Origin of the sequence: Chitinimonas lacunae, assembly GCF_042650885.1 — a bacterium.
Classification (GTDB): Bacteria; Pseudomonadota; Gammaproteobacteria; order Burkholderiales; family Chitinimonadaceae; genus Chitinimonas_A; species Chitinimonas_A lacunae.
Window position 1 is genome coordinate 1,141,204 of the sequence record NZ_JBHSBU010000001.1, and the last position, 230,686, is coordinate 1,371,889.

The 230,686-nt window shown below is 61.9% G+C and carries 169 protein-coding genes, 1 tRNA gene and 3 pseudogenes (1 of these 173 cut by a window edge); 70 read left to right on the top strand and 103 right to left on the bottom strand.

Features of this window, described 5'->3' with window-relative positions; all coding sequences use genetic code 11:
• Together ACFOW7_RS04980 and ACFOW7_RS04985 are read left to right on the top strand one after the other, a co-directional pair.
• Window positions 1-1,375, top strand: partial view of a VRR-NUC domain-containing protein gene (locus tag ACFOW7_RS04980; protein ID WP_378161690.1) — the 3' portion only. The gene continues 263 nt to the left of window position 1, outside the view; 1,375 of the gene's 1,638 nt are visible here — the last part of the coding sequence; the start codon falls outside the window, past its left edge; the stop codon is at window positions 1,373-1,375.
• Window positions 1,372-3,642, top strand: a complete 2,271-nt coding sequence (locus ACFOW7_RS04985) for an ATP-dependent DNA helicase (protein ID WP_378161692.1) — start codon at window positions 1,372-1,374, stop codon at window positions 3,640-3,642. Before ACFOW7_RS04980 ends, ACFOW7_RS04985 begins: the two co-directional genes overlap by 4 nt.
• Before the next feature lie 66 nt (window positions 3,643-3,708).
• On the opposite strand, the gene ACFOW7_RS04990 is transcribed toward ACFOW7_RS04985, so the two are convergent.
• Together ACFOW7_RS04990 and rlmB are read right to left on the bottom strand one after the other, a co-directional pair.
• Window positions 3,709-3,784, bottom strand: a tRNA-Glu gene (locus ACFOW7_RS04990).
• A 59-nt stretch (window positions 3,785-3,843) separates the two neighbouring features.
• A complete protein-coding gene (gene rlmB, locus ACFOW7_RS04995) occupies window positions 3,844-4,593 on the bottom strand; it encodes a 23S rRNA (guanosine(2251)-2'-O)-methyltransferase RlmB (RefSeq protein ID WP_378161694.1) in 750 nt (249 codons plus the stop codon).
• 150 nt (window positions 4,594-4,743) lie between these two features.
• Here rlmB and ACFOW7_RS05000 point away from each other — a divergent pair, with 150 nt between their 5' ends.
• Window positions 4,744-5,589 carry a 23S rRNA (adenine(2030)-N(6))-methyltransferase RlmJ gene (locus tag ACFOW7_RS05000; protein ID WP_378161696.1) on the top strand — a complete coding sequence of 282 codons (846 nt, stop codon included), beginning with the start codon at window positions 4,744-4,746 and terminating at the stop codon, window positions 5,587-5,589.
• Between the two features lie 158 nt (window positions 5,590-5,747).
• Here the strand turns inward: ACFOW7_RS05000 and rpoS are convergent, their stop codons facing one another.
• The 6 genes from rpoS to ACFOW7_RS05030 all read right to left on the bottom strand — a co-directional run bounded on the left by rpoS (window position 5,748) and on the right by ACFOW7_RS05030 (window position 10,829).
• Complete coding sequence (rpoS, locus tag ACFOW7_RS05005; RefSeq protein ID WP_378161698.1) at window positions 5,748-6,710, bottom strand: RNA polymerase sigma factor RpoS; 963 nt, start codon at window positions 6,708-6,710, stop codon at window positions 5,748-5,750.
• 7 nt (window positions 6,711-6,717) lie between these two features.
• A complete protein-coding gene (locus tag ACFOW7_RS05010) occupies window positions 6,718-7,734 on the bottom strand; it encodes a peptidoglycan DD-metalloendopeptidase family protein (RefSeq protein WP_378161700.1) in 1,017 nt (338 codons plus the stop codon).
• Window positions 7,735-7,858: 124 nt separating this feature from the next.
• On the bottom strand, window positions 7,859-8,515 hold the full coding sequence (locus ACFOW7_RS05015; protein ID WP_449252214.1) for a protein-L-isoaspartate(D-aspartate) O-methyltransferase: 657 nt from the start codon (window positions 8,513-8,515) through the stop codon (window positions 7,859-7,861).
• A complete protein-coding gene (surE, locus tag ACFOW7_RS05020; RefSeq protein WP_378161704.1) occupies window positions 8,512-9,258 on the bottom strand; it encodes a 5'/3'-nucleotidase SurE in 747 nt (248 codons plus the stop codon). Before surE ends, ACFOW7_RS05015 begins: the two co-directional genes overlap by 4 nt.
• 294 nt (window positions 9,259-9,552) lie before the next feature.
• Window positions 9,553-10,410: a DMT family transporter gene (locus ACFOW7_RS05025; protein ID WP_378161707.1), complete on the bottom strand. Its 858-nt coding sequence runs from the start codon at window positions 10,408-10,410 to the stop codon at window positions 9,553-9,555.
• Complete coding sequence (locus tag ACFOW7_RS05030; protein WP_378161709.1) at window positions 10,407-10,829, bottom strand: hypothetical protein; 423 nt, start codon at window positions 10,827-10,829, stop codon at window positions 10,407-10,409. The genes ACFOW7_RS05025 and ACFOW7_RS05030 overlap by 4 nt, the downstream gene beginning before the upstream one ends.
• 119 nt (window positions 10,830-10,948) lie before the next feature.
• Between ACFOW7_RS05030 and ACFOW7_RS05035 the strand changes: the two genes are divergently transcribed.
• The 6 genes from ACFOW7_RS05035 to ACFOW7_RS05060 all read left to right on the top strand — a co-directional run bounded on the left by ACFOW7_RS05035 (window position 10,949) and on the right by ACFOW7_RS05060 (window position 14,954).
• Complete coding sequence (locus ACFOW7_RS05035; RefSeq protein WP_378161711.1) at window positions 10,949-11,497, top strand: GbsR/MarR family transcriptional regulator; 549 nt, start codon at window positions 10,949-10,951, stop codon at window positions 11,495-11,497.
• A 16-nt stretch (window positions 11,498-11,513) separates the two neighbouring features.
• Window positions 11,514-11,963, top strand: coding sequence for a thiol-disulfide oxidoreductase DCC family protein (locus tag ACFOW7_RS05040; protein WP_378161713.1), 450 nt, complete (start codon window positions 11,514-11,516; stop codon window positions 11,961-11,963).
• Between the two features lie 40 nt (window positions 11,964-12,003).
• Complete coding sequence (locus tag ACFOW7_RS05045; protein ID WP_378161715.1) at window positions 12,004-12,354, top strand: hypothetical protein; 351 nt, start codon at window positions 12,004-12,006, stop codon at window positions 12,352-12,354.
• Window positions 12,355-12,590: 236 nt separating this feature from the next.
• Window positions 12,591-13,070, top strand: a complete 480-nt coding sequence (locus tag ACFOW7_RS05050; RefSeq protein WP_378161717.1) for a DUF2269 family protein — start codon at window positions 12,591-12,593, stop codon at window positions 13,068-13,070.
• Window positions 13,071-13,079: 9 nt separating this feature from the next.
• The gene (locus ACFOW7_RS05055; protein ID WP_378161719.1) at window positions 13,080-13,529 is read left to right on the top strand and encodes a hypothetical protein; all 450 of its coding nucleotides are present in this window, start codon (window positions 13,080-13,082) and stop codon (window positions 13,527-13,529) included.
• An 18-nt stretch (window positions 13,530-13,547) separates the two neighbouring features.
• Window positions 13,548-14,954, top strand: coding sequence for a TIGR01777 family oxidoreductase (locus tag ACFOW7_RS05060; protein WP_378161721.1), 1,407 nt, complete (start codon window positions 13,548-13,550; stop codon window positions 14,952-14,954).
• Window positions 14,955-15,370: 416 nt separating this feature from the next.
• Here ACFOW7_RS05060 and ACFOW7_RS05065 read toward each other — a convergent pair whose 3' ends face one another.
• Window positions 15,371-16,498, bottom strand: coding sequence for an aromatic ring-hydroxylating oxygenase subunit alpha (locus ACFOW7_RS05065; RefSeq protein WP_378161723.1), 1,128 nt, complete (start codon window positions 16,496-16,498; stop codon window positions 15,371-15,373).
• A 303-nt stretch (window positions 16,499-16,801) separates the two neighbouring features.
• Here ACFOW7_RS05065 and ACFOW7_RS05070 point away from each other — a divergent pair, with 303 nt between their 5' ends.
• Together ACFOW7_RS05070 and ACFOW7_RS05075 are read left to right on the top strand one after the other, a co-directional pair.
• Window positions 16,802-17,017 (top strand): hypothetical protein, encoded by a 216-nt coding sequence (locus ACFOW7_RS05070; protein ID WP_378161725.1) that lies wholly within the window; start codon window positions 16,802-16,804, stop codon window positions 17,015-17,017.
• 54 nt (window positions 17,018-17,071) lie between these two features.
• The gene (locus tag ACFOW7_RS05075; RefSeq protein ID WP_378161727.1) at window positions 17,072-17,797 is read left to right on the top strand and encodes a hypothetical protein; all 726 of its coding nucleotides are present in this window, start codon (window positions 17,072-17,074) and stop codon (window positions 17,795-17,797) included.
• Window positions 17,798-17,862: 65 nt separating this feature from the next.
• Here ACFOW7_RS05075 and ACFOW7_RS05080 read toward each other — a convergent pair whose 3' ends face one another.
• Entirely contained in the window at window positions 17,863-18,549 is a 687-nt protein-coding gene (locus ACFOW7_RS05080; RefSeq protein WP_378161729.1) for a pirin family protein, read from the bottom strand.
• Between the two features lie 412 nt (window positions 18,550-18,961).
• Here ACFOW7_RS05080 and ACFOW7_RS05085 point away from each other — a divergent pair, with 412 nt between their 5' ends.
• Window positions 18,962-19,579 carry an arylesterase gene (locus tag ACFOW7_RS05085; protein ID WP_378161733.1) on the top strand — a complete coding sequence of 206 codons (618 nt, stop codon included), beginning with the start codon at window positions 18,962-18,964 and terminating at the stop codon, window positions 19,577-19,579.
• 259 nt (window positions 19,580-19,838) lie between these two features.
• Here ACFOW7_RS05085 and ACFOW7_RS05090 read toward each other — a convergent pair whose 3' ends face one another.
• Window positions 19,839-20,318 (bottom strand): NUDIX hydrolase, encoded by a 480-nt coding sequence (locus tag ACFOW7_RS05090; RefSeq protein WP_378161735.1) that lies wholly within the window; start codon window positions 20,316-20,318, stop codon window positions 19,839-19,841.
• Between the two features lie 109 nt (window positions 20,319-20,427).
• Window positions 20,428-21,801, bottom strand: a complete 1,374-nt coding sequence (gene cysS / locus ACFOW7_RS05095) for a cysteine--tRNA ligase (RefSeq protein ID WP_378161737.1) — start codon at window positions 21,799-21,801, stop codon at window positions 20,428-20,430.
• Window positions 21,802-22,070: 269 nt separating this feature from the next.
• On the opposite strand from cysS, the gene ACFOW7_RS05100 reads away from it, so the two are divergent.
• Window positions 22,071-22,871 carry a transporter substrate-binding domain-containing protein gene (locus ACFOW7_RS05100; RefSeq protein WP_378161739.1) on the top strand — a complete coding sequence of 267 codons (801 nt, stop codon included), beginning with the start codon at window positions 22,071-22,073 and terminating at the stop codon, window positions 22,869-22,871.
• A gap of 127 nt (window positions 22,872-22,998) precedes the next feature.
• Here ACFOW7_RS05100 and smc read toward each other — a convergent pair whose 3' ends face one another.
• The 3 genes from smc to rmuC form a co-directional block, all read right to left on the bottom strand.
• Window positions 22,999-26,508, bottom strand: coding sequence for a chromosome segregation protein SMC (gene smc, locus ACFOW7_RS05105; RefSeq protein WP_378161741.1), 3,510 nt, complete (start codon window positions 26,506-26,508; stop codon window positions 22,999-23,001).
• A 199-nt stretch (window positions 26,509-26,707) separates the two neighbouring features.
• Window positions 26,708-27,139 carry a DUF4124 domain-containing protein gene (locus ACFOW7_RS05110; RefSeq protein WP_378161744.1) on the bottom strand — a complete coding sequence of 144 codons (432 nt, stop codon included), beginning with the start codon at window positions 27,137-27,139 and terminating at the stop codon, window positions 26,708-26,710.
• Between the two features lie 83 nt (window positions 27,140-27,222).
• The gene (gene rmuC, locus ACFOW7_RS05115; RefSeq protein WP_378161746.1) at window positions 27,223-28,746 is read right to left on the bottom strand and encodes a DNA recombination protein RmuC; all 1,524 of its coding nucleotides are present in this window, start codon (window positions 28,744-28,746) and stop codon (window positions 27,223-27,225) included.
• A 183-nt stretch (window positions 28,747-28,929) separates the two neighbouring features.
• On the opposite strand from rmuC, the gene flgA reads away from it, so the two are divergent.
• From flgA to ACFOW7_RS05155, 8 genes are all read left to right on the top strand, one after another.
• A complete protein-coding gene (flgA, locus tag ACFOW7_RS05120; protein WP_378161748.1) occupies window positions 28,930-29,631 on the top strand; it encodes a flagellar basal body P-ring formation chaperone FlgA in 702 nt (233 codons plus the stop codon).
• A gap of 250 nt (window positions 29,632-29,881) precedes the next feature.
• A complete protein-coding gene (locus tag ACFOW7_RS05125; RefSeq protein ID WP_378161750.1) occupies window positions 29,882-30,631 on the top strand; it encodes an RNA polymerase sigma factor FliA in 750 nt (249 codons plus the stop codon).
• Window positions 30,632-30,692: 61 nt separating this feature from the next.
• On the top strand, window positions 30,693-31,433 hold the full coding sequence (locus ACFOW7_RS05130; RefSeq protein WP_378161752.1) for a flagellar motor protein: 741 nt from the start codon (window positions 30,693-30,695) through the stop codon (window positions 31,431-31,433).
• A gap of 19 nt (window positions 31,434-31,452) precedes the next feature.
• Window positions 31,453-32,196 carry a lysophospholipid acyltransferase family protein gene (locus ACFOW7_RS05135; protein WP_378161754.1) on the top strand — a complete coding sequence of 248 codons (744 nt, stop codon included), beginning with the start codon at window positions 31,453-31,455 and terminating at the stop codon, window positions 32,194-32,196.
• Window positions 32,197-32,507: 311 nt separating this feature from the next.
• On the top strand, window positions 32,508-33,434 hold the full coding sequence (locus ACFOW7_RS05140) for an isoaspartyl peptidase/L-asparaginase family protein (RefSeq protein WP_378161756.1): 927 nt from the start codon (window positions 32,508-32,510) through the stop codon (window positions 33,432-33,434).
• 192 nt (window positions 33,435-33,626) lie between these two features.
• Complete coding sequence (locus tag ACFOW7_RS05145; protein WP_378161758.1) at window positions 33,627-36,578, top strand: DNA translocase FtsK; 2,952 nt, start codon at window positions 33,627-33,629, stop codon at window positions 36,576-36,578.
• A gap of 286 nt (window positions 36,579-36,864) precedes the next feature.
• The gene (locus ACFOW7_RS05150) at window positions 36,865-38,958 is read left to right on the top strand and encodes a protein-disulfide reductase DsbD family protein (protein WP_378161760.1); all 2,094 of its coding nucleotides are present in this window, start codon (window positions 36,865-36,867) and stop codon (window positions 38,956-38,958) included.
• Window positions 38,959-38,983: 25 nt separating this feature from the next.
• A complete protein-coding gene (locus ACFOW7_RS05155; protein WP_378161762.1) occupies window positions 38,984-39,598 on the top strand; it encodes a thioredoxin family protein in 615 nt (204 codons plus the stop codon).
• A 179-nt stretch (window positions 39,599-39,777) separates the two neighbouring features.
• Here ACFOW7_RS05155 and ACFOW7_RS05160 read toward each other — a convergent pair whose 3' ends face one another.
• From ACFOW7_RS05160 to ACFOW7_RS05170, 3 genes are all read right to left on the bottom strand, one after another.
• Window positions 39,778-40,164, bottom strand: a complete 387-nt coding sequence (locus ACFOW7_RS05160; RefSeq protein WP_378161764.1) for a hypothetical protein — start codon at window positions 40,162-40,164, stop codon at window positions 39,778-39,780.
• Between the two features lie 391 nt (window positions 40,165-40,555).
• Window positions 40,556-41,251 (bottom strand): hypothetical protein, encoded by a 696-nt coding sequence (locus tag ACFOW7_RS05165; protein WP_378161766.1) that lies wholly within the window; start codon window positions 41,249-41,251, stop codon window positions 40,556-40,558.
• A 246-nt stretch (window positions 41,252-41,497) separates the two neighbouring features.
• A complete protein-coding gene (locus tag ACFOW7_RS05170; protein WP_378161769.1) occupies window positions 41,498-42,367 on the bottom strand; it encodes a pirin family protein in 870 nt (289 codons plus the stop codon).
• Window positions 42,368-42,558: 191 nt separating this feature from the next.
• On the opposite strand from ACFOW7_RS05170, the gene ACFOW7_RS05175 reads away from it, so the two are divergent.
• On the top strand, window positions 42,559-44,166 hold the full coding sequence (locus tag ACFOW7_RS05175) for a matrixin family metalloprotease (protein ID WP_378161771.1): 1,608 nt from the start codon (window positions 42,559-42,561) through the stop codon (window positions 44,164-44,166).
• A 440-nt stretch (window positions 44,167-44,606) separates the two neighbouring features.
• On the opposite strand, the gene ACFOW7_RS05180 is transcribed toward ACFOW7_RS05175, so the two are convergent.
• The 11 genes from ACFOW7_RS05180 to ACFOW7_RS05230 form a co-directional block, all read right to left on the bottom strand.
• Window positions 44,607-45,248 (bottom strand): hypothetical protein, encoded by a 642-nt coding sequence (locus ACFOW7_RS05180; protein ID WP_378161773.1) that lies wholly within the window; start codon window positions 45,246-45,248, stop codon window positions 44,607-44,609.
• A gap of 9 nt (window positions 45,249-45,257) precedes the next feature.
• Entirely contained in the window at window positions 45,258-49,070 is a 3,813-nt protein-coding gene (locus ACFOW7_RS05185) for an RHS repeat-associated core domain-containing protein (RefSeq protein ID WP_378161775.1), read from the bottom strand.
• Window positions 49,071-49,250: 180 nt separating this feature from the next.
• Window positions 49,251-49,865 (bottom strand): hypothetical protein, encoded by a 615-nt coding sequence (locus ACFOW7_RS05190; protein ID WP_378161777.1) that lies wholly within the window; start codon window positions 49,863-49,865, stop codon window positions 49,251-49,253.
• Window positions 49,856-53,749, bottom strand: a complete 3,894-nt coding sequence (locus ACFOW7_RS05195; RefSeq protein ID WP_378161779.1) for an RHS repeat-associated core domain-containing protein — start codon at window positions 53,747-53,749, stop codon at window positions 49,856-49,858. The genes ACFOW7_RS05190 and ACFOW7_RS05195 overlap by 10 nt, the downstream gene beginning before the upstream one ends.
• A gap of 86 nt (window positions 53,750-53,835) precedes the next feature.
• A complete protein-coding gene (locus tag ACFOW7_RS05200; RefSeq protein WP_378161782.1) occupies window positions 53,836-56,244 on the bottom strand; it encodes a type VI secretion system Vgr family protein in 2,409 nt (802 codons plus the stop codon).
• A 462-nt stretch (window positions 56,245-56,706) separates the two neighbouring features.
• Complete coding sequence (locus ACFOW7_RS05205) at window positions 56,707-57,402, bottom strand: DUF4336 domain-containing protein (protein WP_378161784.1); 696 nt, start codon at window positions 57,400-57,402, stop codon at window positions 56,707-56,709.
• A 118-nt stretch (window positions 57,403-57,520) separates the two neighbouring features.
• Complete coding sequence (locus ACFOW7_RS05210) at window positions 57,521-58,651, bottom strand: ABC transporter permease (RefSeq protein ID WP_378161786.1); 1,131 nt, start codon at window positions 58,649-58,651, stop codon at window positions 57,521-57,523.
• Window positions 58,652-58,987: 336 nt separating this feature from the next.
• Window positions 58,988-62,074, bottom strand: a complete 3,087-nt coding sequence (locus ACFOW7_RS05215) for an AAA family ATPase (protein ID WP_378161788.1) — start codon at window positions 62,072-62,074, stop codon at window positions 58,988-58,990.
• Between the two features lie 95 nt (window positions 62,075-62,169).
• Window positions 62,170-63,324: an exonuclease SbcCD subunit D gene (locus ACFOW7_RS05220; RefSeq protein WP_378161790.1), complete on the bottom strand. Its 1,155-nt coding sequence runs from the start codon at window positions 63,322-63,324 to the stop codon at window positions 62,170-62,172.
• A 146-nt stretch (window positions 63,325-63,470) separates the two neighbouring features.
• Window positions 63,471-64,424 (bottom strand): ABC transporter ATP-binding protein, encoded by a 954-nt coding sequence (locus ACFOW7_RS05225; protein WP_378161792.1) that lies wholly within the window; start codon window positions 64,422-64,424, stop codon window positions 63,471-63,473.
• Between the two features lie 148 nt (window positions 64,425-64,572).
• Window positions 64,573-65,526 carry an HlyD family secretion protein gene (locus ACFOW7_RS05230; protein WP_378167978.1) on the bottom strand — a complete coding sequence of 318 codons (954 nt, stop codon included), beginning with the start codon at window positions 65,524-65,526 and terminating at the stop codon, window positions 64,573-64,575.
• Between the two features lie 225 nt (window positions 65,527-65,751).
• Here ACFOW7_RS05230 and tsaB point away from each other — a divergent pair, with 225 nt between their 5' ends.
• Genes tsaB through ACFOW7_RS05245 form a run of 3 tightly spaced genes read left to right on the top strand, consistent with a single transcriptional unit; the run spans window position 65,752 to window position 67,792 of the window.
• Window positions 65,752-66,441, top strand: a complete 690-nt coding sequence (gene tsaB / locus ACFOW7_RS05235) for a tRNA (adenosine(37)-N6)-threonylcarbamoyltransferase complex dimerization subunit type 1 TsaB (protein WP_378161795.1) — start codon at window positions 65,752-65,754, stop codon at window positions 66,439-66,441.
• Window positions 66,438-66,893 (top strand): ribosomal protein S18-alanine N-acetyltransferase, encoded by a 456-nt coding sequence (gene rimI / locus ACFOW7_RS05240; RefSeq protein ID WP_378161797.1) that lies wholly within the window; start codon window positions 66,438-66,440, stop codon window positions 66,891-66,893. Before tsaB ends, rimI begins: the two co-directional genes overlap by 4 nt.
• Complete coding sequence (locus ACFOW7_RS05245) at window positions 66,893-67,792, top strand: uracil-DNA glycosylase (RefSeq protein ID WP_378161799.1); 900 nt, start codon at window positions 66,893-66,895, stop codon at window positions 67,790-67,792. The genes rimI and ACFOW7_RS05245 overlap by 1 nt, the downstream gene beginning before the upstream one ends.
• A 28-nt stretch (window positions 67,793-67,820) precedes the next feature.
• Here the strand turns inward: ACFOW7_RS05245 and ACFOW7_RS05250 are convergent, their stop codons facing one another.
• Entirely contained in the window at window positions 67,821-68,330 is a 510-nt protein-coding gene (locus ACFOW7_RS05250; protein ID WP_378161801.1) for a hypothetical protein, read from the bottom strand.
• A gap of 356 nt (window positions 68,331-68,686) precedes the next feature.
• Entirely contained in the window at window positions 68,687-69,049 is a 363-nt protein-coding gene (locus ACFOW7_RS05255) for a cupin domain-containing protein (RefSeq protein WP_378161803.1), read from the bottom strand.
• 106 nt (window positions 69,050-69,155) lie between these two features.
• On the opposite strand from ACFOW7_RS05255, the gene ACFOW7_RS05260 reads away from it, so the two are divergent.
• Window positions 69,156-69,416 carry a PhaM family polyhydroxyalkanoate granule multifunctional regulatory protein gene (locus ACFOW7_RS05260; RefSeq protein ID WP_378161805.1) on the top strand — a complete coding sequence of 87 codons (261 nt, stop codon included), beginning with the start codon at window positions 69,156-69,158 and terminating at the stop codon, window positions 69,414-69,416.
• Window positions 69,417-69,437: 21 nt separating this feature from the next.
• Here the strand turns inward: ACFOW7_RS05260 and ACFOW7_RS05265 are convergent, their stop codons facing one another.
• Window positions 69,438-70,673 (bottom strand): multidrug effflux MFS transporter, encoded by a 1,236-nt coding sequence (locus ACFOW7_RS05265; protein ID WP_378161809.1) that lies wholly within the window; start codon window positions 70,671-70,673, stop codon window positions 69,438-69,440.
• A gap of 431 nt (window positions 70,674-71,104) precedes the next feature.
• Between ACFOW7_RS05265 and ACFOW7_RS05270 the strand changes: the two genes are divergently transcribed.
• A complete protein-coding gene (locus ACFOW7_RS05270; protein ID WP_378161811.1) occupies window positions 71,105-72,073 on the top strand; it encodes an IS30 family transposase in 969 nt (322 codons plus the stop codon).
• Window positions 72,074-72,350: 277 nt separating this feature from the next.
• Here ACFOW7_RS05270 and ACFOW7_RS05275 read toward each other — a convergent pair whose 3' ends face one another.
• Both ACFOW7_RS05275 and ACFOW7_RS05280 read right to left on the bottom strand, forming a co-directional pair.
• Complete coding sequence (locus ACFOW7_RS05275; protein ID WP_378161813.1) at window positions 72,351-72,626, bottom strand: hypothetical protein; 276 nt, start codon at window positions 72,624-72,626, stop codon at window positions 72,351-72,353.
• 1 nt (window position 72,627) lies between these two features.
• Complete coding sequence (locus ACFOW7_RS05280; protein WP_378161815.1) at window positions 72,628-73,197, bottom strand: hypothetical protein; 570 nt, start codon at window positions 73,195-73,197, stop codon at window positions 72,628-72,630.
• 268 nt (window positions 73,198-73,465) lie between these two features.
• Between ACFOW7_RS05280 and ACFOW7_RS05285 the strand changes: the two genes are divergently transcribed.
• The gene (locus ACFOW7_RS05285; RefSeq protein WP_378161817.1) at window positions 73,466-74,434 is read left to right on the top strand and encodes an IS30 family transposase; all 969 of its coding nucleotides are present in this window, start codon (window positions 73,466-73,468) and stop codon (window positions 74,432-74,434) included.
• Between the two features lie 2 nt (window positions 74,435-74,436).
• Here the strand turns inward: ACFOW7_RS05285 and ACFOW7_RS05290 are convergent, their stop codons facing one another.
• The 17 genes and pseudogenes from ACFOW7_RS05290 to ACFOW7_RS05370 form a co-directional block, all read right to left on the bottom strand.
• Window positions 74,437-74,811, bottom strand: coding sequence for a hypothetical protein (locus ACFOW7_RS05290; RefSeq protein ID WP_378161819.1), 375 nt, complete (start codon window positions 74,809-74,811; stop codon window positions 74,437-74,439).
• Between the two features lie 101 nt (window positions 74,812-74,912).
• Window positions 74,913-76,093 (bottom strand): IS3 family transposase gene (locus ACFOW7_RS05295; protein ID WP_378161821.1). Its coding sequence is split into 2 segments (ribosomal slippage): window positions 74,913-75,826 and window positions 75,826-76,093, totalling 1,182 coding nucleotides; the frame shifts between segments, so codons are not numbered across the junction.
• A 122-nt stretch (window positions 76,094-76,215) separates the two neighbouring features.
• Complete coding sequence (locus ACFOW7_RS05300) at window positions 76,216-76,626, bottom strand: hypothetical protein (protein WP_378161823.1); 411 nt, start codon at window positions 76,624-76,626, stop codon at window positions 76,216-76,218.
• A gap of 18 nt (window positions 76,627-76,644) precedes the next feature.
• The gene (locus tag ACFOW7_RS05305) at window positions 76,645-80,013 is read right to left on the bottom strand and encodes a LysM peptidoglycan-binding domain-containing protein (protein WP_378161825.1); all 3,369 of its coding nucleotides are present in this window, start codon (window positions 80,011-80,013) and stop codon (window positions 76,645-76,647) included.
• A 46-nt stretch (window positions 80,014-80,059) separates the two neighbouring features.
• Window positions 80,060-81,048, bottom strand: a pseudogene (locus ACFOW7_RS05310) (IS3 family transposase).
• A gap of 114 nt (window positions 81,049-81,162) precedes the next feature.
• Window positions 81,163-81,654, bottom strand: a complete 492-nt coding sequence (locus ACFOW7_RS05315; RefSeq protein ID WP_378161827.1) for a hypothetical protein — start codon at window positions 81,652-81,654, stop codon at window positions 81,163-81,165.
• A 1-nt stretch (window position 81,655) separates the two neighbouring features.
• Entirely contained in the window at window positions 81,656-82,075 is a 420-nt protein-coding gene (locus tag ACFOW7_RS05320; RefSeq protein ID WP_378161829.1) for a hypothetical protein, read from the bottom strand.
• Window positions 82,076-82,104: 29 nt separating this feature from the next.
• Entirely contained in the window at window positions 82,105-82,443 is a 339-nt protein-coding gene (locus tag ACFOW7_RS05325; protein ID WP_378161831.1) for a hypothetical protein, read from the bottom strand.
• Window position 82,444: 1 nt separating this feature from the next.
• The gene (locus ACFOW7_RS05330) at window positions 82,445-82,906 is read right to left on the bottom strand and encodes a hypothetical protein (protein ID WP_378161833.1); all 462 of its coding nucleotides are present in this window, start codon (window positions 82,904-82,906) and stop codon (window positions 82,445-82,447) included.
• A gap of 49 nt (window positions 82,907-82,955) precedes the next feature.
• Entirely contained in the window at window positions 82,956-83,333 is a 378-nt protein-coding gene (locus ACFOW7_RS05335) for a hypothetical protein (RefSeq protein WP_378161835.1), read from the bottom strand.
• Window positions 83,334-83,341: 8 nt separating this feature from the next.
• Window positions 83,342-83,809 (bottom strand): hypothetical protein, encoded by a 468-nt coding sequence (locus ACFOW7_RS05340; RefSeq protein WP_378161837.1) that lies wholly within the window; start codon window positions 83,807-83,809, stop codon window positions 83,342-83,344.
• A 973-nt stretch (window positions 83,810-84,782) separates the two neighbouring features.
• Window positions 84,783-85,145 (bottom strand): hypothetical protein, encoded by a 363-nt coding sequence (locus ACFOW7_RS05345; protein ID WP_378161839.1) that lies wholly within the window; start codon window positions 85,143-85,145, stop codon window positions 84,783-84,785.
• A gap of 8 nt (window positions 85,146-85,153) precedes the next feature.
• Window positions 85,154-85,531 carry a CdiA family toxin C-terminal domain-containing protein gene (locus ACFOW7_RS05350; protein WP_378161841.1) on the bottom strand — a complete coding sequence of 126 codons (378 nt, stop codon included), beginning with the start codon at window positions 85,529-85,531 and terminating at the stop codon, window positions 85,154-85,156.
• 99 nt (window positions 85,532-85,630) lie between these two features.
• Window positions 85,631-86,041: a hypothetical protein gene (locus ACFOW7_RS05355; RefSeq protein ID WP_378161843.1), complete on the bottom strand. Its 411-nt coding sequence runs from the start codon at window positions 86,039-86,041 to the stop codon at window positions 85,631-85,633.
• Window positions 86,038-86,307 (bottom strand): hypothetical protein, encoded by a 270-nt coding sequence (locus ACFOW7_RS05360; RefSeq protein ID WP_378161845.1) that lies wholly within the window; start codon window positions 86,305-86,307, stop codon window positions 86,038-86,040. The genes ACFOW7_RS05355 and ACFOW7_RS05360 overlap by 4 nt, the downstream gene beginning before the upstream one ends.
• A 33-nt stretch (window positions 86,308-86,340) precedes the next feature.
• Window positions 86,341-87,437, bottom strand: a protein-coding gene (locus ACFOW7_RS05365) for an IS3 family transposase (RefSeq protein ID WP_378161847.1) whose coding sequence is annotated in 2 segments (ribosomal slippage) — window positions 86,341-87,170 and window positions 87,170-87,437 — 1,098 coding nt in all. Because the reading frame shifts where the segments join, the coding sequence is not laid out codon by codon here.
• Window positions 87,438-87,459: 22 nt separating this feature from the next.
• Entirely contained in the window at window positions 87,460-91,116 is a 3,657-nt protein-coding gene (locus ACFOW7_RS05370) for a LysM peptidoglycan-binding domain-containing protein (protein ID WP_378161849.1), read from the bottom strand.
• A gap of 94 nt (window positions 91,117-91,210) precedes the next feature.
• Here ACFOW7_RS05370 and ACFOW7_RS05375 point away from each other — a divergent pair.
• Together ACFOW7_RS05375 and ACFOW7_RS05380 are read left to right on the top strand one after the other, a co-directional pair.
• Window positions 91,211-91,360 (top strand): annotated as a pseudogene (locus tag ACFOW7_RS05375) (IS5/IS1182 family transposase); the annotation flags it as partial.
• Window positions 91,361-91,392: 32 nt separating this feature from the next.
• Window positions 91,393-92,103 (top strand): annotated as a pseudogene (locus ACFOW7_RS05380) (IS3 family transposase); the annotation flags it as partial.
• 256 nt (window positions 92,104-92,359) lie between these two features.
• Here the strand turns inward: ACFOW7_RS05380 and ACFOW7_RS05385 are convergent.
• The 7 genes from ACFOW7_RS05385 to ACFOW7_RS05415 form a co-directional block, all read right to left on the bottom strand.
• Entirely contained in the window at window positions 92,360-92,746 is a 387-nt protein-coding gene (locus ACFOW7_RS05385; RefSeq protein WP_378161850.1) for a hypothetical protein, read from the bottom strand.
• Window positions 92,747-92,816: 70 nt separating this feature from the next.
• Complete coding sequence (locus tag ACFOW7_RS05390) at window positions 92,817-93,299, bottom strand: hypothetical protein (RefSeq protein WP_378161852.1); 483 nt, start codon at window positions 93,297-93,299, stop codon at window positions 92,817-92,819.
• A gap of 197 nt (window positions 93,300-93,496) precedes the next feature.
• Entirely contained in the window at window positions 93,497-93,676 is a 180-nt protein-coding gene (locus tag ACFOW7_RS05395; RefSeq protein ID WP_378161854.1) for a hypothetical protein, read from the bottom strand.
• 2 nt (window positions 93,677-93,678) lie between these two features.
• On the bottom strand, window positions 93,679-94,134 hold the full coding sequence (locus tag ACFOW7_RS05400) for a hypothetical protein (protein ID WP_378161856.1): 456 nt from the start codon (window positions 94,132-94,134) through the stop codon (window positions 93,679-93,681).
• A gap of 42 nt (window positions 94,135-94,176) precedes the next feature.
• Complete coding sequence (locus ACFOW7_RS05405) at window positions 94,177-94,437, bottom strand: hypothetical protein (protein WP_378161858.1); 261 nt, start codon at window positions 94,435-94,437, stop codon at window positions 94,177-94,179.
• Window positions 94,431-115,712 carry a hypothetical protein gene (locus ACFOW7_RS05410; protein ID WP_378161860.1) on the bottom strand — a complete coding sequence of 7,094 codons (21,282 nt, stop codon included), beginning with the start codon at window positions 115,710-115,712 and terminating at the stop codon, window positions 94,431-94,433. The genes ACFOW7_RS05405 and ACFOW7_RS05410 overlap by 7 nt, the downstream gene beginning before the upstream one ends.
• A gap of 574 nt (window positions 115,713-116,286) precedes the next feature.
• Entirely contained in the window at window positions 116,287-117,714 is a 1,428-nt protein-coding gene (locus ACFOW7_RS05415; protein WP_378161862.1) for a methyl-accepting chemotaxis protein, read from the bottom strand.
• Between the two features lie 372 nt (window positions 117,715-118,086).
• Between ACFOW7_RS05415 and ACFOW7_RS05420 the strand changes: the two genes are divergently transcribed.
• Genes ACFOW7_RS05420 through ACFOW7_RS05430 form a run of 3 tightly spaced genes read left to right on the top strand, consistent with a single transcriptional unit; the run spans window position 118,087 to window position 123,240 of the window.
• Window positions 118,087-120,216, top strand: a complete 2,130-nt coding sequence (locus ACFOW7_RS05420; protein ID WP_378161864.1) for a sensor histidine kinase — start codon at window positions 118,087-118,089, stop codon at window positions 120,214-120,216.
• Complete coding sequence (locus ACFOW7_RS05425) at window positions 120,194-120,655, top strand: response regulator (protein ID WP_378161866.1); 462 nt, start codon at window positions 120,194-120,196, stop codon at window positions 120,653-120,655. The genes ACFOW7_RS05420 and ACFOW7_RS05425 overlap by 23 nt, the downstream gene beginning before the upstream one ends.
• On the top strand, window positions 120,652-123,240 hold the full coding sequence (locus tag ACFOW7_RS05430; protein ID WP_378161868.1) for an EAL domain-containing protein: 2,589 nt from the start codon (window positions 120,652-120,654) through the stop codon (window positions 123,238-123,240). Before ACFOW7_RS05425 ends, ACFOW7_RS05430 begins: the two co-directional genes overlap by 4 nt.
• 200 nt (window positions 123,241-123,440) lie before the next feature.
• Here ACFOW7_RS05430 and putA read toward each other — a convergent pair whose 3' ends face one another.
• Window positions 123,441-126,560, bottom strand: a complete 3,120-nt coding sequence (putA, locus tag ACFOW7_RS05435; RefSeq protein ID WP_378161870.1) for a bifunctional proline dehydrogenase/L-glutamate gamma-semialdehyde dehydrogenase PutA — start codon at window positions 126,558-126,560, stop codon at window positions 123,441-123,443.
• A gap of 150 nt (window positions 126,561-126,710) precedes the next feature.
• Between putA and lrp the strand changes: the two genes are divergently transcribed.
• The gene (gene lrp / locus ACFOW7_RS05440) at window positions 126,711-127,181 is read left to right on the top strand and encodes a leucine-responsive transcriptional regulator Lrp (RefSeq protein WP_378161872.1); all 471 of its coding nucleotides are present in this window, start codon (window positions 126,711-126,713) and stop codon (window positions 127,179-127,181) included.
• A 101-nt stretch (window positions 127,182-127,282) separates the two neighbouring features.
• On the opposite strand, the gene ACFOW7_RS05445 is transcribed toward lrp, so the two are convergent.
• Entirely contained in the window at window positions 127,283-127,891 is a 609-nt protein-coding gene (locus tag ACFOW7_RS05445) for a TetR/AcrR family transcriptional regulator (protein ID WP_378161874.1), read from the bottom strand.
• Between the two features lie 79 nt (window positions 127,892-127,970).
• Between ACFOW7_RS05445 and ACFOW7_RS05450 the strand changes: the two genes are divergently transcribed.
• Window positions 127,971-128,357, top strand: coding sequence for a darcynin family protein (locus tag ACFOW7_RS05450; RefSeq protein ID WP_378161877.1), 387 nt, complete (start codon window positions 127,971-127,973; stop codon window positions 128,355-128,357).
• Window positions 128,358-128,540: 183 nt separating this feature from the next.
• On the opposite strand, the gene ACFOW7_RS05455 is transcribed toward ACFOW7_RS05450, so the two are convergent.
• Both ACFOW7_RS05455 and ACFOW7_RS05460 read right to left on the bottom strand, forming a co-directional pair.
• Window positions 128,541-130,727 (bottom strand): PhoX family protein, encoded by a 2,187-nt coding sequence (locus tag ACFOW7_RS05455; protein ID WP_378161879.1) that lies wholly within the window; start codon window positions 130,725-130,727, stop codon window positions 128,541-128,543.
• Window positions 130,728-130,965: 238 nt separating this feature from the next.
• Window positions 130,966-131,862 carry a LysR family transcriptional regulator gene (locus ACFOW7_RS05460; protein ID WP_378161881.1) on the bottom strand — a complete coding sequence of 299 codons (897 nt, stop codon included), beginning with the start codon at window positions 131,860-131,862 and terminating at the stop codon, window positions 130,966-130,968.
• A 185-nt stretch (window positions 131,863-132,047) separates the two neighbouring features.
• Here ACFOW7_RS05460 and ACFOW7_RS05465 point away from each other — a divergent pair, with 185 nt between their 5' ends.
• Both ACFOW7_RS05465 and ACFOW7_RS05470 read left to right on the top strand, forming a co-directional pair.
• Complete coding sequence (locus tag ACFOW7_RS05465) at window positions 132,048-133,061, top strand: MBL fold metallo-hydrolase (RefSeq protein WP_378161884.1); 1,014 nt, start codon at window positions 132,048-132,050, stop codon at window positions 133,059-133,061.
• Window positions 133,062-133,136: 75 nt separating this feature from the next.
• Window positions 133,137-133,463, top strand: coding sequence for a hypothetical protein (locus ACFOW7_RS05470; protein WP_378161886.1), 327 nt, complete (start codon window positions 133,137-133,139; stop codon window positions 133,461-133,463).
• Between the two features lie 98 nt (window positions 133,464-133,561).
• Here the strand turns inward: ACFOW7_RS05470 and ACFOW7_RS05475 are convergent, their stop codons facing one another.
• Both ACFOW7_RS05475 and ACFOW7_RS05480 read right to left on the bottom strand, forming a co-directional pair.
• Window positions 133,562-133,984 carry a hypothetical protein gene (locus ACFOW7_RS05475; RefSeq protein WP_378161888.1) on the bottom strand — a complete coding sequence of 141 codons (423 nt, stop codon included), beginning with the start codon at window positions 133,982-133,984 and terminating at the stop codon, window positions 133,562-133,564.
• Between the two features lie 332 nt (window positions 133,985-134,316).
• Window positions 134,317-135,282, bottom strand: a complete 966-nt coding sequence (locus tag ACFOW7_RS05480; RefSeq protein WP_378161890.1) for a tRNA dihydrouridine synthase — start codon at window positions 135,280-135,282, stop codon at window positions 134,317-134,319.
• A 194-nt stretch (window positions 135,283-135,476) separates the two neighbouring features.
• Between ACFOW7_RS05480 and ACFOW7_RS05485 the strand changes: the two genes are divergently transcribed.
• Together ACFOW7_RS05485 and ACFOW7_RS05490 are read left to right on the top strand one after the other, a co-directional pair.
• A complete protein-coding gene (locus ACFOW7_RS05485; protein WP_378161892.1) occupies window positions 135,477-137,000 on the top strand; it encodes a fumarate hydratase in 1,524 nt (507 codons plus the stop codon).
• A gap of 156 nt (window positions 137,001-137,156) precedes the next feature.
• The gene (locus ACFOW7_RS05490; RefSeq protein WP_378161894.1) at window positions 137,157-137,606 is read left to right on the top strand and encodes a GNAT family N-acetyltransferase; all 450 of its coding nucleotides are present in this window, start codon (window positions 137,157-137,159) and stop codon (window positions 137,604-137,606) included.
• A gap of 114 nt (window positions 137,607-137,720) precedes the next feature.
• Here the strand turns inward: ACFOW7_RS05490 and ACFOW7_RS05495 are convergent, their stop codons facing one another.
• Entirely contained in the window at window positions 137,721-138,233 is a 513-nt protein-coding gene (locus ACFOW7_RS05495; protein ID WP_378161896.1) for a dihydrofolate reductase family protein, read from the bottom strand.
• Window positions 138,234-138,242: 9 nt separating this feature from the next.
• The gene (gene rfaD, locus ACFOW7_RS05500) at window positions 138,243-139,241 is read right to left on the bottom strand and encodes an ADP-glyceromanno-heptose 6-epimerase (RefSeq protein ID WP_378161899.1); all 999 of its coding nucleotides are present in this window, start codon (window positions 139,239-139,241) and stop codon (window positions 138,243-138,245) included.
• Between the two features lie 191 nt (window positions 139,242-139,432).
• Here rfaD and ACFOW7_RS05505 point away from each other — a divergent pair, with 191 nt between their 5' ends.
• Window positions 139,433-139,906, top strand: coding sequence for a hypothetical protein (locus ACFOW7_RS05505; protein ID WP_378161901.1), 474 nt, complete (start codon window positions 139,433-139,435; stop codon window positions 139,904-139,906).
• A 122-nt stretch (window positions 139,907-140,028) separates the two neighbouring features.
• Here the strand turns inward: ACFOW7_RS05505 and msrB are convergent, their stop codons facing one another.
• Window positions 140,029-140,427, bottom strand: a complete 399-nt coding sequence (gene msrB, locus ACFOW7_RS05510) for a peptide-methionine (R)-S-oxide reductase MsrB (RefSeq protein ID WP_378161902.1) — start codon at window positions 140,425-140,427, stop codon at window positions 140,029-140,031.
• Window positions 140,428-140,532: 105 nt separating this feature from the next.
• Between msrB and ACFOW7_RS05515 the strand changes: the two genes are divergently transcribed.
• From ACFOW7_RS05515 to ACFOW7_RS05540, 6 genes are all read left to right on the top strand, one after another.
• Entirely contained in the window at window positions 140,533-141,303 is a 771-nt protein-coding gene (locus ACFOW7_RS05515; RefSeq protein ID WP_378161905.1) for an SDR family NAD(P)-dependent oxidoreductase, read from the top strand.
• Window positions 141,290-141,697, top strand: coding sequence for an RNA-binding S4 domain-containing protein (locus ACFOW7_RS05520; protein ID WP_378161907.1), 408 nt, complete (start codon window positions 141,290-141,292; stop codon window positions 141,695-141,697). Before ACFOW7_RS05515 ends, ACFOW7_RS05520 begins: the two co-directional genes overlap by 14 nt.
• Before the next feature lie 98 nt (window positions 141,698-141,795).
• Complete coding sequence (locus ACFOW7_RS05525; protein WP_378161909.1) at window positions 141,796-142,332, top strand: DUF2946 family protein; 537 nt, start codon at window positions 141,796-141,798, stop codon at window positions 142,330-142,332.
• Between the two features lie 104 nt (window positions 142,333-142,436).
• A complete protein-coding gene (locus ACFOW7_RS05530; protein WP_378161911.1) occupies window positions 142,437-144,992 on the top strand; it encodes an alkaline phosphatase D family protein in 2,556 nt (851 codons plus the stop codon).
• A gap of 446 nt (window positions 144,993-145,438) precedes the next feature.
• The gene (locus ACFOW7_RS05535) at window positions 145,439-147,307 is read left to right on the top strand and encodes a M61 family metallopeptidase (protein ID WP_378161913.1); all 1,869 of its coding nucleotides are present in this window, start codon (window positions 145,439-145,441) and stop codon (window positions 147,305-147,307) included.
• Window positions 147,308-147,642: 335 nt separating this feature from the next.
• Window positions 147,643-149,079: a C13 family peptidase gene (locus ACFOW7_RS05540; RefSeq protein ID WP_378161915.1), complete on the top strand. Its 1,437-nt coding sequence runs from the start codon at window positions 147,643-147,645 to the stop codon at window positions 149,077-149,079.
• A gap of 74 nt (window positions 149,080-149,153) precedes the next feature.
• Here ACFOW7_RS05540 and ACFOW7_RS05545 read toward each other — a convergent pair whose 3' ends face one another.
• Complete coding sequence (locus tag ACFOW7_RS05545) at window positions 149,154-150,410, bottom strand: D-amino acid dehydrogenase (RefSeq protein WP_378161916.1); 1,257 nt, start codon at window positions 150,408-150,410, stop codon at window positions 149,154-149,156.
• 123 nt (window positions 150,411-150,533) lie between these two features.
• Between ACFOW7_RS05545 and ACFOW7_RS05550 the strand changes: the two genes are divergently transcribed.
• On the top strand, window positions 150,534-152,384 hold the full coding sequence (locus ACFOW7_RS05550) for an ATP-binding protein (protein ID WP_378161917.1): 1,851 nt from the start codon (window positions 150,534-150,536) through the stop codon (window positions 152,382-152,384).
• A 446-nt stretch (window positions 152,385-152,830) separates the two neighbouring features.
• On the opposite strand, the gene ACFOW7_RS05555 is transcribed toward ACFOW7_RS05550, so the two are convergent.
• Both ACFOW7_RS05555 and ACFOW7_RS05560 read right to left on the bottom strand, forming a co-directional pair.
• Window positions 152,831-154,243 (bottom strand): aminotransferase-like domain-containing protein, encoded by a 1,413-nt coding sequence (locus tag ACFOW7_RS05555; protein ID WP_378161918.1) that lies wholly within the window; start codon window positions 154,241-154,243, stop codon window positions 152,831-152,833.
• A gap of 87 nt (window positions 154,244-154,330) precedes the next feature.
• Window positions 154,331-154,975, bottom strand: a complete 645-nt coding sequence (locus tag ACFOW7_RS05560) for a histidine phosphatase family protein (protein ID WP_378161920.1) — start codon at window positions 154,973-154,975, stop codon at window positions 154,331-154,333.
• Window positions 154,976-155,214: 239 nt separating this feature from the next.
• On the opposite strand from ACFOW7_RS05560, the gene ACFOW7_RS05565 reads away from it, so the two are divergent.
• The 5 genes from ACFOW7_RS05565 (at window position 155,215) to rpmE (ending at window position 159,419) form a co-directional block, all read left to right on the top strand.
• Complete coding sequence (locus ACFOW7_RS05565; protein ID WP_378161922.1) at window positions 155,215-155,595, top strand: SirB2 family protein; 381 nt, start codon at window positions 155,215-155,217, stop codon at window positions 155,593-155,595.
• 15 nt (window positions 155,596-155,610) lie between these two features.
• Window positions 155,611-156,978 carry a DNA repair protein RadA gene (gene radA, locus ACFOW7_RS05570; RefSeq protein WP_378161924.1) on the top strand — a complete coding sequence of 456 codons (1,368 nt, stop codon included), beginning with the start codon at window positions 155,611-155,613 and terminating at the stop codon, window positions 156,976-156,978.
• A gap of 157 nt (window positions 156,979-157,135) precedes the next feature.
• Window positions 157,136-157,465, top strand: a complete 330-nt coding sequence (gene trxA / locus ACFOW7_RS05575; protein ID WP_378161926.1) for a thioredoxin TrxA — start codon at window positions 157,136-157,138, stop codon at window positions 157,463-157,465.
• Between the two features lie 204 nt (window positions 157,466-157,669).
• Window positions 157,670-158,926 carry a transcription termination factor Rho gene (rho, locus tag ACFOW7_RS05580; RefSeq protein WP_378161928.1) on the top strand — a complete coding sequence of 419 codons (1,257 nt, stop codon included), beginning with the start codon at window positions 157,670-157,672 and terminating at the stop codon, window positions 158,924-158,926.
• 277 nt (window positions 158,927-159,203) lie between these two features.
• The gene (rpmE, locus tag ACFOW7_RS05585) at window positions 159,204-159,419 is read left to right on the top strand and encodes a 50S ribosomal protein L31 (RefSeq protein ID WP_378161930.1); all 216 of its coding nucleotides are present in this window, start codon (window positions 159,204-159,206) and stop codon (window positions 159,417-159,419) included.
• A gap of 61 nt (window positions 159,420-159,480) precedes the next feature.
• Here the strand turns inward: rpmE and ACFOW7_RS05590 are convergent, their stop codons facing one another.
• From ACFOW7_RS05590 to cmk, 10 genes are all read right to left on the bottom strand, one after another.
• A complete protein-coding gene (locus tag ACFOW7_RS05590) occupies window positions 159,481-160,872 on the bottom strand; it encodes a nicotinate phosphoribosyltransferase (protein WP_378161932.1) in 1,392 nt (463 codons plus the stop codon).
• A 58-nt stretch (window positions 160,873-160,930) separates the two neighbouring features.
• Window positions 160,931-161,959, bottom strand: a complete 1,029-nt coding sequence (locus tag ACFOW7_RS05595) for a bifunctional nicotinamide-nucleotide adenylyltransferase/Nudix hydroxylase (protein WP_378161934.1) — start codon at window positions 161,957-161,959, stop codon at window positions 160,931-160,933.
• A 348-nt stretch (window positions 161,960-162,307) separates the two neighbouring features.
• On the bottom strand, window positions 162,308-163,246 hold the full coding sequence (gene rfaE1 / locus ACFOW7_RS05600) for a D-glycero-beta-D-manno-heptose-7-phosphate kinase (RefSeq protein ID WP_378161936.1): 939 nt from the start codon (window positions 163,244-163,246) through the stop codon (window positions 162,308-162,310).
• 156 nt (window positions 163,247-163,402) lie between these two features.
• Window positions 163,403-164,719 (bottom strand): UDP-glucose dehydrogenase family protein, encoded by a 1,317-nt coding sequence (locus ACFOW7_RS05605; protein WP_378161938.1) that lies wholly within the window; start codon window positions 164,717-164,719, stop codon window positions 163,403-163,405.
• 16 nt (window positions 164,720-164,735) lie between these two features.
• On the bottom strand, window positions 164,736-165,428 hold the full coding sequence (gene pyrF / locus ACFOW7_RS05610; RefSeq protein ID WP_449252215.1) for an orotidine-5'-phosphate decarboxylase: 693 nt from the start codon (window positions 165,426-165,428) through the stop codon (window positions 164,736-164,738).
• 159 nt (window positions 165,429-165,587) lie between these two features.
• Complete coding sequence (lapB, locus tag ACFOW7_RS05615; protein ID WP_378161942.1) at window positions 165,588-166,751, bottom strand: lipopolysaccharide assembly protein LapB; 1,164 nt, start codon at window positions 166,749-166,751, stop codon at window positions 165,588-165,590.
• 52 nt (window positions 166,752-166,803) lie between these two features.
• The gene (locus ACFOW7_RS05620; protein WP_378161944.1) at window positions 166,804-167,115 is read right to left on the bottom strand and encodes a LapA family protein; all 312 of its coding nucleotides are present in this window, start codon (window positions 167,113-167,115) and stop codon (window positions 166,804-166,806) included.
• A 152-nt stretch (window positions 167,116-167,267) separates the two neighbouring features.
• Complete coding sequence (locus ACFOW7_RS05625) at window positions 167,268-167,555, bottom strand: integration host factor subunit beta (protein WP_378161946.1); 288 nt, start codon at window positions 167,553-167,555, stop codon at window positions 167,268-167,270.
• A 22-nt stretch (window positions 167,556-167,577) separates the two neighbouring features.
• A complete protein-coding gene (gene rpsA / locus ACFOW7_RS05630; RefSeq protein WP_378167980.1) occupies window positions 167,578-169,260 on the bottom strand; it encodes a 30S ribosomal protein S1 in 1,683 nt (560 codons plus the stop codon).
• Window positions 169,261-169,379: 119 nt separating this feature from the next.
• Window positions 169,380-170,057, bottom strand: a complete 678-nt coding sequence (gene cmk / locus ACFOW7_RS05635; protein WP_378161948.1) for a (d)CMP kinase — start codon at window positions 170,055-170,057, stop codon at window positions 169,380-169,382.
• A gap of 458 nt (window positions 170,058-170,515) precedes the next feature.
• Here cmk and ACFOW7_RS05640 point away from each other — a divergent pair, with 458 nt between their 5' ends.
• The 10 genes from ACFOW7_RS05640 to ACFOW7_RS05685 all read left to right on the top strand — a co-directional run bounded on the left by ACFOW7_RS05640 (window position 170,516) and on the right by ACFOW7_RS05685 (window position 186,357).
• The gene (locus tag ACFOW7_RS05640; RefSeq protein WP_378161950.1) at window positions 170,516-171,436 is read left to right on the top strand and encodes an NAD-dependent epimerase/dehydratase family protein; all 921 of its coding nucleotides are present in this window, start codon (window positions 170,516-170,518) and stop codon (window positions 171,434-171,436) included.
• Window positions 171,433-174,192, top strand: coding sequence for a bifunctional glycoside hydrolase 114/ polysaccharide deacetylase family protein (locus ACFOW7_RS05645; RefSeq protein WP_378161952.1), 2,760 nt, complete (start codon window positions 171,433-171,435; stop codon window positions 174,190-174,192). The genes ACFOW7_RS05640 and ACFOW7_RS05645 overlap by 4 nt, the downstream gene beginning before the upstream one ends.
• Complete coding sequence (locus tag ACFOW7_RS05650) at window positions 174,155-177,976, top strand: tetratricopeptide repeat protein (RefSeq protein WP_378161954.1); 3,822 nt, start codon at window positions 174,155-174,157, stop codon at window positions 177,974-177,976. Before ACFOW7_RS05645 ends, ACFOW7_RS05650 begins: the two co-directional genes overlap by 38 nt.
• Before the next feature lie 34 nt (window positions 177,977-178,010).
• Window positions 178,011-178,553 carry a hypothetical protein gene (locus ACFOW7_RS05655; RefSeq protein WP_378161956.1) on the top strand — a complete coding sequence of 181 codons (543 nt, stop codon included), beginning with the start codon at window positions 178,011-178,013 and terminating at the stop codon, window positions 178,551-178,553.
• Window positions 178,550-179,980 (top strand): PelD GGDEF domain-containing protein, encoded by a 1,431-nt coding sequence (locus ACFOW7_RS05660; RefSeq protein ID WP_378161958.1) that lies wholly within the window; start codon window positions 178,550-178,552, stop codon window positions 179,978-179,980. The genes ACFOW7_RS05655 and ACFOW7_RS05660 overlap by 4 nt, the downstream gene beginning before the upstream one ends.
• Window positions 179,977-181,002, top strand: a complete 1,026-nt coding sequence (locus tag ACFOW7_RS05665) for a hypothetical protein (protein ID WP_378161961.1) — start codon at window positions 179,977-179,979, stop codon at window positions 181,000-181,002. The genes ACFOW7_RS05660 and ACFOW7_RS05665 overlap by 4 nt, the downstream gene beginning before the upstream one ends.
• Window positions 180,999-182,549, top strand: a complete 1,551-nt coding sequence (gene pelF, locus ACFOW7_RS05670) for a GT4 family glycosyltransferase PelF (RefSeq protein WP_378161963.1) — start codon at window positions 180,999-181,001, stop codon at window positions 182,547-182,549. The genes ACFOW7_RS05665 and pelF overlap by 4 nt, the downstream gene beginning before the upstream one ends.
• Before the next feature lie 292 nt (window positions 182,550-182,841).
• Complete coding sequence (pelG, locus tag ACFOW7_RS05675; protein WP_378161965.1) at window positions 182,842-184,212, top strand: exopolysaccharide Pel transporter PelG; 1,371 nt, start codon at window positions 182,842-182,844, stop codon at window positions 184,210-184,212.
• A 55-nt stretch (window positions 184,213-184,267) separates the two neighbouring features.
• Entirely contained in the window at window positions 184,268-185,362 is a 1,095-nt protein-coding gene (locus ACFOW7_RS05680; RefSeq protein WP_378161968.1) for a PQQ-dependent sugar dehydrogenase, read from the top strand.
• 86 nt (window positions 185,363-185,448) lie between these two features.
• On the top strand, window positions 185,449-186,357 hold the full coding sequence (locus ACFOW7_RS05685) for a hydroxymethylglutaryl-CoA lyase (protein WP_378161970.1): 909 nt from the start codon (window positions 185,449-185,451) through the stop codon (window positions 186,355-186,357).
• 9 nt (window positions 186,358-186,366) lie between these two features.
• Here ACFOW7_RS05685 and ACFOW7_RS05690 read toward each other — a convergent pair whose 3' ends face one another.
• From ACFOW7_RS05690 to ACFOW7_RS05705, 4 genes are all read right to left on the bottom strand, one after another.
• The gene (locus tag ACFOW7_RS05690) at window positions 186,367-186,552 is read right to left on the bottom strand and encodes a hypothetical protein (RefSeq protein ID WP_378161972.1); all 186 of its coding nucleotides are present in this window, start codon (window positions 186,550-186,552) and stop codon (window positions 186,367-186,369) included.
• A 156-nt stretch (window positions 186,553-186,708) separates the two neighbouring features.
• Complete coding sequence (gene thpR, locus ACFOW7_RS05695) at window positions 186,709-187,242, bottom strand: RNA 2',3'-cyclic phosphodiesterase (RefSeq protein WP_378161974.1); 534 nt, start codon at window positions 187,240-187,242, stop codon at window positions 186,709-186,711.
• A 50-nt stretch (window positions 187,243-187,292) separates the two neighbouring features.
• Entirely contained in the window at window positions 187,293-187,541 is a 249-nt protein-coding gene (locus ACFOW7_RS05700) for a hypothetical protein (RefSeq protein WP_378161976.1), read from the bottom strand.
• A gap of 267 nt (window positions 187,542-187,808) precedes the next feature.
• Window positions 187,809-188,603, bottom strand: a complete 795-nt coding sequence (locus ACFOW7_RS05705; protein ID WP_378161978.1) for an MBL fold metallo-hydrolase — start codon at window positions 188,601-188,603, stop codon at window positions 187,809-187,811.
• A 292-nt stretch (window positions 188,604-188,895) separates the two neighbouring features.
• On the opposite strand from ACFOW7_RS05705, the gene ACFOW7_RS05710 reads away from it, so the two are divergent.
• Window positions 188,896-190,419, top strand: coding sequence for a HAMP domain-containing methyl-accepting chemotaxis protein (locus tag ACFOW7_RS05710; RefSeq protein WP_378161980.1), 1,524 nt, complete (start codon window positions 188,896-188,898; stop codon window positions 190,417-190,419).
• 145 nt (window positions 190,420-190,564) lie between these two features.
• Window positions 190,565-191,053 (top strand): hypothetical protein, encoded by a 489-nt coding sequence (locus tag ACFOW7_RS05715; RefSeq protein WP_378161982.1) that lies wholly within the window; start codon window positions 190,565-190,567, stop codon window positions 191,051-191,053.
• A gap of 288 nt (window positions 191,054-191,341) precedes the next feature.
• On the opposite strand, the gene ACFOW7_RS05720 is transcribed toward ACFOW7_RS05715, so the two are convergent.
• Window positions 191,342-192,013, bottom strand: coding sequence for a class I SAM-dependent methyltransferase (locus ACFOW7_RS05720; protein WP_378161985.1), 672 nt, complete (start codon window positions 192,011-192,013; stop codon window positions 191,342-191,344).
• A 474-nt stretch (window positions 192,014-192,487) separates the two neighbouring features.
• Between ACFOW7_RS05720 and ACFOW7_RS05725 the strand changes: the two genes are divergently transcribed.
• Both ACFOW7_RS05725 and ACFOW7_RS05730 read left to right on the top strand, forming a co-directional pair.
• Window positions 192,488-192,979: a helix-turn-helix domain-containing protein gene (locus ACFOW7_RS05725; protein WP_378161988.1), complete on the top strand. Its 492-nt coding sequence runs from the start codon at window positions 192,488-192,490 to the stop codon at window positions 192,977-192,979.
• Between the two features lie 199 nt (window positions 192,980-193,178).
• On the top strand, window positions 193,179-193,364 hold the full coding sequence (locus ACFOW7_RS05730) for a hypothetical protein (protein WP_378161991.1): 186 nt from the start codon (window positions 193,179-193,181) through the stop codon (window positions 193,362-193,364).
• Here the strand turns inward: ACFOW7_RS05730 and ACFOW7_RS05735 are convergent, their stop codons facing one another.
• The 9 genes from ACFOW7_RS05735 to typA all read right to left on the bottom strand — a co-directional run bounded on the left by ACFOW7_RS05735 (window position 193,365) and on the right by typA (window position 208,664).
• Window positions 193,365-193,928: a chalcone isomerase family protein gene (locus ACFOW7_RS05735; protein WP_378161993.1), complete on the bottom strand. Its 564-nt coding sequence runs from the start codon at window positions 193,926-193,928 to the stop codon at window positions 193,365-193,367.
• Window positions 193,929-194,076: 148 nt separating this feature from the next.
• Window positions 194,077-195,282 carry an acetyl-CoA C-acyltransferase gene (locus tag ACFOW7_RS05740; protein ID WP_378161995.1) on the bottom strand — a complete coding sequence of 402 codons (1,206 nt, stop codon included), beginning with the start codon at window positions 195,280-195,282 and terminating at the stop codon, window positions 194,077-194,079.
• A 95-nt stretch (window positions 195,283-195,377) separates the two neighbouring features.
• Window positions 195,378-197,750: a 3-hydroxyacyl-CoA dehydrogenase/enoyl-CoA hydratase family protein gene (locus ACFOW7_RS05745; RefSeq protein WP_378161997.1), complete on the bottom strand. Its 2,373-nt coding sequence runs from the start codon at window positions 197,748-197,750 to the stop codon at window positions 195,378-195,380.
• Window positions 197,751-198,072: 322 nt separating this feature from the next.
• On the bottom strand, window positions 198,073-199,521 hold the full coding sequence (locus tag ACFOW7_RS05750; RefSeq protein ID WP_378161999.1) for an OmpP1/FadL family transporter: 1,449 nt from the start codon (window positions 199,519-199,521) through the stop codon (window positions 198,073-198,075).
• A gap of 172 nt (window positions 199,522-199,693) precedes the next feature.
• Window positions 199,694-202,144, bottom strand: a complete 2,451-nt coding sequence (locus tag ACFOW7_RS05755) for an acyl-CoA dehydrogenase (protein WP_378162001.1) — start codon at window positions 202,142-202,144, stop codon at window positions 199,694-199,696.
• A gap of 54 nt (window positions 202,145-202,198) precedes the next feature.
• On the bottom strand, window positions 202,199-202,867 hold the full coding sequence (locus ACFOW7_RS05760; protein WP_378162004.1) for a TetR/AcrR family transcriptional regulator: 669 nt from the start codon (window positions 202,865-202,867) through the stop codon (window positions 202,199-202,201).
• A gap of 723 nt (window positions 202,868-203,590) precedes the next feature.
• Window positions 203,591-204,451, bottom strand: coding sequence for a M48 family metallopeptidase (locus ACFOW7_RS05765; RefSeq protein WP_378162006.1), 861 nt, complete (start codon window positions 204,449-204,451; stop codon window positions 203,591-203,593).
• A 502-nt stretch (window positions 204,452-204,953) separates the two neighbouring features.
• The gene (locus tag ACFOW7_RS05770) at window positions 204,954-206,735 is read right to left on the bottom strand and encodes a diguanylate cyclase (protein ID WP_378162008.1); all 1,782 of its coding nucleotides are present in this window, start codon (window positions 206,733-206,735) and stop codon (window positions 204,954-204,956) included.
• A gap of 111 nt (window positions 206,736-206,846) precedes the next feature.
• On the bottom strand, window positions 206,847-208,664 hold the full coding sequence (gene typA / locus ACFOW7_RS05775; protein WP_378162010.1) for a translational GTPase TypA: 1,818 nt from the start codon (window positions 208,662-208,664) through the stop codon (window positions 206,847-206,849).
• A gap of 413 nt (window positions 208,665-209,077) precedes the next feature.
• Between typA and ACFOW7_RS05780 the strand changes: the two genes are divergently transcribed.
• Window positions 209,078-210,781 (top strand): DEAD/DEAH box helicase, encoded by a 1,704-nt coding sequence (locus tag ACFOW7_RS05780; protein WP_378162012.1) that lies wholly within the window; start codon window positions 209,078-209,080, stop codon window positions 210,779-210,781.
• A gap of 389 nt (window positions 210,782-211,170) precedes the next feature.
• Here ACFOW7_RS05780 and ACFOW7_RS05785 read toward each other — a convergent pair whose 3' ends face one another.
• From ACFOW7_RS05785 to ACFOW7_RS05805, 5 genes are read right to left on the bottom strand one after another with little or no spacing between them, the layout of a single operon-like run.
• Entirely contained in the window at window positions 211,171-211,446 is a 276-nt protein-coding gene (locus ACFOW7_RS05785; protein WP_378162014.1) for a hypothetical protein, read from the bottom strand.
• Entirely contained in the window at window positions 211,443-213,053 is a 1,611-nt protein-coding gene (locus ACFOW7_RS05790) for a hypothetical protein (RefSeq protein WP_378162016.1), read from the bottom strand. The genes ACFOW7_RS05785 and ACFOW7_RS05790 overlap by 4 nt, the downstream gene beginning before the upstream one ends.
• Entirely contained in the window at window positions 213,050-214,186 is a 1,137-nt protein-coding gene (locus tag ACFOW7_RS05795; RefSeq protein ID WP_378162018.1) for a VWA domain-containing protein, read from the bottom strand. Before ACFOW7_RS05795 ends, ACFOW7_RS05790 begins: the two co-directional genes overlap by 4 nt.
• Window positions 214,179-216,482: a DUF5682 family protein gene (locus tag ACFOW7_RS05800; RefSeq protein WP_378162020.1), complete on the bottom strand. Its 2,304-nt coding sequence runs from the start codon at window positions 216,480-216,482 to the stop codon at window positions 214,179-214,181. The genes ACFOW7_RS05795 and ACFOW7_RS05800 overlap by 8 nt, the downstream gene beginning before the upstream one ends.
• On the bottom strand, window positions 216,472-217,539 hold the full coding sequence (locus ACFOW7_RS05805) for an ATP-binding protein (RefSeq protein WP_378162022.1): 1,068 nt from the start codon (window positions 217,537-217,539) through the stop codon (window positions 216,472-216,474). The genes ACFOW7_RS05800 and ACFOW7_RS05805 overlap by 11 nt, the downstream gene beginning before the upstream one ends.
• Before the next feature lie 406 nt (window positions 217,540-217,945).
• On the opposite strand from ACFOW7_RS05805, the gene ACFOW7_RS05810 reads away from it, so the two are divergent.
• A complete protein-coding gene (locus ACFOW7_RS05810; RefSeq protein WP_378162024.1) occupies window positions 217,946-218,806 on the top strand; it encodes a DUF2167 domain-containing protein in 861 nt (286 codons plus the stop codon).
• Between the two features lie 156 nt (window positions 218,807-218,962).
• Here the strand turns inward: ACFOW7_RS05810 and ACFOW7_RS05815 are convergent, their stop codons facing one another.
• Window positions 218,963-222,670, bottom strand: coding sequence for a DUF4132 domain-containing protein (locus ACFOW7_RS05815; RefSeq protein ID WP_378162026.1), 3,708 nt, complete (start codon window positions 222,668-222,670; stop codon window positions 218,963-218,965).
• A 467-nt stretch (window positions 222,671-223,137) separates the two neighbouring features.
• Here ACFOW7_RS05815 and ACFOW7_RS05820 point away from each other — a divergent pair, with 467 nt between their 5' ends.
• Window positions 223,138-223,779: a tetratricopeptide repeat protein gene (locus tag ACFOW7_RS05820; protein WP_378162028.1), complete on the top strand. Its 642-nt coding sequence runs from the start codon at window positions 223,138-223,140 to the stop codon at window positions 223,777-223,779.
• 372 nt (window positions 223,780-224,151) lie between these two features.
• Here the strand turns inward: ACFOW7_RS05820 and ACFOW7_RS05825 are convergent, their stop codons facing one another.
• From ACFOW7_RS05825 to ACFOW7_RS05835, 3 genes are all read right to left on the bottom strand, one after another.
• A complete protein-coding gene (locus ACFOW7_RS05825; protein WP_378162030.1) occupies window positions 224,152-225,222 on the bottom strand; it encodes a protein-glutamate methylesterase/protein-glutamine glutaminase in 1,071 nt (356 codons plus the stop codon).
• Window positions 225,223-225,674: 452 nt separating this feature from the next.
• Window positions 225,675-228,302, bottom strand: a complete 2,628-nt coding sequence (locus ACFOW7_RS05830) for a M1 family metallopeptidase (RefSeq protein ID WP_378162032.1) — start codon at window positions 228,300-228,302, stop codon at window positions 225,675-225,677.
• A 364-nt stretch (window positions 228,303-228,666) separates the two neighbouring features.
• Window positions 228,667-229,134, bottom strand: a complete 468-nt coding sequence (locus ACFOW7_RS05835) for a winged helix-turn-helix transcriptional regulator (RefSeq protein WP_378162034.1) — start codon at window positions 229,132-229,134, stop codon at window positions 228,667-228,669.
• Between the two features lie 189 nt (window positions 229,135-229,323).
• Between ACFOW7_RS05835 and ACFOW7_RS05840 the strand changes: the two genes are divergently transcribed.
• A complete protein-coding gene (locus ACFOW7_RS05840; protein WP_378162036.1) occupies window positions 229,324-230,628 on the top strand; it encodes a D-amino acid dehydrogenase in 1,305 nt (434 codons plus the stop codon).
• Window positions 230,629-230,686 lie beyond the last annotated feature (58 nt).

Consider the following 230,686-nt stretch of genomic DNA (forward strand, 5'->3'; position numbering starts at 1 on the left):
GATCGAGCTGGACCCGCCGCTCGAGCTGGCCGAGCTATTCAGCCTGCTGACCCGGCCTGAACTGGCGCAGTGCTGTTTCCGCGATCAGTTGGCCCGCTCCCCGGGCCGCAAGGCCGACCAGCTTGCCGCCTTGAGCGAGCACTATCCGCAGGCGCGTCCGCTCGCTGAGTGGGGTCCGTTGCCCGATCGCGTCTGCCGCCTGACCATCCAGCCTTTATGCGACCGGCTGCGTCTGATGTTCTTTGGCAATCTGCGGCAGGACTGGTCGGAGTTCGTGCTGGCCGATCTTGGGGTATTCCAATATGAAAAGGTGCCGCTCTCACCCGAATCGCGCGGTTTCCGCAGCCGGGCCGATGTGGACTGCTATCTGGCCATCGACGACTGCCGCCGTCAGCTCGATGAAGGGGTTCCGCTGACCACACTGGCCGAGACGGCAAGGGCGCTTGTCAGCGACAACCCGTGGCTGCAACGGCGCCGGGCCAGACTGCTGTTTCGCCTGGCGCAGCAGCAGGAACAGAGCGGCCAGCTCGAAGAAGCGCTTGAGCTCTACCGCGACGCCGCCTATCCCGGCGCCCGCGCCCGCTGTGTACGGGTGTTGGAGCGGCTGGAGCGGACCGAAGCAGCCCACGCCCTGGCGCAGCTTGCCCGGGAGCAGCCGGAGAGCGAGGCCGAGCGCCAGCAGATGCGCCGCACGCTGCCGCGTCTGTGTCGCCGGCTCGGTCTGCCGCGCCCCGAGGAGCCGACCCTTCCCGCCATTCCCGAGTCGCACCTGACGCTGCCGCGTCCTGCTGGCGCGGTGGAGCTGGCGGTACGCGACCATCTGCATCGCCCCGACGCGCCGGTCCATTATGTCGAAAACACCCTGCTGACGGCGCTATTTGGCCTGCTGTGCTGGCCCGCGCTGTTTGCCCCGCTGCCGGGTGCGTTTTTCCACCCTTTCCACGCCGCACCGGCCGATCTATTGAGCCCCGACTTTCTCGAGCGCCGCCGCGAGCTGTTCGAAGACTGTCTGGCCCAGCTCAACGACGGCCGTCATCGGACCACCATCCGCGAGCATTTCCAGGCAAAACAGGGCATCCAGTCGCCTTTCGTGATCTGGCCGGCGCTTGATGCGGAAAAGCTCGAACTGGCGCTGCGCTGCATCGCCCCGGCCCATCTGGAACGCGTGTTCCGGCGCATCCTCGACGACCTCGGCGCCAACCGGGCCGGCCTGCCCGATCTGATCCGCTTCTGGCCCGACGAGTCGCGCTATGAGTTGATCGAAGTGAAGGGGCCGGGAGATCGACTACAGGACAACCAGATACGCTGGCTCCATTACTGCCTCGAACATGGCCTGCCGGTGCAGGTGTGCTACGTCGAGTGGGCCACGCCGTGAGTTATCGGGTCGCGGTACGCGAGCTGTGTGAATTTGCCGCCAAGACCGGCGATCTGGATCTGCGCTTCACCCCGGCCCCGACTGCCGAGGAAGGCATTGCCGGGCACGCCACGGTCACCGGCCGACGCGGCGCCGGCTATCGCAGCGAAGTCAGCCTTGAAGGCGACCATGGCCCACTGATCGTGCGCGGCCGCTGCGATGGCTTTGACCCAACCCAGCAGCGGGTCGAGGAGATCAAGACCTATCGCGGCGAACTCGACGCCATGCCCGACAACCACCGCGCCCTGCATTGGGCACAGGCCCGCGTCTATGGCTGCCTGCTATGCCGTGAATACGGGCTCGACAGTATCGATGTGACACTGGTGTATTTCCAGGTGGACCGGCAGGAAGAGACGGTACTGGCGGAAAGGTATACGGCGCAGGCACTGGAGGCGTTCTTTGCTGATCTATGCGAGCGTTTCCTGCATTGGGCCGAACAGGAGATGGCGCACCGGGCGGCGTGCGAGGCGGAATTGCTGGGGCTGAGCTTTCCGTTTCCGGACTTCCACCCGGGCCAGCGCCAACTGGCCGAAACCGTCTATAAGGCCGCCCGTCTGGGCCGGCAGTTGCTGGCCGAGGCGCCGACGGGGATAGGCAAGACACTGGGCACGCTGTTTCCGCTGCTGAAGGCGATGCCGGCCGAGCGGTTCGACAGGCTGTTCTTTCTGACTGCCAAGACCTCGGGCCGCCAGCTTGCGCTCGACGCGCTCACCCAGCTGCGGCCGGACCTGCCGAGTTTGCGCGTCCTCGAACTCGTTGCGCGCGACAAGGCCTGCGTCCATCCCGATCTGGCCTGCCATGGCGAATCCTGCCCACTGGCACGCGGCTTCTACGACCGCCTGCCCGCCGCCCGCGCCGAGGCGGTCGCCCAGGCCCGGCTCGACCAGACCAGCGTGCGCAAGCTGGCCGAAGCCCATCAGGTCTGCCCCTACTATCTGAGCCAGGAACTGGCTCGCTGGGCCGATCTGACCATCGGCGACTACAACTACTTCTTCGATTCGAGCGCCCTGCTGCATAGCCTGACCGTCACCAATGGCTGGCGCATCGCCCTGCTGATCGACGAAGCCCACAATCTGGTCGAACGCGGCCGCAGCATGTATTCGACCACCCTTGATCAGGCCGGCCTGTCGGCACTGCGCCGCCAGGCTCCCGCTGCGCTCAAGAAACCGCTCGATGCCCTGCAACGCACCTGGCGTGAATTGAATGCAGCGCAGGAACAGGACTACCAGGTCTACCCCGAACCCCTTTCGCGGCTGCTGGGTGCCTTGCACAAGGCCGACCGAGCGCTGGCTGACCATCTCGATGCCCAACCGATCGGTCCTGATAGCGAGTTGATGCGCTGGCATTTCGATATCCAGGCTTTTCTGCGGCTGGCCGAGCAATTCGGGGAACATTCGCTGTTCGATCTGAGCCTGCGCAGCGGACCGGACGGGCGGCCACTTGGCACGTTCTGTCTGCGCAATCTGGTGCCAGCGCCGTTTCTCGCGCCGCGTTTTGCCCAGAGCGCCAGCACTGTGCTGTTCTCCGCCACGCTCACACCGAGCGACTATTACCTGCGCATGCTGGGTCTGGCCGAGGACACGGCCTGTCTGAGCGTCGATGGACCGTTTCGGCCCGAACAGCTCAGCGTGCGGGTGGTGCGCGCCATCTCGACCCGCTACAGCGACCGGGCCGCTTCATTGCAGCCGATTGCCGAGCTGATCGTCGGCCAGTATCAGGCCCGCCCGGGCAACTACCTCGCTTTCTTCAGCAGCTTTGCCTATCTGGAACAGGTGCTGGCGGTCGTGACGGCACTCGCGCCCGAGCTGCCTTGCTGGGCGCAGTCGCGTCAGATGGACGAAGCTGCCCGCCACGACTTTCTGGCCCGTTTTATCCCCGATGGCAGCGGCATCGGCTTTGCCGTGCTCGGCGGCGCCTTTGCCGAAGGGGTCGATCTGCCGGGCAGCCGGCTGATCGGCGCCTTTGTCGCCACGCTGGGCCTGCCGCAGTTCAACCCGATCAACGAGCAATTCCGCCAGCGCCTGCAGCAGCTGTTCGGCCAGGGTTACGACTATGCCTATCTGTATCCGGGACTACAGAAGGTAGTGCAGGCCGCCGGCCGGGTCATCCGTACCCCGCAAGATCGCGGCGTGGTCTATCTGATCGATGACCGCTATGACGACAGTCGGGTCAGGAAACTGCTGCCGCGGTGGTGGCGGGTGGAGCGGAACTCGACGGACGCTTGGTAGCTGCACGAGGCTGCGTCGATCAGCCATGAAAAAAGCCAGACCTTGGCAGGTCTGGCTTTTCTGATCTGGCGTCCCCACGGGGATTCGAACCCCGGTTATCGCCGTGAAAGGGCGGTGTCCTAGGCCTCTAGACGATGGGGACGAGGCATAAGAGGCCGCGATATTAACGAGGCAGCCGGGCCTCGTCAAGCATTTTTCCGATTATTTTCCTTCTGCCTTGAGTACCCGCTGGCGCCGAGACTCGGACAGGCAGATGCCGCTAGCCACCGAGACATTGAGGCTTTCCACCGAACCGAACATCGGAATGCTGACCAGCACATCGCAATGCTCGCGAGTCAAGCGGCGCATTCCATGGCCTTCGGCCCCCATCACCCAGGCCAAGGGACCGGTCTGGTCGAAATGGAACAGGTCGGTTTCGCTCTCGGCATCGGTACCGGCGATCCACACCCCGGCATCCTTGAGATCGCGCAGCGTGCGGGCCAGATTGGTCACGGTGATATACGGGATGATTTCGGCGGCACCGCTGGCCACCTTGGAGACCGTGGCATTGATACCAACCGATTTGTCGCGCGGGGCAATCACGGCATGGACGCCCATGGCATCGGCCACGCGCAGACAGGCACCCAGATTGTGCGGATCGGTAATGCCATCGAGCACCAGCAGCAAAGGCGGCTCGGTCAGGTCTTCGAGCACTTCGTCGAGCGCCACATGGTTGCGGTCGGCGTCGATCACTGCGGCCACGCCCTGATGGCGGCCATGACCGCTCATGCCATCGAGCCGGGACACATCGACCGGGATCGCCCGGACCTTCTGCCGCTCGGCCAGCTTCAGCAGATCGTGCATGCGCGGATCGTGACGTTCGCGGGCGACATAGAGTTCGAGCACGCTATCGGATTGGCGCGACAGTCGGGCGGTAACGGCGTGAAAGCCGTGGATCAGTTTCTTTTGCATGACGGACCAGGGGGTGTGTTCTAGGCAGCGAGGCCGGGTTACAATCGCGCCCGCCTCGGCGAAAACCGCCATTGTGCGTGTTTCGCCCCGGTTCGGGTAGCCCGGACCGAGCCGTGCCGCCCCGCCCGCTTCTTCTTCCGGACCGCAACCATGCTGAGTTACCGCCACGCCTTCCACGCCGGCAATCATGCCGACGTGCTCAAGCATTCGGTACTGATCGAACTGCTCGACTATCTCAACCAGAAAGACAAGCCCTACTGGTATATCGATACCCACGCCGGCGCCGGCGCCTATGCGCTTGACGAGGGCTATGCCACCAAAAATGCCGAATTCGCCGGCGGTATCGGACGGCTATGGCAGCGCGACGACCTGCCCGAGCCGCTGGCCCGCTATGTCGAGGTGGTGCGTGAGCTGAACCCGGACGGCCGGTTGCGCCATTACCCGGGCTCGCCGATGTGCGCAGCCCAGGTACTGCGCGACGCCGACCGCTTGCGGCTGTTTGAGCTGCACCCGACCGACAATAAGCTGCTCAATGACAATCTGGGCCAGGATCGGCGCAGCAAGATCGAGCAAAGCGACGGCTTTACCGCGCTCAAGGCGGTACTGCCACCGCCGCCACGGCGGGCGCTGGTGCTGATCGATCCGCCCTACGAGGACAAGAAAGACTACCAGCGGGTGGTCGATGGCTTGCAGGAAGGACTCAAGCGCTTTGCCACCGGGGTTTATGTGCTGTGGTACCCGCAGTTGCAGCGGCTTGAAGTGCGGCAGATGCTCGACAAGCTCAAGCTGTTGCCGGTCAAGTGGCTCCATGTGGCGCTGACGGTAGAGCGGCCCTCGGTCGATGGCTTTGGCATGCATGGCAGCGGCCTGTTCATCATCAACCCGCATTGGCTGTTGCGCGACAGCCTGGCGCGGCAACTGCCCTATCTGGTCAAGCAACTGGGCCTCGACAATGGGGCGCGCTTTGTGCTGGAAACCAGTCCGGAAGACAAATAGAAAATATCCGGCCAAACCTGTGCCAGATATGAGAACAACAAGAATATTTTCTGAAAAAAAGAAGCACCAGCCGAATGACTGGCACACCCGCAGGGAAAGCCAGGAAGGCTTCCATCGCCACGGACCGCCCGGACGGTCCGTGGCGGCGGGATGTCAGCTTAGCCGAGCAATACGTCGCGCGACACGCCTTGACGCCGCAGCAGACGCCGCAGGCTTTCCAGTGCCTCGATCTGGATCTGGCGTACCCGTTCGCGCGTCAGTTGCAGATGCGCGGCCAGGTCTTCCAAGGTGCAAATATCGTAGCCGTTGAGGCCGTAACGGCGTTCGATCACCATGCGCTGCTTGTCGTTGAGCTGCTTGAGCCACTCGCGGACATAGCGTTGCACTTCGGCGTTTTGCAGAATCACCTCAGGACCGTCGTGCTGTTCATCGGGAATCGATTCGCCGATCGACAGCATGGGGTCGATATCGAGCGGGGCATCGAGAGAGGCCATGCGCTCGTTGAGGTTCATCACCCGACGTACTTCCTCGACCGGCTTGTCGACCAGGAGAGCGATTTCCTCCATGGTCGGCTCGCGGCCCATCTGGGCTTCCAGATGGCGCTGGGCGCGCAGGTAGACGTTGAGTTCCTTGATGACGTGCACCGGTAAACGGATGGTGCGCGACTGATTCATGATGGCCCGTTCGATGCTCTGACGGATCCACCAGGTGGCATAGGTGGAGAAACGGAAACCGCGCTCGGGATCGAATTTTTCCAGCGCGTGCATCAACCCGATATTGCCCTCTTCGATCAGGTCGAGCAGTGCCATGCCCCGATTGATGTAATGCTTGGCGATATTGACCACCAGGCGGAGATTGTGCTCGATCATCTTCTGCCGGGCATCAAAATCACCTTGGACGACCCGCCGAGCCAACGAACGTTCTTCGTCGGGGGTAAGCAGGGCGTTGTGGCCGATATCGTTGAGGTAGATCTGCGTGACGTCCCCAGTCGACTCGAGAATATGCGGCTCACCTTCTTCGGCCGCAGGCGCCTCGACTTCGTCGTCGGCTTCCTCGTCGTCACCGTCCAGCATTTCCTCGTCGATCAGGTCTTCTTCGATGGTGTCGAGTGAATTGTTCATGGCTGTTCTACTGTGTCAGGTACTTGGTTGGATCGACCGGCTTGCCGAAGCGCCGGATTTCGAAGTGCAGCTTGACCTGCTCCGTGTCCGTGTTCCCCATTTCAGCGATTTTGTCTCCTTTCTTGACGTTGTCCCCTTCCTTGACCAGCAACTGGCTATTGTGGGCATAAGCCGACAAGTAGGTTTTGTTGTGTTTGATAATCACCAGTTTGCCGTAACCGCGCAGGCCGGTACCCGCGTACACCACCCGACCGCCGGCCGAAGCCAGCACGGGGTGTCCGAGCCGTCCTGCAATATCGATGCCTTTGCTGGAATCGGAGAAAGGCGCCACGACCCGCCCGGTAGCCGGCCAGACCCAGGAGGCGACTTCATCGTCGCCAACAGGTTGTGGCTTAGACTCGACCGGCTTCGGCTCGGTCGGTTTGGGCTCGGCGGGTTTGACTTCAACGGGTTTGATCTCGACCGGTTTTTCGAGCCGGGGCCGGGCAGCTACCTGTTCAGGCCCTTCGGCCAGCCGGGCCACGGTGGCCGCGTCGGTGCTGTATGACAGCTTGAGCGCCTTGGGATAAGCCACTTCGGCCCGGACCGGTGCCGGCGTATCGGGCCGGGTCGGCGCGGGCGTCACGGCACCGTCGCTGACCGGCCGGATGGTGACACCGGCATCAGTTTCGGGCTTGAGCGGCTTGACCACAACGCCGGAGTCGCCGTTCTCGTCAGGGACGGTCAGACGCAGCTGTTGGTCGATCTTGATCAGATTGGGGTCGGAGAGCTGGTTCCAGGCGGCGACTTCTCGATAGTCGAGGCCATGTTCCAGGGCGATGCTGTAGAGCGTGTCGCCTTTTTTGACGGTGTAGACTTTGGGTCGCCAGTCAGCGCCTGTTTCGCGCTCGGCGGGAGCCGTGGAGGACGGCCGGGTAACGGGCTTGGTTCGGTCGACAATGGGCGCTGGCGCACGGTTGGGATCGTGCGCACAAGCCACGATCAACAGTGCAGACAACAAACCGGCAAAACGACGAACGTTCAACTCGTTACTCCCTCTTTGATTGGTATGGATCGTAGCGAGTGGCTGTAGCCTACTTCACCACAATGACAGTTTTGCTGATCTTAGGCAAGCCCGGCAACTAGGGCTTTACCTGGGCTACACCTGGCTAGGCTAGCCCCGTCAACATCGGCACGAATCGGACTTTTTCGAGTCTGGTTTCTTGAAAACCTTCTTCGAACCGCTCGATCATTCGCATTTCTTGATCATTTACGCCGATCGGAAACAACATCCGTCCACCGATGGCCAGTTGTTCCAGCAGTGCCTGCGGCACATGGGTCGCGGCCGCGGCCAGGATGATGGCGTCGAACGGCGCACCATCGGGCACCCCGTTATGGCCGTCGCCATGACGCAGCCGCACATTGCTGATCCGCAGATCACGCAGTTGCAGGCGCGCCCGATCGAGCAGACTGCCGATACGCTCGACCGAGTAGACCACCTTGAATAGTCGTGCCAGCACCGCCGCCTGGTAACCGCAGCCGGTGCCGACTTCGAGCACCCGCTCACGGCGGGCGGCACCGGCGGCCAGCTCGACCATCCGCGCCACGATATAGGGCTGCGAAATGGTCTGGCCATGGCCGATGGGCAGGGCCACATCGTCGTAGGCGCGATGGGCCAGCGCTTCATCGATAAAGATATGGCGCGGCACTTCGCCCATGGCGGCGAGTACCGAGGTGTCGCGGATGCCCTGACCACGCAGCCGTTCCGCCATGCGCGCACGGGTGCGCGCCGAAGTCATGCCGATGCCGGAAAAATCCTGCTTCACCCCTGCAACCACTCCGTCACGAATTGCAATTGCCGATACGCCGTCAGGTCGATCTGTAGCGGTGTCACCGCAACATAGCCTTCGGCCACCGCCCAGAAATCGGTGTCTTCGCCATTGTCCTGCACCGCGCCGGGCGGGCCGATCCAATAGATGGTCTCGCCACGCGGGTTGCTGGCCGGGATCACCGGCTCGGCCTTATGGCGCCGGCCCAGCCGCGTTACCCGCATCCCCTTGAGTTCGGCATACGGCACATCGGGCACATTGACATTGAGCAGCAACGCCCCGCGCCAGGGCTGGGCGCGGTAGCGTTCGACCAGATCCACCGCCACCCGGGCAGCGGTGGCGAAATGGGTCGGCGGCCGGCCGGCCAGCGACAGGGCAATCGCCGGAATACCCAGCAAGAAGGCTTCGGTCGCTGCCGCCACGGTGCCGGAATAGATGGTGTCGTCGCCCATATTGGCGCCGTGATTGATCCCGCTCACCACCAGATCGGGCGGCGAGTCGGGCATAAAGCCGGTAACGGCCAGATGGACGCAATCGGTCGGCGTGCCATTGACGTAATGGAAACCGCTGGCGGCCCGGCGCAGCGATAAAGGCCGGTCCAGCGTCAGGGAATTGGAGGCACCACTGCGGTCGCGCTCGGGCGCCACGACCACCACCTCGCCCAATGCTGACAGCGCCTCGGCCAGGGCGGTCAGCCCAGGCGCGAAATAGCCGTCGTCATTGCTCAACAGAAACTTCATGGGCTCCCTCCGCGTGCCCGCTTGGCGGGGCGTCGATTTTCAGGGTCGGCATTGTAGCGCCGAGGGCGCAGCACGGGAATGCGTGCCCCGGCGCGCGGCCGGCTCAAGCATACGCCGGGCACGCGGCTTGCGCGATGATCGGCCGCGCTGACCGCCCCACAAGCGGCCACTGTGTGGCAAAACACGACAGCCTGACACGGCCGGCGCTGGGGATCAAGTCGTTATAAATAAATTGGGACAAATCACCGCAAGATCAGGAGCGATATAGAAGAAAAAATAATATATTTAACCTTCTCAACGCCGCGTAGACATCACCCCGCTGCCCACAATCAGCAATACGGCCAGCCAACTGCTGGCAGGCAGCTTGTCCTGCCAGATCAGCAGGCCGATCAGGCTCGACAGCAAGACGGTGAAATAGGCAAGGCTCGCCACCACCAGTGTCCGGCCCTGGCGGTAGGCCCGGGTCATCGCCAGTTGCGCCAGGGTGGCGCAGGCGCCCATCCCGACGATGATCCAGCCATTGGCCCAGCTGACCGGGCTGAAAGGCTCGAAGGCCATCCAGGCGCCGGCAGCCAGGCTCGCGATCAGCGAGAAATAGAACACGGTGCGCCACTCGGGCTCACCCGCTTCGCCAAGCAGCCGCACATTGAGATAGGCCACGGCGGCCAGAAAACCCGAACCGAGTCCGAGCAGGCCGGCAAACCATTGATCGCGCCCAAGCGTCGGCTGCAACAGCAGCACCACACCGGCAAAGCCCAGTCCGATCGCCAGCAACAGGCGGCCCGACGGCTTTTCTCTGAGCCAGAAAGTGGTAAGCAGGGCCAGAAACAGCGGCGAGGTGTAATTGAGGGTGACGGCCGTGGCCAGCGGCAGATGCGAAATCGCATAGAAATACAGCATCAGCGAGACCGTACCGGCCGCGGCGCGCGAAATCTGCTTTCCCGGCACGGGCGAGCGCAGTGAGCCGCCACGCCAGGCCACCACCGCCCCCACGGTCAGAAAACCGATAAAGCAGCGGTAGAACACCAGCTCGGCGGTGCTGAAAAACGTCGCGCCGAGCTTGACGAACATCCCCATCACCGCAAACAACGTCGAGGCGGTCAACATCCAGAATGGCCCCGAATCGACGAGGCTGCGGCGGTTTTCGGTCACGGACAGCTCAGCGAGATATTGCGGTGTTCGGGGGCGGAAGCGGTCTTTTCCTTGTCGCCGCAGTAGTAGCGCACCTGCAGACTCTTGCTCTTGCCGCGATCGGGATCGCCGCACATCTCGTTGGTCACCTGCACCATCAGGCTGTAGCGACCATTGGCGCGCTGGGCCACCCAGTCGGTCACATCGCATTCGTTGCGCCAGGAGCCATAACGGGCCTGAGCCACGGTGATCCGGGCCGGGGGGCGTGGCCGGTCGACCGGACGGCCATCGGAAATCGTGCCGCGCTCATCATCGACCTGCTGGCGCGTGCCGGCCCGGAAGCCATCTTCATAACCACGGCGGTAGCCGCGTTCATAGTCCTCATTGGACGCCAGCACTGGCATTGCCAGGACCATACACAGCAGATAGAGCAGTTTCACGACATTGTCCTTATGGAAAAGCCCAGAGAGGCGAGGAGCGGAATTGTCTCGTCAAGGTTGACTGGGCGACAAGTTATCAGTAAATTTTCAGAAATTACTGAAATTACCGAGCAAGGAAAATGAAACTGTCGCCGACCATGCAGAAGTTCGTGCTCCACTGGGGCGAGATGGGCACCCGCTGGGGCGTAAACCGTACCGTGGCACAGATTCATGCCCTGCTCTTCCTGGCCGACCACCCGCTCAATGCCGACGATATCGTCGAGACCCTCGGCGTGGCCCGCTCCAATGTCTCGGTCAGTCTCAAGGAATTGCAAAGCTGGGGACTGGTACGGGTGGTCCATGTGCTGGGCGACCGGCGCGACCATTTCCAGACCTTCGATGATGTATGGGAGATCTTCCGCACCGTGGTCGAGGAGCGCAAACGGCGCGAGATCGACCCGACCCTGACCCTGCTGCGGCAATGCAAGCTTGAAGCCGAAGACGATCCGCAACTGGGCGAACAGGCCCGCCGCAAGCTCGATATGACGCTAGATTTCGTCGAATCGATGGCCGAGGGCTACGAGGAGTTGCGGCGCCTGCCGCCCGCGACGCTGCTGCGTCTGCTGCATTTCGGCAGCAAGGTGCAGCGCTGGATGGGCCGTCGTGCCGACAGCCACGAAAAGTCCTGATCCGGAGCCGCCCATCATGGCCGAACTCACCCTCTACTACGACAGCCGCTGCCCGCTGTGTGCCACCGAAATGGCCAGATTGCGCCGATTCGACCGCAGCGGCCGGCTTGATTTCGTCGATATCCGCCGACCGGACTTCGTTCCCCACCACCACGGCCTCGACCCCATCGCCATTGAACAGGCATTGCATGGCCGCTGTGACGATGGCCGCTTGCTGGTCGGCGTCCCGTGCATCGTTGCCGCCTACCAGCTCACCGGCCGTCTGCGCTGGACCCGCTGGCTCAACCATCGAACCGTATTGCCGCTCAGTGCCGCTCTCTACCGCTGGGTCGCCCGCCACCGCTATCGCCTGTCGCCCTGGCTGGGCTACCGGCGCTGCGATGGAGAACAGTGTCAGCTTCGGCCGGTTTTTTTTAGACGAATATTTCTGTTTTTACTGAAATTTCGAACAAACAAAACACCCTGATTACCCGGTCCCACTTATTTCCTGTCTTAAGGAGTTAGCCATGCTTGCCCTGATACTCGACCTAGTCCTGTCGTTCGGCGTCAGCCTCGCCGTCATCGCCTATCTGCGACCGATGCTGCGCGATGCCCTGCGCTTGCGCTGCGAAAACGGCGGCCGTTCGGTGGATTTCTGGCTGCGCCTCACCGACCTGTTGATGCTGCTGGCGCCGCTGGCGGAGGTGATCCTGTTCGGTCCGCGCATTGGCGAATCGCTCGATAGCCATCTGCGGCGGGTGCTGTTTATCACCCTGTGCGGCAATGTGCTGGGGCTTGCCTGGACTGGACGGACGATCTGGAAACACCTTGTCGCCCCGCAACGCCAGCAGGCGGTCGAGCCATCCGCCCAAGGATGATTCTCCTTAAAAATGTCGTCCAAAAATACCCGAAATCATCGAATGAATCAGCCCCTATCCGAACTCCTCCATGGCCTCCACTCCCAGTGGCAATGGGTACACTCAATACAGTGTCCTGCACCACTCAGTAGCTGTTGATGCGCCGTGTACGTCGGGTATTTGGACGCCATAGTGAAGGAAATTTGGCAATCATCGCGGACCGCAACCGGCTGTCCGCATCACCCCCAGGAGCCCCCATGGAATACCTGACCGCCAAATGGCTGCATGTACTGTCCTCGACCATCCTGTTCGGCACGGGGATCGGGACGGCTTTCTATATGTTCGTGGCCAACCGCAGCCGCAATCTCGACGCCATCGTGGTGGTGACGCGCTGGGTGGTACGAGCCGACTGGGCGTTTACCGGCACGGCGGCGATCGTGCAGCCGCTGACGGGGCTGTGGATGGTCCATCTGGCCAATCTGCCAATGCTGAGTCCTGCCGGGGGGCTCAACTGGATCAGTCTGTCCTTCGTGCTCTACTTCGTGACGGGTGCCTGCTGGTTGCCGGTGGTCTGGCTGCAAATCCGCATGAGCAGGATGGCCGCGCAATGTCAGCGCCAAGGCGTCGAGCTGCCGCTCCAGTACTGGAAGCTCGAACGGCTGTGGTGCCTCCTGGGGCTGCCCGCCTTCTCGGCCCTGGTCTGGGTGTTCTATCTGATGGTCGTCAAACCTTTCTGAGAGCGACTGATGTCCACGCCTTCCCCCTTACGTCGCTATGCCGTGTCCTGCCTCTGGCTTGCCGGACTCGGCCATATCGTCGGCGGCCTGGTCCTGACCTTCGGCGTCGATAGCGGCCTGTTCGACTGGTACCACCATGATGTGCTGAGCCGCTTCTGGTCCGGCCCACCGCCCAGCGAAGCGCTGGCGCAGCAACGCTGGATGGTGGCCTTGTTCGGTCCGACCATCGAGAACATCGGCGTCTGGCTGCTTGCACTGAGTCACTGGGGCGGCAGCCAGCGCAATCCGGCAGCCTGGCTGTGGTTACTGGCGGGAATTGCCCTATGGGCGATTCAGGACATCGCCGTATCGCTGCGGGTCGGCTATTACCCCCATCTATGGCTGGACCTGGCTGCCTGCGCCGCACTGGCCCTGCCCACCTTATGGCTGTGGCGGCATGACCGCCGTCAGTCGGATTAAAGCGTTGAAAAGCCCATCATGACTCCCTTACTGATTCTGCTATGGCTGCAAGCGCTGCTTGGCGCAGCCGACGTGCTGTGGAACCACGAACTCAAGGAAAAGCTGCCGCAGCGTCCCAGCGCCCGGCGCGAACAATGGCTCCACGGCGTGCGCGAGCTGCTGTACGCGGTGGTATTTGCCGGCATCGCCTGGCTCGAATGGCGTGGTCTATGGGCCGGGGTCTTTGCGGCCGTGCTGTTGATCGAGGTGTGGTTGACCGCGCTCGATTTCATTGAAGAAGACCGCCATCGATTGCTCGGCCCCACCGAGCGGGTGATGCATCTGCTATTGGCCATGGGTGGGGGTGCCTATGTGGCCTTGCTGGTACCGGTGATGTCCGACTGGGCCGGCCAGCCAACGGCGCTCCAGCCGGTCAATTACGGCTGGCTCAGTCCGGCACTCAGCCTGGCGGCCGTGGGAGTGCTGGCCTGGGGAGTGCGTGATCTGCTAGCCCGGCCGCAGGCAGTGGTCTCGAACCTTGATTTCGGCCCTCGCCATCAACGGCTGCTGATCACCGGTGGCACCGGCTTTATCGGCACCCGGCTGGTCGAGGCACTGCTGGCCGAGGGGCATGACCTCACCCTGCTCACGCGCCAGCCGCTGCCGACCGCTGTGCGCTTTCGTGGTGCGGTGCGTGCCATCAGCGATCTCGAGCAATTATCGAGTGGCGAGCGTTTCGATGCGGTGATCAATCTGGCCGGGGCACCGGTGCTTGGTCCGCGCTGGACGGTGAAGCGTCGCCGCGAGCTGCTGGCCAGCCGGGTCGGCCTGACCGAGAAGCTGGGCGCCTGGCTCGCCCGCTGTGAAACGCCGCCACCGCTGCTGATCAACGCCTCCGCCATCGGCTACTACGGCGCCCGCGATGCCACCCCGCTCGACGAAGCGGCCGGGCCACAGGCTGAATTCATGTCCGAACTGTGCCAACGCTGGGAGTCCGCCGCACAGCAGGCAGCCGGCCCGCACACCCGGCTGGTGATCTTCCGGCTTGGCGTGGTGCTGGGCGAAGCCGGCGCGCTGCCAATGATGATGCTGCCGCACCGGTTCCGGGTAGGTGGCACATTGGGAGACGGCAGACAGTATCTGAGCTGGGTCGGGATCGATGATGTATTGGGCGCGCTGGCCCTGGCCTTACGCGATCCGACCATGGCAGGCATCTACAACCTGACCGCACCCGAGCCGCTACCGCAGCGCGAATTCGCCCATGAACTGGCCCGTGCCTGCGGCGGCCGTGCCTGGCTCACGCTGCCGGCCTCGGTTGTCCGGCTGATGCTGGGCGAGGCCGCCACCTTGCTGATCGATGGCCAGCGCGTCCTGCCACGCCGCTTGTTGGCGCATGGCTATGAATTTGTTACGCCGACCCTGGCGGCTTGCCTGGAACGGAGATGAGATGAACATTTTCATTAAAAATCGTTTATATGTAGCACCAGCGCTAGCAGCAGTTTTTCCTAATATTTTATTTATTGAACACCCCCATCAAGGAATCCAAGCGGAATAGATCGCATCCGCATTGGCGACAGCGTAAGCCGTTCGATCAATCCGACCGGCCGTCGGACGGTCATGGCTGTCGATGGATTTCCGCGTATCACTTATATAGATTCGTCTTATGAATTAAGCACATACCTTGCAGCACATGCGCTTGTCGGTCGAACCTTAAGGAATCCGGGCAGTTAACCCGGGCAGGTCGCAGTAGCAGCGCCTGCGCAGGCAGTCAGCGGTAAATCCTTAGCGACACTCGTGGTTGAAACGCCGAAGGCCCGGCAAATTGCCGGGCCTTCGGTATTGTTGGGTTCAGCAGGCGTGGTTCAACGCTCGGGGATATGGGCGCCCATCTCGCGCCGCATGAATTCATGGAAGTGCAGCATGCCGTCCTCCATCGGGCTTTGATACGGTCCCCATTCGTTGCGGCCTTCCTTGTAGAGCCGTTCGCGGCCCAGCTCCATCCGGCGGATGATTTCGGCATCCTCGACGGCGGTTTCCTGGTAGGCGACCTGTTCGGCTTCCATGAATTCCGGCTCGAACAGGGCAATATCCTCGGGATAGTAGTACTCACAGATATTGATGTACTTGCGCGGTCCTTGCGGCAGCAGGGTCGAGATCACCAGCGTATGCGGATACCACTCGACCATCACATTGGGGTAGTAGGTCAGCCAGATCGCCCCATGCGGCGGCAGCGAATCGGGACCGTAGCGATCGCGGTAGTAGCGCAGCACCTGTTTATGCCACTCGCCATACGAACGCGAGCCGGGCTTGGCCAGTTCGTTATGCAGACCGACGGTCTGGACCGAATACCATTGGCCGAACTCCCACTTCAGATCGTCGCATTCGACAAAGCGACCGAGGCCCGGGTGGAACGGGTCGACGTGGTAGTCCTCCAGATAGACCTCGATAAAGGTCTTCCAATTGCCGTGGTATTCATCGACGGCGACGCGGTGCAGCATATAGCCGCTGAAATCGAGGTCTTTGCGGACACCGAGGTCCTTGAGATCGGCCTCGATATCGCGGCCCGACTCGAACAGCATGCCGTTCCAGTTGCTCAGCGGGGTTTCCGGCAGATGCAGGCAGGGATTATCGGGAAAATGCGGCGCACCGAGCAGGCGGCCGTCGTTGTCGTAGGTCCAGCGATGCAGCGGGCAGACCGTCACGGCGCCGTTGCCGCGCCCTTCGAGCATCAGTGCCTGCCGATGACGGCAGATATTGGACAGCAGCTTGACGCCCTTGTCGGTCCGTTTGAGGTATTTGGCGCGGTCGTACATATCGAGCACCATATAGTCGCCGACTTCCGGGACCATCAGCTCGTGACCGACATAGCGGGGACCGTTGGCGAACAGGATTTCCTGTTCCAGTCGATAGAAGTCTTCGTCGAAATAGACGCTGACCGGCAGTTGCGCATTGGATGCGCGGAGAAGATTGGATGAAGCCAGGTTGGACATATCCCACACCCCCAAGTAGCCGGGATAGGGAACCACGCCGTCCGCTTTGACCTGATCAGTCTGCGCGGCGCGATACCCCAACACCCGAAGGTCTAAGAACGTCTTGCCTTGATGGATTAACGAGTCGAGCCGCGCGGCGATGGCTAACACGGTCTCGGAGTTCGGCGTTCGCCTCCCCCCCTAGCCTCCTGGGCCGTAGGGCAAGCACTGGAAGCCGCGGCAGCCGGGCTTCCACTACTCGCGCTGCGGGCGGTTGGGCCACTGTTTCCAGTGGATGCCGCAGCGCAAAAAAGAGGGCGGATTTTGGCCGAATTCCCCCCCCTGCGCAAGCAATTTCTCGGTAAAAACAGCCACAAAAAGAAAAAGATAGCCGGCCCTCAACAAGGCCTGTTATCCCCCTCTCCTCAGTATCGAACAACGACCGCTAAGAACAGGAAAAACAACGGTTTTTCTTCCGCCGCAGCTTTAGAAGCGATTGCTGTTGCAACGGCAGGTTTGCAAGGCCAAGATCGCGTCTAAACTGATGAAAATACTGTCGATCATGGCTCAGGTCAGATCGTCACGGAGGGATCCATGCTGTCGTCGCCGCGCCTTGCTGCCTGTGCCCTGGCCCTGTCGCTCCTCTGTCCCGCCGGCCTCGCCGGTCCGCTGCCGCAAGCCCCGCTGCCGGCCGGCAGTACCTTGCTTGAACAACGTTTTATCGCCGACCCGACCGGTCAAGGCGGCTGGCTGGTCCAGACCCTGCTCTCATCCGGCAGCAGTTGGCGCCGGCTGGTGGTCGCCCTGCCCGGCCAAGGCTATCGGATCGGCAGCCCACCTGCCGCCGACCGCGACTATGGTGACGCCAGCCTCAGACTCCACCCCATCCCCGGCCAGCCGGGCGCTGCCTGGTGGCTGAGTTCCCGGGCCTTGCTGCATAGCGGCGACGCCGGTCGCAGCTGGACGCCACGGATGGCTGGCCTGCCTGATCCCAGCGACGGCCGCACGGCACTGCGGCGCTTGTTTCCCGATCCAGACCACCCCAGCCGGCTGACCCTTGAGATCAGCACCGAAGACGGCCCCCAACTCTATCGCAGCACCGACGGCGGCCAACGCTGGGAAGCACTGGGTCCCCCCCTGGGCGATCGTCGCGGCCGCATCGGTCTGTCGCAGTCGGAAGACGGCCGCCAGATCGAGGCGGTCTATCGGGGGGAGCGGGGCGATATTCATCTGCTCAGCCGCGATGGCGGGCAAAGTTGGCAGCCCAGGCCCGCCACCACCAGAAGAAAGATTTCTGAAAAATCTGTACAAGATTTGTAGCCATTAAAAAATATAAATTATCTTTTCATGCAGGGCGCTGTCGCCGCTTCCCAGCGCCCCCGCCCTCAGGCCAGATCAAACACCAGCACCACGGCCGGCTTTCCAGCCTCCAGCACCACCCGTTCCTCATCGAGCAACAAGACCGCATCGCCCGCCGATAGACGCTCGCCATTGACGCTCAATTCACCCTGTACCAGATGAACATAAGCGCGGCGCCCACGCGCCAGCGTCAAGGTCTGCCCCCTACCCTGGTCAAAGCGGCCGAAATACAGCCGGACATCCTGATGGACCGACACCGCCCCGCCTTCCGGGGCCGCCAATAACAGCAACTGATTGCGGCCCTCGCCAAGCCGGCCTTCCTGATAGCTCGGCGCCAGACCCTGGCGGTCCGGTTCGAGCCAGATCTGCAGGAAATGCACCGGTTCCTCTTCCGAGGCGTTGTACTCGGAATGGTAGATGCCACGCCCGGCACTGATCCGCTGCACGGCCCCGGCCACGATTTCCGAGCCATTGCCCATGCTGTCGCGGTGCGCCAGCCGGCCTTCGATCACATAGCTGATGATTTCCATATCGCGATGACCATGGGTGGCAAAACCCGCTCCAGGCGCCACCCGGTCTTCGTTGATCACGCGCAGCGCGCCAAAGCGCATATGGCGCTCGTCGTGGTAGCTGCCAAAGGAAAAACTGTGATGGGACTTGAGCCAGCCATGGTCGGCATAGCCGCGTTCACTTGATTTACGCAAGGTAAGCATCGTGTTGGCATTCCAAAATTTCGAATGTATGGAACGCATACTAGACTTGCCTCCCATCGATTGATAGCAAGCAAGTCTCAACAACTTGTTCATGAAAAATGAACATCAAGAGAGGACACGACAGCCAGCACTGCGACCAATCCGCTCAATGGCTGCGTCCGAGGCGAAGTCACTCTGGACGCCCCGGAAAAGCATGAGATCCAGCCTTCCCATCGCCTTAAGCGGGCAGCCCCGAACCGCCCGAGCGAGGGACCGTTGGCGCCCGACTTCGCTACAGCTCGTCCGTCAAGGCGGACTACTTGCTACTGCCTACCGAGCCGGGCAGTTCAGATGCCAGCGCCGAGCCTGAAACCATGGCGCTACAGCGCCGGCTACAATCTGCATCATCAAGCCATCTTTACAGGAGACGGGAGTGCCCCATTTTTCTGCGCGTTATTGGATGTGTTGTCTCTTGCTGCTGGTGCTGGCCGGCTGCGGCGGCAAGGTCAAGCTGCAACCGCTGCCTCAGGATGCGGTGATCCTGGCCTTTGGCGACAGCCTGACCTTTGGCACGGGTGCCACCATCGACACCAGCTACCCATCCGAGCTGTCGCGCCTGATCAACCGCCGGGTGGAGAACCGAGGCGTTCCCGGCGACACCACGGCAGACGGCCTGGGCCGCTTTGCGGCGGCGCTCGATGAGGTATCGCCCAATCTGGTGGTGCTGTGCCTGGGCGGCAATGATTTTCTACAGAAGAAGCCGGAGAGCGAAACCATCGCCAATCTGCGCGCCATGCTCGACGAGGCAAAGCGACGCAAGCTGCCGGTCGTGCTGGTGGCGCCGCCACGGCTCGGTTTCGGGCTGGAAACCCCGCCGTTCTATGAAGAATTGGCCAAAGAATATGAGCTGGTGCTCGAAGACAATGCGCTGGCGGGGATACTGAGCCAGTCCAAACTCAAGAGCGACCCGATCCATCCCAATGCCGAAGGCTATCGGCAATTGGCTGAAGCGGTGGCGAAGGTGTTGAGAAAGAGCGGCGCGCTGGGTTAAGCACCATTTTCCTTTCACTTGGCATCCAAGTGAGCCGCACCTGCACGGTGGATCAAGCCTGGGGCCCTTGACCGTCTCAGGCTGGATAAGCAGTTGTAGCAAGGAGATGAACAGGACGGCTGTACGCCGCTTTGCCTCACGCCGAGTGCGCCTGGGCGGTCTTCGATGCTGTGTCTGATCAGAAGGTCAAGATGGGCGTCCGGGACAGAAACCGCCTGCACCGATCGGCACCATTGCAGCGTCCGGCGCAGACGCCTCCTCATTCAACGCGGGTATCGATACGCAGCGAGGCGAGCGGCGGTTGCTCGACAAAGGCTTCCCATACTTCGCGCAGCACCCGACGCTGCCCCAGGAACGGCAATAGCGCCAGCGCCTGTTCCAGATTGAGCCAACAGTAATCGGTATGTTCGTGGTCGAGTCGCACCTGGGCGTTTGAGGCGACAAAGGCCACGAACACCGGCGCCAGGACGATACGTTCGCGGCTGCGCTCGTAGAACTGTTCGCAGACATCCGCCGAATAGAACTGTTCGGGCACCAGGCCGGTTTCCTCGGCCAGCTCGCGCAGACCGGTCTGCCAGGCCGCCTCGCCGTGTTCCATCTTGCCGGCCACCTGACACCACAGACCGCCCAGGCTATCGTCGGGTGCCCGGCGCAGCAGCAGCACCTCGGTACGCTCGCCGCAGCGCCGCAATACCTGCACCGCCACCATATCGCTGACAATTGGCAACCGGCTATGCATCTCGCTCTCCACGGAAAAGCGGCGGCCGCCCGGCCACCGCTTCGTATCAGTACGGCCGCCTGACGCGGCCGAAAATCAGACCGGCGCCCGCAGGCGCCGGAACCCGTCTTTACAGCCGACGCCAGCCGGTACCGCCAGCCCCATCTTCCAGCACGATGCCCGCTGCGGCCAGCTCATCGCGAATCCGGTCGGATTCGGCGAAGTTCCGGGCCTGGCGCGCCGCTGCCCGCTCGGCGATCAGCGCTTCGATCCGCTCGGCGCTGTAGCCATCGCTGGCCGGGCCGCCTTGCAGGAATTCCAGCGGGTCGCGCTGCAAGATGCCGAGGATGCCACCGAGCGCCTTGAGCAGGCCCGACAGATGGGCAGAACCGGTGCGATTGACTTCGCTGGCCAGCTCGAACAGCACGGCAATCGCCTCGGACGAGTTGAAATCATCATCCATCGCCGACTTGAAACGGTTGGCGTATTCCTCGTTCCAGTCGATGGCCTCGCGCACCAGCGGCGGGTGGTTCTTCAACGCGGTATAGAGCCGCTCGAGCGAATGCTTGGCATCGCGCAACAGCTCTTCAGAGTAGTTGATCGGGCTGCGGTAATGGGCGCGGATCAGCAGCATCCGCACCGCTTCGCCGTCGAAATGCTGGAGCACATCGCGGATGGTGAAGAAGTTGCCAAGCGACTTCGACATCTTCTCGCCGTCGAACTGCAAGAAGCCGTTGTGCAGCCAGTAATTGACGTAGGTATGGTTGTGGCAACCTTCGCTTTGGGCGATTTCGTTCTCGTGATGGGGGAATTGCAGGTCCTCCCCTCCACCGTGGATATCGAAATGATGGCCCAGATGGTATTCCGACATCACCGAGCACTCGATATGCCAGCCAGGCCGGCCCGGCCCCCAGGGCGAGGGCCATTGCGGCTCACCCGGCTTGGCCGACTTCCACAGCACGAAGTCGAGCGGATCGCGCTTGTTGCTGTCGATGCCCACGCGCGAACCAGCGCGCAGATCGTCGAGCGACTTGCCCGACAATTTGCCGTAGCCATGGAATTCACGCACGGCGTAGTAGACATCGCCATTGTCAGCGGCATAGGCGCGCTGCTGGGCGATCAGTTTTTCAATCATGGATATCATGCCGTCCACATGGCGGGTAGCACGCGGCTCGTGGGTGGGCGGCAGCAGGCCCAGATGGGCCAGATCGGCGTGCATATCGGCAACGGTGCGCTCGACCAGCTCTTCGGCCGTAATGCCCTGCTCGCTGGCGCGTTTGATGATCTTGTCTTCGATATCGGTGATGTTACGCACATAGGTCACGTCGTAACCCGAGGCCCGCAGCCAGCGCGCCACCAGATCGAAGGCAGTCAGCATACGGGCATGACCGATATGGCAGAGGTCATAAACGGTCATGCCACAGACGTACATGCGCACCTTGCCGGGTTCGATGGGGGTAAAGACTTGCTTTTCTCGGGCGAGGGTGTTGTACACGGTGAGCATGACGAAACTCCAGAAGGTTTTGATTATGGCCGCGACAGCGGAGCGGCGATTCTAGCAAGCTGGCACGATACGATAAATCTTGGGGTGACGTCGCCGTTTTCACGCCAGCGAAACCCGCCGGAAACACCAACTGTCGTGCAAACATTTGATTTGCATAAAGAATGCTGCACGCATAGAATGCGCGCCGGCGACGAATCTCCTTTGTCGACGGCCCGGCTGCTCGTCTACGCTGGGCATTGTTCCTGTCCGCATCCCCACGAGAATAATCCATGAACAACGCGACCCTCTCCCTCCTCATGACCCTGGCCCTGACCAGCGTTGGCGTTCAGGCCGACGACTGGGACAAGATCAAGGCAAAGGGTGAAATCGTGATCGGCGTCCGCGACAGCTCGCCGCCCTTTAGCTTCTACGACAAAAACCGCGCCACGGTGTCGGGCTACGATATCGACTTCGCCCGCTATATCGCCAGCAAGCTCGGCCTCAAGCCGGTGTTCAAGACGGTCGATCCGGCCGATCGCCTGCCTTCGCTCAAGGAAGGCCGCGTCGATATCCTGATCGCTTCGCTGGCCAAGACCCGCGACCGGGAAAAGGAAATCGATTTCAGCCTCGGCTATTTCGTCTCCACCCATAAGCTGGTCGCCCGCAAGGGTCGCTTCAAGGACCTGCTCCAGCTCGACCAGATGACCATCTGCGTGCCCAAGGGCTCGACCAATGCCGGTCATTTGCAGGAAATCTCCCAGACCGTCAAAGTGGTTCAGCTGCCCGATTACGCCGAAGCCTTCAATGCCATGAAGGAAGGCAAGTGCGAAGCGGTATCCGGCCCCGAAGCCACGGTACAGGGCAATCTCAACAAGATGGCCAACCGCAATGAGTTTGAGCTGGCCGATGTGCCGATCGCCTCGGAAGCCCTGGCAGTCGGTATCCGCAAGGGCGAGAAGTCGCTGCAAAAGCAGATCAACGACAGCCTGGTCGAGGCCGAAACCAGCGGCGAAGCCGCCAAGATCTTCGATCGCTGGTTCGGTGCCAATTCCTCGGCCCCGATGCCGCGCACCTTCAAGATCGTCCGCTAGGCACCCTCGCTGCCCCGCCGCTCAGCCGAGCGGCGGGCGCCGTGGGCCGAACAGATAAAATCTTTCATTTCTGAATGTATTCCGCCCCATATCTAGCAAAAATTTTGCTGGATATTTTAATTCCCCCCTAAGCCTCTGCCCCCTCGCGCATCGCCAACGCCGCGGCGATATCGACTGCCACCACGCGCGACACCCCCTGTTCCTGCATGGTGATGCCGATCAGCTGGTCGGCCATTTCCATGGTGATCTTGTTGTGGCTGATATAGAGGAACTGGGTGCGTTCGGCCATCCGCTTGACCATTTCGCAGAAACGGCCGGTATTGGCGTCGTCGAGCGGCGCATCGACCTCGTCGAGCAGGCAGAACGGCGCGGGGTTGAGCCGGAACAGCGAAAACACCAGACTCAGTGCGGTCAGCGCCTTTTCGCCGCCCGACAGCAGATGGATGGTGCTGTTCTTCTTGCCGGGCGGCTGCGCCATGATCTGGATACCGGCGTCGAGGATTTCGTCGCCGGTCAGGATCAGTTCGGCATGCCCGCCGCCAAACAGGGTGGGAAACAGCTCCTGCAAGCTCGCGTTGACCTGATCGAAAGTGCTTTGCAGCATGGCGCGGGTTTCGCGGTCGATACGCCGGATGGCGCCTTCGAGGGTTTCCATCGCCTCGACCAGATCGGCCGCCTGCGCATCGAGATAGGTCTTGCGCTCCCGGGCCGTCTCCAGCTCCTCCAATGCCGCCAGATTGACGTTGCCTAGGCTATTGATCGCCTGGGTCAGCCGGCCGATCTCACCGACCAGCGCCTGGATTTTCAGTCCCTCGCCCAGCAAGGGCCGCAATGCCGCCTCATCGGCGCCCGCTTCGGTCAATTCCTGGGCAAAGCGCTCGACGGCAAGTCGGGCTTCCTGCTCCTTCAGTTTCAGTTCACCGAGTCGCTCGCGCAGCGGCTCGAAGGCTTCCTGCAGCTGCTGGCGGCCCAGTTCGGCCTCACGCAGCGCGTTGCTCAGCGTCTGTGCCGCATCGCGGCTGGCGGCAAGCGCCCGTTCCCGCTCGGCGCGCGCCTCGATCGCCGCTTGGAAGCCCACATCGAATTCACCTTCATCGATGCCTTCGAGATCGAAACCGACTTCTTCGAGCCGGAGCTGGGTTTCTTCGCGCTGGACCTCAAGCTCTCCGAGCCGACGGTCGAGTTCGGCCAGTTTCTGGGTGGCGGCCTGACGGGCGAACCCGGCCTCCTGCGCCGCCCGCTCAGCCGCCCTGAGCCGCTCGCGCTGGCGCTGCAAGGCCACTTCAGCCTCGCCACGCGCTTCGCGCGCTGCCGTCAGCGCCGTCTCCAGCGCCGGAAGACCGTTGCTGCCGCCTTCAAGCTCCTGCCGCGCCGCTTCGCTTTCGAGCGCCAGTTCAGCCAACTCTTCCGCCACGGCCTGCCGCTCTGCCGTCAGCGCTTCGATACGGACCCGGGCATGTTCGGCCGCCTGGCTCAGCCGGGCCAATTCGACCTGACGCTCGCCGCGCTGGCCGCGCAGGGCGTCAAAGCGCTGGCGGGCGTGTTTGAGTTCGGCGTGGCGCTCGCCCAGGGTTCGCTCAGCCGTCAACAGGGCCGTAGCCGCCGCCGCCAGCGCCGCCTCGACGCCGGCCAGGCGCTGTTCGCAGTCAGCGAGGTCCTTTTCGCGTTGCAGCACTCCGGCCAGCGCATTGTCGGGGGCGTAATAGTGAAGGCCATAGCGGCTGACCGCGTGGCCCGAGGGTGCCACGGCCAGTCCGGCGGGAGGCAGGGAAGCCGCGACAGCAAGCAGGGCCGCCTCGTCCGCCACGCACCAGACCTGGGCCAGCCAGTCGGCCAGCGCGGCCGCAAAGGCGGGGTTGTCGGCTTTTACATGGTTCAGCAAGGGGGTGGCCGTGGACAAGGTGGTGGACGCAGCCGGCACCACGCCGGGCCAGACCAGCGTCAGACGCGCCGGCGCCGGTTCCGCCGCACCAAAGCCCGGCTCGACCGCCAGCGCATTCATCCGCTCACGCAGCACCGCCTCGACCGCCGTCTCCCAGCCCGCCTCGATCTTCAGATGGCGGAACAGCCGGGCGTTCGGATCAAGCCCGTGCCGCATCAACCACTGATCGAGCGTCCGATCGCGCCCGGCCTGGGCCTGCAACTGGGCCAGCGCATCACGCCGGGCCTGGAGTTCGGCCCGCTCGGCCCGCAATCTCTCCTGCTCGTGACGGGCATGGCTGCGCTCGGCCTCGGCCTCGTGGCTGGCCTGATCGAGCGCCTCCAGACGCGCCTGGGCGTCTTCCACCGCCAGGCTCAATGATTCGACCTCCAGCCGCTTATCGTCGAGCGCCGGCAAATCGGGCGGACTCAAGGCCGCGGCTTCGGCTTCGAGCCGGTCACGACGCTGGCGCAGCTGGTTGAGACTGCGTTCCAGATGCTGAAGCTGCTGTTCGGCCAGCTGGCGTCCCTGGCGCGCTTGCGACAGGGCAAGCTGCGCCGTCTGCAAGGACTCGTCGCACGCCTTGTAGTGCGCTTCGAGCCGGGGCAGTTCGGTCTGCTCGTCCAATAGCGCGATCTGTCCGTCTTCCTGGGCCAGCGTGGCGTCTTCGAGCCGCTGCTGCCATTGCTCGCGCTCGCCGTCCAGATCGGTGCGCGAGCGGGCGTTCTGTTCGAGTTGGGCCTTGGCCTGCGCCAGTTGCTGACTGAGGCGCTGCCGCGTCTCGCGCAGATGGAGCAACTGCTGCTCAAGCTTGGCCACCCGGGCATTGGCATCGGCCCATTCGGTCTGGCTGCGTTGCACCGCATCGTGGGCGTCGTAATGGCTTTCGCGCAGCCGCTCGATCTCGGCTTCTGCCTCGCGCACCCGGGCAGTCAGCGCTTCGATCTCGTTCTGGGTCGCGCTCATATCGCGCCGCGCCTTCTCTTCATCGCGGGCAGCGTCGAATTTGCGTTGCAGCGCAAGCAGGTTCTGCTTTTCCACCACCGACCGCTTCATCTCGTGGTAGCGGCTCGCCACCTCGGCCTGCGAGGCCAGACGCGCCAGCTGCTGTTCCAGCTCCTGACGGATATCGTCGACTCGGGCCAGATTGTCGCGGGTGTCGGTCAGGCGGCTTTCGGTTTCGCGCCGCCGTTCCTTGTACTTGGAAATGCCGGCCGCCTCTTCGAGAAAGGCGCGCAGCTCTTCGGGCCGGGCTTCGATGATCCGCGAGATCATGCCCTGCTCGATCACCGCATAACCGCGCGTCCCGACCCCGGTACCGAGGAACAGGTCGGCAATATCGCGGCGGCGGCATTGGATATTGTTGATGAAGTAGGACGACTCGCCCTGGCGGGTCAGGATCCGCTTGATCGAGATTTCGGCGAAGGTGGACCACTGGCCGGCGGCACGACCTTCGGCATTGTTGAACACCAGCTCGACCGAGGCGCGCGAGACGGGTTTGCGGCCGGTCGAGCCGTTGAAGATCACATCCTGCATCGACTCGCCGCGCAACTGCTTGGCGGACGATTCGCCCAGCACCCAGCGCACGGCGTCGATCACATTGGATTTGCCGCAGCCATTGGGGCCGACCACGGCCACCAGTTGGCCCGGCACCGGGATGGCGGTCGGATCGACAAAGCTCTTGAATCCGGCCAGTTTGATATGGGTCAGGCGCACGGCAACGGCTAAGTGGACAAAAGTGGCGATTGTAAACGATGGCCGCGCCTGTCGCCCCCTTTGCGGCTCTGCCCGTCCTGGTGTCCGCAGCCAGACCTGCCGAGGAGGCCAGCAAGCCCGGCAAGAAGACCAGGACGCCTTGCGGCCCAGCCAAATGAAAACGGCGCCGCATGGGCGCCGTGGTGATCGATTGGCAGGATCAGCTACAGAACTGGCTGATCTGGTCGCGCAGCTGCTTGAGCTGGCCTTCGCGTTCTTCGCCGCTCATTCGCACCGAACGGCCTTCTTCGTTGATCTTATTCATCGGGCCCGAAGTCTTTTCCAGATAGCTCAGCTGGGCCCGGGCTTTCTTGCAGTTGTCGGCGTTGGCTTCGCGGTTGGCCTGCTTCTGCTTTTCCGACTCGGCGTTTTGCCCGGCGGCCTTGGGGTCGGCCTTGGGCGCGTATTCAAGCGGGTTGACGCCGCCCGAATTCTTGACTTTCAGTTCCTGGGCCTTGCTCTGCGGCGGCGGCGGGGTGTCCGAATACTGGATATTGCCCTGAGCATCCTTCCACTTGTAAACGGCAGCCGAGGCCGGCAGAGCCAGACCGAGCGCCAGCAGGCACAGCAGTGCTTTACGTTTGAAGGCCATGGAATGTACCTCTGGAAAAATTGACGGAGTTGTCGCGCATCTTACTATTCCCCCGTCATAAATACAAAACCCGCCCGGTCGGCCTAGACCTCCAGCGCCGCCAGCGGCTGCGGCACCTCACCGCCCAGGCGGACCTGCTCGATTTCGCTGAAACGACGCGAAATCTTGTCCGACGTGGTCTGCACCTGTAGCGCGTCTTCGTGGGCGAGCCGGATATGGTCGGCCAGCTTCTTCATGCGCTGGTCAAAGCGCAGGAACTCGCGGCTGAGCTTGCCGAGTGCATCCTGGATGATCTCGACCTGACGCCGCGTCTCGCTATCGCGCAGCACGGCGCGTGCCGTATTGAGCACCGCCATCATGGTGGTCGGCGAGACGATCCAGACCCGACGTTCCATGGCGCGCTGCACCAGTTCGGAATGATGGGCATGGATCTCGGCAAACACCGCCTCGGCCGGCACGAACAGCACGGCGCTGTCGCCCGTGTCGCCCGGCACGATGCAGCGTTCGGCCACCAGATCGATATGACGCTCGACATCGAGCCGGAAATCGCGCTTGGCCTGGACCCGTTCCAGACTGTCGGCCGATGCGGCGGCCATCCGGTGGTAGTTGTCGAGCGGCAGTTTGGCATCGACCGCGATATAGCCGGTCGGTTCCGGCAGGCGCAAAAGACAATCGACCCGTTGGCCATTGGCCAGCAGCGACTGGAAGTCGTAGCTGTCGGCCGGCAGGACATTGCGCACCAGATGCTCCACCTGGACTTCACCCAGTGCGCCACGGGCACGTTTATCCCCGAGCAGTTCGTGCAGGCTGACCACATTGCGGCTCAGGCCGTCGATCTTCTGCTGGGCCTCATCGATGGTGGCCAGGCGGGCCATCACATCGGCAAAGGTCTGGTTGGTCTTGCGGAAACCCTCGTCGAGCCGCTCGTCGACCCGGCCCGACAGCGCATCGAGGCGACGCTCGACCGAGCCGGTCAGCAGGGTGATGGTCTGGGTCAGCTGCTCGGTGGTGCGATGGAGCGTGCCCATCAGCAGCTCCTGCTGGCTGCGGCCCTGCTCGCCCAGCAGCCGGCCGACTGTCTCGAGCACTTCGCTGCGCAGTTGATCCTGTTTTTGCTGTACAGCGGCCGAGATTTCGGCCAGTTGCTTGGACATCGCCTCGCGGCTGTCGGACAGCGCCTGGGCCTGGGTCAGTTGCAGCGCCTGGAGCGAGCCCGATTGGGCGATCTGGGCGGCCTGGAGCGACTCGGTCTGGGCCGAGCGCAGCTGTTCGAGCCCGAGACGGGTGTCCTTGAGGTCGCGGCTGACCGAATCGCGCAGCCGGTCGAATGCCTGGCCCACGCCGTCGCGCAGCCGGTCGGCCGACTCGGTCAGGCTGTCGCGCAGCCGCTCGCCCTGATCGGAGAAACCGTTCGACAGCGCCTCGGCCTGACGGTGCAGGCCACCGTGTAGGTCCTGCAACACGGCGCGATGCTTCTCTTCGAGCAAGGCGGTCAGTACCTCGACACTGGCGCGCTGGGTCTCGACCACCAGATTGAGGCGGAAGATCACAATGGCGCCGGCGAGCAGCACGGTCAGCGCGACGATGGCAAACAAGGCTTCCAGCATGGGGAGATTCCAGACGGCGCAAAAGCGCCGATCATACCCCGATTGCCGGGCTGCGCCCAATCGCCGCCTGGCGTTGCTTTCGCCGGTCGCCGCCGCTAAGGTGAAAACATCCCCGACAGACTTGCCAAGCCACGGCTGGCTCGTCAAACTCCCAGCCCAACGTCATATTCATACTGTCAGCCTATGTCGCGTCGATGTGTTCCCGCCCTTTGTTGCAGCCTGCTCGCCACCTTGCTGGCGCTGCCCGGCCAGGCTGCCGAACGGCAGAGTCTTGAAGCGATCAACGAGGTTGTCCGTCAATTTGTCCAGGCCCAGCTCGCCAGCTATGGCGAACGTGCCAGTTTCCAGCTCGGCCGGCTCGACAACCGGCTCCAGCTGGCCGCCTGCGCCCAGCTCGACCCACAATTGCCCAAGGGCAGCCGTCTGCTTGGCAATACCAGCGTCAGCGTGCGCTGCGTCAAGGGCGCACGCTGGACGGTCAGCGTACCGGTGGCGGTCTCGATCCAGAGCGAATACTGGGTAACGGCCCGGCCGCTGCCGGCCGGTCATGAAATCAGCGCCGCCGACCTCGAAAAACGCAGCGGCGATCTGAGCCAGATCAGCGGCAATGTGATTGCCGACCCGGCCCAGGCCATCGGCCGCAATCTGGTGGGCGGCGCCCCGGCCGGCGCGCCGCTGCGGGCCGAGATGCTGCGCGCCTCGTTTGCGGTACGGGCCAATGACTTTGTCCGGGTCATCGCCCATGGCAGCGGCTTCGAGGTCGCCACCGAGGGCCGCGCCCTGGCCAATGCCGCCGAAGGCCAGCAGGTCAGCGTGCGGATGAATTCGGGTGCCGTCGTGCAAGGGATTGCCCGCGCCGACGGTTCGGTCGAGATCAAATACTGACATTCCGAGATTCCCTTACCCAGTCCCTGCACCGGTTTTTTTGTGGAGCCGGGAATTCCCCTAGCTGGAAACATTTCTGCCAACCCTCTGCAAGACAAGAAGCTGAATATTTATAGAAATATAAACATTCGGCTTCAATGCTTTTCCCCACACCCGCTCGGGCATTCTCAGGTCTGCCGTGCCGAGCTGGTCAAACCCGCCATGCTGGTGCATAAACTTAAGACAACATCTTCTTCCCGTACCGCAAACGATGCCTTCTCCGCGCGCCCTTGGCATGTATCGGCAGAACGCCACCGATCCGGTGGAAGAGCGCGTGCGTACCCATGCCCCGCTGGTCAAGCGGCTGGCCTACCATATGATCGCCAAGTTGCCCGCCAGCGTCGAAGTCGATGACCTGATCCAGGCCGGCCTGATCGGCTTGATGGAGGCCGCGCGCAATTTCGATCCGGCCGCCGGTGCCCAGTTCGAGACCTATGCAAGCCAGCGCATCCGTGGCGCCATGCTCGACGAGCTGCGCGAGGCCGACTGGCTGCCCCGGCATATCCGCAAATCGATGCGCGATATCGAACGCGCCCTGGTCAAGCTGGAACACCAGTTGGGTCGCGCCCCGAACGAAATCGAAATGGCTCAGGCCATGAACCTGCCGCTGGCCGAATACCAGACCCTGCTGGCCGACGCCCGTGGCCATCAACTGATCTACTACGAGGATTTCGACAACGACGAAGGCCAGCGCGATGCGCTCGATGGTCTGGCGGCCGATTTCAAATCCGACCCGCTCAACGATCTGGACGAAGACGCCTTCCGTCGCACCCTGGTCCATTCGATCGAACATCTGCCCGAACGCGAAAAAATGGTGATGGCGCTCTATTACAACGAAGAGCTGAACCTCAAGGAGATCGGCGCCGTACTTGGCGTGTCGGAATCACGGGTCTGCCAGTTGCACAGCCAGGCCATTGCCCGACTGCGCGCCAAACTCAGCGACTGGACCCAAAACCGCTAATCGAGCAGCCCGCCCACCGGGTTCGGTATAAAAAACTTCCTGACAGCATGATCCACGCCGCATGGACAAACTCAGCCTGATCGGCATTTTTATCGGCCTGCTGGCCATCATTGGCGGCCAGATACTCGAGGGGGGACGCATCCGTTCGCTCTTGCAGATCACCGCCTTTTTCATCGTGATCGGCGGCACCATGGGGGCGGTGCTATTGCAGAGCAGCGCTGCCCACTTCAAGGCGGGCGTCAAGATGTTCAGATGGATTCTCCAGCCGCCCGAGCAGAACCTCGAAGGCTGGGTCAAGCAGATCCTGGCCTGGAGCAATACCGCCCGCCGTGGCGGCCTGCTGGCGCTCGAAGGGCCGATGCAAGCGGAGAAGGACCCGTTCGTCAAGCGTGCCTTGCAGATGCTGGTCGATGGTGCCGAGCCCGAGGCGATCCGTCACACGATGGAACTGGAAATCGACGTCTACGAAGAAAACTGCCGCGCCGCTGCCAAAATCTGGGAAGCAGCGGGCGGCTATGCCCCGACCATCGGTATTCTGGGCGCGGTCATGGGGCTGATTCATGTGATGGAGAACCTGTCCGACCCGGCCAAGCTCGGCAGCGGCATCGCGGTCGCTTTTGTGGCCACCATTTATGGGGTCGGCTCGGCCAATCTGTTCTTTCTGCCGATCGGCAACAAGCTCAAATCGATTATCGGCCGTGAGGTAAAACGTCGTGAACTGGTGGTCGAAGGGCTGTTTGGCATCGCCCACGGCGAAAATCCGCGCATTATCGACAGCAAGCTGCGTGGCTTCTTGATTTGAACCCTGATTCGAAACCGCCATGATCTTCCTGCTGCGGCTGTTGTGGCGCTTATTGGCCCTGCTCGACCTTGCTGCCGCCAGCCTGCTGATGGTGGCGCTGGCCCCGCTGCCCGCTCCATGGCTGCGCCGTTTCTACCGCCCGCTGTTTCGGGCCTGGTGCCGCGCCTTTATCCGGGCGCTCGGGGTCGAGCTGCGCCTGCACCAGCACCTGCGCCGGCCGCTGCCGCAGCAATATGTGCTGATCGCCAATCATCCCTCGGCCTTCGAAGATTTGGGCATCCCGGCCCTGTTTGACGCCCGCTCGCTGGCCAAGGCCGAAGTGGCCGACTGGTGGCTGGTCGGTCGGATCGCCACCGCCGCCGATACGCTCTATGTACGGCGCGAATCGGCCGAATCACGCAAGACCGCCACGCTCGCGCTGATCGAGGCGCTGTGCCGGGGCGACAATATCGCCCTCTACCCCGAAGGCGGCTGCAAAGGCCGTCGTCTGTCCGGCCGCTTTTTCAACGGCGCCTTCGTCGCAAGCTTCGAGACCGGGGTGCCGATTTTGCCAGTCTTTCTGCACTACCAGGCCCAGGCCGATTTCGAATGGGGCGACCAGCATCTGCTGCGCAAAATCTGGGAAATCGCCACCATCAGCAACCCGCGGGCGGACTACCATCTGTTCGACCCGATCGACCCGCGCCATTTCGATTCGGCCGAGGCACTCAAGGAACACTGCTACCGGCTGTATTTGCAATGGCAGGCGCGCTTTCTCGATTGATGGGTAGCTTGCTTCCTGCGCGCGAGGCAATGAGGTGGATGCGGTTACAGCATGTCCGTTTCACCGGGCGTCGCCGCCAAGTCTGGCTGAGGCTTAGACGCCGGTGTTTCAAGGTCCGGACGCGCCAACGCCGGATTGTCGGCAAGGATCCAGGACAGGAATCAGCATAAAATATTATTTATTTCTATTGCTGGCAGCCTATATAACAATCATTCGGCATAATATTTTCCAAGTGCATTCTGTCCTTCGCCCAGCCGCCACCTTACACCGTGGCATCCTCTGCAACCCTTCAACCGTACAACGATCCAGCCATGCCTTACGCACTTGCCCTCCATGGTGGCGCCGGCATCATCCGCCGCACCGATATGCCCGCCGACCTTGAAGCCGCCTATCGCACCAGTCTGGCGGCAGCGCTCGATACGGGTCTGGCCATTCTTTCAGCGGGCGGTCCGGCGCTCGATGCGGTGGAAGCCTGCGTGATCGCGCTCGAAGACAACCCGCTGTTCAATGCCGGCCATGGCGCGGTCTTCAATCTGGCTGGAGAAATCGAACTCGAAGCCGCCGTGATGGACGGCAGCAGTCAGCTTGCCGGCACGGTGACGGGAGTGCGCCGGGCCAAGAACCCGGTCCGGCTGGCACGTGCCGTGATGGAGCGTACCCCGCATGTCAGTATCGGCTTTGCCGAGGCCGACTGCCTGGCGGCGCAATATGGCCTTGAATGTGTCGAACCGGATTACTTCGTCACCGAGAGCCGGCGGGTGACGCTGCAAGCCGAATTGGCCCGGCTGGCCGCCGGTCGCAGCGAGGCCGAAGTGCCCGACCATATCAAGCACGGCACGGTGGGCGCGGTGGCGCTCGATATGACGGGTCGGCTTGCTGCGGCCACCTCGACCGGTGGGCGCACAGCCAAGATGGCCGGACGGATCGGCGACACGCCGATTCTCGGTGCCGGCACCTGGGCCGATCAGCGGGTCGCCGTCTCGGGCACCGGTCACGGCGAATACTTTATGCGCTACGCCGTTGCCCACGACATTGCCGCCCGGGTGCGTTATCTGGGCCAGGATATCGCCAGCGCAGCGGGTGAGGTGATGGCGGCATTGCGCGAAGTCGGCGGCAGTGGCGGCGTGATCGCCATCGACTGGCAAGGCCGGATCGCCATGCCGTTCAACTGCGAGGGCATGTACCGCGCCATGGCCGACGCCGCAGGGCAGCGGCTGGTGGCAATCGACCAGCAGTAAGGACCACGGGCGGCACTGTCGTACCAGGGCCAGCGCTTTCGTCGGCCCAGCGCAACACCGCCTTCCTGAGGCCTCGCGCGCGTATCTACCGCCTTCGGCCGATCTTGTGCAGCTTTTCCTGCGGTACGGCCGCCCGCGCGGGCGTGTACTGGGCTTATAATCGCAGCCAGTCTTTTCGCCCGGCTCTCTACGATGTTGTTTTTTCGCCGCAAGCCGGTCAACCGGCCCAACCGCCCCAAGGGCGAACCGCCGCTGCCACCGCAGATCGTCGCCTTGTTGCGCGAGTCGTGGTGGCTTAGCGCCGTGGTCGCCGGCGTCTATCTGGTCATTATCCTTGCCAGCTATACCTCAGCCGATCCGGGCTGGTCGCATAGTGCAACCCAGGCTCCGGTCCGCAACAAGGGGGGAGCCTTCGGTGCCTGGCTGGCCGATGTGCTGCTCTATCTGTTCGGCCTGTCGGCCTGGTGGTGGGTGGTGTTCTGCCTCGCGGCCATCCTGTGGGGCTATCGACGGCTCGAACGCATCCGCCCCAATCGCTCGCTGACCCTGGTCGCCTTGACCGGCTTCAGTCTGATGCTGCTGTCGAGCGCCAGCCTCGAAGCCATCCGGATCAGCCTGCCCAACGCCGACCTGCCGATGGCCCCAGGCGGGCTGCTTGGCATCACGCTTGGCAATACGCTGTTTCATCAATTCGGCTTTACCGGCGCCACCCTGGCGCTGCTGACTTCGTTTGCCGTCGGGGTGTCGCTGTTTCTGGGCGTGTCCTGGCTCGGCCTGATGGAGCGCATCGGCGGCTGGATCGAAGACGGTGCCCTCAAGCTGTGGCACAGCTTCCAGGCCAAGCTCGACCGCCGCGCCGGTGTACTGGCCGCCGAGCGGCGGGCCGCCAAGGTCGAACGAGAGAAGGAGCGGCCGGCAGCCGACGAGCCGCCTACCCTGGTCGATACAGTGGTGGAGCCGCCGGTCGCAACGGCAGCTCCTGCACCAGCACCACCCCGCCGCGAACCGACACTGCGGCGCGGCAAGCGTCAGGAACCGGTGCTAGAACCCAGCGAAGCCGATGACGAAGTCTTGGTGGCGCCCGAACCTTCTATCGAGCCACCCGCCGCGCCACAGCGGCTTGAACCGGCCATCACGCCAGCGCCGACGGCGGCGCCCTCCCCTGTCATGGCCCCGACGCCCAGCGTCGCCCCGGCGCCGGCCGTCAAACCCCCGCCGCCCGAAAGCGCACTGCGTGCCGCCCGGGCCGCCGCCCTGGCGCTGGCCGAGCCGCCCGCACCCACCCAGCTCGAACCGCAGGAACACGCGCTGTCGTTCGACAATCTGCCACCGATCGAAGACGAAGAGGAAGACCTGGCCCCACCAGCACGCCGCGAACCGCATATTGGCCGGCTGACGCCTGTGGCCGACGATAACGGCTTTGCGGAGACGCCACCCTGGGATGAGCCCGACCTCGTACCGGAACTGGAAGCCGAGCCGATCAGCATGCCGCCCTTGAGCGCGCCGCTGCCGCCCGTGCCGGTGACGCCCTTTGTTTCGCCCACGCTGATCCCACCGCCGCCCGTGCTGCCCCGGCTCGCCCCGCAACGGCTGCCGCCGGCCCCGGCCACCATCGAAGTGACGCTGCCGCCGCTGCGGCTTGAGCCGGACCGGGCGGCCGAACTGCCGGCACTCGATCTGCTGGCACCGCCACCCGCCACCCAGGAGATCGTCAGCCCCGAAACCCTCGACGCCACCGCTGCCCTGATCGAGCGCAAGCTGGCCGAATTCGGGGTCGAGGTCAAAGTGGTCCACGCCTTCCCCGGTCCCGTGATCACCCGCTACGAGATCGAACCGGCCGTCGGAGTCAAGGGCTCACAGATCGTCAATCTGATGAAGGATCTGGCGCGGGCGCTCGGTCTGGTCAGTATCCGGGTGGTCGAGACCATTCCGGGCAAGACTTATATGGGTCTGGAGCTGCCCAATCAGCGCCGGCAGGTGGTACGGCTAGCCGAAGTCATCGGCGCCCAGCCTTATCACGACTCGTCCTCGCTGCTCACCATTGCGCTGGGCAAGGATATCTCCGGCCGCCCCATCGTCACCGATCTGGCCAAGGCGCCGCATATGCTGGTTGCCGGTACCACCGGTTCGGGCAAATCGGTGGCGATCAACGCGATGATTCTGTCGCTGCTCTACAAGGCCACGGCCGAGCAGGTCAGGTTGATCATGGTCGATCCCAAGATGCTCGAACTGTCGGTCTACGAAGGCATTCCGCATCTGTTGGCGCCCGTTGTCACCGATATGAAGCAGGCCGCCAATGCGCTCAACTGGTGTGTGGCCGAAATGGAAAAGCGCTACCGGCTGATGAGTGCCCTGGGCGTGCGCAATCTGGCGGGCTTCAACCAGAAGCTCAAGGAATCGGCGGCACGCGGCGAAAAGCTGCCCAATCCGTTCAGCCTGACGCCCGACAGTCCCGAGCCGCTGGCACCGCTGCCCTTGATTGTGGTGGTAATCGACGAGCTGGCCGACCTGATGATGGTGGCCGGCAAGAAGATCGAAGAACTGATCGCCCGGCTGGCACAGAAGGCACGAGCGGCGGGGATTCATCTGGTACTGGCGACGCAGCGGCCTTCGGTCGATGTGATTACCGGCCTGATCAAGGCCAATATCCCGACCCGGGTAGCGTTTCAGGTGTCGTCCAAGATCGACTCGCGCACCATTCTCGATCAGATGGGCGCCGAGGCGCTGCTGGGTCAGGGCGATATGCTGTTCCTGCCGCCGGGTACCGGCTATCCGCAGCGGGTCCATGGCGCCTATGTGGCTGATGACGAGGTCCATGCCGTGGTCGAGTTCCTCAAGACCCAGGGCGAGCCCGATTACATCGACGGCATCCTGACCGGCACCACGGAAGGCGATGGCGGCAATGGCCCATCGGGTGGCGAATTCGGCTTGAGCGGCGACGGTGAAGGCGACGCGCTGTACGACGAAGCCGTGGCCTTTGTACTAAAGTCGCGTAAAGCCTCGATTTCGGCGGTGCAGCGTCAACTGCGCATCGGCTACAACCGCGCCGCCCGGTTGATCGAACAGATGGAAAACGCCGGCCTGGTCAGCCCGATGGAACCCAACGGCAACCGCAGCGTGCTGGTACCGGATCGCGAGGCATAACGCCCTGATCGGCCTGACGACTTATACAGACAAGCCGTCAGGCCCTTCCCTGCCTCCTCCACTCCCTCGCTCCCCTATTTGAGCGACACCTCCCCCTCCCACCCAACCGTCCGTCAGCCTGCCGGCACAGCAGCCTGGTCCACCTGACCAAGGCAAGGAGCGCCTGATGCTTGTCAGCCTCCAGCGCAGCGGTTGTGCTTGCACAAGCGGCGACGCTGCTGACAAGCTAGGCGACCATTGAGACCGCTTCTCATTGCCATAGCGACTGCAACGCAGGAGTTCGCCGATGAATCGTCTGTTCCGCCTCGCTTTGCTGCTGTGCCTGTGGTCTGTGCTGCCCGCCAAGACCATGGTGAATACCGAGCATGTGCAGGCACAACTGATCGCCCATGCGCCCGCTGGCATTGTTGCCGGCCAGGACGTGCGCTTGGGGCTGCTGATCCGGCATCAGCCGGAATGGCATACCTACTGGCGCAATCCGGGCGACTCGGGGCTGGCGACGACGCTTGACTGGACGCTTTCACCGGGGGTTCAGGCCGGAGAAATCGCATGGCCGACCCCACGCCGTCTCCGGCTCGGCCCGCTGCTCAACTACGGCTATGAAGGTCAGGTGCTGTTGCCGGTCAGCTTGACCATTCCCGCCGACTTCAAGGCCGATGCCCTGGACATCAGACTGCGCGCCGACTGGCTGGTATGCAGGGAAAACTGCATTCCCGAGTCGGGCGAGTTCTCGCTGCGGTTGCCCAGTGCCACCCCACTGATTGAGCACGCCGCGCTGTTTGACACCGCACGTGGCCAAGTGCCGCAGGAAGTGCCGGGGGCGCGCGCCGATGCCCGGGTTGACGGGGCCTCACTGGCCGTGGAAGTGGAAGGTCTGGCCGCTGCCTTGCACGGCCAGCCGCTCAACTTCTTCGCCGAGACGGGCGGCGTGATCGATCATGCGGCGGCGGTCGAGCAGCAATGGCGCGCTGGCCGCTGGATAGCCAAAGTGCCCTTGTCGCCGCAGCGTTCGGAAAGTCCCGCCACCATGGCAGCGGTATTGACGGTCGGGGATCGCTCGCCCGGCACACGGCTCAATCTGCGTATCAGCGGACCGTGGAGCGGGACGGACACGCCGGCATCTCCAGCGCCACTTCCCGCCCCGTCACCTGCCTCCCCCCCCTCTCTCCCCTTTGCCCTGCTGCTTGCGCTGCTGGGTGGCCTCCTGCTCAATCTGATGCCCTGCGTTTTTCCCATTCTGTCGCTCAAGGTCCTGAGTTTTGCCAGGCCTGGACAGGAGCGGCGTGCCCTGCTGACTGGAGGCCTGGCCTATACGGTGGGCATTGTGGTGTCCTTTGTCGCGCTGGCGGGTCTGCTGCTGGCCCTGCGTGCCGGTGGGGAAGAACTCGGTTGGGGCTTTCAATTGCAGTCGCCGCTGTTTGTCGCGTCGCTGGCGGCCTTTTTCAGCTTGATCGGCCTCAATCTGGCCGGGGTCTTTGAACTGGGCAACGTATTGCCAAGCAGTGTGGCGACACTGCATAGCCGCCATCCGGTGCTCGACCATGCCTTGACGGGCGTTCTGGCGGTCGCAGTCGCCTCGCCCTGTACCGGTCCTTTTATGGGGGTGGCGCTAGGGACGGCGCTGGTATTGCCGGTCGTCCAGGCACTGCTGATCTTTGCGACGCTGGGCCTTGGCATGGCTTTGCCCTATCTGCTGGCGAGTCTATGGCCGGGCCTGGCACGTCGCTTGCCACGTCCCGGCGTTTGGATGGTGCGTTTTCGCACGCTGATGGCGTTTCCGATGTTTGCCACAGTGGTCTGGTTGCTGTGGGTATTGGGTCAACAGATCGGTATCGACGGGCTGGCGGCGCTGCTGGGAATACTGGTCGCGCTCGCCTTTGCCGCCTGGGCATTCGGCTCGCCCGGATTCAGCCGCAAGGCGCGCCTCGGCTTTGGCGTGCCGGCGGCGCTGGTGCTCGGGGGAACGCTGTGGTGGGCCTGGCCAAGTTTCGCCTCGCCCTCGACCAGCACGGAGACCACTGGCCAGACAAGCTGGCAAGCCTGGTCGGCTGGCGCGGTAGTCAGTGCCCAGGCGGCCGGACGACCGGTCTTCATTGATTTCACCGCCGCCTGGTGCGTGACCTGCCAATTCAATAAACGCACGGCGCTGGCCGATCCGGCCGTGCTGGCCGACTTTGAACGACGGCGCGTACTGTTGCTGCGTGCCGACTGGACCCGGCGCGACCCGGCCATCACCCAGGAACTGGCCCGACTGGGCCGCAGTGGCGTACCGGTCTACGCACTGTATTCCCCGGCAGCCAAGACGCCTGTATTGCTACCGGAAATCCTGCGCCCTGCCGATCTGCACGGCGCGCTTGCCTCGATCGAATCGCCCGCCTGAGCGGGCTCAGCACAAGGAGATCATCATGATGAAGACCTGGATCACGGGCGCGCTGGTCGGTGCCGCCCTTCTGAGCAGCCACGCTGCCCTGGCGCAGGCCGTGGTCGGCCAACCCGCCCCCGTTTTCACCGGCACCGATGCCTCGGGCAAGACGGTGTCACTGGCTGATTTCAAGGGCAAATATGTAGTGGTCGAATGGACCAATCCGGAATGCCCCTTCGTCAAGAAACATTACGACAGCGGCAATATGCCAAGCACCCAGAAGGAAGCGATGGCCAAGGGAGCCGTCTGGGTATCGATCCAGACCGGCGCCGGACAGGATGAAAAAGCCCGCGCCCAACTGGCAGCCTGGCAGAAATCCAAACACTCGGCCCCAACCGCCACCTTGCTCGACGCCGACGGCAAGATCGGCCAGAGCTACCACGCCACCACCACGCCGCATATGTACATCGTCAACCCGCAAGGCACGCTGATCTATGCAGGCGCGATCGACAGCAAACCGACCGCCAACCCGGCCGACATCAAGACCGCCACCAACTATGTGAATCAGGCACTGGGCGAAGCGATGGCAGGCAAGGCGGTCAGTCAGCCGACCACCAAATCCTATGGTTGCAGCGTGAAATATCCGGGCGGCGCCTGATTTTCATGCGCGCCGCAAAGGCCATGAATCGCAGAAGACGCCTGGGACAGATCGCGTCCTTAAAGCAAGCTGAGCGGACTCAAGCGATGATCCCTTGCAGCCTTCGACAGCTCGCTACGAGACAAGGCACGCAGTGAGCGTCCGAGCCGGTGCCAGACGATCGTCGGACGCTCCACTCCCTACGTCAGCGGTACGGAGCTTTGCCGTATCACCACAAAGATCATCAGCAATACCTGCCCCAGCGCCAGCCAATATCCCACCTTCCACAGACGCCGCTCGAATTCGGCCGGAAAGCCCAAAGCGAGCAGCTTGCGATGGCGGCTCTTGGCTTCCCACCACCAATCGGCCAGGATCAGCAATCCGATCAGTAGCGAGGCCACCGGATCCTTGAAATAGAAAAAGGCCACCCATAGCAGCAGGGTCTTGATAAACCCGCCTTTAGGAAGACCTTCCTGGGAAAAACGCCGCTGTTCATCCTTGTCGAGCGAGTGGATCACGGTCGAGATAAACGAAAAGAAGTAGACGCAGAGCGCTACGATACCTGCGCCCAAGAACCACATCGACATGGCAGCGACCTGTGAGGGAAATGGCTGATTCTATCTAAAAGTGGAAGGAATGCGGGAAAGGAGCGATGCCGACTCTCCAGGTCAGATTCATATCCATTTTCATTAGGTCTCGCACACAGTATTGCAGACGTTTTTCCTAAATTTTTAATAATCTCATTACCCCCCTATTCCGGCCCCATTTCAGCGGAATCTCCCGGATCTCTCTTTCATCCGAGGCAGTCATGAGGCTACCCTTACGCTGCCGCGCCACAGACCGAACATCAACGGCACGAGAAGTAGAAAGGGCAAGCAGAAGGCGGTAGCCATCGACAGGCTGGTTCAGCGGACGACGTCCGCCAGGTACAGCAGACCAGCCGCCGCAGCCCGGTCTGGTGGCCGCTGATACGCGGACTCATCGAGCCGCTTCTTCCTTCCAGTACACAGGAACCGTCTTGATTTCCTTGTCGTTCCAGACGGTGACCGAGGCAAAACCCTGCCTGCCCTGCGGCGTATGCATGATATTGATCGCCCGGACCTGGAAGCGATAATCCTTCCCCACTTGGTCCCTGGCGAGCGCAATAGCTCGTTCGGCATCGGGGCCGCCCATGAAGGTGAAATACAAACCCGAGAACAGCAGCACCAGACCGGCGCCGATCGCGGCCGGAATGCGCATGTCGCGCCGCTTATACCCAGCCGCCGCCCGGGCGGCCAGGATCGATTCGTCGCCCAGCGTCCGCGCCAGCCACAGCAGGAACACCACGCTAAACCCCAGCACCAGCAAGGGATAGAAGAAGGCCGAGGTCTCCAGACGCATCTGCAACAAGGTCAGTCCGATCGGCTGCAGGAATGGCGCGGTCAGCAGCGTCGCGGCGATCGTGGCCAGCGCAAGCACCGACAGCCAGCGCACCACCGAAGCCATTCTCAAACCGCCGCGCCAGAGATAGAACGCCACAAACACCGCCATCACGATATTGAGGCTGAGATTGATCTGACCCGAGACCGAGGCGGTGGAGAGCCGATAGCAGGACACCGCCAGATCCAGCACACCAACCCCCAGCACCACCAAAGCGACTTTTCTCAATACCGCCAGATGTTTCTGCGTTTCCATCGCATCCCCTAGTTACCAACAGACATAAAAAAGCCATCTCGGCAGAGACGGCCATGGAGCTTTCCAGCGCACCTCACTCGATGCCGGCTCGGCAATGACGCCAATGAGGCGCCGGGCCGCACAAAGCCTGCAATTATCGCTGACTGGACTGGCGAATGGACAAGGATATTTGCATCAACGAACAAGCCGCCACCTCGCCTGTGCGACGCAGCGGCCCGGCCGGGTGGCTTGATTTCAGGAAATCATTCAGAAGCGACCGCTGCGAAAATCCTCGACGGCCTGCTCGACTTCGGCGCGGGTATTCATCACAAACGGCCCCCATTGGGCAATCGGCTCGAGCAGCGGCTGGCCGGCGATCAGCAGGAAACGGCCGCCTTCCTCGCTGGCAATCTCTACGCCATCACGGCCTGCGCGGTTCTCCAGCACGGCCAGCCGGCGCGGCTTGACCCGATAGCCACCGATCTCGACGCTGCCATCGTAGACATAGACAAAAGCATTGGCGGACTCGGCAAGCGGCTGGACCAGGCGGGCGCCGGCAGGCAGCACCACATCGAGATACAGCGGCTCCGTGACAGGCTTTTGTACCGCTCCCACGACGCCATGACTCTGCCCCGCGATCACCTTCACTTCGGCCCCGTCCGTCGTGACAAACCTGGGAATCTCGCCGGCGGGAATATCGCGATAGCCCGGCTCCGTCATCTTGTCGGCTGCGGGCAGATTGAGCCAGAGCTGAAAGCCATGCATCAGCCCGTCTTCCTGCTCGGGCAGTTCGCTATGGATGATGCCGCGTCCGGCCGTCATCCACTGCACGCCGCCCGCGCCCAGCAGCCCTTCATGGCCGGCGTTGTCGCGGTGGCGCATCCGGCCGGCCAGCATATAGGTCACGGTTTCAAAACCACGATGCGGATGGCTGGGGAAACCGGCCAGATAGTCGTCCGGATTGTCCGACTCGAAATAGTCGAGCATCAGGAAGGGATCGAGCCGGCGTTGCAGCTCGTGGCTCAGTACCCGCAGCAGTCGAACGCCGGCGCCGTCGGAGGTCGGACTGCCTTCGGCAATCCGCTCGATGTTGCGCGGGGCGGTGAGGGTGGGAGGGGTCATCGTCGCGATGGTCATGGTAGTGTCCTCTCTATTGTTCAGTTTTGCCGAATGCCGGCTTTACGAGATAGGGACTACTATCCGACTTAGTTATAACAATTGATAGCCAATATTTATAAGTAATTCATTCAAATAAAAAGAAGATATGGCAGAGCCACGATCCGGCCAGCTATGCTGAAGCGGTTCAATAGCTTAGAGGATCACCCACCATGACTCGCCTCGCTTTGCTGTTGTCGCTGCTGGCCAGTGTTCCCGCACTGGCCGACTATCAGGGCCTGCCGGCCGACGGCAACCGTTTCGGTTTCGTCGGCTACGGTGCCCGCTGGATCGATACGGTACGCTGGCGCTACAACGTCGCCAACGAACCGGCCTCGCTGACCCGCGATCAGATTCTGACCGCCCTGCAACGCGCCATGGCCAAATGGGAGGCCGGCTGCAATATCAAATTCGAATACCTCGGCGAAACCAATGCGCCGCTAATGACCCAGGACGGTATCAGCACCATAGGCTGGTCAACCGACTTCGGTTTCGACGGCTATGCCCTGTTCTGGTGGAATGCCCAGCGCCAGATCAATGAAGGCGATATCCAGTTCAACTATCGTGGCCTTACTACGGTCGAGTCGCTCGAAGCCAACGCCACCCACGAGATCGGCCATATCATCGGCCTCAGCCATTCCGATCAGCCGGCGGCGGTGATGTTCTCCTACCCTTATCACCCCTACGCCTACCAGAACGTGCTCAAAGGCGACGATCTGGCCGCCTGTGCCCGCCACTACGGCGGCCGGGGCCTGCAAAATGTGACCGATTACTCGTCGCTGCCGGTGCAGCCACGAGCCGGACTCAGCACCACTTTCGAGATCGGCACCACGGTACCGGCCGCCACCCCGACCGGCAGCAGCCTGAGCACCATTCCGGCCGACCAGAGCGGCACGGTCTATTTCGCCGTCCACTACAACGGACTCGCGGCCGCCCAGAGCCTGACGCTGCGGCTGGTGTCGCCCGATGGCACGCTGTACTACAGCTACCCCTTCAGCGCCGAGACGGGCAACCGTTACGTCTATCTGTCGTGGACCTGGCCCAATACCGGCATGGCGCGACTGCCGGGCAATTGGAAACTGCAACTGGTCGATGGCGACCATGTGCTGGCGCAGCACTCGTTCAGCGTCGCCACCGGTTACGCCACTCCACAACTGCCTGAAGTGGCACTGCTGGGCCAGTTCCAGAGCGGTACCTGGCGCTTCTCGCATCAGATGCTGACGCATGGCGCCACGCTGCGTAATCAACGCTGGACGCTCGACAATGCCAATGCCGGCACCGATGCCACGCTGTCCAATCAGCTCAGCAGCGGCAAGCACTCGGTACAGTTGTGGACCGTCAGCACCAACCCGCGCTACAACGGTGGCATTCCCAGCAGCTCAGGCCAGGACGCCGACGGCCCCGACGGCGGCCATACGCTCGATTTCACCCTTACTGACGACGGCAAACCGACCGCCCGCGCCTTCCGCAGCGATGTGTCGGGTTTCAAGGCGGCCGCGACGGTGCGCTCGGAAATCCATATCCCGGAAACTGGTACCCAACAGGTGTATGTGGCTGCCCTGCTGGGCAATATGCTGTTCTTCAAATCCAGTCAGGGCTGGGGACTACAGCAGGAACCGCTGTTGACGGTCACGGGGCCGGCCATGATCAGCATGCCGCTGCTTGATCGACTCGACACCCGCCTATTGCCGGCAGGCACCGTGGTGCTGGGCGGTTACGGCAGCGATATCGCTTCGCTGATCCGCAATGGGCAGTTTGGGGAGTTATATAAGGTGCAGTGAGGGAATGGGCGCCGCTGCTCCTGTGGGAGCGTGGCGCTCAGTCAGCGCATGTCCGGTTAGCGTATTTCCAGTCAGTTCGGAGTCAGCGTGTCCCGACCGCAAAGCGCAGGCCGCAGCATTCAACCCGCTCCGCTTTAAACGGAAAGGCTGTGAATCCGAGCCAAGCACCAAGACGATAAGGCCGAGAGGCCGCGTCTGTTTCATCAGTCTCTCGGTGTCCGAATCGATGAATCGGCAGGGTGCTGTGAGCGCATTTCCACTGAAATCAGCGTTGCAGCAAGTCTGGTTAAGCGCCAGAAGCCGGCGCTTTGAGGACAGGACCCATTGACTCCGAATCGACTGGAAATGCGCTAGCCGCGCAGCGGCGCAATTTCCGGCTCGGACAGGCATAAAAAACAGCACGACGGGTTATCCGCCGCGCGGTGCTTTTGGACCCCACCTCAATCAGACGGCGTTGCCGGATCGATGCCGCGCTGGACCGTTTCCTTGAGTCGGCCGGCCGGGTCGAGCTTGAATTCGCTGCTGCAATATTGCGGTGCCGGGCCGACATACTGCGCCTTGGCCTGAGGCGCTGGCCGTACATCCACCTTGAGTTGCAGCGAGAAGCTGAACGGCACTTCTTCTTTCAACAGGCGGCGCATATCGGGGTAGCGGAAGTCCGACACCGCCAGCCGCATTTCCATGCCGCGGAAACGGAAGCTGCGCACCTGACCAAAGTAAGGATCCTTGGCGCAGCTACCCATCAACTGCTCCAGGGTAAACAGCGCCCGCGTCCGGGCACGGTTCCACTGCGGTGTCGGCCATAGCAGGTCGGGGCCGGGCTGCGGCTGGCGGGCGTCCCAGAGCTTGCAGTGGTACATATTGTCGAAGTCGCCCTCTTCCGCACTTTCATAGTCGCCCTGGTGGCAGCTCAGGCGATACAGCGGCCGACCGTCGAGGTCGGGAATGATCAGGCTGGCATGGGGATGGGCGGTCGAAACGCGAAAGCTGGCGTGGACCTCGCCCACTTCGGGCCAATCTGCCGCCCAGGCAGGCGTCAGCGACAGCAGCAGACCGGCGGCAACAAATCGTTTCTTTGTCATGGTTCTTCTTCAGGGCGCCTTGGGCGAAGTACCGCAAGGACAGCTCAATTCGTCAGGAATGGTCAGCGTGACCGGCTGGATACCCAGGTCCTTGGTGGCGCCCGGCAATTCCAACATCAGCACTTCCTTACCGTTCACCTTTTCGCGCTCGATGAGGTAGTCGTGGAACTGGCTGGTGGAAGCCAGGCCCTTTTCGCGCCGCACATTCTGGTCATCCATGATGTCGCGCACCCGGCCAAAGGTGGTGCCGTCGCCCAATACGCCCGAGATCTGGTCCAGATAGCCACGCATCTGCGGCTTGGTCAGATTGAACTGTTTGGGGATCACCACCGCCGAGTCGGCCGTAATGCCATAGCGCTCCAGATTGGACGGGTTGGTATTGAAGCCACCGCCATGACCGATATGCCGGCTATTGCCCTTCAATACCCGGGCCGTGCCGACGCACTCGCGCAGACCCAGCGGGTCGATGAAGTTCAGCGGCGACGCCCCGGCATAGCGGTAGGCATTGCTGCCGCCCGCCACGCCCAGTGGGTCCTGGCTGATATAGCGGCCGAGTTCGGGATCGTAATAGCGATGGCGGTTGTAGTACCAGCCTGTTTCCTCATCCCACCACTGCCCCGGCAGCCGCACCGGCTGGTCGCCGGCCAGCGGACCGCTTTCTTCGAGCAGTCGGCCCCACGGGTCGAGCCGGGCCAGCCAGAGCAGCTCGCCTGCGGTATCGGTCAAGGCGAATGGCGTACCCTGATGGTCGCAATGATAGAAAGCCACCTGGGCGATGGCGCCGCGCAGCGGAGCATCGAGCCGCAGCAGGGGCACAAAGCCCTGGTAGACGATCTGACTGCGCCGCTCGGCCGTTTCGATGGTGCATAGCCGCTCGCCGTCCCAGCCAAACCAGGTGATCTGCTCACCGATTTGGCGAGCGATGCGCCGACCGAAGCAATCGTAGTCGTACCAGACCTGCTGCTCGCCGTTATCCACGCGCTGCAACTGATTGAGCGCGTCGTAGTGGCATTGCCGAACGCTGGCTTCCAGCCGATCGTCGCGTGCCACCAGATTGCCGCGTTCGTCGTAGTGATAATCGTAGCGACCGCAATAGCCGAGCCGGTCGTCGAGCCAGTGCGCCACCGCTGCGCGTCGATGGCGGCGCCGCGGGACGATTTCGCCAAACAGGTTGAACTCGGGGTCGGCCCGGTGCGCCATCACCGTCGCGGACCAATCTTCCGCCTGCTCCGAATCGACCGCCAGCCAAGGCTCAGGCAGGAAGTTGCCGGCCGGGTCGAAGCGCCAGGAAAGATTCAGACCATCGTCGCCTTCGACGGCGATCAGACGCTGTTGCCCGTCGTAACGGTAGCGCTGCACCCGCTCGCCGATCACCGTCGCACTTACCCGCCCCTGCGGGTCGTAGGCCCAGCGCCGGTCGAGTGCCAGGTAGAGACTGCCGTCGCCGCGCTCGACCCGGCGCCGGCGCAAGCGGCCATCGGGGTCGTAGTCGAAATGCAGTGCCAGGGCACCGCATTGGCGGCGGCTTTCCTGATGCAGGCCATCGCGCTCGATATCGAGCAATACCTCGCCGTCCAGATTGAGCTGGTGCAGATGGCCCGGACCATAGCTCAAGCGATTGAGACAACGTCCGTCAGGCAGCACCGTCGCCACCAGCACGCCGCGCTCGTCATAGCGATGACGCAGCACATGTTCGAAACCGCGCACATGGCGCTGGGTCTCGCCGATAAGCCGGCCCGCCGCATCATAGTCGAACTCGACCACTACCCGTCCCGTATCGCCCCGGCGCAGTCGGCCGGCACGGTCGTAGTCGAAACGATGGACTTGCTCGGGCAACAGCGGCGTCGCCGCCAAGCAGCGCTCGACCAGTCGGCCGGCGCGGTCATAGCGATAGCGGGTGGTCCGGCCGGCATCGTCGGCTTCGAGCAGTTGGTCGGCGGCGTCGTAGCGGTAGCGCTGGATACGCCCGTCGAGGCCATGCTCCTCGACCAGCCGGTCGAGCAGATCATAGCCAAAGCGGCTTACCGCCCCGTTTTCATTGATATGTTCGACCAGCCGGTCGGCCGCATCATAGCGATAGTGCTGGGCGTGGGCGCCGACGGTGCGGCGGATCAGGCGGCCGCGCGGATCATAGTCGAAGCCGACCAGTGCCTGCTCGCCCCGCTGGATCACCAAGGGCCGCCCGGCCGGATCGAGCCGATACGATTGGCGGCCGCCATCGGGCGTCAGGATTTCGCTCAACCAGCCATGCCGGTCATAACGCCATGTGGTCCGGCTGCCGTCGGCTTCGCTCAGTTCGAGCAACTGGCCGAAACGATCGTAGCGATAGTGGCGGGTACGACCGGAACAGTCGCTTTCGCTGGCACGAAGCCCGGCCGCGTTCCAGCTCAGGCGTCGCACGCCACCGCGCGGGTCCTCGATTTCACAGACCCGGTCGGGAAAGCGCGGGTCGAGATAGCGATAAAGGATGCTTGCCCCGTCCGGCCCGGTCTCGGCCAGCAGACGGCCACTCCGGTCGTAGTCGAAGCGGTATTCGGCCCCTTCGGCATTGCGCAGCCGCAGCAGGCGACCGTGGTCTTCCTCCCATTCCAGAAAGCTGGCCGCGCCCTCGACGGTCTGGCGGCCGATCAGCCGGCCTTCGCCGTCGTAGCGGTAGTAGCCGCTGCGGCCCAATGGGTCGGTTTCGCTGCACAAGCGACCGGCGAAATCATAGCCAAAGCGCCAGCAGGAGCCATCGGCGCGGGTATGGGCGCTCAGCCGTTGCAGACCGCCCTGGCCCACGAAGTGATAGATATCGAGCCGCCCCAGGCTGTCGCGGACTTCGGTGCGGTCGTCGTGATAGCTGAAACGGTAGTCGAGCCCGCCCGGATTGCGTTGTGCCACCACCCGACCGTCGGGCGTCCAGACATCATAGTCGTATTCACTGGCCGGTCCGCCGCGCACGCTGTGACGCACCATCAGATGCGCTCGATAGCCATATTCGCGCAGCACGGCGCCACCGCGTCCAACCACCTGGACCAGATCACCGGCCGCATCGTAGTGATAACGCACCAGCCCAAGCGGCTGGGCCAGCGGTTCGGTCGGGTCAACGGTCAGCACCACCTGGATCAGACGCCAGTCCGACTCGCCATGACGCTGGTAATCGAGCCGGTATTGCCGCCCCACGCCGTCTTCGACCAGCAGCAGACGCGTTCCCTGCCAGGCAAAGCGCTGGCGGTAGCCATAACGGTCGAAGCAGGCCAGCAGCGGCAGACGGGCACCGGGCCAGTCGCCTTCGGGCCGGCCGAATGCCCAGCCATTGAGGTCGGCATCGCCGATCACGAAACAGTCGGGATTGACCCGCAAGGCCACCGGCAGATGCGACCAGCGTGGCCCCCAGTCGGCCTCTTCTCCGCCACGCAGCAGCCACAGCCCTTCACTGGGCGAATAGAGCGCCTCGCCCGGACGCAGGGCATCAAAACGCAGGGTGCGTCCCTGGCTGTCGTGAAATAGCGTGGCGTCCACCGTGGGCTCGATCTCCTGGCAGCCCTGCGGCAGGCTCCAGCCCTGACCCAGCGGTCCGACCCGGGCATTGTCCGAGGCATAGCGCCGTTGCCAGCGCAGCGCCATCGGTCCGGGCAGGGCAAAGTCGAGTTCCTCGGGCCCGGCCAGCACCTTGCAGCCCAGCAAGGGATTGACCGGCTGCCCCACCAGCACCGAGCTGCGACAGACCGAACAGGCCCGTCCTTGCGCGCCGTCGCCCACCAGTACGGACGACGAACCTTGCACCACCACGCCGTCACTGACGGCGTCGCCCATCCGGGCGGCAGGTTTACCTGACATCTGAGTTCCTCGAAGAAGGCAGCGGTCCGGCCAGGCTGCTGCGTGGGACCGGACGCAAAGCATTTCCGCACAATCAATCGATTTTCATTTATTTATTTAAATCGTGAAACTAGGTCTTGCATGTACTTGTCTTGAATTTTTCCATTATTGTCCGTCGCTCCCTTGGCCGCGTTGGCGACCTCAGTCGTCGTAATAGGTGATGAATTGCGCCAGGCTGGGCACCCAGATCAGTGCCGCGTCGCTATGAAACGGCGTGTTGGGCTGGACAAGCACCAGGGTGCCGGCCTGGCCGACCCGGTGCCGTACCTCGGCGCGTATCGCCGCACGGCGCTTTGCCGGGATGGCCAGCCGCGTCATTTCCTCATCGATCTGCCTGTCGAGCACTTCCCCCATCGTTCCGTGCAGGAAATCGGGGTTGGCCGGCAAGGCCCAGGACTCGCCAAGCTGATGCAGGTAGTAGTGGCGTTTGCAGGAGAGATAGTCAGGGCAGTCTTTGCTTTTTACCGAGAACATCTCCTCGACATATTCCCCTTCGGTCGCGGCCGCCCGGTCACGGCGATAGATGATGCGGCCACGGTCGGCCACCGTCAGGCTCCAGGCGACCGGCGCATACCACGACAGGGCTTTGGCGGTCAGCACCATCCGCTCGGGCCGGCCATCGCCAGTCAGGTCGGCCTCGCGGATCGTGCTATGGACAAATGGCTGATCGGCCGCCCGATCGTGTGCCGGGACGGCCGCGCCGACAGCGCTCAGCAGCAGACCGGCCCAGCAGGCCAGCCAGGTGTTTATTTGCATTGCTTGCAGCTCCCCTTGGATTTGGGCTTGACCGGCGGTGGTGGCGGGGCGGCGTCCTTGTCGTAGCGGTACCAGGTCAGCGGGCCGTTGCTGCGGAAATAGCGGGTATGCCCCTTACCGAAAGGCCGGCCGCCGCTGCGGAATGCTGTCCAGATATTGCTCTCGCCCTTGGTGGCCTCGTTCAGTTTGGGGTCGTAGATCGCCACATGGCCCGGCCACTGCGCCACATCGCCGGCTTGCAGCGGCGCGCCTTCGGGTACCGGCTTGAAGCGCCAGTTCTTTGGCAGATCGCTGGCGCGCGAATAGTCCATCGGGAAACCTGCGCCGTTATAGATCCGGTACAACGAGCCGGAGCAGTCGGCGCCCTCGGTGGTGGACTGCTGACCGACCAGCGAATACGGCGTGCCGACCCAGTTCTGCGCCTCGTCGACGATCTTCTGCCCTTCCTCGGCCGAGATGAACGTCAGGCCGAGCGGGTCGATCTGTAGCAACGGATTGGCATTGGTATAGACGTAGCCATTGGGGCCACCGCGCCAACCGATCGGATCGGGCGTGATATAGCGGCCGCTTGCCGCGTCGTAATAGCGGTGGCGGTTGTAGTGCAGGCCCGTCTCCTGGTCGTGCCACTGCCCAGGCAGCCGCAGCGGCTGATCGCCGGCCAGCTCGCCCTGCTCTTCGAGCAATTGTCCCCACGGGTCGGCGTAGCCTTGCCAGACCACCCGGCCTGCCCGGTCACTCAAGGCGTAGGGCATGCCGCGATGGTCGTTATGGAACAGATAGATCACCGCCGCAGCCGGCTTGGCGGGTCGCCAGGCCGGTGTCCTGGGCGGTTTGGGGCAATCGATGCGCAGCAGCGGGCCGAAGCGGGTAGCTGGATAGACGATGCGCGTCTGCCGGGTCGGGCTATCGATCAGGCAGAGCTGGTCGCCATCCCAGCCATACCAGGTGATCGCCTCGCCGGTCTGTTTGGCGACGCGCCGGCCGAAGGCGTCGTAGTCGTACCAGGTGGTGCTGCCCGAACCTTCACCATCGAGGCGCTGGCTGCACAGCAACTGGCCCCGCCCGTCGTAGCCAAGCCGCAGCCGTTCGCCGCTGCCGTGATCGTCACGCTCGATCAGCTGGCCGTAGCGGTCATAGCGATAATCGACGGCGCCGTCGAAGGCGGGTCGGTTATGCAGCCAGGCATCCACGGCCGGACGTGTCTCGGGATAGGCCCGGCTTTCCGCTGTGAGCAGATTGAAATCCTGATTGTGCAGATTGGCACGCACCAGGCTGCTCCAGTCCGGCTGCATCTGGTCGGGCGCTGGCGGAAGCGGTCGGGGCAGCCGGTTGCCGGCGCCGTCGATCCGCCAGTATTCCTCGCGTTCGCCATCGCGCCAGCCGCGCAAACGTCCCGCCTTGTCATAGCGGTAATGAAGCGACCGACCGCCCTGGCCGGCGCCGACCAGCAGGCCCGTCTCGTTGTACTGCCATCGGTGCGACAACTCGGCGCGAGGCACGCCATCGGGCCCCGTGACCCGCAGATCGAGCAGACGGCCCAGTCGGTCGTACTGGCGTTGTTGGTGCAGTCCAAAGCCTTCGCGGCTGGTTTCACGATGGAGGGCGTCGCGTTCGATATCGAGCAGGACCTCGCCGTCAAGGTTGATCTGATGCAGATGGCCGCTGCCGTAATGCAGCAGATTGAGCCGCCGGCCGTCGTCGAATTCAATGGCGATCCGATTGCCGAGCGGGTCGTAATGGTGGCGCAGGCCATGCTCGAAACCATGGCAATGGCGTAGTGTCTCGCGGCTCAGCCGGCCGAGCCGGTCGTAGTCGAACTCGACCTGCACCCGGCCGGTATCGGTACGGATCAGTTGCCCGACCGGGTTGTAGAAGAAGCGATGGGTCTGTGCCGGACCATGCCCGGTCGCCGGCAGATGCCGCGCCAGCAGCCGGCCGCCCTGGTCATATTCATAGCGGGTCAGCCGCTCGGGCAGCTCGTGTTCGAGCAATTGGCCGGCCGCATCATAGCGATAGCGCTGCGAGCAGCCGTCAAAGCCAATTTCCTCGACCAGCCGGTCCAGCTCGTCATAGGCAAAGGTCGCCACGGCGCCGTTTTCATTGCATAGCCAGACCAGTCGACCGGCTGCGTCATAACGGTAGCGCTGGGTCATGCCGGAGCGGCCATGCTCGATTACCCGGCCACGCAGGTCATGCTGGGCGGTATAACAGGTCTGGCCGTTTTCCTGCTCTTCCACCACCCAGCCGGCCTGATGGCGCACCAGCCGCAACTCGCTGCCGTCGGCAGACAGTATCCGCAGCAAGCGGCCCTGGCTGTCGTAGTCGTAACGGGTCGAGCCGCCAAGCGGGTCGATTTCGTGGATCAGGTAACCAAAGCGGTCATAGTGGTAACGGCTGGTGTGCCCCGAGCAGTCGGTCCGTGCGGCCAGCAGGCCCGCGCCATTCCATTCGAGCCGGCTCACCCCGCCGCGCGCATCGTGGATTTCGGTCGGCCGATCAGGCAGTCGCTCCAGTCCATATACATAGCGGGTGACACTGCCCAATGGATCGATCTCGGCTTCAAGCCGACCGCGTTCGTCATAGCGGAACTGCCACACCCGGTCGCCCGGTGCGCTGGCTTTGACGATGCGGTTGATCTCTGCATCCCATTCCTGCACCACCCCATCGCTGCCCGGCCGCAGCAGCGCCAGCACGCGGCCTTCGCTGTCCATGCGGTAGTGAATGGTGCGGTCCAGCACATCATGGATGGCAAACAGCCGGCCGGCGGCGTCATATTCATAGCGCAGCGTCGCGCCGTCCGGACGCACCAGCCGGTCGAGCCGGCACAGTCCCGCCTCGCCCGAGAATTCATAACGGGTCTGCCGGCCCAGACTGTCGGTCACCACGGTCTGGCGGCGCCGATAGTCGAACTGGTAATCGAGCCCGCCTGGATTGGTCTGCCGGATCACCCGGCCCGTCGGTGTATAGCGGTCGTATTCATAGCAGGTCGGCGGCAGCCCCGGCACGGCGTGTTCGACCAGCAGATGGTCGCGGTAGGCAAACCGGCGAACCGTCCGGTTCTCGCGATCGCGCACCGCGACCAGATCGCCGGCGCCGTCATAGTCGTAACTGACCAGCACCATAGGCTGGTCGAGCGCCATGGCCGGGTCGTGTTCAAGCCAGATCGATTGCAGACGCAGGCCACCATCGTGGTCGCTTGCCGGCACGATCTGGCGGTAACGCAGGCGATAACGACGGCCCAGGCCGTCGCTGATGGCCAGCAGAAGACCCTCCTGCCAGTGGCGTTGCTGCTGATAGCCCATCTGGTCGAATTCGGCCACCATGGCCCAGCCGCCGACCGGGTCGGGACGAAACACGATGGCGCTGCGATCGGCTGTACCCAGCACGATGCAATCGGCGTCCTGCCGCAACGCCAGCGGCAGGTGCTGCCAGCGCCGGCCCCAGTCGCCGCGATGGCCGCCACGCAGCAGCCACAGGTCTTCGCTGGCCGAGTAGCGGCGACTGTCCGGCGGCAGTGCGCCGAAACTCAGTGTGCGCCGTTGCGGGTCGATGACCCGGCAGGCAGCCAGCTCCAGTTCAAGCTGCCAGGGCGACGGCAGAACCCAGCCCTGCCCCAGCGGGCCGATGCGGGCGTTATCCGAGCTGTAGAACCGTTGCCAGACCAGAGGCAGCGGTCCGGGCAGCGCGAAATCCAATTCCTCGCGCCCAGCCAGCACCTTGCAGCCAAGCAGCGGATTGACTGGATTGCCCACGCCAATCTGATCACGACAGACCGAGCAGGCCACCCCGTCGGCCCCATCGCCGATCAGCACCGACGATGAGCCTTGCACGATCACGCCACCCGACACGGCGTCGCCCAGACGGGCGGCTGGTTTACCTATCATTCGCAAGCATTCCTCAAGCTATGGCCCTGGTCAGGCCGATCCGCCGCCCTTCGCCGGCGTCTCGAAAACCCTATATGGCTTATGCCTCAGCAGTTGATCTTGACCTCGGGGCTGATGATCTCGATCCGGCTGGGCGTCATCCGCAAGGTACTTGCGCCGCAGACCAGCAGAATCTCTTCCGCGGCATGGCATTCGATCTTCTTCTGCCCGCTCAGCTTCAAGGTGTCACCCGAGGACAGCACATCCTTGCCGTCGGCATTGAGCGTCAGCATCGACTGGTTGATGCCCAGCACCAGCCCCTTGCCATCCATGGTGAGAGTGCTGGGCGTCGCGGCCGACGAGGCCGGTTGCGGGGCCGGCGCCACGATATTGTTGGCCAGCTCAGGCGTTGCCGCGCCCTCGCCACCACCGCCGCCTCCCACCACCATGCTGAGCTTTTCGCCCACCTTGGTCGCTTGGCTCTTGCCCACCGTCACGCTGCGTGTCTGACCGACATTGAGCAGCATCGAGACGCCGACGTTGACGTTGTAAGCCGCGCCGATATTGACCATCTTGGCCATCCCGACATTCTGCATATAGGCAAACCCGACCGTTTCGGTCTTGAAGCGGCCTACCTTGACCGACCAGTTATGGTCGACCTTGTCCTGCACATGGCGGCCAACCGAGCGCTTCTGCGTCTTACCTACCGTCAGCGTCTGATTGGCGCCGATTTTGATCGTCTCGTTCTGGCCCACCTCTTCATCGCGGTGGTTGCCGATAAAGATTTTCTCGTTTTTTCCAACGTCTTCCGTCCGGTTATCACCGATGGAAATCGATTCGTTGTGATCGACCCGTTCCTTGCGGTTGTTGTGGATGGTGATCGTTTCGTCCCGATCCACCGTCTCCGTCCGGTCACGCTTCACCTGGACCGTCTCATCACGGTCGATGGTCTTGGTCCGATCACGCCCTACCCAATGCGTCTCGTCGTTCTCAACCTCGATGTCCTGGTTCTTCTCCGCATGAATCCACAGCTGTTCTTCCCCCTTCTTGTCTTCAAAACGGATGGCATTGGCGTTGTCGTAACCGCCTTTGGGAGTGGAACGGGTCAGGATGCCGGTCTGGGTCTTGTTGGCCGGCAGTGTCCAGGGCGGCATGGACAAGGCGTTGTAGACGCGGCCGGTAATCAGCGGCGTGTCCGGATTCCCATCAAGGAACTGGACCACCACCTCCTGGCCGATCCGGGGATGCGCCACCATGCCGAAGTTCACGCCCGCCCAAGGCTGAGCGACCCGAATCCAGCACGAGCTTTTGTCGTCCTTCTTGCCGTAGCGGTCCCAGTGGAACTGGACCTTGACGCGGCCGTGCTCGTCGATCCAGATTTCTTCTCCCGGTGGCCCCACAACGACAGCGGTTTGCGGACCCGGGATGATCGGACGCTCGGTCGTCCGAGGCGGACGGTAGTTGCCTTGCCAGGGCAGGACGGTGAAGTAGGTATGGGCTTCCCACGAGGATTCCCCGCCTGAAGCGTAATTGGATTCCGTGACGGTCAGCTCGGCCGAAACCACCAGATAGTCCTGGTTCTGGTCAGCGTTGGGATGCTGGATCAGCGAAAAGCGCCGCCCGGCCGAGATGCCCCGAAGCGGGCCTGCCGCTTCAATTTCTTGGTGGCGGGCCTGCAGTTCATCGATTTGCATCTGGGCATAACGCTGACCGTTGCCCGGCTCGACGTAGTTGCCGGGCCAGCCATAGACGTCGTAGTCGCCCAGCGCATGGGGCCGAATCTCGGCGCCCCGGCTGGTCAGGTCAGCGCGCGGCTTCAGGAAGTCATAGTCATTGATCTCGACCTGACCGCTCAGCACTTCGCGATGGCTTTTCCAAACGGAAACGGTTTCCGTCTCCAGCGTCATCCCGTCGTTGGGGTTCAGATGGCAAAGTAGTTCTTCGTAGCCCGGCATCGGCTGATGGGCGCCCATGCCGTCGCCCAGGACCATCCGGTGTTGGCCGCTCTGGTGTTCGAACCAGTAGCTGATGCCTTCCTGCTCAAGGAGACGGGAGACGAACGTAAAGTCGGATTCGTTGTACTGGACGCAGTAATCCCGCTTGGGATAGCTGCCGGCCAGTCGTTCCAGGAACTGAGCAATCGGGTGGTCGCTGAAGACCTGGCGGACGATTTCGGGGACGGACAGATTCTGGAAGATCTTGCAGTCCATGGTGCGCTGGAGAAACCAGAACCAGGGACGCAGCTCGGCCCGGTAGGCGTAGTAGCGGCCATCACGGCCGATCTGGGCGAAGCGGGAAACGTGGGCGTTGAGGAAGCGCTGTTGCGGCGCGTGGGTGTCGAGCTTGATCGTGACCGACTGGCCCAGCATCGAGTTGGGCGCGATATTCGGCTCGCGGCTCAGCAGCTCGATGTCGGCTTCAAAGGGTTGCGACAGATATTCGCGGAGCTGGAGCCGCCGGAACCACAGCGCCTCATCACCCAGCGGCGAATGAAAAGTTGCGAGTCGTTGCATCATCGGCGCCTCGTATCCCAGTTTAAATGGATCAGAAGAAAATTAAGGGATTGCTAATAAACAACTAATGCATCAGCACACAAATGACGATTGCATCATGCTTATCTACTCTCGATCAAGGTAGAAATCCCACTCTACTTCGGTATTGATAACTTTTTTCTTAAGCCCGATCATTTATTACCGTTCTTTTATATTTCCAGTCATATTATTTTCTGCGGGATTTTTGCCAACCACAGTTGTTTGACAGAATAAATTTCATTGAAAATCATATGCATACATAACAAAACCCCCTTACCCCTCACTTCATTCGATGTCGCAGGCAATAAATGCCATTGCCTCGATGCCGTATTTTATTTACACGACGCTCGAATCATTCCCCAAAAAAATAGCGCAATCGAACAATTATCGATTGCGCTATTTCTGTTGCAGCACAAAAACTGCGACGCCAGCTCTCTATTACCCCGGCTACTTATCCAGAAACGCCAGAGCCTGCCGCCACTGTGCCGCCGCGTTCTGCTCGATGGTCATCTCATGGGTCAGCAGGATCCGCTCGAATGGCCAAGCCGAGATACGGGCCACATCCTCACGGAAACCCGCCCGGTCACGCAGCATCAACCGCACCACTAGCGGCACGGAAAGCTTGTCACTCGACCACAGTGTCCGCATCGCCATCCGCCGCAGCCAATTGCCGCCTGGGCGGAAATTCGACATCAGATCGGTAATGATCAGGCTCCGGCTCGATCGATGGAAAAACACCGTCTCGTTGATCTGCGGCACCCCACGAACCAGCACCTGCTCGAAATCCTCGGCCCACTCGGGTTCAGGCGTAGAGGACAGCACCCGCGACAGCCGCAGATCAGGCCGCTTCTTCGCCAAATCCGGCGCCCCAACGCCAACGGCCTCGGGATAGGCCGTCAACCACGGCCCCGCATAACAATGGTGCCCCTTATTGGGCGCCACGATGCAACGCACCGGCCCCAACTGGTCGATCTCGGCCTTGAGTGCCTCATCAAATCGCACAGGCGAATGAATCCACAACCCGCCTGAGCGGAGTTTCACCACCGTCATATGGGTCAGAAAATCGATGCCAAGTCCACGCATGGCATGCGCTCGTCGCCAGATCAGACCGGGCACCAGCGGCGTTAGCGGGTGAGAAGACATTCTTGAGGCTCCTTGATCAGCTAGTAATTGATTTTTAAATTTTTATGAGAAATTACTGCAAGTACTGGCGCCTTCAATATTAAAAAGCAAACGATTTATGCAATTTTCTTTTGGACACTCAGTCAAGCGTGCGCCGGAACCGCTTCAGCCCGAACAGCAACACCACGGTCATAAACAGCAGTAGTGGCCAGACGTCCTGCCACAGATCAGCCGGGCCGTTGCCCTTGAGCATCACCCCGCGCACCAGCCGCAGAAAATGGGTCAGCGGCAGCACCTCACCAATCACCTGCGCCCACTGCGGCATGCCCCGGAACGGAAACATGAAACCCGACAGCAGAATCGACGGCAGAAAGAAAAAGAACGTCATCTGCATCGCCTGGGTCTGGTTACGTGCAATGCTCGAAATCGTGATGCCAACGCTGAGATTGGCCCCGATAAACGCCAGCACACATCCAAGCAGCCAACCCAGGCCGCCGACAAAGGGCACTTCGAACAGAAAGTGCGCCACCAGCAGAATCACCGTCACCTGCACATAACCGATCAGGATATAAGGCGCGATCTTGCCGACCATCACCTCCAGCGGCAGCACGGGCGTGGCGATCAGATTCTCCATCGTGCCGCGCTCGACTTCGCGGGTGACGCCCAGCGCCGTCATCATGATCATCGTCATGGTCAGGATGACCCCCATCAGGCCGGGCACGATGTTGTACTGGGTCAGACCGTCAGGGTTATAGCGCCGATGGATGCGCAGCTCAAACGGCGCCGCGCCCGGCTGCAAAGAGGCGAGCGCGCCTTGCAGGTCATGACGCAGCGCAGTCTGGGAAAGGGTCTGCACGGCAGCCACCGCATTGCCGGTGGCCGCAGGGTCGGTGGCATCGGCTTCGAGCAGCAAGGGCGGCCGCTCGCCGCGCAGCAGACGACGCGAGAAGTCCGGCGGAATCGTCAGAACGAACTGCACATCGCCACGCGCCAACATCCGCTCTGCCTCGACTGCATCGACCAGGCCACCATGAAGCGAGAAATAGCCGGAATTGGCCATCGCCGCCATCAGACTGCGGCTGAACTGGCCCGTGTCGTGCGCCACCACGACGGTGGGAAGATGTTTGGGATCGCTGTTGATGGCGTAACCGAACAGCGTCAGTTGGATCAGCGGAATGCCGATCATCATCGCGAACGTCAGCCGGTCGCGCCGCAACTGGATAAATTCCTTGATGACGATAGCGAGCAAACGGCCGAAATCGAAACGCATGGCGCTCCTTGTGAGAGCCGGTGGGAGAAAGGCCGGTGAGGCAGGCCAGGTTTTCCCCCGGTGAGGTATCCCGGGCAATCATCCAAGCACCCCATCGCACGGCCCAAGCGGTGAGCAGCACGAAATCGATGGGTACGTTGAATGGCCTGTGGCGCATATCAAAAAGGACGGCGTTTCGGATATATCGAAGTCGCCCTATTCCCCGGAATGATGAGAGCGCAGTCTCTTCACCACCTAAAGCAGCGACACCAGATGAATCACTGCGGTCACCGAGGCAATTTTCAATAAAACACCAGCGATTTGCCTTACATCATTTCCGGTCTGTTGAAACTGCTCTTATCCCGCCGAACCGACCCTAATCCGACTGCCCGCCACGCCTGCCACGATTTCGATGCCAATATCGATCTGCCGCTTCAACTCCTCGACATGCGAAATAATGCCGACCATTCGCCCTTGCCGCCGCAGATCGATCAGCGCTTTCAGGGCCATATCGAGCGACTCCTGGTCGAGATGACCAAAGCCTTCGTCAATGAACAGCGTATCGAGCCGAATGCCGCCGGCGTAACTCTGGACCACATCCGACAGACCCAGTGCCAGCGACAGGGCAGCCATGAAGCCTTCGCCGCCTGACAGGGTACTGGCCGGACGGAGCCGGCCCGTATAGTCGTCGAACACTTCGAGATCGAGGCCAGAATGGCGGCGGGCATCGACCACTTCCTCGCGCCGCTGCAAGGTATAGCGCCCACGGCTCATCGCCCGCAACCGCAGCGACGCCTGTCGCAGCACATCATCGAGCAGCGCCGCCAGCACATAACGCTGGAAAGCCATCTTGCGGCTGTTATCACCACGCGCCACCTGGGCCAGATGGCCGGCGACGCGGTAACGCTGGTCCAGATCGCCCAGTTCGCGCCCGATCTGTTCGAGCTGGCGTATCAGCCGCTGGTCGGCCTCCAGCCGCTGCCGCAGCGCCTCGCGTTGACGCAGCAATTCATCCGCCTGCTCTCGCAGGTCATGCCACGCCTTCTCCAGGGCTGCCAGATCAGGTGCCGTCACCCCCGACAACGCCCCTTCGGCCCGCGCCAATCGTTCGCGTGCGGCGGCCAGTGCCTGATCGTGTGCCGATAAAGTCCGCTCCAGCGCTGCATAGTCGTGAGGATCGAGCCGCGCCGCCAGATAGTCAGCACGTCCGGCAAAACCGGCAGCGGCCAGCGCAGCGGTCAGTTCGTGCAGCGTCTGGCTTTGGCGCTGTTCGCCTTCGGCCACCTCTCGCTCGGCCGCTTCCAGGCCGGCACGAGCGGCCGCCTGACGAACGCTGGCTTCCTGCTGCTGCCGCTGCGCCTGCTCGGCCTCGTGGCGCATCCGCTCGATCCGCTGGCGAACTTCGGCCAGCGCACGCAGCAAGGCATCCGCTTCCTGCAAGTCCGCCGGCACGACTTCCCGCCGCTCCTGCGCCGATTTCAGCGCACCCGCCAGTTCCATCTGAGCCTGCTGCGCCACCGCCTCGCCCTGCTGCGCGGCCAGCCGTGTGGTGGCGACAGTGCCTTCCGCTTCCTGCAAGGATTTTTGGATCGTCTCGAGCGTCCGAACATCCTCCCGCGCCACCCCAAGCGCCCGCTCGGCCTCCAGTCGCGCCGCCGCGTGGCTGGCCAGCGCCGACTGACAGTCCGCAGCGCTCTCCACCAGTCCGACCTCGTCACCAGCCAACCCCGCCCGTAACGCCGCCAACGTCGCGGCATTGGCAGCCTGGGTCTGGCGAGCGTGCTGTTCTGCATTACGTGCGCTGTCGAGTGTCTGCTGTGCCGTCTGTTCCGCCAGTCTGAGCGCTTCCAGCTCGGCCTCGGTCGGCAGCGTGGCCGCCTCGCTGTGGGCCGGCGCCGGATGCTCAAGGCCGCCGCAGACCGGGCAGGGACTGCCTGCAAGCAGATGGCGCGCCAGCACGGCGGCCTGGCCATGGCGCCAGACCGTATCCGCACGCTGTAATGCCTCCACTGCCGCGTCCCGCCGCTGCTGCGCCGCCTCACCGGCCTTTGCAGCCTCAGCAACCGCCTGAGAAGCCGAATCGGCCTGCGCCAATGCGGCAGAAAGGCGACGTAGATGCTGTTCCTGCTCACTTAGCCGCGCCAGCCGCAGCGTCAGCAGTTCGACCTGGGTCGCCGCCGGGGCCAATGCGCCGGCACGTTCGCGCAAGCCCTCGACATGCGTTTCCGCTGTCTGCTGGCGCTGTTGCAGCGCCCTGGCCTCATGGCTAGCCCGCTCCGCCGCCTCCCGGACCACTTGCGCCGCCTGTTCCGCTTCACGCCAGCGGCTCACGGCCGCGCTGACGCTTTCCAGTTGGCTCAGCTCCTTTTCCGCCGCCCGCAACAAGGGAACCCGCGCCTGTTGTTCCCGCTGTGCCGCCTCCGCCGTCTGAAAACCGGCTTCTGCCTGCCCCAGAGCATGCTGTGCCTGCCCCAAGGACTCACGCCGCCCGCTGAGCCAACGCACCGCCTCTTCCCAGCCACGATCAGCCGGCACCACCGTCAAGGCACGCTGCGCCGCCTCACGCCGGCCCCGTTCAGCCGCCATCACCGCTTCGTCGGCCTCGCGCGCTACCAGCGCCGAACGCGCTGCTTCGGCCTCGCTGAACCGCTGCATGATCGCCTCACCCTCGGCATAGGCTTTCTGCGCGGCCGCTTCGTCCACCCGACACGTCGTCAGCGTCACATCAAGCGCCTGCAGCGCTGCGCGAGCCTCGTCCACCCGCGTTGCCAGCGACTCGACCGATCCGGTTTCCGCCTGCTGCAACAATTCTTCACGCCGCGCCAGCACAGCTTCGGCCTGATGGCGCAGTGCAGTGGCGGTGCCTTGCAGTCTCTCCTGAAGACGCTTGTAGATTGCCGTCGAGAACAGCGCTTCGAGGATTTCCTCACGTTCCCGCGAACTCGCTGACAGCAATTTGCGGAACTGCCCTTGCGGCAACAGCACGACCTGGCGGAACTGCTCGGCCCGAAAGCCCATCAAGGCTTCGACCTGGCTGGTGACTTCCTGCGATTTGGCGGCCAGCGGGCGCCAATCGCCGTCCTCCCAGCGCGCCAGTTCGGCCGAGGTCGGGCGAGTCACCAGCGCCGAGCCGCGTTTACCGGCGATTTCCTGTTCGGGCGCCCGTCGCACCCGATAGCGGCCGTCGCCCAGTTCGAACTCGAATTCGACCTCGGTCGCCACCGTGCTGACCGCATGATGGCTGCGCATCTCGCGCCCCTGGCGTTCGCTGCCCGAGGTTTCGCCGTAGAGAGCAAAGCAGATGCCGTCGAGCAAAGAGGTTTTGCCGGCGCCGGTCGGGCCGTGGATCAGAAACAGGGCATCGGGCGGCAGACAGGTGAAATCGACCGTCTCGCAGGCGGCGAACGGTCCAAAGGCTTGCAGCGACAGATGCAGGGGTTTCATAGGCAGCGGGAGCAATCAGGCAAACGTAATTTGAATGAAATACTTATTTTTGTTTGAATACGAATCTGAATCTTGCAGATGCTTTTCCTGATTTTTTAATCAAGGCTCACCTCACGCACTGTTCCCTCCATCGCCTCGATTTCCGCCTGAAGAAACCCGCTGGCACAGTCATCGAGCGCGACGCCCGTCATATCGTGGTAGAAACCCTGGAATAACTCAGCGATGCCGATCTGACGATGATCGGCACCTGGACCCACCCCGGCCGAGCCATTGAGGCGCGGCCGCTCGATCGCCAGGGCATTGGGATAGGCTGCCCGCAACCGCCCCATCGCATCGAGCAAGGCGCCCGTGTCGTCGAGTCGGGCCAGCAGATAGTCGTCGCGCCCCGGGTCGGTCGCCGCGCGGGCCAGCAGCTCGCTCAGGCTGCCGCTGATGACACGCAAGTCACGGCGCGGGCTGAGCTGGACCCGCCGCAGCGCCAGCGCGCCCGTGCCATCCAGTTCGACCACCGATACGCTTTTGACCTGATCGACTTCGGAAAACGAATATTTGAGCAACGAGCCCGAGTAATGAATAGGCTCGGAACCGACCGACTGGCAACGATGCAGATGTCCCAGCGCCACATAGTCAAAGCCGGCGAAGACTTCCGGCCCGACCGCTCCGCTGCCGCCAACCGACAAGGGCCGCTCCGATTCGCTCTCGGCGCCTCCGGCCACAAAAGCGTGCGCCAGCACCACCGAGCGGCGGCCGGGTTCATGCTGGGCACGGATACGGTCGAGCTGCGCTGCAATGGCGCGCTGATGGTCAGCAAGGCTGACGTCGCCAAACTGGCGCCGCAACAGGGCCGGTTCGGCATAGGGCAAGGGATAGATGGCGACTTCGCCATGACGATCAGCCAGCACGACCGGCGCGACCGTGGCATCGACGCCGCCGCGCACGGTCAGTCCGGCCGCTTCGAGCAGTCGGGCGCCGAAACCCAGACGATCGGGGCCGTCATGATTGCCGGCGATCATCACCACGGGCACCCGCAAGCCGATCACGATGCGGGTCAGCACCTCATCGAGCAGACGCACGGCCTCCGCCGGCGGGACCGAACGGTCGTAGACATCGCCAGCAATCAGCACCACATCGGGCTTTTCATCGCGGACCAGATCGACGAACTGGTCAAGCAGATAACGCTGGTCATCCAGCAGGGAAACGCCGTGGTAGACGCGGCCTAGATGCCAGTCGGCACTGTGGATCATTTTCATGGCCGGAAACGATTCCTTTGGAGGGCGGCTTGGCTTGATAACCCAGCGATTATACGGGTCGCCGGATGGCTGGCGCGGTTCGACTCCGGCATCGACTGTCCGTCCGGATCTGGAGGTCGCGGCCTGTTGGCGCGAAAGCCATTGCCTCAGCCAAAGTTATCGGCCGACTGGCGCATCAGATGGATAAACACGTCTTCCAGCGAAGGCGACTCGGCGCGCCAATGGGTGTTGGGGAGGGACAGATAGGGTTGCAGCACCGCCTCCAACCGCTCGGCGTCGGTCCCGCTGATATGCAGGGTATTGCCAAACCGCGTCACCATCTCTATCCCCTCGGTCTGCTCGAGTCTCTCCGCCAACCCGGCCGCCGACGCGCCTTCGGCAGTCCAGGTGGACAGGCCGCTGCGCTCGATCAGCTCATCGGGCCGTCCCAGCGCCAGCAGCCGGCCATAGGCGATATAGCCAAGCTGATGGCAGCGTTCGGCCTCGTCCATATAGTGGGTCGATACCAGCACGGTAACGCCCTGGTCGGACAGCCGATGAATCTCATCCCAGAAATCGCGCCGTGCCTTGGGATCGACCCCGGCGGTTGGCTCATCGAGCAGCAATAGCCGTGGCTCGTGCAACATGCAGGCAGCCAATGCCAGACGCTGCTTCCAGCCACCCGACAGCTTGCCGGCCAACTGGTGCTGGCGCGCGGCCAGACCGAGCCGCTCCAGGGCGGCTTCGACCCGTTCACGCCGCCGATCCATGCCATAAACCCGGGCGACAAAATCGAGGTTTTCCCGCAGGCTCAGGTCTTCGTACAGCCCGAAACGCTGGGTCATATAACCGACCTGCCGCTTGATCGCCGCCGAATCGCTGACGATATCGTAGCCCAGCGTCTGGCCCGAACCGCTGTCGGGGGTCAGCAGGCCGCACATCATGCGGATCGACGTGGTCTTACCCGAACCATTGGGCCCCAGAAAACCGAAAATCTGCCCCGGCTCGACCCGCATTGTCAGCCCATCCACCACGGTACGTTCGCCATAGCGCTTGGTCAGGCCAGCCACATCGATCACGGCTGCCATCTGGCCTGCCTTGGTTGCGGAAATCAATTCCATTGCTGCGATGTCTCCGTTTCGTCCGGAACAGCTCGGACAGCCAGCATTGAGCCTTTTCAATATGTTCCAACCGGGAAATCCGCCAATGGGTTGGACACTTTCCTGTCAGGAGCCGGGCGGATCCATCTTCGGACGCCAGCGCCATCGATCAAGCTCCGACCAGCCTGGCCACTTCCACCGGCTGCCCCGGCCGCAAGCTGGCGGCGTCCTGCGCCGTGACCGGGCGCGCCTCGACCAGAAAAACCAGGCGGGCACGCTGATCGCGGCTATAGATCACGGGCGGGGTGAATTCCGCCTCACGCGCCACATAATCGACCACCGCCGTGACCGCCTGGGGGCAACCATCACAGCGCAGCTCGACGCGCTGTCCCCGGGCAAACTCACCCAGCCGCGCCTGCGGCACGAAAAAGCGCACTTTCACCCCATCGGCTGCCAACAAACTCAGCACCGGTGCACCGGCCGGCACCCATTCTCCGACTCGGTAATACGTTTCCTCGACCCGGGCAGCGAGCGGTGCCGTCACCGTTTTCTGCCCCAGCCGCCAGCGGCTCTGCGCCAAGGCAGCGGCACCGGCTTCGCTTTCCTGCCGTGCGGCAAGCCGCTGATCCTCGCGGGCGCCCTGCCCGGCCAGTCGAAGCTGGGCATCGAGATCGGCCAGTCGCGCCTGGTCGGCATCGCGACGGGCCTGCGCCGCATCGAGGCTGGCGGTCGAGACGAATCCGGCCGCAGCCAGGCGACGCTGTCTCACCAACTCCGCGTCGGATTGCCGCCACTGCGCCACAACCACTGCGCGCTGAGCCGTCAGGGCGGCCAGTTCATCCTGGCGCCGGCCCTTGTCGAGATCGGCGGCCAGCGCCTGACTACGCTTGAGCCGCGCTTCAGCCTCCTCGACTGCCGCCCGCTCACTCTCCTGTTCCAGCACAAACAGCAGCTCCCCGGCACGAGCACTGGCGCCGCGGGCGATCGGGAGTTGCAACAGCCGCCCGGCCTGTGGCGCGGCAACCCGGACGGTCTCGGCCTCGACATAGCCGCTCAGCGTCTCAGGCGCTTCAGCGGTGCAGCTGGCCAATAGCAGCGTCAATGCGGCCAGCCCCAACGGCACAGTCAAAGTAGCTTTGCAAGTTTCTATACTTTCTGCTTTTTTCGGAGACTCTGTCTTGCAGACAAAATTCCCAATATTTTCCATTTAACCCCTTCCTTTCTCCACGCCATCGCAGGCGCGCCGGCAGGCTTCCCGAGCTTATGCAAGCCATCGGACTGCTTCAAGCCGGACAGGTCGACAGCCGGCTCGTGGTAGAATCGGCGCCAGTTTTCCCCCGGATCGTCCATGAATCTGCTCGCCCTCGACACCAGCACCGACCACCTGTCGCTTGCCCTGGCCTGGAACGGCCAACTGCTGACCCATGCCGCCCAGGTTGGCCAGAAACACGCCGAACTGACCCTGCCCACCATCGAGGCGCTGCTGGCCCAGGCGGGCGGGCGGCTGGCCGATCTCGCTGGCATCGCGGTGTCCATCGGTCCGGGATCGTTCACTGGTCTACGGATCGGCTGCGGCATCGTGCAAGGGCTGGCGTTTGGGCTCGACTGCCCGGTCTATGGCGTCAACACACTGGCGGCGCTTGCCGCTGCCGAAGACGCGACACGGGTGCTGTCGGTGCTCGATGCCCGGATGAACGAACTCTATCTGGCCGCCTTCGAGCGTGAGGGTGAAATCTGGCATGAAGTGCTGCCAAGCGGCGTCTACCCGCCCAGCGCGCTGCCCGACCTGCCCGGTCAAGGCTGGACTGGCGCCGGTAATGGCTTTGCCGTCCGGGGCGCCGAATTGCAGGCGCGTTACGGCGATCAGCTGGATGCGGTCCATGCCGACCGCGTGCCGCTCGCCACCGGGGTGCTGAAAGTGGCGGAACCGGCTTTCCGGGCCGGACTGGCCTACCCGGCAGAGCGACTGGAATTGCTTTACGTCCGCGACAAAGTGGCGCTCAAGGTCGACGAACAAGCCCGGTTGCGTGCCAAATGATTGCCATCCGTCCTCTCACCCGCCACGATCTCGCCAGCGTCGCCGCCATCGAAGCGGCAGTCCAGGCCTCGCCCTGGAAAGACAGTCAATTCGCCACCTCGCTCGACGACGGCCATCGCGGCTGGGTCGCGGTCGAAGGGGAGGAAGTGCTGGGTTTTGCCATCGTGATGCAGGTGCTCGACGAAGCCTCGTTGCTCAATCTGGGTGTCGCTGCTGCCCATCAGCGCCGTGGCATCGGGCGCAGGCTGGTCGAATTCGTGATCGAAGACGCCACCGAAAATGGCGCGGCGGTCATGCAACTTGAAGTCCGGATCAGCAACCAGGCCGCCAAATCGCTGTACCGCCGGCTCGGTTTTATCGAAGTCGGCCAGCGACGCGGCTATTACCGCACCGCCCAAGGCCGCGAAGACGCCCTCTTGATGAGCGCCGTGCTCGACGCCGGAGGCCGCTGATGGACGCCCGTCGCGCACTGATCCTGCAAGAGCTTGACCTGACACCGCTGTGGACCCGGCGCGAATTGCTGGCCGAAGCTGCCTTGCAAGCCGAGCAGACGACTGTCCAGTCCGACAGCCCGGCGCCGGTAAATGCTTTTCCCGACAGCCCGGAAGCGCCCAGTTTCCCGGACCGGCCCGCTCCCCAGGTACCGGCCGATACGCCGGACAGTCGCAGCAATCCTCCCGCCGCCCGTTCACGTCCGGCCATAGCGATCCAGCCCACCCGCCAGCCGCAGCAAGGCAGCATCGAGCAAGCGCCGCAGATCGACCGTCAGGCCCGGGCCGCGCGCATCGCCACCCTGGAATGGGACGCCCTGCAAACCGAAGTCGCCGCCTGCCAGGCATGTGGCCTGTGCAAGAGCCGGACTCGCACGGTATTCGGTGTCGGTGTGCCGCAAGCCGACTGGATGGTGGTGGGAGAAGCGCCCGGCGCCGAAGAGGACCGGCAGGGACAGCCCTTCGTCGGTCAGGCCGGCAAACTGCTCGACAGCATGCTGGCCAGCGTCGGCCGCTCGCGGCAGGAAAACGTCTTTATCGCCAATGTGCTCAAGTGTCGGCCGCCGCAGAACCGCAATCCGCAACCCGATGAAGTGGCACTGTGCTTACCTTTCCTGCGCCGGCAGATCGAGCTGATCCAACCGAAACTGATTTTTGCTGTCGGCCGTTTCGCCGCCCAGGCACTGCTGGGGCAGGATGGGCCGATCTCGGCACTGCGCAGCCGCGTCCACACGCCGCCCAACAGCGCACCGGTGGTGGTCAGCTATCACCCGGCCTATCTGCTGCGCAATCCGCCTGACAAGATCAAATCCTGGGCCGATCTGCTGCTGGCAAAGCAGACGCTGGAATCGCAGCACTGACCCCAACGCCTGCCTCGCCCTGGCGGGTCTACTGGCTACAGTCAGCGTTTTCCGAGGGATAGGAAGTGTTCATGATCCATTTGCCCTTGGTTTCCACCGAGTTGTTGTAGTAGCCGAAAGCCACCGCTGCGACGGTGATATTCCTCGATTCGGTGCAGTTGCCGCTGCTATCGACCTTGGTGCAGACCCGGGCCTTGGTGCCTTGCCAACCGCCCAGCCGAGCAATGGCGATACAATCGGTCTGACTGCCACCGGAGCCGCCACAGCTCTTGGGTTTAGGCGTTTTACCGTCGTGATTGGCCTGCCAATTCTGAAACAGCGCCTGAAATTGTGCCCAATTGGCGTATTGGGATTTGCCGACTTCGGTCTTCTGGCCGGCAATATGGATGCTGACATGACCGCCCGCCGCCGTATTGGCTGCCAGACTGGCCGTGCTGTCGATCACAGCCTTGGTTTCTCGACACTCGGCCGCCTGGACCCCCAGCCCCACGACAGCCAATAAAGCGCCTGCAGTCAGTCGTATGGAAAACGTCCTCATCGTCTTTCCTCCTGATCGTCATTGGATTTATGGCGGGCAGGAAAGGAAATCACCGCCCGCAGCACGGTAGCACCTGGGCAACAGGCGCAAACCAGCTTAGGGAGCCACTTGGGGCTTTTCAAGCGTGCTGACGGCTCAGGTGGATATGGCAGGGAAGAGGCTTAGAGAAGGCGTCAGGCTTGCCAGCGCTGAGCTTGGCTTGCACGGACTTGGACGGTCCGTAGCGCAGCCTGATTACCAAGAACTTGTCCGTCCGGACAGCGACCAGAAGCCACTGTCACGGAGCAGCAATAAAACAAATAATCAGGAAAAACCTGTTCTATACTCCTGGCGGCACAAAACACTATTTAAACGTATCACGCCAGGTTTCTTTGCACGATGACATAGTATTTCCGTACTGGCTCGACCACTTCGAACACGCCGGTAAAGCCGGCCGGAATCAGCAGCGCCTCACCCGGCCCGACCTCGGAGACCTTGCCCTGCTCGTCGTGCAGCCGGACCCGGCCGCTCAGTACGGTAAAGAATTCCTCCTGGCCCGCCGGAAAGGCAATCCGCCACGAGCCGACCTCACAGGCCCAGACGCCGGCATCGACCAGACCATCGTCGCTTTGAAAGTGGCTCCAGGTGGTACGCTGCGGATTGCCATGCAGACGGCGGTCTTCTCGAGGATGGCTATAGACCGGTTCGATGGCTTGCGAGAAGGAAATAAGAGACGGCATGGCGATAGCTCCGGTGGAGGAGGGACGGCCCGGATTATCCCACGGTGCGGCTTTGGCAGACGTCGTGCCGCATGCCATGATTAACAGACATCTCAGCGAGAACGTTATGGCCGACGAACAGAACAACGATCCATTCGCCTTCTTCCGGCAGTTCTGGAAACCGATGGAGCAGCAGATGGCGGGTTTCATGCCACCGCTCAGCGAAGAAGAACTGGCGCGCAAGATCGCCGAGCTGAAGACGGTGGAGCAATGGCTGAGCATGCAATTGTCGATGCTTCAGCTCAGCATCAAGACCATGGAACTCCAGCACGCCAGCCTGGCGGCACTCAGGCGCATGGAGCCCAAACCCAAGGACGAGGCGCCCTGAGCCGGGCGCCATGATCTGATCTCAGCCGCGCGCCGACTCGCTTGCCGCTTCCGGCCGGTGCGCCCCGATGGCGTAGGCGTGCCGCCAGGACAGCCAACCCAGCACCATCGCGCTGCACGCCCCCAGCGCCAGCCACAATGCCGAATGCGACAGCAGCGGCGACAACACCCCGGCCACCACGGCGTTCAACATCAGCGACATAAAAGACTGTAACGAAGCTGCCGTGCCGCGCTCATTGGGATAATGGTCCAGCCCCCAGATCGTTATCGAGGGTGAGGCCATCGCGGTACCGATACCGGTCACAAACATCGGTATCACTGCCCAAGGCCAGACAATCTGCTCGGCCAACGAGCAATAAAGGATATTGGCGCAAGCCGACCCCAGCATCAGTCCATAAGCCCAGGAAATAATCCGCTCGGGCCGACCGCGTCCGGCCATGCGGCTGGAGATCCAGGCTCCCGTCATGATTCCGCTGATCATCGGCACGAAGAACGCCGCAAATTGGGTGGGCTTGAGCTGCATCAGCTTGAGCACGAAATCGGGCGCAGAAGAGATATAAAGAAACTGCCCGGCGAAATTGAAGCTGGTGCTACAGGACAGCCATAAAAAGCATGGATTACGCAGCATCGCCATATAGCGGCCGAATAAGGGCACCGGCCGCAGCGGCAAGCGCGCCTCGACCGGATGGGTCTCGGGCAGCCAGCGCCAGCAGGCAAATCCAAGCAATAGCGAGAACAGGGCAAGAAAATAGAAGATCGCTTCCCAGCCGAAGCGGGTACCGATCAGACCACCGATCACGGGCGCAATGGCCGGGGCAATGGCAAACACCATGGTGGTTCGCGACATGACGCGCTGTGCTTCACTGCCTTGAAAGCGGTCGCGAATGATGGCCCGGCCGACGATCAGCCCGGAACCGGCCGAGACACCCTGGATGGCGCGGAAAAACAGCAGACTCCAGATCGATTCCGACAGGGCGCAGCCCACGGAAGCCAGCACGAACAGCCCCACTCCACCCAGAATCACCGTGCGCCGCCCCAGCGCATCGGACAGTGGACCATGCAGCAACGCCATCAGGCCGTAGGACAGCAGGTAGACGCTAATCGTCTGCTGCATCTCAATCGGCCCCACCTTCAAAGCCTTCTCGACCTCGGGGAACATGGGAAACACGGTGTCGATGGAAAACGGGCCGAACATCGACAATGCAGCCAACAACAAAATCAGGACGGCCGGCGAGCTGGACTTGGCAGAGGAAGACATGAACGGCCTAGGCGGGGGAAACCGGTGATTTTAGCCTACCGGTTGGGGGCTATGCCCGTCCTCTTGCACACATCTCATAAAATCATCAGCTTAGGTTTTTGTCCGCAGTTGGCCCGTACCCAGATAGCTGATCCGCGTTCCACCGCTCAGCTGGGCATGCCCACAACTGTGGCTCACACCTGAATTCCGTCCGGGAAAGGGGTAACTCGACCTGAGATTGGGTTATGCAACAAAGCCCTTGGCAGAGAGAGAGCAACGAAAACGTCAATGGTCTATTTCGCCAATGTTTTCCCAAAAGATTATCCCTGGATAAAATGCGAGAGGCCGGGCGAATTCAAATTTGAAGTGCAATCGGGAAGCAAAGAAAAAAGCAGAGGGAGGCGAAGTGCTATAGGATGAGCTTCCGTTTTCCGCCAAGAAAATAAAAACCCATGAATTCCTACAGGCACTTCAGCCAAGCCGAACGATACCAGATAGAAAAAGGGTTGTGGGAAGGAATTTCACAAAAAGCGATTGCGGAGTTGCTGGGTAGAAGCGCGTCCTCAGTGAGCCGAGAAATCAAGCGAAACGGTGGCCAGCCAGGGTATCGAGCCGTGACAGCTCAAGAACGCAGCAGTCAAGTGAAAAGAACTGGCTCGTACATAAAAGAATCTCTGTGGCAAGACGTTGTGCTCAAGCTAAAAGAAGATTGGAGTCCTGAGCAAATCTCGGCTTCATTAGGCCGGGCCATCAGTCATGAGGCCATTTATCAGTGGATTTATGCCAATCCGGAGAATCAGCTGTGGCGCCATCTACGCCGCCGCCAACCGCGTCGGCGTCCATGGCGACGAGGGGTGAAGCGTTGCATCCTGATGAATCGTCGAGATATTTCGAACCGCCCAGCGGTGGTGGAAAGCCGAGAACGGGTGGGTGACTGGGAAGCCGATACGGTGATTGGGGCGGGTCAAGCAGGGGCGATCTTAACGCTGACCGAGCGTAAAACAGGTTTAATGTTGACCTATCCGCTAGCGAAGAAAACGGCCGAGGCGGTCAAGATAGGCATGATCCATTTATTGACACCGATTCGGGAGTGGGTCAAAACGATTACGAGTGACAATGGGACAGAGTTTGCGCGTCATGAACAAATTGCTGAAGCATTAGAAGCGGATTTCTTTTTTGCCAAGCCGCATTCCCCTTGGCAGAGGGGGAGCAATGAAAACGCGAATGGTCTATTGCGCCAATATTTCCCCAAAGGATCACCCTTGGATAAAGTGCGAGAGGCCGAAGTTCACTTTGCTATGCAGCGCTTAAATACTCGCCCGCGAAAGCGGTTTGGCTATGTGGCGCCCCTGCAACAATTCGAAAAACTGACGGGAATGACGCAAGTCCATCATTTAATTGGAATTGCACTTCGAAATTGAATTCACCCCGATTTTCACTTTGCCATGCCGTGCTTAAATACTCGTCCACGAAAGCAGTTCGGTTATGTAGCCCACTGCAACAATTCGAAAAACTGACAAAAATTACGCAAATCCCTCATTTGACTGAAATTGCAATTCAAAATTGAATTCGTCCTGGTCGCCAAGTTTCAAATGGCCGTAGCGTTACTGCATCTTCTGGGAACTGATTGGTAAATATCGAGCGTGTGTTGTTTGGTACAAAGAGACCGACCCAATTTATGAGTCGGCCGCATACTCCTTAATTATTGGTATCAATTCTTATCTTACCTAAGAAAACGTCAGCATACTGACCATAGTCTTCCATTTCGCCAGCAGAGAGAACAAGCCACCCTCCTTTTTGCTTGTATTGCTCCAACGCAGTAATTAGTTCTGCCTTTACCCACTTTGGCAAATCGTCAAAATCCACCTGCGAGCCACTCTGCGCAATGTACTTCACCACGTAGACAACTATCTCCCACGCGGGCAAGTCACCGGCAGCATGCATCTCAATTAAGCCACCCAAATGTGGAATCATTTCAGCCTCCAAGCCCAAGCATGTCCCGTACTAATTGATCACCAAAATCCACTGCTTGCCAGTGAATATTATTCGGCACGCCAGGCTTAACCTGATCCAAATACTGACCAGCACGCATTGCACCTCCATTTTGCTGGAACATAGTTCGAAGGGCCTCAATCTCATAGGTTTCATGCCCCAGAACAGCGGTAATGGAATAGTCGCTATCCATTACGGACTGACGAACCCAAACGTTAATCCGGCCTGATGCATCTGCAACTCCGCCAGTAGTGGAACTAGATGCTTTCCACATCACGGGTGAATTTGTGCCTTCGACGTTGAAGCGCCCGTAAGTCGCATATGAATTACCAAACTTCGCGTCGTACAACGCATCATCGACAGAAACGAAGTGCACATCATCTGCGATGTAAACCCCATTGTTTTCCGCGATTGCCCTGGCTTCCGCCATGGTTCTTGGACCTCCAGCATTCGGCGTCCAAAGGTGTATTGTCTGGTGGTAGCTGGCTGTACCCTCAATAGAAAGTCTGTTTGGAACCGTAACTGGCTTCCCGACACTGGCATTGAAGACCATCTCAGAGTCCAAACTCCAGCCTACGTCTAGCACATCCTCCGTTCTCATTAGACGACTAGAAACTTTACTTGTTAGTGCACCACCTATCTTTGTAGAAGTTACAGCACCCACTGTTCCTAAAGTAATATGAGCGACTCCACCTTGTAGATCTCCGTCATAGATCTGGCGAATTCAAATTTGAAGTGCAATCGGGAAGCAAAGAAAAAAGCAGAGGGAGGCGAAGTGCTATAGGATGAGCTTCCGTTTTCCGCCAAGAAAATAAAAACCCATGAATTCCTACAGGCACTTCAGCCAAGCCGAACGATACCAGATAGAAAAAGGGTTGTGGGAAGGAATTTCACAAAAAGCGATTGCGGAGTTGCTGGGTAGAAGCGCGTCCTCAGTGAGCCGAGAAATCAAGCGAAACGGTGGCCAGCCAGGGTATCGAGCCGTGACAGCTCAAGAACGCAGCAGTCAAGTGAAAAGAACTGGCTCGTACATAAAAGAATCTCTGTGGCAAGACGTTGTGCTCAAGCTAAAAGAAGATTGGAGTCCTGAGCAAATCTCGGCTTCATTAGGCCGGGCCATCAGTCATGAGGCCATTTATCAGTGGATTTATGCCAACTCGGAGAATGAGCTGTGGCGCCATCTACGCCGCCGCCAACCGCGTCGGCGTCCATGGCGACGAGGGGTGAAGCGTTACATCCTGATGAATCGTCGAGATATTTCGAACCGCCCAGCGGTGGTGGAAAGCCGAGAACGGGTGGGTGACTGGGAAGCCGATACGGTGATTGGGGCGGGTCAAGCAGGGGCGATCTTAACGCTGACCGAGCGTAAAACAGGTTTAATGTTGACCTATCCGCTAGCGAAGAAAACGGCCGAGGCGGTCAAGATAGGCATGATCCATTTATTGACACCGATTCGGGAGTGGGTCAAAACGATTACGAGTGACAATGGGACAGAGTTTGCGCGTCACGAACAAATTGCTGAAGCATTAGAAGCGGATTTCTTTTTTGCCAAGCCGCATTCCCCTTGGCAGAGGGGGAGCAATGAAAACGCGAATGGTCTATTGCGCCAATATTTTCCCAAAGGATCCCCTTTGGATAAAGTGCGAGAGGCCGACCTTCACTTTGCTATGCAGCGCTTAAATACTCGTCCTCGAAAGCGGTTTGGCTATGTGGCGCCGCTGCAACAATTCGAAAAGCTAACGGGAATGACGCAAGTCCATAATTTAATTGGAATTGCACTTCAAAATTGAATTCACCTCTTCTTTCCTCCTAAAATAACCTCTCCCATTCCCATTCCTACGGCAACCGGAGGCAATGCCGTGAAACTTGTCATATAACCTTGGCTTAAACTAGCCCCTTGTTGCCATGTATAGCTGTTGGCTCTCGCCGCAGCCGCCATAAACTCACGCTCAGTAAGGAAGCCTCCGTCTAGACCACCCTGTCGAATTTCCGGAACAGGGCCATGTAAAATCGACCGTCCTGATCTTCCATTAGAGAATTTCTCATTCAGAGCCAGTCCGACGGGCTTTATTAATGATTGAGAAAAAGATAATCCAGCCTCTTTATTTTCTATCCACCGCCGCATATTAGCCAGCTTATACTGGCTACTCTGGACAGGCCCCATCACTCCCTCTGGACCTGGCACTTGGCGGTGTAAAGCTCGCCCACTAAGCTGAGCTTTCAGCCACTTATCCTCATGCCCACTTCCAGCATACTCTGATGTGGTGGTCAAGTATTTTCGGACACGACGATAGGGTGTTTTTCTGTCCAGTTACGCTCATAAGCGTTGGGCGACAGATAGCCCCGTTTCGAGTGCCGGCGCACGCTGTTGTAGAAGCCGACGATGTAGTCGGTGACGTCGCGTTTAGCCTCAGCCTGGTTGGCATAGTCACGCTGCCAGACCCGTTCCATCTTGAGGTTCAGGAAGAAGCGTTCCATCACGGCGTTATCCCAGCAGTTGCCTTTTCGGCTCATGCTCGCGCGCAAGCCATGGCGTTCGAGCAGGCGGCGGTGAGCCTCGCTGGCATACTGGCTGCCTCGGTCAGAATGCACGATCAGACCGGGTGCTGGGCAACGCTGGGTGATAGCCCTCTGCAGCGCGGAACAGACCAGTTCGGCTGGCATCGTCGGCGCCATGGCCCAGCCGACGATCTTGCGCGAGAAGAGGTCCATCACGGCGGCCAGGTAGAGCCAGCCGCTGCGTGTGCGTAGATAGGTTATGTCGGATGCCCAAGCTTGGTTAGGCGCCGCTGGTTCGAACTGCCGGTCCAGCACATTGGCCGCCGTGGGCAGGCCGTGCCGGCTGTCCGTCGTGTGACGGAATTTGCGTTTCCAAGTGGCCTGCAACCCGTGAGCACGCATAAGACGACGCACCCGGTGGCGGCCCAACTTGATCCCTTCGCTACGCAGCGTCGCCTGCAAACGCCGACTACCATAGCAACGCCCCGAACGGACAAAGGCCGCCTGCAGCCGGACGCTGACTGGGCATACCTTGGTTTTCCGGCCGCTGCGCCGTTGAGCCGCGTAGTAACCCGACCGGCTCACTCCCAGAACCTCGCACATCCTCGCCACGTTGCCGGCCTTCTTCTGCAGTTGGGCGATGCGCCGGTAGATCACTTCAGTTCCCGGGCGAAGAAGGCCGATGCTTTTTTTAACAGCGCGTTGTCCTCGCGTAGCCGCCTCACTTCCGCCTCCAGCGCTCGAATGCGCTGCTGCTCCGCCGTCAGGGGCTTGCCGATTCCACGCTGCCCCGACAACTCGGCCTCGAACTGCCCCAGCCAGCGACGGACCGCCGTCTCACCAAGGTCCAGGTCACGACAAACCTGGCCGACACTCAGCCCCTCGTCCTTGATCATCTTCACGACCTGGAGCTTGAACTCCGCGTCGAACGTTCTGCGCTTTTTACTCATCCATTTCTCCTCGCTTGGTGAATCATCCACCTATCGAGGTGTCCGGCCAAATTAGACCACTACAATTCTCTCAACTTTCTTCTGGGCCGAAAATTTCAGGGCAGGTCACTGGGTGTTGCACTTCATTTTAGAGCGCGCCCTGTGCTATTTTTTTGTTGGAGCCAATCCCAATCTGGGCTTTCCTTGACAACTTTGATAAACTTGTCCCCCGGAAGAATTAAACCCATATCATTATCAAGATACAGATCAGCACGATCCAAGGCGAGTAGCAATATTTGCTTAGCAAAACTCAGATCCTGAAAATTCAGAATAAAATACACGGGCTTATTTATAGACCCCTTAAATACGTCCCCCTCTTCATCATCGTAATAATTCGCAATTGAATCATTTCTTTGAAATTGTAAAAAAGCCCCATCTTGCTGCCGTTCAACCACAAGCCTCTCCTCATCCCAACTGACGCGCAAGATTGGATCACCAAGAAGACTGGCCGCAATTTGCTGAAGCGAAAAACCCTCTGAGGTGATCATTACCATATCTCTCATTTTCCACTCCTATCGTGGTTTAACCGGACCAATCACGTGCAACAATTCATTAATATCATTAGTAATGAATATCCCTTTTCCTGCCGCATCTTTCATGATGGAGCCTTTAAACTGAGTGCCATTACCGATAAGTTGACCAGCATCAAATCCAACCACCACCCTATCAGTTAATGCTTGTGAGGTTTGAATTTGACCAACGATACCTTTTCCAGTGCCAACCTTAACCTGAATTACGTGCGTATCTGTGACGATATCAAAGTCAGTATATGGCTTCCCCGGACCAACTGGATCGTCTTCTGGTCGTAACACATTAATCTCCACGTTTCTCACCTTCCCAGGGAACTTGGCTTCAATCGCGTTAATTACCTCGGGAACTCCAGGATCTTTCGCAGCAAAAGTGCGTGGCCCTATGGTACTTGGAACATCTCCTACCGCCGCCTTGTTGAGTCGAGCTAACCCATGATGAGTAGCCCGCGTCGAGGGAAGCATTGGCGCCCTACCAGCAGATCCAATGCCTGGGACCGCTCCATCACCCGGCAATGCCGGTACCAAAGCCACCATCTCGCCAGGAATTCTGTCTGCGGTGTAGAACCCAGCCACATTTCCTGCCGCATACAGTCGGGTCACAGACAGATTCATCTGTAACCCTTCATGTCCACTTACCTTATAAGCGAACCTCGAAGCTCGCAGCATAGAGATGGCTGCATCGGCCTCACTCTTGGTTATATCCGGTTTGAAAGCCAGACGATCTGCCGTCAACATTGCTTCACTGGGTGAGGAGACGGCAGTGGGACTGAAATGACGATTTGCCTCTCGCCTCCACATATCCCGCTCGTCCGCTTCCGTAAAGCGAACTTGAGCAGAACCCTCACCTGATACCGCTGCATTCAGTTTGGCCCGCAGTGCCCGATCGTTATCCTCCCGATAGGCTGCACGAATCCAAGACTGCGCCTTTTCCTGGTCATAGTCTTCGCTGTAGGTCAGCGTCATCCCTGCTCGGATACGCGAACTGGTCAAGCCATTCTGGTAACCAATCGCCCCCGCCAGCTCAGGATCACCATCCGCCAGCGACGTCAGCGTATCGCCACGCTGTACCGTGCGGGAGTACCAGACCCGGCCCTGTCCCCTGCCATCACCCGCCTCGCCGTCCAAAGCACTGTAGCTATGGCTGGGCACTTCAAACTGATGATCTGACGGCTCAAACTCCACCGGTGCTCGGGCGGCAAGGGGTTTCATCAATTCCGGCGAATGGAACCGATTGGTCGATTCCACACTGACCGTCTGCATAGCCCGGACGATTCCATTGCCCAGTGCATCCCCAAAGGCATTGGTCGCGATACTGACCATATCGAGCTTGCCACGCCCATGCATCGCAATCTGGGCAACGCGGCTGATCGTGCCGCTGGTCAGGTTATTGAGGAATCTTGCACCGAAGGTGTCTCCTTCAACGCTTAGCGACGGGGCAACCGAGGCAGCAACCCCGGCGGCCGCTACATTGCGCCAACTGAAGCTGCCCAGCCCTGCGGCCGACATCACGCTCTGGCTAATCGCAGAGCTGGCCATCGCCGTCAATGCGGCCCCGGCAATATGGCTGTAGGAACTAAAGCTGCTGACGAACTGGGAACCTCGGATGGCCTCTCCCAACCCTGAGCCGCCAATTGCGGCCCCGACTCCAGCACTCAACGCCGCCGTCCCGACAGCTTTCCAGCTGAATTTGTCCTGGGCACCCATCGCCATTCCCACCGCTTGGCTAGCGACACTGCCCACTGCTGCCCCGACGGTGCTGGCCATCATGGCACCACCTAAGCCACTCACCCCCAGGATGCTCCCCGCAGTCATGGAGCCAATCATCGCCTGGGCACCAGCGGTCATGATGGCCTGGAAGCCTGCGCTGAAACCGACCGCGGCGGCCCCAGCCGTAAAGACTGTGGCGACGATCATCACCACAATCATGACGATCTGCCCCACCGCGCCACAGCCTTCCGGCCCAGGCGGTGGAGGCGGTGCGGGTAGCTCTGGCGTGGTACTGCCCAGAATCTTGGTCGGGTTGTACGGCCGGAAGGTATCGGCACGGTTAGCCGCGCTGATCACCATCGGCAGCTTCAGCGTCTGACCCGCCTTCAGCAGTGACTCCGGCCCCGCTCGGTTCTCCGAGCTATCGACGGCATTGTTGGCGTCGGCGATCAGATACCACAGCCCCGCATCCCCCCAGTTCATCAAGGCGATCCGGCGCAGCGTGTCGCCCTGCTGGGTGGTGTAGCTCTGCTCGCTGGCCTGCGGCAGGCTGTTCGGACTCAGGTCCAGATAGTTGAAGTCGAAGTCCGAGCTGTGGATATCCTTGCCCGCCGACCCCACCACATTCGAGCCCGCGTAGGCATAGGCTATCCCCTTGTTGCCCGGACCGCTGCGCCGGAGGATCTCGTAGTCCTTACTGTCATGGCTGGGCTTATCCGCCAGCCAGACCGATTCCTCGAATCGCCCCGGTGAGCTGTCGCCCAGATTGGACTCGTCGAACCGCCACAGCACCCGGCCATCGCTGTCGGTAAAGAAGCGGCGGACCTGGCTGGGCACATAACCAGGCGCGAAGGTGTCGTTGCCTCCAATCCCATGCGCCTGAGTGGCCTGCCAGATCGCCCGGACCTGGCCGTAATCGTCCAGCACGCTGTAGCTCTTGGCTCGGCGCGAGTCGCGGCCAGTCACTTCGCGAATCTGCGAAGTTTCCTTCCAGCTGCCAAAGGCTTGGTATTGATAGGTATAGGTCTCCGACCAGCTGTCCTTGTCCAGCGTCTTGAACTGCATCTGCAACAGCTTCTCGCCATCGTACTGGTACGACGTCTGCGAGGCTGCCTGGGCATTGGCATGCAACCGGTCGGTAAAGGTGTACTGAGTGAGCAGCCGGCCATTGCCGTCGTACTCGTTCCGCCGTTCCTGCACAAACTGACCGTGGCCATTGACCGACGGTGCCGCCTCCAACGAGGGCGTCGATTTCGGCTCCGGACGTGGTGTCGGCGTCGGCGTAGGTGTCGGAACCGGGGTAGGCGTCGGGGTAGGCGTCGGACTCGGCGACCTCGGGTCCCAGTTGCCCTCCTTCGCCACCCGACCCAGCCAGTCGTAGGTGCGCATCGACACCAGCATCTCAGGTGAAGTCGAGTTCTCCTGCTGGGTCGCGGCGATCACCCGGCCAAAGCTGTCGTAGTAGAACTTCTGGGTCTGCGTCTTCCCATCCCTCTGAACCGTCTGCACCGAATCGCGCAGTTGGCCCGTACCGAGATAGCTGATCCGCGTTCCACCGCTCAGCATCGGCTGGTCGTCCTTAGGTAGGGCCAGCGTCATCTGCCAAGCATTGTTGAACGACAAGGTGCTGCGATTGCCCGCCAAGCTGTTCCAATCGACCAGTGGTGAAGTCTGAATCGCCCCGGGTTTTCTAGACAGCCCGGAGCTTGTTGAAATACTGCTTTTCGTACTCTACGGGAGACAGGCCGCCAGCATGGCTGTGGCGCCGTTTCGGGTTGTAGACCATCTCGATGTAATCGAACACGTCACGACGGGCTTCTTCCCGGCTTGAATAGATGTTGCGCTTGATCCGCTCACGCTTGAGTAGCAGGAAGAAGCTTTCTGCCACGGCGTTGTCGTGACAGTTCCCACGCCGGCTCATGCTGCCCTTGAGCTTGTGAGCCCGCAGAAACGACTGCCAGTCATTGCTGCTGAACTGGCTGCCCTGATCCGAATGAACCAAGACCTCCTCCGTGGGCTTGCGCCGCCAGACGGCCATCAGCAGGGCATTCAATGCCAGGTCCGCCGTCATCTGGGCGTTCATCGACCAACCCACCACCTGCCGCGAGAACAAATCCAGAACAGCTGCCAGAAACAGCCAGCCTTCATGCGTGCGGATGTAGGTAATGTCCGTGACCCAGACCTTGTTCGGTTCGCTGACGTCGAACTCTCGCTGCAGATGGTTCGGTGACACGTTGGCAGGGCGGCCCCCGTAGTGACCAGGGCGGCGCCCATAGCCTGTCAGGGATTTGAGGCCGATCTGGCGCATCAAACGAGCCACACGATGCTTGCCGCAGGATTCGCCCAAGTCACGCAGGTCAGGCGTGATCTTGCGGTAGCCATATACGGCACCACTTTCCAGCCAGCATTGCTTGATCAAACCCTGAATGCGTTGATCTTCCTGCGCACGTGCAGACAGCGGCTGGGCTTGCCACGCGTAGAATCCGCTCGGATGAACCTGCATGACCTTGCACGCGTTTGACGTTCCTGCGGTGTCAGGCTGTAGCGTTTGATCCAGGCGTACAGGTTATGGAGGCTGACATCCAGCCGGGCCGCCACGTCCGCAACGCTGTGCCCTCGATCAGTCACTTGTTTGACCGCTTCAATCTTAAACTCTTCCGTGTAACGCTTGCTGCTCATAGACACCTCCAATTGGTCGCCAGTTTAAGGCTTTAAAGTGTCTAGAAAAGCCAAGGCGATTCACGATTCAGTAAACGCAGCACCGGAGAAACTATTTTGGGACGTGTAGTCAACTCATCGCCACTCAGAAGGGGCAACATTAGGAAGCTCAGGAAATGTATCTCTCTCCCAAGACCACTCCGATTCATCTTGCAAACACTTAACAATAGAATCAAGAGTTAACAAACAACCCTGGCCATTTTCAACAACGCAATACTGCAGCCCTTCACCAAGCAGCGCCCCAATTGCCAAGATTGCCTCCTTAGCGTTATCACGCAGTCGATAATAAATCGTAATACTAGATTGGCACCTTAAAAGGATCTTCTTGATTTCATCACCAAGCTGCCCCCAGTGACCAACTTCTTCTATTGAATCCTCATCATTCTCCCTATATTCAACCAATAAATAGGTCTTTCCAGAACCGCCTTGAGCAGAAAATTGGAAGCCGAACTCTTTTTCAGAGGACAATTCGTCAATTTTTAGCTTAAGCCGTCTTGTCAACTCAAGAAGCATTGATTCGGTAACAAGTGAGAATGGGAAAAATAATGTTATCGTTTTTGCTGACATATCAGTTCCCCTTTAGCCAATTCACCAGCGTATCTAGATTGTTTGTAACTTGCACATGTCGACCAGCCTGTTGCACAACAGTGTTCGCTTTGCGATGTTGCGTTATCACATATGCTACCGTTGGTTGACCTGTTGCTCTTTGCGTAGCTTGAACCTGTTTAATTATCTCGTTGGCACTCGATAGCTTCTTCACCTGAATGATCATTCCGCCAGCTGTTTCTATGTCTACTTCTCGTGCAGGATTACCCAAGTAATGATTGGTATCTTTAACGGTCACGCCATTTTTTTCGAGCTGACTAATTAATTTAGGCACACCAGGATCGCCTTGAACCCTGGCTTTATTAATTAGAGCAGCAACCCGAGCTCTGTCTGCAATCTGTTCTGAAGTTCGGGCAGAAACCTGCTCTAGCCGAGCAGCCAAGGAGCCAGGAATCTCACTATTTGGAACAATTACCCAATTAAAACTACCAGATCGCTCCTCTTCCCCAACATTTCTGCCATAGCTTTCTGGAGCGTATCCAATCGTTCTAAGACATGGATCTTTGTTGCATCAGATATTCCGGGTAGGTTTATTATTCCCTCCTTCATGACACTTAGTTGCCCATTAAAAATCTCAAAGGCACCCTCATCAATTTCGGAAAATGTTCCCCAGCCAGAAAATGTTGACAAATTGTGATGATTTGCCACAGCCAGAATAACCTGCTTGTATAAAGCCTCTGAACAAATCGGAATGTTGAAGTTCTCTTCCAGCTCATTCCTAGGTTCATCAATCGTAGCGGTGATGGTCACATTAACCTCCTGGCTTGTAGCCATATACGGCACTAAAATTGTAGTTTGAGTACTTTGACTGCAAGGACTGCATCCTGGTATTCATAACCTCTTGCAATATTGAGTGATCTCCTTCGAACCGGAAGGTAATGTTTCGAATACTTTGAACAGCTTGAAGATCAGGAGCAACAGCGGTACCGAGCCCACTTGGGCTAGGCCTGATTCCAGCAGGACTTTGGAGAGCTGCTATCTTTCCCTCAGTCTTATCAACAACCTTTTTATCGACAAACTTTGTAATTTCTCTGCGCAAAGCCTTCTCATAAGCAGCCGGGCTTAAGTCGCTGCCGATATTCTGCCCAAAGCCTTTGGCAATCTTGTCCTCGTAAATAACTCTATGCACAAGATCGATTTCATCAAATTCAGCTATTGGAGCACCTCTGGAGCCAATCAGTTCAATTTCACGGAAAAAGTGCGTACCTTCCACCCTGCTTGGAACAAGGAATTGATTATTTCCGAATCAATTCCTTGCATTCTCAAGACGCGGTCATTCTTGGATCCATATGCAGCGTGGCCAACAGCTCTTCCCAAAGAGTCGCGATGCCATCTATTTCGGCATCTGTTGCCTCATAATCAATCACCAGCTCTCGCTTTGCTTGTAGCTTGCGTAACCCACGCTCACAAGCACCCACAAATTCCCGGAAACAGCATGGCTTGACGTCATACAGACATATATATTCCGAACCCATTTCATCTAGTTCCTCAAAGCACTCCTTCATGCACTCCGAAGCTGATCCTTCAAATTCAATTCGAATACCTTCAGCAATCGCCTGAAAGACAGATGTGTTGTATGCAAAGCCAACACCACCATCGTCAGTGTTTTCCGAGTCAGATATAAGTATTGATCCAGACACGGTCACTCCTATCGAATAATGAGCAGTTGTGCACGCTGAGCCGGCGTCAATTGCTGGGTTAGATTAAGCAGCTTCTGTTGATTCACGGAATTTAGCGTTCTAAAATCCATCGGGACATAGTCAGCCTTGCTTGTATGCTTAATTATATTATTAAGCGCAGCTCGCTCTGCCTTGGCATTTCGAAGGAAATTATCGTTCATTTTCTCGACAGCATAACGACTATCTGCCGTATAAAGAAAATCAACAGTCTTTCCATCGAGGTCACCACCAACAATTTTAAAGTCTGGCGGATTCTTAGACGGCCAAGCCTCCTTGGAAATACGCTCAAGGTGAACACCGAACGCACTCTCGAATTCTGCTGCAGCTAACCCCTCACCTGTTCGGAAGACTGGCTCACCCGTCCGAGTGCGGCCATCAAGAGCCAATCGACTGAGATCAGCACGAGAAACTGCACCGGTCGATTGATAGGTGTTCAACCCTAGTTCTGTATCAAACAGAATCGGCGAGCGTACATTGCTTGAAACATTTCCCACCCCCTCCCTATTGAGTCGAGCTAGCCCATGATGAGTAGCCCGCGTCGAGGGGAGCATTGGCGCCCTACCAGCAGATCCAATGCCTGGGACCGCCCCATCACCCGGCAATGCCGGTACCAAAGCCACCATCTCGCCAGGAATTCTGTCTGCGGTGTAGAACCCTGCCACATTTCCTGCCGCATACAGTCGGGTCACAGACAGATTCATCTGTAACCGTTCATGTCCACTTACCTTATAAGCGAACCTCGAAGCTCGCAGCATAGAGATGGCTGCATCGGCCTCACTCTTGGTTATATCCGGTTTGATAGCCAGACGATCTGCCGTCAACATTGCTTCACTGGGTGAGGAGACGGCAGTGGGACTGAAATGACGATTTGCCTCTCGCCTCCACATATCTCGCTCGTCCGCTTCCGTAAAGCGAACTTGAACAGAGCCATCACCCGATACCGCTGCATTCAGTCGTACCTAATCAGCCAAGCATTTCAACCAGCAGGCAGTACTCCCGCCGGAATACGCCCCAAAGTCTTGTGCTGCCTGGCTTGGCGGGCGGTTTTACGGGGTAGCGTAATACCGGTAACGCGGTAGCGGAATATGGCTGGAAGCCAGCTGTGGCGCGGGTTAGCAGGGTAACCGGCAGGTTGCGTGGTGTGTGATGGAAATGCAGGGGCGCGGGTCTCCCGCTGAATCCGGACAAAGCCTTGATCTGGAAGGGATTTGAGCAAACGGCGGGTTTTTAAGTACAGGCCGTTCTACGCACGTTCGTAGAATGGATATAGAACAAACATAGAACAGACCGCGAACGGAGATAGAACAGGGTAGAACGGCGCGGGTGGTAAAAAGCCGGTGCGGATTGCTCCAGCACCGGCTTAAAGGCGGAATGGCCTAGCCCCCCTATTCCCAAGGCTTCTGTAGGAAGTTATTGAGCATGCGGGGTGTAATCATCACGAAGCCGGATCGTAAGCCTTTCCACCATGTCACGAACTATGTCGCGCTCAGCTGGATACTGCTCTGCATAGATTGCGCAAACTCTCGAAACAATATCCAGGAATTCAAGGTTCGAAATGGTTGCTGATTCGTTAAAGATTTCGAATCTTACGCCATCAAAGCGAACCTCGCCTTCCTCTAACTCATCTGGGAACTCACAAACCGCGTCATTGAATCCCGCACCAACACCATCACAGAACGCCGCCAAAGTTCGAATCAGTGAACGAGCAGGCATTGCGTTGAAGAACGCCTGCACGGGAAAGAGACTTTCTCTCAAAACAATCGGAAAGTCCATTAGGAGCCTCAGAAATCAGGGAAGAAGGAGCGGACAGCACCAGTATCGTCCAGATAACCCATGAATTTTATTCCATTGGGCGCTGTTCCTGTCCAAGTGCGATTCAACGGGCCGAGCGCTTGACCCTCGGCCGCTGCTTGTCTACCCCAGGAGAGAAATGTATCTGGCTGGATAACTGATGGATCAAATACAGTCTTTTCAAAAACCTTTTCGCGGAATGCACCTGTGAAGTTGCCAGCCGGATCTCTGGCTGCCACTTGGTACCTAATAGTTTTTATCCCATCTACCTTTGGATGATCGACTGTACCCACGACCTTGAACTCATTCGAATATTTCATGAATTCGTCAAGATTATGGGCGCCACCAATGCCTCGCTTTGCAGGCACTCCAAAGTCTCGGTTCAGGATGTGTGCATCGAAGTCTGCAGTAAAGCGTACGAATCCACGTGCTTTATTGCCTGCCGTGTTTGGAGCATAAGTCAGCCATTAGGCCCCATCATGATTAGCGTACCTTTTATAGTCCTCTGCTTCTGACCAATCGTCTTCAAAGGCCTCTATAAGGCGAATTAATGTCGAACTTCGTCTAGGGACAAAGTAGCTCCGATGTTCTTCAATAGCCACTTTCAGGACCTCATCCCAACGTAGCTCGTGCATGCAATAAGCAATAGCATCAATTGAAAGCTCCCCTCTGCCATCGCTTCGAGCATTTCGAAAATGACAAACTGCAGCTGTTAGCACTTGCACAAGTTCTTCTCTTGAGTTTTCGCTGCATTTTAGATATTCGAGCAATTTCTCATACAGAGGTTCGATATCGCTGTCTTGAGAGTCCTCAGCAGCGCGAACCTCCTTGAGAATGTTCTGCAGCTCTAGAATTGATGACGTCTGTTCAGTTTTCATGTCTTAGGCACCCATTTCCCAGTCGCAAAGTCATACATTTTCTCGACGTATGCACCTTCTCGCACTGCATAGCCGGCATCTTTAAAGGCCTTCAATGCTGCTTCTTGGGCAGATTTACCCATTGGCTGGTAATGCCCAGAGGAATTATCAAGCATCTTAAATGAGCCGCCACTGTATTGACCTTCTCCAGCAGCAATGACGGGCTTACCTGATGCAAGGTCGATGTGCCCCCACTCACCATCCTTTGGTCTAGGAGTAATGACCAAGGAACCATCTTCTTGAACAACATAGTGTGGTGGTCAAGTATTTTCGGACACGACGATAGGGTGTTTTTCTGTCCAGTTACGCTCATAAGCGTTGGGCGACAGATAGCCCCGTTTCGAGTGCCGGCGCACGCTGTTGTAGAAGCCGACGATGTGTTCCATCACGGCGTTATCCCAGCAGTTGCCTTTTCGGCTCATGCTCGCGCGCAAGCCATGGCGTTCGAGCAGGCGGCGGTGAGCCTCGCTGGCATACTGGCTGCCTCGATCAGAATGCACGATCAGACCGGGTGCTGGGCAACGCTGGGTGATAGCCCTCTGCAGCGCGGAACAGACCAGTTCGGCTGGCATCGTCGGCGCCATGGCCCAGCCGACGATCTTGCGCGAGAAGAGGTCCATCACGGCGGCCAGGTAGAGCCAGCCGCTGCGTGTGCGTAGATAGGTTATGTCGGACGCCCAAGCTTGGTTAGGCGCCGCTGGTTCGAACTGCCGGTCCAGCACATTGGCCGCCGTGGGCAGGCCGTGCCGGCTGTCCGTCGTGTGACGGAATTTGCGTTTCCAAGTGGCCTGCAACCCGTGAGCACGCATAAGACGACGCACCCGGTGGCGGCCCAACTTGATCCCTTCGCTACGCAGCGTCGCCTGCAAACGCCGACTACCATAGCAACGCCCCGAACGGACAAAGGCCGCCTGCAGCCGGACGCTGACTGGGCATACCTTGGTTTTCCGGCCGCTGCGCCGTTGAGCCGCGTAGTAACCCGACCGGCTCACTCCCAGAACCTCGCACATCCTCGCCACGTTGCCGGCCTTCTTCTGCAGTTGGGCGATGCGCCGGTAGATCACTTCAGTTCCCGGGCGAAGAAGGCCGATGCTTTTTTTAACAGCGCGTTGTCCTCGCGTAGCCGCCTCACTTCCGCCTCCAGCGCTCGAATGCGCTGCTGCTCCGCCGTCAGGGGCTTGCCGATTCCACGCTGCCCCGACAACTCGGCCTCGAACTGCCCCAGCCAGCGACGGACCGCCGTCTCACCAAGGTCCAGGTCACGACAAACCTGGCCGACACTCAGCCCCTCGTCCTTGATCATCTTCACGACCTGGAGCTTGAACTCCGCGTCGAACGTTCTGCGCTTTTTACTCATCCATTTCTCCTCGCTTGGTGAATCATCCACCTATCGAGGTGTCCGGCCAAATTAGACCACTACAATAGAGGACATTCTTGCTCCTATTGCCTCCCATGCCTGGTCGCCAAGTTTCAAATGGCCGTAGCGTTACTGCATCTTCTGGGAACTGATTGGTAAATATCGAGCGTGTGTTGTTTGGAACCGTAACTGGCTTCCCGACACTGGCATTGAAGACCATCTCAGAGTCCAAACTCCAGCCTACGTCTAGCACATCCTCCGTTCTCATTAGACGACTAGAAACTTTACTTGTTAGTGCACCACCTATCTTTGTAGAAGTTACAGCACCCACTGTTCCTAAAGTAATATGAGCGACTCCACCTTGTAGATCTCCGTCATAGATCTTCTTTCCTCCTACAATAACCTCTCCCATTCCCATTCCTACGGCAACCGGAGGCAATGCCGTGAAACTTGTCATATAACCTTGGCTTAAACTAGCCCCTTGTTGCCATGTATAGCTGTTGGCTCTCGCCGCAGCCGCCATAAACTCACGCTCAGTAAGGAAGCCTCCGTCTAGACCACCCTGTCGAATTTCCGGAACAGGGCCATGTAAAATTGACCGTCCTGATCTTCCCTTAGAGAATTTCTCATTCAGAGCCAGTCCGACGGGCTTTATTAATGATTGAGAAAAAGATAATCCAGCCTCTTTATTTTCTATCCACCGCCGCATATTAGCCAGCTTATACTGGCTACTCTGGACAGGCCCCATCACTCCCTCTGGACCTGGCACTTGGCGGTGTAAAGCTCGCCCACTAAGCTGAGCTTTCAGCCACTTATCCTCATGCCCACTTCCAGCATACTCTGATGAGTCGATCGAAATTGACTCATCCACCCACTCATCCAACTGACTCGATAGAGAGGGGAAGTAAGAACGGTTGATATAGCGCGAGCGGACTGGTTCTTCCACTTCAGCCGGGCGATCTTCCGCCAACAAGCCACGCCATCCAGCCGAAGGAGCGCGACTAGTCTGATTACGCGCAAGCAGCGCAGTCTCCAGTGGATCTGGCCCTTTGATAGCATGGACGATTCCATTCCCCAACGCATCTCCAAACGCATTGGTCGCGATATTGACCATATCGAGCTTGCCACGCCCATGCACCGCAATCTGGGCAACACGATTGATCGTTCCACTCGTCAGATTGTTGAGGAACCTCGCCCCGAAATCGTTACCACCTACGCTCAGTGACTGGGCAATCGGGGCCGCGATCCCTGCGGCGGCCACATTGCGCCAGCTGAAACTGCTCAGCCCAGCGGCTGACATCACACCTTGGCTAATTACGGAACCGGCCATCGCTGTCAGCGCTGATCCTGCAATATGACTATAAGAACCAAAACTACTGACCAGCTGAGAACCATTGATAGCCTGTCCCAAAGGGGAAGCCGCAATCCCGGCAGTCAATGCGCCCCCAAGGGCTGCGGTACCTATCGCTTTCCAACTGATCTTGTCCTGCTGGCCAATGGCAACCCCAACCACTTGGCTAGCCAAACTGCCCGCGGCTGCGCTGACTGCTCCTACCCAAATCGCTTGACTTGCCGTGATGGCTGGCAGCGTCGATGCCGCCATCATACCGTTAAGGGCCACCCCCATTGCCCCAGCCAAGGCGCCAGCAGTAAAGATCGTCACCACGACAGCAACCACAATCATGACGATCTGCCCCACCGCGCCACAGCCTTCCGGCCCAGGCGGTGGAGGCGGTGCGGGTAGCTCTGGCGTGGTACTGCCCAGAATCTTGGTCGGGTTGTACGGCCGGAAGGTATCGGCACGGTTAGCCGCGCTGATCACCATCGGCAGCTTCAGCGTCTGACCCGCCTTCAGCAGTGACTCCGGCCCCGCTCGGTTCTCCGAGCTATCGACGGCATTGTTGGCGTCGGCGATCAGATACCACAGCCCCGCATCCCCCCAGTTCATCAAGGCGATCCGGCGCAGCGTGTCGCCCTGCTGGGTGGTGTAGCTCTGCTCGCTGGCCTGCGGCAGGCTGTTCGGACTCAGGTCCAGATAGTTGAAGTCGAAGTCCGAGCTGTGGATATCCTTGCCCGCCGACCCCACCACATTCGAGCCCGCGTAGGCATAGGCTATCCCCTTGTTGCCCGGACCGCTGCGCCGGAGGATCTCGTAGTCCTTACTGTCATGGCTGGGCTTATCCGCCAGCCAGACCGATTCCTCGAATCGCCCCGGTGAGCTGTCGCCCAGATTGGACTCGTCGAACCGCCACAGCACCCGGCCATCGCTGTCGGTAAAGAAGCGGCGGACCTGGCTGGGCACATAACCAGGCGCGAAGGTGTCGTTGCCTCCAATCCCATGCGCCTGAGTGGCCTGCCAGATCGCCCGGACCTGGCCGTAATCGTCCAGCACGCTGTAGCTCTTGGCTCGGCGCGAGTCGCGGCCAGTCACTTCGCGAATCTGCGAAGTTTCCTTCCAGCTGCCAAAGGCTTGGTATTGATAGGTATAGGTCTCCGACCAGCTGTCCTTGTCCAGCGTCTTGAACTGCATCTGCAACAGCTTCTCGCCATCGTACTGGTACGACGTCTGCGAGGCTGCCTGGGCATTGGCATGCAACCGGTCGGTAAAGGTGTACTGAGTGAGCAGCCGGCCATTGCCGTCGTACTCGTTCCGCCGTTCCTGCACAAACTGACCGTGGCCATTGACCGACGGTGCCGCCTCCAACGAGGGCGTCGATTTCGGCTCCGGACGTGGTGTCGGCGTCGGCGTAGGTGTCGGAACCGGGGTAGGCGTCGGGGTAGGCGTCGGACTCGGCGACCTCGGGTCCCAGTTGCCCTCCTTCGCCACCCGACCCAGCCAGTCGTAGGTGCGCATCGACACCAGCATCTCAGGCGAAGTCGAGTTCTCCTGCTGGGTCGCAGCAATCACCCGGCCAAAACTGTCGTAGTAGAACTTCTGGGTCTGCGTCTTCCCATCCCTCTGAACCGTCTGCACCGAATCGCGCAGTTGGCCCGTACCGAGATAGCTGATCCGCGTTCCACCGCTCAGCATCGGCTGGTCGTCCTTAGGTAGGGCCAGCGTCATCTGCCAAGCATTGTTGAACGACAAGGTGCTGCGATTGCCCGCCAAGCTGTTCCAATCGACCAGCGGTGAAGTCAGGCTCCATACCGTCTGGGTCGGACGCAACTGGATACGGCCGTTTTCCAGCACCCCTCGGCTGAGCGTCATCCGATCCAGCACGTCGTAGTCGTACCAGTTGATATAGCCCTGCCACCACCCTTCACTACGGCGGGCGCCCAGGACGGCCCGACGGTTGCCGTTCTCGTCATAGCCGTATTGCAGCCACAAGGCTGTGCTGGTCGACTGATCATCATCGGTCTGCACCGCACGCAGCCGGCCCAGCTCATCGTATTCATTGCGCTGGCGCCAGTATTCGGTCGTCCCGACCGCACGACGGCCTTCCACGCCGCTGCTCCAGCTTCGCTCTACCGTCTCCTCCAGCACATTGCCCAGCCTGTCGTAGCGCTTGGTCTGGAGCACCGTACCCTCATCGAGGAAGCGATGGGCGTCGACCTTCCCCGCCTCCGTACCGGACGTATAGCTCTTGTCAAAGTCGGTTTGCTGGATCAGATGACCCGCTTCGTCATAAACGAAGCTGCGCTCGTGCTTCGCCTGGCGATTCTGGTAACGGGTCGACACGATGGCAGTCGGGCTCGGGCTCGGCGGTACCTTCTCGCCCAGCGGCGAGACTGGTCCCATCAAAGCTGGCTCGGCTTCCAATCAATCTGGTTGCATCGCTAGGCGAGGCATTGAGAACCGCGAGCGTTTGAGCCTCCACCGTTGGGGGGTGGAACGGACGCATGCTTGGCTGGCTGGCCTGGGGAAACTGCGCATTCACTTCGAGCGACGCCTGGATATTCATTACGCCTTATTCAAGCTCGCGTTAAACACGGAAATTCTGACAGACCCAAGGTATGCCCGGTCAGTGTTCGGCTACAGGCGGCCTTTGCCCGTTTGGGACGCTGCTACGGTAGTCGGCGTCTGCAGGCGGCGCTGCGAAACGAAGGGATCAAGCTGGGCCGCCACCGGGTGCGTCGTCTCATGCGAGTTCACGGGCTACAGGCCACCTGGAGGCGCAAGTTCCGCCACACGACGGACAGCCGACACGACCTGCCCACGGCGGCCAATGTGCTGGATCGGCAGTTCGAACCGGTGGCGCCTAACCAAGCTTGGGGGTGCGATATAACCTATCTCCGCACGCGCAGCGGCTGGCTCTACCTAGCTGCCGTGATGGATCTCTTCTCGCGCAAAATCGTCGGCTGGGCCATGGCGCCGACGATGCCGGCTGAACTGCTCTGCTCAGCCCTGCAGATGGCTATTACCCAACGTTGCCCAGCACCCGGTCTGATCGTGCATTCTGATCGGGGCAGCCAGTACGCCAGCGAGGCTCACCGCCGCTTGCTCGAACGCCATGACTTACGCGCGAGCATGAGCCGAAAGGGGAACTGCTGGGATAACGCCGTGATGGAACGCTTCTTCTTGAATCTCAAGATGGAGCGGGTCTGGCAGCGTGACTATGCTAACCACCCTGAGGCCCGACGCGACGTCATCGACTCTATCGTCGGCTTCTACAACAGTGTGCGCCTGCACTCCAAACGGGGCCACCTGTCGCCCAACGCTTATGAGCGTAACTGGACAGAAAAACACTCCTATCGTGGTGTCCGACAATACTTGACCACTACAGTCAGATCCCCCCGGGCTTGCAGGCTGCGGTTGTACTCAGGCCAGTTTCTTGTGCCATAGCGTGGTTTCGGGGTGTTCATCAAAACAGCTTACACACCCTGTCAAGCCTCCCTCGGCGGCGTTATGCAACAAAGCCTTTATATTCGATGGGGAAATTGAAACGTGCAACCAAACGTTTTTCCAAACTGTAATTTCCGAGTTAATATCCAGCTGGAATTGATAATTTACGCCTACCTCGGTGAATAATATTTCCTGAACACACAGGGCAAGTGCCTTTCCCAAAAAAAACATTATGGATCTTGCAGTGCCCCTCCCCACCTGTTGGTTGGACATCAGACACTGAAACAAGAATAGTTTCAGCCTCGATGAAATCAGGCAAATTTTCCAATAGAAAAGGTATTTCAAGCCAACCATATCCCGAATGGAACTGTACAAGCCCGGAGTCTTTTGCAGCGGCACCAAATATTTTCTGAGCAGTAAGCTGAGAAATGCCAAGATCTGCTGCAATCCAGGAGCGAAACGCTGACATTTTCTCTGGGTAGACGCGCCCCCATACACCGAAATCAGCCGGATTGTCAAGCTCCATCCTTATCGCTCCTATTGCCCTCGACCGCAGCGGGTCAAAATATTGAACGCCGAACATATTTCCCCGCTCATCATGGCAAATATCCCTTCGGCCCTGCGCTTCTATTATATATATCTTTAAAGAAAACCACATTATCTCCCGAAATAGAGTAGTCTAGATTCTTACTCGTTGTAGAGAAGCGGAATGGCGGCTGATATATACCACCACGGCCTTCCGCTGGAATAATCACTGAAGTCCTCTGTGGCGACCCAGCGTCAATCAACTTCTGCAAGGCGGCCTGATCTCCTTTCCACGTTACTGCGCCCGAACTAATGTCTGTGGCAGTTGGCGAAAACACACGCTCACCAGCGCCATTCATGTAATAACCGCTAGCGACCGGCGTGCCCCCAGGATGTACGTGATTAATTAAAATCTTATTGCCCGCAAGTTCACCAAAACTAACACTATCGGGCCCACCAGAATACAGAGTGTAATATCCGCCGCCTCCATTCTTTCCCGGGCCTAAAGTGTAAGTCGTCGCAAATTCGACCTTATGCTTTTCTGCCAGATTCAAAAGCTCTACCGCTGTTGGCCTCTTACTAATAACGACACCTTGCGAACCCGGAAGTCCTTGCCCAACACGGGCACCATACAGTAACTGAGAAACTGCACCATCCGATTCCAAGAAAGCTGTGTTTGGAACGACAAACTCGCCAAAGCGAGTATGCCCTCCAACCAAATTTTGCCAGCCCCTTCCAAATGCAGCACTCCTTACTTAAAGAACAGAGCCACTGCCGCACTCACCCCCAACAGAAAAGCTCCACCGGTCTGCAACAAGCCTAAGGCAAAAGTAGCGGTTGTAGGAAAGCCACCATGCCGCCTCATCTGCCAAAGTACAAACTCAAAAATAATATACCAGGCTATAGTGGCAAATAAGAGATAGGCGATCATAGTTACTTACCCCGATAATAATCAAAGCCAAGGTAGGCTCCCGTACCGAATACAGCTGCCGCTGTAAACGCCTCAAGATTTCTCTGGAGGGGGTGTTTGGCCGGATCGAATATTATTCCATTGGCTCCAATGTTTCTCGGCCGTATATCATTGAATGGCGTACCGAGTCTATAGGAACCTTCCGCCCAAGTAGACCAGAAATTGCCCGGCATATAAGCTCCAGCATCTCTTGTCATTAGCTTGCCGTTTCTATAAAGATGACTGACCCCCAGATCCCCCAGTTTACCGAGTCCTTCCGCCTGAGCTTTTAAAGACCCACGCCCCCACCATTGAGCAATAGCTCCAACGTTAGGATCAACTTCCTTGATCCAATAGTTCCCAATATTTTTAATTCTCACCCCACCCGGCAGGCTGCGCCATTCCGCGCCGGTAGTTATTGCAGACGTACTGTTTGGCACATAAACCGCGCCCGCATATGCAGGCGCAGTTTATGCATCTTACTATGCCGGCGGCAGAAAAACATCCACCTTTACAGCCCCAGTCAACCTGTTGACAGTTGCGCGACTGACCACTTCCGCATCTTTCGGCATCTCGCCCGCTAAATATAGCTCAAATATTCCTTCTTCATCGGTTATGCCCGATCCAAGCGTGAGGTTTTCCCGGTTCCTTGGCGGCTTAAAACTCTTTAAAGCTTCGAAAGTCGCCTGCTTCGCAATGCTTTCCATTTCTGCCAAAGAAAGCAATTTTTCTTTAATTACCATGGCGTCCACCCATTCAAGCTATCACCGGCAGGCGTGAACAGCCTGCGCTGGCCTAACGAATTGAAGATTGCACTTTGATTTGCACCCATCGCATCCAGCACCGCTCGATCGCCAATGGACGATCTTAGTACACTGGAATCGAATCCCGGATGGACATGCGATGACCAACGCCATCCTTGACTTGCCAAGTCCGTAGCCATTTCCGGAGTAATCGGCACTGATGTTGCGTCGCCACGTATAAGCAAGCGGCGTCCACCGGTCGAGAACATCGCAAACTCGTCACCAGTGGACGCAGTGAGGGCTGCCAGGTCTCTCTGCCCAAAATTTTTGCTTGTTATTAACTGCGATCCATAGTCTGGCAACTGCTCAAGAACAGCCGCTTGGCGCGTGTTGAGCGTGCCCATGCCTCGGGAGATTGCAGCCGGATTACCCGTTGCAGGGTTGGAAGCTATTGTAAGTGGACTGCTTGGGACAGTACTTCTACCCCCAGGCCGCATAGCCAGCACAGGAATAGCCATATCCACTGCCGTAGCTACTCCCGACGAACCCGTCAGGCTTTCCACTGTCTTGTAAGTCAGCGTTCGCCCATCCCCTCCTTGGATCCGGTTAATCCCCGCACTGATGGTATCCAGCGAATGGAGTCCCACCACGACGCCACCAGGACTGCCTCCTCCCGTCAGGAACAGGGCAGCCGCGGAGCCAGCCTCTAGTACCCCACCAGCAATCTGCACCGTCCCTTGCGCACCAGGTGAACCACGATAGTGATACCCCGTGGTACTCCCTAGCAACGAGAGCTTCTCGCTGAGGGGTAGTTCGCTACTCAGCACTCGCCCCATCGACGTCAAATATCCCGGTGCTTCGCCAAGCTCTCTAACAGGGCCGTCATACTTCATCTGGGCAAAGTCTTGCGCTAAGGAGCCCAGCCCCTTACGCGCCCAACCGACTCCAGCATTCAGAAGATCCAGCCCTTGTTGTTGTAGCCCCTCCGTACTGAACAGACGATCACTCAATCGCGCATTCAGGCTGGCCCGCAGTGCCCGATCGTTATCCTCCCGATAGGCTGCACGAATCCAAGACTGCGCCTTTTCCTGGTCATAGTCTTCGCTGTAGGTCAGCGTCATCCCTGCTCGGATACGGGAACTGGTCAAGCCATTCTGGTAGCCAATCGCCCCCGCGAGCTCAGGATCACCATCCGCCAGCGACGTCAGCGTATCGCCACGCTGTACCGTGCGGGAGTACCAGACCCGGCCCTGTCCCCTGCCATCACCCGCCTCGCCGTCCAAAGCACTGTAGCTATGGCTGGGCACTTCAAACTGATGATCTGACGGCTCAAACTCCACCGGTGCTCGGGCGGCAAGGGGTTTCATCAATTCCGGCGAATGGAACCGATTGGTCGATTCCACACTGACCGTCTGCATAGCCCGGACGATTCCATTGCCCAGTGCATCCCCAAAGGCATTGGTCGCGATACTGACCATATCGAGCTTGCCACGACCATGCATCGCAATCTGGGCAACGCGGCTGATCGTGCCACTGGTCAGGTTATTGAGGAGCCTTGCACCGAAGGTGTCTCCTTCAACACTTAGCGACGGGGCAACCGAGGCAGCAACCCCGGCGGCCGCTACATTACGCCAACTGAAGCTGCCCAGCCCTGCGGCCGACATCACGCTCTGGCTAATCGCAGAGCTGGCCATCGCCGTCAATGCGGCCCCGGCAATATGGCTGTAGGAACTAAAGCTGCTGACGAACTGGGAACCTCGGATGGCCTCTCCCAACCCTGAGCCGCCGATCGCAGCCCCGACTCCAGCACTCAATGCCGCCGTCCCAACAGCTTTCCAGCTGAATTTGTCCTGGGCACCCATCGCCATCCCCACCGCTTGGCTAGCGACACTGCCCACTGCGGCCCCGACGGTGCTGGCCATCATGGCACCACCTAAGCCACTCACCCCCAGGATGCTCCCCGCAGTCATGGAGCCAATCATCGCCTGGGCACCAGCGGTCATGATGGCCTGGAAGCCTGCGCTGAAACCGACCGCGGCGGCCCCAGCCGTAAAGACTGTGGCGACGATCATCACCACAATCATGACGATCTGCCCCACCGCGCCACAGCCTTCCGGCCCAGGCGGTGGAGGCGGTGCGGGTAGCTCTGGCGTGGTACTGCCCAGAATCTTGGTCGGGTTGTACGGCCGGAAGGTATCGGCACGGTTAGCCGCGCTGATCACCATCGGCAGCTTCAGCGTCTGACCCGCCTTCAGCAGTGACTCCGGCCCCGCTCGGTTCTCCGAGCTATCGACGGCATTGTTGGCGTCGGCGATCAGATACCACAGCCCCGCATCCCCCCAGTTCATCAAGGCGATCCGGCGCAGCGTGTCGCCCTGCTGGGTGGTGTAGCTCTGCTCGCTGGCCTGCGGCAGGCTGTTCGGACTCAGGTCCAGATAGTTGAAGTCGAAGTCCGAGCTGTGGATATCCTTGCCCGCCGACCCCACCACATTCGAGCCTGCGTAGGCATAGGCTATCCCCTTGTTGCCCGGACCGCTGCGCCGGAGGATCTCGTAGTCCTTACTGTCATGGCTGGGCTTATCCGCCAGCCAGACCGATTCCTCGAATCGCCCCGGTGAGCTGTCGCCCAGATTGGACTCGTCGAACCGCCACAGCACCCGGCCATCGCTGTCGGTAAAGAAGCGGCGGACCTGGCTGGGCACATAACCAGGCGCGAAGGTGTCGTTGCCTCCAATCCCATGCGCCTGAGTGGCCTGCCAGATCGCCCGGACCTGGCCGTAATCGTCCAGCACGCTGTAGCTCTTGGCTCGGCGCGAGTCGCGGCCAGTCACTTCGCGAATCTGCGAAGTTTCCTTCCAGCTGCCAAAGGCTTGGTATTGATAGGTATAGGTCTCCGACCAGCTGTCCTTGTCCAGCGTCTTGAACTGCATCTGCAACAGCTTCTCGCCATCGTACTGGTACGACGTCTGCGAGGCTGCCTGGGCATTGGCATGCAACCGGTCGGTAAAGGTGTACTGAGTGAGCAGCCGGCCATTGCCGTCGTACTCGTTCCGCCGTTCCTGCACAAACTGACCGTGGCCATTGACCGACGGTGCCGCCTCCAACGAGGGCGTCGATTTCGGCTCCGGACGTGGTGTCGGCGTCGGCGTAGGTGTCGGAACCGGGGTAGGCGTCGGGGTAGGCGTCGGACTCGGCGACCTCGGGTCCCAGTTGCCCTCCTTCGCCACCCGACCCAGCCAGTCGTAGGTGCGCATCGACACCAGCATCTCAGGCGAAGTCGAGTTCTCCTGCTGGGTCGCAGCAATCACCCGGCCAAAACTGTCGTAGTAGAACTTCTGGGTCTGCGTCTTCCCATCCCTCTGAACCGTCTGCACCGAATCGCGCAGTTGGCCCGTACCGAGATAGCTGATCCGCGTTCCACCGCTCAGCATCGGCTGGTCGTCCTTAGGTAGGGCCAGCGTCATCTGCCAAGCATTGTTGAACGACAAGGTGCTGCGATTGCCCGCCAAGCTGTTCCAATCGACCAGTGGTGAAGTCATGCTCCATACCGTCTGGGTCGGGCGCAACTGGATACTGCCGTTTTCCAGCACCCCTCGGCTGAGCGTCATCCGATCCAGCGCGTCGTAGTCGTACCAGTTGATATAGCCCTGCCACCACCCTTCACTACGGCGGGCGCCCAGGACGGCCCGACGGTTGCCGTTCTCGTCATAGCCGTATTGCAGCCACAAGGCTGTGCTGGTCGACTGATCATCATCGGTCTGCACCGCACGCAGCCGGCCCAGCTCATCGTATTCATTGCGCTGGCGCCAGTATTCGGTCGTCCCGACCGCACGACGGCCTTCCACGCCGCTGCTCCAGCTTCGCTCTACCGTCTCCTCCAGCACATTGCCCAGCCTGTCGTAGCGCTTGGTCTGAAGCACCGTGCCTTCATCGAGGAAGCGATGGGCGTCGACCTTCCCCGCCTCCGTACCGGACGTATAGCTCTTGTCGAAGTCGGTTTGCTGGATCAGATGACCCGCTTCGTCATAAACGAAGCTGCGCTCGTGCTTCGCCTGGCGATTCTGGTAACGGGTCGACACGATGGCAGTCGGGGTCGGGCTCGGCGGTACCTTCTCGCCCAGCGGCGACACGCGCTGACCAGTGCGCCCCGTCAGCATGCCGTCTGCGTCGAGCGTCCAGCTATCCCCTCGGTCGTCCACCCAACTGCCGTCGGCACGTCGTTCAATAAAACCGCCTTCCGCCAGGGGAACCATCCCTGGCAGACCTGTATCGTTCAGTGACTTCTTGTCGCTGCCCGGATCAGGCGTAGGCGTTGGCGTCGGCACAGGAGGCAGCTTGATCTGACGGTCGGGGTCAGCTTCAAAGTTGAGGAACAGACGCGAATAGTTCTGTCTCTCCAACTCCCCGGCGCTGTTGTACTGGTAATCGTAAGTCCCCCCACCCAGATCGGTGTGGTGGCTTAGCTGACCGGTCGCCGCGTTGTAGATCCAGCGCAGCGAAGCATCGGAAATTCGCGCCCCCTCTTGCACCCAACTGGTGGTGGCAGATGTTTTGTTGCCGCGCATATCGTAGGTCTGCTCACGCCGGAAGCCGCGCTTGAATATCCCCCCGTCGCGCTCAGCCGATTCGGTGGCGGTGACTCGACCCAGCGAGTCGTATTCGGTCAGTTGCAGTTGCTGCTTGTCGTCTGGTGCCCGTGCGTAGTCGCGGGCCGACTCATAACTGTAGATCTGCCGAGTTTCCCGGATCTTGCGTCCCAGTTGATCGTAGACATAACCCGTTTCTTCCAGGCGTTGTTTACCGATCAATGCGCCTTCTACCAGCTCCCGGACTTCCGCACCGATACGCTGGATCGTCTTGACTCGATCCAGTGCGTCGTAGGTATAGGCAAACGGCGACTCCGCAAAAACGCCTGTACCCGAGAAATGGCGCTGCTGTCTCACTCGGCCGTAACTGTCGTACTGGGTCTCGCTGAGATAGCTCCGGCCACCCAGCTCATTGACCACATACTCCCCGGTCTGGCGACCGAAATCGTCGTACTCGTAATGGCGGACCTGCTGTTTGCCGTCACGCTTGGCTTGCAGATCGCCGTACTGGTTGTAGCCATAGCGCCGCTTGATGGCCTGACGCGACACTTTGCCATCCTGGCCGACCACTACCGTCTCGGGCAGGGTTTCTTCGACAACCCGGTTATGGCTGTCGTAGCGCCATTGGTAGGTGGCGCCGTTGGCGTCCGTCGCACTCAGGCGATTGCCCCAGCGGTCATAGACCACCGAGCTGACCACTTGAAGCGTCTCCTGGGTCGTCCGGTCCTTGAAGGAAGGATTGAATTGCTTCACCGCCCGGCCAAGCCGGTCATAGACGGTGAAATAGCGACGGTAGTCGGCGTTGGCGGCAGCCGGGACCCGGCCGGCGCTGTCGGCGTCGAACAATAGATTGAGCAGCGAAGCCTGCTCAGTCACCTTTCCAGTCGGACTGACCACCCGGGCCGTTTCCCGGCCTTCGATATCGTAGGCATAGCGGGTGGCGACTCCCCCTTCGTTGCGGTAGATCAGCCGGCCGGCATTGTCATAGGCGTATTGGCCAGTCAGCTCTGCCGACATGGTGGTGCCCTGGATAGCGACCGGACGGATAAAGCGCCGAGTGATCTCGCCAAAGGCGTTGTACTCAACCTGGGTTTCCGTATGACCAGTCGAGTCCTTGCCACCCACCCGTTCCCTGGTGGTCACTTGGCGACCGATCCGGTCATAGGTGAACCGTTTGACGGCGTTATTGCGGATTTTCCGGGTCTCGAGCGACTGATTGTCAGCGAAGGTCTCGACCTCGTTGGACTGCCACTCCAGCAGTGTTCGACCGAAAGCGTCATAGCGCCATTCGCTGTGCGACAGTTGCTGCCGGCTATACCGTCCCTGGTAGACACGGGCCGACAGGGTACGGCCGGCCGCGTCGAACGAGCGGATTTCGACCCTGTCCTCGCTATCCTGCGAGAAAGCAGTATCTGCGGTACAAATTAACCAATTATTATATGCAATGCTCTCTGCCTTGAGGCCATTTGGCATATTTCTGTAATCAAGGCTGAAACCTCCGGCCAGGTTGTTCAACTGCCGGGTTCGTACCGCATTGCCGAACACATCGTAGTCAATCTTGCTGACCCGGTAGTCGCTGCGCTTATAGCCTTCGGACATGGAGCCATTGGTAGCCTGTGCCGCTCCGATCTTGCGGCCCGTCTCGTCGTAGAACTCGAACGACTGGTTGCCACGACCATCCGTACTGGACACGCGGTTGCCAGCCTGGTCGTAGCCATGACGCTGGCTGCTCTCGCGATTGAGTACCTGACCGTTGACATCCAGAGTGGCGACCAGCTCGGTTTCCTCGATCAGATTGCCCCGTCGGTCGTAGTCGTAGCGCTTGACCCGTTTCTGACCGGTCGAGTCCTGGGCGGAGCTCGTCAACTTCTGCTCAAGGCTGTCGCACAGCGCCTCGAATTTGGCGTTCTCATCGAACACGATGGTCAGTGCCGTCGCGTACTGGACCTCTTCCTTGACCTGACCGAAGGCGTTATAGCGCCAACGGGTCAGATAGCCGGCCGGGTCGATCTGGCCGACCTTGCGTCCGAGGCTGTCGTAATAGAAATAGGTGGTCGAGGGGAAATGACCACCGGTCACCTGCTGGCGGACCATCCGGCCATGGGCATCGTAGTGCAGAGTGGTGATCTTGCTGCCGATCTGCAAACGAACCTGACCATTGGCATCGACCTCGAAATTCTCGCTCTGCGGCTCGATGGTCTGCTGTAGCCGGCCGCGTACATCGTAGCGGTATTCGATCCGGCGCTGATCGGTCGGCAACTGGCTCCTGGCCCAGCCCTCCAGGCTAGCGAGCGACGGATCGGCCCGTCTCTTGGCATCCTGTCCACCATGCCAACGGTTGGCGTAGCGGATCAGCTCGGTGCGATTGCCGAAGGTGTCGTAGTCGTATTGGATGACATAGCCTTCGGCATCGATATCAAAACGCAGCCGATGGGCACTGTCGTAAGCCTTGTAGCTCCAGTTGCCCTCGACATCGCGGTAGGCCACGGCATTGCCGACGGCGTCGTAGTAGGTATCGCTGTGCGGGACCAGCTCGGCGCGGCCGAAATCCGCCATGCCAAGCTCGCGGCCGTTGAAGGCGTTATCGTCCACTTCCAACTGCGCATTGGCCGCCCCGTTGCTAGCCAGCGCCCGCCAGGCTTCGGCCCCGGCCGGCAATCCAGCGACGCTGTTGGCCAGCTCGGTCAGGCTCGATGAACGGCTGATGACCTGGCCCAGATCATTGCGCGCCTGACCATCGGCCAGTCGGGTCAGCATCACGCCGTTCACGCTGACCCTGGCTCCTGCCCGCTCGCCGGTCCACAGATCGGAGAAGCTGCGTTGCAGCAGGGCTCGGACGTTGTTGCCGCTGTCCTTCACCGAGTTGAGGGAGTCGGAGATGGTGGTTCGGCCATCCTTATCCAGGGCAAAAGCGCCCTGGCCTTCCCAGTGCTGCACCAGTTCGGGCGCTACCCGGGCCACTTCGGACAGGGGCATATCGCGCCGGAAGGTGAAGCGGCCCTGGTCTTTCGTCCGCTCATAGCCCAGCAGGCCACCACCCAGACGGGTCAGCTTGCCAAAGGGCAGCTCCAGCGTTTCACCTGGCAGGGAGCCCTGCCAATAGGCGTCGAGCATCAAGCCGACCGCACTGTCGCCCTGCTTGACCACATCGAGACGCAGCTCGCCACCAAAGAAGCGCGTCCATAGCGCCTCCAGGGCCGGCTCCTTACTGCTGGCAGCAGCCAGCCACTTGAGCAGTTCCTCGTCGCTGACCTTCCAGCTCTCCACACCCGCCGCCTTGGGACGGTCCAGCACCACGCTGCGCGGCGGCTCACCCTCGGTGATGAAGGTGACCTGGTTGAGACCGGTACGCTTGAACGAACCGAACCCGGCGAAATCGAGCTGTTCGCCGATGACGGGATGATCCCAGTAATCACGCCAGCTCTTCAGCATCGACTCGGCACGACCGGTTCCGATCTTGACCTCACGCCAGCCGGCAAAACCAAACGACTGCGACCAGGCGCGGTTCAATTCGACGCTGTCGGCTGCCGCCCGGGCCAGTTCCTGCCGCAGTGCTTCGCCGCTGACGCCCTTGGTGTGCTGCAACTGGATCTTGTGGCCGACCCTGTCCTCATAGACCACCCCCAGCTGGCCCTCTGGCGTAACCGCCCGCACAAAGCGGCCGCCCGAGTCGGCATGCTCGTACACCTCGCCCACCATCGACTGGCTGAGATATTGATCGAGGAAGGTCTGCAGTTGGCCGCGCGCGGCCGGGTTGCCGCCGAAACCCAGGGTCGATTCGACCTTGAAGCCATAATCACGCCCCAAGGCGTGGGCGATCGAAGCGTGTTGCAGGGCCAGCTCGCTGAAGCGGGTTTGGCGGTCGAATACCACCGATACCGACTGGCCATTGATCGCAGCGCTATAGGTCGCCGTACCGTTCTCGTTGCGGCGGATCACCCCATCAAGCAAGTGGATCGTCTCGCCCGCCTGCGGGCCTTTCCAATAGCTTCGCAAAGCCGCATCGGCTGCCGCTGGATCGCGCTGTGCCGGTGCAATGACGCTGCTGCTGTCACGGACCGAGAAGCCCGATACGCCGCGCCACCAACGGCCGAAGTCTCGGTTGCTGAGCGCCAGCTCAGTCAGGTAGTGCTGGAGTTGTTCTGCGGTAGCCCCGGCGTCGTAGCGCAGCAGCGTGCTGCGCTGATTGATATCGATAAACTCCGCCTGCCCCTGGGCCAGGAAGCGGATCTTCATCGCACGGCCCGTCAACGGGTCGAGGATCTCGAGCTTCTCGCCCTCGCCTGAGTGAACCCAGCCTTCGGGGTTGGTCCAGTAGCGGTCGAACTGCTTCTGGATCGTGGCACGGGCGCCGTCGTCGATCGACGATTGGAACGCTGCCTTGAGGAAATCGGCAAACCGCGGGCAAGCCAGCGCCAGCGCCTGATAACCGTCACCGCGCTGGACCGTCGCGCTGCGGCCGGGACCGGTCGGGTCGCCGCCGAGCGCATCGAAGCGCACGGCGCCGCCGGCCAGCCGGGTCAGCGTTCCGAAGGTCTGGTTGGCAAACTCCAGCCTCAGCGTCTCGCCTTCGAGCGGGGTGGTGAAATATGCCTCCCACAGCTGGCCCAGTGCCGCTTTCTCCTGCTCGCTGCGGAACACCAGACCCTGGCGCCGATAGCCGTACTGCTCGATCAGCTGACGTCCCAACGCCCCGCTGCCGTCGCGAACGGCCAAAGCGCTCAGATCCTCGTTGCGACTGACCCGCCATTCGCCGGCAGCGGTCTTGAACTGGGCCGAACCATCGCCATTACGGCGCCAGGTACCGCCAAAGACCGCGACCTGTTCGCCATCGGCCGTACCTTGCCAATAGATCTGCCAGGCGGCTTCAAGATCGGCCACCTGTTTAGCACTGACCCCGACCCAGTCGCGTCTGACGCTGACCCGGTAGTCGTATTCGCGCTCCAATGCCGCCTTCAGGCTGGCACTCTTGGCGATCCAGCTGGCAAAGTCAGGTTCGCGGCTGACTTGGACCACCTCGCCGCTGCCGCTGCGATATTCCGCCCGGCCTTCGCCGGTACGTACCAGGGTGCCACCGAGCGCCTTGGACTGCTCGCCCGCCATGCCGCCCTTCCAGTAGTCGCTCCAGAACTTCTCCAGCGCGCCCTGACCCGCTCCGGCATTGCCCTGCGGCGGCGGCACGAAGCTGTAGCGCTCGCGCAGCGCCTGAGCCAGTTCCTGATTGGCGCGGGCCAGCGTGGCCAGATCGGCATCGCGGCTGACCCGCAGATTGCCGCTGGCACTGCTGTAGGTGGCACTGCCATCGGCATTGCGTGTCCAGGTCCCGTTGAGCCAGGACTGGGTTTCGCCGCTCTGACGCCCGGCCCAGTAACGTTCCCAGAAGCCCTTGAGTCCGGCCAGATCGCCCTGTCTGACTGCGCCGATGCCATTGACGCTGCTGAAGCCATAGCGCTGCTGCAGCGCCTGAGCCAGCTCCTTGTTGGCGCGCGCCGAGGCCGCCAGATCGGCATCGCGGCTGAGTCGCAGACTGCCGCTGGCGCTGCGGTAGGTCGCGCTGCCGTCGGCATTGCGCGTCCAGCTGCCACCCAGCCACTCCAGCTGGTCGCCGGCGAAGCGACCAGTGAGATAACCATCGATCAGCGCTTGCAGCTCGGCCTCCTGGCCACGCGCCACCACCCCACGACCGTTCTCGACCACCAGGCCAAAGCTCTGCTTCCAGGCCTGCGCCAGGCTCGAATTGCTCATGGCCAGCGCCAACAGGTCGCTGTCGCGCCGCACGGCGATACTGCCCTGTGCCGTCTGGAAACTGGCGCTGCCGTCGGCATGACGGGTCAGCGTGCCGCCGTAGACCGATAGCGTTTCTTCGGGTATCCGACCCGACCAATAGGCGCTCAATGCTGCCTGCAACTCGGCCTCGCGACCGCGTTCGACCAGCCGCAGCACCATGCCGGCCTTGAAGCCGTAGCCGTCGGCCCAGGCCTGGGCCAGTCGTGCCGACTGCACCGCCAGACCGGCCTTGTTATGGCTGGCCACCATGTCGAGGGTGCCGGCCGGATGGGTGTAACGGGCACTGCCATTGGACTGGCGGGTCAGCGTGCCCCCCCACATGGCAATGGTTTCGCCAGCCACCGAGCCGCTGAAATAACGGCTCAGGAAGCTGCGCAGCGCTTCTTCACCGCTGCTGTCGATGACCTTCTGATCGGTGCTGATGCGATAGCCGAACTCGCTGGCCCACTGACCGAATAGTTTGGGATTGGCCAGATAAAGCGCCGAGAACGAAGCACTGCGGTCAAAGCGGACTGCGCCCGCTGCGCCACTGAAGGTGGCGCTGCCGTCGGCATGCCGGGTGATCTTGCCGTCGAACAGCGTCAACGGCTCCTCGGCCACGCTGCCGAGCCAATATTGGTCCCAATCACGCCGGAACGCACTCTCGTCGATCCAGTTCTCGGTACGGGTAAACGCCGCAGCGATGGCCCGGTTGGACAGCAGGGTATCGAGGCTGGTGCTGGTCGTGATCGACAGCGTCGAGCCGTCGTTGCCACGGTAGAAGGCACTGCTGGGGCCGGTACGGGTAATCTCGCCACCGCGCCAGGCGCCGGACCAGCCAACCGGGATGGTCGACCAGAACAGATTCCAGTCGCTTTGCAAGGTCGCACGATCAAGCACCGGACGGCTGCGCACATACTGGCGCGAGATTTCCACCGGCAGCTCGCTCAGCCTTGGCAGGTCCATGCCGCGGATCAGCTGGAAAGTGGTGCCCCCGAAGACGAAATCCGCCGTGCCAAAGCCGGTACGGATCACCGTACCACCCCACAGGCTCTCGCTCTTCTTCAGTACCGGACCGTTGAAATAGTTGTCCCAATGCTGCTGCAATTCGGCCTGACGACCGGGCACGACCACGCTCTGCGGCGTGCCGAGCTTAAAGCGCTGGGTCTCGAAATAGGCCGCCAGTGCCGGATGGGCGCGCGCCACATCGGCCACGCTCATCCCCCCATTGAGCACCACCGAACTGCCGTTGGCTGCCAGATAGGTAGCCGTGCCATCGGCATTGCGCACCAGCTTGCCGCCAGCCCAGTCAAGGGTTTCCCCGGCAAAGCGACCGCGGAAATAGGCGTTCCAGTCGGCATCGAGCCGCGCCAGATCGCCCGGCGCCACCACCTCGATCTGCGACTCCATCCGGTAGCCATACTGACGCGAGAAGGCAACCGCAAGACCGGTATGGGCCTTGGCAATCGTCTCAAGGCTCATCTCGCGCCGGAGCACCGTGGTGCCGCCGAACACATTGCTGCGGTACAGCGCGCTGCCGTCGGCCTGCCGGGTCAGGGTGCCTTCGGCCCAGTTCAGGGTTTCGCCGGGCTGGGCCGTATCGAAATAACTCTGCCATTGCCGCCGCAGTGCCTCGATATCGCCCTGCTTGACCTGCGGCCGCTCGCCGATCACAAAGCCCTGCTTGGCGAATTCCTGGGCCAGCTCAGGATGGAGCAAGGCCACCTGTTCAACATTCATGCCACGGCGCAGCACGGCTGTATTGCCGTCTGTGCCGATATAGCGAATCGTCCCGTCCTCATGACGCACCAGCCGGCCCGGGCCGAAGCTGCGCGATTCGCCGCTGACCGCCCGGTCGAAATAGCTGTGCCAATCAGCCAGCATTGCCGCCTCGTCACCCATCACGAAACCGAAGGCTTCAAAGCCCTTGGCAATCTCGGGATGCAGACGGGCCATGGCCTCCAGCGACATGCCGGCACGCAGCGCTATGCGCTGGCCATCACTGGCCAGATAGTTGGCCGAGCCATCGGCCTGACGGACCAGATGACCCTGCGACCAGGCCAGTCGCTCGCCCGGCATGGCCGTGTCAAAGCGCGCCAGCCAGTCGGTGCGCATCCGTTCGAGATCGGCTGCGCTGGCAATCGGCCCGGCCTGGAAACCCTGCCGCAGGAATTCGGCCTCGATCTGCGGATGCAGCTTGGCCATCTGCGCCAGGCTCATTTCGCGGCTCAACCGGACCCGCTCGCCGTTGCCGGCCACGAACTCGGCCTCGCCGGCATTGCCTCGGACCAAGACCCCACCGGCCCACTCAAGCCGTTCCCCAAGCACCGCCTGATCGAAGAAAGTCTGCCAATGGGCCTTGAGGTCGGCCACCCGGCCGGTCTCGTTGACCTGGTCGCCAAGCCGGAAGCCCAGTGCGGCAAACGCCTCGGTGAAGTTCGGATGGCGCTCGGCGAGCGATTGCAAGCTGGCGGAGCGGTCGAAACTGAATTGGTCACGGCCGCCGAGCACATAGGTGATGCGACCGTCGGCTTCGCGCCGCAATTGACCTTTGGCCCAATCCCAGGTCGCCCCGACCTGCGGCCGGTCAAACAGTGCCTGCCAGGCTGCCTGGGCGCGGTTGTCTCCGTCGCGCGGCAGATACGGCTTGACCTCGACGCCCGGTGCCTTGGCCAATTCGGCCGCGATATCGGCATGGAGCGCCGCGGCATCGACCAGGGACATATCGCGGCTCAGCGCGATTTCCTCGGTCTTGCCGCTCGCCTTGTTCTGGAACACATACTTGGCGCTATTGGGTCCGGTGCGCACCAAACTGCCCTGTGCCCAAGCCCGGCTCTCATTGACCACCAGCCCGGCGAAATAGCCCTGCCAGACTGCTGCCAGCGTGGCGGCCTGATCACCCGGCGTGACCACTCGATCGGCGCCGAACTTGACCCCAAGTTCGGTGAAGAAGCGCTTCAGTTCAGGCGAGCGCTCCGCCACCTCATCGATGCTCAAGCCCTCGAACAGCTCGACGGCCTGGCTCGGATTGGCCGTCGGGATATAGGTCGCGACCCCACGCAGCCGGGTTTCGAGCTTGCCCGAAGGCGAGGGATAGGCGATCTCGCGCGCCGGCTCGCGGCGCAGGATACCCTGGTAGAACGGCACTTCAGTACCGGGCAGGGTCCGCTGCCACAGCGCTTCCCAGGTCTTCTGCATCTGGCCGAGATCGACCGTTCGTACCGGCGTGCCGAGCTGGAAACCCTGGGCGACAAAGGCTTGGCGGATATCGGGGTGGAGATTGACCACCTGTTCGAGCGGATCGTTATCGGCAATCCGCACCTCGCGGCCATCGGCGCCGATATAGGTGGCCAGATGCACGCCTTCGCGGCGCAACTGGCCGCCGGCCCATTGCCAGGTTTCACCGATCAGCCCCTGTCCCCAGTAGTCGCGCCAGAACGGCTCGAGCCGGGTGATATTGCCCTCCGTCACCTTGGTGGCAGGCTCGCCGATGCTCAGTCCCGGCGCCAGCGACTTCAACCAGTCGCGGATATCGGGATGAAGACTTGCCAACGTTTCGAGCGCCATATCGCGCCGCACGGTATAGATCCGCCCGTCGGCAGTGGTAAAGGCAGCGAGGTCCGGGCCATAGCGGCGCAAAGTGCGCTGCTGGCCCAGATCGAAGGTTTCGCCGTAGACCGGCCCGGCCCAGTAGGCTTCCCAGATCGCCTGCAGCGCCTGCAAGCGACGCTCGTCAGCAACGCGGTACTTGAATTCGAATTCGTACTGGAAGGCGCGGAACAGCTCGATCAGTCCCGGATGCTCGCGCAGCCGCTCGGCGATCTGCTGATCGAGCTGGCCCTTGGCCGGGTCGAGCATCTCGCGCCGCAGCACCACCTCGACCCCGACCTCGTCGCGGAAACGGGCGCTGCCGTCGGCCTGGCGCAACAGCCGCCCCTTACCGAGCGCAATCCACTCGCCGGGCACGCTATGGTTCCAATAGTCGTTCCAGGTGGCGATCAGCTTGGTGCGGTCTTCCGCGTTCCTGAACAGCAGCTCGGCCGAGAACTGATAGCCGTGCGCCTCCATCTCGGCGCGGATATTGGGATGGCTCTTGGCGGTCTGCGCCAGCGTCATGCCGGCGTCGAGCCAGCGGGCGTCGCGCGGGGTCTCGCCGCGGGCAAGGTAGAGCGCCCGGCCATCCACCTGCCGGGTCAGGGTGCCCTGGGCCCAGCTCAGGGTTTCGCCGGGCTGGGCGCTGTTCCAGAAGCTGTCCCAGCGGGTCTTGAAGGCATCCGCCCGGCCCGCATCGACGATCCGGACGTAGTCGTCCGTATCGACCGTCATCAGACCGGCGGCAACCACCGCGTCGCGCAGCTTGGGCAGCTTGCGCAGCAATTCGTCCACCGACATGCCGCGCTGGACTTTCACCCCATCGATTGTGGCATGGTGGGCATCGTCGAAACGCACCTGGAGTTCCAGCCGGCCGCCGCTGTGCAGCAGCTGGCCGATATCCCAGGTCATGGTTTCGTTGGGGACGATACCGCTCCAGAACTGATCCCACTGCCTGCGGAAGACGGCTTGCAGCTGGGTTGGCTGCTCCAGCATGGTCTGGCGGCCACTGGCGTCGTAGGCAAAGCGGGTGACGCGGGCGTTGTGCCAGGCGAAATTGTCCGTGCCAAACCCTGCATCGCGCGTCCGCATCTGACCAACACCACCTTCCCAGCGCTCGATCAGATTGCCGTTGGCGTCGTACACCATCTTGGTCGCGACATTGACGTGCTGGCTCACGCTGTTGATGTCGGCGCCGTCGTTGAGGCGGGATACCTGAGGAGAGACCTCCAGAATCTGCCGGCCCGCCCGGTCATAGTCGTATTCGGTACGACCATCGAGCTTATTGACGTAGCTGATCTTGCGGCCCAGAGCGTCATAGCTGTACTTCTCGACCGAACCGTCCGGGTCCGTCACCCGCTCAAGCCGACCGGCCTGATCGTAGCGATACTGGGTGATTCGATCCTTGCGCAGATTCAGCGCCAACTCGTCATCCGAGCCACGGCTCCACAGGACACTTTGCAGCTGCGCCTGTGCCGCCATCAGACTGGCATCCCGGACCAGCAGCGGCATCTGTTGCTCGGGCACCAGTTTCAGGCCATAGCGGGCCCGGGGCTCGTTGAGCAGCCAATCGCGCAGTTGCGGGTGCAGCGAAGCCAGATGGATCGGGTCATAGGACTTGGCCCGCTCAACGATGATGCGGCTCGCCGGCTGACCGACGATAAAGGTGGCGGCATCGGCTGTCGTACGGTGCAGACGACCGCCGGCCCAGCTCAGTTCACTGCCGACCGGCTGCCTGTTCCAGAACTGGGCCAGCAGCAGACGCAATTCGGTCAAGGCTGCCCCCTGGCCCGGCCGGGTCAGTTGCGCCGGGCTACGCAGCGGCAGGCTGGCCGACTCCAGCTCCGACAGAAAACGCACGCCGAACTGGGTTTGCAACCATCCGGCCAGCCATGGTGCTTCGTCCACCATTTCCTGTAGCGGCGTATCCCTGAACATCAAGGTCCGCTGACCCTCTGGCCCCAGCAGGATGACCGCATCACGGTCGACCTGGATTAGCTGGGCGCCAGGCAACCCCGTCAGCGGCAGCGCCACTGCGTCCTTCTCGCTGATGCCGACCTTCTCCGTGACCGTCTTCACCCGGCCAAGCGCGTCATACTCGGTCCGTTTGACCCGGCCCTGGTTATCGACCTCGGCAATCCGGCGGCCGAGCGCATCGTAGCGATACAGCGTCTCGATCGACTCGCCGACTACCTTGCGCTCACCGGTCTGATCCTCAGTCAGCGCCACCGCGCTGACCCGGACCACCCGACCTGCCTGATCGTAGCGGGTACGGGTCTCGTAGATGGCCCGCTCGCGCAGCTGACCGGCCACGCGCTCCTTATCGACCCGATAGACCGGCCGGTTGAGCGCGTCATAGACATAGTCGACGATCCGGTCCTGTAGCGACTCCTGCGGCACGATCTCGCCCATTACGCCAGTGAGCTTGTTGGCGTAACGGGTTTCGCGCAGCACATTGCCGTTGTCGTCGTGGAGATAGCCGATCAGGGCGCCGCTGGGATCAAGGCTCCAGCGCAGACGCCCGTCATCGTCGTAGAACAGGCGGGTCCGCTCGGCCTGGCTGGCGTCGAGCAGGCTGCTGACCTTGAGGGCACTGGGAACGGGTTCGTGCAGGGCAGTGCGGGAGGCATCGAAGCGCAGCTCGGGATAGGGCTTCAGATAGCGGCGCTTTTCACTGACCCGGCCGGCCAGATCGTAGACGCTCTCCTCGACCTCACCGGCGCCGTTGACGGTAATGGTGACGCGTCCCTGGCCATCGCGGTAATAGGTCGTGAAATGGCCGTTGGGGTCGCGCTTGGCGACTGCATTGCCGGCGCCATCGAAGAAGTACAGCGTCTCCAGCGCCAGGCCATCGGGGTCGACCACCTCACGGTAGCGTCGTCCGGCATCGTCATAGTCATAGCGGGTCTTGCTGTATTCGCGCAGTGGCCGGCCGCTGGCATCGAAGCCCTGCTCCACCGTCAACAGATTGCCGCGCGGATCGTAGTGGTAGCGGGTCTCCAGATGGAGCGCCGACCCGGCCGCTTTGCCGGGTTCGACCGGATCGATCACCACCCGCCATTTGCGGCCATCGCGGCTGTACTCGGTCAGCGTGACCAGATTGTCCGGGCCGGTTTCGCGGAACAGGCGACCCTGGCCATCCCACTGGTAGTGGGTGGTCAGTCGCTGGCCGTCGGGATCGACAATCTGGGTCTGCCGCCGATTGGCCGCGTCGTACAGGTATTCGATCTTGACGCCGCGCTCGTCGATGCTCCAGTGCAGATTCCCCAGTCGGTCGTAGCGGCTCTCCGACACCACGCTACCGTCGGGTCGCACCACCGCTTGCAGGCGCCCGGCCGCATCGTAGCGATAGTGGGTACTGCCGCCCTGGCCATCGATGGTGTATTCGGTATCGCCAAAGGCATTTTTCTTGATGGTGGTTGCAATGCCGCCGGCCGACAGCATGGTGACGGCCCGGGTGGCATCGTTATAGCGATAGCTGACCGTCGTCTGACGGCCGCCTTCCAGGGTATCGGTCTGGGTCAGCACCCGATCGAAGGCATCGAAGCTGGTACTGCGGCGCGACAGCACCTGCCCCAGGGCGCCGGTCTCGACCTGCACCACCCGGCCCAGCCGGTCGTATTGCTGGCTGACTTCCTGCAAGCCGCCGTATTGGCCGGTCACACCGCTCTGGCTGCCGGTCGCCACCTTGAGCGTCCGGCCGAACACATCGACCTCGGTCTTGCTGTAGACCCCGCCGCTCAGCCGCTCGGTGACGGTCCCGCGCCGGTCGCGGCTGAAGATATGCTCGCCCAGTACCTCCTGGTCCTGTAGCCCGATGCGGTCATAGCGCTGGTACAGCTCACCGAAGGCGTTGTAGACAAAGCGCTGGCGCTGGAATGCGGCCGCCGGGCCCGACGACTGCCACACCGTCTCGCTTTGCAGCAGACCGCGCCGGTTGAAGGTTCGGTCGGTCCGGCTTTCGCTGCCGTCGGCCAGGGCGGCAATCGCCTGGGTCAAGGCAGCATCGGCCCGGCCACCGTTCAGCGCCGAGAGATCAGCGAGACGACGGGTATAGCGGATCGTCGCCGCCACATCGCCCTGGGCGGTGTAGCGCAGCTCGCTGACCTCGCCCAGCGGATTGACGGTGTACTGCAACCGTCCGACCCCGTCGTAGTAATAGAAGGTATGGCGGCCCGACTGATCGGTCAGCCGGGTACGTCGGCCCGCCTCGTCGTAGCCGTAACGGAGCCCATAGGTATTCCAGACCCGCTCGATCTCGCCCGGCAGCACCGAAGTGCCGGTATCGGTCGACAACAGGGTACGCAGCAGGTCGGCCCCCTCGCCGCTCAGTTCCTCAACCAGCCGTCCCAGCCTGTCGTAGCGGCTGTAGCTGCTGCGGCGGGCATTGCTGCCGCCCAGTTCGTCGATCTGCACCAGGGAAGTCAGACGCCCGCCCAGGTCGTAGCCATAGAATTTCTGTAGCGCCGCACCACCTACCGTCTCCCGCTCGCGCTGCACCCGGTTCAGACTGTCGTAGACGGCAAGCGTCCTACGGTCGGCCCCGTCCAGCTTGCGGGCCTCGATCCAGGCCCACAGCGCCTCGCCCGCTGGCAGCGGCTCGTTGCTGACAGTGGCCAGACGCCGGGTCTGGGTGCGGTTGCCGACCTCGTCGTACTCGTAAACCGTGATATAGCCCTCGGCATCCCGCTCGGCCGCCAGCAGGCCGCGGCTGTCGTAACGACGCTGGCTGCTGCGGTCGCGGGCCGGATCGGCGGCCGGACGCAGCGCGTCGAGGCTGGCCGCGTCGGGCTGACTCACCCGATTGGCGTAGGCAATGGTCTCAAGCACCCGACCGGCGCCGTCGTAGCGGTATTCGGTCAGCGCGTACTCGGCATCGAGTTCCGCCAGCAGCTTGCCGTCGCCATCGTAGAAGCGGCGGCTGCGGCGATCGGCCGGATGGGCTGCCGGCGGCGCCAGCTTATGGTCGGGCATATCGAGTATCAGCGCATCGAGCGCCACGGCCTGGGCATGGCGTACCGTCTCGAGCAGCCGGCTCGCGCCGTCGTAGCGGTAGACGGTCATGAAGCCGTCGGCGTCGAGCGTCTTGCTCAGCCGGCCAGCATTGTCGTAGATCCGCCGCTCGACCCGATCCTCGTTGCTGGGCGCCGGCCGGGCGCCGGGTTTGCGCAGATCGACCGCCGCCACTCCTTCGCCCGGTGGGCTCAGATAGCGTTGCAGCATCTCACCACTCAGCCGATTGACATAGCGCCGTGTCAGCGCCAGTTGGCCATTGCGGTCGTAGCCGAATTCGACCATCGCACCGCTGTCATCGACCTCGGCCACCTTGCGTCCCAGCGCGTCATACAGCATGGCACTGCCACGGCCGCTACCGTCGACGCTGTAGCGCAACCGGTCCAGCGCGTCGTAATGGAAACGGCTGAACGACAGGGTCTGGCTGGCGTTGTCGCCCAGCTCCTGAACGCTGAGCAGATTGCCGTGGGTGTCGTAGACCTTGACGGTACGCCGGCCATCGGGCGCGCTGATTTCCACCCGGATGCCGCCGCTGCGCTCGATCGAATACTGGTACTCGGTCTGCTTGCCCTCGACATCGATACTGCGCAGCAGCCGACCCAGGCCGTCGTAGTGCAGCCAGGTCCGACGCTTGGCACCTCCATCGGCGTTCTGGCGCGCATCGATGCTGCCGAGCAGCCGGCCCTGGTGGTCATAGAAGAAGCGGGTCTCAAGGGTGACGTTCTGCCGCTGGACTGGCTGGTCGCGGCCAGCCTGGCCGATGGAGACCGGGCCATAAGCCACGGTCCGGCTAAGCTGGCCGTCGGGCTGATAGAAATAGTCGGTACGCTGCGCCTGACCCTGCCTTGCCACCCAGGCCTCCAGCGTCTCGATGGCGAGTTCGGCATCGGCAGCGCCGCTGCGGAACAGCGCCCGGTCATAGATCAGTTCGGCGCTGCGCTGGCCCTGCTGGTCATAGCGGTACTCGACCACCCGGCCTTCGGCACTGACGCTGAAGCGCAGCAGATGGTTGCGGGCAGGGTCGTAGACAAAGCGGTTATGCAGGGCACCCGTCGGCGCCGTTTGGCCGTCCGGATCGACCACGCTGTAGCGGGTCTCACGCAGCAGCATTCCATTGCGATAGCTGCGCTCGACCGTGGCGCCGCTGGCGTCACGCTCCAGCGTCAGATTGCCATGGGCGTCGTAGCCATACACCACCTTATTGCCACGGCCATCGAGGATTTCCTGCACCCGGCCGGCCGCGTCATAGCGGTATTCGCTGCGCAGCGGGCCGCTATCGCCGCCCCATAGCTCCACCGAGGTCAGCTGGCCGGCGCCATCGTAGCCAAGCACACTGTGCGACAGCTCGACCATCGCACTCGGGCCCTGCTCGGGCTTGAGCTGGAATTCGCGCACCCGGGTCGCGTTCGGACCATATTCAAAGCGGGTTTCACGCTGGGTGGCCCGGTCGATCAACTGCATCAGCCGGGGCGAGTCGCCACTGTTTTCATAGATAAACTCCAGCCGCGTGCCATCGCTCTCGCTCAGGCTCTTCAGCAGCCGGTCGCGGCCGGGCTGGTCGTAGTATTCGTAGTCGACCTGGTAGAAATGCTTGTCGTTGCCATCTTCCGGCGTCAGGTCGACCTTGACCTGGTGCAGCCGCTGCTGCGCGTCATAGTGGTAACTGGTGTGCTGATAGTCCCGCCCGTCGATCTGCAGCTTGACCGCCGTGAGCAATAAGGGCTGGTCGGGTTTGCCGTAGACCAGCACCATAGTGCCGCGATTGCTGCTGCGCACTTCGCTCAACAGACCTCGGCCGTTATAGACATAGTTGATGGTATCGCCGTCACGGTCACGCGACTCGACCAGACGCCAGCCCTGCTCACCGTTTTTGCTGTAAAGCTCGCTATGGCGGGTGGCGCCGTCGGTCCAGGTCCAGCTTTTGTTGACCTCGTCGTAGACCAGCACATCGTCGCCGCCTTGATCGGCCCGGACATAGGCCTTGCGCACCAGATCGAAGCGATAGCGCAGTTCGGCGCCGTCGCGGTCGGTCCGGGTCAGACTGCTGCCCGCCTCACCGATCTGCCGGCCCGGATCGAGCCGCACCGTGCGATAGAAACCGAGCCGCCAGCCGTCATTGTTATCGCCATCAAACCGGCCGCCGCTGTTATAGGTGCGCAGCATGGCAAGGTCCGGACCCTGGCCGGCCAGGAATTCATCCTGACGTTGCAGCACCAGATTGCCGGTCGCGGCATTGAGATAGACGCTGCCCCCGCTGGTGCCCGTCTTAGCCGACCCCAGTACCCCACGCCCTCCCAAGGCATTCAGGGAACCTGCCATCAAACCCAAACCTGCACCGGTAACGACCGCGACCATATTTGCTCAACCCTTCCTGACTGCTACTCAACCGTTTGCTGCAAACCATCGACACGACAGGCTTCATCCGCCGTCATTGCACTTGTGTACACAAGCAATAGGTCTTCATCGATTGAACGATTGTTTAGTATTTCGCTGAAAAATAATTTGGCGGCGTGCAATCGAGACTCAGCGGCCAACAAGCAAATCAATGATTAAAAAAGACAACTGGCCGTCACGAGGACAAGAACGAAGCGTTCTGACCACTCAAGAAGGGCTGCAAGGCAGATCCAAAGCGGCCTCTACGAGAAAAGGAAACTTTCAGGAAAAACCACTACAAGACAGCGAGCCGTTAATTTTCATAAATGAAAAATATTGATGACGCACTGGAGAGGGGAGCAATGTTGCGACGAGTGCCGACACGGCAGAGGAGATAAGGCTCGGTCTGGGACTTTCGACGAATACGGCGGGAGAGGCTAGCTTCCGACTGTCCGACGTCACCGGACGGTCGGAAACACATGGACTCAGCAATTCCCGCACACCCCAGCCGAGCCGACATTCAGGCAGGCGGCTGGTGATGGAGGGGGCTGTGGTGGGTCTTGAAGTAGGCGACCATTTCACGCAGCTCGGACGCCTGATCGGTCATCGAGGTGGCGGTGGCCGACAGTTCTTCGGCGGCTGCCGCATTGGCCTGCATACTGAGGCTGATCTGATTGATACCGCTATGGATCTGTTCGATCCCGCTGGTCTGGTCAGCCGAAGCGGCCGCGATCTCCTGCACCAGCGAGGCGGTCTGGCGGATCGAGGGCACCATGACCTCGAACAGCTTGCCGGCCTTGTCGGCCATCTCCACGCTTTGATTGGCCAGCTCGCCGATTTCCCGCGCCGCGTTCTGGCTGCGTTCGGCCAGCTTGCGCACCTCGGACGCCACCACCGCAAAACCCTTGCCGTGCTGGCCGGCCCGTGCCGCCTCGATGGCGGCGTTGAGTGCCAGCAGATTGGTCTGGTAGGCGATCTCATCGACGATGCCGATCTTCTGGGCGATCTGGTTCATCGCCGACACCGTCCGCTTGACCGCTTCGCCGCCTTCTTCGGCCTGTCGCACATTGAGGTTGGCGATGGCATCGGTCGCCCGGGCGTTGTCGGTGTTCTGGGTCACCGATGAAGTGACCTGCTCCATCGAAGCACTGGTTTCCTCGACGCTGGCGGCCTGCGAGGACGAGGACAGGGACAGCGACTGCGCCGCACTGCTGATCTGGGCGGCCGCATCGTTCAGGGTTTCGGTCGATAGCGTCACCTTGCCCAGTACATTGGCCAGGGTTTCCACCATCTTGCGGGTGGCTTCGCTCAGCTGGCCGATCTCATCGCGCCGATCGACCGTGACCTCGATATCGAGCCGACCACCCGCCACCGCCTGGACATTGGAGCGCAGCTGGGACAGGGGAATGCTGACCAGACGGCGGATCGCCAGCACCAGCGCCACGATGATCAACAGATCGACCAGGATGATCTGTCCGGCCAGATTGAGCAGACTGTCGCGCAGACGCTGCTGGATACCGCTCTTGCTGACCGCGATCTCGACCAGCCCGATGCTGCGCCGCACCCCGGTTGCCTGATATTTGAGTTCAGAGGCATAACGCAGATCGCCAGTCATCGGCCGGGTGCCCGATACGATCTGGCCATTGGTATCGCGATACACCCCGGCCAGCACCTTGCCCTCGGCGCTGACGGCGATGCCGACGAGCGAAGGCTTGTCCATTTCGGCGCGGGCAATCTGCTCGACCTGGCGCAGATCGAAATTCCATACCGCCACGGGCAGCGACTGCTCCAGCCGCTTGAGCAGCGCCTGGCTATCGATCAGCAGATCGCGCTCCAACTGTTCCTTGGTATGGAGGTAGTTGACGGCGCCAAAGCCCGCCAACACCGCCGAGACGATCAGCACGAACAGTAGACTGAGCTTCAGGCTAAGGCTACGAAAGTCGAACAAGACAGTTTCCTTCCGGATCGCCAATGTCATTCCATGGTAGACCAGTGGCCCCGCCAGACAAGCGGCTCGGCGAACCACTTTCCGGCCGCTGAAAGGGCCGTCCGACTTGAAGTTTGCCGCCAGAGCAAACTACATTTGAACGAGTAACTGCTGTGGAGCCATCCCGGGTCGGGACTTGCTCAAACCGGCACAGCGGCAATGAAGCGCCCAGATGAGGCGTCCCGGTGGCGGTTTCCGGATCGTCGCATCCGTCCCAGTCGGTGCGGCGAACATAATCCAGCGTATTGTGGTGTCGGAAACGCCCTCAATGGGCCAAGACGACCAGCGCTGTGCGGCAGCCGTTCCATCATTTCGAGGAACGAGGAGAGCACCATGGCTTACGCGGCTGCGGTCACGGCGAGCACCCCCTGGGTCATGGCATCCCCGGCTCGGCTCGGCTCGCTGCTGTTTCTGGTGATCTCTGTCTGCCTGCTGTGCTTCGCCACCGTCGTCGAATTCATCTCGCAGCCCTCGCTCGAAACCGACGCCATCCAACGTAATCGCACCCTGGCCAGCATGACCAATCAGGCGGTACGGATGCGCTTTGACGGCCTGGCCAGTTATACCCAGCTGTTCTCGCGTCGCCCCACCCTGGTCGACGCCGTGGAGCGCGGCGACGCCGAAGCCGTCACCAGCCAACTGGCCAGTTTTGTCAGCAGCCATCCGCTGCTGATCCGCGCCAGCATCACCGACCGCGACGGTCAATTGCGCTTCGACTACCCGGTCGACCGCAAAACCCACGGCCTCAACCTCAGCCAGCGCGACTGGTATCAGGGAGCGCAACGGCTCAATGCGCCCTATCTGTCGGCGCTGTATTTCCGGGCTGCCAGCCCGCAGATCTACGTCACCAGCATCGCCACGCCGCTGCGCAGCAACGATGGCCGCCTGCTGGGCTATCTGTCGGCCCAGCAGTCGCTCGATGATCTGGTGCGCTGGATTGCCCAACTGCCGGTGATTCCCGGCAGCCACCTGGCGCTGATCGACCAGACCGGCCAGATGATAGACGGCGGTCCGCGACCGCGTTCGCCGTCGAGCTGGCAGAACCACCCCGAAATCGGCCGCGCGCTCGCGGGTGAAAGCGGCGACCGCATCGGCCCCTCGCCTTTCAGTGGCCGGCCGGCCATCAGCTATTACGCCCCGATCCAACCCTATGGCTGGGCAGTGCTGGTGACCCAGGAAACCGAACAGGTATTCGCCCTGCTACGGATGCTGCAATCGCAACTGGTCTGGCTGGCCCTGCTGCTTGGTCTGGCGTTGTGGCCGTTTGCCTATCTGGCGGCCCGCACCCTCTTTGTCCAGCGCCGCCAGAGCGAGCAGACCGACTCGCTGCTGAACGGGATTATCGAAGGCAGTGACGATCTGATCGCGGTCATCGACCATGAAGGGCGGCTGCTGACCTTCAACCGAGCCTGGAGCGAAGTGATCGCCCGTACCATCGGCCGCCATCCGCGCTCGGGCCAGCGGCTCGACGACCTGCTCGACAAGCGCGAGGGCAGCCACGCTCCGCTGCTCGAGGCCTGGCACAAGGCGCTCAAAGGCACCCCGGACAGCACCACTGCCCGGCTCGGCACCGAGCCGTTCCGGACCTACGAAATTCGCACCACACCCTTATACGACCCGAAAGGCCGCCCGCTCGGCGCTGCGGCCACCGGACGCGATATCAGCGACCGGCTGGCCGGCAGCCAGGCCATTTCGACCCTCAATCAGCGCCTGACCCAGCGCGCCGCCGAACTCGAAGCCACCAACAAGGAACTGGAGAGCTTCAGCTATTCGGTCTCGCACGATCTGCGCTCGCCGCTCAGGGCCATCGACGGCTTTTCCCGCATGCTGGCGCGCCGGGCCGGACCACGGCTCGATGACGAGGATCGGCGCCTGCTGGCCGTGGTGCGCGACAACTGTCAGGTGATGGCGCGCCTGATCGACGATCTGCTGACCTTTTCCCGCTTGTCGCGCCAGGCGCTCAGCCAGGTCGAAATCGATATGAATAAGCTGGTCAACGAGGTATGGAGCCAGCTTGGCGAGAATTACCCCGGCACGATCGAAATCGAACCGCTGCCTCCGGCCCATGGCGACCGGGCCTTGCTCAAGCAGGTATGGGCCAATCTGCTCGATAACGCCATCAAGTACAGCGCACCGTCGCCACAGCCCTATATCAAGGTCAGTGGTCTGCGCGAGGACGGCGAGTGTCGCTACCTGATCCAGGACAACGGCGTCGGTTTCGATATGCGTTATGTCCACAAGCTGTTTGGGGTATTCCAGCGTCTGCACGCCGGCACCAGCTTCCCGGGCACGGGGGTGGGGCTGGCCATTGTTGCCCGGGTGGTCGCGCGTCATGGCGGGCGGGTGTGGGGTGAAGGCGAGCCGGGCGTGGGCGCCACCTTCGGCTTCACCCTGCCGGCCGCGATGCAGACCATGGTGTTTGCTTCCGAGGGAGCCTCGCATGTCCAACATGCAAGCAGTTGACATCCTGCTGGTCGAAGACAACCCGACCGATGCCGAACTGACCCTGACCGCCCTGGCCGAGCAGCGGGTGGCCAACCGGGTGATCTGGGTCACCGATGGCGAGAGTGCGCTCGACTATCTGTTCTGTCGCGGCGCCTACCGTGAACGCGACCCGACGCCGCCACGGCTGGTGCTGCTCGACCTGAAGCTGCCCAAGATCGATGGCATCGAGGTGCTCCAGGCATTGCGGGCCGACCCGATGCTCAGCCGCCTGCCGGTGACCATGCTGACCTCGTCGGCCGAGGAAAGCGATCTGGCGCGCAGCTATGACCTGGGCGTCAACAGCTATGTGGTGAAACCAGTCGATTTCGACCAGTTCAGTACCGAAGTGTCCCGCCTGGGCTTTTATTGGTTGCTGATCAACCACTCTCCGCCCTATCCACAAGGACGTCCCGAATGAACACCGAATTACGCATCCTGTTGCTGGAAGACGTGGCAACCGATGCTGAACTGACCGCCCTCGCCCTCAGCGAAGGCGGCCTGCAGTTTGCCCTACGCCGCGCCAGTGGCGCAGCCGACTATGTCGCGGCACTGAGTGACTTCCGTCCCGATGTGATCCTGGCCGACTACACCCTGCCCGGCTTCGACGGCCTGACCGCCCTGACCCTGCGCGATCGGCTGTCGCCCGATGTGCCGTTTATCTTCGTCACGGGCTCGCTGGGCGAGGAGCGGGCCATCGAGGCGCTCAAAGCCGGCGCCACCGACTATATCCTCAAGGACCGGCTGGCCCGGCTGCCCGCTGCGGTCGAGCGCGCGATCAGCGAACGCGACGCCCGGCGCGAAAAAAGCGCCATCGCCGGCGCACTCGATGCCGAACGGCGTTTTCTCGAAGCGGTACTGGCCACCTGCAATGCCTTGATCGTGGCGCTGGACGGCCAGGGCCGGCTGCTGCGGGTCAACCGCAGCGCGCTGACGGCGCTCGGGGAAACCGATGCCCATATCCTGGGCCGCTACTACTGGGAGGTATTCGCCCCGCAGGAAGATATCGATATGACGCGCTGCATGTACCAGCGCTTTCTCGACCGGAACAACCCGGTGCTGACCCAGCGCCCCTGGCGCGCCAGGCTGCCGTCGGGTCAGGTGGTGCTGTGGTCGGCCAGCCTGCTGGCCAGCCCTGGCGCCGACGGCTGCGAGGCCATCCTGGCCGGGATCGACGTCACCGACCAGGAAGCAGCCGAACAACGCGCCTATGTGCTCAAGCACTACGATATCTTGACCGGCCTGCCCAACCGCGAGCTGCTGCTGCAACAATTGCAGCGCCGCTCGACCCAGTCGGACCCGCTCAACCATATCCAGGCCCTGCTGCTGATCGGCCTTGACCGGCTGCAACACGCGCGCGACAGCCTCGATGTCGACAGCGGCGACGTACTGCTGATCGAAGCCGCGCGCCGGCTGCGCGGCTGGCAGCCCGACGATATGCGGCTCGCCCGGGTCAGCGACGCCAGCTTCGCCCTGCTGCTGGAAGTCGCCGACGAAAAGGACCTGAGCGAGCATGTACAGCGCATCCTTGACCATCTGCGCCAGCCCTACAGCATCGCCGGCCAGCAATTGTCGCTGCCGGCCTATATCGGGGTGACGCTGCTGCCCAATGAAGCCGCCGACACGGCGGCACTGCTGCAAACAGCCGAAGCGGCGCTGCATCAGGCGATCAACGAACAGAACAAGAGCTACGAGCTATACACTCCCCGGCTGTCGAGTCAGGCCCGCGAGCGTCTGGCGCTCGAATCCGATCTGCGCATGGCCTTGAACCAGGGCACCCAGCTCGAACTGTTCTATCAGCCGCAAATCGACCTGGCCAACGGCCGGATGACGGGGGTCGAATCGCTGATCCGTTGGCGTCATCCTCTGCATGGCTTGCTCAGCCCGGCGCGCTTTATCAGTCTGGCCGAGCAATCGGGTCTGATCTCCCCCTTGGGGGACTGGGTATTGCAGACCGCCTGTCTGCAAGGACTGTCCTGGGAGCGCGCCGGCCTGCCGCCGATCACCATCGCGGTCAATCTGTCGGCCCGCCAGTTCAATGAACCACGGCTGATGGCCACCGTGCAGGCCGTCCTCGAGGCAAGCGGGCTCGACCCCCATCGGCTCGAGCTCGAACTGACCGAATCGGCCACCATGCAGGACCCGGAAAAGACCATCGCCATCCTGCGCCAACTGCGTGAACTGGGCATCCAGGTGGCCATTGACGACTTCGGGACGGGCTACTCCAACTTCAACTATCTGAAGCGCTTTCCGGTCGACAAGCTCAAGCTCGATCAGAGCTTCGTCAGCGAATTGACCGCCGACCCCGACGATCTGGCCATTTCACGCGCCGTGATCGCCATGGCCCACCAGTTGCGGCTTGGCGTGGTGGCCGAAGGGGTGGAGACCGAAGGCCAGCTCGCCCTGCTGGCGGCAGCCGGCTGCGACACGATCCAGGGCTATTACGTCGGCCGACCGATGCCGGCGGTCGATCTGACCCAGTTGCTGCAAAACGGCGTCAATCTGCCGCCCGAGAAGCGGCGCGGCTATAGCCGCACCCTGCTGTTCGTCGATGACGAGATCAATACCCTGTCGGCAATGCGCCGCCTGCTGCGCAGCACGGGCTACCAACTGCTGGCAGCCAACAGCGCACGGCAGGCGTTCGAGCTGCTGGCCACCCACGAAGTCGGGGTGATCCTGGCCGATCAGCGGATGCCCGAGCTCAACGGCACCGAATTCCTCAACCGGGTCAAGGATATGTACCCCGACACGATACGCATGGTGCTGTCGGGCTATACCGATCTGCGCTCGATCACCGAGGCGATCAACCGGGGCGCGATCTACAAATTCCTGACCAAGCCGTGGGACGACGAAGAGCTGCTCAAGGCCCTCGCCGAGGCCTTCGATAAATTCGAAGCCGACCGCAGCCGGCGCGCCCCGATCGGGGCCGAGATGGCACGCCAGTGGAATCCTACGGCGCTGGCAGCTGCTGCAATCGATCCACCCCCTCCCTCCTCGTCGCGCTAGCGCATTTCCAGCCCCATAAAAATGGCCCGCCTTGAAGGCGGGCCGAGCTTACTGCCATCGAAACCGGGGAAAGCGGCGCAGCCATTGGGCGTGCCTTTCGATATTTACTTTTCCTCGTATACAGCACTAACTCTTGCATACATTTGTCCTGATCTTTTCCATCAGGATTTTCAGCCGACCCAAGCAGATCGGCCGTCAGCTCAATGACCTTCGAGTTCACCGCCCGCCATCAGACGGACGTTGCCACCGACGGCAGCAGTATTGATCGTCACCACCCGTTCGGCCGCGAACTTGAGCAGATAGTGCGGGCCGCCGGCCTTGAAGCCCGTGCCCGACAATCCTTCGCCGCCGAAGGGCTGCGAACCGACCACGGCACCGATCTGGTTGCGGTTGACGTACAGATTGCCGACCCGGGCATGGCGCCGCACGATATCGACCGTGCTGTCGAGCCGGGTATGCACCCCCATCGTCAGACCGAAGCCCAGCCGGTTGACCGCCTTGACCGCCTGTTCGATACCACCAGCCGGGAAGCGGGCCACATGGAGCACCGGGCCGAAGGTTTCCTCGGTCGGCAACTGGTCGAGCCGCACCTCAAAGGCACGCGGCGCCACGAAGCAGCCGTTCTCCAGCCCGGCGGGCAGCGGGGTGCTGCCGATCAGGCGGGCGCTGCTGGCCAGCTTGTCGCAGTAGCTGTTGAGATCGTTCTGCGATTGCTGGTCGATGGTCGGGCCGATATCGCTGGCCAGTTGCAGCGGGTCGCCCAGCCGCAGCTCGCGCATGGCCAAACCCAGACGTTCCATCACCGCATCGGCCACATCGTCCTGCACCAGCAGGATGCGCAGTGCCGAACAACGCTGACCGGCACTGTTGAAGGCCGAGGTGATGACATCGATGATCAGCTGTTCCACATGGGCCGAGCTGTCGGCGATCATGGCGTTGAGACCACCGGTTTCGGCGATCAGGCTGGCAATCGAGGAATTGCGTGCAGCCAGGGTGCGGTTGATCTTCCAGGCAGCGCCGGTCGAACCGGTAAACGCCACGCCGGCCACCCGGGCGTCGCCCAGCAGCTTGTCGGACAGACCGCCCGACTCGCCCGGCAGATAGTGCAGCACATCGCCCGGGATGCCCGCTTCGAGCAGGATTTCAATGGCCCGCATCCCGATCAGCGGGGTACGGCGCGACGGCTTGGCCAGCACCGGGTTGCCGGCAGCCAGGGCTGCTGCGATCTGCCCCAGGAAAATCGCCAGCGGGAAGTTCCACGGCGCGATACAGACAAACGGACCGCGACCGACCAGCCGCAGCTCGTTCGATTCGCCCGTGACGCCCGGCAGCGCGATCGGTTGCGGGAACAGACGACGCGCTTCCATGGCATAGAAGCGGCAGTAGTCAACCGCCTCGCGCAGCTCGCCCAGGGCATCGGGCAGGGTCTTGCCGGCTTCGCGCGACAGCAGATAGAGCAGTTCGTCCTGCCGGGCTTCGAGCAGATTGGCGGCACGCTCGAGCAGTTCGGCGCGGCGGGTAGCAGGCGTGCTATCCCAGCCGTCGAAAGCGGCATCGGACAGCGCCAGGGCACGCTCGACGGCCGAGGCGTCGCTGCTGATCATCGACCCGATCTGCTGACGCCGGTCGATCGGCGAAAAACGCGGCTGGGTCTGGCCCGCCACACGCTGGCCGCCGATGATCGGCGCGGCGTCGAAACGGCTGCTGGCGAGTTCCTGGAGCCGCTGGCGCAGCGGTTCGAGAGCGACGGTATCGGTCATGCTGAATCCCTTGCTGTTGCGGCGCGGTGCGAAAACCTCGGAAGGGGCTTTCACACCGGCGACGATGGGTTGGCGCGCCACCACGGCGGTCGGGCTTTGCGCGATATGTTCGAGCGGCACGCGGGTGTCGGCCAGCTGGTTGACGAAGGAGGAATTGGCGCCGTTTTCGAGCAGACGCCGTACCAGATAAGGCAGCAGCGCATGGAAACGACCCACCGGTGCATACACCCGGCTCGCCACCCCTTCACGTTCATGGATCAGCCGATGCAGCGCCTCGCCCATGCCGTGCAGGCGCTGGATTTCAAAGCGGCGCTCGGTGCCACGGGTGGCTTCGATGATCCACGACAGCGTCTGGGCGTTATGGCTGGCGAACTGCGGATAGAAACGGTCGCCGTAATCGAGCAGCTTGCGGGCGCAGGCCAGATAGGCGACGTCGGTATGGACCTTCTTGGTATAGACCGGGTAGCCCGGCAGGCCATTTTGCTGGGCGCGCTTGATCTCGCTGTCCCAGTAGGCGCCCTTGACCAGCCGCACCGGCAGCTGGCGCCGGGTGGAAGCGGCCAGGTCGGCCAGCCAGTCGAGCACGAACGGCGCACGCTTCTGGTAGGCCTGCACCACGATGCCCAGGCCCATCCAATCCTTGAGCGAAGGCTCGCGGCACAGCCGCTCGTACAGCCACAAGGACAGCTCGAGCCGCTCGGATTCCTCGGCGTCGATGCTGAACACCAGATCGGCCTTGGCTGCCGCCTGGGCCAGATCGAGCAGGCGGGGATAAAGCTCGTTCATCACCCGGTCGAGCTGGCCGAATTCGTAGCGCGGATGGATCGCCGACAGCTTGACCGAGATCGACTGCCGGGCAAAGCCATGATTGGGATCGGGCCGCCGCGCCAGCGCGGCAATCGCTTCGTGGTAGGCGCGGAAATAGACCTCGGCGTCGGCATCGGTCAGCGCCGCCTCGCCCAGCATGTCGTAGGAATAGCGCCAGCGCGAATCGGCATTGTCGAGCGCCAGCTCGATGGTTTCGCCGACCACGAAATGCTCGGCCATGATCTTCATGCCGGTCTTCATGGCCTTGCGCAGAATCGGCTCGCCGAGCTTGCGCACCATCCGGTCGAACCAGTGGCGGCCTTCCGAGCTTTCGATCCAGAAATCGGTGAACAACAGCGCCCGGCTGGCAGCGCTGACCAGCCAGGTGGCGGTCTGCGAACGGCGCCAGTCCTTGCTTTCGAGCAGGTCGCGGATCAGTTGGTCCTGGGTATCGACATCGGGAATACGCAGCAGCGCCTCGGCCAGGGCCATCAGCGCCACGCCTTCCTCGGTGCCCAGACCATAGGATTGCAGAAAGGCTTCGAAGTGGTTGCCGCTCGCGGCCTGGCGCACACCCTGGGTCAGACTTTGGGTGCGGGCGTAAACGGCTTTTTCGGTGACTTCATCGAGTTTGGCCAGCGGCATCAGCCGGGCCACGGCCTCGGCCTCATCGGCAAACAAATTGTGACGGATCGCCGCAAAACTCGGCAGGCTGGTCGGCAGATCCGAATACAACGGTGGGCTATCGGGCATGGTTGGCAACCTTTGCGGCCCCAGGGGCCAGGATCGAAGCGTTACGAATGGCGCGGATGGTAATGCGGCGGCCGCCGAATGTGCCGCCGTTTTTCGCCAGCAAAACCGGATAAAATCCGGTCCAATCCTTTTTTTTAGCGAAATATTCCAATGAGCGCTGAGTTGGACCGAATCGACCGCAAAATCCTGCGCGAACTCCAGGACGACGGCCGTATTTCCAACCTTGATCTGGCCAAGCGGATCGGCCTGTCACCGACCGCCTGCCTCGAACGGGTCAAGCGGCTCAGCCGCGACGGTTACATCCTCGGCTACGGCGCCCGCCTCAATCCCGAGAAGCTCGATGCAGGTCTGCTGGTCTTTGTCGAGGTGGTGCTCGACCGCACCACACCCGAAGTGTTCGAGCGCTTCAAGCAAGCCGTGCTCGACCGGCCCGAAGTGCAGGAATGCCATATGGTGGCCGGCGGCTTCGACTATCTGATCAAGGCCCGAGTCAAGGACATGAAAGCCTACCGCGACCTATTGGGCTCGGCGCTGCTCAGCCTGCCTGGCGTGCGCGAAACCCATACCTATGCCGTGATGGAGGAAGTGAAGGATTCGGGAGCCATCCATATCGCACCTTGAGCCCTTGATGGACAATCACAATTTATCCTTCGATCCATTCTCAATAGAAGCAAATACAAATCTTCCATTAGGCATCATTGGATCGGAGGATAGTTAAAAAATTATCCTTTCAGATATCCGCGCACTGCCCGCTCCACCCTCCCCAGCAGATATTCGCTATCGATCTCGCCGCGCTCCCCGGCGCCATCGACCATTCCCTTGATCATCGCCAACAGATCCCAGGCCGCCACCTCGACGGCCTCGACCGGCGGGGCATCGGGCCGTGCCAGGATGGCCAGCAGGCTTTGCTGAAGCTCGCCGCTGACCCGCCTGACCGTCGCCTTGACCGGCAGACGGCCTTCCTCCAGATCAAGCAGACGGGCCAGCCCCGGCCGGCGCATCTGGTGGGTGACAGCAGCGCGCAGCAAGGTCAGCAGGGCGCAGTCGAAGTCGGCGGCCGATGCGGTCAGCGACACGTCTTCCAGCAATTGCGCCGTCTCGCGCTCGATCAGCGCAGCCGTGATGGCATCGCGGTTGGGAAAGTATTGATAGAGCGAACCGACACTGACGCCCGCCAGCGCGGCGACGGCATTGGTGGTGTATCCGGCAAAGCCGTCGCGCTCAAGAATGCGAGCAGCGGCCTCCAGTACGACACGCACCGTTTCGACCGAGCGCCGTTGCAAGGGCGATTTACGTGGTTTCAGGCGGTTTTCATCATCAGGTAGCGGCATGACGGGAAAGCGAGTGGTTGAATGTGAGCAAAGGCTCGTATTCTTTCCGTCATCTTCAACGCCGTAAAGGCCACTCAGCATGACTCACGCGCAAACCCAGTCTCTGCCTGCTTCCCATCCCGATGGCGAAGTGGTGATGACCGTTTTTATGCTGGTCAAGACCCAGCCCGAATGGCTGGCTTTCCCGGTCGAGCGCCGCTTCGCCGAGCTGCGCGCCCATCTCGAACCGATCTTGCAGCGCCATCGCCATAGCGTGACGCTGCGCTTCTTCGATCTGGAGTTCTACACCGCCCGCGTCACCGATCTGTGGATGTGGGAAGTCACTGACCAGCATCAATACGAACTGGTAGTCGAAGCCCTGCGCGAGACACCGTTCTGGGATCGTTATTTCACGATCGAGGAAATCCTGCCGGGCGTGGAAAACGCTTATGCCAAGAACTATTCGCAGCAGGCGCTGAGGCAGTAGAGGTCGTGGACAGGCAAGAAGACGTGGGTCGGACCGATTCGGGTTCGAGCCGGATACCGACCGCGTCAGCCGTAAGGCCCGAGGATGTTCTCTGCTCGATCTCCCAGCAGTAAAACGGCCGGTCCCGTGTTGAACAGGACCGGCCGTTTCATTGGCGCTGATCGGGCAGCGTGGATGGGATAACTAGGACACGGCAATCGTGCCGCCATCGTCGCGCACGATGGCAATCGTGGCCGAACGCGGCCGGCTGTTGCCGCCGTCGGGCCAGTGGCTTTCCCATCGCGAGGGATCGTTGAGGTCGGCCGCCCGGGTACTTTCGCCCGGGTGCTGGATGTTCACGAACAGCGTCCTGCCATCGGGCGTCTCGGCGCAGCCAGTGATTTCGCAACCCTTGGGGCCGACCAGAAAACGGCGCAGCGTGTCCACGGTCGGGTTCTTGCCCTTATAGGTCGTGACGCTACGCTTTTCGCTGCCGCTGACCGACTCCACCACCACCGCCCCGCCGTCGCCGACCCGACCGGGCAGTGCGGCCAGCATCATGCAGTTGCTGACATCGGTGTAGGCGCCGTCGTCGGTCTGCACCCACAGCACGCCGGTCTTGCGGCTGAACCAGACGCCGTCGGGGCTCGACATATCATTGTCGGCGGTGAGGCCGGACAGATTGATCCGGCCAGCCTCGGCCCCCGCTTCCGCCGCGAATAGATAGACATCCCAGCGAAAAGCCGTTGCGGCCGGATGATCGCCATTCTCGCGGGTGCGGATGATATGGCCGTTGACGTTGCCGTTCTGGGTCGAGCTGCCCTTCTGGTCCTGATAGGCACGCGGGTTGGCCGCATCGAGCGTGGCCAGCGTGCGGGTGCTGTTATTGGTGAGGGTGTAGTAGACCTCGTTATTGTGCGGATTGATCGCGCACCATTCCGGCCGGTCCATCTTGGTCGCGCCGGCGGCATCGGCCGCCAGACGGGCGTTGACCACGATATCGGCCAGGCTCTGGAAGCGGTATCGGGTATAGGCCGCGATCGCCGGATTGGTCAGCGTCAGCGGCAACCATTCCCCCGTGCCGTCGGCATTGAAGCGGGCGGCGTAGAGCGTGCCCTCGTTCAGATACTTGTCGCCGACCGCCATGCCGCCGCGCGCAGCGTCGCTTGGCTCCCACAGCGCCTTGGAGACGAACTTGTAGATATATTCGTTGCGCGCGTCGTCCCCCATATAGAACACCACCGGCTGACCGGCGACCGGCCGCGGACAGACCGCCGCCTCATGGGCAAAGCGACCCAGCGCTGTGCGTTTGCGCGGTACGGCGTTCGGGTCGTAGGGGTCGATTTCCACTACATAGCCAAAGGTATTGGCTTCGTTGCGGTAGTCGTCCGAACCGTCGAACGAGCCGCCTTTGACCGCAATATCGAAGCGGAGATAGGCATCCTCGACCGATGGGGTATGCCAGCGGCTGCCGTTGCTGCCCTCGGACAGGCCATAGCGCTTCATCGACTCGATCTGGTTGGCATCGCGACGCAGATTGTCGCCGGCGGCGCGGGCGAAATAGCCGGCCCAGTTTTCTTCGCAGGTCAACAAGGTGCCCCACGGCGTCTGGCCGGTGGCGCAATTGTTGAGCGTGCCGCGCGCCCGCAGGCCATCGGGCGAGTAAGTGCTGCGCAGCAAGGCGCTGCCGCGTGCCGGGCCGGCCACCTCGACCGGTGTCTGCGGGGTGATGCGGCGGTTGTAGCGCGATGCGGCATTGACCCGGAAACGACCAGCGGTCTTCTGCACTTCGACCACCGAGACGCCATGGGCGGCGATTTCACGGTTCACTTCCTCAAGCGGCCGCACACCGCCGATCAGGCTCGGGCCGTTGGCATGCAGAAAGACCTCGGTGATGTTCTCGTGATTCATCCCCAGCAGACCGCGCTCGCTGCCCTGATCGTCGCGCGCGGTGCCGGCAGCGTTGAGGCCGAAATATTCCATCCCGTCGTGATGGTCGCCGGCGCGGCGCTCGAAATCGGTGTCGGTGCCATTGTTGCGATACGGCAGCACGCCCGGAAACAGCGGGTCGCCCACGGCATACAGCACACTGGCGCTATAGCCGGCCGGCAGCACCACCATATCGGCGAGGCTCTTGGCGACCGGTTTGAAATTGAAGGCTGGCGCTGGCGTCGGCGTCGGTGCCGGCGTGGGCGACGGACTGTCCGAGCCACCATCGCTGCAACCACTCAGCGACAGGCCGCCGAACAGCAAGGCCGCGGCGCTGGCGCCGCCGCCCAGCAGCCGACGCCGGCTCAACCGGGCAGACAGGATGGCGTCGAACTCGGGATTGCAACTGTCGTTGTGGCCGATCGCATCAGGGTCGGCAACCGTCGGGAATTTCTCGCTCATCGTCTTGGCCTTGGGTGGGTTGGGTGGGAAGACGCGAGAACATAGCGGAATCCTGTTACAGAAAACTGACAAGATCGCCGCACCAGGCAAACGCCTCCGGTCCACGGGGCGAACCGCCTGGTCGATCAGGTCAAAAACAGGACAGCCGATCCGCCGCGTCCACAGCCGACTAAGAATAGAAAATATTCAGTAAAGTCACTGCCATATCGGTAGCGCCACACAATAGAAAATATAATTTTTATCCAGGGCTCGCTTCACCCAGCTTCTCCACCAGGAAATCGATGAACGCCCGCGTCTTGCGCGGCAGGCGGCGGTCGGGGACATAGAGGGCATAGGCAGCGATCCCCGGCGGCGACCAGGCGGGAAGCAGCGCTTGCAGGCGACCGGCGGCGATTTCTCTTTCCACCAGGAAGTCGGGCAACATCGCCACCCCAAGCCCCGCCAGCGCCGCCTCACGCAGGGTCTCGCCATTGTTGGCGCTGAACGGACCGGATACGGTGACCGCCTCGTCCACGCCATCGCGCCGGAAGGTCCATTGCAGACCAAACGGTGCCAGCGCATAAGGCAGACAATCGTGTTCGCGCAGATCGGCCGGACGGGCCGGTTCGCCCCGAGCCGCCAGATAGGCAGGACTGGCGCAGAGAATGCGGCGGACTTCACACAATTTGCGCGCCGCCAGATTGACATCGGTCGGCGCCGTCACGCGCACGGTGACATCGAAACCATGCTCCAGCGGGTCGAGATGGCGGTCGTCGAGGCGAACGCTCAATTCGGTGCGTGGATGGCGCAGGCGAAACTGCGGCAGCAAGGGAGCGAGGCGAATGGTGCCGAACGACATCGGCGCATTGATCCGCAACAGACCGGCCGGCTCGGCTTGCAGACTGGCCACAGTCGCTTCGGCCTCCTCGACCAGCGCCAATACATCGAGCGCCCGCTCCAGATAGGCCGCTCCCGCTTCGGTCGGCGCCAGACTGCGCTGATTGCGCTGCAATAGCCGCGCGCCCAGTCGGGCTTCCAGATCGAGTATCTGTTTGCTGACCTGCGAGCGCGACAGACCGAGCTTGCGCCCCGCTGCCGCCAGACCGCCGCAGCGCACGGCTTCGACCAAGGCCCGCATCTGTTCGATCTTGTCCATCGCTGTCTCTCATATGTCTCCAAATAGGAGACATGATGTCTATATTTCCCAATCTTGTCGCCATTCACGCACGTGCCTACGATGCCATTCAAGCACTCGCCGTCAGGACTGGGCTGGTCAGGACTGGGTGCATCATCGTTATCGCGGCCGGAAACGCTCTGCGCCGCCTCTCAGGAGTCCGCATCATGAAGCAGTTGAAACAGATCGCCCTGTTGGTTCTTGCCCTGGGCAGCGTTGTGCAGGCCGGCGCGGTCCAGGCCGCCGATGTCCACCGTAGCGCCGAAGACCCCAATCTGGTCTGGACCGCCTCGCAGGTAGTGCTGAAGTCGAAGGAAATGGGGCCAGGCGTGTTCATGGTTTATCCCGACGACGCCGAAGGGAAGAACAAGGCCGGTATCCCGGTCGCCACCAGCGGCGGCTTCATCATCGGCGACGATGGCGTGCTGGTGATCGATTCGATGCTCAACCGGCGTCTTGCCACCCAGCTGATCGGGCTGATCCGCGCCAAGACCGACAAGCCGATCCGCTATATCGTCAACACCAGCTATCACGGCGATCATTCCTACGGCAACCAGTTCTTCCCCAGGGAGGTGGCCATCATTCAGCACGAAGCGACCCAGAGCTATATCCAGTCGCATTTCGCCGATGATGTGAAATTCATGTCCACCTACTTCGGCAAGAACCAGGGTCTCGACGAACTGCGCCCGCGCCGCGCCAATCTGCTGCTGTCGGACGGCGGCCGTCTCCAGATCGATCTGGGCCGGCAGAAAGTCGAAGTGATGCATCTGGGCTTTGCCCAGACCAAGGGCGATCTGTTTGTCTGGGCGCCGCAGCAGAAAGTGATGTTTACCGGCAACCCGGTGATCGCCATGCCACCCGCCCTGCCCTGGCTGCTCGACGGCCATATGGTCGAATCGACCGCCACGCTGAAAAAGCTGCGCACCCTGCTGCCCGAGAACGCCAAGATCGTGCCGGGCCACGGCGTCCCGACCGATGTCTCGACGCTCGACTTCAACCTGCGCTATCTCGATACGCTGCGCGAGCAGGTCCAGGCCGCCATCGACCGCAATCTGTCGGAAAAGGACACCGCCGCAACGGTCCAGATGGACGAATTCAAGGGCTACAAACTGTTCCCCTGGGTCCATAGTCAGATGAACGTGGTCAAGGCTTATCAGGAACTCAAAGGTCAGGCCAAGTAATTAACGATCAGGCGGCGGATTTTGGGTCCGCCGCCTTAGCGGGTCCCAAAGCCCAGGAGGCGGCAGCGCGGGCGCGTGTATCAGCTATCGCTGGGGGTGGAAGCGGGAATGGTGCAGGGACGGCTACAGCAAGACGCCTGGCATCTGTTGTTCGCGGCCCTGGGCGCGATGGCGGTCGCCCCGATGAACTGGCGCAATTCGCGCCGTGCGTATTGGATCAATCTCATCCTGGTCAGCGTGGTCGATATCGGCTTTATCGCCTTGATCGTGCTGCCGGGTTATATGCCGACACGGCTGGCGGGCCTGCCAGGGCCGCTGCTCTGGTTGGCGGCGCGGGTCTGCTCCAGTTGGGCGCAGTGGACAGTGCCAGCGAGCCGTCGAGGTTTGACTAAGCTGGCTTGATAGGCTAATGGAAAATATTCGGCAAAATCTTTACTAGCTATCTAGCGGCATAAATGAAAAATGGATTGCAATCTGCAATCCATTTTTTATCTGTGCACTTACCAGGAAGGGTAGTGTGCCCTGCCTATGCGCTGGATTTCTTCGCGGATCTCCCGGCTTCTTCTTTTCATTTTTCGGGACAGCACCACCGGCTCCCCGGCCTCGTTGGTGTAGACGATTTCGATGAACTTGCCACGGATATTCACCGTCATCTGTTCGGAGACCAGCGCATAGTCAGGTGTGTTCACCGTGGATTGTCTCACCCAGCCCTTGGGATTGTTGAATATCGCCTGGCGCACCAGCAAATAGAGCTTGCTGTCTTTGGCCACCTCGAATTCGCCAGGATACCCGGGGCGAGGCGGCTTATGGACGAAACTGTCGGGGAAGCGCTCAAGCGGAGCCTGCTCACGCTCGGCACACCCGAACATTATCAGCATCGAGAGCACGAAGACGGCCGCCAAAATATCAAAAACCAGCTTCATTTTGAAATACCCAATTCTGTGTCATTCATTCGGATAGAAATGACTGGCGGACGCCAATCCATTTTCCGTCACACAAAAAATATTTTTCAAATCGAATGATTACGAATTCTTAACCATGAAGAAAAACCCCAAGACACGTCATCCCCTTGTCATGACGATGACGCGTGAAGACGCCCAGTGAGCCACGGCCCACCAGGCGGCACAAGCCGGCCGAGCGTCAAACGGGGAGAGAGAGGGATGGAACGGGGAAATGCCGTCTCAAGCGGGCGCTTGATGTTGAGGAGGTGGCGGGACAGAAGGCTTGAGGCTGACCACCCCGCCAGGCAATTCGTTCAGGCCGGTTCCAGCTCCGGCTCCAGCGTCGATTCGAGTTCTGGCACTGCCTCCAGACGTTTGACGGTGCGGATCTGCCGGAACATCGCATCGGCTTCCGGATAGCTGCGCCGCAGATAACCCAGCCATTGCTTGAGCCGCCCAGCGGCATTGTCGGGCGCAATCTTGGCCTGGACCTCGGCATAGAAGCGCGGCAGCAGGGCTGCCAGCTCGTCCCAGCCGATGGTATCGGGCGGCAGGCCGGCGACGGCTGCACGAATCTGCCGGGCCAGATCAGGCCGGGCCACCAGACCACGACCCAGCATCACATCGTCGCAACCTGATTCGGCGCGGCAACGCAGATAATCGTCCACGGTCCAGATTTCGCCGTTGGCGATCACCGGGACCTTGACCACTTCCTTGATCCGGGCAATCCAGTGCCAGTGTGCGGGCGGCTTGTAGCCGTCGGTCTTGGTGCGGGCATGCACCACCAGACTGGCCGCCCCACCCGCTTCGAGCGCGCGGGCGCAATCGAGCGTCAGGGCGGTGTCCTCATAGCCAAGCCGCATCTTGGCCGTGACCGGAATCGCTGCCGGGACAGCGCAGCGCACTTCGTGGACGATCCGATGGAGCAATTCCGGCTCTTGCAGCAGCACGGCGCCGCCGCGATGGCGGTTGACGGTTTTGGCGGGACAGCCGAAGTTGAGATCGATTACCGGCGCGCCCAGAGAAGCGGCGCGGGCGGCGTTGTCGGCCAAGGAAATGGGGTCGGAGCCCAGCAGTTGCAGCCGCACCGGCACACCAGCGGGCGTTTGCCAGCTCTCGTGCGCTTCCGGAGCGATACGGCGGAAACTGCGTGGCGGCAGCAGCGTGGACTTCACCCGCAGAAACTCGGTGACACACCAATCGATGCCGCCGATTGCGGTAATGGCGTCGCGCAGCGGCGCGTCGACCAGACCTTCCATCGGCGCGAGCGCGATAAGCACAGCCAACTCCAATCGTTTGAAAAGCCGGCGATTCTAGCGTTTCGTCGGCAGCGACGATAGCGGATCGGCCCGGCTTATCGCCTGATCGGACAGACGGTGCCTGCACACGGCGACCACCGCACAATACGGCACCTTCGTGAACATTCGGATTTGGTAAAATCGCGCGGTTTTACCCCGATCCCGAGACCCCGATCATGACCGTTATCCGTCAGCAGGATTTCATCGACAGCATTGCCGATAGCCTGCAATACATCTCCTATTACCATCCCAAGGACTATATCGACGCGCTGGGTAAAGCCTACGAGCGCGAAGAGTCGCCAGCCGCCCGTGATGCCATCGCCCAGATCCTGACCAACAGCCGGATGTGCGCCGAAGGCCGGCGGCCGATCTGCCAGGATACCGGCATCGTCTGCGCCTTCGTCAGCGTCGGGATGGACGTGCGCTGGGAAGGCGCCACCATGTCGATCGAGGACATGGTCAACCAGGGCGTGCGCCAAGCCTATCTGCACCCCGACAACAAACTGCGCGCCTCGGTCCTGGCCGACCCGGCCGGTGCCCGCCGCAACACCCGCGACAACACCCCTGCCGTCACCCATTTCGAGCTGGTGCCGGGCGACAAGGTGGAAGTCCATATCGCCGCCAAAGGCGGTGGTTCGGAAAACAAGACCAAATTCGTGATGCTGAACCCGTCCGATTCGATCGTGGACTGGGTGCTCAAGACCGTGCCGCTGATGGGTGCCGGCTGGTGCCCGCCCGGGATGCTCGGCATCGGTATCGGCGGCACCGCCGAGAAGGCCATGCTGCTGGCCAAGCGCTCGCTGATGGACCCGATCGACATCCAGGAACTGATCGCACGCGGCCCGTCGAATCGGATCGAGGAATTGCGGCTCGAACTCTATGAAAAGGTCAATGCACTGGGTATCGGCGCCCAGGGTCTGGGCGGCCTGTCGACCGTGCTCGACATCAAGATTCTCGACTACCCGACCCACGCCGCCAGCCTGCCGGTGGCGATGATCCCGAACTGCGCGGCGACCCGCCATGTTCACTTCGAACTCGACGGCAGCGGTCCGGCCCAGCTCGAAGCGCCCAGGCTCGAAGACTGGCCGGCCGTCACCTGGACCCCCTCGGCCCAGGCGCGCCGCGTCCAGCTCGACCAGCTCAGCCGCGAAGACGTCAACAGCTGGAAGCCGGGCGAGACGCTGCTGCTCAACGGCAAGCTGCTGACCGGTCGCGATGCCGCCCATAAGCGGATGGTCGATATGCTCAACCGTGGCGAAAAGCTGCCGGTCGATTTCGCCAACCGCTTTATCTACTACGTCGGCCCGGTTGACCCGGTGCGCGACGAAGCCGTCGGCCCGGCCGGCCCCACCACCGCCACCCGGATGGACAAGTTCACCGAACAGGTGCTGGCTCAGACCGGCCTGCTCGGCATGGTCGGCAAGGCCGAACGCGGCCCGGTCGCCATCGATGCGATCAAGCAGCACCGCTCGGTCTACCTGATCGCCGTAGGCGGCGCCGCCTATCTGGTTTCCAAGGCGATCAAGAACGCCCGGGTGGTCGGCTTCGAAGACCTCGGCATGGAAGCGATCTACGAATTCGACGTGGTCGATATGCCAGTCACCGTCGCAGTCGATTCCAGCGGCGAATCGGTCCACAAGACCGGCCCGGCCGAATGGCAGGCCAGGATCGCCGCCAAGATCGAAGCCGTGGCGAAGTAAGCACACGGCTGCGGCCCAGCGCGCGACGTACAGAGAGCCTGCATTGCAGGCTCTTTGTTTTGAGACACATTTTTATATATTATTTATTTTTCTTGCTATAGTTCTTGCAGAGGTTTTGCGTATTATTTGATTTTCGCCTCCACAGAACCCATCCCGATGTATGCGATCACCCAGGAAGACCCGGACAGCCCCGACGCCCGTCGATTGATCGACGAACTGTCCGCCACGCTGGCCCGTATCGCCGGCGACAACGGTCCCAGCCCGTTCGATCTGTCCGAAGCGCGTGCACCACAAGCCCGTTTCGTCATCGCCCGCGACGCCTCGGGACAGGCGCTGGGCTGCGGCGCGCTGCGCCCCATCGCCCGCGATATTGCCGAACTGAAGCGGATGTATGCCCGCCAGGGAAGAAACGGTGTCGGCTCGGCAATGCTGAAGCATCTGGAGGAAGAAGCCCGCCAGCTCGGCTACCGCGCCCTCTGGCTGGAAACCCGCAAAATCAACACCGTGGCCGTAGCCTTCTACCAGCGCCATGGCTATCTGATCATTCCCAACTTCGGCAAGTATGCAGGGCGCGACGATGCAGTGTGCTTTGCCAAGTCGCTGTAGCATTCAGCCCGCCGGGCCGCCGACTTGCCAGACGACCTGTGGGTCCTTGCCAAGCCGCAACAGATCAATCGCGACATAGCGGGTGTCCTTCAGCCGGAAACAGATATCACACTGCTAATTACACCGATACCGCAGCTGCACCAGACCCGTATCGAACGCCAGGGTCGATTCGAGCTTCAGCCGGTGGCTGAGGTCGCTGTTGGGGAATAGCGGGATGCCGCGTCCGAGAATGATCGGGTGGATCGACACCACGAATTCGTCGATCAGGCGATGTTGCAGACAGGTGGCGATCAGCGCGCCGCCGCCCACCAGCCAGACCAGCCCGCCTTCCTGGCTGCGCAGGTCGGCGATGAAATCGGCGGCATCGCCGCTGACGGCTTCGATATCGTCGTTGCTCCAGCTCAGCGGCCGGCTGGAGAACACATAGGCGCGTTTACCCGGATAGGGGTAGTCGCCGGTACTCAGACACTGGTCATAGGTCTTGCGGCCCATCAACAAGGTCTCGACCTGGTTGTAGAACGCCTGATAGCCGTAATCCTGATCGGTGAACAGCCAATCGACCGAACCGTCGGCCCGGGCGATATAGCCATCGAGGCTGGTAGCGATAAACAGCGAGACCTTGCGCATGGCGACTTCCTAGCGCGACTGGCGATACAGCCACTGGATATAGCGCGACACCCCCTGCTCGACATCGAGGAACTCCTCGCTGTAGCCAGCCGAGCGCAGCTGGCTGATATCGGCCTGGGTGAAGCTCTGATAGCGGCCACGCAGCGCGTCGGGGAACGGGATGTACTCGAGCAGGCCTTCGGCTACCAAGGCAGTCAGCGGCAGCACTTCCTGACCCTGCTCGCGCCGGCAGGCATTGACCGTGGCGGCGGCGAGTTCATTGAAGGTCTGGGCGCGGCCCGTGCCGAGGTTGAAGATGCCGCTTTGCTCGGAATGGTCGAGGAAATACAGATTGACCTTGACCACATCCTCGACCGATACGAAATCGCGCTGCTGCTCGCCATTGCCGTAGCCGTCGCAGCCCTCGAACAGCCGGACCCGGCCTTCGCTGCGGTATTGCTGGAAATGATGGTAAGCCACCGAGGCCATCCGGCCCTTATGGCCTTCGCGCTGGCCGTAGACATTGAAATAGCGCAGGCCGACCACCTGGGCGCTCAGGTCATCCCAGCGCCGCCGCACGATCTGGTCGAACAGCGCCTTGGAATAGCCATAGACATTGAGCGGCCGCTCGAACTCGCGCTGCTCGCTGAATACCCGGCCGCCACCGTAGACAGCAGCGCTGGAGGCATAGATGAACGGCACTTCCTCGGCCTGGCAGTAGTCGAGCAGGGCCAGCGAATATTGATAGTTATTGTCGAGGACATAACGCCCGTCGCGCTCCATGGTGTCGGAGCAGGCGCCCTGGTGCAGCACGGCGCGGATCTCGCCTTCGAAGTCGCCCGCGTCGAGCTGTTCGATAAAGTCTTCTTTGTCGACGTAGTGAGCGATATCGCAATCGGCCAGATTGACGAATTTGTCGCCGTTTTTCAGATTGTCGACCGCGATGATGTCGGTTTCGCCGCGTTCGTTGAGCGCCTTGATCAGATTGGAACCGATAAACCCGGCCGCGCCGGTGACGACGATATACATATTGGCGTTTCCTGAGCGGGCAAAAAAGCAATTGTACCTGCTGGCACGGCTTCGGCGTTCTCCACCATATTCATATATCGCAACGCGGCGCTGTACTAATGCAACTGGCATAAGCGGGCAGGCTTGGCGATAATCCGCCCCGGCCGTGGCTGGCAACAGCCGGCCGCCTTCCTTCACCTTGGAATACCGCGATGAAAACAAAGCCAAAAACCCTGAGCATCTGTATTTCTGCCTTGCTTGCCCTGAGCGCCGTCGGCGCCCAGGCTCAACAAACGATGGTGCTAGACCCGGAACTGGGCCTGTCGACCGAGCTGGCGCAAAGCCTGCCGCAGGTCGGGGACGATGTCTCGGCACTGTACGACCTGTATCGGGTGGCACTGCGCCTGTCGCCGAACAAGCCCATTCCGATGCCCAAGATCGATGTGGTGATGAAGGACTTCCGCAAGTACAGCTTCGAATCACACGAGACCCGCGCCCGCAACTACCACGACTTTATCGGTAGTGCCGGCAGCTGGACCGTGCGCCGCGACGGCGTGGTGGTGTGCCAGGCCTGCAGCGGCCATGCCAAGCTGGCCGGCGACGGCTACTGGATCTTCGTCCAGCCCGAAGGCAGCACCAGCCCGAGCCAGGTCTGGGCCGTCCAACTGGCCGGTCGGCAGGAATAAGCGGCGGTCGTATACGGACCGGGTCGGGCCGCAGTCCGATCTCTGCGTCCGGACACAAAAGTAAAAAACAAGGACCATTCGTCACAAGACGAGTGGTCCTTGTTTTCATAAAAGAAAAAATCCTACTCGGACTTTTTCGGCTCCAGCCTCAGCGAGGCCGAGTTGACGCAGTAGCGCAGACCGGTCGGCGCCGGACCATCCTCGAACACATGGCCCAGATGGGCATCGCAGGCTTCGCACAGAATCTCGGTCCGCACCATACCGTGGCTGCGATCGACCCGTTCGGCCACGGCACCGGGCACGGCACGGAAGAAGGAAGGCCAGCCGCAGCCGGCATCGAACTTGGTGTCGGACTCGAACAGTGGGGCATTGCAGCAGATGCAGCGATACAGGCCCGGGGTGCGGGTATCCCAATAGACCCCGCTAAAGGGTCGCTCGGTATGGGCCAGGCGGGTCACGCGAAACTGTTGCTCATCGAGCTGGGCTTGCCACTCGGCGTCGCTTTTGACTACTTTTGCCATCTCCATCTCCTTTTCAGTCGGGGCCGCAGCGGGGCTGCCGTTCAGCCCGGCGGCAGGCGCCCATGGTAGACTTCCCCGTTTAGTCGAACCGCACCGGAAACGCTTATGCAGCCCTGGGAGTCTTTCAACGCATCGCCCGATTATCTCAAGGATCGTGTGATCCTGGTCACCGGCGCAGGTCAAGGGCTAGGCGAGACGGCCGCGCTGGCTTTTGCCCGCCATGGCGCCACCGTGATCCTGCTGGGCCGCAACGAGAAAAAGCTGGCCCGCGTCTACGACGCCATCGAGGCGGCGGGTGGCCCGCAGCCGGCGGCCATCCCAGTCGATCTGGCCGCCATGACCGACCAGGATTGCGTCAATCTGGCCAATCTGATCTGGAAGGAATTCGACCGGCTCGACGCAATCTTCCATTGCGCCAACGGCTTTACCTTCCTCTCTCCCCTGATCAATCAGAAGCTCGAAGAATGGGTCGAGATGTTCCGCGCCAATGTGGCGGCGCCTTTTGCCCTGACCCGTGCCCTGCTGCCGATGCTCAAGCGCGCCGGCGACAGCTCGGTGGTATTCGTGGGCGAAAGCCACGGCCTCCAACCCAAGGCGTTCTGGGGCGGCTACGCGGTCAGCCGGGCCGGTCAGGCGGCGCTGGCGCGGATCGCCGCCGACGAATGGGAACGCGAGTTGCGGGTCAATCTGCTGGTTCCCGGGCCGATGCGCGGCCCGTTCCGACTCAAGACCCATCCCGCCGAAGACCTCGAATCGCTGCCGCCGTTGCAGGCCTTTGAACCGGCCCTGTTGTGGGCCATCGGCCCGGCCAGCCGTGGCCATAACGGCGAAACCTGGTTCTGGGGCGATCAGGAGACAGCCCATGCACAAGGATAAAGACGAACAGCCGGTCCGCATCGATAAATGGCTGTGGGCCGCCCGCTTCTTCAAGACCCGCTCGATTGCCACCGACGCCATCGACGGCGGCCACGTCCACCTCAATGGCGACCGAGTCAAACCGGCGCGGGCGCTCAAGGTGGGCGACCGCTTGCGTATCCGCACCCTCGGCGATGAGTTCGAGGTGGTGGTGGAAGCCCTGTCCGACCGCCGCGGCCCCGCCAGCGTCGCCCAGACGCTGTATCGCGAAACCGACGAGAGCTTGCAGGCCCGCGAACGCCGCCGCGAGGAAGAAGCCTTGGCACCGCAGTTCGACCACCCGGCTGCACGCGGTCGCCCGACCAAGAAATGGCGCCGCCAGTTGCACCGTTTCGAACGCAGCAATCAGGACTGAAGCCACTTCCAGCCCCTTATACCGGCTCGCACCCCGTTCGGCCATGCGCTATAAACCTTGCATGCGTCACGGAGCGCGGGCCGGCGAGGCAAACTCCCATGGATGATATTGTTCGCGCCGCCATGGCCAAATGGCCGACGGTGCCAGCCGTCTACGGCTGGCTGTCGCTCGACGCCCGGGGCGACTGGCACTTGCAGGGCCAGCGGCTCAGCCACCCGGGCCTGCTCGATTTCATCGGTCGCAATTACCAGGCCGACGCCGACGGTGCCTGGCATTTCCAGAACGGCCCGCAGCGGGTCTATGTCGAGTGCGAGCGAGCGCCCCTGGTGGCGCGGCTCGGCGCCGACGGCCTGTGCGACCAGTTCGGCCGTCCGCTGGGTCCGCTTGAGGCGGTCTATGTCGATCAGACGGGCGACGTCTGGTTTGCCAGTGCCGCCGGCCCGGCCAGTCTTGACGATCGTGAGCTGGCGGCCTGGATCGAACAGCTAGAAGGCCCGGCACTGGACGAGTGGCTCGATCAGTCCGAGGCGGCGCCCCGGTTCTGCGGTCTGGCGCTGCAAGCTGCCCAGGTGGGTGAAATGCCCACAGTGCTGGGGTTCATCGCCGTACCTTGTACATCGATTCACAAAAAATAAGCCGCTTGCTGGTACTATCGAGCGCTTGCTGGCCGGACTGCGACCGGTCTGAATAATCCTCGCGCGCAGCCGTCGCGTCGTAACAATGAAACAGGAGATCTCGCATGGATAGGCGACAGTTTTTGAAGCTGGGCGGCTTTCTGACCGTATCGGTGGCAACCACTGGTTTGGCCGGCTGTGGCGGCGGCGATGGTGACAGCACCGATTACACGCCTGATCCCAGTCTGCCGAGCACGCCGCCGGCGACGGGCCCCGGTTGGAAATTCCCCCAGAGTGTCGCCTCGGGTGATCCGCGTCCCGATGGCATCCTGCTGTGGACCCGGGTGGTCCCGGCCGGCGCCGACGATGTCACCAGTGTCGCCGACGGCAACTTCACCATCCGCCTGCTGGTCACCGACGCCGACAATGCGGCTGCCCTTGGCAGCAACACCGCCCTCACCGGCACGGCGGTGGTCGATACCGGACTCCCGGTCTACGCCACCTTCGACCACACCGTGCGGCACAAGATCATCGGCCTGGCTCCAGGCCGCACCTATTACTACCAATTCATCGCCGGCGACGTCCGTTCGCGCGTCGGCCGCTTCAAGACCGCGCCGGCCGTCGATGCCGATCTGGCGCAGCTGCGCTTTGCCTTCATGTCGTGCCAGGACTGGAGCATCAACCACTGGGGCGCTTTCGAGCATATCGTTGCCAGCAACGAGAACCTCGACTTTATCGTCCACCTGGGCGACTACATCTACGAAACCGTGGGCGAAGCCTTCCAGACCGGTGCGGTGGAAAGCCGTCATCCGCTGCTGCAACTGCCCAATGGCGCCTTCAAGAATGGCGTCTCGGGCGCCCGCTATGCCGTGTCGCTGGCCGACTACCGCTATCTGTACAAGCGCTACCGCACCGACAGCCGCCTGCAGGCGCTCCATGAACGCTATCCGCTGATCGCGGTGTGGGATGACCATGAATTCAGCGACGACGCCTGGCGCGACGCCGAAACCTACAGCCACGGCAGCTACAACACCAGCACCGGCGGCGACAACAACCACCAGTTGAGCCGGCGCCGCAGCGCCAACCAGGCCTGGTTCGAATTCATGCCGGCCGATGTGAGCTACGCCTCGGCCACGCCCGGCTATGAAAATATCCAGATCTACCGCGAGCTGCGTTTCGGCCGGCTGGCCCATCTGGTGATGACCGACCAGCGGCTCTACCGGGCCGACCATATGGTGCCGGAAGCCGCGCCCAATCCGCTGACCGGCCAGCCGCTCGGTTCGATCGGCAGCCGCTATATGGTGCCCGAGAATATCCTGTACGGCGCCGAAGCCCAGAAGATGGCCGCCGCCACCCAGCTCGGCTCGCCCGACCCGCTGGCCTTCGTGGCCATGCTGGGCAAGCCGCAGCGCGACTGGTGGAAGAATGTGATGGCCTCGTCCAACGCCACCTGGAAGCTGTGGGGCAACGAAGTGTCGCTGCTGCGGATGGGGGTAGACGGCACCACGGCCATCGCCACCCTGATCGCCCTGTCCTCGGTGCCGACGCTGGCGACCCAGATCGCCAACGCCGCGTCCCAGACCAGCGGCAATATCGCCGTCGCCTCGGCCCTGGTCGGTGCCGTCACCGCCGGGGCCTCGCAAGACACGGCTGCGCTGGCCGCCCGCTCGATTGCCGAAGCTGCGGCAAGTGGCGCCAACAAGGTGTCGGTCGCCATGGCCGCCGGCCTCAATGCCAGCCAGGCCGGCGTCGCCGCTGCCGCCTTCGATGCCGCCCAGGCGGCCGCCATCGGCGGCAGCAGCGCCCAGGCCGCGGCGGGCGCCCAAGTGGTGGCATTCGGTGCGGTCAAGGCCGATATCCAGGCCCGTGGTGCCGAATCGAGCTATATCCCGACCGACAAGCGCGCGCTGCTGTCGGCCTTCTTCACCAAGTTCCTGCTCAACGCCGACCAGTGGGACGGCTACGATGCCGAGCGGCGCGACCTGATGCAGCATCTGAAGGGCAACAATATCAAGAACGTGGTGGCGCTCACCGGCGATATCCACGCCTTCTTCACCGGCACCGTGCACGACAACTACCGCGCCGCCGGCAACGGCACGCCGGTGATGGTCGATCTGGTGACGGCCGGCATCAGCTCCGATTCGTTCTTCTCCTATCTGCGCGATGCCGTGGGCACGCTGTCGAGCGATCTGGCGCCCTTGGTGTTCTATCCGCTGACCATCCCGGTGCCGGGCCTGGGCAGCATCCAGATCACCTTCAACCTGCTCGATTTCTCGATGAGCCGGCTGCCGCCATCACTCGACGAGCTGGCCGATCAGGCCCGGGTTCAGGTCCGTGGCGCGCTCGCCACCAAGGGTCTGCCCGAGTCGCAGCTCGATGCCACCACCCGCGCCGTGCTCGAAGGACTGAAGGCCGAACCGGCCTTCAATACCACGCTGCTGGGTCTCGCCCGTGCGCTGGCCGGCATGAACAGCAATCCGTGGCTCAAGCTGACGCTGACCGATGCCCAGGGCTATGCGGTGGTCAATCTGACCCAGACCCAGCTGACTTGCGAATTCCGTCAGGTCAACAAGCTGGTCGGCAATAGCGCACCGAGCAATATCATCGCCCGAACCCTGTTCGCCACCGTGCCGCGCGACAGCGCTTCGGTGACGGTGGGTGAGCCCAGAACGCTCGTCTAAAGCCGAGTGATCCGCTCCAAGACAAACACCGCGCCCAGGCGCGGTGTTTTGTTGTGTGAGACAGGAGAGTCGCCTGGCAGAAAATCGAGAAGTGGGAAGCAAGCCGACACCACCAACCGTCCAATCGGCCGACCTTGATCAGCGAGCGCATCGGCGCGAGATTGTTCGGGATGGGGCGGCTTAGCCGTCTGCCCAATGCGCAGGAAAAGGCGATTCCACGTCCGCAGCCGCCCACAGAGGTCAACGCCCGCAAGGAATAAGACAGAGGAAGCAGGACGCGCCGGAACCGGGCTGACACGTCCGCGGACCAGCCCGCCGCCGCCACGGTAAACGCCAGATGCCAATATAAATTTATTACGCCAAACCAGTGCCAAGTAAATAGCCATACCAAATACGATATTAAAATTTCTTCCTTATCCTCTCAGCAATCGCGACGGTATGACGCCATGCCCATGCTAGAATCCCCGGCTTTCCGTCCCTCTGCCGCCGACGCCATGAAAGCCGCCCCGATCCGCTACCGTATCGCCGCTGTCAATCCTGCCGCCCATCTGTTCGAGGTCACCCTGAGCGTGGCCCAGCCCGCTGCCACCGGCCAGCAGTTCTCCTTGCCGGTCTGGATTCCGGGCTCTTACATGATTCGGGAATTTGCCAAGCACATCGTCGCCATCACCGCCGAAAACAAAGGCAAGCCGGTGGCACTGGAGAAGCTCGACAAGCACACCTGGCGCGCGGCCCCGGTCAAGGGCGAATTGACGCTGCGCTATACCGTCTATGCCTACGATCTGTCGGTACGCCACGCCTACCTCGATACCCAGCGCGGCTTTTTCAATGGCACCAGCGTGTTCCTGGCAGTCGAAGGCCAGACCAGCCTGCCGTGCGAAGTCGAGATCGAAGCCCCGGCCGGCAAGGAATACCGTGACTGGCGCGTCGCCACCAGCCTGCCTGCCGCCGGTGCCAAGCCCTACGGTTTCGGCACCTATCGCGCCGGCGACTATGACGAGCTGATCGACCACCCGGTCGAGCTGGGCGACTTCACCCTGATCCAATTCAAAGCCCATGGCGTGCCGCACGACTTTGTGCTGTCCGGTCGCTTCAAGCGGCTCGACAGCAAGCGGCTGGCGCGCGATGTGAAAAAGATCTGCGAATACCAGATCGACCTGTTCGGCCAGCCGGCGCCGTTCTCGCGTTATGTATTCATGACCATGGTGACGGGCGACGGCTACGGCGGCCTCGAACACCGTGCCTCGACCGCCCTGATGGCCAGCCGCGACGATCTGCCGCGCGATGGCGAAACCGTGATGAAAAGCGGCTATCGCCAGTATCTCGGGCTGATTTCGCATGAATACTTCCATAGCTGGAACGTCAAGCGGATCAAGCCGCAAGCCTACGCCCCCTACCGCACCGATCAGGAAAACTATACCCGTCTGCTGTGGGCCTTCGAGGGGCTGACTTCCTACTATGACGATCTGACCCTGGTCCGCAGCGGGGTGATCGATGTCGAGAGCTATCTCGAACTGCTGTCACATACCATCACGGGCGTGCTGCGCACCCCAGGCCGGGCGGTGCAGACGCTCGAAGAATCGAGCTTCGATACCTGGATCAAGTACTACCGCCCCGACGAGAACTCGCTCAACAGCGGCATCAGCTATTACACCAAGGGCGCACTGGCGGGGCTGGTGCTCGATCTGCATATCCGGCGCGAAACGGCCGGCCGCAAGTCGCTTGACGATGTGATGGTGGCGCTGTGGCAGCGCTACGGCCGCGAGTTCTACGAAGGCCGCCCCGAGGGCGTGCCCGAAGACGGCTGGGAAAAGATGGCGCTGGAAGTCACCGGCCTCAAGCTCAAGCCGCTATTCGACCGGCTGCTGCGCTCGACCGAGGAACTGCCGCTCCAGGAAATGCTGGCCACGGTCGGCATCGAGTGGCAGCAGCGCTCGCAGGTCGGCAATGCCGACAAGGGCGGCTGGCTCGACAAGAGCAAGGAAGGCACGCCTTGGCTCGGCGCCCGGACCACGGTCGAACAGGGCCTGGTCAAGCTGACCCATGTGTTTACCGATGGTCCGGCCCAGAAGGCCGGTCTGTCGGCCGGCGATCTGATCGTCGCATTCGACGGCCTGCGCGCCGGCGGCAATCTCGACACCCTGCTCAACCAGTGCCGCGCCGGCGACAAGGTCGATATCCACGCCTTCCGCCGCGACGAGCTGTTCAAGACCAAGCTGGTGCTCGAAGCAATGCCGGTCCAGACCGTGGGCCTCAAGCGCAGCGACGACGACCCCAAGCTGGTCGAAGCGCGCCGCGCCTGGCTCGGCGCCTGATTCCGATTCCCGGCAAAACGGCGTCCAGGCCCGCAAACCCCGAGTGCGCCAACCGCCAAATGGCCGAGCGCACCGTCTGCCTCCGACTGCACGGCGATTCGCAGTGGACAGTCCGGGCAAGCGCGGCTGGACGCCATTTTGTAGCGGCATCGGTATGAGCCAGGTCCACCGCCGGGCCTGGACGCTGCTTGGCGCATTTCCGTTTGAAGCGGCGCCGCCACCACACCTGCTTGAGTGTCATGGCTCGGGCTTTGAGGTCCGGACACGCTGACGCCCAATTGGCTGGACCTGCCCGGACCGTTTCCCAATCAACTGCTTTATCACTGTTTCACTGCATGAATCGATCGCGCCCGCACGACAAGTCTCCGTTCGGCTCGGCCACGCTGGTACGTGGCCTGCTGGCGCTTTGCCTGCTGCCGCAATCACCGCGCCATTTCTCCCCCAGTGCCCTGCCCTGGCTGTTGGCGGTCTGGGTAGGCTTCGATATGGGCTGGGAGGATTTCTACCGACCGGCCGGCATGGACCCGGTCCTGCTGCGGGTGGGTCTACTGACCGGACTTGGCCTGTGGATGGCCTACGGGCTGGCCATCTGGCTGACAGTCAGACGCAGCCGCATCGTCTGGCATCTGTGGACCCTGCTCGCCGCCATGGCGCTATGGTGGCAATTTGCCAGGCCCGTGTTGATGCGACTGGAAAGTGCCATTGAATCGTTTCTGCCCGAGCAGACCTGGCTTCAGTTGGTCCTGCTGTTTATTCCCGGTCTCTGGCTCACCCTGGCCCTGGTGCGGCAGGCGCGCAGCCAGTTTCATCTGAGTGACCTGCGCAGCCTGCTGCTGCTGGCCCTGATCGGCACCATCTCGTGCTGGTGGGCAGTCGATTCGCGCACCCTGCTCTACTGGACCTGGAACGACAGCTACGCCAGCCAGCCGATTCCCACCACTGCGGCGCCGCCGCCGTTTCCCGAGGAATTGTTGTATCGCCAGCCGCAACTGCTGCGCGACGCGCTGGCCGCGCTGCCTGCCCAGCGGCCCGGCACGGCTGACCTGTATGTGGTCGCCGTCGCCGGTGACGGCAGCCAGGGGGTGTTCTGGCGCGAAAGCGAGCTGGCGGCACAGCGCTTTCGCGAGCGGCTCGGGGCACGCCATGCCGTGCTGTTGCAGAACCGGCCCGATCAGCCGCTGGCCGCGCCGCTTGCTACCCGCAGCAGTCTCGATGCCACCTTGCAGCGGCTCGGACGGCTGATCGACCCTGACGAGGATGTGGTACTGGTCTTCCTGACGTCGCACGGCTCGGACAGCTTTGAATTTCTGCTGCAACAGCCGCCGCTCGAACTGGCGCCGATCACCCCGGCCTGGCTGGCCGACAGCCTCAACCGCGCCGGTATCCGGCAGCGCATGGTGATCGTGTCGGCCTGTTATGCAGGCGGCTATATTCCGCCGCTGGCCACGACCGACACTTTGCTGATCACCGCCGCCGACGCCAGCCACAACTCGTTTGGCTGCGCCGACGATGCCGAGCTGACCTGGTTTGGCCAGGCACTGCTCAAGAATGCGCTGGAGCGCCAGACCACGCTGGAGGCGGCCTTCTATCAGGCCCGCGAGCAGGTTCGGCAATGGGAGAGTGCGGAGAACTATCCGCCGTCCAATCCGCAGATCTTCATCGGCGAACGGATCGGCGAACGGCTGGAGCAGATGAAAATTCTGGGAAGACGACCGAACAGCGCCGAAATGAAATTTATCAGCCAAGATCTTGCAAGACCCCAGGCCGAATAAAAATAGAAACAATAAAATTGAGCCAGAACGTCATTTACCAGTCGGCCGCCCGCCCAAGCGGACGGCCGACTGACTCAGCCATCGAGAAAATCGAACTGCAAGGGCGGACGCCGGCCGGCGATCAGCTCGGCCACCGCCCGGCCCGAACCCGGACCTTCGGTCCAACCCAAGGTGCCGTGGCCAGTATTGAGATAGAGATTATCGAAGCGGCGCCGGCCGATCAGCGGCACATTCGAGGGCGTCGAGGGACGCAGGCCGGTCCAGAACTGGACCGAATTGGGGTCGGCCGAATTGGGAAACAGCTCGAAATAGCGCCGGGTCAAGGCCTCGCAGCGCACCATATTGAGTTCGGTGCTATAGCCGTTGAGTTCGGCAGTGCCGGCGATCCGGATCCGGTCGCCCAGCCGGCTGTACACCATCTTGACCGCCTCATCGGTGATGCTGACCGTGGGCGCGCCTTCATGGTCTTCGATCGCCAGCGTGGCCGAGTAGCCCTTGGCCGGATAGATCGGCAGCCGGATGCCCAGCGGCGCCAGCAGCAAGGGGCTGTAGCTGCCCAGACACACCAGATAGACATCGCCGCGCTCGACCCCATGATGGCCGTCGGATTCGCACAGGCGCACTCCGGTGATGCGCTGACCGGCGTGATCGAGGCCGGCGATACAGGTGTTGTAACGAAACTGCACCCCACGTTCGGCCGCCAGACGGCCCAGATGCTGGGTAAACAGATGCGCATCGCCCGATTCGTCGTCGGCGGCATAGGTCGCGCCGACCAGACGGGCGCCGAGCCGGGTCAGCGCCGGCTCGATATCGATGGCCCGTTCGCGGCTGATCGGCTCGCGCACGCAGCCATAACGGCGCATCAGCTCGGCAGCACGACAGGCCGAGTCATAGGCTTGCTGTTCAAAATAGATTTGCAGGATGCCGCGGGTCTGCTGCTCGTAGGAAAGACCGGTCTCGGCCCGCAGGGCATGCAGCGTCTGGCGGCTGTACAGGCCCAGATTGACCATCTGCACCAGATTGCGCTCAAAGCGCCCGGGCAGGCATTCGCGCAGAAAACCTGCGCCCCAGAGCCATTGCCGCAGGTCGAGCTTGGGGCGGAACAACAGTGGCGAATCGTCCCGCCACAACCATTTCAGCACTTTCCACGGCGCGCCCGGGTCTGCCCACGGCTCGGACTGCGACACCGATACCTGACCGCCATTGGCGAAACTGGTCTCCAGTGCCGCATCGGGCTGACGGTCGAGCACGACCACCTCAAATCCTTCTTGACGAAGAAACCATGCCGAAGCGACGCCGGTAATCCCGGCGCCCAAAACGACCACCTTCATACTTCTCCTTGGAATGCAGTTTGCGGAGTTGCGGCACGGAGCCTAATAATAGGAGAAATCGATCAGGAACGGACATCGGCGCGATGCCGCGATAAATCGAAGACGACAAGGAAGCCTTGATCCATGACCTTCACGCTGCGCCGCGCGGTCGTTGTTGCCATTCTGTTCGGCCTTCTGATCCCCGGCTTTATCAGTAGCTTTATCACGCTCAGCCGGCAGCAAGATTCCCTGTTAAAACGCCTCAACGAAGACCATCAGCGCATCACCGAAATCCTGGTGCTGGGCATGCAGGAGCCGTTGTGGAATCTGTCGCCTGACACCGGCAAGCCGCTGCTCGATTCGGTCATGAGCGATGAACGCATCGTGCGGGTCATCATTCAAGACGCCACGCTCGGCACCTTTCTCGAAGCCAATAAGCCCGAGCGCCGGCTGGGCAAGCTCAAAACCATCTCGCAAAACGTCACCAAGCAGGGCAATGTGATCGGCAAGGTGACGGTGGAAATGGACGACGGCCTGTTCCTGGCCTCGGTCCACCAGTATTCGCAGTACTACCTGATCAGCGTGGCCATCCAGTTCACCGTAAGCCTCGCGCTGATCCTGGCCCTGATGCACAACCGCGTGCTGACCCCGCTCAAACGGCTGATGACCGAGTCGATACGACTGGCGCAGCGCGATCTGTCCACCCCGTTCGAATGGAAGCGCGAAGACGAGATCGGCCGCCTCGGCCAGAGCCTCGAAATCACCCGGCAGTCGCTGCATAGCCTGTTTGCCGAGCTGGAGGCCAAAAACCACGAGCTGGAGGCCGATATCCAGCAACGCAAACAGATCGAGCAGGCATTGCGCGCCAGCGAGGACCGCTACCGCCGGCTGGTCGAATCGACCAATGTGGTGCCCTGGGAAGCCAATCCGGCCGAGTGGCGCTTCACCTATGTCGGGCCGCAGGCCGAGACCCTGCTCGGCTATCCGCTGCATATCTGGTACAGCGAAGGTTTCCTGACCAGCTACCTGCACCAGGACGACCGCCACCTGGCCTATAAGCTATTCACCGAAACCCAGGAAAAGGACAGCACCATCGAGTTCGAATGCCGCATGCTGGGCGCCAACGGCAAAGTGGTGTGGGTCATGCTGGTCGCCACCGCCATTCCCGATGTGGCGGGCGAGCGCCATCTACAGGGCTATCTGATCGATATCTCGGCCCGCAAGGCCACCGAGATCGAACTCAACCACTACCGCAACCACCTCGAGGAACTGGTCGAGCAACGTACCAAGGCGCTCGCTGCGGCCAATAAGGAACTCGAAGCCTTCTCCTATTCGGTGTCGCATGACTTGCGGGCACCGTTGCGTAGTGTGGACGGTTTCTCGCAAGTGTTGCTGGAAGACTACAGTGACCGGCTCGACGATCCGGGCAAGCAATGCCTGCAACGGATTCGCCGCGCCACCCAGAATATGTCGAGCCTGATCGACGATCTGCTCAATCTTTCCAAACTGACCCGTAGCGAGGTCAATACCCAGCCGGTCAATCTGTCCGAGATCGCCAACGATATCGTGCACGAGCTGCAAAGCATGGAACCCGAGCGGCAGTGCCATATCAATGTGATGCCCAATCTGGTGACCGAGGCCGATCCCAAGCTGATCCGGCTGGTGTTGCAGAACCTGCTGTCCAACGCCTGGAAATTCACCGCCAAGGTGCCGCAGGCCGAAATCCGCTTCGGCGCCACCCATATCGATGGCCAGAATGCCTTCTTCGTCGCCGACAACGGCGCTGGTTTCGATATGACCTACGCCGACAAGCTGTTCGGCGCCTTCCAACGACAGCACAGCTCGCAGGAATTCGAAGGCAACGGCGTGGGTCTCGCCATCGTCCAGCGCGTGATCAACCGCCATAACGGCCGCGTCTGGGCCAAGGCGGCGCCAGGGCAAGGCGCCACCTTCTATTTCACCCTGCCACGCCGGATCGAGCGCGCACCGAGCTGACCACGCTCGATACATCGCGAATAGAAAATTTCGCGCAAAACGTGTGCAAGAAAAGAAGCGCTATTCAGAGAAAAATGAATAGCGCTTCTTTTTGTCCATCCCCAACTCGAAACAGCCTCCACGACCATGACGCTGAGTCAGCTGGCTGAGCCTGGTCAATTGGACGCCATAGAAAAAGCGGATCGGTATCAGATTGTGAACGCGCCGAACAATACGCTTCTTCAGCACACCCAGTGGGAGCTGGTCGGACGTCCAGGGCATTTCCGTTTCAGTCGGTGTCACCAGCAATGCTGCTGGCGTGGCCTGAGCCTGACGCGCTGTGTCCAGCGCTGGCCAAGTTCTGTGGCAATGCGACGGGGAGCGACATCGGACACTGGCTGACAGAGGCGCTTGTCGCGTCCAGCACGGCCAACTGCCCTGTGCTGGCGCTCACGTCTGCACGTCGTTCAACCGCCCTGGCCTAGCTGATCGAGACAGCGCCAGACCCGTTCGTCGTCCATATGGGCCATATTGAGCCGCAGCCAGGGCGTTGCACCGCCATGCGGGCAGAACAGTGAACCGGGCGCCAGCATCACACCGCTCTGGACAGCACGCTGGGCCAGCGGGGCAGTGTCCTCGATCCAGGGCAACCGGGCGAACACGAACATGCCGCCGCTGGGCTGGGCCCAGCAGGTATAGCCCAGCGACTCCAAGCGCGGCAGCGCCCGGTCGGACGCCTGCTTCAGCCGGGATTTCACCCGTTCCATATGCTTGCGGTAAGCGCCTTCGATCAGCATGGCGTGGATCACCCGCTCGGCCGCCTCCGAACTCGACAGCGCTGTGAGCAGCTTCAGATCGCACAGGTCCTGCGCACGACGCTCGGAGGTGGCGATAAAGCCGACCCGCAGATTGGCAGACAGCGTCTTGGAGAAACTGCCGACATAGATCACCCGGTTGAGCTGATCGAGCGCCGCCAGCCGCTCACCCGGGCCGACCTGGAAGTCGCTGTAGATATCGTCTTCGACGATGGTCAGATCGTATTTTTCGGCCAGTTGCAGGATACGGAAGGCGGTGGCGCGATTGAGGCTGGTGCCGGTCGGGTTATGCAGCACGCTGTTGGTGATGAACAGCTTGGGCTTGTGTTCCTGCAATAGCTGCTCCAGCACCTGCAAGTCAGGCCCGGCCGGGGTGCGCGGCACCCCGAGCAGCCGAGCACCGTTGAGTTTCTGGTTGGCAAACACATTGAAGAAACCCGGATCATCCACCAGCACCGTATCGCCCTCATCGACCAGATAGCGGGCGATCAGGTCGAGCGCCTGCATGGCGCCGGTGGTCAGGACAATCTGATCGGGTTGGGTATCGATTTCCAGCTCGGCCAGCCGGATGCATAGTTGCTGACGCAACGGCCGGTAGCCGAACGGTTCGCCATAGCTGGTCAGCCGGGCATTGGGACGCCGGGTCAGGTCGCGCAGCGCTTTCTCCAGCTCGGCCTCGGGCATCCAGTCGGCCGGCAGCCAGCCGCAGCCGGGCTTGACCATATCGTTGTCGGCGGTGAAGGCATCCTGACGCAGCAGCCACAGACTATCCACCACCCGCCGCAGCGGCCGCTCGCGCAGCTCCACCCGACCCGACGGCTCGACCCGTGACGCCACAAAGAAGCCGGCACCACGGCGCGACTGCACATAACCCAGCGCCACCAGCCGGTCATAGGCTTCGACCACGGTGAATTTGGATACCCGGTATTCGGCGGCAAAGCCCCGGATCGACGGTAAACGGCTACCGGAGCGCAGGCTTTTATCGCCGATCCGGGCAATCATCTGGCCGACGATCTGGTCAACCAGTGGCTGACCGGCTTGGTGATCGATACAGAGAGGTGTCATGGCGAGTGTCCGACTGTCCGATAAGAGACGGGAAATTGTCCGGCGCATTGTAACCGGACACCTTGCCAGTTTGTCGGCGGAAATGCTTTACAGCTCGTCAAGGGTTTCCATATCGAGATGGCTGACATCGCCCCAGTCGGTTATCGACCAGACGGTACCGTCATAGACCAGACGGTTGATGGCAGCGTTATGCATTTCCCGCTGACGCGGTGCCATCAGATCGATGCCCTGCGCGGCCCGGTAGATGCAGTCGAGCACGCCGCCGTGCACCACCACCAGCACCGTCGCACCATCATGACGACCGGCCACCTGCTGCAATGCCGTCAAGACCCGCTGGCTGAAATCGGCCAGCCGCTCACCACCGGGCACCACCGCTTCCGGGTCGCGCCGCTGCCAGCCCGCGTAGACTTCCGGCTGCTGCACGGCCATCTGATCGGGTGTCAGCCCTTCGAGCACGCCGAGTCCCCGCTCACGCAGACCGGCATCGATCGTGAGCGTCAGCCCGGTACGAGCGGCAATCGCCGCTGCCGTGTCCCGGGCCCGGCTCAAATCACTGCAATACAGAGCCGCAAACGGTTGCCGCGCATGTTCGCGTTCCAGGCGCAAGGCCAGCAACTCGGCCTGGCGCCGGCCGTTGTCGTTGAGACCGATATCGAGATGGCCCTGAAAGCGTCGGTCGACATTCCAGGCGGTTTCGCCATGGCGGATCAGAACCAGATGGGTACTGGGCATGAGGCAGACCTTGTACGGTAAGAGGAAGATGGGACGCGACTATAGCGGCTCGCGGGGGAGCGGGACAAACCCCAAGATTCACAACATAAATAGTTTATTTATGGAGATATAAAGCACTAGTTCTTGCATACATTTGTCCTATAATTTTCCACAACCCTCCCCCTTTCTCAACCCGACAGAGAACGATTGACCACCGCACGCCAAGCAGGCAAGCTAGCCCGCCTTGGAGGGAGCGCACCATGTCTTACTATCTGATCAAACATATCCATATGACGACGGTGGGCATCACCGCCCTGCTGTTTGTGCTGCGCGGTGTCTGGATGCTGACCGATTCCCCGAGGTTGCAGGCGCGCTGGGTGCGCATCGTGCCGCATATCAACGATACCGTACTGCTCGGCAGCGCCATCGTGCTGGCCAGCATGCTGCGCCAGGCGCCGTTTCTCGACGGCTGGCTGACGGCCAAGCTGCTCGGATTGCTCGCCTATATCGCCCTGGGCACCGTGGCACTCAAACGCGGCCGTACCCGAACGATCCGCGCCACAGCCTTCTTCCTGGCCCTGCTGGTGCTTGGCTATATCGTGCTGGTGGCGCGCAGCAAGCAACCTTGGCCATTTGGCTGAGCACGGAGACCGAAAATGGCCAAAGTCAAAACCCAATACGGTTGCAGCGAATGCGGCGCCACCAGTCCCAAATGGCAGGGCCAGTGTCCGGGCTGCGGTGCCTGGAATACGCTGGTCGAAACCTTGATCGCCCCGGCCAAACCGGCCGTCAATACCCGCTTCCAGTCCCTTGCCGCCGGTGGCGGCGTTCAGAAGCTCTCCGAAGTCCAGACCGTCGAAATGCCACGCACCCCGACCGGGGCCGAAGAGCTTGACCGCGTGCTGGGCGGCGGGCTGGTGCGCGGCGCGGTGGTGCTGATCGGCGGCGACCCGGGCATCGGCAAGTCGACGCTGCTGCTGCAAGCGATTGCCCATCTGGGGCGGAGCCAGCGGGTGCTTTATGTCTCGGGTGAGGAATCGGCCCAGCAGATCGCGCTGCGGGCCCGTCGGCTGGCCATCGAGACCGAGCCGGTCGATCTGCTGGCGGAAATCAATCTCGAATCGATCATGGCCACGCTTGCCACCGAGCAGCCTGAAGTGGTGGTGATCGACTCGATCCAGACGCTTTACACCGACCAGCTCCAGTCGGCCCCCGGTTCTGTCGCCCAGGTACGCGAATGCGCGGCCCAGTTGACCCGCCATGCCAAGCAAAGCGGCACCACCATCCTGCTGGTCGGCCACGTCACCAAGGAAGGCGCCCTGGCCGGGCCGCGGGTGCTGGAGCATATCGTCGATGCCGTGCTGTATTTCGAAGGCGATACCCATTCGAGCTTCCGGCTGATCCGGGCGCAGAAAAACCGTTTCGGCGCCGTCAACGAACTGGGGGTGTTCGCCATGACCGACCGGGGTCTGCGCGGCGTCACCAATCCTTCGGCGCTGTTTCTGTCGCAGCACGCCGAACCGGTACCGGGCTCCTGCGTACTGGTGGCGCAGGAGGGCACGCGGCCTTTGCTGGTGGAAATCCAGGCACTGGTCGACGAGGCCCATGCCCCCAACCCCAAGCGCCTGACCGTGGGCCTGGAGCAGAACCGGCTAGCCATGCTGCTGGCTGTGCTGCACCGCCATGCTGGAGTGGCCTGTTTCGATCAGGATGTGTTCATCAATGCCGTGGGCGGGGTCAGGATTGCCGAGCCGGCGGCTGACCTGGCGGTATTGCTGGCGATCTTTTCTTCACTGCGCAACCGGCCGCTGCCCGACAAACTGGTGGTATTTGGCGAAGTCGGCCTGTCGGGTGAAGTCCGACCGGTGCAACGCGGCCAGGAACGACTTAAAGAAGCGGCGAAGCTAGGCTTTCACCGCGCCATTATTCCACGCGCCAATTTGCCCAAGTCGCCGATCGCCGGGATCGAGACCATTGCGGTCGAACGCTTATCCGACGCGATCTCGGCTTTGCGGGAACAATAAGGCAAAAGGCCCGGTCAGGCGATAGAATGGCGACGCGGGCCTATGGTATCAATTAAGAAAATCAATCAGCCTTGGCTTTTCGGTTGACTAGATTTTGGTTTAGCATTCGCCATCCATTGCCGAGCCTATGAGCCGGCCTACCGTACAGGAGAACATTATGAGCAGCGAGCTGATCCACCACGTAAGCGATGCCAATTTCGAGCAGGAAGTCCTGCAAGCTGAAGGACCGGTACTGGTCGACTATTGGGCCGAGTGGTGCGGTCCGTGCAAAATGATCGCCCCGATCCTGGAAGAGGTTGCCGCCGAATACAGCGGTCGCCTCAAGATCGCCAAGCTCGATATCGAAGAGAATCAACAGACCCCGCCTGCCTACAATATCCGTGGCATTCCGACGCTGATGATCTTCAAGAATGGCGAAGTGGTCGCCACCAAGGTGGGCGCGCTGTCCAAATCGCAATTGGCCAGCTTTATCGACGCTCATATCTGATCGTCCAGCCGCGCGGCATTTTCCCCCTCGCCGCGCGGCGTCTGCATTTTCACATTGACAGTCCGGGTTTCACCCACTAATCTCCGGTCACAACAGTTCTACCCGCCGGCTTTTATCTCGCCGGCAAATCTCCGGCAATCAGCCGATTTCATCCCCCCCGTTACCTAGGTATTCCTTCCACCAGTCTGGAAAGTCACCGCACACATGCATTTGTCCGACTTAAAACACCTGCACGTGTCCGAACTCGTCGATATGGCTACCACCAACGAAATCGACGGCGCCAATCGGATGCGCAAGCAGGACTTGATCTTCGCCCTGCTGAAAAACCAAGCCAAAAAGGGCGAAAGCATCTACGGCGACGGCACGCTGGAGGTACTGCCCGACGGCTTCGGCTTTCTGCGCAGTCCTGACACCTCCTATCTCGCCGGCCCCGACGATATCTATGTCAGCCCTTCGCAGATCCGCCGTTTCAATCTGCATACCGGCGATACGATCGAGGGTGAAATCCGCACGCCCAAGGACGGTGAGCGTTACTTCGCACTAGTAAAGGTGGACCGGGTCAACGGTGAGCCACCCGAAGCGACCAAGAACAAGATTCTGTTCGAAAACCTGACGCCGCTGTTCCCCACCCAGCGACTGCGGCTGGAACGGGATATCCGCAGCGACGAAAACATTACCGGCCGGGTCATCGACTTGGTTGCCCCGATAGGCAAGGGTCAGCGCGGCCTGCTGGTCGCCCCGCCCAAGTCGGGCAAGACGGTGATGCTGCAACATATCGCCCATGCCATTACGGCCAATCACCCCGAAGTGGTGATGATCGTGCTGCTGATCGACGAGCGGCCCGAAGAAGTGACCGAAATGACCCGCACCGTGCGCGGTGAAGTGGTGGCCTCGACCTTTGACGAGCCGGCCGCCCGCCATGTCCAAGTGGCCGAAATGGTGATCGAAAAGGCCAAGCGCCTGGTCGAGCACAAAAAAGACGTGGTGATTCTGCTCGATTCGATTACCCGTCTGGCCCGCGCGTATAACACCGTGGTGCCGGCCTCAGGCAAAGTCCTGACCGGTGGTGTCGATGCCAACGCCCTGCAAAAGCCCAAGCGCTTCTTTGGCGCCGCCCGCAATATCGAAGAAGGCGGCAGCCTGACGATTATCGCCACCGCACTGGTCGACACCGGCAGCCGGATGGACGATGTGATCTACGAAGAATTCAAGGGTACCGGCAATATGGAGATCCATCTCGATCGCCGTATGGCCGAAAAACGCACCTATCCGGCGATCAACGTCAATCGTTCGGGTACCCGGCGCGAAGAATTGCTGATTCAACAGGATCAGCTGCAAAGAATCTGGATTTTGCGCAAGTTGCTCTATCCGATGGATGAGTTGGAGGCAATGGAATTCCTGCTCGACAAGATCAAGGGCACCAAGAACAATCTGGATTTCTTTGATTCGATGCGTCGCTGATCGCCTTCATCGAAAAAGAAAAGCGGGTCTTTTGCCCGCTTTTTCTTTTTCGGCGATTCAAAACTACGCTTTCAACTCAAGTGCAATGTTTATTGAAAATACCGCTATCGAAATAAATTTTTATTGGGGCAAAACAGATGAATTGGGGCAAGCCGTGTTATCGAGACCGCCAGTTTGCCTCGCTTGCCCGAAAACGCCGCTTGGGTCATAATTCCGCTTTTAACGTAAGACCGGGCGTCTGCACAATCCAGGCCCACCTTTAGCCAAAGGGAATCCCATGAAAGAAGGCATCCATCCGAAGTACAACGAGATCACCGTCAGCTGCTCCTGCGGCAGCGTGTTCAAGACGGGCTCGACCATGAGCAAGGATCTCTCGATCGAAGTTTGCGCCGCTTGCCACCCCTTCTACACCGGCAAGCAAAAGATCGTCGACACCGCCGGCCGCGTCGAGAAGTTCCGCCAAAAATATGCCATGCTGGGCGCCAAGAAGTAAGTTGCCAAGCGAGGAAAAAGAAAAAGCCCTGCCATGCAGGGCTTTTTGTTGTCGAGTCGCCTCAAGCGGCGGCGCGCTGGCGGATCTGGGCGAAATTCTGCTCAAGCAATAATTCGCCATGGCGCCATACCGGCAACAAGGCTTCTTCGGCACCGGCAGGCACCTGGCCTTGCAGCCCCCACTGCAACGAGCCATCGGCCAGTCGGTAGGTGGTCAGCAGACCGGCCTTGGAACGCTTACCCGGGTCTGTCACCGGCGCCTTGAACACCTCGCGCCAGCTCCCGTTGACCCGCACCGCACAGCATTTCATGGCAAAGCGCTGGGTATCACGATCGAGCTGCTGCAACAAGGCGCCTCCCATGCCGAAAGCCACATTGTCGGTACTATAACCGCGCGCCGACAGACCGCCCAGGATCAGCTCCATCGAGTTCAGATTGACCCCATCGCCCTGGATCACCCGCACATGGTTGAGCAGCTTGAAGCCCTTGCTGTTGACGGTGGAACCGAACGCCGCATCGAGCCGCTGCACCACCTGACTCACAATGGTGGCCGGGTCACCTGAATCGGGGCGCACCACCAGGGTGGCGCCCGAATCAATCACCTGCTGGCGCAGTTCGCCCCCCCATAATTTCTCGACCGCGTGGAAGATGTCGTAGCTGTCGCTGACCACCGCCACCACCGCACCGGGCTTGGCGAAGCGCTCCAGCATATTGCGGTAGGCGTCCACCTCGCCCTGCGGCCCCCAACTGGTGATGGTCGAGTGCTCGGCCGCCGGAATCGAGTAGGCGCAGGCCGGCCCCGCATCGTAGTAGCGGCGGGCCGCGACCAGCGCCGCCAAGGTATCGGTCCCGAGGAAATTGACCAGATGCGCCATGCCACCCAAGGCGGCCGATTCATAACTCGACACCCCGCGTGCGCCAAAATCATGGAGCTTGAACGGCAGACTCTCTGCACTGTCGGCGGTCTTGTCGAGATAACGCTGGATCAGGCGGCGCGCATGCCAGCTCTGTGTGGCCACCGTGGTCGGATACCACACCCGCATCAACAGGGTTTCGAGATAGGACACCGCCCAGAAAGCGGCCGGATCGGTCGAGGCGATGGTCAGCAAGGGCACTCCCGTCGGCGCCACCGTCCCCTCGGGCAGCGCCCGGATCTCCACCGGCCAGTGGCCGCCATGCCGTTCGATCAGATAGTCGAAACCGGACCGGTTGAACGGCACGCCATGGAGCCGCAGCACTTCCTCGGCTTCTTCGATATGGGCACGGCTTATTGGCTGAGCCAGGTATTCCTTGAGGATTGCTTGCAGACCGAACCAGAGCAGCCGGTCAAATCGGCCTCCTCGGCTTTCGACATAACTCAGCATGGCATCGGTACCCGGAGGGTATTGCAGCCAGTGGCTGGTTTTGTACGAATCGGTATTCAGGATGGGGTTGGCGGGCAACAGGGCATTCATAGCAATCTCCTTGCTAACATTTGGCGGCGCTCCCCGCGCCGCCCTGGAAAACGGCAACTTACAGCGTGCCAGTGAAATACTGGATGATCTCCAGGTGATCCTCGAAAAACTCGCGCTCCATCTGGCGCAGATCGGCCAAGGGCACCCAGCGTGCCGCCTTGGCGTCATCACCGCCTTTGACCGGGGGCATTTCACCTGCCGGGAACAGCAGATAGAACGCCTGGGTCAGCGTCCGGCCGCGCAGACTGCGGTCGGGGTGATCGAACAGACGGCTGGCCCGAATGGCCCCGCGCAATACCGGCAGGGGCAGCTTGATCCGGGTTTCCTCTTTTAATTCACGCAGCGCGGCGGCTTCCACCGTTTCGCGCTGATCGAGAAAACCACCGGGCAGCGCCCACAGCCCCCGCCCCGGATCGGCCGCCCGCTTCACCAGCAGCACATGGCCCGAGTGAACCACCACGCAATCGACTGTCACGAAGGTCGGCGGGTAAGGCGCCACCGCCCAGGCGGCGCGGTAGTCTTCGATAAAGCGGTATTCCTCGACCAGCTTGGGATAGTGTTTGCCCCGGCTGAAACTTTTCATGAATTCCAATACCGGAGCGGGCAGCATCGCCGTCAGCCGCATCCAGTCGCCATCGCTGGGCTGGTCGAAATAGAGACGGCGGATTTCCGTGGCATCCATACCGTCCAGATAAGGGTAGTTGATCAGCGTCCACTGCGGGAAACAGCGCAGGTAGTAGGAACTGTCGTCCTTCTCGCAGCCGATGATGGCAATCTGCTTGGCTGCCAACCGCTCCGCCACGCCTTTGACCGCTTCCTGCACTTCGGCCAGCCACACCTCTTCGTTGTAGAGATGATCGTTGAGCGGCAATACGGTCAGACGCTCACGCTCGGCCTCGGGCAGACAGGCCGACAACATGACGGCGCGCTCTTCGACCAGAAACGGGTTTTTGATATTGCGGGATTTGTTGGCGGAACCGGCCAGCACCAGAAGATGGCGGGCCTGTTTGAGCGCCTGGCGGATCACGCTCAGATGGGCGCTGTGGGCGGGCTGGAAACGCCCAATGTAGACAATCAGGTCAATCATGGTCAGAGAACCCCTCTGAAAGTTAGGCCGATCTCCTCGGCTGGTGGCCACTGTATGACAATGTCGCGCTTGCTGTAAACCGGCATTTTTACCGGCCCAGCGCCTCTGCTGTTGGCACGGAAGTTTGTGGTGCTCTTGCCGCTTTTCTGTCCGGACACCCCAACCAGCCCAGCCCCGCAGGAACAGACGGCTCAGTCAGCCGTTCCCTCTGCCTCCGGACCGGGCATCGACGGTGATGGCACAAGTGAGAGGAGCTGGTGGAAGCAGGCCGTTGCAGCGTGCGGGGAGAGGTTGGATCTGCGGACAGTCCGACCCCATCGGTGCTGGATCGGACCGGCCAGGCAATCCTTACTGTCCGAACACTTCATCGGCGGTCGCCACCGCCGTGCCGAGCTTGCCGACCACAATGCCGGCCGCCCTGTTGGCCCAGTCGGTGGCAAACTCGAGCGGTTGTCCAGCCGCCAGCATGGCTGCCAGCGTGGCAATCACGGTATCTCCCGCCCCAGACACATCGAACACTTCACGGGCCACTGTCGGCACATGGAAGACACCACTGTCCCGGTACAGGCTCATCCCCTCTTCCGAGCGAGTCACCAATAGGGCAGACAGACCGAGTTCGCCGCGCAGTGTCTGCGCTTTGCGCTCCAGTTCCGCCTCATCAGCCCAACGACCGACCACCTGGCGCAGTTCAGCCCGATTGGGGGTCAGCAGGGTGGCACCGTAGTAGCGCCGGTAATCATCGCCTTTCGGATCGACCAGTACCGGCTTACCCGCGCGGCAGGCAGCTTCGATCATTTCGACCACATGGGTGAGACCACCCTTGCCGTAGTCGGACAGCACCACGGCATCGTGTTCAGCCAACATCGCATGGTAGTCGCCCAGCTTGGCGGCCAGCACTTCATGGCTTGGGGTGTATTCGAAATCGAGCCGGATCAGTTGCTGCTGGCGCGCCACCACACGTAACTTGACCGTGGTGGTGATGCTGGCGTCGCGGCGCAACGAGGTCGTGACGCTATCGCGGCGCAGCAGCGCTTCGAGGCTGCGGCCGGCCTCATCGTCACCGACCACCGACAGCAAGGTCGCCTGCGCGCCGAGCGCCGCGATATTGCGCGCCACATTGGCCGCACCACCGGCCCGCTCCTCGGTCCGGGTGATCCGCGCCACCGGGACCGGCGCCTCGGGCGAGATCCGTTCGCAATCGCCGAACCAGTAACGGTCGAGCATCACATCGCCCACGACCAGGATGCGGGCCCGGTCCAGTTCTCGCCGCAAGGTTTGGTATTTCATCAGCTTCGTACCTTTAGTCGATCACTCCCGCTCTCGCCGGCCTTGGCCGCCAGGAGGCGATCGAGCAAGAAAATAAAATATCCAGCCAAGGCATCACAAGATGCATGGCTGAACATATTAAAAAATAAAATTTTACCGCTCCCACACCGACTCGGCTCAACGACGGCCGATCGCCTCATAGTCAAAGCCCAGCTCACGCATGGCTGCCGGTTCGTACAGATTGCGTCCATCGAAGATCAGCGGCTGACGCAGCTTGGCGCGGATCGCCTCGAAGTCGGGACTGCGGAATTCCTTCCACTCGGTCGCGATCAGCAGCGCATCGGCCCCATCGAGCGCGGCCATGGGATTGGCCGCATAGCGGATACGTTCACCGAGCAGCTTCTTGGCTTCATGGATCGCCACCGGATCGTAGGCCGTCACCGTCGCACCACGCGCCAACAGGCCGTCGATGATATCGAGGCTGGGCGCTTCACGCATATCGTCGGTATTGGGCTTGAAAGCCAGTCCCCACAGGGCGAAATGCCGGCCGCACAGATCGGCGCCGAAATGGCGCTCGACCTTGTTGACCAACCGTTGCTTCTGCAAGGCATTGACCTGCTCGACTGCGCCCAGCAGTTGCATCTCCATGCCGTGCTCGGCCGCAGTACGGCGCAGTGCGCTCACATCCTTGGGAAAACACGACCCTCCGTAGCCAACGCCCGGATAAAGGAAGTGGTAGCCGATCCGCGGATCGGCGCCGATGCCCTGGCGCACCTGCTCGATATCGGCATCGAGCAACTCGGCCAGATTGGCCAGCTCGTTCATAAACGAGATCCGGGTCGCCAGCATGGCGTTGGCGGCATACTTGGTCAGCTCGGCCGAGCGCACGTCCATCACGATCAGCCGTTCATGGTTGCGCTGGAACGGCCGGTAAAGCTGGCGCATGGTATCGCGTGCCTGCTCGCTGTCGGCGCCGATCACAATTCGGTCGGGCCGCATGAAATCTTCGATCGCGGCACCTTCTTTGAGGAATTCGGGATTGGAGACCATATCGAAATGCAGCTTGAGCCCACGCGCCGTCAGCTCCTCGGCGATGGCGGCACGTACCCGGTCGGCCGTGCCGACCGGAACGGTGGACTTGTCAACCACCAGCTTATAGCCGTCCATATAACGGCCGATATTGCGCGCCGCCGCCACCACATATTGCAGATCGGCCGAACCGTCCTCGCCAGGCGGAGTGCCGACGGCGATGAATTGGATCGTGCCATGCTCGACCGCCTCTTCGACCGAGGTGGTAAAGCGCAGCCGGGCAGCGGCGGCATTGCGGCGCACCATGTCCTCCAGACCCGGTTCATAGATCGGGATGCCGCCTTCACGCAGCGTGGCGATCTTGCGTGGGTCGAGATCGAGACACAACACATCATTGCCGACTTCGGCAAGACAGGCGCCCGTTACCAGTCCGACATAACCGCTGCCGACGACCGTGATTTTCATTGCTTATCCTCGTGAATCAGACGGCCAGGCTGGTACGGATGGCCGTCAAAGTAGCGAGCGGATCGACGCTCTGGGTAATGGGTCGGCCGATCACCAGGTAATCGGCCCCCGCAGCGAGCGCCGCCTCGGGGGTCATCACCCGGCTCTGGTCATCCTGGCTGCTGCCGGCGGGACGGATACCGGGCGTCACCAGTTTGAAGTCGGCACCGCACAGTTGCTTCAAGGTGGAGGCTTCCCGTGCCGAGCAGACTACGCCGTCCAGGCCGCATTCCTGGGCCAGCCTTGCCAGCAGAGGCACCTGGATCGCCGGTTCGGGCAGACCGACCTCGGCCAGATCGTGACCATCGAGACTGGTCAGCACCGTGACACCGATCAGCAGCGGCCGATGCGACTGGGCCTCGAGCATCTCGCGCGCGGCGCACATCATTTTGCGGCCGCCCTGGGCATGGACATTGACCATCCACACCCCAAGCCGGGCGGCAGCCTTGACCGCCTGGGCCACCGTATTGGGAATATCGTGGAACTTCAGATCGAGAAACACCTCGTAGCCGCGCCCAACCAGCTGTTCGACCAGTTGCGGACCTTCGGCCGTAAAGAGTTCCTTACCGACCTTGAGCCGGCACAGTTCCGGCGTCACCCGATCGGCAAAGGCCAGGGCCTGGGCGGCATTGTCGAAGTCGAGCGGGACGATGATGGGGGTGTGGACCATGGACACGGTATCCTTAGGCAAAAGCGGAAAGCCTACTTGGAAAGCGAAGGCTCACCGCGATAAGAAGGAAGGGCTAGGTGCTGCGAGGCCGCATTATGGCTGGCCTGATACCGAATACCCATGCTTGGTTTTTCCAATCGATTTCGCGTCTGGCGAAGGCTAATGCTTGAGCTGGCCGCGGGCCGGCAGGAACGACTCCCAGTCGTTGCAAGCGGGACAGCGCCAGAAATACTGACGCGCCTTGAAACCGCAACTGGCGCAGTGATACATCGACAATCCGCGCGTCGCGTCGTGGACCAGACGCAAGGTGACATCGAGCTCGGCCTTGCGCTCGGGCGGCGCGGCAGCGGCCTGGGCGTCGAGCAGCTTGACCAGGCCCGGCATGGTCGGATTACGGCGCAGTTCCTCACGCAACCAGTCGTAGGCCAGCGCGCCGCTCTCGGTGGCCGCGATACGCTCATACACCACATCGAGCATATCGAGCTCGGGATAGGTGGCGAGAAAGCCGCGCACCAGCGCCGTGCCCTCTTCGGCTCGGTTGAGCCGGTCGTAGGCATCGAGCAGTTTGCGGGCGGCAAACGGCAGGAAACGGTGGTCTTGCGATTCGATGCGCAGCCAGCATTCGATTGCATCCTCGAAGCGGCCTTCGGCGGCCGCCAGATCACCCAGGATCAGGTTGGCCCGTACACACTTGCGGTGTTCGGCCAGGGCCTGCTGCAAATATTGGTGGGCTTCGCTCGGTTGCGACTTGATCGCGGCCTGATTGGCCAGCTCGCAGTAGAACTCGGCGATCTCGTGCTGGTAGGTATGGCTGGTGTCGCGTAGCTGCTGGGCCACCTCGATGGCCTTCTTCCACTCTTTCTCCTGCTGGTAGATATCGAGCAGATGGCGGCGGGCGGCACGGGCGAACTCGGTTTCGTCGAGTCGGGCGAACAGTTCTTCGGCGCGGTCGAACAGACCGGCCTTCATAAAGTCGAGCGCCAGTTCGTATTGGGCCGACTGTTTGTCGTAGGGACGCAGCTCAGGGCGGTCGAGCAGCTTCTGATGCATGCGGATGGCGCGTTCGATCTCGCCCTTGCGCCGAAACAAATGACCCAGCGCAAATTGCAGCTCGACCGTTTCGCTGTGGTTGCGCGCCAGATCGACAAATACTTCGACCGCCTTGTCGGTGCGGTCGCTCAGCAGATGGTTGAGACCTTCGAAATACTGGCGTGGCAGCAGCTTGGAATCGGATAGCACATGCTTGATATCCACCCGGGCCGCCAGCCAGCCCAGGGTAAAGAAAACCGCCAACAGAATCAGCCACCAGGCTTCGAATTCCACAAGGACTCCTTGGAAAAAGCCGCCCGGAGACCTCGGGCCGGGCGGTTGGCGCTCAGACGACGGCGTCAAGCGGCGCCGACGGTTCGACCTCAGCGGCCGATTTCGGCGCCGGACGCTCGATATAGCGGCGCAGTTGTTTTTTGGTATCGGCCAGTTCGCGGCGCAGGCGGAATACATAGACCAGCATGGCCAACACGCCGGTAACGGCTCCCAGCACGAAGAACACCAGCAGGAACAGCACCAGCGGGCTATCCCATTTCACGCCCAACAGGCCGTTCAGGGTGACGGGATGGGTATTCTGGCTGGCGAAGGCGAACAGCAGCAGAAACACCACGATCTTGACGAACAGGGTTAAGTAGCGCATGGCTGGGTCCGCGAACCGAAATGCGGGCTATTTTACCCGAGATAAGGTTCATCGGTAGTGAGACGGCACGCGGAAAAGAAAACGCGACGCCCTACGACGTCGCGTTTTCCCGGTTCTGATGCACAGCCTCCAGGCGGTGCCAGGGCGAAGGTTTATTCGTCCTGGATATCCACCCGCTCTCTGAGTTCCTTACCTGCCTTGAAGTGGGGCACATATTTTTCCGGCACCGACACCTTGGTGCCGGACTTCGGGTTGCGTCCCACCCGTGGCGGGCGGTAATTCAGATCGAAGCTACCGAAGCCCCGGATTTCGATCCGTTGCCCCCTGGCGAGGCTGGTGGCCATCGCATCGAGGATTGTCTTCACGGCCAATTCGGCGTCCTTCGCCACCAGCTGCGGATAACGCTCCGCGAGCTTGGCGATCAGTTCGGACTTGGTCATGGGGCTCCCTAAAGGCATGGCATCACTCGGCGTTGTTACCGGACAGCTTAGCCTTCAGCAGGGCACCCAGATTGGTCGTGCCGGCACTGCCGGACGATTCGGCCGAGAGCTTGCTCATCGCGCTGGAATCATCAGCGATGTCCTTAGCCTTGATCGACAGATTGATCGAGCGGTTCTTGCGATCGATGTTGATGATCATGGCCTCGACTTCGTCGCCTTCCTTGAGCACCGAACCGATATTCTCGACGCGGTCGCGCGAGATTTCGGTGGCACGCAGGTAGCCTTCGACTTCGTCGCTCAGGGCGATGACGGCACCCTTGGCGTCGAGCGACTTGACCGTACCCTTGACCAGGGAGCCCTTGTCGTGGGTCGAGACGAAGTTGTTGAACGGATCGCCTTCGAGCTGCTTGATGCCCATGGAGATGCGCTCGCGCTCGACATCGATCGACAGCACCACGGCTTCGACTTCATCGCCCTTCTTGTACTGGCGCACGGCTTCTTCGCCAGCCACGTTCCAGCTCAGATCGCTGAGGTGGACCAGGCCGTCGATGCCGCCCGGCAGGCCGATAAACACGCCAAAGTCAGTAATCGACTTGATGGCGCCGCGGATCTTGTCGCCCTTCTTGTAGTTGGCGGCAAATTCGTCCCACGGATTGGCCATGCACTGCTTCATGCCCAGCGAGATACGGCGACGGTCTTCGTCGATCTCGAGAATCATCACTTCGACTTCGTCGCCGAGCTGGACGACCTTGGTCGGGTGGATGTTCTTGTTGGTCCAGTCCATTTCGGACACGTGGACCAGACCTTCGATGCCTTGTTCGATTTCGACGAAGGCGCCGTAGTCGGTCAGGTTGGTGACCTTGCCGAACAGGCGGGTGCCCGACGGGTAGCGACGGCCCAGGCCGATCCACGGATCTTCGCCCAGCTGCTTGAGGCCGAGGCTGACGCGGTTCTTCTCTTGGTCGAACTTGAGCACCTTGGCAGTGACTTCATCACCCACCGACAGCACTTCGCTCGGGTGCTTGACACGGCGCCAGGCCAGATCGGTGATATGCAGCAGACCATCGATGCCGCCCAGGTCGACGAACGCACCGTAGTCGGTGATGTTCTTGACGATGCCCTTGACCACAGCGCCTTCTTGCAGCGTGGACAGGAGCTTCTCGCGCTCTTCGCCCATGGTCTCTTCGAGCACGGCGCGACGCGAAACCACCACGTTGTTGCGCTTGCGGTCGAGCTTGATGACCTTGAATTCGACTTGTTTGCCTTCAAACGGGCTGGTGTCCTTGATCGGACGGATGTCGACCAGCGAGCCCGGCAGGAAGGCGCGGATGCCGTTGATCATGACGGTCAGACCGCCCTTGACCTTGCCCGAGATCACACCGGACATGATCGAGCCCTTTTCGAGCGCTTCTTCGAGCTCGATCCAGGCGGCCAGGCGCTTGGCCTTTTCACGCGACAGCTTGGTTTCGCCGTAGCCGTTTTCGAGACTGTCGATCGCGACCTGCACGAAATCACCGACCTTAACGGCCAGTTCGCCCTGGTCGTTCTTGAATTCGTTGATGTCGATCAGGCTCTCGGACTTGAGACCGGCGTTCACCACGATGAACTTGTCTTCGATGCCGACAACTTCAGCGGTGATCACCTCACCGAGGCGCATCTCCTTGTACTGGAGGCTTTCCTCGAAGAGGGCGGCAAAACTTTCCATAGCGTTGGAAGCAACAGCGGTAGTCATTAAGGGTTGTCCAATTTCCCAGGCGAAGCGAACCTCGCTTGGGGTTAGTTGATAAAGCCTGGCCCCGCATTGCGCGTGGGCCGGCACCTACTTCACGGTCGGGAAGACTGGACGGTCTCCCACCAACCGAGCACCGTCCGCACGGCCTGGTCGATGGTCATTGCTGAGGTGTCGAGCAGTCGGGCGTCGGGCAATTGCACCAGAGGCGCAACAGTGCGCGCGCTGTCTCGCGCATCGCGCTGCTGAATGTCCTCCAGAATCTTTTGGATTGTAACGTCTTCCCCTTTTGCAATCAACTGCTTATGGCGCCGTTCGGCTCTTACCTCGGCAGTTGCGGTCAAAAATACCTTGAGTTGGGCCTGGGGGAAGACCACGGAACCCATATCGCGACCGTCAGCCACCAGGCCCGGCAGCCGCTGGAAGGCGCGCTGGCGTGCCAGCAGGGCATCGCGTACCGGCGCCAGTGCCGCCACGCGCGAAGCGCCCTCGCCGATTGCCTCGCTGCGGATCGCTTCGGTAGCCTCTTCGCCATCGAGCAGAATCACCCCTTCGACGAAACTCGCATCAAGCGCCCGCGCCACTTCGGTCAATCCCTCGACATCGTCGAACAGCACGCCGCGCCGTACTGCCGCCAGGGCAGTCAGGCGGTACAGTGCACCGGAGTCGAGATAGTGGAATTCCAGCGCTGCCGCGACCCGGGCAGCGACGGTACCTTTGCCGGATGCCGACGGGCCGTCCAGAGCGATCACCGGAGCAAGAATATCGATCATAGGGATTCCAGAAACGAGACGTCCGGCCACGACTGGCCCGGACAGACGAAACCGCCATTTTCCCGCCTCGCTCGCCAACTGTCGATAGCCCGATAGCACAAAGCAACTGTGGGTACGATAGTTGCCCCACATCACCCCGCCTTTTGTCGGATTGTACAAACCGCCCGTCGAATAAAACCTTGGCTTTTCATGCTCACCCGCCATGAGCGCTCACGCCAGGGATTTATGTTTATCCACAACTTTGGACTCGGCGATAGCTTATATATATGTGTAAATCCCCTTATTCCAGCCGCCTTCAATTCCATATGCATAAAACCTGCCTCGTTTTGCTGGCTTGTTATCTGATTAGTAGTTACAAATAAAGCGATTGACTCGATAGCAAACTTGATTAGCATGCTCGGCGACACGAGCCTGTGCCCGAGCGTCAACTGACTTCCCTGCCCACCAGGAGTAACCCCATGGAATGCATTCTGATTACCGGCGGTGCCGGCTTTATCGGTTCGCACAGTGCCGAGCGTCTCCTGGCCGCCGGGCAGGCGGTACGGGTGTTCGACGATTTCTCCAGCGGCCGCCGCGCCAATCTGCCCAGTCATCCCCAGTTGGAAATCGTCACAGGTGATATTCGTGACCTTGCCGCGGTCGAGCGCAGCATGGCCGGTTGCAGCCGGGTGCTCCATCTGGCGGCGCAGGTCTCGGTGCGGGCCTCAGTCGAAGCGCCATGCGACTCGGCTTCGCGCAATCTGACCGGTTTTCTCAATGTGCTCGACGCGGCCCGTCGCCTGGGCATCGGCCGCCTGGTCTATGCCTCCTCGGCCGCCGTCTACGGCCAGCCACGCGATCTGCCGCTCGACGAGCAGTCGCCGGTTCAGCCCGTCTCTCCCTACGGGCTGGAAAAACTGATCAACGACCAGTACGCCGCCCTGTTCGGCTCGCTCTACGGCCTGTCCTGCCTCGGTCTGCGCTACTTCAACGTCTACGGTCCGCGCCAGGATCCCCATTCCCCCTATGCCGGGGTGCTGTCCAAATTCACCGACCGGCTGCGCCAGGGCCAGGGCTTGACCGTCTTTGGCGATGGCGAACAGACACGCGACTTTATCTATGTGAAGGATGTCGCCGAGTTCAACCACCGCGCCCTGTTCAGCGAGCACAGCGGTGTGCTCAATGTCGCCACGGGCCACAGCCGTTCGCTCAATTCGGTGATCACGGTGCTGGGCAGCATTCTTGGCCGTGCGCCCGAAGTGACGCTGGCACCACGGCCCGAAGGCGATATCGTGCATTCGGCCAGCCGCAACGATGCCCTGACCGCAGCGCTGGGTACCCATGATTTCGTGGCGCTGGAACAGGGTCTGCGTCGCCTACTCGAAGCTGGCGCCTCGTGAAGCAGTTATGGCGTCTGCTGGTGCTATGGGCGCTGTGCTGCGCGATGGTGGGTTGGGCCGCCGACCAGCCGGCCCTGGCTTTCTTCTATGGTGCCGATCCGCCGCTCGACGAGCTGCGAGCCTTCGACCGGGTGGTGCTCGAGCCGGGACAGCTGGCCAAGGCGCCGCCCGCCCGGCCTGAAACGCGCTGGTATGCCTATCTGAGCGTGGGTGAGATCAGCCCCGATCGCCCCTATTTCTCCACGGTGCCCAAGGCATGGCTCAAAGGCGAGAACCGGGCCTGGAACAGCCGGGTGATCGACCAGACCGCCGCCGACTGGCCGGCATTTCTGGTCGAGCGCATCGTCACGCCGCTGTGGGAACGCGGTTGGCGGGCTTTTTTCCTCGACACCCTGGACAGCTATCACCTGATCGCGCCCGACCCTGCCAGCCGTGCCGCACAGGAAGCCGGGCTCAAGCGTGCCCTGCGGGCGATCAAGTCGCGCTATCCCGAAGCAAGGCTGCTGTTCAACCGCGGGTTTGAAATCCTGCCGGATCTCCATCCCATCGCGGATGGGGTGGTCGCCGAGTCGCTCTATGCCGGCTGGGATGCCAGCACCCGCCGCTATCGCGAGGTTCCGGAAGCCGACCGGCGCTGGCTGCTTGAGCAGCTGGGCCGTGCCGCACGCGACTGGAAGCTCCCGGTCGCCGCCATCGACTATCTGCCGCCTGGCCGCCGGGCCGAGGCACGCAGCGTGGCGGCCAGGATCATGGCCCATGGCATCACCCCGTGGGTCGCCAACCCCGAACTCGATTATCTGGGCGTCGGCACCATCGAGGTATTGCCGCGCAAGGTGGCCGTGCTGTACGACAGCCAGCAGTTCAACGATCTGACCTATGCCGATCCGCAGCGCTATCTGGCCACGCCGCTCAACTACCTCGGACTCGTGCCGCAGTATTTCGACACCCGTAAACCGCTTCCCGGCTTTGTGCTGGCCGGGCGCTACGCTGGAGTGGTGAGCTGGCTCAACAGCGACAGCGCCGGCGACACGGCCCAGCTCAAGCGCTGGTTCGACCGCCAGCTTGGCGACGGCGTACCGCTGGCCTTCCTGTCGCGCTTTGGCATCTCCGACGACAGTTGGCTGGCCGGGTGGGGCCTGCATTTCGGCAATGAGGAAACCGACCCGAAAAAACCGGTCGAAGTGGTCCATAGCGAGCCCGGGGTAAGTTTCGAGGTCAAGCCCTATCCTGAGCGCGATGCTTTCCGGCCCTTGCGGCTCGAACGCGGCAAGCCCTGGCTGACCCTGCAAAACGGCGCCCTGCGCGCCGATGCCGTCGCCATCACGCCCTGGGGCGGCTATGCGCTTGAGCCGTTTACCGTGATCACCATGCCGGGCAGCAATGGCAGCGACACCTTCTGGGTGCTCGAACCGCTGCGTTTTCTGCGCGAAGCGCTGCAACTGCCCGAGATGCCGATTGCCGATACCACCACCGAAAACGGTCGCCGGCTCTGGCTTACCCATATCGACGGCGATGGCTTTCCGAGCCGGGCCGAGCTGCCCGGCACGCCCTTGGCGGGTGAGGTGATGTTGCGCGACTTCCTGGCCGTCTATCAGGTACCCACCACCGTTTCGGTGATCGAGGCCGAAGTCGCGCCGCACGGTCTGTTTCCGGCGCTGGCGCCGCAACTTGAATCGATTGCCAAGCGCATCTTCGCCCTGCCCCATATCGAGATCGCCAGCCATTCCTATTCCCACCCGTTCAAATGGCAGGCTTTCGAACAGGCGGGAGAAGTCGAGGAAGGGGTCAGTCTGGCGGTCAAGGGCTATGTATTCAGCGCCGAGCGCGAGATCGGCGGCTCGCTCGACTATATCGACCGCCGGCTGGCACCAGCCGGCAAGCGGGCCCAGGTATTCCTGTGGACCGGCAACTGCAATCCCTCGACCGAAGTGGTGGCTTCGGCCTATGCCCATGGGGTGCGCAATATGAACGGCGGTGAGACCACCATTACCCGCACCCGCCCGAGCTGGACCCGGATTGCCCCGCTTGGCCTCGATAAAGGCCAGGGTTTTCAGGTGTTTGCGCCGATGCAGAACGAGAACATCTACACCAATCTGTGGAGCGGGCCGTACTGGGGCTTTCGCCGGGTGATCGAGACTTTCGAGATGACCGAACTGCCACGGCGCTGGAAACCGATCAACATCTACTACCACACCTATTCGGCAAGCAAACCAGCTGCCATTGAGGCGCTACATCAGGTCTACCGTTGGGCTCAAAAGCAGCAAACTCTGCCATTATTTGCTTCGGCCTATATCGACAAGGTGCTCGATTTCAACCGGCTGGTCATCGCCCGCCACGGTGAGGGCTGGCGCATCCGGGGCGATGGTGCCTTACGGACTTTCCGGCTACCCGAGACGCTGCCCGCGCCTGACTTCTCTCGCAGCCAGGGCCTGGCCGGCTGGCGGGTACAGACGCAGGGGCGCTATCTGCATCTGAGCGACGGCCGCCATGCCGAGCTGCTGCCGGCCGCGCAGGCACGTCCGCCCTATCTGCACGATGCCAATGGCCGGCTGACCCGCTGGGAGCGCGAGGAAGGTGTCGTGCGGCTCGGCCTTGATGCCGCCGTGGCACTCGAATTCGCCCTGGTCCAGCCACCGGGCTGCCGGCTCGAACTGAACGGCCGGCCGCTGCGGCCGGTTGCAGTCGAGCAGGCCATCCATCGTTACCGACTCGCCGACCATGCCGCCGAGCGACTCGAACTCCGCTGCCCGTCTTGATCTGGCCCGTGGCACCGCGCCGGTGCCGCGTGACCGCCTGTTCCCGCCCACCACCGTCCTGGCACTGGCGGCGGCGGTGGCGGGCGCCCTGGCACTGATCTTTCCGCGTTCACAGGAACTCTCGGCCATCGCCGCCCAGGCCCGCACCAATGAATTGTCACTGCAATACCTGCGCAATCTGGTACGGGCCAGCCCGACCGACAGCGAACTGCAATGGTTGCTGGCCGAACAGGAATTGTCGCTCGGCCATTATCACGTCGCCCGCGGCATCGTCGGCGCGGCCCGCGAGCATGCCGACCGGACCGAGCATCGGCGCGCCGACCTGCTGTTATTGCGTGCCGCCATCGCCGAGCGCGACCGGACCGACCCGGGGCGCCGTACCGTGGCACGCGATCAGGCACTGCGGCAGGAAATCCGCCAACTGCTCGACCGCCTGCTGGCCCCGGGCGAATGGTCATATGAGTCGCTGGACCTGCTGCTGCGTGAAATCCTGCGCGATCCGGCCGGTGAATCGCTGCTGGACCAGCTCTATCAACGACTCGAACGCGACCGCCGTGCCAGTGCCGAGGACTGCGAACGGGTCGGCCAACGACTGCTCGCCGTCGGACAGCCACGCCAGGCTGCCCGTTTCCTGCTGCTGGCCGAACAGCGTGCCGCCAGTCCGGCGGAGCGACGCCGGCTGCTGCTGGCAGGTCTACAGGCCCTCCAGGCTGCCAACGCCTACTCCGAACTCGCACAGGTCCTGGCACAGCCGCTTGAGCGTTTTGGCGACGATCAGGCGCTGTGGCAGCAACTGACCCGGATGGCGCTGGCCGTCGGCCGACCCGATCTGGCCGAGCGCTTTATCAAACGGGCGCTGCGCATGGCCCTGCTGCGGCGCTATCAGGCCGAACGGCTCCAGTTTGCCGCACTGGGCGGCCCGGTCAGCGGCGGGCAGTTGGTCAAGGTCGCCACCGGCGAGCCCGCCGCCACGTTCGACGATGCGCTCTATCTGCTGGGCTATCAGGTCTTCCTGGCCAACCGTAACCTCGACGACGCCTATCTGCTGGCCCGGGCGGCAGTCCAGGCCAGACCCGACGACCGGGCCTGGCGCACCCGGCTCGCTCAGGTGACGCGCTGGCTGAACCGTCCGGACGAGAGCCTCCGCCACTGGCTTGATGCGGCCCGGCTGGGCGAACCGACTGCGTGGGAAGAAATCCGCGTGCTCAGCGTCCAGACGCTGGACCCGGTCCTCAAACGCGAAGCGCTCGAAACCTTGCTGCGCAGCGGCCACGCCAGCGGCGAAGCGCTCGATCAACTGGTGGCGGCTTATGACGCCAATGGCCAGCCGGAACAGGCGATCCAGTTGCTGCGCCAACAATATGGGAAACAAAGAGAAAAAAAACTGCTAGATCGACTGGCTCAGTATCAACGCTGGATAGGCGATATATCTGGCGCCGAAGAAACCTATCGTTTGGAATGGAAAGATTTCGGACTAGACCCAGTTCTAGCCCAGAAACTGGCCCAGGTGCTGTTGCAGACGCGGCGACCCGAAGCGGCCTTCGAGGTGCTCGACAGTCTGGCACGCGACACCGGGCAGACCCCGCCGCCACCGTTCTGGAAGTTCTATGGCGAACTGGCCCTGATGCTGCAACGGCCCGAAGCAGCCCGGCACGGTTATCGACAGGCCCTGGCAGTCGAGGAGCCGGCATTGGCCGATCTGCTGGCCTATTACAGCCTCAGCCGGGAAAGCGACCCGACCGAAGCGCGCCGCGCCGCCTGGCTGGGCTGGCAGCGCCATCGCCATCCGGTTCTGCTGCTGGGCTGGCTCGAACTGGGACAGGCCGCGGGCGACTGGAGCGAGCTGGAACGGTTCTTCGCCAGCCAGACCACCGAGGCCCAGACATTGATGGCACAGCAGCCGCGCTACTGGCTGATCCGCGCCCAGACTGCCCTGCAAGGCGGACGACTACGGCAGGCGCGCGACGACTACCGCACGGCGCTGCGGCTTGACCCGGGCAATAACGGCTTACGGGCCGGCTATCTGTGGATGATGGTCGATAGCCGCAATCTGAGCGAACTGAACCAATTGGTCGAAAACTGGCGCGAGGCGGCCCGACACGACCGCCAGCTCGGCCAGGCCATGGGGGCAGCGCTGCTGGCGCTGGGCCGGCCGATGGAAGCGCGCGATTACTACCGCGCCGAACTGCGCCGGATGCGTGCTGCCCGCCAGGAGCCAGACCGGCTCTGGCTCACCACCTATGCAGAAATCCTGACCCAGGCCAATCAGCCCGAGTCGGCCAAGCGGGTGCGTCAGGCGCTATGGCAGCAATTGCGTCAGGCGGCGCGAGACAATCCGCAGCGTTTCCTGCGCACCCCGGATGAACTCGAACGGTTGGCCCAGCTGGCGCTCAGCGAGAGCGCAGGTGATGCCCAAAGCGCCATCTTCCGCACCCTGCTGCGCGAGCGCAGTCAGGACGAGAATGAAGCCGTGGCGCGGGCCGAATTGCTGCTCAACTGGCAGCTGGTCCAGGAAAAGTTCGACCCGGCCCATTACGCCATGTGGCTGCGCCAGGCGCGCGGGCTGAGCACGCCGGCTTATCTGTCGATGCTGACGGCGCTCAACCGCGACGATACCGAGCAGATCGGCCAGTTGCTGCTGCGCCAGCAGGACGCCGTCTCGGTCTATGACCGGGTCTATGCCGCCCGCGCGCTTGGCCGGCTGGGGGAGGAGCGGGCCTGGGTGGCCGCGGCGCTGACCGCGCGGCCCGATGATGAGATCCTTCAGCAGCAGTTCCAGGAAGCCTTCTGGCGCCGTACCGGCCGCCTTGCGCTGGCGGCCGAATCGAACCGGCGCGGGCCACTGGAAAGCGGCAGCCATCGGATTGAACTGCTGTTTCCGTATAGTGCCCATGGCCGGCTTGAACTGGCCGTCCGCGACGAGCGCCAGCGCAACCGCGACCCCTTGGCGCTGGGCGCCGTCCCCGTGCGCGATCGTCGCTACGCGCTGGCTTTCGGCCATGGCGGCGCCAGCTATCAATGGCGGCTCGAAGCCGAACGGCGCGAAGCGCGCGAGCGCTTTGGCAGCCTGCTGCTCGAAGCCAACTGGCAGGCCCAGCGCGATCTGGGATTACGGCTGGCCCTGGGCCAGCGGCGGCCGGCCGATGACTCGGTCGCGCTACGGGTGGCCGGCCGACGCGACCATGGTTCGCTGGGTCTCGATCTGCGGCTGGGTCGGCGCGAATATCTGCGCGTCGATTATCAGGACAGCCGCTTTGAAACCCAGTCGGGCCGGCCACTTGGCCGCGGCCGCCAATTGACCTGGGAAGCGGGCTACCGGCTGCGGCTCGACCCGCCCGATCTGGGTATCCGGCTGAGCGGGAGCGATGCGCGCTACCGTCATGACGGCGAGGTGCCGCCCGGTTATCTTGATCTGATCCCGCGCCGGCCGGAGCCGCAGCAGGAGCCCGAACCAGAAGGCCGGCCTTTCCTGCCTTTCTTCCTGCCGCAGTCGGGTCGGCAATACCAGTTGTCCGTCGGTTTCAACGAAACCGAAAGCACTGGCTACCGCCGCGCCCTGACGGCCTTCGGCAGCGCCGGGCTGGTCTACCACGAGCGCAGCGGCGCCGGCTACGAGGCGCGCCTGGGCATAAGCGGCAGCCTGTTCGGCGCCATGCCCAATGGGGTGGACCGGCTGTCCTTCTACCTGTTGCAATCGCGCGGCGCCCGGGCCGGCAGCCGCGACCTTACCCGCCAGATCGGCTTGCAATGGCAATATTGGTTCGACAAACCCGCCCTGCGCTGAACTGCCTGGCGCTTATTCCAACAAGGATTCGACCGTGAACGCCCTGCCCTCCCTTCCGCCCCGTCTTGCCGCCGGCCTCGCCGCACTGTGGCTGGCCGGCTGCGCCACCCTGCAGGCCAGCCAGCCGCCGAGCTACCAGACCGATGCCCAGTGGGCGCTGCTGCCTATCGTCAACAATACCGAGACCCCGCAAGCGGGACTGCGGGCCGAATCGATCACCTATGCGCTGCTCCAGGCCCAAGGCCTGGCCGGCCTGCGCCGCTATCCGGCCGATCTCAATCCGGAGACCCTGTTCGAGCCGGCCGAGCGCAAGGTGCTCGCCAATGCGCTCGATTGGGCCAAGCGCGAAGGCGTGCGCTATGCCGTCACGGGCGCCGTCGATGAATGGCGCTACAAGGTGGGCATGGATGGCGAGCCGGCTGTCGGGGTCAGCCTCAGCGTGATCGAGGTCGAGACCGGCCGCACGGTCTGGAGCGGCGTCGGCGGTAAAACCGGCTGGAGCCGCGAATCGCTCGCTGGCGTTGGTCAGAAACTGATCGGGTCGCTGCTCGAGAAAGCCAAGCTGCCGCAACGATGAGCCGTACCACCGCTCCGCTGCCGGGTCGGCTTTCCCGGCTACGTCGCAGTCTGTCGGCCCGCTTTGCCCTGCATGGCGAGGTCGATTTCGCCTGGGCGGCACTGGAAACCCTGCTGCTGACGCTCGCTACGGCCGGCCTGTGTACCTGGCTCAACCCGGACGACCCGCTGGGCCGCCAGAGCGGCTGGCCCTGGCCCTGGTTCGCCCCCTGGCTGCTGGCGCTGCGCTACGGGGTCAGCGCCGGCCTGTTTTCCACCGCCCTGCTGCTGGCCTGGTGGTGGGTAGGCCAGCGCTATGCTCTCGCTGCCTTTGGCGAATTTCCCAAGCTCTACTATCTGGGCGGGCTGATCGCCACCATGCTGGCCGGAGAATTCTCGGGCAACTGGCAAATCCGCCTGCGCCGGGTCAGCGAGACCAACGACTATCTGTACGAGCGGCTGCGGCGGGTTTCCAATAACTACTATCTGGTCAAGCTGTCGCACGACCGGCTGGAGCACGAGTTCCTGCTCAAGCCAACTACCATGCGCGATGCACTCGATGCGCTGAAATCGCAGCTCGCCCGGCGGCAGCACAGCGCCAGTGAAACCACCGAGCAACTCAACCCGACCGAGGCCGACGCCTTCCTGCGTCTGCTCAACCAGTTCTGCGGCATCGAGCAGGCCGGCTATTACCGTTTTCCGCTCGATTCACCCGACCCGCTGGCTTATCTGGGGGCCAATCCCGGTGAGGAAGCCCTGCAGCGGCTTGCCGTCGATGATGCCATGGTGCGGCACTGCCTCGAGCGCAAGCTGCTGACCCATCTCGAAACCGAAGCGATCGGCCGTCAGCATGAAACCGCCTATCAGGTGGTGGCACCAGTCCTGACCTCGGATGATCGTCTGCTCGGGCTGATCGCCGTGCGGCATATCGGTTTCTTCGCGCTGCATCAGGAAACCTTGCTGATGATGACGGCGCTGACCAGCTATCTGGCCGACAGCCTGGCCCAGCCGCTGGCCACCCGCCAGTTGCTGGCACAGCGGCCCGACTGCCCGGCCGACTTCGCCGAGGAACTGGGCAAGCTGGCGCTGCTGGCCCGCCAGGCGCAGATCGAGAGCTGGCTGGTGCTGCAAGTGTTCTCGCACCCGGCCGGCAACGACACCATCGAGGCGATCCGCCGGATGCGGCGCGGGCTCGATGGGGTCTGGCTGTTTCCGGGAAGCGGACAGAGCGCTGTGCTGTCGCTGCTGCCGATGACCAATGCCGCGGGCGTGGATGGCTATCTACAGCGGATCGCCAAATGGCTCGACGATCTCCATGGCGGCGATTTCGCCTTGCAGCACCGGCGGGTCCATGTCCAGCCGGTGGGCGGCCGCGATCTGCGCGAACTGATCAGCAAGGCGCTGAGCGCGCTGCCGGCTGAGCTGCGCGCTACCGGCGTACCGTCATGAGCGCGGCCAAGCTGCTCTATTACGCCAGCGCCGTCGATCTCGGCACCTTTGCGGCGCTGGCGGCAGGTCCGGACGAGCCGTGGCGGGTCGCCACGCTGCTGCTGGTGCATGGTCTGTGCTGCTGGGTATTCGCCTGGGCCTGCCGCTTCAGCCTGCCGCCGCACTATCAGATTCCGGCCAGGCTGCCGCTGTTGCTGTTTTTCTCGCTGTGCTTCTTCATCCCCTGCATCAGCGTGCTTGGCCTGCTGCTGTCGGCGCTGCTGGCGCGGCGGGTGCGGCAGCGCATCCACTACGCCCCGTTTGGCGAAGTCGAGCCGCCCAACTACCGCTCGGGCCAGGGGCAGTCGCCGCGCGCCTATGCCGCGGGCGGAATCAAGGCGCTGCTATTTAACGCCGGCGCCGGCCTTGAAGTGCGGATGCGGGCGCTGCTGACCACCCAGGCCATGCCGCGCCGCATGGCCAATCCGCTGCTGCAGCGCGCCCTGGCCGGCGATACCGACGATATCCGCCTGGTCGCCTACGGCATCCTGTCGAGTCAGGAGCGCGAGATTGGCGAGCGCATCCACCAGCTCCAGCACCAATATGTCGAAGAAGGCGATGAAGAGGCCGAGTTCGAGCGTGACCGCAAGCTCGCACAATTGCATTGGGAACTGGTGCATAACCAGCTCGTCCAGGGCGATATGTGGCGCTATACGCTCGACGAAGCCGAACGGCTGGTCTTTGCCAGCCTCGACCGCCGCTCCAACGATGCCGCCCTGTGGATGCTGCTGGGCAAGATCCGCCACGAGCGTGGCCGTTATGAAGCCGCCGCCGAAGCCTTTGCGGCGGCGCGGCTGTTTGGCTATTCCTACGACAGCATCCTGCCCTATCTGGCCGAACATGCCTGGCGCCAGCGCGACTATGCCGCCGTGCGCCAGTTGATGAACCAGATGGCCTCGGCCGGCCCCTCGCCGCTGATCGCCGCCCTGCACCGTTATTGGACTGGCCCGGCCAGCACCAGCCCCACTACGCTCACACCATGACCGACCCCAATCCTGCCCAGCGACGTGCCCGCTCTGCCGATATCGCCCTGCTGCTCGAAGGCACCTACCCCTATATCAGCGGCGGGGTATCGAGCTGGGTGCACCAGATGGTGACCGCGTTCTCCGACTACCGCTTCGCCCTGGTGTTCATTGGCAGCAAGGCCGACGAATACGGCGAGCCGCGCTATCAGATGCCACCCAATGTGGTCCATCTGGAAACCCATTTCCTGCACACCCCGCACAGCGAAGCCGAGGCCCGGCCACGCGCCGGCGATGCGCAGACCATCGCCACCGTGGCCGAGCTGCACGACTGGTTCCGCCAGGGCCGCGGCAGCGGCGGCGATGCGGTCTTTCGCCAATTGGCCGAGATGCTGCTGGCGCGCGAGGACGTCGGCCGCGACGAATTTCTCTACGCCCGCACCGCCTGGGACTATATCTGCCGCCAATACCGCGAGCGCTGTACCGATCCGTCCTTCGTCGACTATTTCTGGACCGTGCGCTCGATGCACGAGCCGCTGTGGACGCTGGCCAAGGTCACCCAGACCCTGATCCCGGTACGGCTCTACCATACGATCTCGACCGGTTACGCCGGCTATCTGGGCGCACTGCTCAAACAGCATCGCGGCCGGCCGCTGCTGACCTCGGAGCACGGCATCTATACCAAGGAGCGCAAGATCGATCTGTTCCAGAGCGCCTGGGTGCGCGACAACCGCGATGTATTCCAGAAACACGCCTCGGAACTGAGCTATTTCCGCACGCTGTGGATACGCTTCTTCCAGGGGCTGGGCCTGGCCTGCTACCAGGCGTCCGACCGTATCGTCGCCCTGTACGAGAACAACCGGCTGCGCCAGATCGAAGACGGCGCCCCGGCCGAGCGCACCCTCAATATCCCCAACGGCATCAAGCTCAACCGCTTCGCCCCGATCCGCAGCGTGCGCAGCGACGCACCCGACAGCCCGCCTGTGCTCTGCCTGCTGGGCCGGGTGGTGCCGATCAAGGACATCAAGACCTTTATCCGGGCCATGCGCACCGTGGTGAACCAGCTGCCCGAGGCCGAAGGCTGGATCGTCGGCCCCGACAACGAAGACCCCGACTACGCCAAGGAATGCCGCGCCCTGGCCCAGGGCCTGGGACTGGCCGACCGGGTCAAGTTCCTCGGCTTTCAAAAGCCCGAGGACATCTTTCCCAAGGTCAAGCTATTGGTGCTCAGCTCGATCAGTGAAGCACTGCCCCTGTCGCTGCTCGAGGGCTACGCCGCGGGCATCCCGGGCGTCACCACCGATGTCGGCTCGTGCCGCCAGCTGATCTTCGGTCTCGATGCCGAAGACCAGGCCATCGGGCCTTCGGGCGATGTGGTGCCGATCGCCAATCCTGAGGCGCTCGGCAAGTCCTGTCTGCGTCTGCTCAAGGATTTCGCGCTCTGGCAGGGCTGCCAGCAGGCCGCCATCTGCCGGGTGGAACGCTATTACACCGATGATCTGATGTTCGGACGCTACCGCGATCTGTACGGGGAATTGCTGGCGCAAAGCCCGGCCCTGCCGCACTAGACGCTGTCCTTTTCCATCCGGACAGCAACGGACACCGGGGCGGGCCGAAAGCCTCGGATAGCGCAGCGTGTCCGAACCAGTCAGCATGCGCAGCGCTGCCCTGTCCCGTGCCGCGGACACCCAGGCGACCTTGCCGCACGAAACAGGAAAGAAAGCGGGTAGCAGACGGTGGGGTGCCGCAGTCTTTGCACGCCATCTCAAGCCAGAAAAATAGAAAATTTTAAAAAATTATTATTTACCCCTTCATGTCTTGCAGACATTTGGCACAAAAATGACCGAATAAGGAAACCCCATGGCCGGCATAGGCTTTGAACTGCGCAAGCTGCTGAACCGCAAGGGCTATCTGGGTTTGTTCCAGGGCTATCTCTACGCCGGGCTGATCAGCTCGGGGCCGTGGATATTGTCGATTCTGGGTGTGTTGCTGATCGGTTTTTTCAGTCTGGCAGTGGTGGTGCCGCATTACCTGATCATCCAGTTCCAGGTATCGGTGACCTATCTGATGGCGCTGAGCCTGATACTGACCGGTTTTCTCCAGCTCGCCTTCACCCGTTTTATCGCCGACCGCCTGTTCGAGCATAAAGATTACCTGGTGCTGGCCAATTTCCACGGCGCCATCCTGATCACCACCTGCGCCAGCGGCCTGTTGGGCGGGCTGGCGGCTTTGCTGCTATTCCAGGGTGAGAGCGTGATCTACCGGCTGCTGCTGACCGGAACGTTTGTGGTGATGTCGGATATCTGGATCGCAGCGATCTTTCTCTCGGGCATGAAGCGCTACAAGGCGATTCTGGCGATGTTCCTGCTGGGCTACGGCATCACCGTGCTGGCGGCACTGGCGCTGCGGCCGTGGGGTCTCGAGGGCCTGCTGGGCGGTTTCTTCTTAGGCCAGGGAATATTGCTGTACGGCATGATGGTGCTGGTGCTGCGCGACTTCCCCGGTGCCGACTTCGTGCGCTTCGACTTTCTGCAGGCGCGCAAACAATATCCCAGCCTGATCTGGATCGGCTTTCTCTACAACCTGGGAATCTGGAGCGACAAGCTGATCTTCTGGTATTACCCGCATACCTCGACGGCAGTCATCGGGCCGCTGCGGGCGTCGGAAATCTACGACTTTCCGATTTTCCTGGCTTATCTGTCGATCATTCCCGGGATGGCGGTGTTTCTGGTGCGAATGGAAACCGATTTCGTCGAGTATTACGAGAAGTTCTACAACGCTGTCCGCGAAGGCGAAACGCTGCGTTATATCGAAGAGACGCGCAACCAGATGGTTGCCACGATCCGCCAGGGGGTAGCCGAGATCGTCAAGATCCAGGGCATCGCCATCTTGCTGGTGTTTGCGCTCGGTCCCGCGCTGCTCGACAGCCTGGGGATTTCGCAGCTCCATCTGCCGCTGCTGTATGTCGATGTAGTGTCGGCGGGTCTACAGGTGGTGTTTCTGGGACTGCTCAATGTGTTTTTCTATCTCGATCGCCGCCGTATCGTGCTGGGGCTGACCCTGCTGTTTCTGGTGGCCAATATCAGCCTGACCGCACTCAGTCTGCGGCTGGGCGCGCCATTCTTCGGCTACGGCTTTGCGCTGGCCATGCTGCTGACGGTGACGGTGGCCATGCTGGTGCTCGACCGCAAGATCGATTCGCTCGAATACGAGACCTTCATGCTGCAATAGCGTCGGGTGCGCCGCTTGCTGCGGCGGCTGCGACCGTTCTGCCGAGGAGGACATCATGTCGCGTATCGCCGTTCTCGCCTTGTTCACTGTTCTTGCGCTGAGTCCGCCAGCGAGCGCCGAAGAACCATTGCCGCTTGACCGCATCAAGCTGCCGCCCGGTTTCCGGATCGAGCTGCTGGCCCGGATTCCCAACGCCCGCGCCATGACCTGGGGCGAACAAGGCACCCTGTTTGTCGGCAGCATGGCCGAAGGCAAGGTCTACGCCCTCAAGCCCGGGGCGCGCGAGCCGGTGGTGCTGCTGCGCAATCTGAACCGGCCCATCGGTGTGGCTTTCCGCCAGGGCAGCCTGTATGTGTCGGCAGTTGACCGTATCGTGCGTCTGCCCGGCATCGAAAGCCGGCTCGACAATCCACCCGCCGCGGAAACGGTTTACGACGGCCTGCCCGACAATAATCACCATGGCGGCCGCTTTATCGGGTTCGGTCCTGACGGGCTGTTGTATATCGGCGTCGGCGCCCCGTGCAATCTATGCAAACGGCCGCCTGAGCGCTTTGCCAATATCCTGCGCATGCGGGTCGAAACGGCCGCCAGGCCCGAACCCTACGCGATCGGCGTGCGCAACACGGTGGGTTTTGACTGGCAACCGGGCAGCAGCAAGCTCTGGTTCACCGACAATGGCCGCGATCTGATGGGCGACGATATTCCGCCCGATGAACTCAACCGGGCCGATCAGGCAGGTCAGCATTTTGGCTACCCCTACTGCCACGGCGGCGATATTGCCGACCCGGAATTCGGCGAGGAGCGCCCGTGCCGCCAGTTCGTCCCACCCCAGCAAAAACTCGACCCCCATGTGGCGGCACTGGGCATGCGCTTTTATCGGGGCAGCCAGTTTCCGGCCGAATACCGGGGACAGATCTTTATCGCCGAACACGGCTCGTGGAACCGCTCGAAGAAATCGGGCTACCGGCTCACACTGGTGACGGTGCAAGGCGAACGCGCCACTGGCTACCGTACCTTTGCCGAAGGCTGGATGCAGGACGAAAAGGCCTGGGGCCGCCCGGTCGATATCCTGAACGCCCCGGACGGCAGTCTGCTGGTATCGGATGACTTCGCCGGTGCAGTGTATCGGATCAGCTACCAAACCCCGTGACCCGGCAACGCTGGCGGCGCGGCCCGTATTAAGATGCCGGCTCGTCCGGCGCGACCGGTCCGTTACAACCGTTCCACGAGGTATCCATGGCTTTTCCGCAGCAGGTGAAGATCGTCGAAGTCGGGCCGCGCGACGGCTTGCAGAATGAGAAAATCCCGGTCGAGACGGCCGATAAGCTGGCCTTTATCGACCTGCTCGGCGAAACGGGTCTGGCGGTGATCGAAGCCACGGCCTTTGTCTCCCCCAAATGGGTGCCGCAGATGGCCGATCATGAGGCGGTCATGCGCGGCCTGCGGCGGCGGCCCGGCGTTCGCTATCCGGTGCTGGTGCCCAATATGCAGGGCTACCAGGCCGCCCGCGCTGCCGGCGGCGACGAGATCGCCGTGTTCGGGGCGGCCTCTGAAGCGTTTTCGCGCAAAAACATCAATTGCTCGATCGAAGAGAGCCTCGCCCGCTTTGCCCCGGTGATCGAGGCCGCCCATGCCGACGGGGTGGCGGTGCGTGGTTATGTGTCCTGCGTGCTGGGCTGCCCCTACCAGGGCGAGGTGGTGGTCGAGGAAGTGGTCAAGGTGGCCAAGGCCCTCTATCAGATGGGCTGCTACGAGATTTCGCTGGGCGACACCATCGGAGTGGGCACCCCACTCAAGGCGCGCCGGATGATCGAGGCAGTCGCGGCCGAAGTGCCCATCGCCAAGCTGGCGGCGCATTTCCACGATACCTGGGGTCAGGCGCTGGCCAATCTGTATGCGGTGCTGGAGCAGGGCGTCGCCACCATCGACAGCTCGGCGTCAGGGCTCGGAGGCTGTCCGTATGCCCGTGGCGCCAGCGGAAATGTGGCGACGGAAGATGTGGTCTATCTGTTGAACGGTCTTGGAATCGAGACTGGGGTGGATCTGGAGAAACTGGCCGCAGCCGGACGCTTCATCAATGAAAAGCTGGGCCGCAGCCCAGCTTCGAAAGCCGCTGCCGCGCTCGCTGCGCGGCAGGATGGTTGAGCACACGCCTCAACGGTGGTACTGGCCCCGAGGCGGCAGACGCAGCCGTTCGGCTGCCATGGCTTCATCCACGGTCAGCAGCCTGGGCTGTACCACCGGCACCGCCCGCTCCGGACAGTTCACCTGGGCTGCCTGTGCCGGGGCGCTGCGGGGGGCTTCGAGGCTACCGCTTGCCATATCGAAAATCGTCAACATGATTCAACCCTCCGCGCAATGGACGTCGACGGACGTCCTGTTGCGAATATCGGGAGAACTGAGCCGTTTTGCAATAGCTTCGAGCCCTAGCCAGGGTTCACCCTAGTCCCCACCCAACCATTACGCTGGCTTGCACAGGCGGCGATGGCAAAATTATCAATCGCCAGCCGCACTCGCCGCGAAGCGGGCCAGATCACGGTACGATGATCCGGCCTGCCCCGGTTGCGATTGCACCAAGGCAAAATCCCGCACGGTCCACTCGAAAGCCGCTGTCACCGTCGCCGGCACCGCGCGCACGGAGCGCCGCAGCAAAGTGAGATGCGGTGTAAAGCGTTTACGGTCAAAGCCCAATCCGGCCTGCTCCAATGCTGTGCGCACCGCCTGCGCCAGTTCGGCCAGCGCCGGACTGTCCTGAGCCAGCCCCAGCCACACCACGCCATTGTCCCAACGGGCCAAACGGGCCAAACACAGGGTAAATGGCGCGAACTTCAGCGCAGCCAGTGCCGCTTGCAAGGCCGGCAAACGCTCAGCTGCCGTGTCGCCCAGAAAAGCCAGCGTCAGATGCAGCGCCTCGGGCGCGACCGGACGGCCACCGCAGTCCTGCTGCAAGCCAACAGCCAGCCGGCTCAAAGCCGGTTTGAGTTCGGATGGCGGATAGACAGCCAGAAACAGTCGCAGCGGCTCAGACATAACGGCCCTCGTGATAAGAGCGGGTGGCAGCGGACGCCACCCCGGCTCAGTCAACCCATGCTCATGGAAAACCCGCCGCCCGCACTGCCTCCAGCAGCGGTTTCCCGTTTGACCAGCATCTGGCGTTCCTCCCCCGTCCAAAGCTGCCGGACCACGCTGGAAACAGCCGTTTTCGCCCGTCCAAAGCCGTTCTCGATGGGGTGATTGGACGGTTTGCCAGCCAAATCCCCGACAGCTAGGCGGCTCTGACGGCAATTTCGCAAAAAAACTAGGGAATCTGCGCCGAAAACGTCTTGCATTTGGGTCTTCCCTGGCTATATTGACCTTACTCAGCCTGTCTTGAATGTTTGTAGCGCTGCCCCAGACGGCAGCGCCACGTTCTCCCTCGAAGGCGGCCCGGGCCGCCTTACTGACAAGCCGACGCGAATCCGCGTCGGCTTCGTTTTATCTGCTTTTGCCTGCTTAGCTCATCTGAATGACTCATGCACCAACCCCGGACACAAATATATTCTTTATTCTATTTTACGAATCATATCTAGCAAGTAATTTGCACATTATTTTCCATCTTAGGCCGGCACCCGATAGTTCTCCGCTTCAAAACGGTCGATGCCGCATTCGAGCACGGCAATCCAGTCAAGAAAGGCCAGGATGGCCTCACGGCCGACGAAACGACGCCCGTGCTGCGGCACCATCTGTTCGATCTCACCGCGTTCCACCAGCGGCCGCACCATCGCCGCCCACAGACGACAGGCTTTGTTCGACACCATATAGCGGCGATGGAAGGCTTCCATGGTTCGCAGATGGTCACGCAGCGCGGCGCGGCCGACCACGGGCGTCTCGACTGCCTGATGCGGCACCATCGAGGCGCCCATATCGCCGGAAAACAGAATCCGCGCCCGGGTGTCGAGAAAATGGAAATTACCTTCGGCATGTAGAAAATGCGCAGGCAGCGCCACCAGCGTGGTGAGGCCAAGCGAAAAGCGCAGCCCTTCGTCGGGCAGGCCGACGATCCGCCCGGCCGTATTGCCGGCGCTACAGAAATGCGGCACGAAGCGCGCCCACAACTTCGAGACCAGAAGGGTACAGCGCGTCGTCACCAACCATTTATTGAGCGAGGCGACGATATCGGGGTCGGCATGGGAAGCGAGGATGTATTTAAGGTCGCGTGCCGGAAAGTATTGAGCCATGGCCATGATCAAGCCGTTGTAGGTCATATTACCGGCCGGATCGATCAAGGCCCCTTCACCGCCTGACATCAGCAGAAATTGATTGGCCTGAACGGCCTCGTCGTCAGCGTCGTCAACCAGATCGGAAAACAGCAGGCAACGGTGGTCGCCGTCTTCATAAAGCGTAATGGCCATGGAGCGGGGGAATATAGGAAAACGGCAACTGTAAGCAGTCCGCCCCAGCCGTATCTTGCTTCATATCAAAGTTTGACCGGAAAAGCCCGCCTCGCACTGCTATAAAAATGGCAATTGACGGCGCGATGAATCGTTTTTTTTCAAAGAAATCGCCTCATTGTCAGCTCAGCCTTGCAAGCCACCAGACAATGACATTTGCATTTTTTAATAAAAATATTATATAAACAACCGACCCGATACCAGCGCGGGAAACGGGTGATGAACATCGTTCGCTTCGGACTGGAGAAAGACCGTGAAGATACGCAGCAAGCTGATCGTTCTGGTAGGCGGTCTGTTGGTGGTCATCGCTGCTCTGGGATTGCACAGTCTGTATACCCAGCAGCGTATCAATCACTGGTTTGAGCAAACCCACCGCTCGCGCATGCTGCCGCTCAACGATCTCAAGGTGGTGGCGGATATGTACGCGGTCAATATCGTTGACACCACCCACAAAGCCAACCACGGCTCCATCACTCCGGCCCAGGCGCGTGCCAATCTGGCCGAAGCACGGCGGCGCATCAGCGAGCATTGGCAGCGCTACCGCACCCAAGTGGTGTTGCCCGAAGAACAACAACTGGTCGAAGTGGCCAACGCCGCCACCGGCCGCGCCGACACCCTTACCAGCGCCATCGACGCCGCCCTGGAAAAACAGGATGCCGCCGAAATCGACCGGCTGGCGCGCCAGCAGCTCTACCCTTCGATCGACCCGGTCTCCGATGCCATCAGCAAACTGGTCGAACTGCAATTGCGCGAAGGCGGTCGCAATTTCGCTACGGCGCAGGAGGACTACCGTAGCGCCCGCATCGGCACCCTGACCACCATCGTGCTGGTGCTGCTGGCAGCGGCAGTGGCCAGTCTCTGGCTGCTCCATAGCATCAACGTCAAGATCGCCGCCAGCTACAACGCCCTGATCAGCAGCATCGGCGCCCTGGTCCGCACTGCCTCCCAGGCCGTGGCCGAAGTGCGCGACGAGGCCCATAGCATGGCCGGCATCTCCAGCCAGACCGCCGAGCTATCGCATCGCGGCAACGACGCCACCAGCTCGATGGCTGCCGCCATCCAGCAGATCACCGACAGCATCGGCCATATCAGCGACAGCGCCCAACAAGCCCATCAACTGGGCGAGCAGACCCGCAAACTGGCCCAGGACGGCGCTTCGCAGATCCGCAGTACGGTGGAACGTATCGGTTCGGTCGAGCAGGCGGTCAATGCCGCGGCGGCCAAAGTCCAGACGCTGGGCAGCGATGCGGCACAGATCGATTCGGTGGTATCGGTCATCAAGGCCGTCGCCGAGCAGACCAATCTGCTGGCCCTCAACGCCGCCATCGAAGCGGCCCGTGCAGGTGAAGCCGGCCGCGGCTTTGCGGTGGTGGCCGATGAAGTCAGAAAGCTCGCCGAACGCACGGCACTCGCGACGGTCGATATCCAGGCCATGGCCGGCCGGATCGGCAAGAACGGCAGCGAGGCAGTCCAGAGCATGGGCAATACCATGGCGCGTGTTCAGGAATGCAGCACCCTGGCCGGCCAGGCCGGCACCGCCATCGCGGAGATTCTGCGCGATGCCGAAGCCGAGGGGCAGGCCATCACCGCGATCGCCGATGCTTTGCGCGAGCACAAGCTCGGTACGGTCGAAATCGCCAGACAAGTCGAGCGCATCGCCGGAATGAGTGAGGAGAGCCATCTGGCTACCCAGCGCATGCGCCACGGCTCGGAAAGCCTCCATGGCCTGACCGAGCGACTACAGCAGGAAATCAGCAAATTCCGCCACGGCGATTGAACCGGCCATTTATATAGAAAATATTGTGCAAAATAACTGCAAGGTATTTAGCCAATAGAATAAGAAATTCTTGCAAAAGTGACAAAATACCCGGTTTGGCACCGAACCGATGCAGCCAAGGTATCTGTGAAGCGAAGGTCATCTGATGAGCAACATCATGAAATTCAAGCAGTTCGACAACTGTCTGCGCGATGCCGACATTGTCTCGATGGACGAGGCCAACGACGGCCCATACGAGGCGGCAGAAAATTGGCTGGGCCAATTCTCTTACGCCGACTGGATCGAACTCGAATTGCAGTGGAGCAAACGGCCCGCCAACTGGCGCATCTGCCTCGCTTCACTGCTGCGCCCGCAGCAAGGCCCGGCCGCCGAGCGGCTGCTGCTCGATATGGTGCGCGACCCCAATGAAACCGTGGCCTTCCGTGCCCTGTTGCAAGTGACTTTCTACTGCGGCGTGATCAGCGCCGAACGCGGCACCCTGATCAACTCGGCGATTCGCGTCCCGCGCTTTCTGTCGCTGGTCCGCCGCGAACCCTTCCTTGGCCGCCATATCGAGCGCATCAGCGCCTTCTCGGCCGAGCCGTTCCGACTGCAATTCCGCCGCCTGCTCGATACCCTGCATAAACCGGCCTAGCGTATTGGCAGCCAATCCGGCGTCAGCGCATCCCGCCCCCAAAGCGCAGCCGTGACACTCAACCAGTGCTTAGCAGATCTCCGGAAAACTCGGCATCGGTGGAACTGGATATGGCACGTCAGGTTTAGGCCGAGCAAGCAGCGTTGCTGGGAACGCCGATTGAGAGGAAAAGGCGCTAACGGCGACTCCGCTTTAAACACAAAACCTCTGGTTCTGCCGATCAGCCCCCCGGCAGTGCCGGGGGAAGCGCTAGGGAGTCGAAGCCCGACCAATCCTGTACGGCCGCCCTCAGCGCCGCAAAGCCACCCACCCCTGCACGCTCAGCGCCTGGAAATACGGCACAGCATCGATAAAGCCCGCATTCTCGAACAGCATCCGCTGCTCTGCCGTATCGAGCGGGTAGAAATCGCTCTCCAGCCTTGCCAGCATCGTCGCCACGCCATCGGGCGTCAGTCCCAATAAAGCCGAAGCACTGCCGTGGATGGTGCGCTCCAGCGGGTCGGCAGGACGCATCAGATCAGCCGTCAACAGTGGCGCGCCGTGCTTGAGGCGCTGGGCAATCGCGCTGGTCAGCGCCTGTTTGTCCGCAAAGCCAGGAATAAAGTGGAGCACCAGCAGCAGCAAGGCGGCATCGGCGGGGGTGGTGAAAGGCAGGCTGGCAAGCTCGCCCCTATGGAGCTGCACCCGATCCACTATTCCCGCCTCGATAAATCGTTGCCGGGCAATCGCCAGCATATCCGCCGACAGATCGACCGCGATGAACCGCCAGGCCGGTCGTTGCGCTGCCAATAACAGAATTTCGCTGCCGGTGCCGGCCCCGACCACCAGAATCTCGGCCTCTTGCGGCAAACGGGTCAGCAACTGCGCCTGCGACAGCTCATGAAGCAGCGCATAACCCGGGATCAAGCGGCGGATGCGCTGATCGTATTCGTTTGATCCCTGCCCTTCAAAACGTCCCATCTCTATTCCTCCTTCTAACTCAACCGTTGTAGTGGTCCTGCCCTGATAAGGACGAAGCAGCGGGAGCAGGATTTAGCGGATAACCGCTTCCGGCCGACCTGAGCTCGGCTCCAAGCCGGCTCGCTCAGCGGTACTTGATGGAGGCATTGCCGTTGCCAGCGGAGCCGCCAGCAATGCTGGTTGCCTGGCCGATCAGACTTCGGGGTTTGCGGAGATGGGCCAGTGTCCGCGCTGGAGCCGCCACCGTGGAAAAGTACGCTGACCGGCTTCTTGCCGGCCGGATCGGCCAGCGAGCGGCCAGCTGAGCGGAGGAGGTGGAGGGTTTTAGGCAGACAGTGGGAGCGAATTGTCGAAAGCGGTGGCAAGTGCAGGATTTAGCGGGCTTCTTTTTGCCAATCATTCCCCGTTTCCTGCACTGACATGGCTCGCAAACTTACTAAACTCATTTCATCGCCCCCTTGTTGGAGTCGCCCCATGCCTCAGCCACGCCTTGTCATCAGCGACGCGGTTCCCATGGACGAGTTGGAGACTGCTGCCCGGCACGAGCCGGAAGGTCGGGTGCGATCACGCTTGTTGGCAATCCGGCATTTGCGGCTGGGCCATAACGTGCTGGAGACAGCCGGCCTGTTCGGGCTGGAGAAAAGTCAATTGCGGGCCTGGATACACCGCTACAACGCCGAGGGGCTGCCCGGTCTACGCGACCGGACCCGCTCAGGAGCGCCACCCAAGCTCAATGCCGAGCAGGAAGCGGGGCTGCGGCAATGCATCAAGGACGGCCCGCCGCCCTCGCTGGGCATTTCCTGCTGGACCGGCAATACCTTGCGCGCCTGGCTCAGGGAGACCTATGGCATCAGTTATTCCAGCTCGGGTCTGTATGCCCTGCTGCATCGGCTTGGCCTGACGGCCCAGGTGCAGCGGCCGCATCTGCGTGAGCGGCTGGATGGGAAGAAGAGTCTGCGTGGCTGAGGTGGAGTGGAGTACAAATGAAAATATTCAGCAAAACATCTGCAAGATAAGGTGCAATATTTATCAAATAAATATATTTTTATGTCCAAGCACAACAAAAAATGGGATTCTTGACATTAAGGCGCCCCATAGCTTGACGTCAGTCCCACGACCGGGCAGACTGCTGCGTCTTTTACCTGAGTCACCCTGGAGTAAGCCCATGTTGATCAAGCCGCGCAATCCGCTCGGCCTGTCGCCTTATCTGAAGAAAGGCGGCGTCCACGACAAGACGAACAAAGCCAAGCGCAAGCTCGCCAAAAACCAACTGCACAAGGAACTGGCGAACCTCAAAAAAAATCGCCGCTCCGAATCGAGCGGCGATTTTTTTTGGGCTTTGCCGGCGTAATCAGCCGCCCAGCATGCCCTTCTTCAGATCGGAACTGACCGGCTTTCTGCCCAGCCAGATCCGCATCAAGGCGCGGGAGAAATCGTCTCCGGCGATCACATCCTTGACCTGACCCCGGACGGTGATCTGGGTACCCTTGCCCGGCAGGAAATCGAGCAGGACCACATCCTTTTCCTTGACCTCCTTGACCGCGGCGAAGATGGCGTTCATTTCCTTGATTTTGGGCGCCAGGGCGGCCATCTCGGCTTCGCTCGAATTCTCCTTGAGTCCATCCATCAGCGACTCGTGCAGATCGTCCGCATTGACGTTGCGCAGCATGGTCAGCGAAATGCGGCGCGGCGTGGCAGCGTTGACCACGGCATCGCCGTCCTTGCTTTTCTGGGCGGCGTAGAGGGCAGCGACATAGACCTTGGCAATGCCGAACTTGACCCGAATGCCGCCGCCGTTGAGGACCAGATCCTGACCACCGACCTTGGCGGCATCGTCGACCTTGACGCCGCCGATCTCGGCAGCACCGGCACTCAGGCTGAGCAACAGGGCAAACAGGGCGATCCGATTCTTCATCGATTGTTCTCCTTCGAAGCAGTGTTATAGGGATGACCGTCTGCGGCCGCTGAATGACCGCATCATAGCCGAACCCTTTGCTGGGCCGCAGCAAGAAAAAAGCCGGCAAACCTCGCGGTCAACCGGCTTTTCGCGACGATGCCGCCGCTTACAGCGACTGGATAATGCCAGCGGCACCCATACCGGTACCGATACACATCGTCACCATACCGTGCTGGCCCTTCATGCCGCGACGACGCATGCCGTGCACCAGGGTAGCGGTACGGATCGCACCGGTCGCGCCCAGCGGGTGGCCCAGCGCAATGGCGCCGCCCAGCGGGTTGACGCGGCTGGTATCGAGGCCCAGGTCGCGGATCACGGCCAGCGCCTGTGCGGCAAAGGCTTCGTTGAGTTCCATCCAGGCAATATCCGCCAGCGTCAGGCCGGCACCCTTCAGTGCAGCTGGGATCGCTTCCTTCGGACCAATACCCATGATGGCCGGCGGCACGCCCTTGACGGCGAAACCGACATAGCGGGCCAGCGGTTCGAGGTTGAACTGCTTCAGGATCTTTTCGCTGACCAGCACCACGGCGCCGGCGCCGTCGGACATCTGCGAGCTGTTACCGGCCGTGACCGAGCCCTTGGCGGCAAACACGGTCTTGAGCTTGGCCAGACCTTCGAGGGTGGTGTCGGGGCGCGGACCTTCGTCGGTATCGAGCAGCTTCTCGATGATCGACACTTCGCCGGTTTCCAGATTCGGGTTGCGATAGATCGCCTTGAGCGGGCTGATCTCGTCGCGGAACTCGCCCGACTGGATAGCGGCCATGGCGCGACGATGCGATTCGAGCGCAAAGGCGTCCTGGTCTTCGCGGCTGACCTTCCACTGCTCGGCCACCTTCTCGGCAGTCAGACCCATGCCGTAGGCGATGGCGACGTTTTCGTCCTTGGCGAAGATTTCCGGGTTCAGGGCGATCTTGTTGCCCATCATCGGCACCAGCGACATCGACTCGGCACCACCGGCGATCATCACATCGGCTTCGCCGGTGCGGATGCGGTCAGCGGCAATCTGCACGGCATTGATGCCGGAGGAGCAGTAGCGGTTGATGGTCAGGCCGCCGGCCGTATCGGGCAGGCCGGCCAGCAGCGCCGAGATACGGGCCATATTGAGACCCTGCTCGGCTTCGGGGAAGGCACAGCCGGCCACCACGTCCTCGACCAGGCTCTTGTCGAGCGCCGGCACCTGGGCCATTGCTTCACGGATACAGTGGGCCAGCATGTCGTCGGGGCGCACATAGCGCATCATGCCGCGCGGGGCCTTGCCGACCGGCGTGCGCGTGGCGGCGACGATATAGGCTTCCTGGATTTGCTTGCTCATTTCGGATTCTCCAATCTTGCGGCGGGGTCCTGCCCCGCCCCGGCCCCCGCCCGCTCGGGCGGAGGCGATGCGTTCCACGGGAGGCGCTGGCCTGATCAGTTACGCAGCGGCTTGTTGTTTTGCAGCATGTAGGCGATGCGCTCCTGGGTCTTCTCGTTCTTCAGCAGCGTCATAAAGGCTTTGCGCTCGAGATCGAGAATCCACTGCTCATCGACCAGCGTGCCGGCTTCGACATCGCCACCGGTCATCACATCGGCGATAGTGGCGCCGATGTAGTAGTCATGCTTGCTGATAAAGCCGCCTTCGAGCATGTTGGTCAGCTGGCCACGGATCGAGGCTGCGCCGGCACGGCCGGCTACCGGGAAGCCCTTGACCTTGAGCGGCGGACGATAGCCCGACTCAGCCAGCGCGATCACCTGCTGCTTGGCCACATGGAGCAGCTCGTACTGGTTGAACACCACCACATCGGCCTTGCGCAGGAAGCCGAGATCACGGCCTTCCTCGGCGCTCTTGGCCACCTGGGCCATGGCGATGTTCATGTAGTAGTCCTTGAGCGAGGCGAACAGGTCACCCTTGGCTTCCTGGGCTGCACGCAGCGCGAATTCCTTGCAGCCGCCGCCGCCGGGCAGCAGGCCCACGCCCACTTCGACCAGGCCGATATAGCTTTCCAGTGCCGCCACCACGCGGTCGCAATGGAGCACGAATTCGCAGCCGCCGCCGAACACATAGCCTTGCGTCGCCGCGACCACCGGAATCTGGCTGTAGCGGATGCGCATCGAGGTCTTCTGGAACTCGGCGACCATATTGTCGATCGCGCCCCAGTCACCCGACATAAAGGCCGGCAGCATGCTCGACAGATCAGCCCCGACCGAGAACGGCTCTTCGGTCTGCCAGATCACCAGACCCTTGAAGCGCTGCTCGGCCAGTTCGATCGCCTTGTTGACGCCTTCGAGCACGGCCGGGCCGATCGAGTGGGCCTTGGACTTGAACGACACCACCAGCACATCGTCGCCACCGTAGGTCCAGGCGCGCACACCGTCGTTCTCGAACACGGTCTCGCCGTAGCTCGGCTCGGCTTCGCCCTTGAGGCGGGCCGGGAACAGCTGACGCTTGTAGACCGCCAGGGCCGAGCGCGGCTCCACGCTGTCACGGCTCGGGTTGTAGGAACCGTCGGTCTGGTGCACGCCGTCGCGCTGCTCGACCCAGGCCGGCAACGGGGCGTTGACGATGGTCTTGCCAGCGTCGATGTCTTCCTTGACCCACTGGGCCACCTGTTTCCAACCGGCCGATTGCCAGGTTTCGAACGGGCCTTCGCTCCAGCCGAAGCCCCAGCGGATGGCGAAATCGACATCGCGGGCATTCTCGGCCACGTCGGCCAGATGGTAGGCGATATAGTGGAACACATCGCGGAAGCAGGCCCACAGGAACTGGGCTTCCGGATTGGACGACTCGCGCAGCTTGGCAAAGCGCTTGGCCGGGTCTTTGATCTTCAGCAGTTCCTTGACCGCGTCGTCGCCCTTCTTGTTGGCTTCGACGTACTCGCCCGACGCCGGGTCGAGCACCAGCTTGGTCTTGCCTTCCTTCTTGTAGATGCCGACCTTGGTCTTGGCACCGAGGGCGCCGGCGGTGATCAGCTTCTGCAACCACTCGGGCGACTTGAACAGGGCGTGCCACGGATCGTTGGGCAGCGTGTCGTCCATGGTCTTGACCACATGGGCGAAGGTATCGAGACCCACCACATCGGCAGTACGGAAGGTCGCCGACTTCGGACGGCCCAGACGCGGGCCGGTCAGGTCATCGACCACATCGAAGCGGATGCCGAATTTCTGGGCATTGTGGATGCAGGCCAGCATCGAGTAGACGCCGATGCGATTGGCGACGAAATTGGGGGTGTCCTTGGCACGGATCACGCCCTTGCCCAGCGTCGTGACCAGGAATTCTTCCAGGCGGTCGAGCATCACGCTGTCGCTGGTGGCGCACGGGATGATTTCCACCAGATGCATATAGCGCGGCGGGTTGAAGAAGTGGATGCCGCAGAAGCGCGAACGCATCGACTCAGGGCAGCCTTCGGCCAGCTTGTTGATGCTCAGGCCCGAGGTATTGGTGGCGAAGATGGTGTCGGCGCCAAGATGGGGGGCAACTTTTTCATAGAGGCCGAGCTTCCAGTCCATCCGTTCGGCGATCGCTTCGATCACCAGATCGCATTCCTTGAGCAGTTCCAGATGGTCGTCGTAGTTGGCCGGACGGATATAGTCGGCACGGCTCTTCGACGACAGCGGCGCAGGATTCTGCTTTTTCAGGTTTTCGATCGCCTTCAGCACGATCCCGTTTTTGTTGCCTTCTTTGGCAGGCAGGTCGAAGAGAATGGGTTCGACGCCGGCGTTGGCGAGGTGGGCGGCGATCTGCGCGCCCATCACGCCGGCGCCGAGCACGGCGACCTTACGGACGATGAATTTGTTCTGAGACATGGGGTTCCTCGATTGTCAGGTCAATCTCGATGAAGCGATCGTAGCGTCACCACTGCCATCGCCGCAGGGCGATTCGGGGGGCTCGCAAAATCCAACCGCTGCGACGGTATCCATGATCATAGACCACCGTCTTCAAACGTTTGTTTCAGCCTAGCGCTTGCTTGGTAACTTGGCAAGACAGGGCGATTGGATTTTCCCAACCCGGCCGGGAAGCAATCGATCCGGCGAAGCCGCAGCCAAGGCTGCGGCATTCGATGCCGGACGCGCCAACAGCGCGTCCGGTCTATTTGTGCCACGTCCGGACCGGCCGCGGCAGCGCCGCTTAGAAGCGGTAGTTGTACTGCACGCCCAGGATGCTGGACTTGACGTCGTATTCACCGATGATGGTGGCGCAGCTCGAGGTGTTGCGCAGACGATCGCAAGCACCGTTGGCCAGGCCGCCATTGTCGTAGTTGTTGATCGAAGGCTTGCCGACGTGGACATAGGAATAGGCCACATCGAGCGAGCTGTCCTTCGACATCGCCCAGTTGGCGCCGATCGAGAACCACTTGCGGTCGGCATCGGGGATCGACGGGGTACGGTTGCCGTCGTTCACCGGCGAGTTGTCGTAGGCAAAGCCAGCCCGCAGCAACAGCTGGTCGGACATCTTGTAGGTGCCGCCCAACGAGACCTTGGTGGTATCGCCCCAGTTTTCTGGAGTATTGGAATCGGCCAGGGTGTTATGGAAGTCGATGCGCAGTTCCTGGAAGCGCGCATGGCCGGTACGGGTGATATCGCCCATCAGCGCAAAGCGGTCGGTGAACTGCTTATGGAACGACAACGACAGCGACTCGGGCGTATCGACGGCCAGATCGGCACCGCTGTCGGAGTACAGCGCATTGAGCTGAGCCTGGACGATGGCGCCGGCAGCGCCCAACTGGGCCAGGTTGCCAAAGGTTTGGGGCACGGTCCAGTCGGAATGGCCGGCGAGTTCGTGGCGGATCTTGGAGCGGTAGGCGAGGCCGACACGGAAGCTCGGATCAACGTCGAACATCATGCCGAGGTTCCAGCCAAAGCCCCAGTCGTCGCCCTTGACCTTCACATTGCCCGAGAAGGCCGGGTTGCCGGCCAGCAGCGGAGCCAGTTGGGCCAGTTGCGGCGCGGTCAGCGTGCCGCCGAGCAGGCCGACGGCACCGGTACCGAAGTCGGCAGCCTTCTTGAGCTTGCCTTCGATATGTTGGGCGGTGATACCGCCGCCGATCTTGAAGCCGTCGCTGACCTTGAACGAGAACGAGGGGTTGAGCGCAATGGTCTTGAGCTCGGTTTCGATCACGTTGTAGCGGCCGGCCCAGTTGTCGTCGTATTTGGTCTTGGAACCGAACGGCACGAACAGGCCAAAGCCGAAGGCCAGCTTGTCGCTGACCTGATGTGCCATATAGGCATGCGGCACGGCGGTGGGCTTCACGAAATCGCCACCATTGCCGCCGCCGGTCGAATAACCGTTAGGAGCGATCCCCGGCAGCGCCAGGGTGTGGCTGCCACGGTCGCGGTAGTCGCCGCTCGGCAGCACGATATTGAGCACGCCGGATACGCTGGTGCCCTTCAGATAGGACAGGCCGGCGGGATTGTAGAACACGGTAGAAGCGTCTTCAGCCGCAGCACCACTGGCGTTGGCCGTGCCCTGGGCACTGACCGACTGGGTACCGAAATGGTAGCCAGATGCATAGGCTTGAGAGGCAAACGCGGCGCCGATCAACAGGGCCGACAGGCGCAATGCGTGATTCTTCCTCATCGTATTCGCTCCTTGATGGAAGTGGTGGTTGGCGGGAATTTTGTTTTTATAGGCGGCCGCCTCAGAAAGCGGCGGCCGCAGAAGCTGGCGCGAGCATAACATAGCCTGCATAGCGCGCGCTTGCTCGGCGCCGCCCCGCCCGCCACGGCGCAGCGCCGATACGACACGACCCTTAGACCGGCTGACGCTCGGACAACTGGGTGTCGTGATGAGTCAGCGTGTAGTCGAAATCATCCACCATGATGACTTCACGCTTGAGACGACGAGCCCGGGTAACCATGTCGAACTCGGCCTGGGTGATCATCCCGCCCTGAAGCGCCTCGTCGAGCCGGCCCTTGGCGTTGAGCGCCTTGAACTTGCCGTCGCGTTGCAGCTTGCGTAGCTTGGCTTCGGTCGCCTCGGCGGCGATATGGGCCTTGAGCGCGTGGTTGAGTACGCCGACTGCATCGTTTTCCGACTCGGGGATAAACACGTCGCGGGTCAGGCGATCGCGCACTTCGCCCGGCTCCATCAGCAGACGGGCGATTTCGGTGCCGGTCTTGTCCGAAGCGGGCTTGAAGTGACGGCCCAGCGGGAAGATCAGCGGACGCAGCGCCAGACCGAGCAGACGGTTGGGCAGGTTGTCGAGGAAGCCGTCGATAGCCTGCTGGCAGTCGTACAGTGCCTGCTCGACCGCCCACTTCACCAGCGGCAGGTCGGCCTTGGGAGCGCCGTCGTCTTCGAAGCGCTTGAGCGCAGCAGTGGCCAGATACAGCGCCGACAGCATATCGCCCAGACGGGCCGACAGCTTTTCGCGGAACTTGAGCGAACCGCCCAGGCTGAACATCGCCATATCCGACAACAGGGCAAAGGCCGAGCTGAAACGGGTGATATCGCGGTAGTACTGTGCCGTGGCGCCCGAACGCGGGCTGCCGGCGATGCGGGCCCCGGTGAGACCCAGCACCAGCGAGCGGATCACATTGGAGCCGACAAAGCCGATATGGCCGATAAAGGCATCATCGAACTCGGCGGCGTTGTTAGACAGTGCCGCCTTCATTTCACGCAGCACAAACGGATGGCAACGGATCGCGCCCTGGCCGTAGATGATCATGCTACGGGTCAGAATATTGGCGCCTTCGACCGTGATACCGATCGGAATCGACTGATAGCCACGGGCCAGATAGTTGCGCGGCCCGAGCACGACGGCCTTGCCGCCGTGGATGTCCATCGCGTCGTTGAGCACCTTACGCATGCGTTCGGTGTTGTGATACTTGAGGATGGCCGACAGCACCGAGGGCTTTTCGCCCATGTCAAGGCCAGTCAGCGCCAGACGCTGGGCCGAATCCATCTGGTAGGTCATGCCGCCGATGCGTGCCATGGCCTCGTCCACGCCTTCGAACTTGCCGATCGACAGACCGAACTGTTCGCGGATCCGGGCATAGGCACCGGTGACGAAGCTGGCGTACTTGCCCGAGGCCACCGACATGGCCGGCAGCGAGATGCATCGACCGACCGACAGACACTCGACCAGCATGCGCCAGCCTTGGCCGGCGTAGGCTTTGCCGCCGATGATCCAGTCCAGCGGAATAAACACATCGCGACCCCAGGTCGGGCCGTTCATGAAGGCCGAACCACCAGGCCAATGACGACGGCCGATCTGCACGCCGACGTGTTCGGTCGGCACCAGGGCACAGGTGATGCCCACGTCTTCCTTGTCGCCGAGCAGGCGATCCGGGTCGTACAGCTTGAAGGCAAGACCGAGGATGGTGGCCACCGGCGCCAGCGTGATCCAGCGCTTTTCCCAGGTGACGCGGATACCCAGCACGTCGTTGTGCTGCTCACCGGTACGCGGGTCGGTATAGGAGCCACGGCACACCACACCGAAGTCGGGGATGGCACCGGCGTCGGAGCCGGCGTAGGGGCTGGTCAGGGCAAAGCAAGGCACTTCCACGCCCTTGGCCAGGCGCGGCAGATAGTAGTTCTTTTGGGCTTCGGTGCCGTAGTGTTGCAGCAGTTCGCCCGGGCCGAGCGAGTTGGGCACCATCACCGACACGGCCGCTGTACCGCCACGGGTGGCGATCTTGGTCACGATGCGGGCGTGGGCATAGTTGGAGAATTCCAGGCCGCCGTACTGTTTCTTGACGATCATGCCGAGGAAGCCCTTGTCCTTGATGAACTGCCACACTTCGGGCGGCAGATCCTTCAGTTCATGGGTGATCTTCCAGTCGTCGATCATGCGGCACAGCTCTTCGGTCGGACCGTCGAGGAAGGCCTGCTCCTCGGGGCTGAGCTTCGGGGCCGGGAACTGGTGCAGGCGCTGGTAGTCGGGCTTGCCGCTGAACAGGTCGCGATCCCACCAGACGGTACCGGCATTGATGGCTTCCTGCTCGGTTTGCGACATGGCCGGGGTGATCTTCTTGAACACGCCGAAGATCGGGCCGGTCAGCAGTGCGCGGCGCAGCGGTTTGAGGTTGAGGACAGCGGCGATCACGGCGGCACCGATCAGCCAGCCGATATGGCAGCCGCCGGCGAATACGCCGTAGGCGATGCCGCCCAGGGCGGCGGCAGTCCAAACGATCAGAGGCGCACGCAAATAGCCGAGCGCCAGAATCGCCAGGACCACAATCAAAAGGGTCAGGGCCATAGGAGTCTTTCCTTCCAGATACTTGCTTTAACTACTAAAAACCGTGGCGGCCATTCAGGCCGACTGCGCCCCGCTGGGCGCAGTCAGGCCGGCGACGACGAAAGGCACCAGATAGGTGGCGATCAGGCGCGGGTCGCGCGCATTGATCACCACGTCTTGGCTGAACAGACGCAGGATGTTGTTGCCGGCAAAGGCGTTGAAGATCACACCGAATGCGAAGTTGATCCGCCATTGCAGTTCGGCTTCGCCCAATTGCGGCAGGGCACGGCCGAATGCGCTGGCGTAGCGCCCCACCAGTTCGGCGTAATGCCGTGGCAGCGTCTCCTTCAGCACCGGATGCGGTTCGATAAAGGTCCGGCTCAGCAAGCGCACGAAGATCACACCGCCCCGTTTGGGGTCGTGGGCAATTTCGAGGGCTGCGCCCATAAAGGCGCCGACAATGGCTTCAACCGCTAGCGGTTTACCCGCAGCGGCGCGTTCGAGCTGATCCAGATTCGATACCGCCAGTTCGTTGAGCGGGGTGAGCCGCCGGGTGAAGACACCCTGGAACAGCGCATCCTTGCTGCCGAAGTGGTAGTTGACGGCTGCAAGGTTCACTTCGGCGCGCTGAGTGATCATCCGCATCGAAGTCGCCTCGAAACCGTGTTCAACGAACAGCACCTCGGCCGCATCGAGAATGCGGGTAGCGGTGTCGAACTGCTTGGTTTCTCCGGTCCCGTTCATGGCCTTCAATCTGTCTCCTTCGTCGCGAGCGTCGGCGTACCGCCTTTTTTATTGAAGCACGCACGCCTAGTTCGATCAAACGATTGTTTGAAACATACTTTTGCCATGACAGATTGTCAAGCAAGCGCTCGAATTAATGACGGATGAGAATCAGGCTTTGATGGAAGGCCGTCGAATTCAAGCCATTGATTTTCAATGGTCTGCCGGAGACCCCAGGACCACTCACAGCTCACCCGTACCACAACGGTGGCCGGACAAAAGTGTTTGATCTACAGAACACTGAAAACTTGTTCAGCAATGCAGGTTCCCGCCCTTCCCTTCCCAGACGAACGCGGCAGAATTCATGACGCCCGACAGGATCGGACGTCTTCAACAGGATTATCGCCTCCAGCCCTATCAACAAGCCTTCCTGACAAAAATAAAACTTTTGTGCAATTTGTTTTCCACATTTAGAAAGCAACGGAAACATAAATAAATAATATCCGCCTTCACCTTATCAACAGCAACCCAGCATCCCATCCAGATCAGCCAGACAACGCCCAATCATCCGACCAATCTTGCCAGCGCCATCTCCTCCATTCCGGCCTCGACCAATGGCGCTCACTTCGCGTCCGAGCCAGACCCGAGCGGCCTGCTTCACCGCTCGCTCCAAAAACAAACAAGGCGACCCAGGAAGGTCGCCTTGTTCTACAACGTCTACCGGCTCAGCCGACGGACAGTATCTTACTTGGTGCCGAGCTTGGCTTTGACGCGATCGGCACGTGCGCCCGGATCGGGATGGGTAGACAGCACTTGCGACATACCGCCCGAGCGGCCCGACAGGCCGGCCAGCTTGCGGAAGGCAGTTTCCATTGCTGCGGCGTTGTACTTGTACTTCTTCATGAATTCGAAGCCGTAATCGTCGGATTCGGTTTCCTGGCTGCGCGAGAAGCCGCTATTGAGGATGGCTTCACCGAGCGCGCCCAGTTCCGACTCGGCCAGACGGCCGGCGACGCCACTGTTGGCTGCCAGGGCCTTGCGGCCGGCCGAGGCCAGGTAGGCGGTGCGGATGGCATTGGCGCTGTGCTTGTGTTTGACGTGGCCGATTTCGTGGCCGATCACACTGCGCAGTTCGTCGTCGGTCATCAGATCCATCAGGCCCGAATAGACGCGGATGCTGCCGTCGGCAGTAGCAAAGGCGTTCACATTGGGCGACAGATAGACCTTGTAGTTGAGCTTGAGGCCATCTTCACGTTGATGGCGGCTGGTCAGCTTGGCCAAGCGCTTGGCGTATTTATTGCCCGGCGGAGCGATGCGGTTGGTGCTGTCGGAATAACGAACGTACTGCTTAGTAAGATTCTTGACATCGTCTTCGCTCAAGGTTGCCGCATTGAAGACATCGAGCGCAGCACCGGCCTTGTTGCCTTCGCTGCCGCCTTGTGCTTCCTTGCCGGAGGCGACCGCACCCAGCACGCCACCCACCACCTGTCCGGCCGCGGCCGAATCCCCGCTCTTGCCCGACGACTTCTGCCCGCCCGAAGAATTGCTGCTGGCACAACCGGCCACTAAACCTGCCATCAGCAGGGCAATCATGGTTTGCTTCATAAACATTGGAAATCCCCCCGATTCCATAAATCGAACACCCAGTCAGATACCTGGATGCGATGGTAAAAACAGGTGCGCATCCTACCCAAGTCATCCCCCCATGACAAACGGAAACATTCGTACCAAGTATTTTTACCAATAAACTGCCAGCACGCGAAAAAACGAAAAATTCCCAATAAAAATCATTACATTACACAATTTCCGCTTTCCCGAATTCATTCGCTGTCTGGCTTGGCACAACGGTCGTTCCATGCCTTGAATATTAGAAATCAATAAATATCTACAATGCGAAAAGTGCATGGGCATAGGGAGGGAATTTTTGCTGGAAGTCGAACGAGATGGCGGAAGGGGGAAATGCGGTAATAAAACCTTTTCTACAAAATTCCTGCCAGAAATGACCGGAATTGGCAGTGACTGGCAGACCAGGATGGCGTCCAGGCAGATTTATTACCTTATAGCTATATATGGCAATTCCAGTCTGGCATTTCAAAATAAAACAATGTCACAAAAATTTCTCTCCAAGCGCCTCGTCGATCTCGCCCTCACGCCACACTACCCGTCCCCGGCCAAGCTGCTTTGCTTGGAATAGTGCCCGCTCGGCCATGCCGAGCAGCAGTGCCGGCGAGCAGGCGGCTTCGGGATAGGCCACCACGCCAGCCGAGAAATCGAAACCCCGCTGCATACCAAACTCGGTGCTGATCGCCAGTGCGGTAAAGCTGCGCCGCAGACGCTCGACCTTGGCGGCCACGGCCGATGCCGGGGTATTGGGCAGCATCAGGCAGAACACCCCGCCGCCACAGCGAGCCGCCACATCGCTGCCACGCAGCGAACGCGCCAGCAGCTGGGCCAGCTCGACCAGCAGACGGTCGCCGGCACTGTGGCCCAGACGGTCGTTGATTTCCTGGAAATGGTCGAGATCGAGCATTACCACCCCAAGCGGCTCGCCGCCACGCTCGGCGCGGCGCAGTGCCTGGGTCAGGGATTCTTCGAGATAACGATGATTGAACAGCCCGGTCAGCGGATCACGGATCGCCTGCTCGGCCAATTGTCGTCGCAGCGCGGCGATTTCCTGTTCGCGCTCGCGCAGCTCGGCATGCAAACCGTCGAGACGGGCACTGTCGGCCGGTTCATCCAGTCGGGCAAGTTTGGTGCGGTGGCTGAGTTGTTCGAGTTCCAGCCGGACAGAAAGGGTGAGCTGAGCAGTCCAGCGGGCCGCCTCGGTGCGCTCGCGCGCCAGACGGATATGGCGGGCCGCCAGTTCATACGCCTCACGATGCCGACCAGCGGCGGCATGCAGTTCGGCTGCCAGCGGCAACAGATGCAGGGTGACGTTGCCATCGGGCCGCCGCCCCAGCAGCGCCAGTGCCCGCTCGACCGCAGCCAGGGCAGCGGCCGGGTCGTCTTCACGCATCAAGAGCGCCTCGGCCCAGGCGGCGTGGAGTCGGGCCAGATGGGACAGCCGATCGCGCCCTTCGGGCAAGGCTGCCAGCGCCTGGTCGAGATAGACCCGCGCCTCGGCCTTGCGGCCTGCCAGCGCACACAGCAGCGCCCCGAGCGGCAGGCCATGCAGGTGGGCAGCGCCGCCTTCGGCATCCCATAGATGGGGCAGGAAATGTTTGCAGCCTTCGTCGAACTGGCCCAGATCGATACACACGCCGCCCAGCAAGGCCGCCAGCGTGGCCGCCACGGCCGGGGTCGCCGATTCGAGCGCCAGGGTCAGTCCTTCTTCGAGCAATTGCTTGGCTTCAAGCAGATTGCCGCGTTCGCGCTGCAAGCCGCCCAGATTGCCGTGCACCATCACGGCCATCTGCGGCACGGCTGCTTCGCGTGCCTCTTCAAGCGCCCGGTACAGATAGCGCAGGCCGCTCAGATCGTCGCCATGGTGGGTGCGCCAGACCCCAAGCAGATTGGCCGCCAGCGCCCGATCAAGCGGGCCGACCCAGCCGCCGTGGCGCCGCAGCGACTCGGCCAGTTCGTCGAGCCGAACCTGGCGCCCGGCCCGGTCAGGTTCGGCCATCACTTCCAGGACAGCCAACCGCAATGAGGCGGCCGGGCTGCCGAGCGGGGGGATATGCCGCCGCAGCCAGGCCAACTCGGCGGCTGCCTCGGCGTCGCCGTCCTGGCGTAATCGGATCATCAGACGCAGCAGACGGGCAAACGGCTCACCGGCCGGATCACCCGAACGGCAAGCCGCCTCGGCCGCCAACCGTGCTGCTTCGGGCGCGGTAAACTGCGCCGCCCATTCCTCATCGATTGCCTGCAAGGCTGCTTCGACGCTTTCCATCGTCTCTCCGCTTTTGAACGACCACGCGGGGCCACCGATCGATTATGGCAGGCACAGACGAAAAAAACGGCGTACCGGTTTCCCGGTACGCCGTTATTGGCGTGAAGCCGATCAGGCGTCGCCGAAGCGGGCAGCGCGCTTGCGGTCGTTTTCGCTCAGATGGCGCTTGCGCAGGCGGATCGATTTCGGGGTGATTTCGGCCAGCTCGTCATCATCGATGAATTCGACGGCGTATTCGAGCGTCAGCTTGACCGGCGTGGTCAGCACCACGGCTTCATCCTTGCCGGCGGCACGCACGTTGGTGAGCTTCTTGCCCTTGATCGGGTTGACCACCAGATCGTTCTCACGGCTGTGAATGCCGATGATCATGCCTTCGTACAGCTTGTCGCCGGGGCTGACGAACATCCGGCCGCGATCTTCGAGGTTCCACAGCGCGTAGGCCACGGCGTCGCCCTGTTCCTGCGAGATCAGCACGCCATTGCGCCGACCCGGGATATCGGCCTTGACCGGGGCGTATTCGTCGAAGATATGGGCCATCAGGCCGGTACCACGGGTCAGGGTCAGGAATTCGGACTGGAAGCCGATCAGGCCACGGGCCGGAATCCGGTATTCGAGGCGGGTGCGGCCGTTGCCGTCCGACTCCATGTTCTGTAGCTCGCCACGGCGGCGGCCCAGTTCTTCCATCACGGCACCCTGATGGCCGTCTTCGAGGTCGACCGTCAGGATTTCGTAGGGCTCGCAACGCTCGCCGTCGATGTCCTTGAACACCACGCGCGGCTTGCCGACTGCCAGCTCGTAACCTTCGCGGCGCATGTTTTCCAGCAGAATGGTGAGGTGCAGCTCGCCACGGCCCGAGACGCGGAACACATCGGCGTCGTCGGTGTCTTCGACGCGCAGCGCCACGTTGACCAACAGTTCGCGGGTCAGACGGTCACGGATCTGGCGGCTGGTGACGAACTTGCCTTCGGTGCCGGCGAGCGGCGAGGAGTTGACCAGGAAGTCCATGGTCAGGGTCGGCTCGTCCACCTTGAGCAGCGGCAGGCCGATCGGGGTTTCGCGGTCGGCGATGGTGACGCCGATACCGACTTCTTCGATACCCGAGATGATCACGATATCGCCGGCTTCGGCTTCATCGACCGGCACGCGCTCAAGGCCCTTGAAGCCCAGCACCTGGTTGATACGGCCTTGGCCGACCTGGCTGTCGCCATTCATCACCGCCACCGACTGACCGGGCTTGATGCGGCCATTACGGATGCGGCCGACGCCCAGGCGACCGGTATAAGTGGAGTAGTCGAGCGCGGAAATCTGCAGTTGCAGCGGCGCTTCGGGATCACCCTGGGGCGGCTGGACGTGCTTGAGCACGGTCTCGAACAGCGGCCGCATGGTGTCGGAGGGCGTATTCAGATCGAGGGTGGCAAAGCCGTTCAGGGCCGAGGCATAGACCACCGGGAAGTCGAGCTGTTCGTCGTTGGCGCCGAGGTTGGCGAACAGGTCGAAGGTCTGGTTGATCACCCAGTCGCAACGCGCGCCCGGACGGTCCACCTTGTTGATCACGACGATCGGGCGCAGACCCAATGCCAGCGCCTTCTTGGTCACGAAACGGGTCTGCGGCATCGGACCTTCGACCGCATCAACCAGCAGCAGCACGCCATCGACCATGCCAAGCACCCGCTCGACTTCACCGCCGAAGTCGGCGTGACCGGGGGTGTCGACGATATTGATATGGGTGCCTTCGAAATTGACGGCGGTATTCTTGGCCAGAATGGTAATGCCGCGTTCTTTTTCGAGGTCATTGGAGTCCATCACGCGCTCGGCCACCTGTTGGTTGTCGCGGAAGGTACCGGCTTGTTGCAGCAGTTTGTCCACCATCGTGGTCTTGCCGTGGTCGACGTGGGCGATGATGGCGATGTTACGAAGCGCGCGGCTCATGGGTCAGCTCGATAAGAATGATTTACTTGAAAAGCCAGCGATTTTAGCATGGCTTTGTCGAACGCATGCAGGAAACATTTGTGTTTCTCTTTATTTTTCAGCATAATGCCGACCTTCGCGTTACCCGACGCGGTATTCATCGTCCCTGACCTCCGCGCCGAATCCGTAGTTTTTGCGCGCTGTTACCGGTTAGCGTCGATGCAGGCGCTGCCGATCCATATCTGGGCATTTAGCCCGTTCGATCTCAGCTTAATACGGTCCTGTTACGGACCCAATTCACGGACTTGAGCGTTTGTCGCCGAGCTAGTGCCCTGTTTTTTTCGCTTGGGCACGCCGGCCGCTTTATCCCAAGCGGCAGGGCAGGTTTTTGTTTGGCATCGCGACACGCCAGCCGTCACTCAGGAAGTTTCGCTTTGACTCAGACGCAAACCACCTTCGCCGACCTCGGCCTCGCTCAACCCATCCTGAACGCCCTGAGCGCTGCCGGCTACACCCAGCCGACCCCGATCCAGGCCGCTGCGGTGCCGAGCCTGCTGGCCGGCCGCGATGTGCTGGCCAGTGCCGCCACCGGCACCGGCAAAACCGCCGCCTTTATGCTGCCCGCCCTGCAGCGACTGACTGAAAAATCCGAGCGCCCGGGCCGTGGTCCGCGCATGCTGGTGCTGTCCCCGACCCGCGAACTTGCCGCCCAAATCAAAAGTGCCGCTGAAACCTATGGCCGCCAGATGCGTTTCTGCAAGGTGGTCTCCATCGTCGGCGGCATGCCCTACCCCACCCAAATCAAACTGCTGTCCAGCCCGTTCGAGATTCTGGTCGCCACGCCCGGCCGTCTGCTCGATCTGATGGCACGCGGCCGCATCGACTTTGCCCGGCTGGAAATGCTGGTCCTCGACGAAGCCGACCGCATGCTCGACCTCGGCTTCCGTGACGATATCGCCGAGATCGCCAAGAAGCTGCCGGCCGAACGCGTCACCGCGCTGTTCTCGGCCACGCTCGATGACAATATCGCCGTGATGGCCCGTACCCTGCTCAAGGAGCCGGAGCGCATCGAAATCGCTCCGCCGGAAAAACGCAACGAGCAGATCGTCGAGAAGCTCCACTACGCCGACGACATCGGCCACAAGTCGCAGCTGCTCGAACGTGTGCTGGGCGAAGAAGGTCTGGGTCAGGCCATCATCTTCACTGCCACCAAGCACGACGCCGCCTCGCTGGCCGACAAGCTGTTCGCCCAGGGCCGCAAGGCCGCTGCACTGCATGGCGATATGCAGCAGCGCGAGCGGATGCGCACCCTGACCAAACTCAAGCGCGGTGAAATCGACATTCTGGTCGCCACCGACGTGGCCGCCCGCGGTATCGACGTCGCCGGCATCACCCACGTCGTCAACTTCGACCTGCCCAAATTCGCCGAGGACTACGTCCACCGTATCGGCCGCACCGGCCGCGCCGGTCGCGAAGGCATCGCCATCTCGTTTGCCGCCAAGCACGAAATGCCGGCGCTGAAGCGGATCGAAAAGTTCGTCGGCCGCAGCATCGAGCCGTTCTCGTTCGATGGCCTCAAAGCCCATTTCGAACCGCGCAACATGAAGAGCGGCGGCGGTCGTGGCGAGCGTTTCGGTGGCGGCGGTCGTCGTCCGCCGCGTGATGGCCAACGTTTCGGCGGCAATCGCGAAGGCAGCAGCCGTCAAGGCTACGGCCAGGGCGGCGAACAGCGCAGCTACGGCGGCGGCAACCGTCAGGGCTACGGCCAAGGTGGCGAACAGCGCAGCTACGGCGGCAACCGTCAGGGCTACGGCCAGGGTGGCGAGCAGCGCAGCTACGGCGGCGGCAACCGTCAAGGCTACGGCCAGGGTGGCGAGCAGCGCAGCTACGGCGGCGGCAACCGTCAGGGCTACGGCCAGGGTGGCGAGCAGCGCAGCTACGGCAGCGGCAACCGTCAAGGCTACGGCCAGGGTGGCGAGCAGCGCAGCTACGGCGGCGGCAACCGTCAGGGCTACGGCCAAGGTGGCGAGCAGCGCAGCTATGGCGGCGGCAACCGTGGCGACTTCCAGGGTCAGCGTGGCAACCGCGACGGTCAGCGCCGGCACGGTCACTACCCCGAACTGAAGGACTTCGAATAAGCCTTATACGCCCCTGTGGCGTTCCGGCTGTTCGACACGAAACAACCCGGCCTTGTGCCGGGTTGTTTTTTTGTGAGCGCCAGGAAAGATGAAAATTTCATGCAATTTCATTTTCAATACTGAAGATGTTTATGTTCGAAAATAAAAAAATCCCTCTAAAATGTCTTCCTCCTCAGTATGCCCCCTCTCCTCTCCGACCAATCACCCCTTCGCCTACTCTCTCGCCTTCAATAGGACGCCCGATCCCTCTCCCATCCCCAAACGGATAGTGACCTTAGCGCATTGAGAGGCAATTCGGAGTCGGCTCCCAAGGACGGACGCAGTAGACGAGCCTGGATGCCGAGTGCGACTTAAGCGGCAATGCTCCGGCCGCCCTACCTACCGAAAACTCATCTCTCTTCACTTCGCTCCAGCGCCATCAATGCGGTCTGCCAGCACAACCAGTCGAGTGCCGCGCTGGCGCGCTGCTCCAGCGGTAAAGCCTCGTCCAGCAGACAGCGGCCGAGCGTGGCGAAACGCTCCATTCCCAGCAACTCAGCCAGCGCCACCCAATCGCGCAGACGCCGCCGTGTCTCGCCACCGAGGCCGCCGACACCATGGGCGACGATCAGATCGAGCAGCCGCTCCGACTCATCGAGCCATGCCTGCCACGCTCTGCCGCTCATAGTGGTCTCTCCGCACCGGCCCAACGGCCACCGGCCGAGGCGGCAATCAGCCGCAGCGTCAGGCGGCCCTGCTCGATAGTCAGATAACCGAACAGCGTGGCTGCATCCTGAAGATGATGGAGCACAGTCTCCACGCCCTCCTTACCCGCCAACTCCACCGTCAGCGCCAGACCTTCGCCATCGACGCCAACCCGTTGCCAGCGGCGCCGATAAGGATCGAAACGAGGGGCTTGCCACTGTGCGACCCGCAGCAGCGCGACCGATGGCTCGGCCGGGACAAAGGGATCGGCCGCCTGCCGCTGCCGGACGCTGGCGGCGGCGCGGGAGAAATCCGTCTCCGCCAGCTCGTCCAGCGTGCGCGCCGGTCCCAGTTCGACGATTCGACTGTCGTCGCGCAGGCTCAGCCGGTCGCCAGCCGTCCAGACCGGGCTCAAGGCCCACTGTGCCTCGCACCATAAGCTGACCGAGCGGCCGCCGGGACGGAAAGCGGGAAAGGCGGTTTCGGGCTGCCAATCGGGGTCCACGGCTGGCGGACGAGCCTCGCTGATCCGGTAGAAACGATGGTTGTCGAGGTCGAGCAGATGAAGGGTCAGGCCGCGATGGCCGGCGGGACTGCGCCAGGCTTCCAGCGCAACGCCCTGGGCCGTGAGTTTGGGCTGGCGGCTGTAGCGGCGGCGATGGACACCAGCGAGTTCCAGCAAAGGACGCGGCAGCGGCTGGCTCGACAGGGCATTGAGCCCGGCCCACAGCGGCGCCAGGGCCGCGCGCAGTTCGACGCCGCCGCTTGCACGCCGGCCGCGCAAGGCATCGAGTGTGGCGATGACCCGGCTCATCCGACCAGCCGGCAGCGGCAGATCGGCCTGCCGCAACGCCGTTGCCAGCGCTTCGCCCTGGGCGACGAAGCCCGCGCCGACCGAGCCGCCGCCTTGGGCCAACAGGGCGCGCAACCAGCTTTGGGCATCGTCGACGGCAGCCCGGGCCACTTCGTCGAGCGACTCGACCGCCGCCAGTTCTTCCCGTGCCACCAGCCCCGCTTCCTGGCTCGCGGCCAGCACGGCCAGCGCGCGATGGGCGCACGGCGATGGCGCGCGGCAATCGCATAGCGAAGCTTCCAGCCCACCGATGCGCGGAATGTGCACCGTGGCCGCTTCCGGCTCGGTCATACAAAGGCGCAGCCCATCGGGACCGCTTTCACACTCGTCCACCTCGCCCCGGGCCAGCCAGCGCAGGGCGATACGCAATAGTCGGCGGCCGAACAGTTTTTCGCGCGCGGCGGCATCGAGCAGCCAAGGAGGAGGCGCTTCCGGGTCGGCGGCCACAGTGGGCTGGCTGTTGGCGGCCCGTTCACGCAGACCCAGCAGCAGTGCAGTCAGATGGTGGCAGGGGCCAAGCGCTGGACAGCTACAGTGAAGTCCAGAAAAACCAATACCAACCAGCCGCTGGTGCAGCCCATCCAATTCGGCCGCCCCACCCTGCGCATCAAGCTGCCAGCCGGCGCCGGCGGCGCCTTCGAGCAGCTTGGCACCACGTCGCAGCAGACCGCGATTGGACCAGGCCACAATGGCCTCGTCGTCGAGATGGGCCAGCCAATTGAGCAGCGCACTCATTGGCCACTCCCCAAGATCCGGCCCAGCCATTGCGCCAGCCGGTCGGGCGTCATCGCCGCCACCTCCATGCCCAGCGCCGTCAGACGGCTGGCCATATCGCGGTCGTAGTTGGGGTGGCTGCGCTCGTCGAGGGTAGCCAGCCCCAGCAGATGGACGCCCGAACGCAGCAGCCGGTCAGCCGCCACCAGCACTTCGGCCTCGTTATAGCCTTCATAGAAATCGCTGATCAGCACCACTACTGTACGCTGCGGCTGCTCGACCAGCCGTTCGGCGTAGGCGAGCGCCGCGCCGATCCGGGTGCCGCCGCCCAGTTGGGTATGGAGCAGCGTTTCGACCGAATCGGGCAGCCAGGCCGTCAGATCGACCGGCTGATCGCTGAATGCCACCAGATGGGTGCGCAGCGAACGCACCCGGGCCAGGATGGCCGCGACGCAACTGGCGTGGATCAGGCTATCGAGCATCGAACCGCTTTGATCGACCAACAGCACGATGCGCCACGGCAGACCGCTTTGCCGCCGCCGGAAGAACAACAGCCGCTCCGGCACCACCGTGCCGAGTTCAGGCTGGAAATGGCGCAGATTGCGCGCCAGGGTGCGATGCCAATCGAGGTCGGACAGCCGTGGCCGTCCGCCGTGGCGCCGCTGCCGCCGTTCGGTGCAGCTAGCCCGCAGCGGTGTCGCCAGCCGCTGTTCGATATCGGCCACGACCTGGGCAATCAGGCGACGCGCAGCCGACAGTCCTGCCGGTGGCAGTTCGGGCATCAGCGCGATCAGGGCCTTGGCCAACTCCATGCTGGGCGTGGCCTGCGCCAATAGTTCGGGGTCGCGCAGCAGCTCATGGAGGCCATAGCGCTGCAATGCCTCGCGTTGCAGGATTTCACAGGCCGACTGCGGAAACAGCCGCCGCACCTCCGCCAGCCAACTGACGGCCCGAGGATCGGGGATGCCCCGGCCGGCCGATGAGGCCTGCTCGTCTTCGCGCTGGTCGAATTCACGCTCGTACAGAAATCCGAGGGCGGCATCGCGGGCGCGGTCGAGTTGATGGTCGAGTGCACTGTGCGGCGCCCCCGCTTCGGCATCGGCCCCAAGCACCAGACGCCAGCGGCGGCGGGTCTGTTCGTCCAGTTCAGCCATCTGCAGCCTCCGTAGGCCAACCCCAGCCCGCCAAGGTGATATCGAGCCGGACACGCAGCGTGGCGGCCTGGGCCACGCTGGCGAGATCAACGGCGGGCAATCCGGCCTGCACCTCGGCTTCCCCCAACAACCCCCGTGCCAATTCCCGCAATTCACTGCGGCCGTATTGGCTGAAGGCGTAACGCAGACCGGGCAAGGCCGTCAGAAAGGTCGTTTCATCCCAGCTTCGCATCACCCTTCCCAGCGCATCGAGCCAGTCGCGCCGCCATCGCAGCGCCGTGCGGGCCAAGGCCAGGAAACCGCGCAACAGGGCGGCCAGGGCCAGCGGCTCGGCCTGATGGAGCGCAAGCTGGCGGCATAGCTCGTCACCGCAGCGTGCCTCGGACCAGCCAGCGCCGACCGCCAGGCCGCCCAGCGCTGCGCCATGCAACAAGGGATCGGCCGCGCTTTCATACAGCGCGACCAGCGCACTATTGAGCCGGACCTGCTCATGCGGCAGCCGACCTTGGCGCACCATGCCGACCAGTTCGATCAGTGCTTCCAGCGCCAACTCTTGCGCGGCTTCATCGGCTTGACCGAGCAGCGGTAGATGCTGACAGGTCTGCACAAAGGCCAGCGGCGGCAATCGATCGAAACCGGCCAAGTCCTCACCGCCCAGCAGGCGACGGCCCCGCGCCAGGGCATTCAGGATCACCAAGGCTCGGCATAGCGCCAGCGGGTCGAGCGTCTGGCGCAGCCAGTGTTCGAGCCGTTGACACAGCTCGCCCGCCAGCGGATGCAAGCCCAGTTGCAGCGCTTCGACCAGATCGACGGCCGGTTGCTGCGGGACGCGCTGAGCCAGCCTGTCCAGCAGCTTATGCAGGGCCGCCTCAGCCAGGGTCTGCCCCCAACGGCTCGCTTCGATCAAGGCCGGCACCAACTCGTCGTTGCCGGCGATACGCCAGACCTCGCGCACCAGATGCAGATGGCGGCCATGGGCGAAATCGGGGCCGCTGCGGCAGGTGGCGAACGGAATCTCGAGCCAGGCCAGCCGGCGCAGAAAATGCGACTGCTGACGATGCTGGGCACTGCGGTAAAGGTCAAGCGCCCGCTCACGTTCGCCGCGCTCGGACAGTTGCCAGCGCCGCAGCTCACGGCGGAAGTCGCCCACCAGCGGCGGAACGGGCAGCCCGGCTGGCAGGCGCCCCCGCTGCGGCGCGGTCAGCAAGGCTTCGCAACGCTGCAGGAAGACCGGGCCCTCGGCCGATTTGTCGAGCGTGCTGGCGGCGGCTTCGAGCCATTCCTGCCGACCCGCCCGCGCTCCACGCAGGGTGCCCAGCCGCTCAGCCATCGCCACCAGCTCGATTGCGTCAGCACTCCCGACCGGATGGCGTTCACGATTGAGACTGTCCACCAGCCGCGCCGCCAGCTCGCCATGGGCAGCCAGACGCGGTTCGGCACTGCGGCGCTGTTCCCAGCGTGCCTGGTAATAAGCCGGCAACGGCACGCCGGCGGCATAGCCGTAGCGGTCGAGCCGGGACAGGGTGTAGGGGATCAATGCCGCCCCAGCGTTTTCAGTCGCAGGTTCGGTCGAGGACAACGGTGGGTCGAGCAATCCTGCGAGATGGTAGGCACCGCACAGCACCAGACAGCGCAGCCCTTCTGCCCGTGCCCTGGCCATCTCGCGCGCCATCCAGGCTTCGCGGGCCCGGTTTTCCGACTCGTCGGCCGCCCCATCACGCCGCAGCAGCCAGCCGTAGGCCGCCAGATCGCGGAAGAAGTCCGTTGCGATGCGGGCGGGTCCATCCTCGAAATGGCGATCCCACCAATGGTCGAGATCGGCACAGCCGGCCGCGTCACGCAGCCGCTCGGCAATCCGTTCAAACCCTGACCGCCAGCGTCGTTCGTCGTGGTAGTGCGGCTCAGGCTCGACCAGGAAGCGGTCGAGCCGATCAAGCGCCGCCCGCTGCCCAAACGGCAGATCGATGCAGCGCACCGTCCCCCCTGTCTTGGCCATTGCTCGCAGCGCACGCCATTCGGGAGAAAAATCGGCAAAAGGGTAATAGCTGCGGCGACCGTCCTGACTGTCGAGATAGAAATACGCCGCAACCGGTGCCTCGGTGCGGCGATCGGTCAGCCAGGGCAACAGCGTCGCCATCTCGGCCGGCGCTTCGAGCAGCAGGCACTCGGGCCGCCAGTCGCGGATCAGCCGCTCGACCCAGGCCGCGCAGGCCGGGCTGTGGTGGCGCACCGGAGCAAAGCGCAATCCCGGATCGGCTTCGAGCCGAGCCAGAAAGTCAGCCAGCTCAGCAGCCATCGAGAAAGTCCTGCCACTCGGCCAGACCAGCGCGCTGCTGGCGCAACAAGCGCAGATAGGCCGCAAACCGCTCGGCGTCACCCGCCTCGCCCTGCACGACTGCGCCTGCCACAAACTGGCCAAGATGACGCGGCATCAGGCGGGACGAGCCGAAATACCAGCAATGGCTGGCCGCATTGCATACCACACCGATCGCTTCCGCCGTGGACAAGGCCGTGGCGGGGCGCTCGACCGCGACACCGGCGGCTTCGCCACGCTTGAGTTCGTCGAACACCGTCGCCAGCAGCTCGATCACTTCGCCCGGCAGCTCGACTTCGATGGCCTGCTCATCCAACTGCCGCCGCGCCTCGCGGGCAATCAGCGCGGCCTGTTCACGCCGGCCAAGCGCCTGCATCAGTTCGAAATTGAAACGGCGCTTGAGCGCAGCAGACATCTCGTTGACACCACGGTCGCGCAGATTGGCCGTGGCAATCACATTGAAACCGGGCCGCGACAGCAGCCAGGCATCCTGTTCATCCTTGAGTTCAGGCAGATGGAGAATGCGGTCCGACAGCACCGGAATCAGGCAATCCTGCACTTCCGTGGCGCAGCGGGTGATTTCCTCGAAACGCAGCAACTGGCCGCCGGCCATCGCAGCATAGAGCGGCCCCGGCACCAGCGCCTTCTGGTTGGGGCCATCGCGCAGCAGCAGGGCGTAGTTCCAGCCATAGCGGATATGTTCCTCGACCACGCCCGCCCCGCCCTGCACGGTCAGGGTGGAACAGCCCGAGATGGCCGCAGCCAGCAGTTCCGACAACAGCGACTTGGCCGTCCCCGGCTCCCCCGCCAGCAACAGGCCACGCCCCCCACTCAGGGTCACGATGGCGCGCTCGACCAGCGCATCGTTGCCTTCGATCTTGCGGCTGATCCGGTCGCCATCGCCCAGCACAAAGCTGCGCACGGCACGCGGACTGAGTCGCCAACCACCCGGGCGCGGCCCCTGGTCGGCGGTGAGCAAGGCCGCCAGTTCCTCGGCGTAGCGTTGCTCGGCAGGTAATCGTTGCACTGCGCTCGTCATGCCTTCTCTCCAATAGGCGCGGCCCGCTGTGGGTGGGGGGTGGTCAGGCGCAAAGAATCGGGGTTGCTCAACACAATGATTTCCTGAAAATTTATCTTTTCGTCCAATATACCCACCCGTCTTGCATAATGTTTTCCTGAAATTTTATAAATGGCATCATTGTCCGATGCGGGCCAAGCGGAGACGGAATGAGTCGCCCGCTCCCGCCACGACTGTGTCAACCGGACAGCGACGGCTGCGTTTTACAAGCGCCGGTCCCGCCTCGATCGATGAGCGGACGCGGCAGAAAACCAAGCGGCCGCGCTATCCGGCCGCCTTTGTTTTCTGGTGATTGTCTTGCAGGGCAATGCCTTGATGACCTTTGACCACAGACGATTTTTCTATTCCCTAAGGTATTGCGCACTTTATGAAACTTTCCCGTCTATTCCCGCTGTTTGCCGCCTTGTCCCTGCTGTGCCAGCCTGCCCAGGCCCAGCAGACCGAGCCGGTTGCCGACCCGCATATCACCGCCGGCCCCAGCGAGATCAAGCTACGCGACCAGGCGACGCTCAAGTTGCCGGCCGACTATCTATTTATCGATCAGCAGCGCGGCAGCGAGCTGATGCGGAAGATGGGCAACCCGACCGACAGCCGCTTCCTTGGCCTGGTCGTGCCCAAGGATGAAAAGGCCCAATGGATGGTGGTCGCCGAATATGAAGCCTCGGGTTACATCAAGGACGACGACGCCAAGGACTGGAACGCCGACGAACTGCTCACCAGCCTCAAAGAAGGCACCGAAGCCGCCAACCAGGCGCGGCGCGAAGCCAATATCGCCGAACTCGAAGTCACCGGCTGGGCCGAGAAACCCCACTATCAGGCCGACAGCCACCAACTGGTCTGGGCCGCCCTCTCGCGCGACAAGGGGGCGCCGGCAAGCGACGGCCAAGGCATCAACTACAACACCTATGCATTGGGCCGCGAAGGCTATATCAGTCTCAATTTGGTGACCGATGCCGCCACCATCGAAGCCGACAAGCCGGCCGCCCGCACGCTGCTCGCCGCCCTGAGCTTCAACGACGGCAAGCGCTATCAGGACTTCGACGCCTCTACCGACCGCGTGGCCGAATACGGCCTGAGCGCCCTGGTCGCTGGCGTCGCCGCCAAGAAGCTCGGTCTGTTTGCCGTGATCGCGGCCTTCTTCGCCAAGTTCTTCAAGTTCATTGCCATCGGCGGCATTGCGCTGCTGGCCGGCTTGAAGCGGCTGTTCGGCAAGAAGTCGGCTTCCTGAGCCACCTTGCCTGGTCCGGTCTTCACGGGATCGGACCAGCACCGAAAGCGCAGAGCAGTCAGCCTCTCTCCTGTCTCTCCATTCAGCGGCAACCACACTAAGTGATGACCTGCTCCCTGGACTGGTGTGGCTTGCCAGTCAGGTCGGGACGCCCCGTTACAGCGACTGCCAGTTGCTCCGATAACCTTCGCCGCGCTCGGACAGCGCTTGCGACTGGGCCAGCAAGGTGGCCTGCAAGGACGGCGGCAGCTCACTCAGGCGCACATGGCGCGATTCATCGGCCTGCCGGTGGTGCCGTCTGATCCGGAAGGCGTCGATGGCCACTTCCTCGTCGGCCTCGAACCAGACGCTGATGCCGGTATGGTCGAGATGGACCGTATAGCAATCGTCCACGATCCAGTAGTGGTAATTGATGCGCGCCCCGTCCTCACCCGGTCCCTTGATATAGCCCCACTTGCCGAGCAAGCTGCCCATCGCGCCGCGATTGAGCACATGACCGCGATGGCGGATCAGCTCGTCCTGCTGCAATTCCTCGGCTGTCGGCAGCTCCGCCACGCCCTCCCACTGAACGATGGTCTGCGGCACGGCGTAATCGTCGAAATGCGCCAGCCAGCGCTCGCGTTCGGCGGCATCCACTTCGACCGGATGGGTCAGCCGCACCGACACCACCCCGTCCAGGTTCACATCCTCATCGTCCAGATTGATCAAGGTGGCACTCTCGGTCGGGCGGAAACGGTGGAGCGGCTGGCCCTGGGCATCCAGGGCGCTCCAGCTCAAGCCGCGCGCCAGCGCCGCAAGCAGCGGATGCTGCATGAACAGCCGCTGCCAGCGCTCGACCGGCCAGATCTTGCCGCTCTGCAATGCCCGTTCGAGCTTTTTCGATTGTTGTTTGAGCAGCGGTTTCAGATTCTTGCTGAGCGCCTTGAGCCGTTGTTCGGCCACTCCGCGCTTATCGAGGTCTTCACCGGCTTTGGCTTTGGGCAGGGAAGCCGTGAGCTTGCCCTTGTCGTTTTCGATCTTGAGGCTGAAATCGGGAAACAGGCGGGCGCGGTAGCTGTAGGGGCCGACGTCGAGCACCAGGCCGTCGGCACCGAGGCCGAAATCGGGCACCAGTTCGTCCAGGAAATCGGCGATGGCCAGGCCTCGCTCGGCGGCGACGGCTTCGAGGGCTTTCCAGGCGTTTTCTTCGATCGAGCTGGAGAATTTGCGGCTCTCCCACAGCACATGAACCTGGGCCGGACCATAGACGCCGGGCACCTTGGCCATCCAGCCCAGCGCAGCGCTGGCTTTCTGCTTGCGGGTCTTGCACCACGCCTTGACTGCCTTGACCAGCAGATTGACCACCCGCTCGTCGCCATAGCGCGGCACCAGGGTCATCAGGAAAGTCACCGCCTCGGCCCCGTTCTGCTCGACCCACAGGGTGGTCGCCATTTCCGCCAGATCGACGCGCCGGGCAGGCGGCAGCCGCTCGATCAGCTTGCGCGCCTCGCGCGACAGCAGATCGCCCCGGCTGTCGGCGATCTGCGCCAGCGTCCACTGTCCGACCGCCTCGCCCAGAGGCTCGAACAGCCGGGCGAAATCCTCGTTCCAGATTTTCTTGATCGTGGCCGGGATCTTGGCGCGGGCAGCCTCGGCCTGTAGCGCTTCGAGCGACTGCTCCGCTTCATAGGCGCTGGTGTCTTCGCCCGCAGCTTCCAGACGGTCGAGCAATAGACCGAACACAAAGGCATCGAGCCCCTTGCGCCCCACCCGTTGCCGCAACCAAGGCAGCACCGCCGAGTCGGGATGGCGGGCCAGCCCCTGCGTCACCACGGTAAAGCCCGACTTGTCATCGACGGCCAGCAGACCGCTCTGTTCGATGGCGGCAAGACTGCGCTGCCGCAGCCAGTTGGCCGCCAGATCGCGCAAGCCCTTGGCCTTGGCGCTGGCAAACAGCTCGGCCAGCCGTGAGCCCAGCACCACCAGCGTCGGGTCGTCGAGCATCGGCAGCAATTTGATGCGGCCTTTCTCTTCCAGCAGATCCCAACCGGCCGGCGCCTTGCTCAGTGCCTCGCGCACCGGTTGGGGGTCGAGTTCGCCTGGCCGGCCGAACCAGCTCGACTGCCCCAGCTCATGCGCCACCAGCGTGGGCACCAGTCGCAACAGTTCGGGATGCCCCGAGCGCACCAGATTGCTCACCGGGTGAGTGGCGCCATAGGGGAAATAAACATCGTCGCTGCGCATCCAGTTGAGGAAATCGGTCTCATAGCCGACCCACGCCTCGGCACACAAGCGCACCAGCGCCTCGCCGGGCTTTCGACCAAGACCGCAGAGCAGTTTCCAGAACAGGTCTTTACGTAAGGTCGGATCACGCACATCACGCCAAAGCTGGGCCAGCCGCTCCGGATCGTCGCGCCCGAGCAGGTCTTCCTCGACGGAATACTCGGCAAACAGATCGGGGTGACGCGCGCTGTAATGCTTGAGCCAATGCTGCAATTGTGGATCAGCCGGCTTGGCTGGCCAGTCGGGGTCGTCCGGGTCGGCATCCTGGCCCAGCGCCCGCGACGGCCAGGCCAGCACGACCCACTTGACCAGCCATTCGGCCACTGACGGCCCGCCGAACAGCCGCTCCAGCACTTCCGGCGTCAGCAGGCGCACACAGACCTCGTCATCGATTATCGCATCGGTCTTGCTGCTGGCGTGTCCGAGCAGCAGCTCGACCAATTCGAGCGGTGGCAGCACCTCGGCCAGGATAGTGATCAGGCTGTCGAGCTTGCGGTGCAGGTCGCCTTGGGGCAGCAGTTTTATCAGGGTCTGGCGATACCAGTGCACCGCCTCGGGTGTCGTCACCAGCAATTGATCGGGCAGGTCCAACTCATGCCGTTGCAGCCATTGCAGATAACTCAGCCAGGCCGCCGGATGGCGGATGATCTCCTCGGGCGAGCCGCCCGACGATGAGCCAAGTACTCTCTTGGCAACGGGCAGACCGGCCAACCAGTCGAGCCAGTGCGGCTCGGTCAGGCAGCGGTGCATGAAGTCGAAGTTGTGCCAGAGTGAACGGGCCGGCTCCCATTCCCCCAACTGAGCGCCCAGGGCGGCCAGGTCGGAAAACAAGGCGGGCTGCAAGGGCCGGTAGAGCGCTTTGCGCAGCGTTGACCGGGCGTCGTAATTGATCGGCGCGCCCACCTGAGTCACGTTATTGAGCAGGTTGAACGCCAACTGACGCCACCAATCGAGCGAATTCGCTTCCACCCCCGAGCGGTACAGCACCAGCAAGGCAATCAGCGTGGCGGCATCGGCCTTTTCGACGTACAGGACATCCGGTGCAGCGATGAGTTGCCCGGCCACCTGTGCAGGATCGGTACCGTGTTCCTTGAGCCATGCCGCAACGCCGGCCCAGGCCGGATCGCCCTCGGCCATTCGACGCAGCAGGTGCTGGGCAGCGCTCAGATGGGCTTGTTGTACCGTTTCATAGGTGATGCCGCGCGGCAGGGGATGCTTGCTGTCAGCGCAGGCAAACAGGATCAGCAGATGCGCGGCCAGCAAGGGCTGGAACAGGGTCAGCCAACGCTCCAGCCGGGCCGGCCATTGCTCGGGCGGGCAGTCGCCGTACAGCAGCGCACAACACTGCTCCTTGCCCTGCTCCACTTCGCTATGCCCGAACCAACCGGCGCCGGGTCTGAATCCCAGATCGACCGCTTGCGCCAGCCATTGACGATGACTGGCCGGCAGCTCGGTGCCATCGCGCCAGTAGGCGGCGAACGGGGCGAAATCGAGCCCACCTCCCGGCTGCTTGGCATAGGCTGTCTGAAGCGCAGCCAGAAAGGCCTCCTCATCGGTACAGGCATCACATACAGCAGCAAAAGCGGGATTCAACGCAAACATAGACCCTCGTCACCTTGCAAAATCAGCAGCAAAAAAAAGTAAAGCCCGTGCCGGCTACCCACCCGTCACGGCAGAAATGGCAAACACCGGCAGCGAGTGTTGATGTCAGCCTCAACAGTGTCAACCGGTACAGACGTGCCGGGTCAATTCCGCCTGACTGACCTCTCCTTCAGCCACCAGCCCGCGTCCATCGACCCGCCACCCCCGCCCCACAACCAACCGCTTCAATGCTTTGATACAGAACGGGTTTTTATAGCGCAAAGCCTCTCCCACCCCTTCACACGATTCGGCTATGGTGCAAAGAGATACCCGATGGTCAGAAAACGGAAAGTAAGGCGACCAAGTCAGCAATCGGGCGCATGGCAGGTGGTTGCCGAGCCGAAAACATCTGCGGGGTCAGGGCAGATCCGGACACCCAATGAGCACGAGAGCGCCAGGTACGGGTTTCTTGTTGAGGAGAATCCGCCATGTCACGTCTTCTATGCGCCATCCTGCTGACGGTCTCGGTACTGGCCGCCGACGATGCCGCTTTTTCCGCCTACCGCGATGGTGACCATCAGGCCGCCCTGCGCCTCTATCGTGAACGCGCAGCCAATGGCGATCCGCTGGCGCTGTACAACTACGCCATGGTGCTGAAACGGGGCGAAGGGAGTGGCGACACCACCGATTGGCGGCCTTTGCTGCGCCGCGCGGCCGAGGCGGGGCTGGCCCAGGCGGCCTATGCGCTCGGGGTGGCCTATGAGAACGGCGACGGTGTCGGCCGCTCGCAGCCCGAGGCAACCCGCTGGTTTCGCCAGGCGGCGCTCAGCGGTCATGTCGAAGCGGAATTGAGCCTGGCCACCCAATATTTCCTCGGTCGTGGCGTGACCCGCGATTATCGTGAAGCGGCGCGCTGGTATCGGGCGGCTGCCGAACATGGCCATGCCGGTGCCCAATATCTGCTGGCGTCGATGCTGGAACATGGTGACGGCGTGGCGCGCGATCTGATGGAAGCCATGCACTGGTACAGCCTCGCGGCCCGCCAAGGCGATCAGGCCGCGGCCCTCCAGGCCAAGCGACTGGCCCAATCGATGACCGTCTCGCCGCCCAACCCTGCGCCGTGTCAGTAGGCCTCCCTCAGGCCATCCATCGGAGGGCTTCAGGAAGAAAAAATAAAATTTAAGGAAAAAATCTTGCAAGCATTACAGCAATTCATATAAATAATGAACTGTTTTCTGTCCATTGATAGTCTAACGGGGCAGATCATTCCGGCTTTCCTTGGAAACGACGTGAAAGTCCGCAAGAGCGTAAGCGGCGTGATGTCCCGGCGTCTCGGCTGGTCACTGGACAGCCAGATAGCTGACAGCCTACGACCCGTCCCGCTCCGTGCGGCAATGCGTCCACTTGAGGCGCTGGACGAATCGGCAAGCCTGCTTTTTCAGCGCGTCCGGGGACGGTTGGGGTCCGAACCGGACGCGAAGAGAGATCGAACCGCCTCCTCGTCAGGTCTTGGCCAGGGCCTTGGCAATCTCCACCAAAGACATCTGCACATCAACCCCACCGCGCGCCACCGCCTCTTTGGGCATGCCGTAGACCAGCGAGGAGGCCTCGTCCTGAGCAATGGTATAGGCGCCGGCATCATGCATTTCCTTCATCCCTCGCGCCCCGTCATCGCCCATGCCGGTCATGATCACCCCCACGGCATTGCTGCCGGCGCTCACGGCCGCCGAGCGAAACAGCACATCGACCGAAGGACGATGACGTGAGACCGGTGGCCCGTCCTTGATATCGACCAGGTACTGTGCGCCGCTGCGTTTGACCAGCAGATGCCGTCCACCCGGCGCGATCAGTGCCACCCCGGGCAGCAGACGGTCGCCGCTGCGCGCCTCGCGGACTTCGATCTTGCACAATTGATTGAGCCGCTCCGCAAAGGTCGCCGTGAATTTCTCCGGCATATGCTGGACGATGGCCATGCCACAGCAGGTACGCGGCAGACGGGGCAACAGGTATTCGAGCGCCTGGGTGCCGCCGGTCGAAGTGCCGATGACCGCAATCCGTGCCGTGGTCTTGATCACCGCCTGGCCCGTCGGCGCTTCGAGCACCGCGTCGGCGGTCAATTTGGGCGGAATTTCCTTTTCTTCGTTCTCGGCCTTGCGCCCTTTGATCCGGACCAGCTTGGCCGACGCCGCCGCCCGGATTTGCTGGGCCAACTCGCGGATCGATTGCTGTAGATAGGTCTGGGCGCCGACAGCCGGCTTGGTGACGACGGATACCGCCCCGGAAGCCAGCGCATCCAGGGTAACCGCAGCACCGGCTTCGCTCAGCGAGGAACAGATCACCACCGGGGTCGGCCGCTCGGCCATCAGCTTGCGCAGAAAGGTCAGACCGTCCATGCGCGGCATTTCGATATCGAGCACGATCACATCGGGCCACTGCTTGTTCATCAACTGCATGGCAAACAGCGGGTCCGATGCCGTACCGATCACCTTGATGCCGGCCAGGGTCGACAACGACTCACGCAGCACTTCGCGCACCACCGCAGAATCGTCGACGATCAGCACCTTAATCGACATGGCGTCTCCGGCCAGGCTCCGGCGTTCTGCCTGGATCAATCACGCGATAGACGAAAGGTCCGATGGCCCCTATCCGGATCACCCGGGTATTGAGGTCGGAAGCGATGAGCTCCAATGGCCTCCGACACCGAGCGCTTCGGCCAGTGTAATGGCGAGGGTATAGGCTTCTTTGCCGGTCGAGCCGGCCGCCGATCAGGGAATTGCTGTGGTTCATCACTTGTTCCCACTCTGCATGGAACCGCAGCACTCAGCATAGTTATTTACAGACGAGTTAGCAGTGCTGGAACCTGGGTACTGGAGAGGTAGTGGACGCAGCCGGCCAGCTTGACCTTTCCGTCAACAAAGTAAAGTTTTGAGAAATTCCTCTGCAAGCATTTAAGCCATAAAAACTAGAAATAAATAAAAACCCCCAACCGTCACCGATTGGGGGTTCGATACCTTGCCGCAGACGATCAGCGAGCCGCCGCGACGCCCGCCGTGCCTTTCACTTCACCCAGAAAAGCGCTCAGGCTGGCGGCCTGTTTGCTGCGGAACACGCTGCACAGCCGGATCTGTTCCAGCGACTGTTCCAGCTCCAGTGGACCACCGTCATAGCGGGCGATGGTGGGCTTGAGCCAGCGCTCGAGCGCCCTGGCCTGGGCTTCCGAGCAGAACAGGTCGAGGTAGCGCGGGAAGTAGCCGGGCGAATCCTCGGGCAGCCGCTTGGCAAGCGAAGCGAAGTGACTGCGCAGGAACTTGAAGGTGCCTTCGCGGGTGGCGTCGTCCTCGTTCTGCGCCCGGAACAGCCGGGTCGCCTCGCGGGCGTCGTAGGCCGCGTCAAGCGTCAGTCGCCGCGCCGCCTCGGCCAGGGCCGGTTCGCGGAAATTGCCCAGCGCCGTGAACAGATCGCGGCGCTCCTTGCGGTTATCGGTCTCGGCCGCGATCTTGGCGTAACGCTCGAACAGGGTGCGATCGCCTTCGAGCGCGGCAATCGACAGCACCGCCTCGCGCACTGCCGGATCGACCGCCCCGCGTTCGAGCAGCCAGGAGCGGGCCAGCCGGCCGGCTTCGGCACGCAGCGCGGCATCCTGGCCCGAATCGGCCACGACCCAGGCCAGATCGGCCCGCAACAGGGCGTCATCGCTGCTTTCCCCGGCCTTGGGCAGCAGACCGAGCTTGCGGGTGCGTTCGCCATAGAGCCGCTGCACAAAGGCCGCGAAGGCCGGCCGGTCGGCTGCCGCCACATGGAAGCGCGCCTGCCTGATCACCGCCAGTGTCGCCCCGACCACGTCCTTGTCGGGATGGCTGGCGAAATGGCCGGCCAGCTTCAGCGCGTCCGCCAACGGCAGGTCGGCCGATTCGGTCAGGGCCTGGGCGTCGTCGAGACCCGCCAGAATCTCATTGACGCTCAACGGTACCGAGGTCATCAGCCGCACCAGCTCACCAGGGGCATAGACCGGCCGGTAATAGCCCGTGCCGCCATGGTTGGCCTGGACCCAGGCCGGGCAGCGCTCGCCGGTGGCCAGCGGCAGAACCAATTCATCGCGCTGCTGCTTGAGCATCAGCCGCGCCATGCCGCCCGGCACCCGCACCGTCACCGGCACCTGCCAGCGCTGGTCGGCGCGGGCGGTCGAGCCCTGCGGCAGGAAGCGCGACTGTTCAAGCAGCAGGCGCGCCTTGCTGTCGTCGCACTTGAGTTCGACCTTGAGGCGCGGAATCCCCGGCTGTTCGATAAAGCTGCGGAAGGCCGGTGCCAGATCGGGGTCCTGACTCGACAGTGCGGCCACGAAGTCGGCACCGGTGGCATTGCCCCAGGCGTGCTTCTTCATATAGCTGCGCACGCCCTCGCGGAACCGCGCTTCGCCAAGCCAGGTTTCGAACATCGACAGTACCGCCTGTCCCTTCTGGTAGGTAATGCTGTCAAAGGCCGAATTGAGGTCATGCTCGTTTTCGACCGGCTGGTGGATACGCCGGGTCGAGGCCAACCGGTCGGCCGCCATGGCCCGGGCGCGGGCTTCCTGGGTATCGCTGCTCCATTTCCACTCGGGCATCAGCTGATCGGTGATCTTGCTGCCCATCCAGCTGGCAAAGGCTTCGTTAAGCCACAGATCGTCCCACCAGGCCATGGTCACATAGTTGCCGAACCATTGATGGGCCAGCTCGTGGGCCATGATATCGACCTGACGGCGCTTGAACGGCTCGGTCTCCTCGGCAGGCTTGGCCAGCATCAGGCCCGAGGTATAGGTAATCAGCCCGGCGTTCTCCATCGCGCTGAAACCGACCGTCAGCGGAATCACCAGACTGTCGAGCTTTTCATAGGGATAGGGCGCATCGAAATACTGTTCGAGCCGCTCGACGATGCGCGGGGCCATCGATACCGCATAGCGCACTTCGCTGCCGCGTCCTTTGGGCACCACATAGCGGATCGGGATATTGCGCAGCTTGCCGCCGTCAACCACCTCAAACGGGCCGACGCCGAAAGCCACCAGATAGCTGGGCAACGGCTTGGTGCGCTGGAAACGCACGGTCTTCCAACCGTTGCCGAGCGACTTCTCCTCGCTGGCTGGGGTATTGGCCACCGCCGTCAGCCCTTCGGGCACGGTCAGGCTCAGCGTCCACGGCACCTTCCAGCCGGGCTCGTCAAAGCTCGGAAAGGCCCGGCGCGCGCCGGTGCTCTCGAACTGAGTAAAGGCATACCAGTCGCCACCTTCCTTCTGGCGGAACAGACCATAGACCTCGCGCTCGGCAATCGTCCCGCTGAAGGTCAGCTTCAGCACTGCTTCTCCGGCCGGCACACTGCGCTGGAAACGCAGTTCGAGCTTATCGACGCCGCGCTGCCGGACCGTGGCCGGCCAGCTCGCCCCATCGCGCTCCAGCACCGCCTGACTGACCCGCAGACCCCGGCCATGCAACAGCAGAGTGCGCGCAGGCGCGCTGGTGGCAAGGCTGATGGCGACTTCGCCGCGATGGGTGGCCGCGGCTGGATCGACCTTGAGATCGACCTGATAAGCCAGCGGTTTGACCACCGCCGGCAGCCGCATCGGTTCGGCCGCCGCACCCGAGCCCAGGGCGGCTGCCAGCAATAGGGGAATAGCTGACATGGTTTCCTCTTCCTTATTTGGAGAATGGCAAGGCGCTGCCAAACGGCGCAGCTTAACATCGCCGCCGGTCACGGCGACACCTGGCCAGACCGTGGAAAATCCCTGCCTGATAGACACAGGAAAGGCATTAGCAGAGACGAATACAGGAGAAAATAAAAGGACAAATAATTGCAAGATCCATTCTTGCAAAGAGACTGTTTTTAAAAATCTTCTTTAAATCAGCGTTATTGCGGCAAATTGGACGGATCGGCCTGGGCAATCCGTCCAATCTATAGGGCGTGGTAAATACAGCAATCGGGACGCTCAACAAAAAATTGCACTGCCGACCGCGCCATTTCGGCAGCCTCCCGAACCGCCATTGGGCCTATTCCGCCAACGGCAGGGCCAGCGTCTCCTTCACTTCCTCCATCACCACATAGCTGCGCGACTCGGCCGCGCCGGGCAGATTGAGCAGGATATCGCCCAGCAGCTTGCGGTACTGCGACATATCGGGAATACGGGCTTTCACCAGATAGTCGAACGCACCCGATACCAGATGGCATTCGACCACATTGGGCAGCTTCATCACTTCGCGGCGGAAGGCGTCGAAGATGTCGGCCGACTTGGCCGACAGGCGCAGCTCGACGAACACCAGTTGGCTGCAATCGACGGCGCGTGGGTTGATCCGGGCGTAATAGCCTTCGATCACCCCGTCGCGCTCCAGCCGCTTGACCCGTTCGGAACAAGGCGTGGTGGAGAGGCCGACCCGTTCGGCCAGTTCGGTGATGGTCAGGCGGCCATTGGCCTGGAGCAGGCGCAGGATCTTGCGGTCGGTACGGTCGAGTGGCTTCATGGAAACGGCACAGGCGTCAAAGGGTTGATTTGCAAGGCATGAAACAAGCACAGCAGGAAACATTCACACCATATCGTCAAATGGTAGTGGATTTCACCAAAAGATAGGGATTCTTTAGCTACACTTGCTGGGTCAAGCCCATTACACTGCGCGGCATTCCTGTTTCAACTCTGGCTTGGCGGATTCGGCATGAAGGTCGTGGTTCTCGGTGGCGGTGTGATCGGCGTCAGCAGCGCCTACTATCTGGCAAAAGCCGGCGCCAAGGTGACGGTGCTGGAACGCCAGCCCGGCGTCGCGCTGGAAACCAGCTTCGCCAACGCCGGCCAGATCTCGCCTGGTTATTCGGCGCCGTGGGCCGCGCCCGGCATTCCGCTCAAGGCGCTCAAGTGGCTGTTCCAACGCCACGCCCCGCTGGCACTGCGGCCCGATGGCAGCCTGCACCAGTTGCAATGGCTGGGTCAGATGCTCAGCAACTGCAACGAAGCCGCCTACGCCATCAACAAGGAAAGAATGATGCGGCTGGCTGAATACAGCCGCGACTGCCTGCGCGCGCTGCGGGCCGAAATCGGCCTCGGTTATGAAGAGCGCAGTCTGGGCACGCTCCAGGTCTTTCGTACCGACAAGCAGCTTGCCGCCGCCCAGAAGGACATCGCCGTCCTGCAAACCTGCGGCGTTCCCTATGAATTGCTCGACCCGGCCCAATGCAGCCGGATCGAACCCGCACTGGCCAAGGTCAGCCACAAGCTGACCGGCGGCCTACGGCTCCCCAACGACGAGACGGGTGATTGCCAGCTGTTCACTACCCGACTCGCCGAGCAATGCCGCGCCCTGGGCGTGGAGTTCCGCTTCGAGGCGCAGATCGAGCGCCTCATTGCCGGCCGCAACGGCCGGATCGACGCCGTCCAGGTCGACGGCGAGCGACTGGCGGCCGATCATTTCGTGCTTGCCCTGGGTAGTTATGGCCGCCAGTTGCTGCTCGATCTCGATTTGAAGCTGCCGGTCTATCCGGTCAAGGGCTACTCCCTGACCGTGCCGATCAGCGATCCGACCGGTGCACCGGTCTCGACCGTGATGGACGAGACCTACAAGATTGCCCTGACCCGCTTCGACAACCGTATCCGGGTCGGCGGCATGGCCGAACTGATGGGCTACGATCTGTCGCTCAACCCGCGCCGGCGCGAGACGCTGGAGATGGTGGTCACCGATCTGTTCCCGCAAGGTGGCGACGCCAAACAAGGGGCGTTCTGGACCGGCCTGCGGCCGATGACGCCTGACGGTACCCCGATTATCGGCGCCACCCCCTATGCCAACCTGTCGTTGAATATCGGCCACGGTACGCTAGGCTGGACCATGGCTTGCGGCTCCGGTCAGGTACTGGCCGACCAGCTCGCCGGCCGCCAACCGGGCATCCGCACCGATGGTCTGGGCCTTGACCGCTATGGCCGCACCGTGGCTGGCCCGCGTTTGATCAAGACAGCGCCGGCCTGGTCCTGAGTTTTCTCCTCTGGTGTCGTTCTACGCAGCCGTTCCCCCGGCCGTGTCGGCAACACCA

What these genes read in the sequence shown, in the direction of transcription:
- rlmB (WP_378161694.1), bottom strand. Translation starts at nt 4,593, where the DNA reads ATGCAAAAGAAACTGATCCACGGCTTTCACGCCGTTACCGCCCGACTG.
- ACFOW7_RS05000 (WP_378161696.1), top strand. Translation starts at nt 4,744, where the DNA reads ATGCTGAGTTACCGCCACGCCTTCCACGCCGGCAATCATGCCGACGTG.
- rpoS (WP_378161698.1), bottom strand. Translation starts at nt 6,710, where the DNA reads ATGAACAATTCACTCGACACCATCGAAGAAGACCTGATCGACGAGGAA.
- surE (WP_378161704.1), bottom strand. Translation starts at nt 9,258, where the DNA reads ATGAAGTTTCTGTTGAGCAATGACGACGGCTATTTCGCGCCTGGGCTG.
- ACFOW7_RS05035 (WP_378161711.1), top strand. Translation starts at nt 10,949, where the DNA reads ATGAAACTGTCGCCGACCATGCAGAAGTTCGTGCTCCACTGGGGCGAG.
- ACFOW7_RS05040 (WP_378161713.1), top strand. Translation starts at nt 11,514, where the DNA reads ATGGCCGAACTCACCCTCTACTACGACAGCCGCTGCCCGCTGTGTGCC.
- ACFOW7_RS05045 (WP_378161715.1), top strand. Translation starts at nt 12,004, where the DNA reads ATGCTTGCCCTGATACTCGACCTAGTCCTGTCGTTCGGCGTCAGCCTC.
- ACFOW7_RS05050 (WP_378161717.1), top strand. Translation starts at nt 12,591, where the DNA reads ATGGAATACCTGACCGCCAAATGGCTGCATGTACTGTCCTCGACCATC.
- ACFOW7_RS05055 (WP_378161719.1), top strand. Translation starts at nt 13,080, where the DNA reads ATGTCCACGCCTTCCCCCTTACGTCGCTATGCCGTGTCCTGCCTCTGG.
- ACFOW7_RS05060 (WP_378161721.1), top strand. Translation starts at nt 13,548, where the DNA reads ATGACTCCCTTACTGATTCTGCTATGGCTGCAAGCGCTGCTTGGCGCA.
- ACFOW7_RS05065 (WP_378161723.1), bottom strand. Translation starts at nt 16,498, where the DNA reads ATGTCCAACCTGGCTTCATCCAATCTTCTCCGCGCATCCAATGCGCAA.
- ACFOW7_RS05075 (WP_378161727.1), top strand. Translation starts at nt 17,072, where the DNA reads ATGCTGTCGTCGCCGCGCCTTGCTGCCTGTGCCCTGGCCCTGTCGCTC.
- ACFOW7_RS05080 (WP_378161729.1), bottom strand. Translation starts at nt 18,549, where the DNA reads ATGCTTACCTTGCGTAAATCAAGTGAACGCGGCTATGCCGACCATGGC.
- ACFOW7_RS05090 (WP_378161735.1), bottom strand. Translation starts at nt 20,318, where the DNA reads ATGCATAGCCGGTTGCCAATTGTCAGCGATATGGTGGCGGTGCAGGTA.
- cysS (WP_378161737.1), bottom strand. Translation starts at nt 21,801, where the DNA reads ATGCTCACCGTGTACAACACCCTCGCCCGAGAAAAGCAAGTCTTTACC.
- ACFOW7_RS05100 (WP_378161739.1), top strand. Translation starts at nt 22,071, where the DNA reads ATGAACAACGCGACCCTCTCCCTCCTCATGACCCTGGCCCTGACCAGC.
- ACFOW7_RS05110 (WP_378161744.1), bottom strand. Translation starts at nt 27,139, where the DNA reads ATGGCCTTCAAACGTAAAGCACTGCTGTGCCTGCTGGCGCTCGGTCTG.
- rmuC (WP_378161746.1), bottom strand. Translation starts at nt 28,746, where the DNA reads ATGCTGGAAGCCTTGTTTGCCATCGTCGCGCTGACCGTGCTGCTCGCC.
- flgA (WP_378161748.1), top strand. Translation starts at nt 28,930, where the DNA reads ATGTCGCGTCGATGTGTTCCCGCCCTTTGTTGCAGCCTGCTCGCCACC.
- ACFOW7_RS05125 (WP_378161750.1), top strand. Translation starts at nt 29,882, where the DNA reads ATGCCTTCTCCGCGCGCCCTTGGCATGTATCGGCAGAACGCCACCGAT.
- ACFOW7_RS05130 (WP_378161752.1), top strand. Translation starts at nt 30,693, where the DNA reads ATGGACAAACTCAGCCTGATCGGCATTTTTATCGGCCTGCTGGCCATC.
- ACFOW7_RS05135 (WP_378161754.1), top strand. Translation starts at nt 31,453, where the DNA reads ATGATCTTCCTGCTGCGGCTGTTGTGGCGCTTATTGGCCCTGCTCGAC.
- ACFOW7_RS05140 (WP_378161756.1), top strand. Translation starts at nt 32,508, where the DNA reads ATGCCTTACGCACTTGCCCTCCATGGTGGCGCCGGCATCATCCGCCGC.
- ACFOW7_RS05145 (WP_378161758.1), top strand. Translation starts at nt 33,627, where the DNA reads ATGTTGTTTTTTCGCCGCAAGCCGGTCAACCGGCCCAACCGCCCCAAG.
- ACFOW7_RS05150 (WP_378161760.1), top strand. Translation starts at nt 36,865, where the DNA reads ATGAATCGTCTGTTCCGCCTCGCTTTGCTGCTGTGCCTGTGGTCTGTG.
- ACFOW7_RS05155 (WP_378161762.1), top strand. Translation starts at nt 38,984, where the DNA reads ATGATGAAGACCTGGATCACGGGCGCGCTGGTCGGTGCCGCCCTTCTG.
- ACFOW7_RS05160 (WP_378161764.1), bottom strand. Translation starts at nt 40,164, where the DNA reads ATGTCGATGTGGTTCTTGGGCGCAGGTATCGTAGCGCTCTGCGTCTAC.
- ACFOW7_RS05165 (WP_378161766.1), bottom strand. Translation starts at nt 41,251, where the DNA reads ATGGAAACGCAGAAACATCTGGCGGTATTGAGAAAAGTCGCTTTGGTG.
- ACFOW7_RS05170 (WP_378161769.1), bottom strand. Translation starts at nt 42,367, where the DNA reads ATGACCATCGCGACGATGACCCCTCCCACCCTCACCGCCCCGCGCAAC.
- ACFOW7_RS05175 (WP_378161771.1), top strand. Translation starts at nt 42,559, where the DNA reads ATGACTCGCCTCGCTTTGCTGTTGTCGCTGCTGGCCAGTGTTCCCGCA.
- ACFOW7_RS05180 (WP_378161773.1), bottom strand. Translation starts at nt 45,248, where the DNA reads ATGACAAAGAAACGATTTGTTGCCGCCGGTCTGCTGCTGTCGCTGACG.
- ACFOW7_RS05185 (WP_378161775.1), bottom strand. Translation starts at nt 49,070, where the DNA reads ATGTCAGGTAAACCTGCCGCCCGGATGGGCGACGCCGTCAGTGACGGC.
- ACFOW7_RS05190 (WP_378161777.1), bottom strand. Translation starts at nt 49,865, where the DNA reads ATGCAAATAAACACCTGGCTGGCCTGCTGGGCCGGTCTGCTGCTGAGC.
- ACFOW7_RS05195 (WP_378161779.1), bottom strand. Translation starts at nt 53,749, where the DNA reads ATGATAGGTAAACCAGCCGCCCGTCTGGGCGACGCCGTGTCGGGTGGC.
- ACFOW7_RS05200 (WP_378161782.1), bottom strand. Translation starts at nt 56,244, where the DNA reads ATGATGCAACGACTCGCAACTTTTCATTCGCCGCTGGGTGATGAGGCG.
- ACFOW7_RS05205 (WP_378161784.1), bottom strand. Translation starts at nt 57,402, where the DNA reads ATGTCTTCTCACCCGCTAACGCCGCTGGTGCCCGGTCTGATCTGGCGA.
- ACFOW7_RS05210 (WP_378161786.1), bottom strand. Translation starts at nt 58,651, where the DNA reads ATGCGTTTCGATTTCGGCCGTTTGCTCGCTATCGTCATCAAGGAATTT.
- ACFOW7_RS05215 (WP_378161788.1), bottom strand. Translation starts at nt 62,074, where the DNA reads ATGAAACCCCTGCATCTGTCGCTGCAAGCCTTTGGACCGTTCGCCGCC.
- ACFOW7_RS05220 (WP_378161790.1), bottom strand. Translation starts at nt 63,324, where the DNA reads ATGAAAATGATCCACAGTGCCGACTGGCATCTAGGCCGCGTCTACCAC.
- ACFOW7_RS05225 (WP_378161792.1), bottom strand. Translation starts at nt 64,424, where the DNA reads ATGGAATTGATTTCCGCAACCAAGGCAGGCCAGATGGCAGCCGTGATC.
- tsaB (WP_378161795.1), top strand. Translation starts at nt 65,752, where the DNA reads ATGAATCTGCTCGCCCTCGACACCAGCACCGACCACCTGTCGCTTGCC.
- rimI (WP_378161797.1), top strand. Translation starts at nt 66,438, where the DNA reads ATGATTGCCATCCGTCCTCTCACCCGCCACGATCTCGCCAGCGTCGCC.
- ACFOW7_RS05245 (WP_378161799.1), top strand. Translation starts at nt 66,893, where the DNA reads ATGGACGCCCGTCGCGCACTGATCCTGCAAGAGCTTGACCTGACACCG.
- ACFOW7_RS05250 (WP_378161801.1), bottom strand. Translation starts at nt 68,330, where the DNA reads ATGAGGACGTTTTCCATACGACTGACTGCAGGCGCTTTATTGGCTGTC.
- ACFOW7_RS05255 (WP_378161803.1), bottom strand. Translation starts at nt 69,049, where the DNA reads ATGCCGTCTCTTATTTCCTTCTCGCAAGCCATCGAACCGGTCTATAGC.
- ACFOW7_RS05260 (WP_378161805.1), top strand. Translation starts at nt 69,156, where the DNA reads ATGGCCGACGAACAGAACAACGATCCATTCGCCTTCTTCCGGCAGTTC.
- ACFOW7_RS05265 (WP_378161809.1), bottom strand. Translation starts at nt 70,673, where the DNA reads ATGTCTTCCTCTGCCAAGTCCAGCTCGCCGGCCGTCCTGATTTTGTTG.
- ACFOW7_RS05270 (WP_378161811.1), top strand. Translation starts at nt 71,105, where the DNA reads ATGAATTCCTACAGGCACTTCAGCCAAGCCGAACGATACCAGATAGAA.
- ACFOW7_RS05275 (WP_378161813.1), bottom strand. Translation starts at nt 72,626, where the DNA reads ATGATTCCACATTTGGGTGGCTTAATTGAGATGCATGCTGCCGGTGAC.
- ACFOW7_RS05280 (WP_378161815.1), bottom strand. Translation starts at nt 73,197, where the DNA reads ATGGTCTTCAATGCCAGTGTCGGGAAGCCAGTTACGGTTCCAAACAGA.
- ACFOW7_RS05285 (WP_378161817.1), top strand. Translation starts at nt 73,466, where the DNA reads ATGAATTCCTACAGGCACTTCAGCCAAGCCGAACGATACCAGATAGAA.
- ACFOW7_RS05300 (WP_378161823.1), bottom strand. Translation starts at nt 76,626, where the DNA reads ATGGTAATGATCACCTCAGAGGGTTTTTCGCTTCAGCAAATTGCGGCC.
- ACFOW7_RS05315 (WP_378161827.1), bottom strand. Translation starts at nt 81,654, where the DNA reads ATGTCAGCAAAAACGATAACATTATTTTTCCCATTCTCACTTGTTACC.
- ACFOW7_RS05345 (WP_378161839.1), bottom strand. Translation starts at nt 85,145, where the DNA reads ATGGACTTTCCGATTGTTTTGAGAGAAAGTCTCTTTCCCGTGCAGGCG.
- ACFOW7_RS05355 (WP_378161843.1), bottom strand. Translation starts at nt 86,041, where the DNA reads ATGAAAACTGAACAGACGTCATCAATTCTAGAGCTGCAGAACATTCTC.
- ACFOW7_RS05385 (WP_378161850.1), bottom strand. Translation starts at nt 92,746, where the DNA reads ATGGAGCTTGACAATCCGGCTGATTTCGGTGTATGGGGGCGCGTCTAC.
- ACFOW7_RS05395 (WP_378161854.1), bottom strand. Translation starts at nt 93,676, where the DNA reads ATGATCGCCTATCTCTTATTTGCCACTATAGCCTGGTATATTATTTTT.
- ACFOW7_RS05405 (WP_378161858.1), bottom strand. Translation starts at nt 94,437, where the DNA reads ATGGTAATTAAAGAAAAATTGCTTTCTTTGGCAGAAATGGAAAGCATT.
- ACFOW7_RS05410 (WP_378161860.1), bottom strand. Translation starts at nt 115,712, where the DNA reads ATGGCAGGTTCCCTGAATGCCTTGGGAGGGCGTGGGGTACTGGGGTCG.
- ACFOW7_RS05420 (WP_378161864.1), top strand. Translation starts at nt 118,087, where the DNA reads ATGGCTTACGCGGCTGCGGTCACGGCGAGCACCCCCTGGGTCATGGCA.
- ACFOW7_RS05425 (WP_378161866.1), top strand. Translation starts at nt 120,194, where the DNA reads ATGTCCAACATGCAAGCAGTTGACATCCTGCTGGTCGAAGACAACCCG.
- ACFOW7_RS05430 (WP_378161868.1), top strand. Translation starts at nt 120,652, where the DNA reads ATGAACACCGAATTACGCATCCTGTTGCTGGAAGACGTGGCAACCGAT.
- putA (WP_378161870.1), bottom strand. Translation starts at nt 126,560, where the DNA reads ATGCCCGATAGCCCACCGTTGTATTCGGATCTGCCGACCAGCCTGCCG.
- lrp (WP_378161872.1), top strand. Translation starts at nt 126,711, where the DNA reads ATGAGCGCTGAGTTGGACCGAATCGACCGCAAAATCCTGCGCGAACTC.
- ACFOW7_RS05445 (WP_378161874.1), bottom strand. Translation starts at nt 127,891, where the DNA reads ATGCCGCTACCTGATGATGAAAACCGCCTGAAACCACGTAAATCGCCC.
- ACFOW7_RS05450 (WP_378161877.1), top strand. Translation starts at nt 127,971, where the DNA reads ATGACTCACGCGCAAACCCAGTCTCTGCCTGCTTCCCATCCCGATGGC.
- ACFOW7_RS05455 (WP_378161879.1), bottom strand. Translation starts at nt 130,727, where the DNA reads ATGAGCGAGAAATTCCCGACGGTTGCCGACCCTGATGCGATCGGCCAC.
- ACFOW7_RS05460 (WP_378161881.1), bottom strand. Translation starts at nt 131,862, where the DNA reads ATGGACAAGATCGAACAGATGCGGGCCTTGGTCGAAGCCGTGCGCTGC.
- ACFOW7_RS05465 (WP_378161884.1), top strand. Translation starts at nt 132,048, where the DNA reads ATGAAGCAGTTGAAACAGATCGCCCTGTTGGTTCTTGCCCTGGGCAGC.
- ACFOW7_RS05475 (WP_378161888.1), bottom strand. Translation starts at nt 133,984, where the DNA reads ATGAAGCTGGTTTTTGATATTTTGGCGGCCGTCTTCGTGCTCTCGATG.
- ACFOW7_RS05485 (WP_378161892.1), top strand. Translation starts at nt 135,477, where the DNA reads ATGACCGTTATCCGTCAGCAGGATTTCATCGACAGCATTGCCGATAGC.
- ACFOW7_RS05490 (WP_378161894.1), top strand. Translation starts at nt 137,157, where the DNA reads ATGTATGCGATCACCCAGGAAGACCCGGACAGCCCCGACGCCCGTCGA.
- ACFOW7_RS05495 (WP_378161896.1), bottom strand. Translation starts at nt 138,233, where the DNA reads ATGCGCAAGGTCTCGCTGTTTATCGCTACCAGCCTCGATGGCTATATC.
- rfaD (WP_378161899.1), bottom strand. Translation starts at nt 139,241, where the DNA reads ATGTATATCGTCGTCACCGGCGCGGCCGGGTTTATCGGTTCCAATCTG.
- ACFOW7_RS05505 (WP_378161901.1), top strand. Translation starts at nt 139,433, where the DNA reads ATGAAAACAAAGCCAAAAACCCTGAGCATCTGTATTTCTGCCTTGCTT.
- msrB (WP_378161902.1), bottom strand. Translation starts at nt 140,427, where the DNA reads ATGGCAAAAGTAGTCAAAAGCGACGCCGAGTGGCAAGCCCAGCTCGAT.
- ACFOW7_RS05515 (WP_378161905.1), top strand. Translation starts at nt 140,533, where the DNA reads ATGCAGCCCTGGGAGTCTTTCAACGCATCGCCCGATTATCTCAAGGAT.
- ACFOW7_RS05520 (WP_378161907.1), top strand. Translation starts at nt 141,290, where the DNA reads ATGCACAAGGATAAAGACGAACAGCCGGTCCGCATCGATAAATGGCTG.
- ACFOW7_RS05525 (WP_378161909.1), top strand. Translation starts at nt 141,796, where the DNA reads ATGGATGATATTGTTCGCGCCGCCATGGCCAAATGGCCGACGGTGCCA.
- ACFOW7_RS05530 (WP_378161911.1), top strand. Translation starts at nt 142,437, where the DNA reads ATGGATAGGCGACAGTTTTTGAAGCTGGGCGGCTTTCTGACCGTATCG.
- ACFOW7_RS05535 (WP_378161913.1), top strand. Translation starts at nt 145,439, where the DNA reads ATGCCCATGCTAGAATCCCCGGCTTTCCGTCCCTCTGCCGCCGACGCC.
- ACFOW7_RS05540 (WP_378161915.1), top strand. Translation starts at nt 147,643, where the DNA reads ATGAATCGATCGCGCCCGCACGACAAGTCTCCGTTCGGCTCGGCCACG.
- ACFOW7_RS05545 (WP_378161916.1), bottom strand. Translation starts at nt 150,410, where the DNA reads ATGAAGGTGGTCGTTTTGGGCGCCGGGATTACCGGCGTCGCTTCGGCA.
- ACFOW7_RS05550 (WP_378161917.1), top strand. Translation starts at nt 150,534, where the DNA reads ATGACCTTCACGCTGCGCCGCGCGGTCGTTGTTGCCATTCTGTTCGGC.
- ACFOW7_RS05555 (WP_378161918.1), bottom strand. Translation starts at nt 154,243, where the DNA reads ATGACACCTCTCTGTATCGATCACCAAGCCGGTCAGCCACTGGTTGAC.
- ACFOW7_RS05560 (WP_378161920.1), bottom strand. Translation starts at nt 154,975, where the DNA reads ATGCCCAGTACCCATCTGGTTCTGATCCGCCATGGCGAAACCGCCTGG.
- ACFOW7_RS05565 (WP_378161922.1), top strand. Translation starts at nt 155,215, where the DNA reads ATGTCTTACTATCTGATCAAACATATCCATATGACGACGGTGGGCATC.
- radA (WP_378161924.1), top strand. Translation starts at nt 155,611, where the DNA reads ATGGCCAAAGTCAAAACCCAATACGGTTGCAGCGAATGCGGCGCCACC.
- trxA (WP_378161926.1), top strand. Translation starts at nt 157,136, where the DNA reads ATGAGCAGCGAGCTGATCCACCACGTAAGCGATGCCAATTTCGAGCAG.
- rho (WP_378161928.1), top strand. Translation starts at nt 157,670, where the DNA reads ATGCATTTGTCCGACTTAAAACACCTGCACGTGTCCGAACTCGTCGAT.
- rpmE (WP_378161930.1), top strand. Translation starts at nt 159,204, where the DNA reads ATGAAAGAAGGCATCCATCCGAAGTACAACGAGATCACCGTCAGCTGC.
- ACFOW7_RS05590 (WP_378161932.1), bottom strand. Translation starts at nt 160,872, where the DNA reads ATGAATGCCCTGTTGCCCGCCAACCCCATCCTGAATACCGATTCGTAC.
- ACFOW7_RS05595 (WP_378161934.1), bottom strand. Translation starts at nt 161,959, where the DNA reads ATGATTGACCTGATTGTCTACATTGGGCGTTTCCAGCCCGCCCACAGC.
- rfaE1 (WP_378161936.1), bottom strand. Translation starts at nt 163,246, where the DNA reads ATGAAATACCAAACCTTGCGGCGAGAACTGGACCGGGCCCGCATCCTG.
- ACFOW7_RS05605 (WP_378161938.1), bottom strand. Translation starts at nt 164,719, where the DNA reads ATGAAAATCACGGTCGTCGGCAGCGGTTATGTCGGACTGGTAACGGGC.
- pyrF (WP_449252215.1), bottom strand. Translation starts at nt 165,428, where the DNA reads ATGGTCCACACCCCCATCATCGTCCCGCTCGACTTCGACAATGCCGCC.
- ACFOW7_RS05620 (WP_378161944.1), bottom strand. Translation starts at nt 167,115, where the DNA reads ATGCGCTACTTAACCCTGTTCGTCAAGATCGTGGTGTTTCTGCTGCTG.
- ACFOW7_RS05625 (WP_378161946.1), bottom strand. Translation starts at nt 167,555, where the DNA reads ATGACCAAGTCCGAACTGATCGCCAAGCTCGCGGAGCGTTATCCGCAG.
- rpsA (WP_378167980.1), bottom strand. Translation starts at nt 169,260, where the DNA reads ATGGAAAGTTTTGCCGCCCTCTTCGAGGAAAGCCTCCAGTACAAGGAG.
- cmk (WP_378161948.1), bottom strand. Translation starts at nt 170,057, where the DNA reads ATGATCGATATTCTTGCTCCGGTGATCGCTCTGGACGGCCCGTCGGCA.
- ACFOW7_RS05640 (WP_378161950.1), top strand. Translation starts at nt 170,516, where the DNA reads ATGGAATGCATTCTGATTACCGGCGGTGCCGGCTTTATCGGTTCGCAC.
- ACFOW7_RS05650 (WP_378161954.1), top strand. Translation starts at nt 174,155, where the DNA reads ATGCCGCCGAGCGACTCGAACTCCGCTGCCCGTCTTGATCTGGCCCGT.
- ACFOW7_RS05660 (WP_378161958.1), top strand. Translation starts at nt 178,550, where the DNA reads ATGAGCCGTACCACCGCTCCGCTGCCGGGTCGGCTTTCCCGGCTACGT.
- ACFOW7_RS05665 (WP_378161961.1), top strand. Translation starts at nt 179,977, where the DNA reads ATGAGCGCGGCCAAGCTGCTCTATTACGCCAGCGCCGTCGATCTCGGC.
- pelF (WP_378161963.1), top strand. Translation starts at nt 180,999, where the DNA reads ATGACCGACCCCAATCCTGCCCAGCGACGTGCCCGCTCTGCCGATATC.
- pelG (WP_378161965.1), top strand. Translation starts at nt 182,842, where the DNA reads ATGGCCGGCATAGGCTTTGAACTGCGCAAGCTGCTGAACCGCAAGGGC.
- ACFOW7_RS05680 (WP_378161968.1), top strand. Translation starts at nt 184,268, where the DNA reads ATGTCGCGTATCGCCGTTCTCGCCTTGTTCACTGTTCTTGCGCTGAGT.
- ACFOW7_RS05685 (WP_378161970.1), top strand. Translation starts at nt 185,449, where the DNA reads ATGGCTTTTCCGCAGCAGGTGAAGATCGTCGAAGTCGGGCCGCGCGAC.
- ACFOW7_RS05690 (WP_378161972.1), bottom strand. Translation starts at nt 186,552, where the DNA reads ATGTTGACGATTTTCGATATGGCAAGCGGTAGCCTCGAAGCCCCCCGC.
- thpR (WP_378161974.1), bottom strand. Translation starts at nt 187,242, where the DNA reads ATGTCTGAGCCGCTGCGACTGTTTCTGGCTGTCTATCCGCCATCCGAA.
- ACFOW7_RS05700 (WP_378161976.1), bottom strand. Translation starts at nt 187,541, where the DNA reads ATGCAAGACGTTTTCGGCGCAGATTCCCTAGTTTTTTTGCGAAATTGC.
- ACFOW7_RS05705 (WP_378161978.1), bottom strand. Translation starts at nt 188,603, where the DNA reads ATGGCCATTACGCTTTATGAAGACGGCGACCACCGTTGCCTGCTGTTT.
- ACFOW7_RS05715 (WP_378161982.1), top strand. Translation starts at nt 190,565, where the DNA reads ATGAGCAACATCATGAAATTCAAGCAGTTCGACAACTGTCTGCGCGAT.
- ACFOW7_RS05720 (WP_378161985.1), bottom strand. Translation starts at nt 192,013, where the DNA reads ATGGGACGTTTTGAAGGGCAGGGATCAAACGAATACGATCAGCGCATC.
- ACFOW7_RS05725 (WP_378161988.1), top strand. Translation starts at nt 192,488, where the DNA reads ATGCCTCAGCCACGCCTTGTCATCAGCGACGCGGTTCCCATGGACGAG.
- ACFOW7_RS05730 (WP_378161991.1), top strand. Translation starts at nt 193,179, where the DNA reads ATGTTGATCAAGCCGCGCAATCCGCTCGGCCTGTCGCCTTATCTGAAG.
- ACFOW7_RS05735 (WP_378161993.1), bottom strand. Translation starts at nt 193,928, where the DNA reads ATGAAGAATCGGATCGCCCTGTTTGCCCTGTTGCTCAGCCTGAGTGCC.
- ACFOW7_RS05740 (WP_378161995.1), bottom strand. Translation starts at nt 195,282, where the DNA reads ATGAGCAAGCAAATCCAGGAAGCCTATATCGTCGCCGCCACGCGCACG.
- ACFOW7_RS05745 (WP_378161997.1), bottom strand. Translation starts at nt 197,750, where the DNA reads ATGTCTCAGAACAAATTCATCGTCCGTAAGGTCGCCGTGCTCGGCGCC.
- ACFOW7_RS05750 (WP_378161999.1), bottom strand. Translation starts at nt 199,521, where the DNA reads ATGAGGAAGAATCACGCATTGCGCCTGTCGGCCCTGTTGATCGGCGCC.
- ACFOW7_RS05755 (WP_378162001.1), bottom strand. Translation starts at nt 202,144, where the DNA reads ATGGCCCTGACCCTTTTGATTGTGGTCCTGGCGATTCTGGCGCTCGGC.
- ACFOW7_RS05760 (WP_378162004.1), bottom strand. Translation starts at nt 202,867, where the DNA reads ATGAACGGGACCGGAGAAACCAAGCAGTTCGACACCGCTACCCGCATT.
- ACFOW7_RS05765 (WP_378162006.1), bottom strand. Translation starts at nt 204,451, where the DNA reads ATGAAGCAAACCATGATTGCCCTGCTGATGGCAGGTTTAGTGGCCGGT.
- ACFOW7_RS05770 (WP_378162008.1), bottom strand. Translation starts at nt 206,735, where the DNA reads ATGGAAAGCGTCGAAGCAGCCTTGCAGGCAATCGATGAGGAATGGGCG.
- typA (WP_378162010.1), bottom strand. Translation starts at nt 208,664, where the DNA reads ATGAGCCGCGCGCTTCGTAACATCGCCATCATCGCCCACGTCGACCAC.
- ACFOW7_RS05785 (WP_378162014.1), bottom strand. Translation starts at nt 211,446, where the DNA reads ATGAGCGGCAGAGCGTGGCAGGCATGGCTCGATGAGTCGGAGCGGCTG.
- ACFOW7_RS05790 (WP_378162016.1), bottom strand. Translation starts at nt 213,053, where the DNA reads ATGAGTGCGCTGCTCAATTGGCTGGCCCATCTCGACGACGAGGCCATT.
- ACFOW7_RS05795 (WP_378162018.1), bottom strand. Translation starts at nt 214,186, where the DNA reads ATGGCTGAACTGGACGAACAGACCCGCCGCCGCTGGCGTCTGGTGCTT.
- ACFOW7_RS05800 (WP_378162020.1), bottom strand. Translation starts at nt 216,482, where the DNA reads ATGGCTGCTGAGCTGGCTGACTTTCTGGCTCGGCTCGAAGCCGATCCG.
- ACFOW7_RS05805 (WP_378162022.1), bottom strand. Translation starts at nt 217,539, where the DNA reads ATGACGAGCGCAGTGCAACGATTACCTGCCGAGCAACGCTACGCCGAG.
- ACFOW7_RS05810 (WP_378162024.1), top strand. Translation starts at nt 217,946, where the DNA reads ATGAAACTTTCCCGTCTATTCCCGCTGTTTGCCGCCTTGTCCCTGCTG.
- ACFOW7_RS05815 (WP_378162026.1), bottom strand. Translation starts at nt 222,670, where the DNA reads ATGTTTGCGTTGAATCCCGCTTTTGCTGCTGTATGTGATGCCTGTACC.
- ACFOW7_RS05820 (WP_378162028.1), top strand. Translation starts at nt 223,138, where the DNA reads ATGTCACGTCTTCTATGCGCCATCCTGCTGACGGTCTCGGTACTGGCC.
- ACFOW7_RS05825 (WP_378162030.1), bottom strand. Translation starts at nt 225,222, where the DNA reads ATGTCGATTAAGGTGCTGATCGTCGACGATTCTGCGGTGGTGCGCGAA.
- ACFOW7_RS05830 (WP_378162032.1), bottom strand. Translation starts at nt 228,302, where the DNA reads ATGTCAGCTATTCCCCTATTGCTGGCAGCCGCCCTGGGCTCGGGTGCG.
- ACFOW7_RS05835 (WP_378162034.1), bottom strand. Translation starts at nt 229,134, where the DNA reads ATGAAGCCACTCGACCGTACCGACCGCAAGATCCTGCGCCTGCTCCAG.
- ACFOW7_RS05840 (WP_378162036.1), top strand. Translation starts at nt 229,324, where the DNA reads ATGAAGGTCGTGGTTCTCGGTGGCGGTGTGATCGGCGTCAGCAGCGCC.